The following is a 227,142-nucleotide window of genomic DNA, read 5'->3' as shown; positions in this document are numbered from 1 at the left end:
TGGACGCGAACCACGGCGTCATGGGGAGAGCGAATGTCCGAAGACTATGCGCATGGCCGGCGCGACGGGCTGCGGCTGGCGCTCGCCATCCTCGCGGCCGAAGAGGCGAAATGGGCGGCGTTGCTCGGCGAGAGCCGCTCGGGGCGGACCAACGCGGTGCGCCAGGTCCGGCACAAGGCGTTGCAGGTCGGGCAGCAGCGCATCCAGACGGTGCTCAACCGGTTGACGCCCAAGGACGCCGAGAAGACGATCAGCGACGAACTCGCGGCCGCACTCGACAGTATCGGCCTCTGACCCCGGTCAGGCGCCGACGCCGCGTTCGTGCGCCCAGACCACCGCGGCGCTGCGCCGGTTGACGCCGATCTTGGCGTAGAGCCGCGCGACATGGTTGCGCACCGTGTTGCGCGACAGGTCCAGCCGCTCGGCGATCGCTGCGTCGTCGAGGTCCTGGCAGATCAGCTCCAGCACCTCGCGTTCGCGTTTGCTCAGGTCGGTCGCAGGCGCATCCGCACCTCCCGTCGCCCCCGATCGCGGGTTCCGCAGCGTCGCGAGCTTGTCCATGATCGAGCGGCTGAGCCAGTTCGCGTCCTTCATCACCGCCTCGATCGCCTCGACGAGCTCCAGTTCGCCGCGCCGCCGTGCAGATATGTCCTGGTACAGCCACAACACGCAGGGCTTGCCGTCCATCCCGATCCGCTCCGCCGACGCCAGGCAATCCATCGCCTCGCCGTCCTTGCGTAACAGGCGGACGTCGTGGCCGCGGAAGCCGCCGCTGTCGCGGATCTCGTGTTCCAGCCCCTCGCGTTGCGCGGCATCGTTCCACAATTGCAGGTCGTCCGCGATCCGGCCGATCACCGCCGCCTCGTCATAGCCGGTCAGCGTCTTGAAGGCGGCGTTGACCTGAACGATGCGGTTGTCGTCGCCCTCGGTCACGACCATCGCGACCGGTGCCATCTCGAACACCGACGCCAGATGCCGCTCGCTCGCCTGCAATGCCCGTTCGGCACGGCGCCGCGGTTCCAGGTCGGCGAAGGTGAACAACAGGCAATCCTCGTTGGCGACCTCGATAGGCTGACCCGCCAGCACCACCAAGGTGGTGTCGCCCCCCGCGAGCGGCAGTTCCGCTTCGAGTTGCGGCACCACCTCGCCCTTCGCGACGCGGTCGCGGACGAACGCCTTGCGGTCGACCTCGACAAGGAAATCGAATTCGAACAGCGTGCGCCCGACGATGTCGTCGCGCGCGTAGCCCGAGAGATCGAGGAACCCCTGATTGACCAGTACGAAGCGCTGATCGGCGACGCGCAGGATCAGCGCCGGGGCGGGGTTGGCGTGGAACATCGCCTCGAACCGGTCCTCGGCATCGAACCGCTCGGAGACGTCGTTGATCACCAGCCCCAGGCAATCGGGCTCACCGCCATCCTCGTCCATGACGATGTCGCGGACCTGGTGGACCCAGCGGGGCTCGTCGGCGCCGGCCGGTGCGACCTCGACGATCAGGTCGGGAAAGCTTTCGCCCGCGAGCAGCCGCATCAACGGATATTCGCGCCGCGGCAGGCTGTGGTGGTTGCGATAGCGCAGCGAAAAGCGCGCCGCATACTCGTCCGCGGTCTCCCCCAGCTCCTTCAACGTCGCGACGCCGTGCATCTTCAGCGCCGCGGGGTTGGCGCTGAGGATAATCCCGGTCGGATCGATCAGGATTACGCCCTCCAGCAACCCGGTCATCAGCTGTTCCAGATGATGCAGCGTGGGCTGGTGCAGCGGCTTTGGCGAAGGCTTGGTCATCCTGCAACAGCGCGGCGCGGCGCGGTCGGTTCCGGCGCGATCTACCAATTACCCTGGTATCTCCGCACTAGGTTCCCCGCCTGCCTGCCGATCCTGGAACTGAACCGAATGCGGAATGCATCCGTTTGAGCCCCAGTAACACTTAGTTTCGGGAGCACATCATGAACCTCATCATCCTTCTCGTCGTCGGCGGTCTCATCGGCTGGGTCGCCAGCATGATCATGCGCACCGACGCACAGCAGGGGATCTTCCTGAACATCGTCGTCGGCATCGTCGGCGCATTGCTCGCTGGATTCATCATCACGCCCCTGATCGGCGGCGCATCGATCATGGACGGTGCGCTCAACATCCAGTCGATCCTGATTTCGCTGGTCGGCGCGGTGATCCTGCTCGCCATCGTCAACATGGTGCGCCGCGGTTCGGTTCGCTGAAATCCACGTTCGGTATTCGGGGGAACGGCGCGCCATCCGCGTCGTTCTTTCCGGGCCACTAGAGCCCCTCAACCATAAAAACTTAGGAGACGACAATGATCGTTCGAGCACTCACCACCTGCGGCGCGCTGCTGCTCTCATCCGGCGCCATGGCACAGGCCGCGACCCATGCCGGTTCGCACAACCCCGCCATCAAGAACAGCAATGCCGCCAAGGTCGCCGCACCCGCCGCCGGCGCCAACTCGTTCTCCGAGGATCAGGCACGCGGCCGGCTGACCAAGGCCGGCTACAGCACGGTTTCGAAACTGACCAAGGACGGCAACGGCGTCTGGCGCGGCACGGCGATGCGCGCCGGCAAGAAGGTCCAGGTCGGGCTGGACTACAAGGGCAACGTGACGACCCGCTGACACCAGACTTTAGGAGAGAGATGATGACCAAGACCATTACGCGCCTGTTCGACGATTATGCCGACGCCACCACCGCCCTCGGCGAGCTAGAGCGCCTCGGCGTGCCGCATGACGCGATCAGCATCGTCGCGAACAATGCCGATGGCGCGCACGGCGATGCCGCCGCGACGATCGGCGACGTCAACGATCACGGCGACGTCGGTCGCGGTGTCTCGACCGGTGCCGCGCTTGGCGGAGCCGGTGGTTTGCTGGCCGGCCTCGGGCTGCTGGCGATCCCGGGCCTGGGTCCGATCGTCGCCGCAGGCTGGCTCGCCGCGACCGCGGTCGGCGCCGGCATCGGTGCAGCGGGCGGCGCGGCGACGGGCACGATCGTCGGCGCGCTGAAGGAAGCAGGTCACACCGACGACGAGGCGCATGTCTATTCGGAGGGCGTCCGTCGCGGCGGCACGCTGCTCAGCGCACGCGTCGACGACAGCCTCGTCGGTGCGGCAGAAGACGTGCTCGATCGCAGCCGTTCGGTCGACGCGGCAACCCGCGGCGCCGACTATCGTCAGAGTGGCTGGAGCAGCTTCGACGAGGCAGCACCGGCGTACACGCGAGACGAAGTCGCGGCCGAACGCGATCGCCGCCGGCTGACCCCGACGACCTACTGATCGCATTGTCGATTGAAGAAACGGCCCGCCTCACGGCGGGCCGTTTTTTTTGCGTGGCCGAGATCGGAGAGCCGGCACGATATTAATCCGGACAGCTTTCCGCACCTGATGCGTTCGGCCCCCGAACACATGAGGAATGGTCGATGGAAGTTATTGCGTTGCAGTCGCCCGGCGGGCTGGATCGGCTTCGGGTCGAGGATCGCGCCGACCCGGGCCAACCCGGTCCCGGCGAAATCCGCGTCGCGCTGCACGGCAGTTCGCTCAACTACCATGATCTCGGCATCGTCCTGGGCAAGATGCCGAGCGCGGACGGGCGCGTGCCGCTTGCCGACGGCGCTGGCGTCGTCGAGGCGGTAGGGCAGGGCGTGACCGAGTTCGCAACCGGAGACTTGGTCGTATCGTGCTTCTTCCCCGAATGGCAGGACGGCACGCCGACGATCGGCGATTTCTCCGGAACGCCGGGCGACGGTATCGACGGATTCGCACAGGCTGCCGTGGTGCGTCCGGCGACCGCTTTCACGCACGCACCGAAGGGCTTCGACGCGGTCGAGGCGGCGGCGATCACGACGGCCGGGCTGACCGCGTGGCGCGCGCTGGTCGTCGACGGCAAGCTCAAGGCGGGCGACACCGTGCTGCTGCTCGGCACTGGCGGCGTATCCATCTGGGCGCTGCAGATCGCCAAGGCGATGGGTGCCACCGTGATCATCACGTCATCCTCCGGCGACAAGCTCGAGCGCGCACGCAGCATGGGCGCGGACTTCACCGTGAACTACCGCGAGCAGCAGGATTGGGGCCGCGCGGTGCGCGACTGGACCGGCGGGCGCGGCGTCGATCATATCGTCGAGGTCGGTGGCCCAGGAACGCTGGCCCAGTCGATCGAGGCGGTCCGCGTCGGCGGCCACATCTCGCTGATCGGCGTGCTGACCGGCGCCAGCGGTGAGGTGCCGACCGCGGCGCTGATGGGGCGACAGGCGCGGCTTCAGGGCCTGATCGTCGGCAGCCGTCGCGAACAGCAGGACTTCGTCCGCGCGCTCGACATGGGAACGATCAGGCCCGTGATCGACCGCCGCTTCGCGCTCGACCAGCTTGCCGACGCGTTCCGCTTCCAGATGAACGGCGAGCATTTCGGCAAGGTCGGCATCGAATGGTAACGACCGACGGCGTGGCCCTGCACCCGGCCATCGCCACGTCGCGCGTCGCGGTGATCACCGGTGGCGCCAGCGGCATCGGTCTCGCCGCCGCGCACCGGCTCGGCGCAGCCGGGATGCGTATCCTGATCGCCGACATCGACGAGGAGCAGTTGGCCGTCGCTGCGAGCGAATTGCGGAGCGCCGGCTATACCGTGTCCGCCTTGTGCACCGACGTCAGCGACGCCGGCGATATCGCGGCGCTGCGTGACGCCGCGGACAGGCTGGGCGATGTGTCCCTGCTGATGAACAACGCCGGGCGCGAAGGCGGCGGCGGGATCCTCGCGGGGGCCGAAATATGGGAACGGACGATCGCGACCAATCTGATGGGCGCGGTGTACGGCGTGCAGGCGTTCCTGCCGGCGATGCTCGCAGCGGATTGGCCGTGCGCGATCGTCAATACCGGATCGAAGCAGGGCATCACGCTGCCGCCGGGGGACACCGCCTATAACGTCAGCAAGGCGGCACTGAAGGCCCTGACCGAGAGCTTGGCGCACGACCTGCTGGCAACGGGCGGGCGCATTTCGGCGCATCTGCTGATACCGGGCTTCACGTTCACCGGCTTCACCCGCCGCCGTGGTATCGACGCGCAGCCGGCTGCGGCCTGGAGCGCGGACGAGTTGGTCGAGTTCATGCTTCCGGCTATGGCACGCGGCGACTTCTACATCCTGTGCCCCGACAACGACGTGACGCGTGAAACCGACGCGCGTCGGATCGCGTGGGCCGCAGGCGATATCATCGAAAACCGTCCGGCCCTATCGCGCTGGCACCCAGACTATTCCGCAGCCTTTGCCGCGCATATGGAAGGCGACGCCTGACGTGACGACCGATACAACCTACGAAACGATTGCAGACCCCGCGCCGCCAACCGTCCGACGCCCGTTCGTGCTCGCCGCGGTGATGGCGGCGTCGTTCATGATCGCGATCGAGGCGACGATCGTGTCGACCGCGATGCCGCAGATCGCCGGGCAGCTCGGCAACCTCCAGCTCTATTCCTGGGTGTTCTCGTCGTTCCTGCTCGCGCAGACCGCGACCACGGTGGTGTTCGGCAAGCTGGCCGATCTCTATGGCCGGCGCTCGGTGCTGCTGGTCGGCATCGCGATCTTCTTGGTCGGGTCCGTGCTGTGCGGTTTCGCCTGGTCGATGCCCGCGCTGATCGCGTTCCGCCTGATCCAGGGGCTGGGTGCCGGTGCGATCCAGCCGGTGTCGATGACGGTGATCGGCGACCTGTATCCGGCGCACGAGCGCGGCAAGGTGCAGGGCTGGTTGGCCAGCGTATGGGGCGTGTCGTCGGTGATCGGTCCGCTCGCGGGCGGGCTGATCATCCAGCATGTCAGCTGGGCGTGGATCTTCTGGATCAACGTGCCGATCGGGATCGCGGCCGCCGCCGGCTTCTTCTTCTTCCTGCGCGAGACGGTGTCGACTCAGGAGCGCAGCGTCGACGTCGCGGGCGCCGGGCTGTTCACCGTCGCGGTCGCCTCGCTGATGGTCGCGCTGACCGAGGCGGGGGCAGGGGCGACATCGGTGACGCTCGCGGCCGGGCTGGTGTGCGTGGTCGCCGCCGTGCTGTTCGTCCTGCAGGAACGCCGCGCGCGTGATCCGATGATCGCATTCGCGCTGTGGGCGCATCGCTCGCTCGCCGCGACCAACGCCGCGACGCTGTTCAGCGGCATGGCGGTGATCGGGCTCACCACCTTCCTGCCGATGTACGTCCAGGCGGTGATGGGCCGCTCGCCGCTGGTCGCGGGGTTCATGCTGACCGCGATGGTGCTGGGCTGGCCGATCGCCGCAACTCTCGGTGCGCGGAACTTCGGCCGCTTCGGGCTGCGGCCGATCTTGATCGCGGGGGCAACGCTGTTGCCGCTCGGCGCGATCGCGTTCGTCGTGCTGTCACCGACCATGTCGCCGCTGGTCGCGGGCCTTGGTTCGCTGGTGATGGGGTTCGGCATGGGCTTCTTCAGCACCGCCGCGATCGTGCTGATTCAGGACAGCGTCGGCTGGGCCGAACGCGGCGCCGCGACCGCCTCGAACATGTTCGCGCGCAACCTCGGCAGCACGCTCGGCGCAACGGTGCTCGGCGCGATCCTCAATGCCAGCCTTGCACGCGGTCATGCGGGGTCGCTCGACCAGATCCAGCAGTTGCTCGTCCGGCACGGGTCGACCGTCGATAGTCTAGCCAGTCGTGCTGCACTCGCGCACGGCCTGCATCTGACGTTCTGGGGCGTATTCCTGATCGCGGCAACCACCCTCGCACTGTCGGTATTCGTGCCGCGCGTCGTGTTCGGGCAAAAGTCCTGACGTCATCCAATCCGCACTACGCATCGTATCAATATTTTGTGAACGCCTTGCGGTTACCTGCAACCGTCGAGGAACGTTAGACAATGGCTTTATCACTGCCTGATCTTAAATCGTCTGCGGACCCCGCGACCGACGATTTCCTGCTCGGGCAGTATCACGCGCTGCGTCGTCAGATCCCGCTGATGTACGCGGTGATGTTCATCAACGTGCTGTTCCTCGGCATCGCGACATTCCGCGACGTTCCCTGGGGCATGAGCTTCGGCATCCCGATCCTCGTCTCGCTGGCGATCATCGTTCGCGCGGCACTGTGGATGCGTCGTCGGACGATCGTCGCCAGCCCCGCCCAGGTCAGGCGCTACCTGCGCGGCACCATCGTCTCCGCCGCAGTTCTCAGCATGATCTTCGGGATATGGGGATCGGTGCTCTTCACCGAAGCGGAACCGGTTCGCAGCGTGTCGATCGCGCTCTATGTTTTCGTCGGGGCGATCAGCTGCTGCTTCTGCCTTCAGGCACTGCCGATGGCAGGCTATATGGTCCTGCTGTTCGGAGTGTTGCCGGTCACAGTACGACTGTTCTTCGCGTCCGACTGGTCGCTGTTCAGCGTGGGCGCGAACTTCCTGATCGTCGCCATCCTGATCCTGCGGACGCTGTCGACCAACCATTCCGGTTTCAAACAGGTGCTGCAGTCGCGCGCCGACATGCTCGTCGAACAGGAGCGGTCGCGCGCGGCGGAACTGGCGGCACAGGACCTCGCCTATCGCGATCCTCTGACCGGGCTGTGGAACCGCCGGGCGCTCGGCGAACATCTGGATCGCATCCTCGATCGCCCGGGTTCACCGACCCATCTCTATCTGTTCACGCTCGACCTCGATCTGTTCAAGGGGGTCAACGACGCCTATGGGCACGGCGCCGGCGATCGCCTGCTCGACGCGGTTGCGCAGCGTCTGACACTTGTCGTCGATCCTGCCGGGCAGGCATTTCGCCTCGGTGGCGACGAGTTTGCCGTCACGCTCGAGCTTCGCGACCACGATCATCAGGGCGCGGTCGAGATGGCGGATCGACTGGTGCGCGAGATGGCACTGCCGTTCTCGCTCGCGCCCTTTTCGCACCACATCGGCGCCAGCATCGGCATCGCATGCTTCCCAAGCGATGCAGCCGATCGCGAAACGTTGATGCAGCATGCCGATATCGCGATGTACGCGGCCAAGTCGGAGGGGCGCTCGCGACACCGCTTCTTCGAACGTAGCATGGGCGAGGCACTGGCCGAACGCGCGGTGCTAGAGCGCCAGATGCGCGCCGATTTCGGCACCGGCGCCTTCTATCCCTGCTACCAGCCGATCGTGAACCTGGCCTCGGAACGCATCGTCGGGTTCGAGATGCTGGCCCGGTGGACACGGCCCGATGGTACCGAGATCGAGCCCGACAGGTTCATCCCAGTCGTCGAGGAATGCGGGCTGATCGACGCGTTGATGCTGACGCTGCTCGAACAGGTTTGTATCGACGCCCGCAACTGGCCGGCCGAGCTGACGATCGCAATCAACGTATCGCCGATCCAGTTTCGCGATCGCTGGCTGGCGGAAAAGATCCTGGCGTTGCTGACGCGGCAGGGGTTCCCGGCGCGGCGCATCGGCCTGGAGATCACCGAGAACGCCCTGATCGCCGACCCGGTCGCCGCGCAGCGGATCATCAAGTCGCTCAGGAACCAGGGCGTATCGCTAGCGCTCGACGATTTCGGGACCGGCTTTTCGTCGATCCAGCATCTTCGCATGCTGGCATTCGACAAGCTTAAGATCGATCGCTCGTTCGTCGTGAACGTCGACAGCGACAAGGCTGCGCACCGCATGGTCTCGGCGATCATCCGACTGGCGGAGAGTTTGCAACTGAGCGTCGTCGCCGAAGGGGTCGAGACCGCGTCGGTTCGCGACACGCTGCACCGCCTCGGCTGCCAGGAAGCGCAGGGCTATCTGCTCGGCACGCCGCTGAACGCCGCAGAAACCGACCTGATGCTGCGTGACCGGAAACGACCGGGCACCACGCAGGTTCAGGGGGTATAACCGCGGGTAACCGGCGGGTTGACTGGCGGACTCGTTCGACGGACGCTCGGCGCTTGTGCGATCTTCCGGAGCAACCATGACCGCAGCCTCTATCGACGCAGGGATCACCGACCCGCCGACGCACGGGGCGCGACCAGTGGCGGATCGGCGCGGCATGCTGCTGTACGGACTGCTCGGCTTTGCGGCGGGCTTGCCGTTCTACATGTTCTCGACGGTGCTCGCGCTACGGCTGCAGGCACACGGCGTCGCGCTGACGGTGCTGGGGTTCTTCGCCTGGGTGCAGTTGCTGCCGACCCTCAAGTTCGTCTGGGCGCCGCTGCTCGATCGCTACGACATCCCCGGTTTCGGACGGTTCTGGGGGCGGCGGCGCGGGTGGATCATGCTGGCGCAGCTCGGCATCTTCACCGCAATGATCGCGATGGCGATGACGTCCAGCGATGCGAGCCTGGCGGTGACGGCGTTGTTCGCGGTGCTGCTCGCGTTCTGGACGACGACGCTGGAGATTGCCGCCGACGCCTGGCGCATCGAGCTGTATCCGACGCAGGACCAGCAGGGTCCGATCGTCGCCGCCAATCTGTGGGGGTATCGCAGCGCGATGGTCGCGGCGGGCAGCGGTGCCTTGCTGATCGCCGACAGCGGCGGCTGGGCGTTCGCCTATCTGCTGATCGCGGCGGCGGCGTTCCTGCCGTTCCCGATTTTGGTGGCGATGCGATCGCACGAGCTTGGGAAGGGCGGCGGCCGTACCGTGGCGCTGGCGACGGGATTGGTCGCGAGCGTCGTCATTTTGGCCGCGGCATGCGCGGTTACCGCCGCTGTCGGATGGCTGGTGCTCGACATCGCTACGCGCGCCGGGATCGACGCGAACAGCAACGTTACCCCCTGGGTACTCGGCCTCTGCATGCTGCCGTTCGTCGTGATGGCGGTCGCGCTACCGCGGATCCGCCGGGCGCCGGCCGATGCGGGCATCCGGACGTCGACCGTGCTCGGGCCTTATGTCGATTTCTTCTGGCGCTACGGGTACGGCGCGATCCTGCTGATGGTGTTCGTGTCGCTGTACCGGATGGGCGACGTCCTCGCGCTCAACCTGTCCAAGCCGATGATCAAGGGCCTCGGCTACTCGCTCAGCCAAATCGGACGCGCCGACAGCCTGGTCGCGCTGGCGGCCAGCATGATCGGGGTCGGGCTCGGCGGATTCCTGGTGACGCGCTGGCCGATGGCGTGGACGCTGGCGATCGGCGCGGTGGTCGCGGCAATCGGCAACTTCGGGTTCGTCTGGCTCGCACACCAGCGCGTCGACGAGACCATCCTATACATCGCGACCGCCGGCGACCAGTTCGGTAACGGCTTCGCGGGCGCCGTGTTCGTGGTCTATCTGTCGATGCTGGTGAACCCGCGTTATCCGGGTGCGCAATATGCGTTCCTGACCGGGTTCGCGTTCCTGTTGCCGCGATTGCTCGCCGGCGCCGGCGGGGCGATGGTCGGCGCGATCGGCTATGACGGGTTCTTCCTGCTATCGGGCGTGCTGAGCCTGGCGGCGATCCTGTTCGTCCCCGCATTGTCGCGGATCGTCGCGCGGAAGGATGAGGCATGATCGACCGGATCGCCGACGCCGCCTTCGCGCCCGCTGCTGAGGCGGTCGCCGCGGGGCGGATACCCGGCGCGGTGCTGGGCATCGTCACCGCGGACGGCGCGCGCGCGGTCCGCGTCGTCGGGCAGGCGCAGACGGTGCCGGTCGCCGAGCCGCTGACGACCGCGCACTGGTTCGATCTGGCGTCGGTCAGCAAGGTGATCGCGACCACCAGCTTCGTGCTGCGGCTGGCGGACGAGGGGCGGATCGATCTCGACCGGCCGCTGACCGATGCGATCCCCGACCTGCGGCAATACGACGTCGCCAACGCGCCCGAGCGGCGGCTGACATTCCGCGACTGCCTGGTCCACCGCACCTTCCTGCCCGCGGTCGAGCCGGTCTATACCTATGGCGACGACCCGGCGCGGTTGCGCGCGTTCGTGCTGCAGCGCGAATGGAAGCATGGGCCCGCGGTCTATTCGGACATCAACTTCATCCTGCTCGGCATCGCAGTCGAGCGGCTGACAGGACAGCCGCTCGATGCCCTGCCGCTGGGCGAGGGGCTGAGCTGGGGCCCGCCGCCGGGTCCCGCGGTCGCCACCGAATTCTGTCACTGGCGCGGCCGCGTGCTGCAGGGCGAGGTCCATGACGAAAATGCTTCGGCGATGGGCGGACGCACTGGACATGCCGGCCTCTTCGGCACGGTCGAAGGCGTGCTGGGCTTCGCGCAAGGACTGCTCGACGGCAGCGGCGCATCGCCCGCCATGCTCGCCGCCATCCGCACCCCGGTGGAGGGACACCGCACCGCCGGATGGGAAATCCGCCACCCCGGCTGGTCGGGCGGCCAAGGATGCTCGCGAACGACGATCGGGCATACCGGCTTCACCGGCACCGGGCTGTGGATCGATTTCGACCGAGGCGTGGCGTGGACGCTCCTCACCAACCGGGTCCACCCGACCCGCCATTTCGACAGCGGCATCTTCACGCTGCGCCCCGCCACCGGCGACGCGCTGGCGGCGGCGCTCGGCTAGCGCAGTCGGACCGTGGCGCACGCCGATCAGCACTCCGCAAATGAGATTGGATGGCGGAAGAGGTGTCCGTCGAACTAGGTGTTCGACGGTGTTCATCTTAGTCCTCCTTGTGCAGTGCCAAGTCTTTGATTGTGCATAAGATCGGCACGTATTCGTGATTCGGTTGTTCATCCATGTCATGTTACAAGCCACGCCATCTGACAGGGCAAACGGTGGGGCAGAATCATGCCAAAGGCTTACGCGCTGAGCGCACTTGCGGTTAAGAATGCAACGAAAACCGGACGGCTTGCCGACGGCGGCGGCCTATATTTGCTGACTACGAATGGCGGTAAGCGCTGGGTTTTCATCTTTCGGTGGCATGGCAAACGGTGTGAGATGGGCTTGGGTTCGGCGTCAAAGATTCCACTGGCGAGCGCACGCAAACTGGCGTCCGCTGCCCGTGAACAGGTTGCCCTAGGTCGCAACCCCATCGACGTTCGAAATGAGACTGCAACTGCTGCGGCAATGCCTAAGCCGCAGAATGTTACATTCGGTGCATTCGCGGACGAGTACATTTCCAGCGTCGAGGCCGGGTGGCGAAATCCCGTACATCGCAAGCAGTGGAGGAGTAGCCTTCGCGATCATGCCGGCAATCTCAGCAGCCTTCCTATTGGCGATGTCGATACTGACGCGGTGCTCGCCGCCCTGCAGCCAATCTGGCTTGTGAAACCCGAAACCGCCGGCCGGGTGCGAGGCCGCATCGAAAAGATCCTCAGCGCGGCGAAGGTGAGGGGGCTTCGCCCTCGTGACAGCGCCAATCCCGCAGCATGGCGCGGGCATCTTGATATCCTGCTGCCTAAACGACCAACGCTCTCTCGTGGGCATCACCCCGCGGTCCCTTATAACGATCTACCTATTTTGTATCATAGGCTGCAGGAGCGTCCGGCGACGGCCGCGAGAGCGCTAAGCTTCTTGATCCTGTGCGCCTCCCGCTCCGGGGAGGTGATAGGGGCCAGTTGGGGCGAGGTGCAAGGCGACGCCTGGGTCATACCAGCCGAGCGAATGAAGGGTGGAAGGGTGCATACCGTCACGCTGTCACCCGTGGCCGTGGAAATCCTTGCAGGGCTTATTCGCGGCAAGGACGACGACTTTATTTTTCATGGCGGCGACCCAGCCAAACCCCTTTCGAACATGGCGCTGTCGATGCTCATGCGGCGCATGGGCTACGGAGAATTCACCGCGCACGGCTTCCGGAGTTCGTACAAGGACTGGGTTTCCGACATGACGGACTATCCGGACGAACTGAGCGAGGAGGCGCTGGCGCATATCGTCGGATCGAAGGTTCGACGAGCCTATCGCCGCGGCGAGGCACTCGAACGGCGGAGAGCGATGATGAATGACTGGGCGACGTTCGTCACGTCGAAGGCGACGTCAAACACAACTTTCGTTTGACTTTGATTGTGCAGGGGCCTTAAAAGGGGACTATCGGAAGAGGTTCGACCTCCGAAATTCGCGTCATGGTTCGTTTCTGTGTACGTCCGTTCATGCTCGCGACTCGGCGAGCGTATGAACGGGAGACGATCCTTGACCAATTTGCCTGCAACCCCATGGGCGGCTGTGCCAGCAACGGGGCCAATGCTGCGTCCGTCGGAGGCGGCTGCGTACCTCGGATTTCGATCGCGCACTAAGTTCTATGCGATGGTCAATCGGGGAGAGTTGCCTGCCCCCATTCGGCTATACAAAGAGGGAAAGCTCACAGGCATCCCCCGCCCGTGGCTAGACGCCATCATCGCTGCACGCGTCGCCGAAAGCGCCGCAGCATGACCCCGCAGGAACAGGTGCGAAACCTGCAAGCCAAGCACGCAACGGCAAAGACGCGACATGACGCGAACGCTCTAGTGCTCACCGATGATGACGCGGCGCGACTGGTCAACGCCGAAGCCGATGTGCTGGGACTTCCGCGTCTTCATGCACAGATGACGGACGCCGAACGTGCGGAGTTGATCGAAGCGCAAGCAGCTTGCGTGCGGATCATAGAGTTAGTTACCAAACAGCTACCCGGTGCCATCCAGCAGGCGGATAATGCCGTTGCAGCTCGGCGAAGCCTGCAAGGGCAGCACGTACGATCGCAAATCGTGCCGCCGTTGTTCGACGCTGCGAAGGAGGCCGGAGCTGTCTTTGGACGCGCGCTTGCCAGCCTTGCTGCCGCAGAGGACTTCGCACTGCGGCTGCAGAGCCGCCCCGGGACACCATACGGCCAGGGCAACGCCTCAGCACTGTGCGCCGCCATGAGCTCCGCAACGGCCGCTAACAGCTACTGCGAAGTCGGTCCCGGGCGCGGCGCCTGGGACTGGCTGGGCTACTCGGAGACGGCCGCTCGAATCGAGGAACAGATTCAGGAGGTCTCACAGTGACAAAACCAGTAAAAAGCGATCCGGTGGCGCTGCTGGCGCTCGGCAACAGAATGGGTCTGCAGGGCTTCGAAGCGCCGTCACTAAGTGCGGCCAATGAACCCAGGAAGCAGCCGATCGCTTCCGCCAAACATCCGGCAACAGCTACCCGCGACCAAATCAACGCCACTGTCGACGTCTCGGCCATCTTGACGCTAGCGAAGGCCGCAAGACTGCAGTGTGTTGCTGACGAAGCAGGTGCCTTGTGAGGCCGCGTCGCATGATCACCTGGCCATTGTGGCAGCAGCGACGGATCGCGGAACTTCAAGCGGCAGGCATGCCGCCGGAGGTCGCCCAGCGCATCGGAAAGGCCGAAACCGTCAACCGGCAACGCATTAGCCGCTGTATCGGCTGGCGAAGGGCTCGGGCGGCCGAGTTGGACTACCTGGTCGCCGGTGACCGAATCAAGTTCGTGATCATCGGTGGCCTGGCAGGGCTCACCGCTGCGCAGCGACAGCGCCTATTTGCCCTTCCGAACCTGTCGACAATGATCACGCCGTAAGGCTTCGTCAACGCATAAAAGCAGAAAGCCGGAGCGAGGATGAAATCGCTCCGGCTTCCCTGGATTCTGCGAATCCGTCCACACGGAATTACTTAGCAGATTCTGGGCCTGACACAAGGCTAAATTGAATCATGGCTACCGTTCCAAGTACCGCACATCAACCGATGCTCGACGCTATTGGACCTCTTTGCGCTGCAGGTGTAGCGCTTCACTGGCTTCATCCGAAATCCAAGCGTCCGATCGGGAAAGATTGGTCGGAAAAGTCCGTGACAAATGTCGAGCTCCTGAAAGCCACGTACGAAATCGGAAACAATGTTGGTGTTCGTCTTGGCGAACCATCTGACCTAGCCGATGGGTTTCTGTACGCAATTGACATTGATATTCGTCTCCCTGAGGTCGTCGAAGAGGCTTGGGCGGCATTCGCAAAGTTGTTCCCCAGCGTTGCGCGCAGCGATCTGCCGGAAGTTCAGTCGGGCAGCGGCGGCGAGTCGCGGCACCTCTATTTCATCACCGACACGCCGTTCCGCTCCAAGATGCTGGCGCACAGCGAAGGGAAGCACCGCAGCCCCGACGGCGTGTGGCATTACGATTACGAAATCGAGCTGTTCGGCACCGGCAAGCAGGTCGCGCTGCCGCCGTCAATCCATCCGGATACCGGAAAGCCCTACCAGTGGGTGCGCGAGTTCGATTTCGACGGTTTCGAGCAGCCGTTCATCCCCGCATCGCACATCGAATCGCTCGGCGCGATCAACACCGACACCTTCGAATTCGAACTTCGCGACCCGCTGGAGTTCCGACCAGGTCAGTTGGAAGCCGATCTCGACCTGATTCCAGTCTCAGATCTGCATTACGACGACTGGATTCGGCTCGGCCAGGCGCTGCACCACCAGTTCGGCGGGTCGCAGGAGGGCTTCGACCTGTGGCTGCAGCACACGCGCCGCTCGACCAAGTTCACCGGCGACGCGCAGATCCGCGAAATGCGGCGCATAAAATGGCGGTCGTTCGGCAAGTACCGCGGCAACCCCGTCACCATGGGGACCGTCCGCGCGTGGGCGAACACCGAGCGGCAGGCCAGCATCATGGCCGAGCTCGACGATCTGCCGGATGACGATCTGGATGCTGATGACGACGCGGAAAAGGTTGGGAATACCAGCCATTCGGACTCGGACTTCGACGACCTGATTCACGACGAACCGGCCACCCCGAAATCGGACGACGACGTGTTCAGTATCGGCCTTGGGACGCCGGCACTCGATGATTGGAAGACGTTACTCGCTTATACCGAGAAGGGCATAGTCGCGAACCTGCCTAATATTGAGCTGATCATGAAAAACGATCCGCGGTTGAAGGGCCTGTGTCAGCGCAATGAATTTACGCAGGAAACCGTTCAACGTATCGCGCCCGGACATAAGTCGAAGTCTCGCGCGAACGCCGCAAAGGACGCCAGGCAGCTAGTTGGCCCGATTTGGCAGGTGCGGGATACGCTCAACGGGGAGACTTGGTCGAACGATCGCGACTGCGCCGTGCGGTCGATCATCGAGACGCCCAAAACTCAAGGCGGCTACGGCATAAAGGTTTCTGATCGCGATCTTAAGGCCGCGACGGTGCTGGCTGCGCGTGAGAACGGCTTCCATCCAATCCGGGAATACTTGGAAGGGGTAGCGTGGGACGGCGTCGAACGGATTGACCGTCTTTTCGTCGATTATCTCGGGACTGAAGACAACGTCTATACACGGCAAGTGGCGCGTTTGATGATGGTCGCGGCCGTTGCCCGCGTCTTTGAACCCGGTTGCAAATGGGACCATGCTGTTATTCTAGAGGGTGCGCAGGGTGTCGGAAAGTCCACGTTTATCAGGATACTCGGACGTAATTGGTCGGTCGAGCTCGACGGTAACTTCCATGACGCAAAGTCCATGGTTGAAAAGTTACAAGGGGGGTGGATCGTGGAATTGCCCGAGCTGACGGGCTTTGCCAAATCCGAGGTGCAGGATATCAAGGCATTCATCAGTAGGCAGTTCGACAAGGTCCGCCTAGCATATGAGGCGCGTGCGCAGGCGTTTCCGCGTCAGTCGATCCTCATCGGCTCGACGAACTCAGGCGAGTACCTGCGCGACGCTACCGGTGGGCGTCGCTTCCTGCCGATTGAATGCCACGTCAAGGCCATCGACACCGCTCGGTTCCGCAAGGATGTCGACCAGTACTGGGCTGAAGCTATGTCGGTTTACCGCAGCATGCATGCCGAACTGGACAGCACAGAATCTGGGTTACATCTCTACCTTTCCGGTGAGGCCCTTGCCCATGCATCCGGTCTCCAGGAATCCCGCCGAGTGGAAACCGCTGAAGACGGACTTGTTGGCCGTATCATGTGTTGGCTAGATACCCCGGTCACCAGTGGCAGCATTGATGAGGACGCCGTCCCGCAATTTCGCAACGTCACTTGTGCACAAGAATTGTTTCGGGCGCTAAGGGTCGATGATAACACGATCTTACTCGCGTCCGTGCAGCGAACAATCGCCATGGTGCCGGGCTGGAAGAAGGGCGAAGGAGTGAACGCACGCCACATCTTCCCTTTGCCGATTGGTCGTCAGCGACACTATGAACGCGTGGGTTCGCCAGGTCGCCTGCAGCCGGTGTCTCCCGCTGCTGCTGCTGCCGACGCTGCAGCCTAGCGAACGGCCACGTTGGTGCCGCCGATGTGGACAGCGTGGACAGCGTAATTCATCCTGTCCACGCTAATTCCGCAAGAAAAACGGTTAGTTTGCATAGTTTTGGCCAATTGGGACAGCCGGGACAGGGAATCTGGCGCCAGACCCGCCGTTTGCGCGCTACGCACATACGCAGCAGCCCACCACGGTATCACCCCTCGGTTATTCACCTATCTCCACAACTCTAAATATACTGTCCATTCTGTCCACTTGTCCTAAGCATTGGTACTAAACGGTTTTTTCTGGACAGGCTGAATTTCACGCTGTCCCATCTGTCCCGAACGCCCGATGCGCGCGCCAGTGGTCGACTAATTTCCGCATATTGCTCCGGTGTTGGTCTGAAATAGGTTGGAAACAGAGACTCTACGCGTGCCGCCGACAGCTTGGAACGCTAGATAGTACCTTGAGCGACTTGGCAGGTGTCCACAGGCGTCCCAGCACGTCCCGACAGCACGCGGTCATTGGCCCGCGGCAGGTACGCACAGACATTATCCTGGCCCAGATCGGCGGATCGAGGCCGACGCACACAGCAGAGCGCCGTCTGATCCGATCTCGATCGACCTTGGTCAAAGTAAAAATCGATCATCGACATCGGCAAGGATCTGTCGGACTCTGCCGCGGCGAAACGGGGATGTCGCAAGGGGGCGTTAGTGGAATTTCTGATAATTGCGGCCGTGATCGGACTGCTACCTGCGTTCATTGCGAGCGGAAAAGGTCGGAGCTTTTTCGGCTGGTGGATTTACGGCGCACTCCTTTGGATCGTCGCATTCCCCCACTCCCTGATGATTAGGGCTGATCGGCGAGAGCTCGACCACCGCGCCGAGCAAGAAGGACTGAAAAAGTGTCCAGCCTGCGCCGAGATGATCCGCGAGGAGGCGCGCGTGTGTCGCTATTGCCAGCGCGATCAATCATTCGCTTAAGCGCTAACCTTGACCGAGATGGAGGTTTGATGTGACAGCAGTTATGCAGGGGGTAACTTACGTTGCTGCGATTCTTGCAGCGTTGGTCTTGTTCGTGACTGAGAGTGCTGCGAACGGCGCGCCGCAGGAGGCGGCCGGCGCCGCGCTTGCACTGGGGATCGCAATCATCCCGTATTGCATCTCGTCGACAATGCAGCGCGCCGACGTCATCGCCCGGCTACGCGATCGAGCGTAACTACCGGGCCAACCTCGGATGGGCTGCGGGAGCGCTTTATCGGAGCCGGGAAGCGGGCTGCCGAGATTGTCGTCCCTGGTCCTGTGAACGTCCGACTTTGGTGGTTAGCTGCCAGTCCGCCTTCAGATGACGATTGCGCCAAGCAGCCGTTCGTTCAGGTTATCGGGCAGGGGCTTCCCGCCGTCGCACCTGGCTAACTGAAAAACCATTCCGGTCTTACAAGATCGCCAGAAACGAAGATTGCTGGCCAACGATGCATCGCCGGATTGATCAATTAGCCAAAGGATCCAGATCCAGGAGTGCCCGCGGCGGCTCCGCGTGGAGGCCTTGAACGTACGTTTTTACGATTTTGCTGTTCTCTTCGTCAAATGTGACCCTTCCTATTAAACACGCATCTGCCACACGCGGATTTGCGCGACGAAGTGCGAGATAGTTTCGTCGGGTCCATTGAGCGGTTGCCTTTCCTAAAGGCAGCCATGGACGATCAATTTTCGACGTCGCATCGTAGCGGAAGCCGATTACATTGAGCGTGAATGCAAGAACCCTCGCTCCTTCGAAGTTAGGAAACTCCTCAAGGCGCTTGATCTCGTCAAATAAACGTCGCCGAAGCTTGAAGAGTACCAGAGCTCTTGCAGGACCTCGACCGCCGAAATTAAAGATAGGAGACCAAACAGTGTTATAGTAGATTGTCCACGCCAGATCCGGCGGCCCCTCAACTCCGGACGCATCGAGGATAATTTGGTATAGCAGATCCGTCAGATCGTCTAATATCGTCCCTTGGCCGTAATACTGCGGACCGGGCAATCTAGCTTGCAGCGCCTCCACCCCTTCTGCTTTGTCGATTGCACTTAAAGCATCCCGAACGAAACTGATGCCGGCACTTAGCTTCGCGAGCAGATCTGATTTATATACTGTTCCAACAGCACCGTTGAGTTGGTAGGTTTCGCTACTTACGCTCTTAATTTGATCAATCGCTCTCGATAAAAGATGAGAACGCATCTGTATACGGCTGGAAGCAGCGTAACTTTCGATCGTGATCAGAGTTATTCTAAGGTACGCCTCCCACTGCGATGATGAAAATTGCCGGTATGACTGCCAATCTAGGTCTAACGAGGATGTCATCCCGCCGCCTATTTTTTCGAGTAATTCGTAGTTTCCATAGACCGCTGACGAGAATGGCTGAATGTATCCAAAAATACTCGTCAGCGAGTTACGATCCTCATGATAGATTTGAGAATCGCTATTCAGAACGCCCTCTAAAGTCAGATTTTGTACAAACGTGGCAAGAGGTAGATCGTACCGCCCCTGGCGCGTGGCCTCGGCCATGATAACGATTGCTGTGTGCGGCGAAGACGCCATTAATACACGGCAGAACTTGCGGTTACCTAGCAACCAAAGGACGTCATGAGCGTACCTTTGTAAGGGCGCAACGGTTATCGGTACATTGCGTTCGCTAACGTTAAACGGAGGCGCCGCTAGACGAATGAGTGACTCGACTGAACCTGGAAGCTGTTCCGCAAGTACCGTAAGTTCAACAATCGATCCTCGAACCATTCCACGGTAAATTGCTCCGTGAAAGCGCTTGTAGTTGAACCTGTTAAAATCGGTTCTCGCCACGAAGGCAAACCAAAGCCAAATCAAAATGACCGATAAAAAGAGCGCTCCTAAGCCTGCCTGAATCCCGGCACGGCTCCAACCCCACGGCAGAGAATACCAGCCAGCTGCAAACCATAGGTCTGTAGCAAGCGAACCGCTTCCGATTATCACAGACGCAAGGAAGGCAATCCGCCGCAACGGCAAGGGAGCAATTTCAATTCTAAACCGGTACACGGCGTCAGAGGAACTGAAGGCCAGAGCCAAAAGGGCGAGAGCGGTCAGAAAGTCTGGAAAGCCAAAGATCGAAGGCCCGCCGTCTCGGGCTTTTGTAAGACACATTCCAATCAGTTCATAATCGCAGATCATACCCCCTTATGCCCCGTCAGAAATGCGAACGCCACCGAACGCGTGACGGAGGCCTCGGCGACGGAGCGGCCACTCGAACGTTCTTTTTAACGATATGGCTTTGCACGGGGGAACAGCACGAATGGCTGGATTGCCGTCCACCAAACCTTGCGCCGGCACGATGCAGAGAGGCTTCGCGGCGCCGTGATGTGCGGCCATGACGTCAGCATCGGTAGCACTCTTGGTCCGGTGGAGCTGATCCTTCGCGCCGACATTCCCCACCTGGATGATCTCGTTGCTACCATCCCTGTCGCTTGGTGCACGAATGGCTGAGGTTGGGAGGTCGGGATAGGAACCTGTCCGTCTCCTGTTGGGCGAAAGCGGACATCCAAGCGGGCGTCAGCTTTTACCAGAGCATATGATCGGTAATCACGCCAAACCTGACGAGAAAGCCTAACGCCGCTCCTATCAAAAGAAGGGCTGCGTACACGGTAATGGCTCGCGTTCGACTTCGACGGTCCGTTTGGTAGCTCATGTTCGGTTACCTCGTAGCTGAGTGTGCCCTATGGTGACCCACCTGCCCAATGTCCGCAATTGGGCGTTAGCGGACGTTCGGTCGATCGTTGCCTCGAATGTCGCATTGTGGTGGACAGCGGACGTTGCGCGTGGTCAGGGCGCCGCTACAACGCTGCTATGTTATGGAATGTGATCGACAGGCGCACTCGGCCTTATCGCTGGCGTGAGGTCAATGCGATCGTGGAGGCGATAGAGCACGACAACAGTTGTGCTGACGCTGACCAAGCACCCGAGAGTGATCCGCTGCTGACCGTCGATTATGATGCGCTTGAAGCTGTTTCGGTGCAGGAGGCAATAGCCTGGGCGAGTGGGCAGCGCTGCCCCGTCACACTTTATCTATATGACCTTGGCGGCGGTTTTACGAGCAGCGTGCATGTCGATGCCGTCGAAGACCGCTTCTTGGGCGCGGAAGACCCGACGGACTGAACGTCAGCTTTTGGGCGTTAGCGGACGTTCACCGCCCCTGTTGCTCACACTGTTCCGCAGCCAGGCGACGCCGATCAGTGCTCCGTAACTCCGTTGAACGCGACAGAGTTCAAACAGTCGGCGATCGCTTCCCAGGCCCGATATACCGGCATCTCATCCGCCTTCTCCATACCGTCCGCTACGATCCCGCAGGCGACGCCCTGACCGTGGTCGGACATCAGGGCGAACGCCGCTTCCCACGCTTCGGCATTCACAGCGCCATCCAATCGCTCTCGGCATCGTCAACCAATGCAAACGCATCTCCGTCGGCCTGCTGCCCCCGCAGATGCTTCCGCACCGCCTCCGGATCTCCGTTCTTCGGAAAAGTCCGATCGGCACGCGCCGCGTCCGCGATGCCGTCGACCCAATCCCCGCGGTCGCGCTGCGCCAGAAGCCATCGTCCGAACGCGATCTTCGGCTCATCTTGGTCGTCGTCGTGGTGGGTCATCGTCAGATCCTCGAATCGTTAACCCTGCATCGCACCTGCTCGATGTTCCTGCAATGTTCTTGCGAATCATCGGGTGTTGAGCGTACCTAGGCCCATGCCGCCACGCGGCGATGCGACATTGCCGGAGGACGAAAATGCAGCACGATCTGCAGCTGCGGGCGGCTGCCCGCGCCATCTACGAGAACGTCTATCCCAGCGAAGAGTGGGCCCCGGTCACTTTCGATCAGGCAGAGCGGTTCGGGACCGTGCACTACCGACAAGCCGTCGGCGCTGCGCAGGAAGCGCGGTCGGTGCTCGCCGCCCGACATGAGCAGCTCCTACTCGCCGCGATCTTCTAGGCGATGGGTACGCTCAAGCTGTTCCGATCGGCGGTTCAGGCAGCGCCACCCGAGTTGTCGCTTCACGACGTCCCGTTCGAACTGGTGCCATGCGAAGTGCCGTTCTTCCTCGTCCATACGCAGGCTGGGTTTCCGTCACCGGCGCAGGACGACATGCAGGAGCCGATCGATCTTGGCGCCTGGCTCGTCGAGCATCCGGCCGCCAGCTACATCATGCGCGTCGATGGCCGGTCCATGTCAGGCGCAGGGATCAACCACGGTGATCTGATCGTCGTGAACCGCGCCAAGAAGCCGAAGGCGGGGTCGATCGTCGTGGCGCTCGTACATGGCGACCGGACCCTGAAGCGCCTGCAGTGGTTCGACGGCCGTCATTGGCTCGTACCCGAGGCCGAAGGGTTCGCCGACATCCTGGTCGACGAGCATGTCGAGATATGGGGTGTCGTCGTCGGCGTCGCGCGCAAGATGGCATGAGCGCGCCGATCGCGCTGATCGACTGCAACAATTACTACGTCAGCTGCGAGCGCGCATTCGATTCCAGCCTCGTCGGGGTGCCGGTCATCGTCCTGTCGAACAACGACGGATGCGCGATCGCCCGATCGGCAGAGGCAAAGGCGCTGGGCATCAAGATGGGCGATCCGATCCATCACCTGCGCGACAAAGTCCGCGAGCACGGCATTCAGGTCCGATCGTCGAACTACGCCCTGTACGGCGATATGCAGCGCCGTGTGATCGCGGCCTGCGAGCCGTTCGCCCGTGACACCGAGATCTACTCCATCGACGAGACGTTCATCGATCTGGCGGGATTCGAGCGTCGGGACCTTGTCGCCCATGCGCACGCGATGCGAGCCCAGGTGCAACAGTGGACTACCATTCCCACCTGCGTCGGTATTGCGGATACTAAGACGCTGGCGAAGCTGGCGAACGCCGCCGCCAAGAAGGACCCGCGGTTCGAGGGGGTCGCCGATCTGCGTGACGAAGCCACGCGCCGAGATGTGATGCATGGTTTCGCGGTCGGCGACGTGTGGGGAGTGGGTGGCGCAACGGCGCGCAAGCTGACTGATCTTGGTATTCACACCGCCGGGGCGCTTCGAGACATGCCGATGAAGCAGGCGCGCGCGGTCGGAACCGTCGTGCTCGAGCGGTTGGTAGCCGAACTGCGCAGCGTCCCCTCCAACGCGGTCGAAGCAGTCGAGCCCCGCCGGAAGGGTATGGCAGTGACCCGCTCGTTCGGGACGCCTATATGCGACTTCGAGCGGATGATGGGCGCGCTGTCCCAATACGCGCTGCGGGCTGGCGAGAAGCTGCGGTCGCACGGTCTGGTCGCGGCGCGGCTGACGGCGTTCTTCCATACCAACAGGCACAAGCCCGACCGCCCTCAATACGGAGCGTCGAGGATGGTGACGCTCCACCCGATGACGAACGACAGCCTTGAGCTCGTCGCGGCGGCAAGGCGGGGTGCAGAGAAAGCGTGGCGCGATGGGTACGCCTATACGAAGGCCGGCATCATGCTCGACGATCTGCTGCCCGAGGAGGAGCGGCCGCGTACGCTGTTCGAAGGCGACACGGCCAAGCGGGACCGGCTGATGGACGCGCTCGACGCGATCAACGGCAGGTTCGGCACGTGGACGGCAGTGACGGCATCGCAGGGGTTCAAGCGCGAATGGAAGATGCGGTCGGAAATGCGGTCGCCGGCATGGACGACGGACATCGCTCAGGTGCCCAGGGTCCGCGCTGGATGACGGCGACACGTGACGGCGGCTTACGCCCAAACCCGGACGCTTGGAATAATGCTTCGAATGCCTGAAAGCGGCCATCCGTTCAGGACAATCACGTCAGCTCTTGAGTCTGCTGCTATTCGCCGTGCCTCTTAGCTTCCAACGTCCGCCGCCCCTACCGGCGCCATGAAGAAAGGCGAAGAGAGCGCTCGCCCGCCAAGCGTCAGTCTCGCGCGACGTTAGAAGCACTTTGCTGGTCGAGAAACTTGCGCATCGCTGCAATGGCAGTAACCGACAAGACCACATCATCTCCATCATCCCGTTTCTCGACTTGGCCATCTTCTACAAGGTGAGCGAGCCATCGTCGTCCGACCGCTACGGGCAGTCCAGCAGTATCAAGCAAATCGTTTTCCGCGACTACCTCATTGTTTACGAGTTTTACGAATAATATGAGCAGGATGTTCCACGCATATTCGTCGAACAATTCACTCGGAAAGTGCTGTTTCCTCAGCGCCCGCATGTTCAGTAAACTCTGTGCAAGAGCGCTGCGGTCTTGATCGCCATTCATAACAAAATTAACCCCTCACTTGATTAACCTGGATCTAATGATTTGACCCACACTTATGTCTGAAGAAATTGTTAGTAATTTGGCGTAGATACGCGACACAGAGCATATGTCAGCAGGTAGCGAGCATCAAAATTCTCCCCTTCGAGAAGCGGTATGCTGGGCCCTCAGCTTGGCCGACGGCGTTAATGATACGCTTATCGCGGCTAGGCTTCACGACATTATCGAATTACTCGATAAGCAGAAAACCTGACGCTTATGTTATACTATAATATTGATCTGCTTTAACGGCAGGGCGTGAAGACTAACAACTTTAGCAAAGCACTTAAATATCTGGTAGAGCGATACGTGCTTTGTTAATCTCCGCTCTGAGTGCGGCAATTCGCGTGAGCGACAGATTTATCGCAGTTTCAATTAAGGCGCAAACCGCGTGGCTATTGCTTTTTGCCGCCAGCGGTAAGGCGAAGCGTAAAAGGCGGAGGGCCGTTTCCATCTCCGAAACCTGTGATTCCAAAACCATTGTCATTCGTGCGAAATGTTTTGAATTTACTGATGTTCCGAAAATTTCGTAATAAAAGAAGAATAGTTGCCCAAATGATTTCTAAACAATCTATGTTAACGATCTTCACCATCAATAGTTAAGCTGAAATCGCTATCTAGCGGTTGACCAAGGCGCTGCGTCTTTTCGGCGGGATCGATTGCCTGAGCCGCCTTGATTCATGTTCCTAGACCTGCACGTCAATTAACATATCATAGATCAATAACGATGTTAGCGAGATAGCCGTTCGATAGTTACCTATCCGATTGCGCGCCTGTGTTACGGGCATTTATCGATGCCTCCTACTGGCCTCCATCGACTGTGAGACCAACGTGCTCTCGCCATAGCGGAGAGCCGTGTGCCGAACCCTTCGAACTCAGACCTGTTGCCGATGGCCAAGAAACTCGCCTCTTGGGCCGAGACAGATCTGTACTGGAGCGAGTTCGATGATACTGACAAGGCTGCGGTGCTTGACCTGCCCCACCGGACCAAGCGGATCGAGCGCCACGGCTATATCGTCCGGGAGGGAGAGGAAACCGTACATTCGTGCGTGATTCTTTCTGGCTACGCAATTCGCCATAAAATTGTTGACGGGGGGGCGCGGCAAATCCTTTCAGTACACATGAGGGGTGACATCGTGGACCTTCAAAACTCGTTTCTGGGCTTGGCTGACCACAACGTGCAAATGCTTACCGGTAGCGAAATCGCGTTCATCCCGCGGCAGGCCATCAGGAAGCTTGCTTTTGAGCGTCCGAACGTCGGGATGGCGATGTGGCATGACTCGCTGGTTGATGGATCCATCTTTCGCGAATGGATGGCCAACGTAGGGCGTCGAGACGCACAAACGCGCGTCGCCCACCTTCTGTGTGAGTTTTCGCTGAGGTTAAAGCTAGCCGGATTGGGTAGCCAGACGGACTATGAGTTACCTATGACGCAGGAGCAGCTCGCAGACTGCGTCGGGTTAACGCCGGTGCACGTCAATCGCACTTTGAAGATGCTCGAAATCAAGAACCTTATCGTCCGAACCCGGAACCGAGGTATCGTCATCGCCGATTGGCGAAAGCTCGCTGATGCTGGTGATTTCGACAGCAATTACCTGCATGTGCGGGGGAATCCTGCGTTGTCTTGAAATAATTGTAGAGCGTTTCCGGCATTATTCTTGGATAGAGTTTACCTACGCGGCCCGCTGCTACACTGTTTGAACGAACGTTCGCTTACGCCGTTCGCTTCCCGAAAGCGGCCGTTCCGCTATCCACCAAAGTCGGACATCACGGCGAACAGGCAACGCGATCGCAGGACCCGGCCGGCGGCACAGGCGTTCAACGTACCCCAGCCGAGAGTATCGCATGCCGCACGCCAGCAATATCGTTTACTGCGACGGGCCCGACAGCCCTCACGCCTTCGACATTGTGCCGCTGCAGCCGCGCAACGGCAGCTTGGATGCCAAGTGCCCGGTATGCCAGGGCCGAGGTCAATGGAATACGGAGATCGATCTAGTCAGCTTCCGATGCAAGCGCACGGGGTGTGATCGGTGCTTCGGCGCGGGTTGGGTGGAAACCGGGACAGACCCTGTAGGGCTGCCTGACATCGTCATGTCGCCCGAGGGTCACCCACAATGGACCATCCGCTATGAGGCGCCAGAACAAGCGGCCGAGATATATCCCGCGCAGCCGGGGCTGGCTCAGCCCTAACCTCCGTCGTGCCGTCAGCTCGCGCTCTGCCGCGTTGGGAACACCGGCCCCCGCACGGTCATCAATTCGGCCGGGTACGGTCGCTGCAGCGCGACGACGTCATCATAGCTGCCGGTCAGCCATCGCTCGTGATCTTCCGGCCGCAGGATCGTGATCATCGCCTTGGGGTGGATCGGCGCGACCAGCTCGTTCGGATCACAGGTGACCATCGCGAAGTAGCAGTGCTCGTCGATTTTTCGCCAGAAGCCGGCAATCGCAAAGATGTCCTGGTCGGTCACGTCGAACCACATCTCGCCTTTCAGAGGCTTCTTACCGTCACCTTGGTCGATTGGCTTCGGCGTCCACTCGCAGAACTCGGTTAACGGAATAAGACAGCGCCGCGCTGGGTTGGCAGCAAGCGCACGCCATTGAGGCAGGCCGAGGTTTCGGACGTTCGTCATCGGCCAGGGTGCAGCGCCGGCAGTAACGTCCCAATGCATGATGTCGAGCCCGCGAACGCCGTTCGCCTCGCGTACGACATATGCTCGCGCCTCTGGGAAGAGTTCGACGGGGTTAAACCGGTTATCCATCGGCTTCGGGTTTAACCACCCTCCGCCAAATGTAGCGAACAGCGTCTCGGGCTCAGCGCGATTGCGGGCGCGGTTGCACATTAAAGGTCCAAGCCGCGCAGCCGGACTTCGGCCACAAGCGCGTCGACAGCGGCATCGCCGGGCTTACCGCTCGTTCGCTCGTACGCTTCCAGCAGCTCCGCGTCCGTCAACGCCTTGATCTGCTCGTCGTAATGGTCGTTCCACTGGATCATGGCCAAGACTATGCCTTGATACATGATTCGGGCAAGCTGATGCAGATCAGTCCGTAACGGATGATCCCCATTGCCAGCACGCACCCGTTTCCAATCAGGCTCGGGATCGGGTCGGTACTGCGCACGGCGCAATCTTGCCGTTCGTTCCGCAGGTCGCAGCGGCTAAGAGCGCGGAGGTGGTACTTCCTGACGGTCCGGTCCATCCCGACGATCGATCACGCTGAGCGCGTCCGTCAGCATTGCGGCCAGTAAATGATCCCCTTGAACGTCGGCTAGGTATCGCGCCCACAGGACCGCGGCATGCAGCGTCGCAGGATCTTGTATGGGCGGGTTTTCCATACGGCGACCCACACCAAGTCGGGATTCCTATCCATAAATTATGTTCGGCCAACGCCCTTGCTCTACATTAAGGCAGCGTGAGCCTCGATCACCGGTCTAGGGAGGCTGTCATGACCGGGCCAGTTTCAAAACTTGTACCCTTTCGGCTTGGTCGGCCAACTCATCCAGTCGGTTTGCCGATAAGAGTAGGCGAGCCTTCGCGTTAGCAAGGGGCTCGTTTTCTGCGTCGTCGCGATTGTCGGCAGCTCGCTTGCGCAATTCGTCACTATGATTTGTCATGCGTTGACCTAACCCTTCCCGACATATTCCGCAAAGCTGTTCGCGCTGCTGACGGGAGCCGAGCGCGTCGGGATCGACTCCCCCGAGCGAATGAACGACACCCTCTTGCACGTAGAAATCTCTGATATACCATCTAGCGAGACGCATGGAGTCACTCAATGAAATCTGTGATTGCAGCCGCATTGATGATGAGCTCCGGTGCTGTAAAAGCTCAAACGTCAAACGACGTTGCGAAGCCATCCGGCAAGGCAGCGACTGAGAAAAAGACGTGCCGGTCGATGAACACGACAGGCTCGTTCATGGCCACACGGGTATGCAACACTGCTGCAGCTTGGCGGAAGTTCGACGGGATCACGGCAGACGGTGCCCAGCAAACCCGCGACGCGTATCGGATGACCAGCGCAGGCACGCTGAACACTAAGCGATAGCGGTACGACCGCGTTTGCCCAACGTCCAAGCCCTTTAAGAGCTACGCGACCTGCTACTTGAGTGGATCGCAGGCGCGGCCGGCGACGATGCGAACTGGCGCAAGGCCCTCCACGACGTCGACAAGCCGCCGATCGTGATGAATGCTAAGCTGAAATGGGCAGTGCATCCTATAGGATCAAAGCTACAGAGAGCGTGATTGCGAAGGCAGTAGACCTATTGCGCGAGCAGCATCCGGACGGCGCCTGCTTGAGCAGAGCGTCGGCGTGGCACGTCTTCAATCCGATTTGATATCAGTACGCGCTCGTTTGACGTCCATCGCAAAATATCCAGCTAGGATCGCCAAAGCCGCACCTGGAGCAAATACGCCCGACACGGCAGGAGAGCATATCGACTGGATGAGAAACATCGTACCGATTGCAGTTGGTACGGAGGCGATGAACGGCTTCAATCCGGCGACGAATATATCACCCGTGTCTTTTGAGAACTGAAACACCGACTGCGCCAAGTATCTCACGTATGCCAGTTTGCTCGACACCGGCTTGCCATCGCTTGCAAGGCGTATCAAATCGTCGAGCTCGCGCTTCAGAACCCGTATCCTGTCTGCGGATTCCTCATGAAGCGTCTCCGGCGGCTTGTTGTGGTGCCGCCTTTCAATTTCCTCTAGCAGAACTCCTAAACCTGCGCTCGCCGAAGGGCCGAAGGTCAGTATCGCACTTCTGCGTTCTACCTCAGTAGGCCCTGCGTTGCTTGGGGTGGCGGTTACCACCTGCGGCGGCTTTGAAGGCCCGCCCGAAGGGCCGGCGAGAACATCCCGAGTTAAACCGTAGGCACGGTCTAGCGCGGTCGAAATCAGCTGTTCCCCGGTCCCTGCATCGACATCAGATATCGCCAGACCAGCAGCTAAGGCGAATGTGTCGGGTGCTGTAAGGTCTCGCCCTGTTAAAATGGCTTCATCGAATCGGATGCTGGCTTGATCGACGGTGCCTTCCGTGTCTCCGTCAGCATTCTGCCAGACGATTGCGAACTCCCCAGGCCCCACTTGGCCGACCATTGTATGATCGTCAGCCAATTCGGTCAGCCGGACGGCGACCGTCGCGAGCATTGCGTTGACCTTCGAATACCCAAACCTCGCCTTCAGATCGCCGAGTGACGTAATTGCGATGATCCGCACTGCGGTACGTCCGCCCGATCTAGCGGCCGCGTCGACAGCCCGGTTCATTGTCTCAGTGACAAATAGTCGATTAGGCAAGCCTGTAACGTCGTCAAATCGAGCCTGCCTGTTGATACGATCTGCCGAAGCTCGCTGCTCAGTTACGTCAGACCCAACGCCCAAGAAGCCCGCAAACGCTCCCGTTTCATCATAGCGGAGTGCGGCGGACAACTGCCACCAGCGTTCGGCCCTATCAACCATGACGGCAAGCCGAAGGTCGGTAAAATTCTCCCTTTTCTTCAATTTGTCGGCCAGGGTTCGTAGGCCCGCCGAGAACTCACCGGTCTCCCAACCATCGCCGGCGAGGATCTTGAGGAGCGGCTCCCCATCTAGGGCTTGCGGTTCGGCGCCGCAGGCACTGGCGAACCGTGCGTTAGCGTGGACCACGCGGCGGGCAGTATCAATCTCCCACAGCCAGTCGGCGCGTTCGTTCTCAAAATCTCGAAGGAGTAGTTTCTGTATCTCTTCGGCTGTCGGTCGCTGCTCGACCGATTTCCGCCACCCAAAAATAGGCATCAAATTTCCCAGTATCCCGCCCGAACCCACCTGTCGCGAATGCGCTTCCTCCCGAAGCTAGCGACCCACGGTTCAGCTGACGATCCCCTTTAATTGAGCGCAGCGCGTAAGATCGCGGATTGCGAACCTTGACGCCGCAGCATAACATTCAGAGGGTATCGAACAAGTCCACGCAACATAGGGCGCGGATGCTGACTTCGAGGGAAGGCGTTTATACCATGCGCGCCAGTGGACCTTGGGCCTGCAACCTCGAGGTTGGGCGCTCTCGTATAACTGGTGGCGGGCATGACTTTTAGCGAGATCACAAGGCTCGGCTGCAGATCGCGTTAATCGTCGCCGCTCATACGTCGCACTTGTTCGGCTGCCAGATTAACCGAATGCAGCGATCTCGGCCGCGGTCGGCTCAATCGCAGGCGGATACTCCCCCGTCAGCAATTCGCGACGTTCGGCGGCCGACACGGGCATAAACAGCGACTTCGGCTCGACCGACCGCACGTCGCCCTTCAGCACGCTTCCGCGGACCATATCCTTTGCATTGTACACAATGCGCGCCGTCGCCTTTAGCGGCTTCAGACCGGCTTCCTGCGTACGCGCCGGTGCCGTAAAATCCGGCCCTTTGCGGAAAAACTGATCGTACTCGGCCATGCTGATAACCTCCTAACGTCTCCACGAATGAAGGCCGCCTGCGGTGGAGTGAAGCCGCAGGCGACCAACTGGTTCAGGCGAACTCGGTCTGCTGATCTGCGAACAGCGACAGTTCTGCCGTGGAGGGCTCTTTGGCAGCGGGATACTGACCGGCCAGAAGTTCGGCGCGCTCGACTGCCGAAGTCGGAACGAACAGCGATTCCGGCGGCGCCGTCCGCTGCGCGCCGTAGATGATCTGGTTGATCGCCTTCAGCGGCACGATGCCGGCTTCCTGGACGATGGGATCGGGCAGCGCACCGCTGGGCGACCAGTTGGTCTTGCCGTCCGGCAGACGCTTGCGATCGATTTCGAGGGTGTCGGCGCCGGTGGGACGGGGTTTCGCGTTGGCCATGATTGGTATCTCCGATTGTGGTTCCGCATCCCGCGAAGTACGGACCGATGCGGAGACATCGGTCCGTACACTCGCGGGACGACTCGTAATTACCACCTCACGGATAAATGCTGAAATTTCGGAGGTCTAACACAACCCTACTTGAGAAGCGCGTCGAACTCGTTGTCCAGTTCTTCTTCGAGATCCGGCGATTTATCCACCAACTGCCTCTGTTGCCATCGCTTGACGTCGTTGGACAACCAGAACCGTCGTTTATCGCTGAATTGGTAGCTGTGCGACTGAGGGAACAGGCCGAGCTTCATCTGCTGGTAGATGACCGATTTGGATACGCCCGTAACGTCGACCACGCGCGTCAGCGGCCAGAACTCGGTGTGGTTGACGGAGCGCTCTGCGATGATCACGCTGGCGCTGGCAGAGACCGATCTGCCAACCTCTGAAAAAAACCGATGTGGACGGCCTCCCAACGGCCGCGCTCGACTAGCTCTTGGACGACTTTTCCCAGCGCCGGTGTATTAGTGGCAGGCGCCTTAGCCATCCACATGATAAGGTCCTCGGCGGTACGTCGACCGGTTTCGCAGTCAGTTGCGTAGTCACCGGTTTCCGGCATGCGGGCAAAGTTCTTGATCTCATCTCGCATGATTTTCGCTCTCGAAACGTTGGCCATGTCATTGTCGCGCACGGCGTCATCGTTGCTGATCAAATTGGTTGCCATTAAACATTCCTCTAATGTTTGACTTCCAGCGTTCTACTTTTCGAATAGTAGCCGGACGATGGTAAGCGAAAAATCGCGTAGAGGACACGACTGGCTTAAAGCCCTTACCACCGCCCGACCATGATTCGTTTGCACGGAATCAAGCGATGAGTCCACTACTTGCAATCTTCCAATTAAACAGCGCTATAAAAGCGCTGCGTTAATCATATACGTCAATCAATGTGGGCAGATCAACAGATATTCGTCATTGAACGACAGAAGTGTAAGTCACGTTGAAGTTGGTACACACTAACGTAGTCCGTATTTTCTATTTTCCGACACAGAGTTGCAATGAGAAATGCAACTGCAAGTTGAATTACCCGCGAAGATTCGGCCTATTCGGCGCCTCATGATATAAGAGGACTTCGCTGCAGGAGTGCCTCATCATCATGACCAACCCGCTATCGCTCGAGCAACTCACGGCAATCGTGGAACGTCACCCGGAGCCGTTCGCCATAGTCAGAGCTCAACCAACCGTTACAATCGACAGCGTCGCGTTCGCGGTATCAAAGCTGGCCGTCGACGACGATGCGGCGCGCGACGTTGTCGCAACGAGTAGCGGCCGCCCCCTTGAGGAAATCCCTGGTGGCTTGATGACAATGATCCAAGCCGCAGCAATCGCGGCCCAAGCCTTCGCAGCACACCCCCATGAAAGCATTGCGCGCATTTTCATACGTGCGGTCGTCCCTGGCTTCGGCGATGAGACGGGAACCGTTCAGTGAGCGGCGCCCGCCAACAAGTCGACAGCGTCCTCGTCATTCGGGCACGCGACGAGGCCACCAAAGCCGTCACGGCGATCGGTGGCGCGCTCGAGCAACTGGTGGCCACCCAGCGGAAGGTCGCAAGTGGCAGCGAGACGGCTGCTGGCGGCATGCAGCAGGTGCTCGGCGTCCTCGCGCAACTGGACAAGGCCTATGCCCGGACCGCGGACGCTGGTGACGCCGGTGCCGCGGCGATCGAACGGCAGAACCGCGCGATCGCCGCCAGCAAGGCGCAGTTCCAGGCACTGGAAGCCCAGCAGCGCGGCGCCGCGCGCGCGGCCGACCAGTTGCGCGTGGCACTGGTCGACGCGCTGCTGACGAAGAGCGACGCCGCACCGTTGCGCGCGCAGATCGCCGAGGTCACCGGCGAGATGAAGCGCCTGGAGTCCGAAGCCAGTCAGTTGCAGCGCGTCATCGCGCAGCAGGAAGCCGGGTACACGCGCGCCGCGTCAGGCATGGCCGAACTTGAACGGCAAACCCGGCTGACGGGTGCCGTCAGCACGTTCGCGTCGAAAGAGGCCGACGATTACGCGCGGTCGCTGAACAACCAGACGTCGGCCGCGGCGCGCAATGCGTCGGTGCTGCAGTCCATCGCGCGCGTCACCGGCACCGACCGCGGGGCGGCAACCGACAACGGCGCGACGTTCAGCGCGCTGGAGAAGCAGGCAGCCGCCACGGAAGCCGCTGCCAACGCCGAGCGCGACCGCGCCGCCGCGGCGGAACTGACGAACAACGCCCTGCGCGCGCGCGGCCGGCTGGACGGCAACGGCGGTTCCGCCGGACGCGCTGCCGACACCGCGTTCGCCGAGCAGTTGCGCGACGAGGAGACCGCGGCGACGGAAGCCGCGAAGGCCGAGAAGGAACTGGTCGCTGCCACCGCGCAGCTACGCGCCGAACTGAACCCTCTGGGTGCGATCCAAGAGCGGCTGAACACGCAACTGGCCGAGGCCAACCGGCTGTATAAAGCCGGTAAGATCAGCGCGACCGAACTGGCCGGTGACGAGATTCTGCTGAAAAACAACGCCGAGAAGGCAGGCAAGGCACTGGCGAACGGCGGGGGTGCAGGCGGCAAACAGGGGCTGTTCGGCCTGAAGCCGTACGAACTGCAGAACCTCGGCTATCAGGTGAACGACGTTGCGACTCAGCTCGCGTCGGGCACGTCGCTGGCGCAGACGCTCGGTCAGCAGGGCGGCCAAATAATTCAGATATTCCCCCGCGTTGGTTCCGCCATCGTCGGTGCGTTCACCAACCCTGTCATTCTCGCGTTCGTCGCGACCGTCGGCGCGGTCGTCATCGCGCTCGACCACGCCGGAGACGAAGCCGAGCGCACGCGGAAGTTCGTCGGTCTGCTGGCCGCATCGGCTGACGGCAGCACGTACGGCGCCGCCGCGCTGAACGACGCTGCGAAGGCGCTCGACCACTACGGGCTGTCGGCTGCCGACGCAGTCACGATCGTCCGGCAGTTCGTGAAGGACGGCGTCGATCCGACCCGCATCGTCGAGTTCGGCAAGGCGTCCGAAGACCTGGCCGACGTCCTCGGCATCAAGGTGACCGACGCCGCGCAGCAGGTCGGCGAGGCGTTCACCGGCGGGTACGATAGCGTCAAGAAGCTGGATGACGCGACGAACTTCCTCACGTCAACGCAGCGCGACAACATCAAGTCCTTGTTCGATCAGGGTAAGGCTGCCGAAGCGCGGAATGAGGCGCTGCGGATCTTCAGCGAGCAGCAGGAAGACGCCGCCCAGAAGTCGCGCGGCCCGTGGGCCGACGCCACGCGAACGCTCGGCAACGCGTGGAACGACTTCCTCGACGTGCTGTCGGACACGGCGCCGATCAAGGAGATCGCGAAAGAACTGGAAGGCCTCGGTCGCATCGCGTCGCAGGTGATCCGCGCGATCGCCGGCGCGAAGAATGCGGGCGACATCACTGCGCAGATCGCGCGCGCCAACCAGGTGATCGCGAATCTGGAGAAGGGCAAGGCTGATCAGCCGCAGCTTGCAGCAGGCATCGACGCCGACATCGCCCGCATCCGCGCGCAGATCACCGGGTGGCAGGCTGACCTCGCAAAGCTGAACGGCGCAGAGCAGAAGATCAACGACACGGTCGCGGTGCGCGGCGAACTGACGAAGAAGCAGTCGGCCGACCTATTGAGCGCAGCCGAGTCCGCGAAGACCGAGAAGACCGCGGCCGAGGCGACCAACGAGGCCCGCCGCACCGCGACCGAATACGTCGAGAAGAACTTCAAGTTCGCCAGCGATGCCGCGAAACATGCGTACATCGGCCAGAAGGCGGAAGAAGCGCGAACGGCTGCCCTGAAGAAGGCTGCCGACGAGCGGAAGCGGGAGGCCGATCAGGCGAAACGCACGGCTGACGAGGCCAAGCGGGAAGCGGATCGTCTGGCGAAGCAGACCGTGTTCCGCGCGCCGGTCGATGGCCGCATCTCGAGCGGGTTCGGCGCGCGTGCGGCCCCGAAGGCTGGTGCGTCGACGTTCCACAAGGGCGTCGATTACGCCGTGCCCGTCGGCACCACGGTGCGTGCGCCGGCGGACGGCGTCGTGATTGAAACCGGGACCGACTCGAAGCTGGGCAAGTTCGTCTACATCGACCACGGCAAAGGAGTCATTTCGAAGTTCGGCCACCTGTCGGACAACAGCGTGGTCGACAAGGGGCAGGTGGTCACCGCCGGCCAGGCGATCGCGAAGTCGGGCAACACCGGCAACAGCACCGGCGCGCACCTGCACTACACGGTGACCGTCAACGGCAAGCCGGTCGATCCGACCAAGGGGCTGTTCCCCGCCGACGGTAAGTCGCGGTTCCAGGTCGATCAGGCGGACGCGATCGGCAACTACGACGACGCGCAGGAGAAGCTGGCCGACAAGCGCGACAAGTATCTGGCGAAAGTGGACCAGACCAGCGCGGCGACGGTGCAGGACACCGAGCAGTTGCGCGAACAGGTCAACCTGACCGGCGCCCTGCTGCTGGCGGCGCAGCGCAAAGCCGCGATCGAGGACGCGGTCCGCAAGGCGACCGACTCCGCGAAACAGGAAGGCGTCGATCCGGAGGACGCCGGGCTGAAACTGCGCCTGGAGGTGCTGAAGCAGGTCACGGGCGCATATTTCGACGCGGCGCACGCGAAGGATGCGTTCCAGGCGAACCAGAACGCCGTCGACAAGCCCGTGGCCGACATCACCGCACAGCGCGACGCAATGCGCGACCAGATCTTGTTCCTGCGCGACAACGGGCTCGACGCGGAGGCCTCGTCGTTGCTGCCGATGCTGGGTGAGGTGAACGGTCAGTTGCAGGCCGCGATCGACAAGGCGGCGGCTTTTTACGCGGCGCTCGAGCCTGGGAACAATCCGCTCGGGCTGACGGCGGCGCAACTGGCCACGATCAATACGCAACTGACGGTCGCGAAGGCGTCATCGGCCGAGTGGGGCACGATCCTCGACATCTCAGCGCAGCAGATTGCCGACGCCTTCGCCAGCAGCCTCGTTTCGTCGGTCGACGGATTCCTTCAGGCACTTGCTGACGGGAAAAACGCGTTCGGCGCGATGAAGGAGGCGTTTCTCGATTTCGCCGCGAACTTCCTTCGGCTCATTCAGCAGATGATCCTGCAGCAGATCGCGCTGAACATCGCGAAGACCATTCTAACCGCGGTTGGCGTCCCCACCGCCATTCCTATCGGAGCAAACCACACCGGCGGCATCGCCGGGCAGAACACATCCGGTACCAGGCTGATGAGCCCCGACGCGTTCGCCGCGGCTGCCCGGTTCCACACCGGCGGCATTGCGGGGCTGCGTCCCGACGAGGTGCCAATCATTGCGCAGAGGGGTGAGGAAGTCCTGACGCGGGATGACCCGCGGCACCGTGGGAACGGTGGCCTAGGCGGCGGCGTCGCGCCGGTGAACCTGAAGGTGGTGAACGCTATCGACGCCGGCGACTTCGTGTCGAAGGGCCTCGATACGGGCGTCGGGGAGAAGGCGCTACTGAACTTCATTCGGGCGAGGAGCGGGGCAGTGAAGCAGGCGCTCGGCTGATCTACCGTTAGCCGGTCGCGTGGTGGGGCAGGGAACAGGGCAGAAACGATCACCTGTCTAAAAATCGAGTAAAATCAATGGCTTATGGCGGAAGAGGTGGGATTCGAACCCACGGATGGCTTGCACCATCGCCGGTTTTCAAGACCGGTTCCTTAAACCACTCGGACACTCTTCCCTGCGGCGCGTTTAGGATGCGGAACTGCGGATCGCAACCTTGCAACCGTGGGACGCGTGCGACATGCGGTGGCGATGGACCTAGACGCGCTGCTCTATCATTATTTCGGGACGGTGGAGCTCGATACGCTCGACGCCGGTGCGATCGAGGCTGGCGCCGACCGGGTCGGGATCGCGTTCGGGACCGAGCGCGATGCGGGGCGGCGGTTTGCGCTCTGGGCGTTGCTGCATGCCCTCGGTCGGGCGCCGGATCCGACGGTTGCGTTCAAGGTACCGGGCGAGCGGCAGGCTGCGCAGGCCTACGCGCGGGTAGTGGCAGGCTCGGAGCTCCCTGAAGATTAGGCAGGGCGGGTACTACGCGCAACGCTAACGGCGCTTGCTGCGTTGAGCCGTCGGGCCATTCATGAGGGGCAAACCGCTGACCACATCTTCCTGCGACTCCGTCCTCGCCGCGGTCCGCCGTCTTGCAGCGGATTGGGACCGCGCCAACAGCGATGAAGGGTTTCCCACCGACCGCATCGCCGCACTGAACGAGGTCGGTGCGACCGCCGCGTTCGTCGAGATGGACGGTCGGACCGACGCTTTGCTGGACGTGTTGCGCGCGGTCGGCGGCGCGGACCTGAGCCTGGGGCGGGTGTATGAGGGGCACGTCAATGCTGTGCAGCTGGTCGCTACCTATGGCTATGGCGGACAGCGCGCGACGCTGGCGGAGGATATTGCGGCGGGGTGCGTATACGGGGTGTGGAATACCGAGCCGCCAGCGGGCCTTGGGCTGCGGGCCGCCGGAGAGGGGCGCTGGACGCTCGACGGCGCGAAGAGTTTTGCGACCGGTGCGGGATACCTCGACCGCATCCTGGTCACCGCGCGCGACGAAGCGGGCGGCAAGCAGCTCGTGCTCGTCGACATTGCCGGCGAAACCGCTCGCGCGGACAACAGCGGTTGGCAGGTTCGCGGGATGCGCGGCACCAACAGCGGACTGTTCGACTTTTCCGGCATGCCGATTGAAACCGGGGGGCTGATCGGCGCGCCGGGTGATTACGAGCGAGAACCGCGGTTCAGCGCCGGCGCCTGGCGATTCACCGCGGTGCAGCTGGGCGCGATCGAAGCCCTGGTCCGCCATCTCCGCACCCACCTCCTCCAGACCGGCAAGGGCGCGGACCCGATCCAGCGCCTAAGGTTCGGTGCGTGCGTTTCCGCGACGCGAAGCGCCGGGCTGTGGGTGCGACAGGCGGCACATGCTGCGGAGGCTTCGGTCGAGGGCGCTATACCTTTGGTACTGATGACGCGCGGAATCGTCGAGGATGCGGGGCTTGCTGTGATGGAGGCAGCGGCTCGATCAGTGGGGACCGCCTCGTTTTTCGCCGAGAGTCGGATCGACCGGATTACACGGGACCTAGGGCTTTATCTGCGCCAGCCGGTGCCGGACCAGGCGCGCGATCGGGCGGCGGCGGCGTGGCTGGAGGCGGATTGCTGGGGCGAGGATCGTTGGTGGTAGCGCCGGGGTACCGGGCGTGGAGCAAGCTGGTGCGACGGGCGCGGCCGCTGTCGAAGCAGGCGGCGGCGCGGGGCGGGGCCTGGCTCGTGCTGGCGCCGCATCCCGATGACGAGAGTCTGGGCTGTGGCGCGCTGATCGCTACGCTCGCCGCCGCGGGGGGCTCAGTTCATACGGTGTTCCTGACCGACGGTGCTGGCTCGCATCCCGATGCGCCGGGATGGAGCGGGCAGCGGATCGCGGGTGTCCGTGCGCAGGAGGCGGGAGCGGCGCTGCGTATCCTGGATGGTGCGCCGGACGCGGTGCACCTCGACTGGCCTGATGCATCGCCGGTGTCGGACGAAGATCCGGTGTTCGAACGCAGCGTGTCGCGGCTCGTTGCCCAGTGCAAGCGTCTTGGCGTCACTCGGATCGCGGTCACATGGGGTGGAGAGCCGCATTGCGACCATGAAGCCGCGGCGATGCTGGCGCGCGTGGTGGCGCGGAAATGTGGGATATCGCTCTATTATTACCTCGTATGGGGGTGGACGTTGCCCGACCTCGCCGAGCGGGTTCGGCGTCTGGCGGTGCGATCGGTAGCGACCGCGACAGGCCGCCCGCAGCAGCACCGCGCTATCCGCTGTCACCGCACGCAGCTGGGCGGACGGATCGCCGGAGCGCGCGAGAATTTCCGCTTGCCGCGCGCGATGCTGCGGCTCGCGGATCGTCCGATCACCCTGTTGCTGGAGGCTGGCCATGCGCCGTGAACGCTCGATCGACCCTGAGTATTTCGAGACGCTGTACCGGGATCAGGGCGATCCGTGGGATTTCGAGACGAGTCCGTACGAGGCTGCGAAATATCAGGAGACGCTGGCCGCACTGCCGGCCGCGCGGTTTGGACGCGTTCTCGAGGTCGGCTGCGCGAACGGCGTGCTGACCGCGCAGCTTGGGCCGCGGTGCGATGCCTTGCTGGCGGTCGACGTGTCCGAAACGGCGCTTGCCGCCGCGAACGCACGATGTGCGGACCAGCCGAACATACGCATCGAAAGGCGCCGGCTGCCCGCGGAAGCACCGGACGAACAGTTCGATCTCGTGCTGCTATCGGAGGTCGTCTATTACTGGGACAGCGCCGATATCGCGACGATGGGCGCGTATCTGGACGGCGCGGTGGGGTCAGGCGGCTATGTGATGCTGGTCCACTGGATCGGCGAGACCGATTACCCCAAGAGCGGGGACGAGGCCGTTGCCGAACTCCACGCCGCGCTCGGTGACCGCGTGACCGTCGAACGCAGCGATCGGCATGAGGCGTATCGGCTCGATCTGTGGCGCCTCGCCTAGCCGACGGATCGCGGCCTTCACCTCGGCAATCGCGGCGGGCAGCGTCAGGAAGGTGATCTGGTCGCTGCGTCGCGCATCGCCGGGGGATAGCGCGGCGGCCATCGTGTAGACTTCGTGGAGCGGCGCGTCGACTGGCTGGTTTATCCAGCGCGCGACCGTGTCTGCCATGCCGCCGGGCGCGCGGCCTTCTATGCGACACGAGGTAAAGACACGGACGTCGAGTGGGTGACGGATCCGACCGCCTGCGCCGCGGATCCGATCGAACAGCGCGCGGTCCTCGGCCACCGGCGGGGTGGGGGCGCCTCCGATCCGACGATAGAGCCCGAGCGTCAGGGCAATGCTCGCGCCACCTTCGTAGAAATGGCGAGGCCAGGGGTCTCGAGGCGTCGCTTCGGTCGTTGCCCGGACATAGTCCAGTGCGGTGTAATAGCGGCCGAGCTGGTTGAGCCGATAGCGACCGACCGAACCCAGGGCGGCACGATCTTCTCGGAGCGTGAACGCGCGTCCAGCCACCGCGTCATATCCCTGGTCGATATGCGCGATAGTGCGGGTGATCCAGTCGGGGGCGACATAGGTGTCGGCATCGGTCGACAGCAGCAGGTCCTCCGGCGACGCGAGCAGATCAGCGGCCGCATCCAGAGCGAGCCGCCGCGCCCAGCCGGCGTGGCGTGCACCCGGCAGCAGTGAGACCGCGCGCCATGCGAGCACGGCGTGGCGCGGACGCCAGTCGTTCAGGATCGCCACGCTGCCATCGTCACAATCGTTCGCCATGGCGACGATAGTGACGCGAGCATCGTGCCGGCCCGCCGCTACGTCGATCGCGTCGAGGCAGGCGCGGAGATGACCCGCCTCGTTCTTGACGGGAATCGCGACCGCGACCGCACGGCCGGGGCCGTACGATCGCGTCGTCATCCTGTCGCGTCCGATCAAGCGGCGTCTGGCGCCAGGAACGCTGCAGCGTCGAGATCGACGTTCAACTCGCGTTCCCAAAGCCGCAACTGGCCGCAGGTTTCGATGAACGCCTTCGCGTCACCGTCGCCAAGCGCAATCACGCCCTCGTCCATGTCCTCGTCCTCGATGCCGGCCTTTTCGAGGAACGGCTTCGCCTCTGCGGTGTACCCGATGAACTTGAGGTGCGCGAAAGCGTCGTTGACGAAGTCCTTCGCAGTCTTGTCCTTCGACAGCAGCTTGGCGCCATCTGCGGACGCCACGACTGCGACCGCGTCATAGAGGATAGAGGGACCGCCATCGACCTTCTGGTCGGCCGGCAGCATCGTGCCGTCGTCCAGTTTAGCCCCGCCGACCTTCGGCGCGACGATCTCGTGGACGGCACCAGCGGCCTTTACCGCCGCTACCAGCGCGTTGACCGTCTTTGCGGATGCGCCGTCGGTCACCAGGATGCCGAGCTTGCGGCCTTCGAAGCTGCCCTTGGCGTTCTTGACGATGCTGAGCGCGTCGGAGGCTGGCAGGTCCTGACGGGTTTCCACGGCTGCCTTCGCGGCGGGCGGCATCTTCGCCAGGCCGAGCCCGGTAGCGACCGTCTTGGCGAGATCCTCGTCGATATTGCGCAGATGGCCAACCATCGTCTCGCGGATATCGACGCGGATCACCTTCGACAGCTCGAACGTCAGCGCATCGCCGATGTGCTTCTTCTCGACATCCGCCTGGCTGATGAAGAACTGCCGCGCCTGGCTGTAGTGATCGGCGAACGTCGCCGAGCGTACCTTGGCCGTGCGACCGGTCTCCTGCGCCGCAAAATGCTGGTAGCCGCGGGTCGGGCTCTCGCGCGGGCCGCCCCAGCTGTTGGGCTCATAGTTCACGCGACCCTTGGGGTTGCGCATCGCCATGTGGCCGTCCTGCTGATAATTGTGCACCGGCACCTTCGGCGCGTTGACCGGGATGTGGGTGAAGTTCGGGCCGCCCAGGCGCTTCAACTGCGTATCGAGATACGAGAAGTTGCGGCCCTGCAGCAGCGGATCGTTGGTGAAGCCGATACCCGGCACGACGTTCTGCGTGCAGAACGCGACCTGTTCGGTTTCCGCGAAGAAATTGTCGACGAGACGGTCGAGCTTGAAGCTGCCGATGATGCGGACCGGGATCTGCTCTTCAGGTATCAACTTGGTCGAATCCAGGACGTCGAATTCGAAGCTGTCGGCGAAGTCGTCGTCGAACAGCTGGACGCCCAAATCCCATTCGGGGAAGTCGCCCTGGTCGATCGCGTTCCACAGGTCGCGGCGATGGAAGTCGGGGTCGGCACCGTTGATCTTGACCGCTTCGTTCCACAATACCGACTGCAGTCCGAGCTTCGGTTTGAAGTGGAACTTGACGTAGGTGCCCTTGCCCTCGGCATTGATCAGCCGGAAGGTGTGGACGCCGAAGCCCTCGACGAAGCGGAAGCCGCGCGGGATGGTGCGATCGGACATGATCCACATGACCATGTGCATCGATTCCGGGGTCAGGCTGATGAAGTCCCAGAAATTGTCGTGCGCGGTCTGTGCCTGCGGGAAGCCGCGGTCGGGCTCCTGCTTGGCGGCATGGATCAGGTCGGGGAACTTGATCGCGTCCTGGATGAAGAACACCGGGATGTTGTTGCCGACGATGTCCCAATTGCCTTCCGGCGTGTAGAACTTTGCCGAGAACCCACGGACGTCACGCGCGAGATCCGCCGAGCCCTTGTTGCCGGCGACCGTGGAGAAGCGGACGAACATCGGGGTGTCGACGCCGACGTCGCTCAGGACCTTCGCAACGGTAATGTCGCCGAGGCTTTCCTTGAGCGTGAACGTGCCGTGCGCACCATAGCCGCGGGCGTGGACAACGCGCTCGGGAATGCGCTCGTGATCAAAGTGGAAGATCTTTTCGCGGAAATGGAAATCGTCGAGCAGATGCGGGCCGCGGTCGCCGACCTTCAGCGTGTTCTGGTCATCGGCGACGGGAATGCCCTGCTGCGTGGTCAGGACGTCACCGCCGTCACGTGCGGTCTGGTGAAGCTCGCCGCCATTGCCGACCTGCGTGTCATAGGTCGGCTCGGGCGCGGTTGCGGCCGGATTCGGATTGCTGTCTGTCATGGGGATTCCTGTGCACGTTCCAGCGTACAAAGCGCGGCGGCGGCGCATAGTTTCAAACCTTGATCGAGATCATCGCGATACCGTGATCGCAATCGCGACGGAGCAACCGCGGGCAGGGCGCGTTGGACAGCGATACATCGACAATCCAGAGGCACATTCGCATGCATATCGATCTGACCGGCCAGGTGGCGATCGTCACCGGCGCCAGTTCCGGCCTTGGCCGCGCCGCCGCGATCGCCTTCGCGAAGGCCGGCGCCCGCGTTGCGGTCAACTTCAACAGCAGCGAAGACAAGGCGCGCGAGGTCGTCGCCGAGATCGAACGCGACGGCGGCCGCGCGTTCATATGCGAGGCGGATACGTCGGACGAGGCCGCAGTGCTGCACCTGTTCGATGAGACCGTCGATCGGTACGGCGCGGTCGATATCGTGTTCGCCAATGCCGGGCTGCAAAAGGACGCGGCGTTCGCCGACATGACGCTGGCCGACTGGCAGAAGGTCATCGACGTCAACCTGACCGGCCAGTTCCTGATCGCGCGCGAGGCGGTGCGACGGTTTCGGAAGCAGGGCGATCGCGGGGTGTCGCGCGCGATCGGCAAGATCCTGTTCAACAGTTCGGTGCACGAGACGATTCCGTGGGCCGGCCATGCCAACTACGCAGCATCGAAGGGCGGCAGCGGGATGCTGATGCGGACGCTGGCGCAGGAGGTCGCCGCCGAGCGTATCCGGGTGAACTCGGTTGCTCCGGGCGCGATCGCCACCGAGATCAACGCCGATGTCGATCCGGCCAAGATGCTCGAACTGATCCCCTATGGCCGGGTCGGCGACGCGGAGGATGTCGCGCGCGCCGCGCTGTTCCTGGTGTCCGACGCGGCGGACTATATCGTCGGCGCCACGCTGGTGGTCGACGGCGCGATGAGCCTGTATCCCGAATTCCGCGACAATGGATAAGGCGAAGGGGATCGGCGATCACGGCGCGATCGGCAATCTTGAGACGATCGCGCTGATCGATACCGCGGGGACGGTCGACTATCTCTGCTGGCCTTGCCTCGATAGTCCCAGCGTCTTTGCCAGCCTTCTCGATACCGACAAGGGTGGGCATTTCTCGATCGAGCCCGACCTGCCGGACGCGCGCACGGTGCAGCTCTATCTGCCCGATACCAACATTCTGCTGACGCGCTGGATGTCGGCATCGGCGAACCTGGAACTGACCGACCTGATGCCGGTCGACGTGGATGGCGGCAATGTGTCGTCGCGGCTGATCCGGCGGGTGACCTGCAGCCGCGGGGCGGCGACGGTCCGCGTGCGGTGTGCGCCGCGGTTCGACTATGGGCGGCAGGGGTTTGCGGCATCGGTCGACGGGCAGCGCGGCCAGTTCGATCATGATGCCGGACTGGGGCTGACGGTACACGGCGACGTGGCGTTGGTCGCGGACGATTGCGACCTGACCGCGGAGTTTCGGATCGAAGCCGGCGACAGCGTGATCTTCGTGCTCGGCAACGTCGCCGATCCGGTCTGCGACCGCGACCAGATCGACGCGATCATCGAGGCGGACATCGCCTTCTGGTCCGACTGGAGCCGCCAGTCCAACTACCGCGGGCGCTGGCGCGAGACCGTGCACCGGTCTGCGCTGGTGCTGAAGCTGCTGACGTCGCGCAAGCATGGATCGATCGCCGCGGCGGCGACCTTCGGGTTGCCGGAAGCGCCGGGCGGGGTTCGCAACTGGGATTACCGCGCGACGTGGATCCGCGATTCCTCGTTCACGGTCTATGCGCTGATCCGGCTCGGCTTCAAGGATGAGGCGGTCGCGTTCCTGCACTGGGCGATGAACCGCGCGCAGGGGTGTTCGGCCGGGCACCTGGGCGTGATGTACGCGCTCGATGGGGGGCCGGTGCAGGACGAGCAGGACCTCGACCATCTTGCCGGGTTCGAGGGCGCGGTGCCGATCCGGATCGGCAACGGCGCCAATGCGCAGACCCAGCACGACATCTATGGCGCGCTGCTCGACGCGACTTATCTCGGCAACAAATACGGCGAGGCAATCTCGCACGACGCGTGGAGGGGGATCATCCGGGTCGTCGATCATGTCTGCGAGACGTGGCGGGAGCCGGATTCGGGAATTTGGGAAGTCCGCGGCGCGCCGAGGGAGTACCTGCATTCGCGGCTGATGAACTGGGTGGCGATCGACCGCGCCGTGCGGCTGGCGCAGAAACGATCGTTGCCGGCGCCGCTGGTGCGCTGGTCGGAGACGCGCACCGCGATCCACGACGATATCTGGAACAGCTTCTGGAACGAGGACCTCGGCCGGTTCGTGCGCAGCAAGGGCGAGACGGTGGTCGACGGCGCGATGCTGATGATGCCGCTGGTCCGGTTCGTCAGCCCGACCGATCCGAAATGGCTGGCGACGCTGGAGGCGATCGGCCGGGACCTGTCCGACGACGGTCAGGTCTATCGCTATCGCACCGATGACAGCCTGCCGGGACGCGAGGGCAGCTTCGTCGCGTGTTCGTTCTGGTACGTCGAGTGCCTGGCGCGGGCAGGGCGGATCGACGAGGCGCGGTTGAACTTCGAGAAGCTGCTCGCGCAGGGCAACCACCTCGCGCTGTTCGCCGAGGAAATGGCGCAGGACGGCCGGCACCTGGGGAATTTCCCGCAGGGGTTCAGCCACCTCGCGCTGATCAGCGCCGCGTTCTATCTGGATCGCGCGCTGAGCAGCGAGGGGCCGGCGGTCTGGGCGTGAGCCCGCTCAGACCGTGAACAGGTCCTTGTACTGACGCGGTTGCGAGCGGAGATACTGGTCCGGTGCCTTCGCATGCCCGCCGAGATGCGCTGCCGCATGCCACGGCCAGCGCGGATCGTAGAGGATGGTGCGGGCCAGCGCGATCATGTCGGCGTCGCCGGTGCCGACGATCGCTTCTGCCTGCTCATAGTCGGTAATCAGCCCGACTGCGACCACCGGGATCCCGACCGCCTGCTTGACCGCCCGCGCCAGCGGGACCTGATAGCTGGGACCGACCGGGATCTGCTGGCCGGCGTCTAGCCCTCCGCTGGAGACGTGGATCGCATCGCAGCCGCGGGCTTCCAGCGCCTTTGCGAAGGCGACGGTCTGGTCGATGTCCCAGCCACCCTCGACCCAGTCGGTGCCGGACACGCGCATCGTCACAGGGCGCTCTGCCGGGAACGCGGCCCGGACTGCGTCGAACACCTCCAGCGGGAAGCGCATGCGGTTTTCGAGGCTGCCGCCATAGTCGTCGTCGCGCCGGTTCGACAGCGGCGATAGGAATTCGTGGAGCAGATAACCGTGGGCGGCATGCAGCTGCACCGCGTCGATGCCGAGCCGTGCCGCGCGCTTCGTCGCGACGACGAACGCATCGCGGACCCGGTCCAGCCCGGCACGGTCGAGTGCTGTCGGCGCGTTCTCGTGCGGCTGGAACGCGATCGTCGACGGGCCCTCGGTCTGCCAGCCATTAGGTTCGCCGGACGCGATCTGTGCGCCACCCCGCCACGGCAGTTCGCAGGACGCCTTTCGCCCGGCGTGCGACAGCTGGATCGCGATCGGCATGTCGGACCAGCGACGGACGCTTTCCAGCGTGCTTGCCAGCGCGGATTCGGTGGCGTCGTCGTACAGGCCGACATCGCCGTAGGTGATCCGCCCCTCGGGCAACACCGCCGCCGCCTCGATCGTCAGCAGCGCGGCGCCCGACAACGCAAGGTGGCCAAGATGGATCTGGTGCCAGTCGGTCATGCAGCCATCGACCGCCGAATACTGGCACATCGGCGCGATCACGATGCGGTTGGCGAGCGCAAGACCGCCAACGCGGGTGCCGGAGAAGAGCACGGGGCCGCTCATCGGCGGGGTCCCCGGATGTCGGAAAGGTGCATGCGATCGTCCTTGTCGGTGGAATCTACCAGGGCCGCGGTGGCTGCCGGCGATCCGGGGCTGAACATTCGTGGGGTCGGAACATAGGGATGGTCGTACGGGTTTCCACCACGCTCCCCGCGGTCACCGGATCGACGGGGCATTTCCGTATCTGGTCTGTACCCCGGGGGTTCCACTTGCATCTTCTGCCCGACACGCTCGAAGCCGGTTCCGCCTATCCGCTCGGCGCCACGTTCGATGGCCTTGGCGTCAATTTCTCGGTCTATTCCGCCAATGCCGAGAAGATCGAGCTATGCGTGTTCGACGAGGGCGGCCGGCGCGAGCTGAAACGCTATGCGCTGCCCGAATGGACCGACGAGGTCTGGCACGGCTATTTGCCCGACGCGCAGCCCGGGCTCAGCTATGGCTACCGCGCTTATGGCCGTTATGCGCCCGAGGAAGGCCACCGGTTCAACCCGCACAAGCTGCTGCTCGATCCCTATGCCAAGCAGATGATCGGCGAGCTGCGCTGGACCGATGCGATGTATGGGTATCAGGTCAAGTCGGCGCGGGAGGACCTTAGCTTCGACCGTCGCGACAACGCCTTGCTGATGCCGAAGGCCGTCGTCACCGATAGCCATTTCGACTGGTCGCGCGACATTCGTCCGAACACGCCGTGGTCGGAAACCGTGATCTACGAGGCACACCCCAAGGGCCTGACCAAGCTGTTCGAGGAGGTCCAGCCGTCCGAGCGCGGCACTTTCGCGGCGCTCGGCAACCCGCGCGTGATCGATCACCTGAAGCGGCTCGGCGTCACCGCGCTCGAGCTGTTGCCGATCCACAGCTACATCCAGGACCGGTTCCTGCAGGAGAAGGGACTGCGGAATTACTGGGGTTACAACACGCTCAACTTCTTCACGCCCGAGCGCAGTTATTTCGCCAGCGACAGCCACGACGAGCTGCGCCGATCGATCCGGAGGCTGCATGCCGCGGGGATCGAGGTGATCCTGGACGTCGTCTACAACCACACCTGCGAAGGATCCGAGCAGGGGCCGACGCTGTCGTGGCGCGGGCTGGACAATGCGAGCTATTACCGGCTCGTCCAGGACCAGCCGCGGTTCTCGATCAACGATACCGGCACCGGCAACACGCTGAACCTGACCAAGGCGCGGGTGATCCAGATGGTCGCCGACTCGCTGCGGTACTGGGCGACGAGCTTCGGGATCGACGGCTTCCGCTTCGATCTCGGGCTGACGCTGGGACGGACGGACACCGGGTTCGATCCCAGTGCCGGGTTCTTCCAGGTGTTGCGACAGGATCCGGTGCTCGGGCGGCTCAAGCTGATCACCGAGCCGTGGGACATCGGGCCCGGCGGTTATCAGCTCGGCAATTTCCCGCCGAGCTTTGCCGAATGGAACGACAAGTACCGTGACACGGTGCGCAAATTCTGGCGCGGCGACCATGCGCAGCGCGCCGACCTTGCCGCGCGCCTGACCGGATCGGCCGACCTGTTCGACCGACGCGCGCGGCGGCCCTGGGCCAGCGTCAACCTGCTCGGCGCGCATGACGGTTACACCCTAGCGGACACCGTCGCGTACGAAGAGCGTCACAACGAGGCGAACGGCGAGGACAATCGCGACGGCCACAGCAACAACTGCTCGCGCAATTGGGGTGTCGAGGGGCCGACCGAAGACGCCGAGATCAATGCGACGCGTGCCCGCGTGATGCGGTCGATGCTGACCACGCTGTTCGCCTCGCTGGGTACGCCGATGCTGGTCGCAGGCGATGAGTTCGGGCGCACGCAGGGCGGCAACAACAACGCCTATTGCCAGGACAACGAGATCAGCTGGCTCGACTGGAACCAGGCGAAGTCGCCCGAGGGGGAGGCGCTGATTGATTTCACGGCGCGGCTGACGGCGTTGCGGCGCGAATACCCGATGCTGCGTGCGGGCAATTTCCTGTACGGCGACGAGACTCCCGAACAGGGTCTGCGCGACATCGAATGGTGGGACGAGCGCGGCGAGCAGCTGAGCCCGGAGGACTGGCACAACCCCAATGGCCGGGCGCTGGCGATGCGCCGCGCGACCGAACTGCCGGGGGGAGAGATCCAGATCGTGTCACTGCTGCTCAACGCATCGGAAGGGCCGTTGACCTTCCATATGCCACCGCCGACTGAGGTCGTCCGCACCGTACTGATCGATAGCGCGAAACCCGACCAGGCCTCGACCGAGATTGCCGAGACCTATGAGGTGGCGCCGCAGGGTGCGGTGCTGCTCACCTGGACGATCGGCGGCGCATGACCTGGGGTGCGCGATACGCCGACGGACGCACCGAGTTCCGGCTTTGGGCACCGGACCGCGATACCGTGATGCTCGAACTCGACGGCGACGATGCGATCGCGATGACGCGGGACGGCGAGGGGTGGTTCTCGGCGGAAGCGGATGTCGCCCCGGGTACGCGTTACCGTTTCCGGCTCGACGCCGACCTGGCCGTTCCGGACCCGGCGTCGCGCGCGCAGTCGGGCGGCGTGCACGGGTGGAGCGTAGTGGTCGACCCCGAGGCCTATCGCTGGCGCAGCGACGGATGGCGTGGTCGTCCCTGGGAGGAACTGGTGATCCAGGAACTGCATGTCGGCACGCTGGGCGGCTTTGCGAGTGTTGCCGATGCGCTGCCGGGACTGGCTGATCTCGGCATTACGGCGATCGAGCTGATGCCGGTCAACGCGTTCGGCGGCACGCGCAACTGGGGGTATGACGGCGTGCTGCCCTACGCGCCGGCCGAGAGTTACGGCACGCCCAAGGACCTGAAGGCGATGGTCGACCGCGCGCACGACCTCGGTCTCGCGGTGCTGTTGGACGTGGTCTACAATCACTTCGGGCCGGACGGGAATTATCTCGGTGCTTACGCCAGCGACTTCTTCGATGGCGAGGTCGATACCCCCTGGGGCGGCGCGGTCGCGGTCGAGCGCGAGCCGGTGCGGCGGTTCTTCGTCGACAACGCGCTGATGTGGCTGCGCGACTATCGCTTCGACGGGCTGCGGTTCGATGCGGTGCATGCGATCGCCGACGATGCGTTTCTCGACGCGATGGCGGCGGAAATCCGGGCTGCGATCACCGATCGTCCGGTTCATCTGGTGCTCGAGAACGAGGGCAACGATGCCGACCGGCTGGCGCCCGCGCATTACGATGCGCAGTGGAACGATGATTTCCACAACGTCCTGCATGTGCTGCTGACGGGCGAGACGAGCGCCTATTACGCCGACTTCGCCGATCGCCCCGCCGAACGGCTGGCGCGGTGTCTGGGCGAAGGGTTCATCTATCAGGGCGAGGGGTCCCCCAATCACGACGGCAAACCGCGCGGCAAGCCAAGCGCGCATCTGCCGCCGACCGCGTTCGTCGCGTTCCTGCAGAACCACGACCAGATCGGCAATCGTGCGCTGGGCGAGCGGCTGACGGTGATCGCCGATCTGCAGAAGCTGCGCGCCGCGACCGCGTTGCTGTTGCTTGGTCCGCAGATCCCGTTGTTGTTCATGGGCGATGAGACGGGCAGCCGGTCGCCGTTCCTGTTCTTCACCGATTTCCACGACGACCTTGCCGACGCGGTCCGCGAAGGGCGCCGCAAGGAGTTTGCGAAGTTCGCGGCGTTCGCCGACCCGGAAGCGCGTGAGGCGATCCCCGATCCCAACGCGCTTGCTACGTTCGAACGCTCGCGGGCCGAGGCGGGACCTGACGGCGACGAATGGCGCGCGCTGTACCGCGAACTGCTGGCGATCCGGCATCGTGAGATCGTGCCCCGGTTGCGTGGCGCGGTGGCGATCGGCGCCGACGCGATCGGATCAGGCGCTGTGGTGGCGCGGTGGCGGATGGGTGATGGCGCAGTCCTGACGATTGCGCTGAACCTGGGCGACGAAAATGTGACGTTCCCCGAGACCGACATCCTGTTCGCGAACGGCGATGCCGGCGCTCCGGGCAGCGTGCGCGTGGGGCTGGACCAATGACGTTGCGCGAACAGGCGGTGGCGGCCGGGTTGCAGCCCGAATGGACCGATGCGGGCGGGCGCGATCACATCGTGCCGGAGGAGGCGTTGCGTTCGATCCTGGATGCGCTGGGGGATGGCGACGATGGCGCGGGCGCGTTCGCGTCCGCCGACGTCGGCACGTCGTTTACGCTGCCCGCCGACTGGCGGGGTCGTGCCGAACTGGTGCTCGAGGGGGGCGATACCCGGTCGGTCGCGGTCGAGGATATCGCGCGGGCCGGGATCGATATCGCCGGATACCACCGACTTCGGCAGGACAGCCGCGAACTCCGTCTCGTCGTTGCACCGGCGCGCTGCTTCACGGTGGATGATGCAGCGCCGGGGGGACGGCTGTGGGGACCGGCGGTGCAGATCCCGTCTCTACGTGGCGCTACACCGCGCGCGTTCGGAGATTTCGGGACGCTGGCGGAGGCGGCGCGAGCGTTCGGCGGGTGCGGTGCCGATGCGCTTGCGATCAGCCCGACCCACGCGCTGTTCCCTGCCGATGCCAGCCGGTTCAGTCCGTATGCGCCGTCGAGCCGCCAGTTCCTGAACGTCCTGTTGGCCGATCCCGCGCTGGCGGGGATCCATGCGGTGCCGGACGAGGCGGAACTGATCGACTGGCGCGGCGCGCTGCCGGCTCGGCTCATCGCGCTGCGCACGTTGTACGACAGTCAGTCCGAGGCGTTTGCGCAGCCGCTCGCCGCGTTTCGGCAGGCCGGTGGCAATGCGCTCGAAGGCCATGCCCGGTTCGATGCGTTGCACGCCCACTTCATTGCGGTGGACGGCGCGCGGGGGTGGCAGGACTGGCCGGCCACGTTCCACGATCCGGACGGGACGGCGGTTCGGGCGTTCGTCGAGGCGCATCCGGCGGACGTCGCGTTCTACGCGTTCCTGCAGTGGCTCGCACGGGAGGGACTGGATGCTGCACAACGCAGCGCCAGGGACGCGGGTATGCGGATCGGCCTGATCGCCGATCTCGCGGTCGGGCTCGATCGTGGCGGCAGCCATGGCTGGAGCCGGCGTGGCGATCTGCTCGCGGGGCTATCGATCGGGGCGCCACCCGATCCGCTCGGGCCTGACGGGCAGAACTGGGGGATTTCGGGGTTCGATCCGCGTGCGTTGCGGCGCTCCGGGTTCGATCCGTTCGTCGCGACGATCCGATCGGCGCTGGCGTCGGCCGGCGGAATCCGCATCGACCATGCGTTCGGGCTGCGTCGGCTGTGGGTCGTCCCCGATGGCGCGTCGGCGGCGGAGGGCGCGTATCTCGACATGCCGTTTGCCGACATGATGCGGATCGTCGCGCTGGAATCGCAGCGTGCCAAGGCGATCGTCATCGGCGAGGACCTCGGTACGTTGCCCGAGGGGTTCCGCGAGGCGATGACCGAGCGCGCAATGATGGGCATGCGCGTGCTGTGGTTCGAGCGCGACGCCGACGGTTTCGTACCCGGCGATGGCTGGGACCGCGATGCGGTGGCGATGACCGGCACCCATGATTTGCCGACGGTCGCAGGGTGGTGGCAGGGTCGCGACATCGACTGGACCTGGGCGCTTGGCCGCCGGTCCGAAGCCGTCGACGAAGCCGCCGATCGCACGGCGCGGGTCGAGGATCGGCACCAGCTGTGGGCGGCGTTCGACACCTGGGACGCCGAACCTGCGCCCGACGATACCGCGCCAGTGGTCGATCTGGCGGTGACGCGGATGGCGGAGACGCCGTGCGCGCTGGCGATCCTGCCGATCGAGGATCTGGTCGGACTTGTCGAACAGCCCAATCTGCCCGGCACGATCGACGAACACCCCAATTGGCGTCGCCGCATGCCCGACACCTCCGACGCGCTGCTCGCGCGGCCGGACGTCGCGGCGCGGATCGACGCGATCAACACAGGCAGGACCGCATGACGCCCCGCGCGACCTATCGATTCCAGTTCCATGCCGGTTTCACCTTCGCCGATGCCGAGGCGCTGGTGCCCTATCTCGACGCGCTCGGGATCAGCCATGTCTATGCCTCGCCGATCACGACCGCGCGCGAGGGGTCGACGCATGGTTATGACGTCGTCGACCCGACCCGGATCAACCCCGAACTGGGTGGCGAGGATGCGTTCCAGCGGCTGGTCGCGGCGTTGCGGGCGCGCGACATGGGGGTGATCGTCGATATCGTGCCCAACCACATGGGCGTCGCGGGGGGCGGCAATGCGTGGTGGAACGACGTGCTGGCAAAGGGCGAGGGGAGCGCGTTCGCACGATTCTTTGACATCGACTGGCGCGAGCGACTGGTGCTGCCGATCCTCGGCGAACCGCTGGCGGCGGCGATCGAAGGCGGGGCGCTGGCGGTCGCGAAGGTCGATGGACGTCGTGTCGTCGTCGCGTACGGCGAGCATCGGCTGCCGATCCGCGACGAGGACCAGGCGGTTGCCGCCGAAGTCGACCTGCCGACGCTGCTCGGCCGCCAGCATTACCGGCTGGCGTCGTGGCGGGTCGCGAACGACGAGCTGAACTGGCGGCGGTTCTTTACGATCAACGATCTGGCCGGGCTGCGCGTCGAGGATCCGGCGGTATTCGAGGCGACGCATGCGTTGATCCTGCGGTTGTACGGCGAGGGGCTGATCGACGGCGTCCGGGTGGACCACGTCGACGGGCTGACCGATCCGGCGGGCTATTGCCGGGTGCTGCGCGCGCGGATGGATGCGATCAGGCCGGGCGGGTATCTGGTAATCGAGAAGATTCTCGCGGCGGGCGAGCCCCTGGCGGCCGATTGGGGCGTCGATGGTACGAGTGGGTATGATTTCATGGAAGAGGTCGCCGGGCTGCTCCACGCGCCGGAGGGGGCCGAGCCGCTGGGTGCGCTGTGGGCGGAGATCAGCGGGCGGCCGGCGGACTTCGCGCCGGAGGAGTTGCGTGCGCGGCAGGAGATGCTGGCGTGGCAGTTCGACGCGCAGCTGCGCGGTTGCGTCGCGGCGTTCGTGGCGCTGGCGAGGTCGAGCCCTGAACTCGACGTTATCACACACGCCATGATCCACCGCGCGGTCGAGCGGCTGCTATGGGTGTTTCCGGTGTACCGGACCTATGGCACCGGCGATTTTGCACCCGCCACCGACGCGGCGATCCGCGCGGAAGCGCGCGGTCGTGTGCAGCGGTTCGTGCCGCCGGGCGAGGGGATGGTGGTCGATCATATCCTCGGCTGGCTTGCCGGTGAGGGGCCGAGTGATGCGGCTGAGGCGGTGCGGCGGTTCCAGCAACTGTCGGCGCCGATCGCGGCCAAGGCGGTCGAGGATACCGCGTTCTATCGGTACGGCCGGCTGCTCTCGCGCAACGATGTCGGGTTCGACCCTGCGCATTTTTCGTCGAGCATCGGTCGGTTTCATGCGGCGATGACCGCGCGTGCAGCCGATTGGCCGCATGCGATGCTCGCCACCGCGACGCACGATCACAAGCGCGGCGAGGATGTTCGTGCGAGGCTGGCGGTGCTCAGCGAACTGCCCGAGTTGTGGCGCGACAGGGTCGCACGTTGGCAGGCGCTGGCCGCGCCGTTCGCGCGGGCGGTCGATGCCGGCGACGCGTACATGCTGTTCCAGACACTGTTCGGGGCGTGGCCGGACGAGGCGCGGCTTAGCGATTATGCCGACCGTATCGTCGGGTGGCAGGAAAAGGCGCTTCGCGAGGCCAAGCTGCGCTCGTCCTGGGAAGCGCCCGACGAAGCCTACGAGACGCGTTGCCACGACCTTGCGCGGGCGTTGCTGCGATCGCCGGCGTTCGTCGCCGACATGACGGACTTCGTGACGTTCGTCGCGGCGCCGGCGCGGGCGAACACGCTGGTGCAGACGGCGCTGCGCTACACCGTGCCGGGGGTGCCGGACCTGTACCAGGGCACAGAGCTAGCCGATCTTAGCCTGGTCGACCCCGATAATCGGCGGCCGGTGGACTATGCGGAGCGTAAAGCGCGGCTGGCGGATGGCGGTGACACGAAGCTTGCGCTGGTCGCGCGACTGCTGAAGCTGCGTCGGACGGATCCGATGCTGTTTGCGGAAGGGGCTTACGAGCCGATCGGCGTCACCGGCGCGCGGGCGGCGCATGTCCTTGCATTCCGTCGCACCGCCGGTGACCGCAGCCTGACCTGCATCGTCGCACTGCACTGTGCGGCGGTACTTGCCGGGCGCGAGGATGGCAGCTTTCCTGCCGACTGGTGGGGCGATACCGCGCTGGCGTCGGGCGAGCGGGTCGGCGAACGCCTGCAGGGTGTTCCGATATGGGTCGGATCGGATTGATATCGTCGATCGGGGGCGTCGGAACATCCAGAACCGTTTTCCCGGAACGTCAGAGACTTAGTCGCGTTAACCTTTTACGGATCCGATATCCGTCGGTACCGAGCCCCTCCGACGGACGGATCCCCAAAGGATCAACGTGACACAGCAATCGACCTACCCCGCCGTTCAGGCCGCCGTGCTGGTGGTGGAGGACGAGCCGCTGTTGCGGATGCTGGCGGTCGATATCGTCGAGGATGCCGGGTTCGTCGCGATCGAGGCGGCCGACGCCGACGCGGCGGTCCGCATCCTCGAAACGCGGTCGGACGTCGGGCTGGTATTCACCGACGTCGACATGCCCGGGTCGATGAAGGGCGACAGGCTTGCGGCGTGCGTCCGGTTGCGGTGGCCGCCGATACGTCTGATCGTTACGTCGGGGCATTGTCTCGGCGCCGACCTGACGCTGCCGTCCGACTGTGTCTTCCTGCCCAAACCCTATGCCGCATCGAACCTGATCGGCATGATGGAGCGGATGCTGCACTAGGTCGCGGCCGGGCTTACTTCATGGCGTATCGCAGACCAGCCCATAGCGTCCGCGGCGTAGCGCGTTCCACGATCCCGGCGCCGGTGACCCCGGCCTCTACGCGCGCGTCGAACAGGTTTTCGCCGCGCAGTTCTACGACTACGCCGCCCGCGATCGGCAGTGCGGCATAGGCGTCCAGCGTCGTCGCCGGGGCCAGCACGCGGATATTCTGGTCGTCCTCGAACTGCCGGGCGATATGGCGCAGGGTCGTCGATAGTGTGGCGCCGCGGTAATGGGCGTCGATCGTCCCCGATAACTGGTCGCGCGGGGTCTGCGCCGGGCGCAGGCCATCTAGCGCGGCAGCGATCCCGGTGCCGTCGACGGTCGAGTTGGTGTGCGACCACGACGCCTGCAGCCCGATCGGCCCCGGACGCCACGATGCGTCGAGTTCGAAGCCGTGTGCGCGGATCGCGTCGAGGTTCTGGCGGATGCGATAGGTGGTGACGCCGGGCAGCACCTGCGGCGGCGTGGCGGTGGTGACGTTGGCGATCGCATCCTGCAGCCGGTTGTAGAAATAGGTCGCGGCGATGGCGACCGACCGGGCGGGGGTGAGCGTGATGCCGCCCTCGACGCCTTCCAGCCGCTCGGGCGCCAGCGCCGCGTTGCCGAAGGTCGCATCGCTGCCGACGCGGAACGGACGGTAGAGCTCGTTGAGCGTCGGCAGCCGCCAGCCGCGATACGCCGCGGTCCGCAGCGTGACGCCGTCGACGACCTGCCAAGCGATCCCGCCGCGGCCGGTCGCCTCGCTGCCGTCACGGTCCGGATAGGCGAAATTGGTCAAGGGCGCGCCGAGGCCGGTCAGCGTCCGTTCGGTCAGATAGCCGCCCTCGATCCGCCACCAGTCGACGCGGCCGCCGAGGCTGAAGGTCCAGTCGCCCGCGACCAGGCTGCCATCGGCGAACAGTCCGGTGGTGCGGGTGCTGCCCCCCGCCTGGCGCCGCCGGGTCGGCAGCGCGCTGACATAGGTGAACAATTCCTGCGTCTTGCCACTGACGTCGCGGATGTCGGCGCCCAGCCGCAGCGTGATGGACTCGCCGAGCGGCGGCAGGATTTCGAAGCGTGCGCCAAGACCGGTCGCGGGGGTGTTGTACTGGTCGAGCGACTGGGTGACGGTGGTGCGCGCGGCGTTGACGCTGTTGAAGCTGCTCGCGAAGCTGCGCGTCTGCAGATAGGCGAGCGCGGAATAGCCCCAGCGACCGCGTCCGACGAGCCGGATGCTGGCGTCCGCGCCGGTGCTGGTGTTGGTCGTGAAGTCGACGCCGCGGTCGCGGGTGTCGGTGAAGGCGCTGGCGTTGACCTGCACTTCGGTTTTCGCCCCGACCCCGATCACGGTCCGGACTGCGCCCGATGCCTGCTCGTACGGCGCCGGCCGATCGACCGGTCCGCGGTTTTCGGCAACCGTCGGGGTGAAGCCGTCGCCGCGGGCATAGGCCCCCGAAAGCGTGGCGAATCCGTCACCGCGGACCAGCGCCGCGGTGCCCTGCGCGTCGACCGCATCCCGGCTGCCATAGGCGACGCTGCCCGACAGCGGCGTCAGTTGATCGGGCGTCGCGCTGTCGAGTTCGACCGTGCCGGCGAGCGCGCCCGGACCTTGATAGCCGCTGCCGCCGCCGCGGGTGACGCGGATCCGGCCGAGCCGACCGCTGGCATAGGCGGGGAACGCGACCCAGCCGCCGAACGGATCGGCCTGTGGCACGCCGTCGAGTATCAGCAGCGCGCGGCTTGAGGCGTTGCCGCCGATCCCGCGCTGGCTGATGCCCTGGCTGGTCGGGTTGGCCGAGCGCGAATCCGACCGGCGGAACTGTTGTAGCCCGGCGACGTCCGACAGGATGCTTTCGAGCCGGCTGCTGGCGTTCGCTTGTATGCGGTCCCGGTCGATCGTGACGATGTCGTAGGCGCGGTCACCCGGTGCTGCGTCGAGACCGCGGCCGGTGACGACGATTTCAGGGGCGGCATCCGCCGTTGTTTGGCCGGCGGCGATGCCGGACCAGGGGAACAGGAGGGCGGGCAGGAGCAGATAACGCGACATCGCGCCCCCTTGGCGGGTTTGGCGCGCGAGCGACAGCCTTTGTCCGTGCCTTCAGGGACTTTTGGGGTCGGCGGGCATCACCAGCCGGAGCACGGTGGGGTCGGGTATGTCGTGGCTGGGCAGGTCGCGGTGCGGCGGCAACGTCGGCCAGGCCAGCGCGATGCCGGACCCTGCGGCATCTTCCGCGGTATTCAGCGTCATACCGGGCGGAACCGCGATCGAGGGCGCCAGCCGCTCGGCGAGCGAACTGCCGGGCGTCTCGCTGATCCGCTTCAGCGTGGCCGCGTCGAGCAGGAAGTCGATCGGCTTGCCGTCGCGGACGACCGAGACGCGGATGCGATCGTTGCCGACGGGTACCGCGCCGGACACGAACAGCCGGCTGTCGAGCGACCCGCCGCCACGGAAATCCCAGCGGAAGCCGCGCCAGTCGCTGACCTGCGCGATCCGCCAGCGTTTCGCCTCGCGCCGCGCGACGTAGATCTGCGTGTTCCCGGCGGCATCGAACTTGTGGAAGGTGATCATCGTCGCGCTTGCGGGGTCGAATCCGATGACGGTGTTGTTGTTGATCATGCCCGCCTCGACCGGCACCGGATCGACGATTTCGGCGGTCTTCAGTGTGATCGGCAGCTTTAGTGGCGTGCCGTCCGAGCGCTGCCAGTGCACCAGGTCGCGGCTCTGTGCATAGGACAGGTCGTGGTTGGTCTCGGCCATCGGCGTCTCGCGCCAGACCCAGGCGATGTGGAACAGCTTGTCGGGGCCGAGCACGGGTCCGACGAAATACGCGTTGCGCTGTCCCTCGCCATCGGTCAGCGGCGTCGCGAGCAGATGCCGCCACGTCTGTTTGGCGGTGTCGTAGATATTGTAGATCTCGTTGCCGTTGCCGCTGCCGCCGTCGCGATACTTGAAGACGAGCTGTCCGTCCGCCCCGCGCAGAAAAATCGGATAGGTCATGCTGCGTTCCAGCTTCGCGTCCGCCATCACCGGTTCGCGGACCAGCGTGCGGACGTCGCCGGCGATCCGGCTGCGGTAATAGACCAGTGGGTCGCGGTGCATGTTGGCGGCGACGTGGAGCTGCCCGGCGTCGTCGATCGCCATCGCGATGTAGTTGTGGCTGTCCCACCCGACCCAGCTGTCGAGCTTTTGATAGACCCAGTCGTTACTCTGCCGCGGGCGGGAGGCGACGGTCAGCTGGCGGTTGGCGTCGTAATAGGCGACGAAGATCCGCGCCGCGGTCACGCTCAGCGCGAACCGCGAACTCTGACCGGCCCAGACCCGGTCGATCGCGCTGATCTCCGGCGCGGAGGCCGGGGCGGGCGGGATCGGGGCCTGCGCAAGGACCGGGGCGGCGAGTGCCAGCGATACCGCGATCGCCGTCCTGATACGCGTGTTCATCATCACTGGTCCTAGAACGAGCCGCGGAAGCTGAGCGTGAAGGTGCGGCCGTCGAAGTCCGCCTGGCGCGGGATATCCTGCACGACCTGATACTGGATACGCTTGGCGTTGAGCAGGTTGAACGCGTCGAGCGACAGCGAATAGCGCTCCGAGAATTTGAGCGACAGCGAGGAATCGATCTGCCCGCGTGGTGCGACGAAGCTTGCCCCGCCGGTGAAGCTGTTGCCGCCGACCAGCGAATATTTGTCACGCCAGGTGTAGATCACGCGCAGACCGATCAACGGGCTTTCGTAGTATCCGATCAGGTTGATGTTGTTCTTCGAAACGCCGGGCAACACCGACTTGGTGCCGTCGGCGTTGGTGCCCGAAATCTTGGTGTAGGAATAGTTGACCTGTCCGCCGAGATTACGGAGCAGACCGGGGAGGAAGTCGAGGTTCTGCTGCGCGGTGACTTCCAGACCCGTGACGGTGATCGGGTTGGGTTGGTTGAAGCTGCCGCTCGCGGTGACGATCGCGGGCTGGCCGTTGACGAGCAGGTTGCTGTAGCAGGTGGTGCCGACCGTGGTCAGCTGGCCCAGCCCGAACGCGCTCGCATCCGCAGGGCACAGCCGCGACAGCCGCGTCTCGGGCGAGATCAGGTTGCGGATCACCTTGCGGTATCCCGCGATCGCGAACAGCCCGCCGGGGCGGTTATACCATTCGAGCGACAGGTCCTGCGACTTGGCGGAATAAGGTTTCAGGTCGGATCCGCCATATTGGATCGCATAGCCGGTCGAATTGGTGCTGACCGTGGTCGACGGCGTCAGGTTGCGCGGTTGCGGCCGGACGAAGGCTTCGTAATAGGCGCCGCGTAGCACGAGCTTTTCGCTCAACTCGGCGGTCAGATAGGCGGACGGCAGCCAGTTGCTGTATTTCTGGCGAAACTGCTGCGGCACGTAGACGATGCTGCCGCCTGGCCCGACCTGCTTCGACTGCGCGTTGATCAGCTGGTCGGTATGTTCGTAATGCACGCCCGCATAGCCGCTGAACGCGACGCTGCCGATGTGGAAGTCTAGATTGGCCTGGCCGTAACCGGCTGCGATCTTGTTGCGCGCGGAGAAATTATAAAGCGCATAGGCGGCGTTGGTCGGATCGTTGATCCAGCCCGTCGGGGTGACGACGTCGCCGGGCGCGGCGGTGACTGGCTGCAGTCGCGACAGGATATGGCCGTAATCTAGCACTGGCCAGCCCGACAGCGCGCCCGATACGTCGCCGCCGAAGAAGTCGTCCGCGTATGGGGTGCCGCCCAGGAAGCCAGCATCGATGTTCTGCGTCTGCACGCCCTTCGCGCTCGTTCGGTAGCCGCGCGACGTATAGGTCAGATGCTCGTAGCGGCCGCCGATCAGGATCGACTTGAGCAGCGGGATGCCGATGTCGCGCTCGATCTCGCCCTGCGCGGCCTTGAAGCGGTTGAGGCCATAGCCCGAGCTGCCGGCGACGATCAGCTGGTCCCCATTCGCGGCGATCTGGGTCGGCTGGTTGCCCGCGCTCCACGTATAGGGTCCGGCCGGGATCACGACCGCGGGAGTGCGGTTCAGCGAGAGCTGATAGTCGTCGATCGATGCGCCACCCGAATTGAACGCGCCGCTGGTGCCGTTGCCGCCTGCGCGCGGCAGGTTGCGCAGATCGATCTGGGTCTGGACCGAATTGTTCTCGCCGCGCGAATTGGTCAGCGTGCCCGACATGCGCCAGCCGTCGTTCTTCCATTCGGCGGTGGCGATGCCGTCCCACATTTTCTCGAGCAGCGGCTCGGCGCGGACGGAGTCGTTGATCTGGACGTTCGAATAGGTGAGACCGTTGACGTACGCGTTGCCGTCACCCTGGATCACCGGTGCACCGGTCGGGCTGATGACCGCGAGGTTCGACCGCATGTCGACCTCGAACAGGTCGGTGCGATTGTTCTTGAGGCTGCGCTTGGTGTAGAAGCCGGTTACGCCCACGCGCAACGTCTCGGTCGGGCTCCATTCCGCGCCGCCCGCGGCGGTGAACAGGTCACCTTCGTTGAACTTGACCGACTGGCGCTGGTCGGATGCGAACAACACGCCGGTGGTTCCCTTCGCGCCGGTGCCGGTTGCGGCGCAGACCTTGCCCGACGGGCAGGTGCCGGTGGCGCTGAACGGCGAATAATAATCGGCATATTGCCCGAAATTGGGCGTCGTCGTCGGCGACAGCGGCGAATAGGCGTTGAAGAAGATGGTGTCCCGGCGGAACCGCTCCTTCTTGTAGGCGACGACGCCGAACACCGCGAGGTTGGGGGTGATGTGCGCGTTGTAGCCCGCGGTGATCGCCGGGCTGCTGAGCTTGCCGAGGGTGTTGTATTCGTCCGCGATCTTGAAGAAGCCGCCGTCCTTGCGACCGAGCGCAGGGGCGATCTGGAGATCGATGATGCCGGACAGGCCGCCGGCCTGGTCGCTCGGCGCGATCGTCTTCTTGACCGCGATCGCGGTGAAGACGTCGGCGTTGAAGGCTCCGAGCGGGGTCGAGCCGTCGAGGATCGGGTCTGCGAACGCCTGGCCGTTGATGGTGTAGCGGGCATAGGTACCCGGCAGGCCCCGCAGATTGACGGTCGCGTCGCGCGATCCGGCTTCGCGGTTGATCTGCACGCCGGGGACGCGCTGCAGCGCTTCGCCGACGTTGAGGTCGGGGAAGCGGCCGAGACCGTCCGACGAGATGCTGTCCGAGATGCCCTGGTCGGTGCGCTTCATGCGCAACGCGTCGATATAGGATTTGCGGAACCCGGTGACGATGACGTCGTCGGTTCCCGGCTCGTCGGCGACCTGCGGCTCGGCGGGAGTAACCGGTGTCATGGCGCTATCGGCGGCGGGCGCGGTTTGTGCGAGCGCTGGCGACAGGCTCAGCACCGAAGCGCCGGTCATGAATACGGCCTGCAACTTTAGCTTCACGGAACATCCCCTCTAGATGAAGCACGTGCGGCCAACTTGCGTGGACGTCTCATGCTGTGACGGGACATATCACGATTTGGGAAGTGTACAATGTATCATACAAGCGCGCACGATTATTATTCTGCGGGGCTGCGGACTAGTCGATTAAGTCGCCCGAATATAACGAGTTGCCGAACTCTGTCGTGCGGCTGGACGGAAAACGTCTGCGGACGCACCCTGATTGGGAGGCCAAACCCCTGGTTTTCGCCACGCGGAATGTCGGAGACGCTGGTGCCGGCTACAGGAGTCGAACCCGTGACCCCCTGATTACAAATCAGGTGCTCTACCAACTGAGCTAAGCCGGCGTCGCCCGAGCCATAGGGTGAGGCGAAAAGTCCGTCAATCGAGCAGCGACGCGGCCGCCCATCGTCGCGAACCCGCCCCCGCGTCGCTCGTCCTATCGGACGAAGCGATCGCGGTGGCGGGGCAGGGGGGCGACGTTCTAGAACCGTGCCCGGACACCGGCGCGGTAGAAGCGACCCAGCGTGTCGTAGAGCGCAGGGTTGACGTCGAGGCCGGTGTTGGTCTGCGGGGCGGGCTCGGGGTCGTGGTCGAACACGTTGTCGACCTTGAAGAACAGGCTGACCTGCTTGGTCACGTTCACCGAACCGCCGAGGTCGAAGTAGAACGCGCCCTTCATCTTGTTATAGTCGATTGTCGGGTTGTTGGCGGTCGAGGCCGGGCACCCGGTGGTGCAGACGACATACTGGTTGCCGAACACTCCGTCCGAGAACCAGCGCTCCTGCAGGTTGATGCTGAAGACGTCGTTGTCGTAGCTTTGCGTCGCCAGCCATTTCCAGTTGGGGGTGGCGCCGTTGTTGGCACCGGCCTGGTCGACGACGCTCACGCCCGCGATGCCGGCGTCGACGAGGAATTCCTTCACATGCGTGCCGAGCGCGCGGAGCGTGAAGTTGCCGGGGATGCCGAGTGGCTGCTTCCACTGATAGCTCGCTTCGATGTCGAACCCGCTGGTCTTCCACGAGGCGAGGTTGAACGGCTGGACGTTGATGAAGTTGCCGCCCTGGACCGGGCTGTTGAGCACGAAGCCGCCGCAGAACGCCTGGTTGCCCTCGAAGCAGAACCGGACGATCTGGTCGGGCGACAGCGTCGAGACGACCCCGTCCAGCTTGATCTTGTAGTAGTCGAACGACAGCCCGAGGCCCGGCGCCCATGACGGGTGCGACAGGACGATCCCGAGTTCGGTATTGCGCGCGATTTCGGGTTTCAGGTTGGGGTTGCCGACGGTGTTCTGGAACGCCTGCACGCCGCCGCCCGGCGGGAACGGATTGGTGAAGTTCGGCAACGTGGTGACGGTCGGTGCGGCGAACAGTTCGGACAGGTTCGGCGCACGGACGTCGCGCGACGTGACGGCGCGCAGGCGGATGCCGTCCAGCGGCGTGTCCCAGGTACCGCCGACCTTCCACGCCCAGATCGTGCCCGATGTGCTGTAATGCGTCACGCGGCCCGCGCCGTTGAGGTTGGCGCGACCTATGCCCTTGCCGTCGAACAGCGGTACGTTGAGTTCGAGAAAGCCCTCGTACACGTCGTACTTGCCGCGGCCGTTCTTGTAGTTGCCTGCCGCCCAGTTGCTGCCCAGCGTGGAATTGAGAAGCGGATCGGCTGGATAGGCGGTGCTGTTGGGGCTGACGGTGGTGACACCGGCGCCATACGGATCGCCGTGGACGCGGTAGAATTCGCGGCGATACTCGCCGCCGAATGCGACCGCGAGCGGGCCGGCCCAAAGTTTGAGCGGTTCGCCGGAAAAGTTGAGGCTGGCGACGTCCTGCGTCAGCTTGGTGCGCTGAAGCGGGCCGTTCGCCGGTGTGACATAGGCCAGCGCGGCCGACGAGGGTTGCGCGCCGCCGAAGACGTTGATCGGCTGGCACCCGGTCGCGCGCGCGGCCGCATCGGCGCAGACGATCGCGCCGTTGAGTGTGATCGCGTTGGTCGCTGCGACATAGCGGGGTTGCAGCACGGTGCTGTCGACGTCGATCGCCGCCAGGGTGATGCCATGTTCGTAATAGGCATCGTAGGACCAGGGCGTGCTGCCGATGTCGAACTTGCCCTTCAGCCCGCCGACGAAGCGGTATTGGCGGCGGTCGGTCTGGACCAGCGGGTCGGGGAAGTTGCCGTTGCTGGTGCCGAAGTTGAACTGCGTGATGCCCGCGGTAGCGCACCGGTCGCGCACCAACTGCGGCAGATAGGGGTTGGCGCACTGTACGGTCAGGTTCGGGCGGTTGTAGCCAGGGCTCGGCTGGTTGCTGGTCTTCACCTGCGCGAGGTTGACCGTGACATAGGCTTCGTTGTTGTCGGCGAAATCGAAGCCGATCCGCCCGAAGCCGTTGAGGCGTTCGAGCGAGGATTTGAGCGATGCGCCCGATCCGGGTGCGCCCGACAGGTCGCCACCGACGCAGAAGCTGTTGGCGGGGAAGCAGTTGGTGACGCCGCCGGTGCCGGTCGGGCGGCCGTTCGAGCCATAGTTGAAATTGTACGGCGCGCCGTTCTGGTCGAACGCGATGCCCTGCAGCGGGCCGTTGTTGATCAGGCCGTAGCGTGCATACTGGTAGGGCTGGGCATAATCGCGGTAGTTGAACTGCGGCAGGCCGTTGTTGGTCTGGCCGGTGTTGACCAGCGTGGTGGCGCGGTACCAGTTGCGACCCTTGGCGAGATCGGTGCCGAAATCGCCTGGGCCGACGCCGTCTTCGTCGTCATATTCGCCGCTGACGATCAGGTGCAGGCGGTCGCCGAACAGTGCGGTGCCGAACGCAGCCTGGACCAGCGCCTGCTTGTCGTCGCCGTAATTGGTGATGCCGCCCTGGACGTTCGCCTTGAACCCGGTGAAGCGGGTGTCGGTGATGAAGTTGACCACGCCGCCGACCGCGTCCGAGCCGTAGGATGCCGATGCGCCGCCGGTGACGACGTCGACGCGCTTGACCAGCAGCTGCGGGAACATGCTGATGTCGGGCACGCCGGTGACGTTGGCGCCGACGACGCGCTGGCCGTCGAGCAGGGTCAGGGTGCGGATCGGGCCGAGGCCGCGGAGCGAGAACGAGCTCAGGCCCTGCGTTCCGCTGGAGGTGCTGAACGTGCCGGTCGAGGTTCCGGTCGAGCCCTGCAGCGAGGGCAATTGCGCGATCGCGGTGAAGATGTTGGGCTGTGCGTTCTTGAGGATCTGGTCCTCGCCGATCACGGTCGTCGGGGTCGGGGCGTTGTAGCCGCTCGACGTGATGCGCGTACCGGTGACGACGACGTCCGCCGCCGACGCCGTGCGGTCGGTTTCGGCGGTCGGCGACTGGATCAGCTGGTCGGGCGCCGCGGGGTCGGCCGACCGGGTGGCGGCGGGGACGTCGGGAGCGGGCGTGATCTGGGCCAACGCAGATGTACCGGCGAGCGCGGTCGCCAGGACGGCGAGGCTCGTCGCACTGCCGCGAATACCGTTGGCGAACCGTCGATTGCGCATACCCATCGTCACATCCCCTTCTTGCGCGCGGGGTGCCGTTTATGGGCTTGGCCGCGCGTTCCTGATGGGTGTTGTACCGGATGTTGGTGACGTTATCATCTACGACCAAGGTCGCAGTCGTCAGGGCCGTGCGACGTACACCGCGTGGTGCGTCAGGATGAAGAGCGAGCGTCCGTCCGGTCCGCCGAACAGCAGTTGCAGCGGGCGATCCGGCACATCGATGCGGCCGAGTTCGCGGCCGTCCGGGGCGTAGGCGAAGACCTGGCCGTTGGCGATGTAGACGTGGCCGTCGGGCCCCGTCGCGACGCTCTCGCCGCCGCGGGGGGCGAACGGGCGCAGGTCGGTCAGTGTGCCGCCGGTGCCCAACATGGCGCTGTAGGTGCGATCCTCCGAACCGTTGGCGACATGGACGCGATCGCCGACGCGACCGGTGATCAGGCCGTAGGTGTCGAGCGTATCCGAGAATCGCCAGCCGCGGTGATCGGCCGGTCCCTGCTGCCAGACGCGATAGGCGGGCAGGACCAGGCTGCCATCGGGGGAGACGTAGTTCAGCGGTTTGGGTGCCGCAGCGTCGCGCGCGAACATCTCGGCGAGGGTCGTGAAATGGTCGGTGGCGGGGTCGTATTGATCGCGGAATTCGCCGTTGTTCCAGACACTGCTCGGGAGAGCGATGCGGGCGCCATCCCGAGCCGCAGCGGGAGTCGCGGGGATGACCTGCACGGTCTGCGGCGCCGCGGGTTTGATCGCGTAGACGGTCCCGGCCGATCCTGCCGAGGACAGCACCATCAGCGTGCCCGATCGATCAATCGCGAGGTTGACCGGATCGAGCGGCGCATCGGTGACGATCGACAGGCCGTCCTTCTCCGACCAGCTATGGATGCGCTGGAACTGGCGATCGACGAAGTAGAGCTTGCCCGCCGCATCGACCACGCCGCCGCCCAGCGAATAGAATCCGTCCGCGACTTTCCGGACCGGCGCCAGCGTCGGGGCAGGCGGCGGGGCGGGAGCATCGGTGACGTCGAGCACCGCGAATTCACGTTCGCGCACGTCCAGCCCGTGGGTGACGTCGCGGACCGCGTTCTCATACGGGTATTTGCTGGCACGCAGATAAGTGCCGCAGCCAATGGCGTCGCAGGTGGAGAAGCCGCTCTCGGCGTTCACATGGACGTTGCGGAAGCGGATGCTAGTCGACCCGTACAGCGTCACGGCAGCGGGGGCGGGCTCGAGCGACCGGGTGACGCGGTAGGCGTGGAAATTGGCGAACAGGATGTCGCGCGAATTGCGCACTTCCAGCGCCACCGCGGTGCGGCTTTCGCCGGCCTCCTCCTCGGTCTGCGGCGCCAGGAACTGCCAGTTGCGCACGCCGTCGAGCACGATTTCCGCGCGGCGGTGATGCTCGGCGGAGATCTGGTAGACATAGCCGGGCGTGCTGGTGTTCGAGACGTGCATCCCGGACTGCGCGTAGGTGTTCGGCGTCCACAGCCCGTTGAAGGTGCCACCGCCCCCATCGGTGACGGTAAGGCTGGCATATTGCCCGTCCCAGCGCTTCGCCGGGTCGGCATCGGCGGTGTGGTCGGCATTGTAGGGATCGACGCGGCTGCCATCGGCGAGGAAGGTGCCGTGACCGCCCTGGAACTTGACGTCGTCGACCAGCGACATCGCGCCCGCGCGCCACAGCAAGGCGGTCGCGCGCGGGTTCCTGCCGCCGGTGGAAAGGCCCAGGCCCGACACGATCGCGGCGCCGCCCTTGGCACTTTCGATCAAGCCCTTCGCGCTGCCGATGCCGCTATAGGCCGGGCTGTCCTCGGCCAGGACGATTTGCGTCATGCTCGGGTGCAGGCCGATCAGGACGCTGTCGGGGCGCAGTGTCAGCGTGTCGGTGACGCGGTAGAAGCCGGCCGGGAAATATAGCACGCGGTGAGTGTCGATCGCGCGCTGGATGGCGGCGGTATCGTCGGTCGCATTGTCACCGCGGACGCCCAGGCTGCGGACGTTGGTCCAGGCCGATACCGGCGGCAGCGCACGGATCGCAGGGTCGCGGGGGCGGGCGGGGGTCGCGATCGGCGCGGCGTCCATGCGGGTCGCGATGCTGCCGGTGGTGCCAAGCGCGGGCAGTGTCAGGCCATGGGTGAATTCGCGGACGCGGTAGCGCGGCGCCGGGCCCGCGACCGTTTTGCCGCTGTCCCGGAAGCTCGCGAATACCGGCGTGCCGGACGCGACGGCGTTGTCGAACCCGATCTGCGTATAGGCGTTGCCTTCGTTGCTGATCACGACGCCGGCCTTCGCGACGTTTTCGAAGCGGACGTCCTTGCCCCACAACCAATCGCCATAGCCACGGTCGATCTCGATCCCGACGGGCACGTTGCGGAACACCGTGTTGACGAGCGTTAGCCCTGCCTCATGCTCGCGGATCGCGGCGTCGCGTTGCCCCTCGAAGGTCGAATCGAGCAGCGTATAGGGCCAGGCCGGCGACGGCTTCTCGGTAAGGATGCCGTAGCGACCGCCGAAGAAGCGCAGGTCCTGGCCGAGGTTGCCGACCTGGTAGATTCCGGCCAGCGCGGAGCCGAGGCGGAAATCGATATGGCTGAGATAGGCGTGCTGCGCGGCGTGGAACCGCACCGCGGTCGCCGACGGGTTGCCTTCGCCTATCTCGAAATCGACGTTCGCCATCGCCGAATAGAAGGTGCCGGAATTGGCGTCGGCGATTCCGGGGTCGAACGGGACGCTGGTCGGCGGCGGGACCGGCACGGGAACCGGACCGCGGTCGGGTCCCTCGGCGGCGGGGCGGTTGCCGGTGAAGAACACCATGTTGCCGACGCCGCGCTGAAATCCTGGCGTCGCCGCGGCCAGCACGAACACCGGTCGGGTGCGGCCGACCCCGAACAGCCGGACGCCCGGCCACATGAAGAGCGTGCGCGTGATCCGGTAGCGGCCGGCGGGCAGGAACACGATGCCCCCCCCTCCGGCGCCGCCGCCCTTTGCCGCCGCCGTGTCGATCGCGCGCTGGATCGCTGGGCCATCGTCGGTGACGCCGTCGCCGCGCGCGACGACGGTGACGGCGCGCGGATCGGCGGGTGCGGAGCCGAATACCGAACGGGAGGGTGCGGCGATCGCCGCCGTGGAGACGCTGGCCAGCAGGGCGGCTGCGATGCGCGTCGCGCGTGTGGCTGTCATGGCTGTCGATCCGTTCCCGAAAGTCGCGGCGGTTTACGCCGACGATAGGCATAGGCGGCGCCGCGCGTTATCGCGACCGCGACAAAGGTCGTAATGGTCAAGCGCGTGACGCGGCGCGATAGCGTTCCCCACAGACATGGCCGTGCGGCCGAAGCGAAAGTCGATCGGTGCAGGCAGAGCGAAAGACGGATGGTCGCCGCGCGATCGTCGTGATGGGGGTAAGCGGAAGCGGCAAGTCGACGCTGGCGTCCGCGTTGGCCAGCAGGCTCGGCTGTCCGCTGATCGAGGGCGACGATTATCACTCCGCCGCCAACGTCGCCAAGATGCACGCCGGGCACGCCCTCGACGACAGCGATCGCTGGCCGTGGCTCGACCGGCTGGGTGCGGCGATCGGCACGGCGTCGGCAGAGACCGGCATCGCGGTGGCGGCGTGTTCGGCGTTGAAGCGCAGCTATCGCGAGCGCCTCCAGGCGGCGTCGGACGTTCCGCTGGCGTTCGCGCTGCTCGATACCCGACCGGACGAACTGGCCCGACGCCTCGAAACCCGCACCGGCCATTACATGCCGGCGAGCCTGCTCGGCAGCCAGCTGGCGACGCTCGAGCGACCCGGTGTCGGCGAGCGCGCTTTGATACTGGATGCGGCACGCACGCCGGATGTGTTGTGCGCGCAGGTTCTGGCGTGGATCGAGGGGCCGGACACGCGCTGAAGCGGTCACGGCATCAGCCGCTTGCGCCCCTGCGACAGATGCCAGCGCATCGCGAGCGCGGCGCCATCGGCATCCTGCGTGCGGATCGCGTCGACGATCGCATCATGCTCGTCCATCATCGCCTTGATTACCTCGGGCGGGCGTGACCGCGAGATGTCGACGCCGGCGCGCAGGATGCGCATCACGTCCTCGCCCAGATGGTCGAATACCGGCAGGAACGCGGCGTTGGCAGTCGCCTCGGCGATCGCGCGGTGCAGCAGCCAGTCCTCGTCATGCGCGGGCGCGTTGGAGAGCAGGGCGGTGCGTAGCGCTTCCAGGGCCCGCTCGATTTCCTCGAGTTGGCGGTTCGACCTGCGTTGCGCAGCCAGCCGCGCGGCCTCGGCCTCCAGTACGAAGCGGACCTCGTAGGTGCCGAGCGTGGTCGCGAGCCCATCCATCGACATGTGCGTGCCGAGCCGTTCGGAGGGCCGGCGCGTGACGTAGGATCCGGCGCCGCGCCGCGCCTGGACGATGCCGTCGGAGGCGAGTCGCGCCAGCGCCTCGCGTACGATCGTCCGCGACATGCCGAACGTCGCCGCCAGCTGCGCCTCGGCGGGCAGACGGTCGCCGATCGCGAGGCCGTCGTCGATGATGATGCGGACGATCGCGGTATAGGCGCGGTCGGCGAGCCGTTCCTCGGTCATTGGTGCGGCCTTCGATCAAATGACATGACTGAGCGCCATGACCAGGGCGAGGCCGACCACCGAGATCGTGGTCTCCAGCAACGACCAGGTGCGGAACGTGTCCGCGGTGCTGGTGCCGACATAGCTTTTGACCAGCCAGAAGCCGGGATCGTTGACGTGGCTGAAGAACACCGAGCCAGCGCCGATCGCGAGCACGACCAGTTCGGGCGACACGCCGGAACTGGCAACGACTCCCGGCATGATCCCGACCGCGGTGATCGTCGCGACGGTCGCGGAGCCGGCGGCGAGGCGGATGCCGACCGCGACCAGCCATCCGAGCAGCAGCGGCGAGATCGCATACATCATCACGGTGCGCGCCAGCAGGTCGGACAGCCCGGCGGTGACGAGCACCTGCTTCAGCGCGCCGCCCGCCCCGATCGCCAGCAGGATGGCGCCCGCCGATGCCATCGTCTCGCGCCACACCGCATCCTGGATCGCGGCGTCGCGCAGCCGGCGGCCGAACAGCAGGGGCAACGCCAGCAGGTTGGTGAGCAGCAATGCGACGACCGGATTGCTTGCGGCGACAAGCCAGGCGGTCCCTTTCAGTGCGGGAGCCATCTGGCCCAGCTCGCCGGTCGCGATCATCAGGACGGGCAGCAGCACGATCAGCAGCGACAGGCCCAGCGGCGGTGCCGGGATATCGAGCCTGGCTTCGGCGGTCACCGACGGCGCCAGACGCACGCCGCGCGTGGTGAATCTGGCGAGCACCGGACCAGCGATGATCGCGGTGGGGATGGCGATGAGGATGCCGTAGAGCATCGTCCGACCGAGATCGGCGCCGAGCGCCTCGACCGCGAGCAAGGGGCCGGGGTGGGGTGGCACCAGCGCATGCACGACGCCCAGCCCTGCCAGTGCGGGCATGATCAGCGACAGCTTGGTCGCGTCGCCCTTGGCATCGTTCGCGCCGGCCATTTCCTCCGCCGCGGCGACGACGATCGGCAGCAGCAGGACCAGGCCGGTCTCGAAGAACAGCGGCAACCCGATCACGATCGCGATGCCAAGCGTCGCCCAGGGCGCGGCCCGCACACCCGTGAGCCGCAGGGCGCCGCGCGCCAGCGCCGCGGCCGCACCCGACAGATGCAGCATCGCGCCGAGCGAAAGGCCAAGCGCGACAACCAGCCCGGTACCGCCGACGATATCGCCGACGCCCTTTTGCACAGCCTTTGCGACGTCGGGAAGCGGCAGTCCGGCGAGCAGGCCGACGGTGAAGGCGCCACACAGCAGGCCGATAAACGGATGCAGCCGGCCACGAACGATCATCAGCACCGCGAGCGCGATGCCCGCCAGTGCGGCGATCACCAGACGCATGTCGGGGCTGATCATGCCCGCGACCATGTCGGTTGCAGCCCAGCGTAACGGACCGGTGTTCGCGGCATTCAGGCTCCCTCCAAAGCAGTCCGACGGCGTGTTCGCCTGTCATGGATCTGTATGACAGATTTTTTGTCGCTGCCAACAAATTTGGCTTGATCGGGTGTAAATAGGGGCGCCATACTCAAAACCTGTCCAACCGAATCCGCATGAACGGACCGGTGGAGCCAATGATTGGGAGGATGCTCATGGAAGCGAATCGGAATTCCGCGTGCGCGCCGTCACCGCAACCGGCGCCGCAGCTGACGCCGACGCAGATCAAGGTCTTGCGCGGGGTTCATTCGGGGCTGCTCAACAAGCAGATCGCCTATGACCTCGGCATCGCCGAGGCGACGGTGAAGGTCCACATGACCGCGCTGATGCGGAAATTGAACGTTCACAACCGGACGCAGGCGGCGATCGTCGCGCAGACGCTGTCGTTGCGCACGCTCTGATGCGGGGCACATGGCTGTTCTGCAGCGCGGCGTTGTTTTTGCCGGCGCCCGCGCTTGCGAAGTCGAGTTCGGTGTATCTCAGCGCGCCGAAGGATCCGCTCGCGGTCACCGTACGAGGCGTCGGCGACGGTCGCGCCGACGACAGCGCCGCGATCCAGCAGGCGATCGATGCCGCTGCGGCTGGCAGCCACGGTGGCATCGTCTTCCTGCCGTCGGGCCGATACCGGATCAGCCGGACGATCTTTGTACGGACCGCGGTGCGGATCTTCGGCGTCGGACCGACCCGGCCGGAAATCCTGCTAGGCGACAATGCCGCCGGGTTCGGGACGGGTGTCGCAGCGATGGTCAGCTTCACCGGCGAAGACCAGTACCGCGTCGGCAAGGCACCGGTGCCACCGCGCACCAGCGTCCCGTTCGATCCGAGCATCTTCGACGCGACGTCGAGCACCTTCTATTCCGCGCTGTCGAACGTCGATTTCCGGATCGGCGCGGGTAATGCCGGGGCGGTCGCCGTGCGATTCCGCGTCGCGCAGCACGGCTATATCCGCCACGCCGACTTCCATATCGGGTCGGGTCTCGCCGGGGTCTATCAGGCGGGCAACGAATTCGAGGACCTCAAATTCTTCGGGGGCCGCTATGGCATCCTGACCGAAAAGACCTCGCCGGCTTGGCAGTTCACGCTGATCGATTCCGATTTCGACGGGCAGCGCGATGCCGCGATCCGCGAACATGAGGTCGACCTGACGCTGATCAACGTCGCATTCCGCAATGCGCCGGTCGGCGTCGAGATCGACCGCGGCTATTCGGATTCGCTGTATGGCAAGGACGTCCGGTTCGAGAATATCGCGCAGGCTGGCGTGGTGGTGTCCGCCGAGAACAGCGTGTTCACGCAGGTCGGCTTCGACAATGCGGTGGCGTCGAACACGCCGATTTTCGCGCGGTTCCGAGACAGCGGGAAAGCCGTCGCCGGAGCAGGGGCCACGTACCGCGTCGCCGACTTCTTCTATGGACTGAAGCTGGCCGGGCTCGGCACGATCGGCGACTACGCGACGGACGTGTCGATCGCACCGATCGGACGGTTGCCGGCCCGCCGCGCGCCCGCGATCCGCGCGCTGCCGGCGGTCCGCGACTGGGCAGACGTCCACGACCTGGGGGTCAAGGGCGACGATACCACCGACGATACCGCAGCGCTGCAACGCGCGATCGACACGCACCGCGTGCTGTACCTGCCGATCGGGCGCTACCGCGTCACCGATACGCTGAAGCTGCGACCGGACAGCGTGCTGATCGCGCTGCACCCGAGCCTGACGCACCTCTATTTGCCCGACGAGACCCCGGCGTATATGGGCGTGGGCGGCGCCAAGGCGCTGCTGGAGAGCGCGAAGGGCGGAAACGCGATCGTCTCGGGACTCGGGCTCTGGACCGGGGGCGTCAACCCGCGCGCGACCGCGCTGCTGTGGAAGGCCGGCGAAGCGTCGATGGTCAACGACGTCAAGATCCAGGGCGGTGGCGGCACCGTGCTGACCAAGGGCAGCCCGATCGGTTTCGGCGATCCGCGCGCGCGCTTCGACGGGCAACACCCGAGTATCTGGATCACCGACGGCGGCGGCGGCACGTTCGCCGCTCTGTGGTCGCCGAACACGCTGGCGTCGGCCGGGTTCTATGTCTCGGACACCAAGACGCCTGGGCACGTGTATCAATTGTCCGCCGAGCATCATTACCGTGCGGAGATCGCCCTCGATCACGTCGAGAACTGGGAGTTCCTGGCGCCCCAGACCGAGCAGGAGGTGCGCGACGGCGTCAACGCGATTTCCACCGAGATGCGCAATTCGCGCAATATCCTGTTCGCGAACTACCACGCCTACCGCGTCACGCGTTCGATCAAGTCGATGGATGCGGCGGTGAAGCTCTATGCGTCCGGCGATATCCGTTTCCGCAACGTGCATGTGAATGCCGAGAGCGGGTTTGCGAGCTGCGACGCCAAGGGCTGCGGCACGTACACCCGGGCCAGCAAATATCCGTTCGAGACCAGCATCAAGGACATGACCCGCCAGCAACAGGTCCGCGAACTGGAATTCGCGAAGCTCGACGTTCCAGCTGCACCCGCCGTCGCGGCCACGGCATCCGCCGTGCCGGTGTCGGCAGGTGTCGAGAAGCTGGCGGACGGGTTCTATTCGATCGCCGGTGGTGCGGTCGATGCCAAGGGCAAGTTGTACTTCATCGATCGCTACTTTCAGCGGATCCATGGCTGGTCGAATGGCGAAGGCTTGTCGATCGTCGCGGATGCGCCGCTGGATGCGGTGAACCTGGCGGTCGATCGGTCGGGCGACCTGCTCGTGCTGTCGTCGGCAGGACGGGACGCGACCGTGTACAGCATCGACCCGGCAAAACCGGCCGAGGTCAGGGTCATCGCGCCGACCACGACCACGCCGCGCCGAGATGCGGCCACCGTGTTACCCGTCAACGTATGGGCGAATGGCGAGTTCGCCGACCGGATCGATCCCACGACGTACCAGTTCCCGACCATCGCCGACTTCTTCACGCAGAAGATGGGCGAGGCCAAGCCGCAGGAATATGTCTCACCCGACGGATCGCTGGCGTTGCCGGCGTTCCGCGTCTGGAACCAGGGGCCGGACGATCATCAGGGCTGGCGGTGGTCCGATACGCTCGATGCGTATGGCTTCGTCACCGCAAAGCCCGGCGAGCGCATCGTGCTGACCAACGGATCGGAGAACCGGACCTATAGCGGGCTGGTCGGCGATGCGGGGCAGGTGACCGACCTCAAGGTGGTCGCCGACCGCGGCGGAGAGAGTGTCGCGAGGGACGCGGCCGGCAACCTGTACGTCGCGAACGGCCAGGTCTTCGTCTATGGTCCCGACGGCAGGATGCTGCGCCGGATCGACGTGCCGGACCGCCCGTTGCAACTCGTCGTCGGGGGTGCGGATCGTCGGACGCTGTTCATTCTGACGCATCATGCGTTGTACGCGATCGGTATCTGACCCGATTCCTCGGATCGCGATGAAGATCGCTCGCCCACCGCCGTTCGACCGGCTACGGCAAGACCATGATGCAAGCAGCCGACGTGTTCACCAAGCTCGACATCGAGCTCAAGCCCGACCCTTCGCGGACCGTGATCCGGCCGTTCGACTTCGCGTATCCATCGGCGTTTGCCGATGGCCGGCCGCCTCGCCCGGAGATGGTCGCGGCGCGGCTGCATGCGCTCGACCCTGACGCCCGGACGCGGATGCTGTCGTTGTTGGCGAAACCGATGAACGAGCGCCACCGCGGCGCCGAGCAGGTCTTCCTGCGGCGGTATGAAGAAGTGAAGGACGAGATCGGCGACATTTCGCCGGACCGGGAGGAGCAGATCCTGATCGGCGCGTATTTCAGCCAGGAATACGCTTTCGAGTCCGCTGCGCTGTTCAACCCGAGCATCGTCCATCTGACGGACGGGGTCCCGAACGACGAGGGTCACGTGCAGTTCCTGCTGTCGCTGCGCGGCATCGGCGAGGGGCATATCTCGTCGGTGACATTCCGTACCGGAATCTGGGGACCCGGCGATACGCTGGTGGTGCATCCGCCGAGCGCCAACGGCGTGCCGCCGCGGATCGACCGGACCGAGAATGATTGGGTGCGGCTGGAGTGCGACGATAGCCAGCACGTCTCGGAGACCGTGATCTTCCCGGTGTTGCCGAGCCAGCGCCAGGGCGTTGAGGATTTGCGGCTGGTCAACTTCACCGACGATGACGGCGTCCGGAGCGTGATCGGCACCTACACCGCGTTCGATGGAAAAACGGTTCGCCAGGAGATGCTGCGCGGGGTCGACCTGCGCACGTTCGAGATGCGGCCGCTGAACGGGGCGATGACCGGCTATAAGGGCATGGCGCTGTTTCCGCGCCGGATCGACGGCAAGTTCGTCATGCTGGGGCGGCAGGACAGCGAGAACATCTGGCTGTTGAAATCGGACGACCTGTTCACTTGGGAAACGGGTGTGCCGATCATGGCGCCGAAATATCCGTGGGAGTTCGTCCAGCTCGGCAATTGCGGATCGCCGATCGAGCTGGACGAGGGCTGGCTGGTGTTCACCCACGGCGTCGGCCTGATCCGCGGATACTGCATCGGCGCGTGCCTGCTCGACAAGGACGATCCGTCCAAGGTGCTGGCGCGCACCGCGTCGCCGCTGCTGTTCCCGAGCGCCGAGCAGCGTGGCGGCTATGTTCCGAACGTGACCTATAGCTGTGGTGGGCTGCTGTCCGGGCGCCGGATCCTGCTGCCCTATGCGATCGGTGACGAATATACCGCGTTCGCGGTCGCCGATGTCGACGATCTGCTGAGCGTCATGGTCCCCGCCTGACCCGCCGGGGATACCGCTACATTAAGCCAAAATGAAATTCTGCTGACACGCGATTCTTAAAACCGTAACGGCGGCGCAGCAACCGCCGCTTATCGCGCCCTCCAAGGCAAAGGTGCCTGAAAAGGGATATCGCGATGTTGAATACGGGCTTGCGCTTGCGACTGTTAGCCGGCGCTGCACTGTCGGTCGTGGTTGCTCACCCGGCCTGGGCGGCGTGCGACGTACCGGCGGCCAAGGATCCTGCGGCTGCTACGGCGCCCGATCCTGCGGTTCCCGACGCCACCGATCCGAACCAGCTCGGCGAGGTCGTGGTCACCGCGACCAAGCGCGAGACCAACCTGCAGAAGACGCCGATCGCGATCAACGTGCTCAGTGCCGCGACGCTTGAGGATCGCCACGTCCAGAGCCTGTACGACCTTGCCGACGGCGCCGTGCCGTCGTTGCGGGTCGCAACGTTCGAGGCGCGCCAGACCGCGCTGACGATCGGCATCCGCGGCATCGTGCCGCTCGACGCCAACCAGCCCGCGCGCGAACAGGGCGTCGGCATCTATATCGACGGCGTGTACCTGGGTCGCCAGCACGGCCTGAACGCCGCGCTGTTCGACGTCGATCGCATCGAAGTGCTGAAGGGTCCGCAGGGCACGCTGTTCGGTCGCAACACCGAAGGCGGCGCGCTGAGCATCGTCACCAAGGGCCCGAGCGGCAAATGGGGCGGCAGCGCCACCGCGGGCATCGCCAATTACGGCGGTTATAACGGCGCGCTTCGGCTCGACCTGCCCGAAACTTACGGCGTTTCGCTCAAGCTCGACGGCGTCGTCCAGTATCAGGGCGCGACCACCAAGAACCCGCTGCAGGGTGAGAAGGGCTGGAACTACTTTGATCGCCGCGGCTTCAAGGCGACCGCACGAATCCACCCGATCGAGGGCATGACCGCCGACTTCAGCTACGACAACGGCTACGACGCCAACTCGCCGTTCTACAGCCAGCTGCTGAACTACAACCCTAACGCTTGCGCGCTCGGTACGCAGGCGGCCTCGCCGAACTGCAAGCTGCCGGGGACGGTCTACACGACGCTGAACGGCGCCGCGGTGCGTCCGCTGCCGTCGAACGTGGTCGTCAACGGCAACACCCGCATGAAGGTCGCCGATATCGGCGTGCCGCAGCAGCCGAGCATCGACAAAACGCACGGCTGGACCTCCAACATCCACTGGAACGTCTCGCCAGAGATCGAACTCCGCTCGATTACCGCGTGGCGCGGCGTGTCTTCGACTCAGTGGGACAACAGCGGCGGCGCGCACCGCGTGCCGATCGAGAATTGCGCCGCGGCGACGTGTAACTTCAGCCGCTACAGCCTCGCCGACCTGTACCAGCATCAGTTCAGCCAGGAATTCCAGGCGGTCGGCACGGTCGGACAGGTCGACTATGTCGGCGGTCTTTATTACTTCAATGAGCATGTCGGTGACGACGCCGCGACGCCGAACTCGAACCAGTACACCCCTGCGACGGGTGTCGTGACCATCCTCGATCCGTGCATCGGTTCGGGCGGGTTCGGTTCGCAGCAGGGCTGCCGCTCGATCGATCGCGCGTCCGAAGTCTGGTCGAAGAGCTATGCCGCATACGGCCAGCTTACCTGGAATCCCACTGACTGGGTCCATCTGACCGGCGGCGGGCGCTACACCCGTGACGAGAAGCAGGGCGTCCTGCATTTCTCGCGCAACCTGAACTATGACACCGCGACCGCGGCACAGCTTGCTGCTGCCGGCTACAAGCCGCTCGATGCGACGTGGAAGCGCTTCAACCCGATGGCGACCCTGGCGGTCGATGCCAGCGATACGATGCATTTCTATGCCAAATACGCGACCGGCTATCGTGCGGGCGGCGCCAGTTCGCGCACGGCGAACTACGTGCCGTTCAATCCCGAGGACGTGAAGTCGTACGAGATCGGCATGAAGTCCGATTTCTTCGACCATCATGCACGGCTCAACCTGGCCGGCTACATCATGGATCGCAAGAACAGCCAGGTCGACATCAGCACGATCCAGACGACCTCGACGGGCAACTTCAACAACCTCGTCACGATCAACGCACCCGGAATCACCAAGATCCGCGGGATCGAGGCTGACCTGACCGTGACGCCGACCACCGGGCTCACGCTCTCGGTTGGCTACGCCTATACGCACACCAAGATCCCGCCGGTTCTGATCACCAATTCGGTCACGACCGCCGGCGTCACGACGCAGACCCAGGCGTTCCAGAACTTCTACATCGTCTACACGCCGCGCAACGCCGCCAACGGTGCGATCGACTATACTGTGCCGGTCGGCGCGCTGGACCTGAAGTTCCACATCGACGGCAACTACGCCCAGGCGACGCAGGCGTTCGACCAGTTCGCGACCAAGGCGGATGCGTCGTTCCTGGTCAACGGCCGGGTCGCGCTCGCCAATATCCAGGTGGGCAACGGCAACAAGCTGACCGTCTCGGCCTGGGGACGCAACCTGTTCAACGAGCAGTATGTGTTCCGTCGCGATCCGTCGAACAGCCTGCCGGGTGCACCGACCACCAACGTCTCGGCCGGCAGCATCAGCAACGTGCTGGGCGATTACGGCAACTTCAACGCGCCGCGCACGTACGGGATGGAAGCTTCGGTCAAGTTCTAGGACGAACCCCGCGCGCAATATCGACCCGGGCAGGCAGGCCGCTTGCCCGGGTCGTTTGCGTTTCACGGCGCTGTCAAAAGGTGGTCCCGTCTACCCCGCGGGCAGATCCATCACGACGCGCAACCCTGGCGCCGCATCCTCCAGCGCCAGCGACCCGCGGTGTAGCCGGACGATCGCTTCGACCAGCGGCAGGCCGAGACCGTGGCCGCCATCGTGCCGGCTCGTGTCGACCTGTCCGAACCGACGTAACGCGAGCGCGCGATCGTCCACTGCAATTCCCGGGCCGTCGTCGGCGACAATCACGCGAGCAACGGTGCCATGGGGTTCGAGGCGGATGGCAATCCGCGTGCCGACCGGTGTGTGCCGCATCGCGTTCTCGATCAGGTTGATCAGTGCCTGGCCCAGCATGTGCCGGTCGCCGACGATGGTCAGCGGGGGGAGCGGACCGACGGCTAGCACGCGGCCGCTATCGGCGATGACCGGGACCAACATCGCGGCGATCTCGTCCGCGAGCCCAGCCAAGTCGACCGGCGCGAACGCGGCGCGGCGGTCGCTGCCTTCGACTTCGGCGATACGCAGGATCGCGGCGAACATCGCTAGCAGGTCGTCGCTGAGCGCGATCGCCTCTTCGATCTCGCGGACCTGTTCGGGTGTCTTGGCGCGACGCAGCGACAGGCCGAGCCGGCTGCGCAGCCGCGCGAGCGGGGTGCGGAGGTCGTGGGCGATATCGTTCGAGATGCTGCCGATGCCCGCCATCAGCGCGGCGATACGGTCGAGCATGCGGTTGAACGCCTGCGCCTGTTCGGCGAACGTGCCACCCGACGGATCGACCGGCACGCGGTGCTGCATGTCGCCGTCGATGATCGCATCGACGGTCCGTCGCATCTCGCCGATCCGCCGCCGGATCAACAGTCCGAACGCGACCAGTCCGGCGACCACGGCTGCGATGATCGAGCCGAAGCCGATCAGGTAGATCCGGTCCCGCTTGGCGTTGTAGTGATCGAACGGCTCGGTCTCGGCGATCGTGACCAGCGTCATGCCGCCGCCGATCCGGCGGACCAGCGCGCGACCCGCAGAGAGCCCGACGATGCGGTCGTCGTCACGCAGCGTCGAGAACCCCAGTGGCAATTGCCGACGGAGTGCGACGTTGCCACCGACCCGGCGTCCTTTTTCGTCGAGCAGTACGAAGCCGATATCGCCGGTATCGCGCTGGCGGGTGGCGAGATCGATCCGGTCTAGCAGCTCGCGGCGGCTATGCGCGGCATCGGCGACGCCGTCGTTGACCGCAGCGATGCGACGATCGACCAGTCGCTCGATCGTCGACAACGTCGCGTGGTGGATCGCGAAGCCGGTCCCCAGCGTCGCCAGCAGGAACGTCAGCAGGAACACCGCGGTCAGCGATCGCAGTGAGCGGGGGACCATGCGGGTCAGCTGCGCATCATGTAGCCGACGCCGCGCATCGTCACGATCGGATCGTCGCCGCCGGCCGCGGTCAGCTTCATCCGCAGATGGCGGACGTGGACGTCGACGATATTGGTGGTCGGTGCGAAGTCGTACCCCCAGACCCGTTCGACCAGCATCGCGCGCGACAGCACGGTGTCGGCGTTGGCGACGAATTCGGCGAGCAGCTTGAATTCCAGCTTGCCGAGATCGAGCGCGACGCCCGCGCGCCAGGCGCGGAACCGGGTCGGGCTGACGACGATATCGCCGGCCTGCAGCGTGTCGCCACCGCCTGCGGTCCAGCGCCGGCCGCGCACCATTGCGTGCAGCCGCGCGTTCAGTTCGCTCGCGGCGATCGGCTTGACGACATAATCGTCCGCACCGGCCTCGAGACCCTCGACCTTTTCCACCGACCGCCCGAGCGCACTCAGCATGATTACCGGCACCGTCATGTCGCTGCGGCGGAGACGCTCCAGCACCGCGATGCCATCGACCTTGGGCAGCATGCGGTCGAGCACGACGGCGTCGAACGAGTCGCTGTCGACCGCCGACAGCGCGGCACTGCCATCGGCGGCGACGGTCACGCTATGGTCGAAACCGCGCAATTCCTCCGCCATCGCCTCGGCAAATTGGGCGTCGTCCTCGACCAGCAGTATCTTCAGATCCATGACACGCGATAGTCCAATTGCAGCGACAGCTCAAACGCGGCGGACGCCGGCCGCGTGCCGCGAACATGTCACAATTCCGTCCTACGCGCGTCGGGTGCGGAGTACCGCTGCGCGATCCAACGACGCAGCAGGACCAGGGCATCCTACAGATCGACCGAAGGGGAATTTCGTGACCAAGATCGCCGCTTTGCGGACCAGCTTGCTGTTGACCGGCGCGTTTGGCGTGCTGGCATGTTCCGGCATCGCCCATGCGCAGGACGCCGGTGCCGCGCAGGCTGCAGCACCAGAGGACGGCGTCGGTGACATCGTCGTTACCGCCGAGCGCCGTTCCGAGAACCTCCAGAAGGTCCCGGTATCGGTCGGCGTGGTCGCCGGCGACCAGCTGCGCGACTTCACCTCGGGTGGCGACGACACCTTGCTGTCGCTGTCGGGACGCGTGCCTGGGCTCTATGTCGAGAGCACGACCGGCCGCATCTTCCCGCGCTTCTACATCCGCGGCCTCGGCAACATCGATTTCTACCTGGGCGCGTCGCAGCCGGTGTCGATCATCCAGGACGACGTCGTGCTCGAGCATGTCGTGCTGAAGTCGAACCCGGTATACGACGTCCAGCAGGTCGAAGTGCTGCGCGGCCCGCAGGGTTCGCTGTTCGGGCGCAACACGACCGCGGGCATCATCAAGTTCGACACCTACAAGCCGACCCAGACGTTCCAGGGCCGTGCGACGATGTCGGTCGGGACCAACTACACGACCAACCTCGACACCGGTTTCGGCGGCCCGCTGATCGACGGGTTGCTGGCGTTCCGCATCTCGACGCTGGTCCAGCACCGCGCGAACTTCATCGACAATCGCTTCACCGGGGTCAGCGCCGACAACACGTCGACGCCGCGCAAGAACGCGATGGGCGGCTTCGACGACCGCAACGTCCGCGGGCAGCTGCTGTTCACGCCGGGCGACAAGTTCTCTGTCGACCTGTCGGGGCATGCGCGCTGGTATGACGGCACCTCGACGCTGTTCCACCGCGGTGCGCTGGTGAAGGGCTCGAACAGCGTCGAGAACGAGCCGCGCGGTTCGGTCTCGCTCGACGAAGGCAACGACAACCCGCAGAGCTACAACACCTATGGCGGCTCGGCGCGGGCGTCCTATGATTTCGGGCCCGCGATCCTGACCTCGATCACCGCGTACGAGACCACTTCGGGCTTCAGCCGCGGCGATACCGATGGCGGCGCGGCGGCGAACTTCGCGGGTCGTCCGTCCTATGGCGAAAGCCAGGGCCAGATCCGCGACCTCGACCAGTGGACGCAGGAAGTCCGGCTCGCGAGCCCGGGCGGCGATCGCTTCAACTGGCAGATCGGCGGCATGTATTTCGACAGCCGCGACATCACCGACTTCTATCAGCGCGGCTATTTCCTGGTCCGTCCCGATCTCAACGGGGTCGGCCCGAACCCGAACAACTGGGTCCGGCTCCACAACGTCAACACCTCGTGGGCGGGCTTCGGCCAGGTCAGCTACAAGCTGGCCGACAGACTGACGCTGACGGCCGGTGGCCGCATCACCGAGGACAAGAAGCGCACGCAGCTGCTGAAGACGTCGGCGACCGCGCAGGGCGTCAACCAGTATCCCGCCAGCGGCCGTCGCGACGTGACGCTCAAGGACACCCAGCCGAGCTGGGACGTCAGCGCGCTCTACGAAGCCAGCCCCGACGTCAGCCTGTACAGCCGGGTCGCGCGCGGGTTCCGCGGGCCGACCATCCAGGGCCGGTCGGCGGTATTCAACTCCGACTTCACGACCGCAAAGTCGGAGACGATCCTGTCGTGGGAGGCGGGGGTCAAGACCAAGCTGTTCGACAACACGTTGACGCTGAACGGCACCGTCTTCGCCTACCGCGTCAGCGACATCCAGCTGAACGGCAACGATGCCAATGGCAACGGCGTGCTGTTCAACGCCGACAAGGCGGATGCCTACGGGTTCGAGGGCGAGGCCAACTGGCGGCCGACGCGCAACCTGACGCTGGGCCTGGGCCTCAGCCTGCTGCACAGCGAGATCAAGGACAAGCGCGTCTATGCGCAGGTCTGCGCGCTCAACGGCGTCGTGGTCTGCACGGTCGAGGATCCGACGATCACGCGGACGATCTTCGGATCGCCCGCGGTGCTGGCGCAGATCAACGGCAACCCGCTACCGAACGCGCCGGAGTATAACGTCGACGTGACCGCACGCTACGACCAGCCGGTCGGCAACGGCGCCAAGGTGTTCATCGCCGGCGACTTCAACATCCAGGGCTATACGCAGTTCGTGCTGTACAAGACCAAGGAGTTCACCGCGAACGGCAACTTCGAAGGCGGCTTGAAGGTTGGCTACGCAGCGCCGGACGATTCGTGGGAACTGGCGGCGTTCGCCCGCAACATCACCAACGAGAAGAACCTCAAGGGTGTGATCGAGAACTACATGGCGGCGGTGTTCAACGAACCGCGCGTCATCGGCGTGCAGCTGAGCGGCAAGTTCCGCTGATCGGGTGAGGTATGGTGCGCGTGGTCGCGAAGGCGATCACGCTCCATCCGCTGTTTGGAAAAGCTGGTGCCCCCGGCGAGATTTGAACACGCGGCCTACGGTTTAGGAAACCGTCGCTCTATCCGGCTGAGCTACGGGGGCACTGCCAGCGGCGTTTACGCCGGGCGCACGGGTCGATCAAGCGGCGGCGTTACCAGGTAACGGCCGCCGCTTGGCGACAGACAGACTTACGCCTTGACGTGCTGCGAGATGTACTTGTTCATCTCGAACATCGTGCACTTGTCGCGGCCGAAGACCTTCTTCAGCTTTTCGTCCGCCAGAATCTCGCGCTTGTTCTCGGGATTCTGGAGGTTGTGCTCCTTGATGTAGACCCACACCTTGCTGATCACCTCGCTGCGGGGCAGCTTGTCCTTGCCGACGATTTCGGCGAGTTCGGGCGAGGGCTGTACGGGGGCGTGGATGCCGCCGGTCTTGGGAGCTGTAGCCATAAGCATTCCTTCCTGTTCGCGCCGCATGCCTTTTTGCACGCGCGCGGTTGGTCACGCTTGTTTGAGCGCGGCCGCCTTGTGCGCCGCCTTGCCGCCCTTGTCACTCTCTACGATGAACTGGGGGTCATCCTTGGAGGCGCGGACGGTGTGACCCTTGATCGTGGTATCGCTGGTCTGCTTCTTCACGACCTTGCCGTGCGCGGTGCCGCCGTGGCTGTTCCAGGTGACCTCGTCGCCCTTCTTGGGGTCTGCGTCCTTCGCCTTCGTCATGCGTCATCTCCTTGGCCTGTAGCGATAATCCTTCTGCGGCCGTTATGGTTGCACGCCGCGGTGGTTGCGGTTCGTGCAGACACGCGGCATCAGGCGCGCAGCCAGGAGACGATCCCCCATGAAAACCCGCGCCGCCGTTGCTTTCGAAGCAAAAAAACCGCTCGAGATCGTCGAACTCGACCTGGAAGGCCCCAAGGCGGGCGAGGTTCTGGTCGAAATCATGGCGACCGGCATCTGCCATACCGACGCCTACACGCTCGACGGGCTTGATTCGGAAGGGTTGTTCCCGAGCGTGCTGGGCCATGAAGGCGCCGGCATCGTCCGCGAAGTGGGCGCGGGCGTGACCAGCGTCGCGGTCGGTGACCACGTCATCCCGCTCTACACGCCCGAATGCCGCCAGTGTAAGTCGTGCCTGAGCCAGAAGACCAACCTGTGTACCGCGATCCGCGCGACGCAGGGGAAGGGGCTGATGCCCGACGGCACGACGCGGTTCAGCTACAAGGGCCAGCCGATCTTCCATTACATGGGCTGTTCGACCTTCTCGAATTTTACCGTGCTGCCCGAGATCGCGGTGGCGAAAATCCGCACCGACGCGCCGTTCGACACGAGCTGCTATATCGGGTGCGGGGTGACCACCGGCGTCGGCGCGGTGGTGCATACGGCGAAGGTCCAGCCGGGTGATACCGTCGTGGTGTTCGGGCTCGGCGGGATCGGGCTCAACGTGATCCAGGGCGCAAGGCTGGCCGGCGCTAAGATGATCGTCGGCGTCGACATCAACCCGGACCGCGAGGAATGGGGGCGGCGCTTCGGCATGACGCACTTCGCCAACCCGAAGGATGTCGGCGATATCGTCGCCCACATCGTCGCGCTGACCGATGGCGGCGCGGACTATACGTTCGACGCGACCGGCAACACGACAGTGATGCGGCAGGCGCTGGAAGCGTGCCATCGCGGCTGGGGCACCTCGATCGTGATCGGCGTCGCCGAGGCCGGCAAGGAGATTTCCACGCGGCCGTTCCAGCTGGTCACCGGGCGCAACTGGCGCGGAACCGCGTTTGGGGGCGCACGCGGGCGGACCGATACGCCGAAGATCGTCGACTGGTACATGAACGGGATGATCGAGATCGACCCGATGATCACGCACCGGCTGACGCTCGACGAGATCAACAAGGGCTTCGACCTGATGCACGCCGGCGAGAGCATCCGCTCCGTCGTGATCTACTGAGGACCGCGCAATGTTCAGCCATATGGTGATCGGCGCCGACGACATCGCGGCATCGAAGGCGTTCTACGACGCCGCGCTAGGCGCGTTGGACGTGCCCGCGGGTGTCGTCGATGAGTGGGGGCGGGTGGTCTATTCGCACGCCGGCGGCCGCTTCCTGCTGACGCGCCCGATCGACGGCGCACCGGCGAGCCGCGGCAACGGTAGCACGCTGGGGTTTGCCGCTGCATCGACTGGGGCCGCCGACGCCTGGCATGCTGCCGGGCTCGCGAACGGTGGTACCGCGTGCGAAGACCCGCCCGGCATCCGCCACGGGACCGCAGGCCGCACGCTGTATCTGGCCTATCTGCGGGACCCGGCAGGCAACAAGCTGTGCGCCACGCACCGGGTGGCGTGATGGAGACGCTGTCCACCAGCAGGGCGTTCGACGGCATCCAGGGGGTGTACCGCCACGCCTCCGACGTCACCGGCACCGACATGACCTTTGCGGTGTACGTCCCGCCGCATGAGGACGGCGCGCGGTTGCCGGTGCTGTGGTATCTGTCGGGGCTGACCTGCACGCACGCCAACGTCATGGACAAGGGCGAGTATCGCCGCGCCTGCGCCGAAGCCGGGATCGTCTTCGTCGCGCCGGACACCAGCCCGCGTGGTGACGGCGTGCCGGACGATGACGCCTATGATTTCGGGCAGGGCGCGGGCTTCTACGTCGATGCGACCGAAGAGCCGTGGGCGGCGAACTTCCGGATGCGGTCCTATATCGAGGACGAACTGCCGGCCTTGATCGCCGCGGAGTTCCCGGTCGACATGGCGCGGCAGGGGATAACGGGGCATTCGATGGGCGGCCACGGCGCGCTGACGATCGGCCTGCGCAACCCGGACCGGTTCCGCAGCATCTCTGCGTTCGCGCCGATCGTCTCGCCGCTGCACTGTCCATGGGGCGACAAGGCGCTGACCGGGTATCTGGGGCCGGATCGGGCTGCGTGGCGCAACTATGACGCCTGCGCGCTGATCGAGGATGGCGCGCGGGTCGCCGAACTGCTGGTCGACCAGGGGCAGGCGGATGGGTTCCTGGTCGAGCAACTGAAGCCGGAACTGCTTGCGGCGGCCTGCGACGACGCCGGAATTGACCTGACGCTGCGGATGCAGGCGGGCTATGATCACAGCTATAGCTTCATTTCGACGTTCATAGCGGATCATGTTCACTGGCATGCGGCGCGCCTGAGTTGAGCTATGCTGACGAAAATCTCTGGAGCCTCGCATGTCCCATATTCCCGCGCCGGATAGCGGCGACCTGATCGACTCGGACGGCAAGATCGCCGTGCCGTCCGACGTCGCCGATGCGATCCGCACGCTGCTCCGCTGGTCGGGCGACGATCCCGATCGCGAGGGGCTGTTGGATACGCCGCGCCGGGTGGCGCGGGCGTGGAAGGAATATTGCGCGGGCTACAATGACGATCCGGCGCAGCATCTTAGCCGCGTGTTCGAGGAGGTCGGCGGCTATGACGAGATCGTGCTGCTGAAGGACATCCCGTTCCAGTCGCATTGCGAGCACCACATGGCGCCGATCATCGGCAAGGCGCATATCGCGTACCTGCCGCGCGATCACGTCGTCGGGATCTCCAAGCTTGCGCGGGTGCTGCACGGTTACGCGCGGCGGCTGCAGGTGCAGGAGCGGCTGACCGCGCAGGTCGCCGACTGCATCTGGGACAACCTGAAGCCGCTGGGCGTCGCGGTGGTGATCGAGGCGAGCCACGCCTGCATGACCGCGCGCGGCGTGCGGACGCCCGGCGTGATGATGGCGACCAGCCGGATGATGGGGGTGTTCCGCGACGACGAGCGGAGCCGCAAGGAAGTGCTGGCGTTGATGGGGGCCTGCGCTTGACGCGAACCGTGCTGGTCACCGGCGGGGGGCGGAGACTGGGCGCGGCGATCGTGCGGCGACTGGCGGCGGACGGGCACCGGGTTGTGATCCATCAGGGCCATGCCGACGATACTGCGGCGGCCGAGCTGGCGGACGAGATCGTGTCGGCGGGGGGCGCAGCGGCGACGATCGTGGGCGATCTCGCGGACCTGAGTGGTGTGGCGGATCTGTTCGCACAGGCGCGCGCGGCGATCGGCGGCCCGATCGACGGACTGGTCAATTCGGCGTCGCGGTTCGCGTTCGATCGGCCCGAGGCGTTCGATCCGGTGCTGTTCGAGGAACTGGCCGCGATCAACTGCGGCGCTCCCGCGGCGCTGGCCTGTGCGCTGGCGGGGCAGGATGATGTGTCGGACGGCAGCATCGTCAATATCCTCGACCAGAAGGTCGCGAACCTGAATCCGGACTTCTTCTCGTACACCTGCGCGAAGGTGGCGCTGGAGGGGGCGACCCGGATGATGGCGCAGGCGCTGGCGCCGCGGGTTCGGGTCAACGCGGTGTCGCCAGGATTGACCTTGCCTAGCGGCGACCAGACCGACGACGAGTTCGCCGCGGTCGCGAGCCGCAACCTGCTAGAGCGGCCGGTCGGCGCGGACGCGGTTGCCGATGCGGTGGCGTATCTGATCGGCGCTCGCGGGGTGACCGGGCAGAACCTGTTCGTCGATTGCGGGCAGCGGTTTCTGGCGAGCGACGGCGACGTGATGTTCGAGGCGCGGCATGGCTGAGTTCACGACGATCCTCGACAGCCTGTCGGTGATGATCCGGCTCGGGATCCATCCGCATGAGGTCGAGCCGCAGCGGGTGGTCGTCTCGATCGAGATGACCGTGGTGTACCCTGGGCCGCTGACCGAGGATGCGATCGAGCAGGTGCTGGATTACGACTTCGTCCGGAGCGGGGTGCTTGCGCTGACGGAGCGGAAATTCGCGCTGCAGGAGACGCTCTGCGAGGCGATTGCGGCGTTGTGCCTGGGGGATGCGCGGGTTCGGCGGGTCAAGGTGCGGACGATGAAGACGGATGTGTATCCGGATGCTGCGGTGGGGTGCGAGATCGTTCGCGGGCGGTGACCGTACTCCCTCTCCCCTTAGGGGAGAAGGTTGGGGTGAGGGGTCGCCAAGCAGTGCTCCGCCCGGAACTGCCCCTCACCCCGACCCTCTCCCCGTAGGGGAGAGGGAGCAGTAGTAAGGTCAAGCGCGGTTGGCGGCGCTTAGGACGGCGCGGACCGAGGCGGTGGCGATGTCGGTGTCGATGCCGACGCCGAACACCGTGCGACCATCGGCGGTGCGGCATTCGACATAGGCGGCGGCTTGCGCATCCGCGCCATGCCCGATCGCGTGTTCGTTATAGTCGATCACGTCCAGCGTCGGCCCGGTGCTCTCGCCGAGCGCCGCGACGACGCCCGAGATCAGCCCGTTGCCGCGCCCCGAGATAGAGCGTTCCTCGCCATCAACCGCGACGCGGCCGACGAAGATGCGCTGGCCGGACTGGCCGCTTTCCTCATAGTCGCGCAGCACGAAGCGGTCGCTCGACTGCGGCAGGTAGGTGCGTTCGAACAGCCCCCAGATGTCGCTGGCGTCGAGCTCGCGGCTGGTCTGGTCGGCCAGCGCCTGGGTGTGGCGGCTGAAATCGGCCTGGAGGCGCTTGGGCAGTTTCAGCCCCTTGTCCTGTTCGATCACCCAGGCGACGCCGCCCTTGCCGGACTGCGAATTGACGCGGATCACCGCTTCGTAGCTGCGACCGAGATCGGCGGGGTCGATCGGCAGATAGGGGACTTCCCAGAACGCGTCGTTGCGCGCGTCCTGTGCCGCGAAGCCCTTCTTGATCGCGTCCTGGTGGCTGCCCGAGAATGCGGTGAACACCAGGTCGCCGGCGTACGGATGGCGCGGGTGGACCGGCAGCTGGTTGCAATAGGTGACGGTGTTGATGATCGCGTCGATGTCGTCGAACTGCAGCTTAGGATCGACGCCGTGGGTGTACATGTTGAGCGCGACGGTCACGAGGTCGCAATTGCCGGTGCGCTCGCCGTTGCCGAGCAGGCAGCCCTCGACGCGGTCGGCGCCCGCCATCAGCCCGAGCTCGGCCGCGGCGACGCCGGTACCGCGGTCGTTGTGCGGGTGGAGGCTGATGACGACGCTGTCGCGGTTGCGGATGTGCCGCCCGAACCATTCGATCTGGTCGGCATAGACGTTGGGGCTCGCCGCCTCGACCGTGGCGGGCAGGTTGAGGATCAGCGGATGCTCAGGGCTGGGCATCAGGATGTCCATCACCGCCTCGCAGACCTCGATCGAGAAATCGAGTTCGGCGGTCGAGAAGGTCTCGGGGCTGTATTCGAAGAACCAGTCGGTGTCGGGCTGCTTGGCGGCCTCGTCGCGCAGCACCTTGGCGCCGTCGATCGCGATCTGCTTGACCTGCGCGCGGTCCATCCCGAACACGATTTTCCGCCAGGCCGGGGAGACCGCGTTGTAGAGGTGGACGATCGCAGCCTTCGCGCCCTTCAGGCTGGCGAAGCTGGTCTCGATCAGGTCGCGGCGCGACGCCGTCAGGACCTGGATCAGGACGTCGTCGGGGATCCGGCCGGTCTGGACCAACCCCGAGATGAAGTCGAATTCGGTCGCGCCGGCGGATGGGAAACCGACCTCGATCTCCTTGAGGCCGACCTTGACCAGCAGGTCGAAGAACCGCGTCTTCTTCTCGGCGTCCATCGGGTCGATCAGCGCCTGGTTGCCATCGCGCAGGTCGGTGGAGAGCCAGCGCGGCGGCTGGACGATGGTCTTCGACGGCCATTGGCGGTCGGGCAGGTCGACCGCAGGGAAGGGTCGGTACTTGGTCGATGGGTCGCGCAGCATGGCCGGTCTCTCGTGTTCGGGAGCGTGTGGGTCAGCCCTTAGGCGCTGGGCGCGCCACGGCGGACGCGCAAAACGGTGACGCGCCTAAGGGCGCGTAAGTCGTAGCGAGAGCAGCGGCTGCGTCATCTGAGGAGACCCCTATCGCGACGGCGCGGGGGTTGTCCAGTGGAGTTGCAGTTTGCTCGACACCCCCGCCGTCACCCCGGACTTGTTCCGGGGTCCACCACGCCGCGTACCAACCGGCCTGAGGGTTCGCGGAGCCGTGGATGCCGGAACAGGTCCGGCATGACGGAGGAAGGAGCGAGGTCGTGGCCTGTCGGAGGCTTACTGCTTCTCGAACGCGGCGTTGATGACGAGGACGGTCTCGTCCGATACCAGCGGGACGTACTTGGTCACGCCGAAGTCCGAACGCTTGATCGCGATGCGGCCGAGGAAGCCGACCGAGGGCTTCTTGCTCATCGGGTTGGTCGCGGTGCCGAAGAAGCGGGCGCGCAGCGTGACCGGCTTGGTGACGCCGTGCAGCGTCAGCGTGCCGGCGATCTCGGCGCCGTCGCCCATCGTCTTCACCGAGGTCGACTTGAACGTCGCGGTCGGGAACTTGGCGGTGTCGAGCCACTCGGCGCTGTTCAGCTCCTCGGTGAGCTTCGGCGCCGTGGTGATGACGCTGGCGGTGGGGATGGTGACCGTGACGCTCGCCGCATTCGGCTTGGCGGGGTCGACCGTCAGCGTGCCGGTGCCGCCGTGGAAGGTGCCGGTGAACGGCGAGATGCCCATGTGGCTGACGCTGAACGAGACCTGGGTGTGGTTGGGTTCGACCGCATAGGTGCCGGCGGGGACGTTGGCGGGGGTGCCGGCGCCCTTGAGCGCGTCGGGCATCGCCATCTGTGCGACGAGGGGGGCTGCGGTGAGCGTGGCGATCGCGAGCGAGGCGGCAAGAACGAGGCGCATGAATTAGTCTCCCTGTTGGTTGCCGCGATGCTGGCCGAGCCGGGGGCTGGCGTCAAACGCGGTTGTGGCAACGGAGCGTTTCCGGGCGGTGCGGAAGGTCGCAAAGGTCACGCCCGAGGGGGATGTTTTCTGGTGGGAGGCGCGGGGGCACTGCGCTGTTGCGGTGAAGATGAGTGGGTATGCGACGACGCTGGCCGAAGCGTGCGGTGTAGGACAGCGGGTTGTTTGCTTGGCGAGGGAGCGCGCGGGAGCGCGCTGCCTGATCACGGCCACCGCGCCACCCCGGCGGAGGCCGGGGCCCAGTTGGGAAAGCCGATGTGATGGAGGATCGTCCTTCGCCAGATGGGTCTCCCAACTGGGCCCCGCCTTCGCCGGGGTGGGTATTGGTTGGCAGGCGCGGGCGCTTCTTAGCTGTTCTCCCGCGAAGGCGGGAGCCCAGGGTCGCGGGCCATGGCGGTTGGAACCCTGGGCCCCCGCCTTCGCGGGGGAACGGCCCGAGGCTGAGGCGGTGACTTTCACCCGCCCGCCCGTCGGACGCGGCGAAGCCGTGCCCTGTGGGCGGGCTCCGTCGCGCCGGCCGGTCTAGCGCGAGGTTGCGCGTGCGCGCTTCCCGCGCTGCGCCTCAGTTCTTGGCTTTATCGACCAACGCGTTCTTCCCGATCCACGGCATCATCGCACGGAGCTCGGCACCGGTCTTCTCGATCGGATGCGCCAGCGCCTGCTTCCGCGCCGCCTTCAGTTCCGGCTGGCCGGCGCGGTTGTCGAGGATGAAGTTCTTGACGAAGCGTCCCGACTGAATGTCGGCGAGGACGCGCTTCATCTCGGCCTTGGTTTCATCGGTGATGATCCGTGGACCGGTCGTGATGTCGCCGTATTCAGCGGTGTTCGAGATCGAATAGCGCATGTTGGCGATGCCACCCTCATAGAGCAGGTCGACGATCAGCTTGGTCTCGTGGAGGCACTCGAAATAGGCCATTTCGGGCGCATAGCCGGCTTCGACCAGCGTCTCGAACCCGGCCTGGATCAGATGGGTGATGCCGCCGCAGAGCACGGCCTGCTCGCCGAACAGGTCGGTCTCGCATTCCTCGCGGAAGTTGGTCTCGATGATCCCCGAGCGACCGCCGCCGACGCCGCTGGCATAGGCCAGGCCGATGTCGTGCGCGTTGCCGCTCTTGTCCTGGTGGATCGCGATCAGGCAGGGGACGCCGCCGCCGCGGACATATTCGCTGCGCACGGTGTGGCCGGGGCCTTTCGGCGCGATCATGATGACGTCGAGATCGGCGCGCGGCTCGATCAGGCCGAAATGCACGTTGAGGCCGTGCGCGAACGCAATCGTCGCACCCTGCTTGAGGTGATCGTGGAGGTCGTCGGCATAGATCGCCGCCTGATGCTCGTCGGGCGCCAGGATCATGACGATGTCGGCCCAGGCCGCGGCTTCGCGGTTCGACTTGACCGCGAAGCCGGCGTCGATCGCCTTCTTGGCGGTGGCGGAGCCTTCGCGCAGCGCGATCGCGACGTCCTTGACGCCCGAATCGCGGAGGTTCTGGGCGTGGGCATGGCCCTGACTGCCATAGCCGATGATCGCGATCTTCTTGTCGGTGATCAGGTTCAGATCGGCGTCGCGATCGTAATAGACACGCATTGGGTAGTCCTTTCGTTCTCGAAATTGGCCGTCATGCTGAACTTGTTTCAGCATCCACCGCGCCACGAGCGGTGGCGGTCGGGGTAAGGTGGACCCTGAAACGAGTTCAGGGTGACGGAGGAAGATTGGGTTAGGCGGCCTCTTTGCCGCGGGCGATCGCGACGATGCCGGTTCTCGCGACCTCGATCAGGCCGACTTCCGCCATCAGCTCGACGAACTTGTCGATCTTGTCGCGGCCGCCGGTGACCTCGAAAACGAAGCTCGACGTCGTCGCGTCGACGACGCGGGCGCGGTAGACGTCGGCGAGGCGGAGCGCCTCGATCCGGTGGTCGCCGGTGCCGCGGACCTTCACCAGCGCGAGCTCACGTTCGACGTGCGCGCCGAGTGCGGTGAGGTCGGTGACGCTGTGGACCGGGATCAGCCGGTCGAGCTGTGCCAGGATCTGCTCCATCGTCGCGGCCGAGGCGGACGTGACGATGGTGATCCGGCTGACCGACTTGTCCGCGGTGATCTCGCTGACCGTCAGGCTCTCGATATTGTAGCCGCGCGCGGTGAACAGGCCGGCGATCCGGGCAAGGATGCCGGGTTCGTTGTCGACGACGACGGCGAGCGTGTGACGTTCGGTGGGGGCGGTGGTGATGTGCATGATTACTTTCCTCCCCTCCCGCTTGCGGGAGGGGGTAGGGGGTGGGCTCGCGGCCTGAGCGAGCGGAGCGTTTGGGGTGAGCGCGCGCCCACCCCCGGCCCCTCCCGCTTGCGGGAGGGGGGAAGACGAAGGGTCATCACACCAGTGCCTTCGCTTCGTCGTCCATCGTGCCCGAAACTTCGTTGGCTTGCAGGATCATGTCGGTATGCGCCGCGCCCGAGGGGATCATCGGGAAGCAGTTGGCGAGTTTCGACACGCGGCAGTCGACGATCACTGGGCCGTCGTGATCGAGCATCGCGGCGATCCCGGCGTCGAGGTCGTCGTTGGTCTCGATCCGGATTCCCTTCCAGCCATACGCCTCGCCGAGCTTCACGAAGTCCGGCAGGGAATCGCTGTAACTCTCTGAATAGCGGCTCTCATAGGTGAGTTCCTGCCACTGGCGGACCATCCCCATATATTCGTTGTTGAGGATGAATATCTTGACCGGCAGGCGGTATTGCGCGGCGGTGGCGAGCTCCTGAATGTTCATCTGGATCGACGCCTCGCCGGCGATATCGATCACCAGCGCATTCGGATTGCCGAGCTGCGCACCGATCGCGGCGGGCAGGCCGTAGCCCATCGTGCCGAGACCGCCGCTCGTCAGCCATTTGTTCGGCAATTCGAATCCGTAATAGAGCGCCGCCCACATCTGGTGCTGGCCGACCTCGGTGGTGATGATCGGGCTGCGCGCGTGCGTCGCCTCCCACAGCGCACGGATGGCGCGCTGCGGTGCGATCTCATCGGCGGTCTCGGGGAAGTCGAGGCACTTGATCGCGCGCCAGCCGGCGATGCGCTGCTGCCACTCGGTCGTGTCGGGCTTCGGGTGCTGGCGCGCCTTCCAGATCCGCACCATGTCCTCGAGCGCATGGCCGACATCGGCGATGATCGCGAGGTCGACGCGCACCGTCTTGTTCACCGACGAGCGGTCGATGTCGATGTGCACTTTCCGCGAATTCGGGCTGAACGCATCGAGCCGCCCGGTGACGCGGTCGTCGAACCGGCTGCCTAGTGCGACCACGAGGTCGGCCTGGTTCATCGCCATGTTGGCTTCATAAGTGCCGTGCATGCCGAGCATGCCGAGCCAATGCTCGCCACTCGCCGGATAGGCACCCAGGCCCATCAGCGTCGAGGTCACCGGCGCCCCGGTGATGCGGACCAGTTCGCGCAGCAGCTGCGACGCCGCCGGACCCGAGTTGATGATGCCGCCGCCGGTGTACAGGATCGGGCGTTCGGCGGCCGCGAGCATGTCGACCAGCTGTTCGATCTGGCTTTGGTCGGCCTTGACCTGCGGGCGATAGGTCTTGTGCTGGATCGGGCCGGGCTTGGTGTAGCGCGCGGTGGCGACCTGGACGTCCTTGGGGATGTCGACCACCACCGGGCCGGGGCGACCCGAAGTGGCGATATGGAATGCCTCGTGGATCACGTCGCCGAGCTTGGCAGGGTCCTTCACCAGGTAATTGTGCTTCGTGCAGTGGCGGGTGATGCCGACGGTGTCGGCCTCCTGGAAGGCGTCGGTGCCGATCAGCGCGGTCGGCACCTGGCCGGTGATCACCACCATCGGGATCGAATCCATCAGCGCGTCGGTGATCCCGGTGACCGCATTGGTCGCGCCGGGGCCGGACGTCACCAGCACCACGCCGGGCTTGCCGGTCGAGCGGGCATATCCCTCGGCGGCGTGCGTCGCGGCCTGTTCGTGGCGAACCAGGATGTGCTTGATCCGCGAGCCGTTCGCGTTGGCGCGGAACAGCGCGTCGTAGATCGGCAGGACGGCGCCGCCCGGATAGCCGAAGACGACCTCCACGCCGAGATCGCCCAGCGCCTCGACCAGGATATCGGCTCCGCTCTTCTCGGCCATGTCATCGCGTCCTTCGTTGTTGTCGGCTGTCCTTACAGCCCTGCGGTGGCTGCGGCTACCCGTATCTAAAATGCGCGTCAAGGCTCTTTATTGTAATATAGTTGCTAATTGCTGCAGGTGCGTCGTGTCGGTAAGGCGGTGCCAGGCCGGGGGTGGCTGGTTGCGGAACCAGGTGTACTGGCGCTTGGCGTAGCGGCGCGTCACCAGGCGGAGCGCGTCGGCGGTGGCGGCGCGGTCGGTGGTGCCCGCGAGGAGCGCGGCGATTTCTGGCACACCGATGGTGCGGCGGATCGGGGCATCGGTGGGCAGGTCGGGGCGGGCGAGCAATGCCGCGACCTCGTCGATCGCACCGTCGTCGAGCATCATGGTGGTGCGGGCGTCGATGCGATCGAACAGCCAGTCGCGGTCGGGCAGCAGGATCGCGGCGCGCAGATCGATGCGGTCGCCGATCCCGCCCGACGGTGCGGCCTGCCAATCGGACAGCGTCCGACCGGTCGCGCGGACCACCTCCAGCGCGCGGGCGACGCGGGTGGTGTCGTTGGCCGACAGCCGGGCGGCGGCTGCGGGGTCTTCGCGGGTCAGCGCCGCGTGGGCTTCGCCCACCGGCAGCGCGCGGACCGCGGCGCGGAGGTCGGCGGGAATCTCGGGGACTGGGGCGATGCCTTCGATCAGCGTGCGAAGGTAGAGGCCGGTGCCGCCGACCAGGATCGGGAGCTTGCCCTGACCGAGTACGGTATCGATCGCGGTGCGCGCTTCGCTGGCCCAGCGGGCGGCGGAATAGCCGGTGTCGGCCGCGTCGACATGGCCGAACAGAATGTGCGGGACATCGGCTTCCTCATCCTCCGAGGGGCGGGCGGTGACGATTCTGAGGTCGGCATAGACCTGCGCGGAGTCCGCGTTGATCACGACGCCGTCATGCGCCTGCGCGGTCGCGACGGCGAGCGCGGACTTGCCGCTCGCGGTCGGCCCTGCGATGAGCGCGACCTTTGGCCGGTCGGAGATATCCATGTTCATCGCCACGTTGATAGCATCGGCCAGCGCATCCGCCACGCTGACCGCAGGGGATATTTCCAGCGCGATGGACCGGCTGGCGGCAGCTGGCTGTGCCCCGGGCGGGCAGGGCTGGATCGACGAGGGCGCCGCCGCGGACCTGATGTTCGGGATGGCGCCGGACGCCGCTCGCGTTGCACTGGAAGGCGTGTTCGCGGGGACCGACGTCGTCGTGCAGCCGAGCCATGCGCGCGCCAAGTCGCTGCTGATCGCGGACATGGATTCGACGATGATCACGGTCGAATGCATCGACGAACTCGCCGACTATGCCGGGATCAAGCCGCACATCGCCGAGATCACCGAACGCGCGATGCGCGGCGAGCTCGATTTCGCGGCGGCGCTGGATGCACGGGTGGCGTTGCTCAAGGGGCTCGACGAGGGCGACATCACGCGCTGCTTGGCCGAGCGCGTGACGATCATGCCGGGCGCGAAGGCGCTGGTCCGCACGATGCGCGCGCGCGGCTGCCTTACGATCCTGGTGTCGGGCGGGTTCACGCGGTTCGCCGACCCGGTCACCGCCGAGATCGGATTCGACCGCGCGATCGCCAACGTGCTGGAGATCGCGGATGGGCGGCTGGCGGGGACCGTCGCGAAACCGATCGTAGGGTCGGACACCAAGCTCGCAACGCTGGAAGCCGCTGTCACGGAGCGCGGGATCGCGATCGAGGCGACGCTGGCGGTCGGCGATGGCGCCAACGACCTGGCGATGATCCGCGCGGCAGGGCTGGGGGTCGCCTATCACGCCAAGCCGGTGGTCGCGGCGGCAGCGGCGGCGCGGATCGATCACGGCGACCTGACCGCGCTGCTCTATGCGCAGGGGATCGCACGCTCGACGTGGGTTCGCGAATAACTAGTCATCCCGGGACTGGCCCGGGATGACGGAGGTCATGCGGCCTTGAGTGGCGTACCCGCGACCTGGCAGACGAAGCTGGCGAGTTCCTCGCGGAGCGGCAGGCCCTTGATCGGGCGGAGCGGACCGTCGTGGACGGGGGTGGTTTCGACGAGCGCACGGTTGGGGCCGGTGCCGAGGACGTGGAACAGGCGCTTGTCGCAATCGACCTCGGCGCGGGCATAGGCGATGCGGTTGTCGTGTTCCTGGCGGATGATCGCGATGTGCGTATCGGTCAGCGCCTTGCGCTCGCGCAGCAGGTAATAGCGCGACGACGTGTCGGACGGCGTCGGGATCAGGCGGCCCTGGACCGTGTAGGACTCGCGCGCAGGTCGGGCGACCTCGGTGTCCGCCAGGTTCCGCAGCGATACGGTGTCGTTGGTGGTCGCGGCGTTATCGGCGGTCGGCGCCGGCGAACAGGCGCACGCCAAGGTAGCGCCGGCAACGGCCAGCGCGAGGGTATTGAAACGCATTACATCTTTCTCCCGGTCGATGTTCGATCTCAACGACCGCGCCGGGAGATTGATCCATATCAGGGCGCGACGACGACGCAGGACTGTCCGGATGCTGCGCAGGCCTTGGCCGCTGCGGCTTTCGAGGCGAACCCGCCGGCCTGCAGGCGCGTGACCGTACCGGCCTTGACGTAATAGGGCTGGGCGCCGCCGAGCTTGCCGCGGACGCGGTTCCACAGGCCCTCGGCACTGCCCGGGGTACCGAACGCGCCGAGCTGGATGCGCCAGTTGCCCGAGGCGGTTGGTTTCGGCGCAGGCTTGGTCGGTACGGGCTTTGCGACCGCGACGGGCTTCGCGACGTGCGTTGGACGGACGGGCTCGGTCCGGGCGGGCGGGGTCCGCACTGGGGTCCGGGGCGGCGGCGTCTGAACTGCCGGAGCCTGGGCTGTCGGAGTCTGGGCTACCTGCGGACGCGAGGCTGAAGCGGGGCGGTCGTTGGGCACGGTCCGGCCGGGACGCGTGCCGGTCGGCGCCGGTGCCATGCTGGTCTGCGCGGCATATTGCCGGGCGAGCATTGTCCCCTTTTCGCGGTCCGCCGGCGAGATGTACTGATCCATCTGCGCCAGCGTCTGCGACGCGGACTGCAGCCCCGATTCCGAGGCGCGGGTCATCAGCGCATACGCACGCGGATAATCGCGCGCGACGCCGTCGCCGTTGAACAGCATCGTGCCAAGCACCAGCTGGGTCCGCGGTTCGCCGCGCGCGACCGATTTCTCGAGCCAAGGCCGCGCCTCGGCCTTCTTGCCCGACTGGAACAGCGCCAGCCCGTAATTGTCCTCGGCTTGCAGGTGCCCCTGGACCGCGGCCTTGCGGAACCAGCTTTCGGCCAATGCAGGGTCGAGCGGCACGCCGCGACCGAGCTTGTAGGCCTGGGCGAGGTTGAACTGCGCGTCGGCGTCGCCGGCGATCGCGAGGGGGCGCCATTCGGCCACCGCCTTGGGGAAATCGCCCTTGGACCAGGCGTCGACCCCAGCCTTGACGTCTGCACCTGCGGGCATCGCCGCCGCCATCAGGCCGCCCGCCACCGCGCTCAAAATCAGCTTCCGCATCGTCGTACCCCACACCCGTCCATCGGCACCCGTCATGCCGCTGTTCCGCCGCGAACGCAAAGGCGAAGGCAAACGCCCGGTTTACCATCGACATGCACCATAGAAGACCGGTCGGCGTTAACTGCATCTTAGCAGCGCGCATGGCATTGCCCCCGTCAATTGATGGAGTTCGGGGGACTATGCGCGTTCTAGCGTTGGCATCGCAAAAGGGGGGGTCGGGCAAGACCACCCTGTCGGGACATCTGGCCGTACAGGCGCAGATGGCCGGGCATGGACCCGTGGTGCTGATCGATATCGACCCGCAAGGATCGCTGTCCGATTGGTGGAACGAGCGCGAGGCGGAGTATCCCGCCTTTGCGCAGACCACGGTGGCGCGCCTGGCCGCCGATCTCGAACTGCTCCGCCAGCAGGGCTTCAAGCTGGCGATGATCGATACGCCGCCGGCGATCACGCTGGCGATCCAGAGCGTGATCGCGGTCGCCGAGCTGATCGTGGTGCCGACCCGGCCGAGCCCGCACGATTTGCGCGCGGTCGGCGCCACCGTCGATTTGTGCGAGCGCGCCGGCAAGCCGCTGATCTTCGTCGTCAACGCCGCGACGCCCAAGGCGCGGATCACCTCCGACGTGGTGGTTGCGCTGTCGCAGCACGGCACCGTCGCGCCGGTGACGATCCACCAGCGCACCGATTTCGCGGCGTCGATGATCGACGGCCGCACCGTGATGGAGGTCGACCCCAAGGGCAAGTCGGCCGCCGAGGTCGCGGCCTTGTGGGTCTATATCTGCGACCGGCTCGAGAAGAATTTTCGCCGTACGGTGTTCAGCGTGCCTGCCGCGCCGGCCGCCTACGGCCAGCGCAACGTCGCGAGCGGCTTCGGTCGCCGGGTGGTGGGATGATGGCGCAGCCAAAGGCCATCGCCTCGCTGTCGTCGTCGCTGCTGGCCCGCAAGGGTGGCGCGCGACCGGCGATGCGTCCGCAGGGGTTCGGGATGCTCGGTGCGCTGCCGTCGACCGCCGACGATCTCGGCTGGAACGACATGGGTGCGCCCGAGCCGGAAAACGCCGGGGTGCCACCGGTGCTGGTCGAGCGCGAGGTGCTGAAGGCCGAGATCGAGGGGTCTCCGGTTGCGATCCTCCCGACGGCTGTCGCTGCGGTATCGGTCGCCACCGCGACCCGGATCGGTCGCGAGAGCGCCAAGCTGACCAAGGGTTCCAAAGCCGCGTTCACGCTGCGGCTCGACGTCGATCGGCATCTGCAGCTGCGGATCGCGAGTGCGCTCACCAATCTATCGTCCCAGAAGCTTGTGACCCAGGCGCTGGATGCATTCCTGTTGTCCTTGCCCGAGGTGGATGCGCTGATCGCGCAGCTGCCCGTGGCAAAGACGGCGAAATAGGGGTTCTTCCGATGAAGACCAAATTCGTGATGGCAGGGTTGTCGGCCCTGATGCTCGGTGGCTCGATGGTCGGGTGCGCAGCCAATGACGGCGGCATCGCCACCGCCAGCGACCGCGCCGGCGCGCTGGCGAGCAAGAGCGCCGCGAGCGAGGCCGGGCGCGCGCAGTCGGCGCTGGGCCGGAAGAACGGCGCGGCGGCGATCGGTTATGCCGAGCATGCGGTCGCGCTGATGCCGGCTTCGGCGGAATATCGCCAGTTGCTGGCACAGAGCTATTTGCAGGGCGGGCGGTTCGCGTCGGCGACGCAGGCGTACCGCGACGTGCTGACGCTGTCGCAGGGCAACGGCAAGGCGGCGCTGAACCTGGCGCTGTCGCAGGTCGCGACCGGCGACTGGCAGGCGGCACGGGCGACGCTCGCAACCTATGAGACGGTGATCCCGGCGGCGGATCGCGGGCTTGCGCTGTCGCTGGCGGGGGATACCCCGAACGGCATCGCCGTGCTGACCGCGCTGGCGCGCTCGCCCGAGACCAGTGCGAAGGTCCGGCAGAATCTGGCGCTGAGCTTTGCGCTGGCGGGGAACTGGCAAGCGGCGCGCGTGGTCGCAGCGGCGGACATGGCGCCGGCGGATGTCGATGCGCGGCTCGAGCAATGGGCGGCGTTCGCACAGCCGGCCAAGGCGTCGGACCAGGTCGCGGGATTGCTCGGCGTGCGCGCGGTACAGGATGCCGGACAGCCGATGGCGCTCGCGCTGAACGCGGCGCCGGTTGCTCGCGATGCCGAGCCGACGGCGATGGCGGCGGTCGAAGCGCCGGCCGGTCCGCTCGTCGTGGCGGCACCGGTCGCGGTGGCGGACGTGCCGGCGGCAACGGGCGGGCTTGCGAAAGTTTCGTTCGGACCGCGGCAGGAGGTGGTGCAGGCCTTGCCGACGATGCTGCTGCGACCGGCTGGCGCAACCAAGGTAGCGTTGGCGCAGCGGGCGCCGATGCCGGTTGCTGCGGTGCGCAAGCCGATGGCGGGTGAATGGTACGTCCAGCTCGGTGCTTTCGAAAGCCCGGGCGTGGCGAAGGACGCCTGGGGCCGCGCCACGCGCCGCTTCGCGGGGTTCGCAGGACGCGCGCCGAACGGCGTCAATTTCCGGGCGAAGGGCGAGGAGTTCTATCGCCTGTCGGTCGGCGGTTTCAGCCGCGCGGACGCGAATTCGGTGTGCCGCCAGTATCGCGCCAAAGGCGGCGACTGCTTCGTGCGCGCCGCCGCCGGAGACCAGATGGCGCAGTGGGTGCGCAAGTCCGGGATGCAGCTCGCCTCACGGTAGGGCTAATCGGCGAGGTCGCTAGCTAGGCCACCTCGCGTCCGCCCTTCCATAGGCGCAACACCTTGCCCTGGACCGGCAGCCCGTCGAACGGCATATTGCCGGCCTTGGCCTTGAACGCCTCGCCGACGATCTGCCACGGCGCCTGCGGGTCGTAGAGCAGCAGGTCGGCGGGCTTGCCCACCTCCAGCGTTCCGGTATCGATCCCAAGGACTTGCGCCGGGTTACGCGCAAGCAGCGCGAACATGCGCGCGACGTCGATCGCCCCGTCGCGGACCAGCATCAGCGCGAGCGGGAGCAGCGTTTCGGCGCCCGCCATGCCGGCGTCGGAGTCGGCGAACGGCAGCCGCTTGGCTTCGGGACCATGCGGGTCGTGCGCCGAGCACAGGACGTCGATGGTGCCGTCGGCGATCGCGGCGATCGCGGCGCGGCGGTCATCCTCTCCACGCAGCGGCGGCGACAGATGCGCGAAGGTGCGGAAGTCGCTGACCGCGATATCCGAGAGATGGAGATAGGCCGGGCTGATGCCGCAGGTTACCGCGACGCCGCGGCGCTTGGCGGCGCGGATCAGGTCGAAGCCGGCGGCGGTCGTGACCTGGCGGACGTGCAGACGCGCACCGGTTTCTTCGGCCAGCATCAGGTCGCGGGCGATCGCCAGCGCTTCGGCGATCGCTGGCGCGGCGGGCAGACCGAGGCGGGTGGCGGTCTCGCCTGCGGTCGCGACTGCGCCGGCGGTGAGGCCACCATCCTCGGCATGCGCGACGACCGCGACGTCGAGATCGCGGGCATAGGCGAGGACGCGGTGCATCACGCCCGTATCGGCGATCCAGCGGCGTCCGGTGCCGACTGCGCGCGCGCCGGCGGACAGGCATATCGCCATTTCGGCAAGGTCCTGTCCGTCCAGCCCGCGGGTGGCCGCAGCGATCGGGTGTATCCAGAGGTCGGGCTTGCCGATCAATGCGGCGCGCTGGACGATGCCGGGATCGTCGAGCACCGGCGACTGATCTGGCATCACGCCGACGCGGACGATCCCGCCGGCGCGGAACGCCGCACGGTCGATCGCGAACACGCCGAGGTCGACGATGCCGGGTGCCAGCGTCTTGCCGTTGCAGTCGATGGTTTCGGCGTCCGAGGGGACATCGAACATTCCGGTCGCGGCGATGACGCCGTCGCGGACCAGCACGCCGCCACGCGATACGCCGCCGACCGGGCAGACCAGTTCGGCATTCAGCAACGCGCGGATCATGCCCAGCCCTCCACGCCGCGCGCTCGGCGGGTCAGCACGTCGAGGCACGCCATGCGGACCGCGACGCCCATTTCCACCTGTTCGGTGATCGCCGAGCGGGCGTGGTCGGCGACCGCGGAGTCGATCTCGACGCCGCGGTTCATCGGGCCGGGGTGCATCACCAGCGCATCTGGCGCCGCACGCGCGAGGCGGTCGAGCGTCAGGCCGTAGCGGAGCCGATATTCGCGCGTGGAGGGGACGTAGGCGCCGGCCATCCGCTCGTTCTGTAGCCGCAGCATCATCACCACGTCCGCACCCTCCAGCGCCTTGTCGAAATCGGTGAAGGGCGTGACGCCCATCCGCTCGATCGCCGGCGGCATCAGCGTCGAGGGGGCGCAGACCCGGACCTCCGCAGCGAGCGCGGTGAGCGCGAGGATGTTCGATCGCGCGACGCGACTGTGGAGCAAATCGCCGCATATCACAACGCGTTGCCCGGCGACGCTGCCACGACGCCGGCGGATCGTCAGCGCGTCGAGCAAAGCTTGCGTCGGATGTTCGTGGCGGCCGTCGCCAGCGTTGAGCACGGGACAATCGACCTTCCCCGCAATCAGCCGCACCGCGCCCGAACTCATGTGGCGGATGACGATGACGTCGGCGCGCATCGCGTTGAGCGTCATCGCGGTGTCGATCAGCGTCTCGCCCTTCTTCACGCTCGACTGCGCGGCGTGCATGTTGACGACGTCGGCGCCGAGCCGCTTGCCGGCGATCTCGAACGAGAGGAGGGTGCGCGTGCTGTTTTCGAAGAACGCGTTGATCTGGGTGAGGCCGGCGAGCCGCTTGTCGGGCGTCGCGTGAGTCCGATTCGCCTCGACCCAAGCCTCGGCTTCGTCGAGCAGGAAGGCGATCTCGTGCGGCTGGAGGCCGTCGATACCGGTGAGGTGCCGGTGCGGAAAAACCGCGCCGCCCTGGATCAGGGTGGCGGGTCGATGATCGGACATGCGCATTGAAGCGGCGAGGTAGCGGGCGTGGCCGCGACGGGCAAGCGATGCGCGTAGTTAACCGCTGGTTAGGCGAGGGGTGGCACTGTGGCGGCGGCAGGGGGATGATGTTGCAGGACGGTTCGTGTTGGTGGGAGCGTCGGTGGGTTTGCGCGGCGCTGGCGTTTGCGTGCGCAATCCCATTGCTTTGGCCGACGCTGCCGCCGCTCGCCGATCTGCCGGGGCATATGGGTCGGTGGCATATCGCCATGACGCTGCACGGTTCGGCCGATTTGCAGCGGTACTATGATTACCATTGGGCGGTGATCCCGAATTTGGGGATGGACCTGCTGGTACCGGCGCTGGCGTCGATCTTCGGGCTGGAACTGGCGACCAAGCTGGCGGTGATGGCGATCCCGGTGCTGACCGCGGCGGGGTTGCTGTGGTCGGCGCGCGAGGCGCATGGCCGGGTGCCGCCGACCGCGCTGTTTGCGCTGCCGCTGGTTTATGCCTGGCCGTTCCAGTTCGGGTTCGTCAATTTCGCCTTGGCGCAGGCGCTGGCGTTCTGCGCGTTCGCGTTGTGGTTGCGGCTCGGGCGGCAGGGGCGGTTCGGGTTGCGCGCGGCGCTGTTCGTTCCGATCGCCTGCGTGATCTGGGTAACGCACAGTTTCGGCTGGGGGATGCTGGGGCTGATGGCTGCGGGGGCGGAGCTTGCCCGGTTGCGGATGGCCGGCAGGGGCTGGGTATTCGCGCTGATCGGCGCGGGGGTGCAGTGCATTCCGCTGATCGTGCCGCTGGCCTTCATGGTCGGGGGTGGTCACGCGGGGCTGGGCGCGGACGACTGGTTCGACTGGTCGGCCAAGCTGTTGTGGCTGCTCGGGATGTTGCGGGATCGCTGGCAGTGGTTCGACCTGGCGTCGCTGCTCCCGCTGATCGCCATGGTCTGCGTTGGCGCGCGCAGCCCAAGGCTCGGGCTGTCGCCGCTGCTCGCCTGGCCCGCCTTGCTGTGCCTCGCGGCGTTCGTGCTGTTGCCGCGATTGCTGATGGGGGGCGCCTATGTCGATATGCGGATGATCCCGGCGGCGACGATGTTGGCCCTCATCGCCATTGCGCCGCCGTCCGCTGCGCGGTTGGGCCGGACGCTGGCGATGCTAGGGCTCGTCTTTCTGCTCGTTCGGCTGGCTGGGACGACGGCGAGCTTCGTGATCCGGTCCGCCGAGCAGCAGAGCGAACTTGCCGCGATCGAGGCGATTCCGCGGGGGGCGACGGTTCTGACGCTGGTCGCACGACCTTGCGGCGACCTTTGGGGCGAGCAACGGCTGGATGCGCTGCCCGGGATCGCCGTGGTGCGGCGCGATGCCTTCGTTAACAGCGGTTGGGCGCTCGCGGGGCAGCAACTGCTGACCGTGCGGTACCGCGCGGCGGGGCCGTACCAAGCGGATCCGTCGCAGCAGATGCAGGCGGCGGGGTGTTCGCTGGGCGGACCGGATTTCGTCCACGCGATCGCGACCTTTCCGCGACCGGCGTTTGGCTATGTCTGGACGATCGGGTTTCCGTCGGGGACGGCGAGAGCCACCGACCTGCGGCCGATATGGAGCAACGGACGGTCGGCGCTGTACCGCGTGGTGCGCTAGATCTGGACCGAAACCAGCGCGTCGATCGCAGCCTGAAGGATGACGGCGGCGGCGTGGTTGTCGATCCGTTCGGCACGTTTGGCGCGGCTGATGTCCTGTTCGATCAATACCCGTTCGGCGGCGACCGTTGACCAGCGTTCGTCCCACAACAGAATGGGATAGCCGAGGTCCTTGAGGTTCTGCGCGAAGGCTCGCGTCGATTGCGAGCGCGGGCTCTCGCTGCCGTCGAGGTTGATCGGCAGGCCGATGACCAGACCGACGACAACCTGCTTGGCGATCAGTTCGACCAGCGCGGCCTTGTCCTTCTGGAACTTGGTCCGGCGTACCAGCGTCGCGGGACTGGCGAAGCTCCAGCCGGCGTCGCACAGCGCGGTGCCGATCGTCTTGGTGCCGACATCGAGCCCGATCAGCCGGCCGCCATTGGGCAGCGCATCGCGAAACTCTGCTGCAGACAGCGTAATCACTTGAAAGCGGCCAGTCGGCGGTTCGCGTCGGCGCGGACGTTGGCCCAGAACAGGCTGTAGTCGTAGACGTGGAAATTGTTGCCGGGCAGCACGTACGGCCCGACGTCCGGGGCGTCCCCGATCGCGAGGAAGCCGCGATCGATGCAGCGCGCCGGCACGCGGCCGGCGACGATCTGCGCGGTGCCGAGATCCTTCGACGGATACAGCGTGCCGAGGTTGGCCGACGCCGGGGCCGGGGTGTCGGGACGACCGAGCAGCGGGTTGGTGCAGACCATCGGCGTATGATCGCGCGGCCGGCCGTCGAAACCTATGGTCTTGTCGTAGGTGTCGACGATCAGCGACGGGTCGGCGGGCTCGGCGAAGCTCTGCCACGACAAAATGCAGCGGATCTGCGCCGGCTCGCGGCATTCGTGCAGGCCCATCCGCGGCAGATCGGTGGTGCGCGACACCGGCCAGCCGACGACATAGGCCGCGACGATCCGCTTCGCGAGTGCGGGGTCGGTGGCGACGCGGTCGCGGAGCAAACGGGTCAGGTGGAGTGCGCCCTGGCTATGCCCCGCCAGAATGATCGGCCGGGTCGGGCCGACCTGTTTCAGGAAGGCGTCGAACGCGGCCGAAACGTCGCCATATGCCAATTGCAGAGCGCGCGCGCTGCTGTCGGCGCTGGTCAGGAACGCGCCGAACGTCGCCTGGCGGTAGCGAGGTGCCCAGATGTCGCCGGCGGCGTTGAACGCGCTCGCCTGGCCACGCAGGAACAGGTCCGCCCGCGCGTTGGTCTCCGGGTCGTCGATCGGCGCGTTCCAGTGGTCGCGGCTGACATAGGAGGTGGGGTGGATGAAGAAGATGGCAGCACCCGTGCCGCGGGCGCCGGCGGTATAGCCGGGCGGGGTCCACAATGCCGGGTTGCCGGGCTTGTCGGGGCGGGCCAGCCACATCGCCGGGCGTTCGTAAAGTGCCGCGGCGACGCGCGGCTTTTCGTGGAACGCCTCGCCCGGCACCATCGCGAACCGCATCAACTGCGTGCCGAACAGCCGATAGGCAAACGCCGCGGCGATCGCGAGGACGATCAGCGCGGAAACGAAATAGAGGAATTTGCGGGCCAAGCGGGACTTTCTGGCGGGGGGCGAGGCTCGCTCGTGGCGCATCCCCCGCTGGCTTGTCCACCAAAAGCGTTGCGCGGGTGGGAAGCGGGATGCTAGCCGCACGGCATGTCCGTAGATACCGCAACCGTAAAACGGATCGCGAGCCTAGCCCGCATCGCGATCACCGAGGAGGACGCCGCGACGATGGCGCCCGAACTCGACAACATCCTCCACTGGATCGAGATGCTCGGCGAGGTCGACACCACCGGCGTCGAACCGATGACCGCGGTGATCCCCAACACGCTGCGCCTGCGCGACGACGTCGTCACCGACGGCGGCATCCGCGACCAGGTTCTGGCCAACGCGCCGGCGGCCGAACATGGCTTCTTCGCCGTGCCCAAGGTGATCGAATAATGACCGAGCTTACCGATCTGGGCATCGCCGGCATCCGCGACGGCGTCCGCGATGGTGCGTTCAAGGCGCGCGAGGTCGCCGAGGCTTTCGTGGCGAACGTGAGCGCTGCCAAGGCGTTGAACGCCTTTCTTGTCGAGACGCCCGAGCATGCGCTGGCCGCTGCCGACGCAGCCGATGCGGCGCGCGCGGCGGGCGAGACGCTGAAGCCGCTGGCCGGCGTGCCGATCGGCATGAAGGATCTGTTCTGCACCGCGGGCGTCGCGACGACCGCGGCGAGCCACATCCTCGAAGGCTTTACACCGACCTATGAATCGACGGTCTCGCAGAATCTGTGGGATGCGGGCGCGGGGATGCTCGGCAAGCTGAACATGGACCAATTCGCGATGGGCTCGTCGAACGAGACCAGCGCATTCGGCAACGTGATCTCGCCGTGGCGGCGCAGCGATGGCGGCAATGCGGCGCTCGCGCCCGGCGGATCGTCGGGCGGCAGTTCGACCGCGGTCGCGGCACGGCTGTGCCCCGGCGCGACCGGCACCGATACCGGCGGGTCGATCCGCCAGCCCGCCGCCTTCACCGGTATTTCGGGGATCAAGCCGACCTATGGCCGCTGCTCGCGCTGGGGAACGATCGCGTTCGCCTCGTCGCTCGACCAGGCCGGGCCGATGGCGCGCGACGTCCGTGACTGTGCGATCATGCTCGGTGCGATGGCCGGGTTCGATGCCAAGGATGCGACCTCGCTGCAGCTCGACGTGCCCGCCTGGGAGGCAGGACTGTCGAGCGACCTCAAGGGTTTGCGTGTCGGTATTCCCAAGGAATATCGCGTCGACGGGATGCCCGAGGAGATCGAGGCACTCTGGCAGCAGGGTATCGCCTGGCTGCGCGACGCGGGCGCGGAGATCGTCGAGGTCTCGCTGCCGCACACCAAATACGCGCTGCCGGCGTACTACATCATCGCACCGGCCGAAGCGTCGTCGAACCTCGCTCGCTATGATGGCGTGCGCTACGGTATCCGCGACCTGCCGGCGGGCGCGGGGTTGCAGGACATGTATGCCGCGACCCGCGCCGACGGGTTCGGACCCGAGGTCAAGCGTCGCATCATGATCGGCACCTATGTGCTCTCGGCCGGGTTCTACGACGCCTATTACACGCAGGCGCAGAAGATCCGGACGCTGATCGCGCGCGATTTCGAACAGGCCTGGGCGAAGTGCGACGTCCTGCTGACCCCGACCGCACCGTCTGCGGCGTTCGCGCTCGGCGAGAAGTCGGCGGATCCGATCGCGATGTATCTCAACGACGTGTTTACCGTGCCGTCTTCGCTGGCGGGCTTGCCGGCGATGTCGGTGCCGGGCGGGCTCGATCACCAGGGGTTGCCGCTCGGGTTGCAGATCATCGGCAAGCCGCTCGACGAGCAAGGCGTGCTGAACGCAGGGCTCGCGATCGAACAGCGGGCAGGATTTACCGCGCGACCAAAGGCTTGGTGGTAACATGAGCGATTATCGTATCCAGGGCGACACCGGCGAGTGGGAGGTCGTGGTCGGCCTCGAAGTACACGCGCAGGTGACGTCGAACGCGAAGCTGTTCTCGGGTGCGGCGACCGCGTTCGGGGCGGAGCCCAACACGCAGGTGTCGCTCGTCGACGCGGCGATGCCGGGGATGCTGCCGGTGCCGAACCGCGAGTGCATCCGCCAGGCGGTCCGCACCGGCATGGCGATCGAGGCGCAGATCAACAAATGGTCGCGGTTCGACCGGAAGAACTATTTCTACGCCGATCTGCCGCAGGGCTATCAGATCAGTCAGCTCTATCATCCGCTGGTCGGCGAGGGCTCGATCGACATCAGCCTCGACGACAAGAACCCCGACGCTGCGGGCAAGCGGATCGGCGTGGAGCGGATCCATGTCGAGCAGGATGCGGGCAAGCTGATGCATGATCAGCATCCGACCCAGTCCTATGTCGATCTCAATCGATCGGGCGTCGCGCTGATGGAGATCGTGTCGAAGCCGGACCTGGCTTCGCCGGCGGAAGCAGGGGCTTACCTGCGGAAGTTGCGATCGATCCTGCGTTATGTCGGCAGCTGCGACGGCAACATGGAAGAAGGCTCGATGCGCGCCGACGTCAATGTCAGCGTGCGGAAAGCCGGCGACGAACTCGGCACGCGGACCGAGACGAAGAACGTCAATTCGGTGCGCTTCGTGATGGCGGTGGTCGAGCAGGAGGCCAAGCGGCAGGTCGAGGTGCTCGAAGCGGGCGGCAAGATTCAGCAGGAGACGCGGCTCTACGATCCCGACCGCAACGAGACGCGGTCGATGCGATCGAAGGAAGATGCGCATGATTACCGCTACTTCCCCGATCCCGATCTGTTGCCGTTGGAACTCGACGACGCGTTTCTGGAAGAGTGCCGTGCGTCGCTGCCCGAGCTGCCGGATGCCAAGCGGCGGCGCTACGAGGCGCTGGGGATCACGCCCTATGCGGCTGCTGTGCTGACCGCGGAGGTCGAGGCGGCGCGTTGGTTCGATGCGTTGCTCGATACCGGTGCGAAGCCGGTCGCTGCGGCGAACTGGGTCAATTCCGAACTGTTCGGCGCGCTCAACCGGCTTGGGCGGAGCATCGAGGATTCGCCGGTCAGTCCGGCGCAGGCGGCGGAACTGCTGGCGCTGGTCGCCGACGGCACGCTGTCGGGGAGCCTTGCCAAGCAGGTTTTCGAGGTGATGCTCGAGACCGGGGACGGCGCCGAGAAGGTGGTCGAAGATCGCGGGCTCAAGCAGACCAGCGACACCGGGGCGATCGAGACGGTGATTGCCGACGTGATGGCTGCGAATGCCGACAAGGTGGCGGATTACCGGGGCGGCAAGGACAAGCTGTTCGGGTTCTTCGTCGGGCAGACGATGAAGGCGATGGGCGGCAAGGCGAACCCCGCGGTGGTCAACGACCTGTTGAAGACCGCGCTGGGCTGAGGCTGCGGCGCGTCGCGGGCTCATCCCTCGACCGCGTCATCCCGGGCTCGTCCCGGGATCCAGGGTCGCGAGCGCTGTGGCCGGAACCCTGGATCCCGGGACGAGCCCGGGATGACGGAAATGAAAGATGACCCTTTGACCGACTATTCGACCGCGTTTTTCGAGAGCTTCGACGGCACGCGGATCGCCTGGCACGAGATCGGCGAGGGGCGGCCGGTGGTGCTGATCCACGGCTATCTGTCCGACGCGAAGACCAACTGGGTCAAATACGGTCATGCGGCCAAGATCGCGGCGCGCGGGTTTCGGGTGATCATGCCCGACCTGCGCGGGCACGGCGACAGCGCGAAGCCGCATGACGCCGCGGCCTATCCCAAGGATGCGCTGACCCGCGACGGGCACGCGCTGGTCGCGCATCTGGGGCTGACCGAGTATGATCTGGGCGGCTATTCGCTGGGCGCGCGGACGACGTCGCGGATGCTGGCGACCGGGGCGACGCCGCGGCGCGTGATCTTTTCGGGTATGGGGCTGGAGGGGCTGACCGACACCGACCGGCGCAGCGGGCATTTCCGCGGGATACTGACGAAGCTTGGCCAGCACGTTCGCGGCACGCCCGAATGGCTGGTCGAGGCGTTCCTGAAGACGACCGGCGGCGATCCGATCGCGTTGCTCGGTATCCTCGACACCTTTGCGGACACCCCGCTGGCGACCGTGAAGGCATTCCCGCAGCCGACGCTGGTGGTGTGCGGGGCGGAGGATTTCGACAATGGGTCGGCGCGCGACCTTGCCGATGCGCTGCCGGACGCGCGCTATGTCGAGACGCCGGGCGGCCATATGAGCGCGGTGGTGAAGCCCGAACTGGGGCAGGCGATCGCCGACTTCCTGGCGGCTTGACCGTCGCGCGCGACCGTCGCACTGCGAGCATCTCTGGAACTAGGGAAGCTGGTAGCGATGGTCATGATATCTTTGGTCGCGGGCGCGCTGGCGGCTGCAAGCGCAACGCCAATCACGGTCGAGATCGTCGCGTCCGGGCATATCGAGACCCCGGCGAGCGCATACCGCGTGTCGGGCAATGTGCTGGCCTGCGCCGCCAGCCAGGTCGAGGCTGACCGGTTGCTCGCGCAGAAGACCGGGGCGATCGATCGGTCGATGGCCGCGATCGGCGTCAGGAATGCGCAGGGGGCCGAGAAGCCGTCGCTGACGGGCATGGTCGCGGGCCTGATGGCGACGCGCACGGCGAGCGAGTGCAACAGCGACATGACCGCGCTGCTCAACCCTATGAAGTCCGGCGACACGTCGGCCGCCAAGAAGGCCGATGGCTCCACCGCTCGGCAGCTGAGCGCGAACGCCAGCCTGTCGTTCGATGCGCCCGACCGCGCGACCGCGGCGCGTGCGATCGCGGCGTTGAAGGCGGCGGACGCCAAGCCGTCGGACATCGTGACGCCGGTCCTGACCGACGATTCCGCGCCGCGGCGTGCCGCCAAGCAACAGGCGCTGGCAAAGGCGCGGACCGAGGCTGACGCCTATGCCACGCCACTGGCGCTCGGCCGCGTGACGCTGTCGGCGATCAGCGAGCGGCAGGACATCGGGTCGGCGGATTATATCGGCCAGATGCTGCGATCGTTCGGGCTGCCGGTGACGGCATCGACCGACACCGTGGCGACGGACGTCACGTTGACCGTGACGTTCCGGCTGGAGCGCTAGCCGACGCGTTGCCGCGAAGGCACGCCGGTCATTCCGGAATCGTGCCTTCGTCGGCGATGCCCGCTTCGAACGACGCCGAGGAGTCGGTGCCATCCGCCTGATGCGCGTGCTTGCCCTTAGTCGGCGCCGCATCGTTGGCAGCAGCGGCGTCCTTTGGCGTGCTTCCGCGTAGCGACAGCAGCGCGCCGACTGCGGCGGCGACACCGCCGGCGATCGCGGCCGCACCCCATTTGCCGCCGACCCTGTCGGTCGCACGCTCGAGCGTCGACTTCGCCGGCACTTTCCGCGCTGCTGCGGGCTTTACGCGGGGCGCGCCGCGCTTCGACGAGCGCGGTTTCGGGGCTTTCGCCGCAGACTTGCGAGTTTGGGCCGACTTGGCCTTCGGCGCCGCCGGTTTCGCAGCGTCGCCGTCCGAGTCTGCCGGAGACTTCGCCGCAACCGGCTTGGCCGCGGCGGGCTTGCGGGTGGCGCGACGCCGTGGCTTCGGCGCGTCGGGGGTCGGCGTTTCGGGCGTGTCGGCCATGGCATGCTTCTCCATCAAGTCCGGATGTCTAACGTATCATCGCCGCTTAGGCACCCCCGTCAACCGGCACCGTCGACCGGCACCGTCGACCACTTACCGGAACGGCGGCTCGTCGAACGCGCGCAGCTTGCGGCTGTGGAGCTTGGGGCCTTCCTTGCGGAGCTGCTCGCAGGTCTCGATGCCGATGCGGAGATGTTCGCTGATCGCGCGCTCGTAGAACCTGTTGGCCTGGCCCGGCAGCTTCAGTTCGCCGTGGAGCGGCTTGTCCGACACGCACAGCAGGGTGCCGTAGGGGACGCGGAAGCGGTAGCCCTGCGCCGCGATGGTCGCCGACTCCATGTCGATGCCGACCGCGCGCGACAGCGAGAAGCGCAGCGCCGACTTCGAATAGCGCAGTTCCCAGTTGCGATCGTCGGTGGTGACGATCGTGCCGGTGCGGAGGCGACGTTTGAGCTCCTCGCCCGACTGGCCGGAGACGATCTCGGCGGCCTTGGCCATCGCGAGCTGGACCTCGGCGATCGCGGGGATGGGAATTTCGGGCGGCAGGACGTCGTCGAGGACATGATCGTCGCGCAGATAGGCGTGAGCGAGGACATAGTCGCCGATCCGCTGGCTGGGGCGCAGGCCGCCGCAATGCCCGATCATCAGCCACGCCTCGGGGCGGAGCACCGCGAGGTGGTCGCAGATCGTCTTGGCGTTGGACGGGCCGACCCCGATGTTGACCAGCGTGATTCCGGTGCGGTTGTCCGCCATCAGGTGATAGGCCGGCATCTGGTGCCGGCGCCATGCGCTGTCGCTGACGATCTTGTCGATGTCGTCGCCCGACGTGATGGTGATGCCGCCCGCGCCCGACAGGCTGGTGAAGCGGCTCGGCGTTCCGTCAGCTCTTGGCCCGAGCTGCGCGCCTGCCCAGCGAACGAATTCATCGACATAGCGGTGATAGTTGGTGAACAGTACGAAGCGCTGGGCGTGTTCGGCGGGTGTGCCCATGTAATGCCGCAGCCGCGCCAGGCTGAAATCGGTGCGCAGGCCGTCGAACAGCGCGAGCGGGCGGGTTTCGTCCTGCGCGATCCACAGCCCGTCGGCGATCTCGTCGCCGATATGCGCGAGCTCGGTCGCGGGGAAGAAGCGCGCGAGTTCGGTCGCCGACACCTCGTCGAGGCTCAGCGCGTGGCCGGGGTCGATGACATAGGGGAACGGGATTTCCTGGCGGCCCTCGACCGCCTCGACGGTGACGTCGTAATCCTCGATCAGCAGCGTCAGCTGTTCGGTGATGTAATCGGCGAACAGCGCGGGCTTGGTGACGCTGATCCGGTAGTTGCCGGGCGTGACCAGCCGACCGAACGAGCGCAGCGGGGTGGGCCGGTCGATACCGCCGGCATAGGTCAGCCGGATTTCGGGATAGGCGAACGATCCGTCGGTGCGCATCGCGGGGTCGGGGATGGTGCCGTCGGCGATATAGGCGCCAAGGGCGGCCTGAAGACGATCGACGGAAGCGCGGTAGAGGCGGTCGAGGTCGGCGACGAGGTCGGAAGCGATTGTCATTGGACAGTGTTATGCGGGGGATGTTGCGGTGGCAAGACGGACGCTGTCGTCGCCGCGGACCTGGTCGACGTCCATCGCCTTCGAGCGCGTAAGACGTGTTTCCCGCGAAGGCGGGGACCCAGACTGGGCTCCCGCCTTCGCGGGAGAACAAGGAGGGGCACGATACAGCAAGACTGCGGGTCGGTGTTCGACAGGGATAGGCACCGGCCTCGTCCTGGGTTCACGGCCTCGCGAACCATTACCCTACCGTCATCCCGGGCTTGTCCCGGGATCCAGGGTTTTCGAGCGCTGCGCACTGTTACCCTGGATCCCGGGACGATCCCGGGATGACGAAGTACGCAGTGCTCAGATCTCGCTCAGCAGGTGTTCGGCGCTGGAGACCTTGAATTCGCCGGGGGCTTCGACGTTCAGCTGCTCGACGACGCCGTCGTTGACGATCATCGAGTAGCGCTGGCTGCGCGTGCCCATGCCGAACTTAGATCCGTCGAAGTCGAGCCCGGTCGCCTTGGCGAATTCGCCATTGCCGTCGGCCAGCATCGTGATGTCGCCGGCGTCCGCCGACTTCGCCCAGGCGCCGAGCACGAAGGCGTCGTTGACCGAGGTGCAGGCGATCTCGTCGACGCCCTTGGCCTTCAGTTCCGCGCTCTTCTCGACGAAGCCGGGCAGATGCTTGGCGGAGCACGTCGGCGTGAACGCGCCGGGGACCGCGAACAGCGCGATTTTCCGCCCCTTGAAGAACGCGTCGGTATCGACCTGGTCGGGGCCGTCCGCGGTTGCCTTGACGAGAATGGTGTTGGGAAGCCGGTCACCGACGCTGATCGTCATAGAAATTCTCCTGTTCGCCGCATGGTTGCCGGCGTCGGCACCGTAGGTCGTCCGAACCGCGGCGTATTTCAAGCGTGGCGGGTCGGCGCGCGGCGCACTATGTCTGCTGGGATGGAGAAAACCGCCTTCCTTTCCGGACAGTTCCTGCTGGCGATGCCCGGCATGAGCGACCCGCGCTTCGCCCGCGCGGTGATCGCGATGTGCAGCCACGACGCCAGCGGCGCGGTCGGCATCGGCCTGGGTGCGACGATCGAGGGGCTCGGCTTCCACGACCTGCTCGAACAGTTCGAGATCGCGCCTGGCGATGCCCCCAACGCGCCAGTGCATTTCGGCGGACCGGTCGAGCCGCGACGCGGGTTCGTGGTGCATTCGCGCGACTGGGCCGGGCAGGGGACGGTCGACGTCGCCGGGCGCTGGGCGTTGTCGAGCACCATCGACGTGCTCCGCGCGATCGCCGACGGGAAGGGCCCGAGCCGCTGGGTGGTGGCGCTCGGTTATGCCGGCTGGGACTCGGGGCAGCTGGAGGGCGAGCTTGCACGGCCGGGCTGGTTCAACGTGCCGGGCGACACCGACCTGGTGTTCGAGACCGACGCGACCGATCGCTGGAGCCGGGCCTTCGCGGCCGCCGGAGTCGATCCGCGGCTGCTTGTGGCGCAGACCGGGACAGCCTGAGCGCGGTCGCCCGACTGAGATATAAAGATATCTTTATATTTGATTTGGAAGCCCCGTTGGCCTAAGGACGCGGCATCCGGCACGGGCATGAGGCTCGCCGATAATAGAATTCCAGGAGACCCATCGTGGCCACCACCCTTGCACCTGCAAAGTCCGACACGGCGACCGACTACGTCGTCGCCGACATCAGCCTTGCCGAATTCGGTCGCGCGGAAATCAACATCGCCGAGACCGAAATGCCCGGCCTGATGTCGCTGCGTACCGAGTTCGGTCCGTCGCAGCCGCTGAAGGGCGCACGGATCACCGGTTCGCTGCACATGACGATCCAGACCGCGGTGCTGATCGAGACGCTGACCGCGCTGGGCGCCGACGTTCGCTGGGCGACCTGCAACATTTTCTCGACCCAGGACCATGCCGCCGCCGCGATCGCCGCGACCGGCGTGCCGGTGTTCGCGATCAAGGGCGAGAGCCTGGCCGATTACTGGAACTACGTCGGCGACATCTTCTCGTGGGATCGTGAGATCGTGGGCCAGACCTCGAACATCATCCTCGACGACGGTGGCGACGCGACGATGTTCGCGCTCTGGGGCGCCAAGCTCGAGGCCGGCCACACGATGCCCGAGCCCGAGAACGAGGAAGAAGTCGAGATGCAGCGTGCGCTCAAGGCGTATGTCGCAAAGAAGCCCGGCTACCTCACCGAGACCGTCAAGAACCTGAAGGGCGTCTCGGAAGAGACCACCACGGGCGTCCACCGCCTGTACGAGATCGCCAAGAAGGGCGAGCTGCCGTTCCCGGCGATCAACGTCAACGACTCGGTCACCAAGTCGAAGTTCGACAACCTGTACGGCTGCAAGGAGTCGCTGGTCGACGCGATCCGTCGCGCGACCGACGTCATGCTCGCCGGCAAGGTAGCCTGCGTCGCCGGTTTCGGTGACGTCGGCAAGGGCTCGGCCCAGTCGCTCCGCAACGGCGGCGCGCGCGTGATGGTCACCGAAGTCGATCCGATCTGCGCATTGCAGGCGGCGATGGAGGGCTTCGAGGTCGTGACGATGGAAGAGGCCGTCAGCCGCGCGGATATCTTCTGCACCGCGACCGGCAACGCCGACGTCATCACCGCCGATCACATGAAGGCGATGAAGCCGATGTCGATCGTCTGCAACATCGGCCACTTCGACTCGGAGATCCAGATCGCCGCGCTGTCGAACTACGACTGGACCGAAGTGAAGCCCGGCACCGACCTGGTGAAGTTCCCGGACGGCAAGCAGATCATCATCCTGGCGAAGGGTCGCCTGGTGAACCTCGGTTGCGCCACCGGCCACCCGTCGTTCGTGATGTCGGCCTCGTTCACCAACCAGACGCTCGCGCAGATCGAGCTCTGGACCAAGGGCGAGAACTACAAGAACGAAGTGTACGTCCTGCCGAAGCACCTCGACGAGAAGGTCGCGATGCTCCACCTCGAAAAGCTCGGCGTGAAGCTGTCGAAGCTCTCCGACAAGCAGGCCGGCTACATCGGCGTGCCGGTCGAAGGCCCGTTCAAGCCGGATCATTACCGCTACTGATCTTAAGGATTTCGTAGGGTTTTCGAAAGCCGCGTCCGCCACCAGGCGGGCGCGGCTTTTTCGTTGCGCAGGCGTGTTGCAGCGATGCAACGTCTCTGTAATGTTTGCTGCCCCTGATTGAAAAACAGGCAGGAAAGGTGTCCTACCGAGCCATCAAGATAATGGTTCAAAGGGTGTTTCACATGGTTGGCATTTCCGTCCGGAAGTCCGGGCTGTTCGTTACGGCATCGACGGTAGCGTTCATGCTGGCGGCGGGTACCGCGGCGGCGCAGACCGCGACTCCGGTCGACGCGCAGACCCAGGCGCCGGGTGTCGATCAGGCTGCTCCGCTGGGGTCGGATACCACGACCGGTGCGGCTGCGCAGACGGCGGCGGCGGACGCAAATCCAGGTGCCGAGATCGTCGTGACCGGATCGCGCATCGCTCGCCCGACGCTCAACTCGCCGATTCCGGTGACGACGTTGACGCAGGCGGACCTGACGCGCACCGGCGGTGTCGTGATCGGCGACGTGCTGAACGACCTGCCGTCGCTGCGTTCGACCTACAGCCAGGCGAACTCGACGCAGTTCATCGGGACCGCCGGTATCAACCTGCTCGATCTGCGTGGCCTTGGGCCATCGCGTACGCTGGTGCTCGTCAACGGTCGCCGCCACATCACCGGTTCGACCGGCGAGTTCCTGGTCGACACCAACACCATCCCGACCGATCTGATCGACCGCGTCGACATCGTCACCGGCGGCAGTTCGGCGGTCTATGGGTCGGACGCGATGGCCGGCGTCGTCAACTTCGTGATGAAGCGCAATTTCGAAGGCGTTTCGCTGAACGGGCAGAGCGGGATCGGCGACAACGGTACCCGCGGGACGTACCGCCTGTCCGGAACCTTCGGCAAGAACTTCGACGAAGGGCGCGGCAACATCGCGCTCGGCCTGGAGTATAATCAGGCCAATCTGCTCACCTACACCGATCGTGCGGAACTGACCGGCTCCTATGTCGGCCGCAACCAGTTCCAGCGGACCGTGCCGAACAGCGCAGGAACGCCGCAGCGCACCTTCCTCACCGGCGTTCACAGCTTCGGCTACGACAATGGCGGCAACTTCATTCCGTACGCCGACGGCAACCTGCTGAGCTGCAACAGCGTCGCTGCCGCCTGCCGCGCGAACGGCGCGCCGCGCGTCTTCGGGTTCGGTTCCGACGGTACGCTTTCGGAATATAACTACGGCACCGACTTCCGCCCCGCCGGCTCGAACAACAACCAGAACGGCAGCGGCGCAACGCTGAACGACACCGGCACGCTCGATCCGTCGCTGAAGCGTTACGTCGCCAACCTGATCGGTCACTACGACGTGTCCGACGCGTTCAAGCCGTTCTTCGAGGCGAAGTTCGTTCGCGTCGAGAGCTATGCGCAGAGCAGTGGCACGTTCAACCAGGGCGGTTCGCAGGGTGCCGACGCAGAGGGCGAAACCTATCTTGGCGGCGGCATCCCGATCGCCTTCGACAACGCCTATCTGAACCCGCAGGCCGCCGCGACGATCCGTTCGCTGCTGCCGGCCGGTTCCGACTATTTCCGCGTCAACCGCAACAACACCGACCTGGGCACGCGGGACGAGGCCGATCGTCGCGACACCTATCGTATTGTGGTGGGTGCCGAGGGCACGTTCAACGACGACTGGAAGTATGATTTCTCGGTGAACTACGGCGAGTTCCGTACCAAGTCGAAATACTACAACAACCAGTTCCAGTCGCGCTTCTACAACGCGGTCGATGCGGTGCGTAACGGCGCTGGCCAGATCGTCTGCCGGATCAACCAGGTCACGGTGACCGACGCGTCGTGCGCGCCGCTCAACATCCTGGGTGAAGGCCGCGCCAGCCAGGCCGCGCTGAACTACATCAACACGACCTCCAGCAGCCGCGGCAAGGCGACCGAATTCGACGTCACCGGCAACATCGTCGGCGACAGCTCGCAGCTGTTCGAACTGCCGGGCGGTCCGGTCCGGTTCGCGATCGGTGGCGAATATCGCCGTGAGACCGCGTTCAACGCGTATGACGACACGATCAAGGGCGGCGACACCTTCTTCAATGTCATCCCGGACTTCAATCCGCCAGCGTTTGCCGTGAAGGAAGCGTATGGCGAGCTGGAGCTGCCGCTGCTGAAGGATCTGGGCTTCGCGAAGGAGCTGACGATCAACGCGGCTGGCCGGGTCGCGGATTACAAGGGTTCGACCGGGACGGTCTATGCCTACAACTTCGGCGGCATCTACGCGCCGATCAACGACATCAAGTTCCGCGTGAACTATTCGCGGTCGGTCCGGGCACCTACGCTGGGCGATCTGTACGCATCGAACAGCCAGGATTTCCCGCAGCTCGACGATCCGTGCGACGTCAACTTCATCAACACGGGCCGCTCGACCCGTGCGGCGAACTGCGCGGCGGCAGGTGTTCCGGCGAATTTCGTCAACAGCACGGCGCGGGCCGGCTCGACCGAGATTTTGTCGGGCGGCAACCCCAATTTGCAGGCCGAAAAGTCGCGCAGCTGGACCTATGGTGCGATCGTGCAGCCCCGGTTCCTGCCTGGCCTGTCGCTCACGGTCGATTATTACGACATCAAGATCAGCAAGGTCATCCAGTCGGTGGATGCCCAGACGATCCTCGATGCGTGCTATGACGCGCCGACGCTCAACAACAGCTTCTGCAGCCTGATCAACCCGCGCCAGGCAAACGGCCTGTTCGCACGACCGGCCCTGCTGCAGAGCGTCGTCAACTTCGCCGCGCTTAAGGCGCAGGGCATCGACTTCGACGCGAGCTACAACTACCGTCTCGGTGCGGATACGAAGGCTGCGCTCCGCGTGGTCGGGACCTGGGTCCGCAACCGGACCGACTATCCGTATCTCGACGAGCCGAGCCGTCCCGACCGGGTCAAGGGTGAGGTCGGCGATCCGATCTGGAACGTCAACGCATCGGTCGACCTGACCCACAAGAACTTCACCCTCGGGTATCAGGTGCGGTACATCGGTCGTCAGTCGATCACCGACTGGGAAGCGCAGCACGACACCAATGGCGTGCCGGCGCTCAACCCGAACTACGCCGACATCGTCTACTATCCGAAGGTGATCTATCATGCGCTGCGTGCGTCGATCGACGTCGAGAAGCGCTTCACCTTCTACGGTGGCGTCGACAACCTGACCGACAAGCGGCCGCCGTACGGTCTGCTGGGCGTCGGTGGGACGGGCGTCGACGGCGATGCGATCTACGACAACATCGGTCGCTTCATGTACGTCGGCGCATCGGTGAAGCTGTAAGGCCTGACGCGTCCCCCAAGGGTTGCGTTGAAAAAAGGGCGGGTCCGGTTTTGCCGGGCTCGCCCTTTTCGTTGACGATGGCTTCCCCGCGGGGCCGGCTTGCGCCTAGATAGGGCGATGATGGCGCAGGCAGGGTTTCAATGATCGCGGGTGGTAGCGCCGCTGCCGTGATCGTCGGCGTCGTCGTGTTCGCGTTCGTCGTGGTCGGCGCGGTGATGCTGTACCTTGGCATGCGCGCCAAATCGCTGGCGACCGCCGCGCGCGACGCGAATGCGCATCTGGTCGCGCTGGTCGAAGCTTCGCCGGCGGTCGCGACGATGATTCGCGGCGACGGGCGGATCGACATGCCGCAGCGGATGGCGGACTGGCTGGGGCTGGCGACGCCGCCGCGGACGCTGCCCGAGCTGGTGGGTGAGGGGTCGGGGTTGTCGCCCGAGGATGCCGCGGCGGTGATCGCGGACGTGTCGGCGGCGCAGCGGGCGGGGCGGCCGTTCGTGCGGTCGGTGCGGCCGCAGAAATCGCTGCGTGCAATCACCTTTCGCGGGGCGCGGGCGCCGGGCGAGATGGGGGCCGCGGGGGCGGTGCTGCTCTGGGCGTTCGACGCGACCGACAGCGAGACCGAGATCGCGCGTCTCAGCGCCGAGACGCGGCGGCTGGGGGCGGCGTATGAGTCGCTGACCGCGCTGATCGAGGCGGCGCCGATGCCGATGTGGTACCGCGCCCCCGACCTGCGGCTGGCGATGGTCAATTCGGCCTATGTCGAGGCGGTCGAGGGGCGCAGCGCCGCCGACGTCGTCGCGCGCGGGCTCGAACTGGTAGAGGGATCTGGGCGCGGCGGGCCGCTCGCGGGTGCCGCCGCGGCGCGCGAGATCGGGCGGCCGCACCAGCAGGTGCTGCCCGCGACGATCGATGGCGAGCGGCGATCGCTGCAGATCTATGACGTGCCGCTGCCGGCTGGCGGCGTCGCCGGGTTCGCGATCGATATCGAGGAGCTGGAGCGCGCGCGATCGGGCGCCAAGCGGTTCGCCGAAGCCCAGCGCGCGATGCTCGACCGGTTGTCGGCGGGGGTCGCGCAGTTCGGCGGCGATCGCGGGCTGGTGTTCTGCAACCAGCCGTTCCGCCGGATGTTCGCGATGCGCGCCGAGTGGCTCGCCGACCGCCCGGAGTTCGAGCGCGTGCTGGAGCGGATGCGCGAGGCCGACCGGCTGCCCGAGGCGCGCGACTTTCCGGGCTGGAAGGCGGAGCGGCTCGGCTGGTTCATGCAGACCGGTTCCACCGAGGCCGGTGGCGCGATCGAGGAGAACTGGCATCTGCGCAGCGGGACGCACCTGCGCGTCGTCGCGCAGCCGTTGCCCGATGGCGGGTTGCTGCTGATCTTCGAGGATCGCACCGAGCAGGTCCAGCTGGCCAGCGCGCGCGATACGTTGCTGCGGGTACGGACCGCGACGTTCGACAATCTGTTCGAGGCGTTGGGGGTGTTCGCGGCGGATGGCCGGCTGCAATTGTGGAACAACCGCTTCCGCGCGTTGTGGGGCCTGGAGGAGGAGTTCCTGGCGTCGCACCCGCGGATCGACGCGTTCGCCGAGGCTGCGGCGGCCAAGTTGGCGACGCCGGGCCGCGCCGCGCTGTTCCCCGACCTGGTTCATTCGGCGACCGTCGAGCGGCAGCAGCGCGGCGGTCGCGTGGCGTTTGCGGACGGGCGGCATTTCGAGTTCGCGGGCGTCCCGCTGCCCGACGGCAACGCGCTGTTCACGATGCTCGACATCACCGCGAGCCGGCGTGCCGAACAGACTCTCCGCGAGCGTGCCGAGGTGCTGGAGGCGGCGGACCGCGTGAAGACGGCGTTCGTCGCCAACATGAGCTACGAATTGCGGACGCCGCTGACGTCGATCGGCGGGTTCGCCGAAATGCTGCATGGCGGTTACGCGGGCAAGCTGACCAAGAAGGCCGACAGCTATGTCGAGGCGATCCTCGAATCGGTCGAGCGGCTCGGGTTGCTGGTCGACGACGTGCTCGACCTGACCCGCGATGCGGTCGAGGGCAACACGCTGGCGCGCGACGACCTGGATCTGGCCGCGGTGGTGCGGGCCGCGGCGGAGAGCATCGTGCCGACCGCCAAGCGCCGGAAACTCGACTTCGCGATCGAGATCGCGCGCTCGACCGGGCGGGTGACAGGGGACGAGCGGCGGTTGCGCGAAGTGGTCGAGCATCTGTTGCGCCATGCCGCCGCGGCGACGCCCGATGGCGGCCGCGTATTGCTCCACGTCGACGGCAACGCCACCGCGGCGCGGATCGTGGTGTCGGACGACGGGCCGGGGATGGAGCCGGATGCCGTCGCGCATGCGTTCGACCGGTTCGCGGAGACCAAGCCGATGGGCGACCGTGCGCTCGGGCTGGGCCTGCCGTTGGCGAAGCAGTTCGTCGAGGCGCATGGCGGGACTATCGAACTGGTGTCGCAGCCGGGCGAGGGCACGCTGATCACCGTCGAGGTGCCGCGGCGATGAGGTGTCGCGACATCGCAACCGCGGGTGCAAAAAGGGCGCTCGGGTCATGAGACTAGCCGACCCGCAAGCGACAGAGGCGTTCGGCGCCAGCCTTGCGGCGCTCGTTCGCCCGGGTGACGTCATCACGCTGCAGGGCACGCTGGGCGCCGGCAAGACCAGCCTCGCTCGTGGGCTGCTCGCCGCGCTGGGGCTGGTCGGCGAGGCGCCGTCGCCGAGCTTCGCGATCGTCCAGCCCTATGCCCCGCCCGAAGTCAGCCTGCCGGTGCTGCACGTCGATCTCTACCGCATCGAGGACCGCGACGAGATCGAGGAACTCGGGCTCGACGACGCCGAACGGGACTCGCTGTTGCTGGTCGAATGGCCCGAGCGCGCCGGTCCGGACTATTGGCCGCATGCGCTGGCCCTGGTCCTGACGATCGAACCTGACGGCGGTCGCGGCTTGACAGCGCGGGTGCCGGCGGCTTGGGACAGGCGATGGCCGACATGACCCCGCCGCCCGGCGCCGCCGCTTTCCTCGACGCCAATGGATGGCCTGGTGCGCGCATCCTGCCGGTCGCCGGCGATGCGTCTTTTCGCCGCTATTTCCGCGCGGTATCCGGACAGCGCCAGGCGATCCTGATGGACGCGCCGCCCGCGCACGAGGATGCTCGGCCGTTCATCGCGGTGGCACAGTGGCTGGCCGAACGCGGTTTCGCGGCGCCCGCGATCCTGGCATCCGATCTCGACCAGGGGTTCGTGCTGCTCGAGGATTTCGGCGACGACCGGTTGCGCGAGGCGGCCGACGCCGCGCCCGGCGCCGAACAGGCGCTGTACGAACCCGCGATCGATCTGCTGGTGGCGTTGCGGCAGTACCCGGCGGGTCCGCTGGCGCCGTACGACCGCAGCGTTCTGCTTCGCGAGGCGGCGTTGTTCGTCGACTGGTATTGCCCCGCGGTCGGGATCGAGCCGGACATGAATGCGTGGGATGCGGCCTGGGACGCGGTGCTCGGCCACTGCATCCCCGCCGAGCCGGTGACGGTGCTGCGCGATTATCACGCTGAGAACCTGATGCTGGTCGGGCCGACGCGCACGCTGGGGTTGCTCGATTTCCAGGACGCGCTGGCCGGCCACCCCGCCTATGACCTCGTCTCGCTGCTGCAGGATGCGCGGCGCGATGTCGATCCGGCGATCGAACAGGCGATGCTCGCGCGCTATGCCGCGGCGACCAATATCGGCGAGACGTTCTTCCACGCCTATCATGTGCTGGGCGCGCAGCGGAACGCGAAGATCCTCGGCATCTTCACGCGGTTGTGGAAGCGCGACGGCAAGCCGCGTTATCCGACATTGTGCCCGCGGGTCTGGACCTATCTCGAGCGCGACCTGGCGCAGCCGGTGCTGGCACCGGTCGCAGAATGGTTCGAGGCCAACGTGCCGCGGGACCTGCGCGGCGATCCGCTGGCGTTGTCGGCGTGACCCGCCAGCGGGTGGTGCGCCCGGTGCCGCGCGGGCAGGTGCCGGAAACCGCGATGGTGATGGCGGCGGGGCTCGGCAAGCGGATGCGGCCGCTCACTGCGACGCGGCCCAAGCCGCTGGTCGAGGTCGCGGGCAAGCCGCTGATCGACCACGTCTTCGACCGGTTGCGCGGCGCCGGCATCAAGCGCGCGGTGGTCAACGTGCATTACCTCGCCGATACGTTGCAGGCGCATCTGACCGACCGGTTCGACGATATCGAGGTGGTGATGTCGGACGAGCGCGGGCGGCTGATGGAGACCGGCGGCGGGCTGGTCCAGGCGCGCGGACTGCTCGGCGATGCACCCGTGCTGGTGGTCAACAGCGACAATCTGTGGATCGACGGACCGGTCGATGCGATCCGGCTGCTCGCATCGCGCTGGGACGACGCCAAGATGGACGCGCTGCTGCTGATGGTACCGCTGGCGCGCGCGCACAATCATCGCGGCCTGGGCGATTTTTATCTCGGCGCGGACGGGCGGATCACCGGGCGGCGTAAGCCCGGGCGGGTCGCGCCGTTCGCCTATACCGGGATCCAGATGCTGCATCCGCGGCTGATCGTCGATTGGCCGGAGGGGCCGTTCTCGACCAATCTGTTCTGGGACCGCGCGATCGCCGCAGGGCGCGCGTACGGCCAGGTCCATCAGGGCCTCTGGTTCGACGTCGGCACGCCGGGCGCGATTCCGAAGACCGAGGCGATCCTCGCCGATGGCTGAGCGGTCAGGTGTGGGAGGGGCGCCCGCGCTCTTCACCATTCCGGCACACCGGGCGTTCGCCGATGCGATGGTCGCCGGACTGATCCGCCGGGCGGGATCCGATCCGCTGGCGCTGGCCCGGTCGCTGGTGCTGCTGCCCAACAACCGTGCGGTGCACGCCGTGACCGATGCGTTCGTGCGCGCGAGTGCCGGCGGGCTGGTGCTACCGCGGCTGGTCGCGGTGGGCGATCCCGAGATGGGCGAGAGCGTCGGCGCCGCGCTGGACCCGGCGCCCGAGTCCGGCGAGGAGCCGCCGCTGCCCGCGGTGCCGCCCTACCAGCGGCGGATGATCCTGGCGCGGCTGGTCGCGGAGGAGCGGAGCCGGGCGGGGCAGCCGATCGACGCGGCGGAGGCGGTGCGGCTGGCGGGCGAACTCGCGCGGACGCTCGATCAGCTGCTGGTCGAGGAGATCGCGCCGGCGCGGTTGCGCGACATCGACATGGGCCCCGAACTGACGGAGCATTGGCGGCGGGCGCTGTCGACGTTCGAGGTCGTGCTGGAACGCTGGCCCGCCGAGCTGGCGCGGATCGGGCGGATCGATGCGGCGACGCGGCGTGCGGCGTTGCTCGATCGGCTGGAACGCCGGTGGCGTCGCGCGGCGCCGACCGGGCTGGTGTGTGCTGCGGGCGTCACCGATTCGGCACCGGCGGTCGCGCGGCTGCTGCGCTGCGTTGCCGACATGCCGCGCGGGATGGTGGTGTTCGCCGGGCTCGACCTGGCGCTGCCGCCGGAGGAATGGGACGCGCTGGGGCCGCACGCGCCGAACGATGCCGGCCTGACGCGCCGGTCGATCGAGACGCATCCGCAGTTCCACCTCAAGCTGCTGCTCGACCGGATGAGCGTCGGGCGTGACGAGGTGTCGACCTGGCGCGAGGGTGGCGGGCATGATTCCGACACCGCCCGCGGCCGCGCGATCGCCAACGCGCTCGCGCCCGCCGATTTCACCGGCAAGTGGACGCAGATCGGTGCGGAGGATCGCCGGCTGAAGGGCGTGACAGTGGCCGAACTGGCGACCCCGGCCGAGGAGGCGCAGGCGGTCGCGCTGGCGCTGCGCGAGGCATTGGAGGAGCCCGGGCGGACCGCCGCGCTGGTGACGCCGGACCGTGCGCTGGCGCGGCGTGTGGCGGTGCATCTGGGCCGCTGGGGGATCGCGATCGACGATACCGCAGGGCGGCCGCTGTCGAGCTTGCCGCCGGGGACGTTGCTGCTGGCGCTGGCCGAGGCGGCCGCGCAGCGGTTTTCGCCGTTGCCGCTGCTGGCGTTGCTGAAGCATCCGCTGGTGCGCAGCGGGGACGAGCGACTGGCGTGGCTGGACGGCGCGCGGGCGTTGGACAAGGCGCTTCGGGGGCCGCGGCCGGCGGCTGGGCTGGGGGGGGTCAGCGATCATCTGGACAAGCGGTCTTCCGGTGAAGGCGGGGGGCCGGTTACGCAGGTCCCCCAGCTGGGCCCCGGCCTGCGCCGGGGAACGGCTGCGACCTGGTGGGAGGGTGCGTCCGACTATCTCCGGCCGATCGCGGATACGTTCGACCGCGGTTCGCAGCCTTTGGCGGACCTGCTCGCGTCTTTGCGAGAAACGGCCGCGTCGCTGTGCGGCGATGCGTTGTGGTCGGGGCCGGCCGGTCGCGCCGCTGCGGAATTCCTCGCCGATCTCGAACTCGAAGCGCCCGCGGGGCCGGCGCGCGTCGACCCTGCCGAATTGCCGCAACTGTTGCGGACGCTGCTCGACGAGGTCGCGGTGCGTCCGCCGCAGGGCGGTCACCCGCGCCTCGCGATCTACGGCCTGATCGAGGCGCGGTTGCAGACGGCCGACCTGATGGTGCTGGGCGGCCTCAACGAAGGCGTCTGGCCGGGTCGCCCCGCGCCCGACCCGTGGCTGGCGCCGAGGATCCGCGCCGAGCTCGGACTGCCTGGGCTCGACCGGCGGATCGGCACTGCGGCGCATGATTTCGCGCAGGCGCTGGGTGCGCCCCGCGCGATCGTGACGCGGGCGCGCCGCGATGCGAAGTCGCCTGCGCTCGCGTCGCGACTGTGGCTGCGGTTGCAGGCGCTGGCGGGGGACCGGCTGGAGCGGGCGAGCGCGCTGGAAGGCTGGACCCGCGCGCTCGATGCGCCCGGCGAGCATCTGCCCGCCGACCGCCCGGCGCCATCGCCGGTCGCGCTGCTGCGGCCAAAGGCAATCTCGGTGACCGAGGTCGATCGGCTGAAGGCGGATCCCTATGCGTTCTACGCGCGCCGCGTGCTGGGCCTGATGCCGCTCGATCCGGTCGATGCCGATCCGAGCGCGGCGTGGCGCGGTACCGCGGTGCACGACATCCTAGAACAATGGTGGAAACAGGATCGCTGCGACGTCGACGCGCTGCGGCCGCGGGCGAAGGCGATGCTCGACGACGAACGCACGCATCCGATGATGCGCGCGCTGTGGCAGCCGCGACTGCTGGAAGCGATCGACTGGATCGCCGGCGCGATCGTCGCGCAGCAAGGGGACGGCCGCACCGTCGCGAGCGCCGAGGGCAAGGGCCGGATCGAGATCGCCGGCGTCGTGCTGTCCGGCCGCTACGACCGGATCGACCGGCTAGCCGACGGGCGGCTGGCGGTGATCGACTACAAGACCGGCAAGCCGCCATCGCCGACCGCGGTGCGCGCCGGGTACAGCCTGCAGCTCGGCTTGCTCGGGCTGATCGCCGAGCGTGGCGGGTTCGAGGATGTCCGCGGCACCGCCGGCGCGTTCGAATATTGGTCGCTCGGCAAGAAGCGCGATGCGTTCGGCTATATCGAAAGCCCGGTCGACCCCGACGGCAAGCGCGAGAAGATCGCGACGGCGGAGTTCACGGGAATCGCCGCGCACAATTTCACCGAGGTCGCCGGCAAATGGCTGACCGGCAGCGAAGCGTTCACCGCCAAGCTCGTTCCCGAATACGCCCCCTATGCCGAGTACGACCAGTTGATGCGCCGCGACGAATGGTATGGCCGTGACCACTGATACGCTCGCCACGCTGCCGCGGCTGAAGGGCGCGCAGGCCAATGCGAGCGACCCGCGCGCGCATGTCTGGCTGTCGGCGTCGGCAGGCACCGGCAAGACCCAGGTGCTGGCGGCGCGCGTGTTCCGGCTGTTGTTGCGCGGTGTCGATCCGGGGGCGATCCTGTGCCTGACCTTCACCAAGGCTGGCGCGGCGGAGATGGCGCAGCGGATCAACGGGCGACTGGCGGCGTGGGTGCGGATGCCGGGGCCCGCGCTGGGTGCCGATCTCGACGCGCTCGGCGAGAAACCGACCCCGGAGCTGCAGGCGCGCGCGCGGACGCTGTTCGCCAAGGTGCTCGACGCGCCGGGCGGCGGGCTGCGCATCCAGACCATCCACGGTTTCTGCCAAGGGCTGCTCGCGGCATTTCCGGTCGAGGCGGGGCTGACGCCTGGCTTCCGTCCGCTCGAAGCGCGCGAGGAGGCGGGGCTGGCGCGCGAGGCGTTGGCGGGGCTGTTGTCGGACGCCGAGCGTGATGGACGCGAGCGACCGATCGAGATCGTCGGGCGCCTGAGCCTGCGGATGGGCGAGGGCGGCGCGGAAGGGTTCCTGCTCGCCTGCGCGCGCGCACTGCCCGCGCTGGAGGCGTTGCCTAGCGGCATCCAACCGTGGCTGCGGCGCAAGCTCGAACTGCCGGCCGGCGACATCGACGAGGCGGTCGCCGAATGGTGCGACGCGCTCGACATCGACGCGATCGCGCGGATCGGTGCGGCGAACCGGGGCTGGGGGACCGCCACGGGCCTGAAACAGGCGGCGACGGTCGAGGCATGGCTGGCGTCGGACGACCGCGCGGCCACGCTGCAGGATCTGGCGAAGGTCGTGCTCACCGGTACCGGCGATCTCCGGAAAGTGCAGAAGAAGGTGCTCGATCTCGAGCCCGAATACGAGACGCTCGCGCGCGATCTGGGCGAGGCGTGCGGCGACGTGCTGTCGATGATCGAGCGCGCCGCCTATGCCGACCTGCTCGCCGATGCGCTGGAGGTCGGGCGCGACTATGCGCGGGCGTATGCGTTGGCCAAGCGCCGCGCCGGCGCGGTTGATTTCGACGACCTGATCGCGACCACGGTGGCGCTGCTCGACCAGCCGGGGATCGGCGAATGGGTGCGCTACAAGCTCGACCAGGCGACCGAGCATCTGCTGATCGACGAGGCGCAGGATACCAACGGGCACCAGTGGCGGATCGTCCGCGCGCTGTCGGACGAGTTCTTCGTCGGGCGCGGCATCCATGCGCCGGCGACGCGGACGCTGTTCACGGTGGGCGACTACAAACAGGCGATCTTCGGGTTTCAGGGGACCGACCCGCTTAATTTCGAGGCGGCGGAACGCTATTTCAGCCAGCGCGCAGAGGAAGCCGGGGGCGACGACGACTGGCCCGAGGACGAACGCGGGTTGCCGCTCGCACGGCTGTCGCTGACCCACTCGTTCCGTTCGACCCGCACCGTGCTCGAATTCGTCGACGCCGCGATCGAAGCGATCGGCGAGCCCGGCCTGGGCATCGACGGTCCGGTCGAGCGCCACGCGAGCGAGGTCCCGGGCCCCGGCAGCGTCACGATCTGGCCCGCGATCTCGGCAGGCGGCAGCGAGGACGACGAAGAGAGCTGGGTCGACGACGCGGTTCGGAAGCTCGCGGTCGATATCGCGCGTGCGGTAAAGCGCTGGATCGATGGCGGGCTGATGCTGGAGAGCAAAGGCCGGCCGCTGCGCCCCGAGGACGTGATGATCCTGGTCAAGCGACGCGGCGATCTCGCCTCGCTGATCGTCGCGCGGCTCTATGCCGAGGGCGTGCCCGTCGCGGGCGTCGACCGGCTGCGGCTGAACGCGCCGCTGGCGGTGCAGGACCTGCTCGCCGCGATCCGCTTCGTATTGCAGCCGGACGACGACCTGAGCCTCGCGTCGCTGCTGGTGTCGCCGCTGATCGGTTGGACCCAAGACGAGCTGATGCATGCCGCGCCGCGCGAGGCGGGGCCGCTATGGCGTCATCTCGGGCGGACCCAGCCTGCGGAGCGGCTTGCGCCGCTGCTGGCGATGCTCGGGCGCGCCGATATCGCCACGCCCTATCAGTTTCTCGAGGAGCTGCTGTCGGGGCCGCTGGACGGGCGGCGGAAACTGATCCGGCGGCTGGGAACCGAGGCGCGCGATCCGATCGAGGAACTGCTCAACGCGGCGCTGACGTTCGAGGGCACGACGACGCCGTCGCTGCAGCGGTTCCTCGACTGGTTCGATCGCGGCGATGTCGAGATCGTCCGCGACCCGTCCGCGCCGCTCGATGCGGTCCGCGTGATGACGGCGCACGGCGCCAAGGGGTTGCAGGCGCCGCTGGTGATTCTGGCGGACGCGACCGCGGATCCGACCGCGGCACCGCGATCGATCCTGAAATGGTCGCCGGAGCCGGGTGACGCGCCGATCCCGGTGTTCCGGCCACGCAGTTCGGAGCGTGGCGGTCCGCTCGACGACGTGACGAGCACGGCGGAACGGCGCGAGCTGGAGGAGCATTGGCGGCTGTTCTACGTCGCCGCGACGCGGGCGGAAGAGCGCCTCGTGATCGCCGGCGCGCTAGGTCCGAAGGCGAAGGGCGTGCCGCCGGTGTCGAGCTGGTACGCCGCCGCGGACCGCGCCTTCACCGAGCTTGGGCTGCCAGCGGCCGAGGGGGAGCGCACCTTCGTCGGCACCACGGTACAGGCTTCCATCACAGCGAAACCGGACCGCGTTGCGCCCGGGAACGACGATGCCGCGCTGCCCGATTGGGCCCGCCTGCCAGCACCACAGGAAGCCCGCCCGCCACGGCCGCTGTCCCCCTCGGCGCTGGGCGAGGACGCAGTGTCCGATCCTCCCCCGACCCCGGCGATGCGTGTCGCCGCCGAACGTGGACGGCTGATCCATGCGTTGTTCGAGCGCCTGCCCGCGGTTGCGCCGGAGGCACGTGCGGCGGCGGCGGATCGCTGGCTCGCGCAGGCGGGCGGTGTCGAGGATGCGAGTTCACGCGCGGAAATCGCCGGTAGCGTGATCGCGGTTCTCGCCGACCCGCGCTTTGCCGAGTTGTTCGGGCCGGACACGCTCGCGGAGGCGCCGATTGCCGCGACGCTCGGCGACGGCATCGTCGTGTCGGGGACCGTCGACCGCCTGCTGATCGCGCCGACCCGGGTCCGCGTGGTCGACTTCAAGACCGGCCGCCGCGCGCCGCGCACCCTGGCGGAGCTGCCCGAGTATCACGTCCGCCAGATCGCCGCCTATGCCGCCGCGCTGGCGGTGATCTTTCCGGACCGGGTGATCGAGGCGGCGTTGCTCTACACCGCGGGCCCGACGATGCTCGACCTGCCGGCCGAGTTGCTAGCTTCGCACAAGCCGCACTATCGGCCTGCGGAGCAAAGCTAGCGATCCGGTGGTTGAGACGGAGCGACTGCGCGCCTAGATTGCGTACAACCAAGGAGACTTCGTAATGGCTACCAAGCAGATCACCGATGCCAGCTTCACCGCCGACGTGCTCAACGCCGAAGGCCCGGTGCTGGTCGATTTCTGGGCGGAATGGTGCGGGCCCTGCAAGATGATCGGGCCGAGCCTGGAAGAGATTTCCGAGGAGCTGGGCGAGAAGGTGACGATCGCCAAGCTGAACATCGACGAGAACCCCGATGCGCCGGGCAAGTACGGCGTCCGCGGCATCCCGACGATGATCCTGTTCAAGGGCGGCGCCCCTGCAGCGACCAAGGTCGGTGCCGAGCCCAAGGGCCGGCTGAAGGCCTGGCTCGAGGGTGAGCTGGCTTAACCCGTCACAAATACCGTCGTCATCCCAGCGAAGGCTGGGATCTCCCTGTTGAAGCCGATCCTCCAACCAACAGGGAGACCCCAGCCTTCGCTGGGGTGACGGGAGTGGGGCGGGGGCCGGTTCTTCAGCTCCGGTAATCGGCATTGATCGAGATATAGCCGTGCGTCAGGTCGCACGTCCAAACGGTCGCGCGGCCTTCGCCCAGGCCTAGGTCGACGCCAACCTCGATCTCGTGGCCCTTCAAGTGCGCCGCGACCGGCGCCTCGTCGTACCCGGTCACGGCCAGGCCGCCCTCGGCCACCTGCGTATCCCCGAACCGGATCGCAAGCAGGTCGCGCTCGGCGGGTTCGCCGGCTTTGCCGACCGCCATCACCACGCGGCCCCAGTTCGCATCCTCGCCCGCGATCGCGGTCTTCACCAGCGGCGAGTCGGCGATGCTCTTGGCGATGCGGTGTGCGCTGCGGTCGCTCTCGGCGCCGGTCACGCGGATTTCGATCAGTTTCTGCGCGCCCTCGCCGTCGCGGACCACCAGCATCGCCAGCTGGTGGCACATATCCGCAAGCGCGGCACGGAAGGCATCCGCGCCGACGCTGTCGTCGTCCGCCAGCGCCACGTTCCCGGCTTTGCCGGTCGCGAAGGCGAGCACGGTGTCGCTGGTCGAGGTGTCGCTGTCGACGGTGATGCACGAAAAGCTCGGCGCGTTGGCGGCCGATAGCGCTGCCTGCAGGAACGCGGGTTCGACCGCCGCGTCGGTGAAGACGAAGCCGAGCATCGTCGCCATGTCCGGCGCGATCATTCCCGATCCCTTGATGATCCCGACCAGCGTGACGGTCGTGTCGCCGATAACCGCGGTCGTCACCGCGCCCTTGGTGAAGGTGTCGGTGGTCATGATCGTCGCGGCGGCGTCCTCCCAGCCACAGGGCGGCGCGGCAAACGCGGCATCGAGCCCGGCCTCGGCCTTGTCGATCGGCAGCGGCACCCCGATCACGCCGGTCGACGCGACGAACACGTCCGATGGCTGGCATCCGAGATGCGCCGCAGCCCGCGCCGCGATCGCCTCGACCGCCGCGCGCCCGCGCGAGCCGGTGAAGGCGTTGGAGTTGCCGGCGTTCACCACCAGCGCGCGTGCGTTGCCGAGGGTGAGCGCCGCTCGGCACCATTCAACCTCGGGCGACGGGCATTTGCTCTGCGTCAGTACGCCGGCGACCGTCGTACCGGGGTCGAGCGTAACGAACGTCAGGTCGCAACGGTCCCAGGCCTTGTAGTGCGCGCGGGCGACGTGCGGCGTGACGCCGTCGATGGCGGGCGCGGGCGGGAAGGGGAGTGCGAGCGGTGAGGTGTCGGACATGGCGTGGCTCCGGGATTTGCCGCGCGTGTTAGCGTGCAATGCGGGCGGCGTCATGCGGGACGTGGTTCCCACGATCGCTAAGTCCGTCACCCCAGCGAAGGCTGGGGTCTCTCTCGGTTCCTGTCCCGCGCTTGCCGCTTGAGATCCCGCCTTCGCTGGGATGACGGAGAGGGGGGCATGCCGGACTGGGTACGGTCACGCCGCGCCTCCGTTCACCGCATACCGTTTTCGGTTGGACGATGTGCGACGCAATCCCTATGTCCGCGCGTAGCGAACGATATCGGACCCCGCTTGAACCTGCTGCTGCTCCTCTCTGCCCTGCTCTCCGCGCTGACCGGCGTGGTGCCGGGCGTGCGTCGGGCGGAGGCGCCGCAGGCGGTGGCGCAGGCGATCGTCACGGCGCAGGCCGGGCACGCGGCGATAGCGCAGCGGACCGAGCGGCCTAGCGCCGTCGTTCCGACGCTGGTCGCGGTGGCGGACGGCACGGTACGCACGCTCGCGCTTGTGCCGGTCGCGATCTGGACGGACCGCCGACGCGAATAGCGCGCGGCCGATCCACCCTCTTTCTATTCTCGCGCTGGCCCGACGCCGTGGCCGCGACCCCCTTGTATCAGGACCTACGCCCATGTTCGGTGGCCTCGCCAAATCCTTGTTCGGTTCGTCCAACGACCGTTACGTCAAGTCGCTCAACCCCATCCTCGCGCAGATCGCCGGGTTCGAACCCGCGCTGCAGGCGATGTCCGATGAGGAGCTGTCCGCGCAGACCGTGAAGTTCCGCGCACGCTTGGCAGAGGGCGCGACGCTCGACGATCTGTTGCCCGAAGCGTTCGCGACCGTCCGCGAGGCCGCCAAGCGCGTGCTCGGCCAGCGGCATTACGACGTCCAGATGATCGGCGGCATCGTCCTCCACCGCGGCGAGATCGCCGAGATGCGGACCGGCGAGGGCAAGACGCTGGTCGCGACGCTCGCGACCTATCTCAACGCGCTGCCCGGCGACGGCGTCCACGTCGTCACCGTCAACGACTATCTCGCGGCGCGCGACGCCGAGTGGATGGGCCAGGTCTATACGTTCCTGGGCATGACGATCGGGATCATCATCCCGAACCTGACCGACGACCAGCGCCGTGCCGCCTATGCTGCCGACATCACGTACGGCACCAACAACGAGTTCGGCTTCGATTACCTGCGCGACAACATGAAGTACGAGCGTGCGTCGATGACGCAGCGGCCGTTCGCCTATGCGGTGGTCGACGAGGTCGATTCGGTGCTGATCGACGAAGCGCGCACGCCGCTGATCATCTCGGGGCCGACCGACGACAAGTCCGACCTGTACATGCAGGTCGATGCGGTGGTGAAGCAGCTCGTCCCGGGCGACTACGACAAGGACGAGAAGCAGAAGACGATCATCCTGACCGAGGATGGCACCGAGAAGGTCGAGCGGATGCTCGAGGCGGCCGGGCTGCTCGAGGGTGCGAACCTGTATGATTTCGAGAACACCCAGGTGGTGCACCACCTCAACCAGGCGCTGCGCGCGATCGTGATGTTCAAGTCGGACATCGACTACATCGTGAAGGACGGCAAGGTCATCATCATCGACGAGTTCACCGGTCGCATGATGGACGGCCGGCGCTGGTCCGACGGCCTGCACCAGGCGGTCGAGGCCAAGGAGGGCGTCGCGATCGAGCCCGAGAACCAGACCATGGCGTCGATCACGTTCCAGAACTATTTCCGCATGTACCCGAAGATCGGCGGTATGACCGGCACCGCGGCGACCGAGGCGGCCGAATTCTACGACATCTACAAGATCAACGTCGTCACGATCCCGACCAACGTGCCGGTGCGCCGCGTCGACGAGGAGGACGAGTTCTACAAGGACACCAAGGACAAGTTCGCGGCGATCGCCAAGAAGATCAAGCATCACGCCGATCTGGGCCAGCCGGTGCTGGTCGGCACGGTCTCGATCGAGAAGTCCGAGTTGCTGAGCGAGTTCCTGGTCGGCGAGCAGGTCGAGCACAAGGTCCTGAACGCGCGCTTCCACGAGATGGAGGCGCACATCGTCGCGCAGGCCGGGCGTAAGAGCGCGGTGACGATCGCGACCAACATGGCCGGGCGCGGCACCGACATCAAACTGGGCGGCAACCTGGAATTCCGGATGCTCGCCGAATATCCCGACCTGGTGGAGGGCACGCCCGAATACGAGACGGTCGCCGCCGGCATCGCCACCGAGATCGAGGAAGAGAAGCAGGCGGTGCTCGCCGCGGGTGGGCTGTTCGTGCTTGCCACCGAGCGTCACGAGAGCCGCCGCATCGACAACCAGCTGCGCGGTCGTTCGGGGCGTCAGGGCGATCCCGGCCTGTCGCGCTTCTATCTCAGTCTCGACGACGACCTGCTGCGTATCTTCGGGCCGGACACGCTGTTCGCCAAGATGATGCGCAACAATATCGAGGACGGCGAGGCGATCGGCAGCAAGTGGCTGAGCAAGGCGATCGAGACCGCGCAGAAGAAGGTCGAGGCGCGCAACTACGACATCCGCAAACAGGTCGTCGAGTATGACGACGTGATGAACGAGCAGCGGAAAGTCATCTACGAGCAGCGCAGCGACATCATGGATGCGGACACCGTCGGCGACGTGGTGGTCGACATGCGCGCGGAGACGGTCAACGTCATCGTCGGCGAGGCATGCCCGCCGAACTCCTATCCCGAGCAGTGGAACATCGCCGGGATGAAGGAGCGGCTGGCCGAGGTGCTGAACCTGGAGCCGCCGATCGACGACTGGCTGAAGGAAGAGTCGATCGATCCCGAGGTCGTCGAGACCCGCGTGCTCGAAATGGCCGATGCGTCGGTGGCGGAGAAGGCGGCGTCGCTCGATCCGGAGACCTGGACCTCGGTCGAGAAGTCGATCCTGCTGCAGAATCTGGACCATCACTGGAAGGAGCATCTGGCAACGCTCGATGCGCTGCGCCAGGTCGTCCATCTCCGCGCCTATGCGCAGAAGACCCCGATCAACGAGTATAAGCAGGAGGCGTTCTCGCTGTTCCAGCGGATGCTCGAGGCGATCCGCGAGGAGGTGACCAAGACCATCGCGCACGCATCGTTCCAGATGGATGCGCCGGTCGGGCTGCCCGAACTACCCGACTTCATCACCACGCATTTCGACCCGTTCACCGGCATGGACGATTCGAACGACGTCGACGCGGGGACGCTCGGCCACATCACCTCGCAGATGCCGCCGCTGCAGATCCCGCAGCCGCAGGGCGATTTCGGGAGCGATCCGGCGGAGTGGGCCGGGGTCGTCAGCCGTAACGCGCCGTGCCCGTGCGGGTCGGGGCAGAAGTACAAATACTGCCACGGCGCGGTCTGAGGGCTTGGTGCTCTCCGGCAGGAGAGCATAAAAAAAGCCGGGCGCCCGATGGGGCGGCCCGGCCTTTTTCATTCGTCACCCTGAACTCGTTTCAGGGTCCATCGCCCCCCAGGCGCTGCGCCTGCGGGGCAGTGGATGCTGAAACGAGTTCAGCATGACGCGTGGAGGTTACCGCGTTTCCTTCGGGAGAATGATGCTCGGCCCGATGTTGTCGACCACGGCCTTGGCGTTGAACGCGCGGATGTTGTCGCGCGGGATCGGCCCCTTGCGCATCACGATCTCTGCGGTCGCCTCGTAGCGGTCGATCGTGCGGATATCGAAGTCGTTGCCCCACGGGCCGCCACCGAAGCCGCCGCCGCCGAAGTACGGATCCCAGCTGCGCCAGCCGAAGCCCGCGCCGCGGTACCGCCACGACGGACCCCAATAGCCGCCGAAGCCGCCATAACCGCCGAATCCGCCGCCAAATCCGCCACCGAGACCCGGCGTCGAATAGGTGCGCGACTGCAGGTTGGTGTCGCGGTCGGCCATCAGGAAATAGTCGAAGCCGTTCTGCAGCGTCAATTCGGCGGCGCGGAAGAACAGGTAGCGCTCGACGGTATCGCGCGAGGTCACGCTGTTGCCGGCGAAGCTGACGAGGAAGCGGTTCGGTTCGATCCGGCGATCGCTGTAGCCGGTGCGGGAAAAGCCCTGGCCCGTTGCCGGACGATAGGCGGTTTCGGTCGCGCAGCCCGCGACCAGCAGGGTGCTCGACGCCAACGCGGCCAGCGCAATCCTGCGACCCAAAGTGGTGAACATTGCAATGTCTCCATTCGCGGCGAATGCGGCGAACCGCCTGTTATTAGCCGTCAATGGTGGAACGGGCGATGAACAAGATCGCTCCCGTTCAGATAAAATCATTCGCCGATCAGATGCAGCGCCAGCGTGCGGCGGTGCGGGCGGCGGCGATGCTCGAACAGGTAAATGCCCTGCCACGTGCCGAGCGCCAGCGCGCCGTCGACCAGTGGGATGGTCAGCTGGACCTGGGTGAGCGCGGTGCGCAGATGCGCCGGCATGTCGTCCGGCCCCTCGTCGTCATGCGCATAGTCGGGCGATTCGGGCGCGATCCGCGCGAAATACGCTTCAAGATCGGAGCGCACCTCACGCGCGGCATTTTCCTGGATCAGCAGCGATGCCGAGGTGTGGCGACAGAATATCGTCAGCAGGCCGGTGTCGAACCCCTGGGCGTCGACCCAGTCGGTGATGGTGTCGGAAATCTCGACCAGCCCCTGCCGGCGGGTGTCGATCGTGAGGATGGTGGTGGCCTGGCGCATGGCGGTTCAACGACCGGGCCGTCCGCCGGGTCCGCTCACGCGGGCTCGGCGATGTCCTGGCCGAGGTTGATGCCGTCATACAGCTTCAGCAGCGCGTTGACTTCGGCGATCACGGTTTCGTGCTCGGCACGGACGCGCGCGGTGGCGTCGAAGGTCGGCACGCCGTTCTTGCCGTCATGCACGGTATAGCCCTGGTCGATCAGCCAGATCGCATCCACCGCACGCGCGCGCTGGCGCCGCAGATGATAGACCCATTGTTCGATGATCCCGGAGGGGACCAGCCTATCGATTTCGCCCATGACGCGTGCGTAGCCGAGGCGTAGAACGGACGCCAGCCCGCCGATGTTAGGCGGGATGCAGCGTGGAGCGACGAGATGACCGACTGGGACGAAAAGGCCGAAGCCCGCAAATTGCACGACACCCTGCAACTGGTCGGCCTGCGCGCGCACGCGACCGCAGTCGGGTTCATCCAGCTCTGTGCCGAATTGCTGAAGGCCGGCGTCATCGACGACCCCGCGGTATCGCGGATCAAGGATGCGATCGCGAAGGACATCATCGTCACGCGGACCACTTCGCGCGGGCAGGAGGAGTTCGAGGCGTCGCTACGTCGCCGGCTCGATACGCTGCTGCCGAGCGCGGCGACGGCGACCGATCATGACAGCGCGGTGGGGACCCCGGATTCGATGGACTCCGCGCTTCATCCGAGCGACCGCGAGGCAAGCTGACCGCAAATATAGCACCATATCGGCCGGAACAAACGAGGGATGAACAGAGTTAATTGAGCGACCAACTGCGTGCACGCTGGTCGTCTCGTTGTCGCTCAGGAACACCCGAAATGTACGTCCGCCTCGATAATTCGCCGCCTCGCCTGTCGGATATGTACGGCGAGGCGCGTCTTGATGCTCTGTACCGCCGTGCCGCCGCGGACCGCGCGCGTTTTCAGGCGCGGCTTGAGCTACAGGAGCGCCCCGGGCTCTTCGCCCGAATGGTCGAGCGATTGCGCGCCTAGTTCAGGCTAAACTCGGCAGCCGCTCGACCAGCGCGGCGATGGCGTCGCCGTGAAACACCGGCACCGACGCGCCGTCGACCAGGATCGCGCGTTCCGGCGTCAACGTGGCCTGATCGCGGTGTTCCGGGTCGAGCGTAGTCCACGCCACCACCGCCGCACGCAGGTTGGTCACTTCGGGAATATCCTCGCCGCCGCGGACTACGTCCTCCAGTGAGGCGCTCATCGTCCAGTCGATATCGGGCGTCTTGGTCGCATCGCCCCAGGTCGCTTCGGTCATGCTCGGTCCTCGCATCAGGCCCGTCGGGGCGGTGTCTCTATCAAGCGTCGGGCGGCCCGAGCGGTTCCCGTGTCCTCAGGCCGGTTCGGCGGTCCGGCGCAGGTCGCGGATTTCAGGCCAGGTGATCGGCCGGTCGCGACCGACGCACGATATGATCATGTCCTTCGCCTCGTCCGCGCCCATCGCCTCGGCGGCCTCGATCATCTCTTCCAGCGATCCGCTGGCGACCGGTTCGGCATCGGCCGGCGCGTCAGAATCGGCTTTCTTCCGCAACAGCTTGGCAGGCATATTCCACATCGTCTTGAACACAGGTCTTCGCTCCAGCCCCCCGGCTCGGACCTTGCGATGTAGGGTCTCCGGCGCCCGGTCCAGAGCGGCGCGCGGCGGAATGCGCCAAGGTCACCGCTAGGTCGGACGGGCCGATGCGCGGCTAGCTACTATCGCGCGGGCCATCACGAACTCGAACAGCGGCGACGCCAGATGGTGCGTCAGCCAGCGCTGGAGAGCGGGCAGGGGCAGCGCGTCGAACCACGCCCGGTCGACCTGCGCGAACTGACGGACGAAGGGGAGGAGCGCCATGTCGACCAGCGTCCGCCGCTCGAACGCGAGGTTGGCGTGGCGGGCGAGGCGCGTCTCCAGCGGCAACAGCAGCGCGAGCGCGGCATCCCGCGGAACGTCGCGGGCGGTTGGATCGGCATATTTATAGAGGTCCAGCTGTCGCTTGAACGGACCGTCGTTGGTCGCGATCGCCACCGGGTCGCCGCCGGCCAGCCAGTCCTCGGGATCGTTCTGCTCCAGCGTCCAGCGGACGATATCCAGGCTCTCGTCGATCACCTGCCCGTCGGCGAGCACCAGCACCGGCACGGTCGCCTTGGCCGAGGCCGCGATCAGCGCGACGGGCTTGTCGCGCAACGCGACCTCGACGATGTCGACCGCGATCCCGCTGATCGCCAGCGCCAACCGGGCGCGGATCGCGTAGGGGCAGCGGCGAAAGCTGTAGAGGACCGGCGTTGCCGCCACCTTTACGCCGCGCGCCGCGCCATCACCGCCAGATAGGTATCCAGCACCGCGTGGTTGATGATGTCCCAGCGATAGCCCGCGGCCTTGGCGTGTCCCGCTTGCCCCATCGTCTCGCGCAGGCCCGGTTCGGTGACGATCCGCCCGATCGCGTCGGCATAGCCGGCGATATCTGCCGGCGGCACCAGGAAGCCGGTGACGCCGTCGTCGATCAGCCCGATCGCGCCGGATGCCCGCGCCGCGACGACGGGCACGCCCGCTGCCATCGCCTCCAGCGTGACGTTGCCGAACGTCTCGGTGACCGACGGGTTGAAGAACACGTCCATCGACGCGACCGCGCGGCCCAGGTCGTCGCCCGACTGGAACCCGGCGAACACCGCGCCCGGCACCTGTTCGGTGAACCAGTCGCGCGCCGGGCCCTTGCCGATCACCAGCACCTTGTGCGGAATACCGCGCTCGCGCAGCTTGCCGACGACCGCGGCAAAGACGTCGAGGCCCTTTTCCTTGACCAGCCGGCCAAGGAACCCGACCGCGACCTCATGATCGGCGATGCCGTACGCGCGCCGCCAGTCGAGATCGCGGCGCGTTGGCTTGAAGCGGTCGTGATCGACCCCGCGCGACCAGATCGCGGTCGGCGTCGTCACGCCCCATTCGCGGACGATGTCGGCCATGCCCTTGCCGGGCACCAGCACCGTATCGGCGCGATCGTAGAACCGTGTCAGGATCTTCACCATGATGGGCTCGAAGAACGCCATCCGGTAGTAGCGGAAATAGGTCTCGAACCGCGTGTGCAGCGACGCCACCGACGCCAGCCCGCGATCGCGCGCATAGCTGAGCGCACGGTGGCCGAGGAAATCGGGTGCGGAGACGTGGATCATGTTCGGGGCGAACGCATCGAGATCGCGGCGCACGCTGGCCGGCAACCCGCGCGCCATCTTGTACTCGCCGCGTCCCGCCGGCAGCGGCAGCGACGGTACCGGGACCAGATCGCCGGTGGGCGCGAACGCCGGGCGCTTCGATGTCGGCGAATACACGCGCACGGAAACGCCCTGCGACAGCAGGTGGCCGACGAGCAGGTTCAACGCCTGGTTCGCACCGTCGCGCTCATAGTTGTAGTTGCCGCTGAACAGGGCCACGCGGAGGTCGGTCGGCTGCATCGTGCGCGGATAACCGCGACCGCGGCGATGCGCCACTAAATCCCGCGTGACGTCTGTAGCGTCGATACGTCGATCGACCGCGGCCGACGTTTTTCCGGCTGTCCTACCGGCGACGTTCGATCTATGTTCCGAAAATGGAAGCTGATACATTTTCGATGAAACACGCGCCGCGTCTCAACATTGGCAACATTCGCGGAGCTGCGCGTCGTGACTGAGCTCGCAATCGTCGCCGTCCTGTCGCTCGCGCTTGGGGTGCTGGTCGGCTGGCTGCTCGCGTCGCGAAAGGCGCACATCCTCGCCAGCGACCTTGCCGTTGCCAAGACCCGCGCGGCCGATGCCGACCTGGTGCGCACCGCACGCGACGCGGTCGAACGCGAGCGCAACGACGCGCTCCAGTCGCTCGCCACGCTCCGTGCACAGCATGCCGAGCGGGCGGGGGAGGCGGAGCGGCTGCGCACCGACCTGACCACGATCCGCGCCGACCGCGACGCCGCACGCACCGAGCTCGCCACCGAACATGCCCGCAGCGAGGCGTTCGAGGCGCGGCTGCTCGAACTCCGCGACGCCAAGGACGTGATGGCCGCGCAGTTCGGCGACGTCGCCAACAAGCTGCTGAGCGATGCGCAAAAGACCTTCCTCGACCGCGCCGACGCCCGCTTCCGCCAGTCGGAGGAGACCGCGGGCCAGAACCTAAAGTCGATGCTCCAGCCGGTCAGTGATCGTCTGCAACGTTATGAGGAGGGCGTCGCCAAGGTCGAGGCCGAACGTCGCGATGCGTTCGGCGACCTCAAGGGCCAGATCGAACAGATGCGGCTCGGCCAAGAACGTGTGTCGGGTGAGGCGGCAAAGCTGGTCAACGCGTTGCGCAATGCTCCGAAGGCGCGGGGCCGCTGGGGTGAGCAACAACTCCGCAATGTGCTGGAGACATGCGGATTGGCCGAACATACCGACTTTAATATGGAAGTAAGTGTATCAGATGGCGAAGGCGGCCGTTCGCGCCCGGATGCCGTCGTTCGGGTGCCCGGTGGCAAATCCCTGATCATCGATGCGAAGGTTTCCCTCAACGCCTACCAAGACGCGTTCGGAGCGGTTGACGAACGGGAACGGCTGATTGGGCTTACGGCGCATGCTGCGTCGATGCGCGCGCACGTAAACGGCTTAAGCGCAAAGAGCTATTGGGCGCAGTTTAACGATAGTCCAGAATACGTGGTGATGTTTGTCCCCGGGGAGCATTTCCTGTCGGCTGCCCTCGAACACGACCCGACGCTGTGGGACTTCGCGTTCGAGAAACGCGTGCTGCTGGCAACCCCTACCAACCTGATCGCGATCGCGCGGACGGTGGCGGCGGTGTGGCGGCAGGAAAAGCTGGCCGAAGAAGCCAAGAAGATCGGCGAACTCGGCAAGGAACTCTACGACCGCCTCGCCAAGGCGGCCGGCGACCTGCGGAAAGTCGGCGGCGGGCTGACGTCGGCGGTAAACAACTACAACAGCTTCGTCAGCAGCTTCGAAAGTCGCGCGCTGGTCACCGCACGCAAATTCCGCGACCTGAACATCGAGACCGGCCCGCGCGAAATCGAAGATGTTCCGCCGGTCGAGGCCTTGGCAAGATACGGCGATAGTGCGAGGTTGCTCGGCGGGGACGACGGGGAGCGCAAGACTTCCTAGCGTCCGTCAATCGGGGGAGCGACAATGCGATACGGCAGGTTCTATACAGGTTTGATGGCGGTCGCTTTTCTGTCCGTTACAATGCCCGCCGTCGCTGCGGACAAGGCGAGGCGCGAGGACCCGTTGGTCAAGCCGCTGAACGCGGCGATGGTTTTGATGACGCAGGGCCATGCTGCCGAGGCGTCTGCGGCGGTCGATCCGATCCTCGCCGCCTACGAAGCGCAGTTCGCCAGCGAGCAGCGCCAGATGTATTGCGGCATGTCGCCGCCACAGACCCTGCTGTACATGATCATGGCGGCCAAGGAGAAGCGTAGCGCGATCGCGGTTTCCCCGGGGTGGTGCGACGCGCTGTTCCTCAAGGGGTTCAGCCTGATCGATCAGAAGCAGGTCGAAGCGGGCCTGCCGTTCCTGGCGCGGGCGGCGGCGATGGCGCCGGCCCACGCGCATTATCTGAACGAACTCGGCTACGCATACCAGACCTTGCGACGTTCGCCGGAGTCCCTGACGGCGTACGGAAGTGCCGCAGACTACGCCAACATTCTGGACAACCCGGCCAAGACGATCGAACAGACCCGTGCGTGGCGCGGGATGGGCTATATCCTTGTCGAGCAGGGGAAGTGGGACGAGGCCGCAGAGATGTACCGCAAGTGCCTGAAATCGGATCCGAACGATGCCAAGGCCAAGGGTGAGTTGCGCTACATCGCACAGGCCCGCCCCAAGGCGACGTGATCAGCCCGACCTGATCAGAGCTGTCGCGCCAGCACCTCATACGCCATCACCGCGGTGGCGACTGCGGCGTTCAGGCTATCGGCCTTGCCCAGCATTGGGATCTTGACCAGCGTATCGCACGCTTCCGCCATCTCTGGCAGCATCCCCTGCGCCTCGTTGCCGGTCAGCAGAAACGTCGGCGGGCTGTAGGTCGCGGCGCGGTAATCGGTGTCGGTGTCCAGACTCAGGCCGACCAGTTGCCCGGGGCCGGTGCGCAGCCAGTCGATGAACGGCGTCCACTCGCTCTTGACGACAGGGATCGTGAACAGCGCGCCCATGCTGGCGCGCACCGCCTCGACCGAGAACGGATCGACGCTCTCGCCGATCAGGATCAGCCCGCCCGCGCCGACCGCATCGCCGGTGCGCAGGATGGTACCCAGATTGCCCGGATCGCGCAGCCGTTCGGCGACCAGCCAGATGCCCGCGCTGCTGCGGTCGAGGTCGTCCAGCGTGACGGCGAACTCGTCGAATACGCCGACCACCGCCTGCGGATTATCCTTCCCCGACAGCTTCGACAGGATGTCGGGCGTGGTCTGGATCGACTCGCCGCCCGCTTCCTCGACGTCCATCGACAGCGCGTGGACCAGCGGGTGGTTCGCGCTCGCCGCGGCATAGAACAGCGTGCGCGGTAGGCGGCCGGTCTCGCGCGCCTCGGTCAGGATGCGCAGTCCCTCGGCGAGGAACTGGCCGGCGGCGCGGCGGTGCCGCTTGTCGCGTAGATCGCGGACGTGTTTGACGAGCGGGTTCGAAAAGGCGGTGATTTCGCGGGGCATAGTGTCCTCCCCTCCCGCTTGCGGGAGGGGCCGGGGGTGGGCTCCCGGCCTAATCAAATGATCCGATTATGGTGAGCGCGAGCCCACCCCCACCCCCTCCCGTAAACGGGAGGGGAGCACAGTCAATCCTCGCCGAACTTCGCTTCGACCAGATCCGCCAGCGTCGCGACCGCGGCCTCTGCGCCGTCGCCGGTCGCCGAGATCACGATCGAATCGCCCATCGCCGCGCCGAGCATCATCAGGCCCATGATCGAGGTTCCGGTGACGGAGCCAGCTCCGTCCTTCTCGACCTGGACCTCGCACGGCTGCGACGACGCGAGCGTGACGAACTTGGCGCTGGCCCGTGCGTGCAGCCCGCGGCGGTTGGTGATCAGCACCGTCCGCGTCACCGTCATGCCGCGGCCTCGCCCAGCACTTCGGATGCCACCGAGATATATTTACGACCGGCCTCGCGTGCCGCGGCGACCGCGGCGACCACCGTCATCGACTTCCGCGCGGAGCCCAGCCGGATCAGCATTGGCAGGTTCATCCCCGCGATCACCTCGACCCGGCCACGTTCCATTAGCGAGATCGCGAGGTTCGAGGGCGTGCCGCCGAACAGGTCGGTCAGCACGATCACGCCGCGCCCCGAATCGACCTCGGCGATCGCCGCGGCGATATCGGCGCGGCGTTCCTCCATGTCGTCGTCGGGACCGATCGCGATCGTCGCGACGCGCTCCTGCGGACCCACCACATGCACCATCGCCCTGACGAACTCTTCCGCGAGTCGCCCGTGCGTCACCAATACCAGACCGATCATATCCGTCGCTTCATACTCATGTGCCGACCGTTGGTCCCTCTAGCGAGTCCTGCGGCGCGGCCCCCAGGTCGCGATGGCTGACCGTGGGCGAAAATCCCGCGGCGCGCAACCGTGCGCCGACCCGCTCGGCGACGTGAACCGACCGGTGTCTCCCGCCGGTACACCCGAACGCGACGGTAACGTAGCTTTTCCCCTCCGCCCTGTAGCGCGGGAGCAACAGCATCAGCAGCTCCTCGATCCGCCCGACCGCCGCCTCATAGGCGGGGTCCGCGGCGATATAGGCCGAGACGTCGGCGTCCAGCCCGGTCCCCGGTCGCAGCTGCGGGTCCCAGTGCGGATTGCGCAGGAAGCGCATGTCGAAGACCAGGTCGGCGTTGCGCGGCACCCCGCGCGAGAACCCGAACGAACGCACCGACAGGATCGGCGCGCCGAGGTCGTCGCCGGCGAAGCTGGTGCGGATCACCTGCGCGAGTTCGTTCGCGGTCATCGCTGTGGTGTCGATCAGCCGGTTCGCCCAGTCGCGCAACGGCTTGAGCAGCGCACGCTCGCGGTCGATCCCGCCGCTCGCCGGACGATCGAGCGCCAGCGGATGCCGCCGTCGCGTCTCCGAATAGCGGCGTTCCAGCTCAGGGCCCGCGCAATCCAGGAACAGCGTCGCGATATCGGGACCGTTCGGGTCGCGCATGTCGCGCAGCCGCCGGACGATGCGCTCGGGGTCGAAATCGCGGGTGCGCGCGCCGATCCCGATCGCCAGCGGCTGCGAATTGTCCGGCGATCCTTCGGGCAACGGCGCGTCGAGCAAGCGGTCGAGCAGCAGCAGCGGCAGGTTGTCGACCACCTCCCAGCCGAGATCCTCGAGCGTCTTCAGCACCGTCGACTTGCCCGCGCCGGACATGCCGGTGACGAGCAGGATATGCTTGCGCTCGCGGCTCACGCGATCACCTCGACACAACGTAGCACCATCTCGATCTTGATCGGTGTCGACGCGTGGAGGGCATCGACGTGCAGTTCGCGGACCTCGATGCCTGCGACCCGGCGGATCCGGCGGTCGGGCATCCGCTCGACCTGGCGATCGAGCCGCACCATCAATCCGACGGGGACGTCGTCGACATGCGGCATCGTGACGATGCCGATCCCCCGCACTTCGATGCGCCCGGCGATCTCGGTGGGAGCGCGGGCGACCAGGATCTTGCCGGATCGCACCACCAAAGTCTGGTCGTCGCTGATCAGCGCCGCGCCGCGATCAATCAGCCGCAGCGCGAGGTCGGACTTGCCGGCGCCCGACGGGCCTTCGATCAGGACGGCGCGACCGCCGATGGCGACTGCGGTGGCATGCAGCCGGTCAGAGGACAGGACGGCCAGAACGAGCTCCTTCAGCGCGGGTCGGCAAGCGGCAGGCGCACCACGAAGCGCGCGCCCCCCAGCCGGTCTTCCCGCGATTCGACGATGATCGTGCCCTGATGCGCTTCGACGATGGTCCGCGCAATGGCGAGCCCGAGCCCGGAATGCTGGCCGAACGCCTCGCTTTCCGGGCGGATCGACTGGAACCGGCGAAAGATCGCCTCGCGCTCGTCCTCGGGCACGCCCGGGCCCTCGTCCTCGATCCGGACGACCAGCGCGCGGCCCTCGGCGCCCGCCGCGATCGCGATCAGCCCGGCATCGGGCGAAAAGGATACCGCGTTGTCGATCAAATTCTCGAACACGCGTTCCAGCCGCGCGCCTTCGCCGTTGACGATCAGCCGCTGGTCGGGATCGCGGTCGCAATCGATCCGGATGCCGCGTTCGATCCCCCGCGCGGCGCGTTGGGCGAGCAGGCCTTCGATCATGCGGGGGACGTCGACCGGCTCGAACTGCGCACGGCTGAGCTGTGCGTCGAGCCGCGATGCCTCGGATATGTCCGAGATCAGCCGGTCGAGCCGCAGCACGTCGTCGCGGACGATGCCGAGCAACTGCGCCTGCAATGCCGGATCCTTGACCCGGCTCAGTCCCTCGACCGCGGAGCGCAGCGAGGCGAGCGGGTTCTTCATCTCGTGCGTGACGTCGGCGGCGAACGCCTCGGTCGCGTCGATTCGCGCGCGCAGCGCCAGGCTCATGTCCGACAGCGCCCGCGCCAACATGCCGAGTTCATCGCGGCGCGAGGGCAGCCGCGGCACCACGACTTCGCGTGCGCGTCCCAGCCGCACGCGAACGGCGGCGCGCGCCAGCCGTCGCAGCGGCCGGACGATGGTGCGCGCCAGGAACAGCGAGAGCAGGATCGACACGATCGACACCACCAGCAGCACCATGCTCAGCCGGAACCGCTCGATCCGCACCGTCCGCGTGATGTCGCGGGTGTTCATCGTCGTCATCACCACGCCGCCGCCGGACAGTCGCGCCGCGGCGGTGATGACAGGCGTGCGATCGGGCGCGCGCCATACCGTGGTCGCTACGATCGGCTGCGCGCGCACCGCGGCGACGTCGGGCCAGCGCGCGGAATCGCTGCGCTCGCGGTACAGCGGCGGCCGCGGCGCCATCACGATGACGTCGATCGCCGCATCCAGGAACCGGGCCGCGGTCTGGTCCCAAGGGTCCTTGTCGGGATCCTGCAGCACGAAGTTGCGCACCCCCAGCAGTCGGGTGTCTGCGGCTACCACCCCCGCCGGATCGAACAGCCGGATGCGCGCACCGGTATCCGCCGCCAGCCGCCGCAGCAGCGGATCGCGCTTGCCCGGCTCGACCGCGGCGATCGCCTCGGCGATCAGCCGGACCTCGCGGCGTGACTGCGCGACGCGGCTGTCGACGATCCGGCTGCGATAGGAATCGAGATAGAAGAACCCGCCCGCCAGCAGCAGCAGCGCGAAGATGTTGACCGCCAGGATCCGCCGCGTCAGCGATATCTGCCCCGACCAGCGCAGCGCCAGGTCGCGGGTACCGCCTTCGCGCCCGGTATCGTCGGAGCCGTCGTCGGCGTCGAGAAGGTCAGTCGTCAGAGAATCGGTACCCGGCGCCGTACAGCGTCTCGATCGCGTCGAACTCGGGATCGACCTGGCGGAACTTGCGCCTCAGCCGCTTGATGTGGCTGTCGATGGTGCGATCGTCAACATAGATGTCGTCCTGGTACGCCGCGTCCATCAGCTGGTTGCGCGTCTTGACGATGCCGGGACGCTGCGCGAGCGTCTCGAGGATCAGGAATTCGGTGACGGTCAGCGTGACGGTCTCGTCCGCCCAAGTGGTGCGGTGGCGCGCCGGGTCCATGCTCAACCGACCGCGATCGATCGGCCCTGCCGCTTCCGCCGCGGTCGCCATCTCGGGCGACTGGACCAGTTCCGACCGCCGCAGGATCGCGCGGATGCGGGCGATCAACAGCCGCTGCGAGAACGGTTTCGCGATATAATCGTCTGCGCCCATCGCCAAGCCAAGCGCCTCGTCGAGCTCGTCGTCCTTGCTGGTCAGGAAGATCACCGGGATCCGGCTCTTCTCGCGCAGCCGACGCAGCAGCTCCAGCCCGTCCATCCGCGGCATCTTGATGTCGAAGATCGCCAGATCGGGTGGATTGTCGACCAGTGCCTTCAACGCGGTCTCGCCATCCGAATAGAGCCGCGTGACGAACCCTTCGGTCTGCAGCGCGATCGACACCGAAGTCAGTATGTTGCGGTCGTCGTCGACGAGCGCGATCGTTGCCGTCATATCGGGGGCGGGCCTCGTCGGATGGCATTACCGATTAGGGCAAACCGCGTCGCCGCTCAACCTGCGCGGTTCGTCACCCCGCGTCGCCGCGCACACCGACCGTCATCGCACAGTCTTGCGTACGTCGCCGTCACGTCATCGCATCGCCCTAAAGCCGTCGTCGAACCGACAGGGAAGGGGGCGGGGATGGCCTCGATCGCACAGGATATTCCGGGCAACCACGCGGTCCGCGCCGCTGTGCACCGCCACGGCCATCTCTCGCGACAGGGCTTGCTCGAACGCGCGTTCACCTTCGCGTTCCGCGGGCTCGTCTATCCGCAGATCTGGGAAGACCCCGATGCCGACATGGCGGCGCTGGCGATCACGCCGGATTGCCACGTCGCCGCGATTGCGTCGGGTGGGTGCAATATCCTGTCCTATCTGACCGCCGATCCCCGCGCGATCACCGCGGTCGACCTGAACCCCGCACATATCGCGTTGAACACGCTGAAACGGGTCGCCGCGACCCGGCTCGGCCAAGCGGACTTCCACCGCCTGTTCGCCGCGGCGGACAGCAGGTCCAACGTCGCGGTCTATCGCCGTGACCTGCGCGCGCATCTCGATCCGCAGACACGCCGCTATTGGGATCGTCGCATCGGCGCGTTCGCGCGGGGCTTCTATCGCGGCGGCCTGCTCGGGCGCTTCATCGGCACCGCGCACCTGCTCGCTCGGCTTCATGGCGTCGATCCGCGCATCATGCTCACCGCGACCTCGCGCGCCGAGCAGCGCCGGATTTTCGACACGTCGATCGCGCCGCTGTTCGACGCCCCGGTCATCCGCTGGCTCGCGCGCCAGCCCGCTGCACTGTTCGGACTGGGTATCCCGCCTGCGCAATATGGCGAGCTGAGCGGCGATCGCCAGATGATCGACGTCCTGCGCAGCCGCTGCGAGCGGCTCGCCTGCGATTTCGATATCGAGGACAATTACTTCGCCTGGCAGGCGTTCGGCCGCGGCTATGGCAAGCACGCCGCTGCGCCGCTGCCGCCCTATCTCCAGCCGGCCCACCATGCATCGGTGACGGCGCGCGCGGCACGCGTCGATATCCAGCACGTCAATTTCACCGACTATCTCGCCAGCCGGCCGGACTCCTCGCTCGATCGCTACGTGCTGCTCGACGCGCAGGACTGGATGACGGACGCGCAGCTGACCGCCCTGTGGAGCGAGATCACGCGCACCGCGAAGCCTGGCGCGCGCATCCTGTACCGCACCGCCGGCGAGCCCGATATCGTCCCCGGTCGCGTCCCCGCCGCGATCCTGTCGCGCTGGCGCTATCAGGCGGAGGAATTGCAGCAGCTTGGCGCGCGCGATCGCTCCGCGGTGTACGGCGCGACGCATCTCTATCTGCTCGGAGAGGCCGCCTGACCCGCGATCATGCGCGCGCGATGGACCGGATGTATGCGACGCAGCGCCATATCTACGACGCCACCCGCAAATATTACCTGCTCGGTCGCGACCAGTTGATCGCCGGTCTCGATCCACCGGCAGGCGGTACCGTTCTGGAGGTCGGCTGCGGCACCGCGCGCAACCTGATCGCAGCGGCGCGGCGCTGGCCGGACGCACGCTTCTACGGGCTCGATATTTCCGAGGCGATGCTGGCGACCGCGCGGGCTCATGTCGCAGGCACCGGTCTGTCGGACCGTATCACGCTCGCCCGAGCCGATGCGACCGCAGTCGAGCCGCGGGCTGCGTTCGGCCTCGAAGGCTTCGACCGCGTCTTCCTGAGCTACACGCTGTCGATGATCCCGGATTGGGAAGGTGCGATCCGCCAGGGCGTCGCGCTGCTCTCGCCGGATGGCCGGTTGTCGATCGTCGATTTCGGCCAGCAGGAGCGCCTGCCGCGGTGGTGGCGCGCCACTATCCTCGGCTGGCTGTCGCGCTGGCACGTCACCCCACGCGCCCGCTTGCACGCCGCGGTCACGGCAGCCGCGCAAGGCTCGCCCAGCGAGTTCGCCGCGCTGTACCGCGGCTATGCCTGGCGCGCGACGATCGTGCGACCAGCGGAATAGGTCAGGGGACGGCCACCTCGACGATACCGTCGCAGACCGCGACGATCCGCATCGCCGCACCCACCGGCGCGTCCGGGCCTCTGGCGGGCCAGCCGCCATCGCCGACCAGAACCCGACCGTGCCCCGCGACGATCGCAGTCTCCACCGTCACTACTTCGCCAACTAACCTAGCCGCGCGGTCGTTGAGCAACGGATCGCCCGCGACCGGGTAATCGAGATACCAGCGCTTCCCGATCAGCACCGTCACCACGCTCCATGCGGCGAACGAGGCGAGCTGCGCTGTCACCGGCAGGTCCGGCAGCGCGAACACCGCGATCCCGGTTGCCGCCGCGGCGATCGCGAGAAACACCAGGAACACGCCGGGCACCGCGAGTTCGGCGATTCCCAGCACCAGCGCCGCGATCAGCCACGCCACCGGTGCGTCGATCACGTCTTGGGCAGCTCAAACGGCCCGCGCTTCGGTTCAGGTTTCGCCTGGGGCGGCGATACGCGGTCGGCCAGCGCATCCTTGGCAAGGTCACCGATGCCACCCAGCGTGCCCATCAGCTGGGTCGCCTCGACCGGGAACAGGATCGTCTTGGCGTTGGGGCTGGTCGCGAACTTGCCGATCGCCTCGACATATTTCTGCGCGATGAAATAATTGATCGCCTGCGCGCCGCCTTCCTCGATCGCGTGCGACACCGCGCGGGTCGCCGAAGCCTCGGCCTCGGCAGCCCGCTCGCGCGCTTCGGCATCGCGGAACGCCGATTCCTTCCGCCCCTCCGACTCGAGGATGCGCGCCTGCTTCTGCCCCTCGGCACGCAGGATCTCCGACGCCCGGCTACCTTCCGCATCGAGGATGTTGGCGCGCTTCTCGCGTTCCGCTTTCATTTGGCGGCCCATCGCGTTGACGATGTCGGCGGGCGGGCGGATGTCCTTGATCTCGACGCGGGTGATCTTCACGCCCCACGGCGTCGTCGCGTGATCGACAACGTTGAGGAGCCGCGCGTTGATCTCGTCGCGCTTCGACAGCGTCTCGTCGAGGTCCATCGACCCCATCACCGTGCGCAAATTGGTCGTCGTGAGCTGCAGCAGCGCCATGTACAGGTCCGACACCTCGTACGCCGCCTTTGCCGAGTCGAGCACCTGGAAGAATACGACCCCGTCGGTCGAGATCATCGCATTGTCCTTGGTGATGATCTCCTGGCCGGGGATGTCGATGACCTGCTCCATCATGTTCACTTTCCGCCCCACGCGGTAGAAAAAGGCGGGGTAGAAATTGAACCCGGGGCGCGCGACCGCGGTGAAGCGGCCGAAATGTTCGATCGTGTATTGATAGCCCTGGCGGACGATCTTGATGCTGGTGAAGAGGTAGAAGAGAACCAGTGCGAGCACGAGTGCGGCGGCGATCAGGCCCATCGATACAATCCCCCAAATTGGTCCCAACGATATAGCACGCCGCGACCCGCAGGGCCTAGCCGTCCGTGTCCGCTTTGGTTACATGGCGCGCCACCTCCCCACGCAGGAACCGGCAGCCTTATGGATATCCGCCTCGGCCTTACATTCGACGACGTCCTGCTCGTGCCGGCGGAATCCGACATCGTCCCGAGCCAGACGAACACGGCGACGCACGTCACCCGCGGCATCGCGCTCGACATCCCGATCCTGTCGTCGGCGATGGACACCGTGACCGAAGCCGACATGGCGATCGTCATGGCGCAGCTCGGTGGGATCGGCGTGCTCCACCGCAACATGGAGATCAACGAACAGGTCGCCGCGGTGCGCGCGGTCAAGCGGTTCGAGAGCGGCATGGTCGTCAACCCGATCACGATCGCACCGTCGGCAACGCTGGCCGAAGCGCAGGCGCTGATGGTCCGCCACAAGATCAGCGGTATCCCGGTGGTCGAGGCCGACGGCAAGCTGGTCGGCATCCTTACCAACCGCGACGTCCGCTTCGCCGAGAACCCCAAGCAGCCGGTGTCCGAGCTGATGACGCACGAGAACCTCGCCACCGTCTCGACCGGCGTCGGTAAGGAAGAAGCGCGGCGGCTGCTGCACCAGCGGCGGATCGAGAAGCTGCTGGTGGTCGACGAACGCTATCGCTGCGTCGGTCTGATCACCGTGAAGGACATCGAGAAGGCGGTCACCTATCCCAACGCGACCAAGGACGATGCCGGCCGGCTGCGCGTCGCCGCCGCCACCACGGTCGGCGACAAGGGCTTTGCGCGGACCGAGGCGCTGGTCGATGCCGAGCTCGACTTGGTCGTGATCGACACCGCCCACGGCCACAACCGCGACGTTGCGCGCGCGGTCGAGCGGGTCAAGAAGCTGAGCAATTCGGTGCAGGTGATCGCAGGCAACGTCGCCACGGCCGAGGCGACGCGTGCGCTGATCGACGCCGGCGCCGACGGGATCAAGGTCGGAATCGGCCCGGGTTCGATCTGCACCACGCGCGTCGTCGCCGGCGTCGGCGTGCCCCAGCTGACCGCGGTGATGGACTGCGCCGAAGTCGGTCTGAAGCACGGCGTGCCGGTGATTGCCGATGGCGGCCTGCGTACCTCGGGCGATCTCGCCAAGGCGCTCGCGGCGGGCGCATCGGCGTGCATGATCGGCTCGCTGCTCGCGGGTACCGAGGAAGCCCCCGGCGAAACCTTCCTGTTCCAGGGCCGCGCGTACAAATCCTATCGCGGGATGGGATCGGTCGGCGCGATGGGCCGCGGCTCGGCGGACCGCTATTTTCAGGGCGACATCAAGGACCAGATGAAGCTGGTGCCCGAGGGGATCGAAGGCCAGGTCGCGTTCAAGGGTCCGGCCCGCGACGTCATCCACCAGCTGGTCGGCGGGATCCGCGCGGCGATGGGCTATACCGGCTCGGCGACGATCCGCGATCTTCAGGCGCGCGCGCAGTTCGTTCAGATCACGGGTGCGGGGCTTAAGGAAAGCCATGTTCATGACGTGACGATCACGCGGGAAGCGCCGAACTACCCGACGCGGTAGGCGCGTCCCCGCGTAGCTGCGTTCTCCTGCGAACGCAGGAGCCCAGGGTCGAAGAGCGCTGCGTTCGGTTACCCTGGGCTCCCGCTTTCGCGGGAGAACAAGGAGCTAGGTGGCAGGCGAGAAAATTCCCCTCCCGCCCGCGGGAGGGGCTAGGGGAGGGCATGACGACTTACGCTCCCCGACACGCCCTGCTCCAACCCCTCCCGCAAACGGGAGGCGAGAAGTGACTCCCCCCGCACGCACCCAGGCCGCGATCGAGTTGCTCGACCAGATCCTCGCCGCCGCGCGCGAAGGCGGCGCCGCGGCCGACACGTTGATCGCGCGCTATTTCGCCACCCGCCGCTATGCCGGGTCGAAGGATCGCCGCGCCGTCCGCGACCTCGTCTACGCCGCGATCCGCGCTGCCGGCGATCGCCCCGAGACTGGCCGCGCCGCGATGCTGCTGGTCGCCGACTCCGACCCCGCGGTCGCCGAGACCTTCGACGGCTCGACCCACGCCCCCGTCGCGATCGCCAAGGACGAGCCGCGCGCAAAGCCGGGTGTCGCCCCGCAATGGCTGTCCAAGGCCCTCCGCGCCTCCGGGCTCGACGGTGCCGCGCTGACCGCGCTCGCCGGCCGCGCGACGCTCGACCTGCGCGTCAACACGATGATGACCACGCGTGATGCAGTCCTGGCCGCGTTGCCCGACGCGGAGGCGACTCCGCATGCGCCCGACGGCATCCGACTGCCAACCGGCACCAACGTCGAGATGCTGCCGCTCTTCAACGAGGGCGCGATCGAGGTGCAGGACGAGGGCAGCCAGATCGTCGGGCTCGCGATGCAGGCGAAACCCGGCGAGCGCATCGTCGACCTGTGCGCCGGCGCCGGCGGCAAGACGCTCGCACTCGCCGCGACGATGCAGAACAAGGGCATCGTTCTCGCCTGCGACACCGACCGCATGCGGCTGTCGCGGCTTACCCCGCGCGCGACCCGCGCCGGTGCGACGATCGTCGAGACGATGCTGCTCAACCCGACCCGCGAGCGCGAGGCGCTGGCGGACTGGCAGGGTCGCGTCGACGGCGTGCTGGTCGACGCACCGTGTTCGGGCACCGGCACTTGGCGGCGCAATCCGGAGGCGCGCTGGCGTCTTACCCCCGATCGCGTGTCGCGGCTGCAGTCGACCCAGCAGCACGTCCTCGGCGTCGCGGCGACGCTGGTGCGGCCGGGCGGCGCTTTGGTCTATATCGTCTGCTCGCTGCTCGATGCCGAGAGTAACGACCAGGTCAGCTGGTTCCTCGGCGCGCATCCCGGCTGGTCGATCGAGCTGCTGGACCTCCCCGCGGGTGCGAAACACGGCCACGGCATCCGTCTCGAACCCGGCCGCGACGGCACCGACGGATTTTTTGTCGCGCGGCTGATTGCCCCGTGATAGCGCGGGGCGTGCCCCGTCTGGAGACCATCATGCGCTTTTCGTCCGTCGGTATCGCTGCCGCTTTGACTCTGGTGTGCGTATCGACCTCGCTCAGCGGCCAGCGGCCCGATACCCAGATCGACGCCCGCTCGCTACAGTTGCTGGCGCAGGGGCGGACGCTGGTCGCGGCCGGCAATCTCGATGGCGCCACCGATGTCCTCGAGACCGCCGCGGCGGTCGACCCGCGCAACCGCGCCGCGTTCGTGCTGCTGGCGCAGGTCGCGAATAGCCGCGGGCTGCCCGGCAAGGCGATCCGGCTGTACCGCGAGGCATTGTTACTCGAACCCAACGACCTCGGCGCGCTCCGCGGCCAAGGCGAGGCGCTGGTCGCCAAGGGCGCGGTGATAAAGGCACGCGACAATCTCGCCAAGATCAAGACGCTGTGCAAGACGAGTTGCACGGATGCGACCGAGCTCGCCGCGGTGATCGCCAAGGGTCCGCCGATCACGACTGCGCAGGTCGCGACCAAGGCCACCACGACGAACGACTAACGTCGTCTTCAGTCCTCCCCCTGGCGGGGGAGGATTTACCTGGTGCCTACCACCCGCGCCAAATTGACGAAATCCTCGACCGACAGCGTCTCCGCCCGTCGTGTCGCATCCACCCCGATTGCTTCGAGCCCGTCGAGCGCGCCCGGCACGCCCTTCACGCTCTGCCGCAGCATCTTACGCCGCTGCCCGAACGCTGCTCCGGTCAGCCGCTCCAGCACCGCGAAGTCGACGCCGTCAGGCGCGGGCAGGGGGGTGATGTGGACTACCGCGGACATCACCTTCGGCGGCGGGGTGAATGCCGAGCGGTGCACCGGCATCGCGATCCGCGCTGCGCTGCGCCACTGCGCCAGAACCGCCAGCCGTCCGTAATGGTCGTCGTTGGTCTTGGCGACGATCCGCTCGGCCACTTCCTTCTGGAACATCAGCGTGCACGATTGCCACCACGGCTCCCACGCACCCGACAGCCAACCGACCAGCAGCGCGGTACCGACATTATAGGGGAGGTTCGACACGATGTGCGGCCGGCCCTCGAACAGCGACGGCGCGTCGACCGCGAGCGCATCGCCCTCGATTACGGTGAGTTGACCCGGATAGGCTTCGCTCAGCTCCGCAAGTGCCGGGATGCAGCGCCGGTCGCGCTCGATCGCCGTCACGCGCGCCCCGGCGGCGAGCAACGCTCGCGTGAGGCCTCCCGGACCAGGCCCGACCTCCAGCACTTCCGCACCGTTCAGGTCACCCGGCACCGCGGCGATGCGCTTCAGCAGCTGGCCGTCGAACAGGAAATTCTGCCCCAGCGCCTTGCTCGCGTTCAATCCGTAGCGCGCGATAACCTCGCGCAGCGGGGGCAGGTCCGTCACGACTTGATCGCGCGCCGATCGGCCGCCGCGCCCGCCATCGCGATCGCCGCGATCATGGCGCCGGGTTCCGCGATGCCCTTGCCGGCGATCCCGAATGCAGTGCCGTGGTCGGGCGAAGTACGGACGATCGGCAGCCCCAGCGTGATGTTGACGCCCTCGTCGAAATGCAGCGTCTTGAGCGGCACCAGCGCCTGGTCGTGATAACAGCACAGGCACGCATCATAGGTCGCGCGGGCGCGGGCGTGGAACAGCGTGTCGGCAGCAAACGGCCCGGCCGCATCGATGCCCTCGGCCTGCAGGATCGCGATCGCGGGTTCGAGGATGTCGATCTCCTCGCGGCCGATCGCGCCCTGTTCGCCGGCGTGCGGGTTCAGTCCTGCAAACACGATCCGCGGGTTCTCGATCCCGAAATTCTTGGTCAGGCCCCGCGCGGTGGCGCGGCCCTTGGCGACCACCAGCTCGATCGACAGCAGCGACGAGACCTGCGCCAGCGGCACGTGGGTGGTGATCGGCACCACCCGCAACGACGGCCCGGCGAGCATCATCACCGCGTTCTCGCCGGCGATGCCGTATCGCTCCGCGACGAATTCGGTCTGCCCGGGATGACTGAAGCCGATCGCATAGAGCTGCGCCTTCGACACGGGCCCGGTGACCAGCGCGCGGGCGGCGCCGTTGCGGACCAGCCCGACCGCGAGCTCCAGCGAATGCAGCGCGCACCGGGCACCCTCGACGTCGGGGACGCCGGGAACGATCTCGCCGGCATCCTCGACCGTCATCACCGGCAGGGCATCGGCAAACGCCGCTTCGGTCTCGGCTAGGTCGCCGATCCGCGCGATTGGTCCCGACCAGACGCGAGCAACCGCACGAGCATCGCCGACCGCGACGAACGGCGGCAGCGCATGCTCGACGCGCGCGCGCCACGCCTTGGCGATGATCTCCGGACCGATCCCGGCGGGATCGCCCATCGAAACCGCGATCGGCGCCGCGACGTCGGGCCGACGATCAGCGATATTCGACAACCGCATCGCGGCGCAGATCGCGCAGCTTCTGCTGGGCGCGCAGGTTGACGCGCTGCTGCTCGAGCTGGCCTTGGATCTGGTCCGAACTCGGCAACGATCCGGCTGCGGCATCGTCGCGTCCACACAGCACCAGCGCGCGGACGCCCTGTTCGGCCGACCCGAACGGCGGGCTCGATTCGCCGACCTGCAGCTTCAGCATGATCTCCTGCAGCTGCGGCGGCAGGTCGCGGACGCGTACCGTGTCGTTGTCGACCACGTCGGCGCCGATCCCGGCTGCGACCTTCTCGACCGTACCGCACCCGCGCAACGCCTTGGTCGCCTCGCCGAACGCCTGCGCGCGGGCGGTCGCCTGTGCAGCGCTGGTATTGGGCGGGAAGCGCAGCGTGAGCTGCTTGAGGCTGAGCCGCGCGTCACGCGGGTCGGCGGTCAGCACCTGGCGCTTGTCGGTCAGATAGATGATCGAATAGCCGCCCGAAACCTCGATCGGCCCGGCAACCTGGCCGACCTGCATCGACGTCACCGCCTGAGCGAGTTCGGCGGGAAGGGTCGATGCCCGCACCCAGCCGAGATCGCCGCCGACGCCCTTGGTCGACGCATCCGAATATTGCCGCGCGAACCCTTCGAACGGCTGCGTGCCCTTCTGGATCTCGCCCAGCAGCTGTCGTGCGTTGGCGAACACCTGCTGGCTGTTGGCGGGGTCGCTGCGCAGGAATATCTCGTGCAGGTTGAACTCGTCGGTGCCCTTCGCCGCCTGCAGGCGATCGAGGATGCCCTTGACCTCTTCGTCGCCGACGTTGACGAACGGCTCGACGCGCTTGCGCAGATAACGCTGCCAAGCGAGCTCGCCCTCGATCTGCCGCTTCAGCGACCGCTCCGACGATCCCTCCTCGCGCAGATAGGCGCGCATCGCGGTGGGCGTGCGGTTGAACTTCTTCGATACCGCGTCGAAGCTCTGATTGATCTCGGCCGGGGTGATCACGACCTCGGCGGTCTTGGCCTCCTGGATCTGTAGCGTCTCGTCGATCAGCTGTCGTAGGACCTGCAGCTTGACGCGGTCGCGATCCTCCGGGGTCAGCTTGGCGTTGTTGGCGACCGCCACCAGCGCGACGCGCTGGTCGACGTCGGTGCCGGTGATGACGCTGTCGTTGACGATCGCGGTGGGCTTGCGGACGTTGGGGTCGAGCTTGCCGAAGATCTGCAGGTTCGCAGGGATATCGAGCCCGGTATTGTCGGGCAGGCTCTTGTCGGGAACCGTCTGCGCGATCGCGGTGGTGGCCAGCGCCGCCAGTACGATGGCACCCATCCAGCGACCGGCCCGGGTCTGAACCCGCGTCTTCAATCGAACGTCATGCTTCAAGATGTCGAAATCCCATCATCGCGTATTCGGCGCGGCTTGCCCCAGAGTAGCTGAACGCGGGCTTAGCGTCCGAGATTGGTCAAGGCCAGCGACAACAGGAAGCTGTTGCCCTTCCGCGCGTCGCCGGTGTCGTTGTAATAGCGCCGCCAGGTCGCGCCGAGACGGATGCAATCGTCCTCGTATTGCACGCCCAGCCGGTGCCGGATCGGATCGAACCCGTCCGACTGCGACAACGGGTCCTCGCCCTTGTTGGTCATGTCGACGACCGCCGATCCGAACGCAGACCAGAACCGTGCGAACTGCACCCGGCCGCCGACGCGCAGCTCTTCGCGGTCCGCCAGATCCTCGATCGCGGGAAAGATATCGCGGTTGAGCCGCAGATAGCCGACCAGCACATAGGTCGAGCGCGACCCGACGGTCGCGTCGACCTCGTTGCGGCGGACCTTGAGATTGTCCTTGTCGAGCCGGTAGCGGTGGGTCAGCGAGACGGAGTCGCGGAACCGCAATTCGGTGCGCCCGACGATGTCCGACCAGCGATCGCTGAGCCCGGTGCCGTTGGCGAAGATCGACGGCCGCGCGTCCAGGCGATAGCTCTGGCCGACGGTCGCATCCAGCGACACGCCCGGCAGGTCGACCGCCCATTCGGCGCCATAGGTCGCGCGCGACGAATCCTCGAACCGGTCGTAGCCGGGGAAGCGATTGAGCGCGAACAGGTTGCTGGTATCCAGGTCGACCGAACGCGAATCCTCGTTCGGCAGCGACTGGTTGGCGAGCTTTGGCGAGGCGACGATCTGGACGCGCGGCGTGAATCGCTGCGTCCCGCCCAGGAAACTGCCGATGAACGGCCATTTGACGTCGACCGCCAGCGCGCCGATCGCCCGCCCGTGGAAGCCTTCCAATCCGCGATAGCTCTCCACCGCGGTCGCCAGCGTATCGTTGGTATTGTACGCATCGGCACGCGCGAACGCGGTGAAGGTGACCTCCTGTCCCCATCTGGTCAGCTTGCGCAGGTCCCATTGCGCCGACGCGAATGCACGCTGGGTGTCCTGTCCCTCGGTCCGGGTCAGCGCCAGCGTGTTGAGCTGCAGCTGCAGCGTGCCGCCCAGCAGCGGGTCGGTGTAGCGCTTGCGATAATCGAGTTCGGGCAGCGCGATCGGCTGCATGCCCTGGCTGTCGTTGACCCGCAGCGTCTGCACGTACCAGCCGGTCAGCGCGAAATAGCTGCTGTCGTCGATCCGCTCCAGGCTGGCGGTGCTGCGCAACCGGTCGTCGCGCGAGATATCGTAGCGGCGCAGGAACGTGCGGTCGGTGGTCAGCCGCAGCGATCCGCTGGCGGTCCAGTTCGACGACAGCTGATACCGCGCGATACCGTCGACGTAGCCGCGGAAGGCACGTTCGGTCTCGGTCGTATTGGCGGTCGACAGGTCGTCGCTGCGGCGGCTTTCGGTGGCATAGGCGCTGACCCGGAACGCACCCCGGGTGCTGAGCGCCGAATAGTCGGCCTGCAGCATCGGCAGCACGCTGGTGAAGACGTGCGGCGTGATCGTCAGCCCCTTGTTGGGGGCGAGCTTGAAATAATAGGGCAGCGCGAATTCCAGCCCGTTCGCGCGGCTGTAGTTGAAGTTCGGCGACAGCAGCCCGTTGTCGCTGCCCCCGCCGACCGGGTTCGAGAAACTCGGCAGCGGCACGCCCGGTAGCCCGAACAGATGCAGCTTCGCGCCCGAATAAAAGATTCGCTGGCGATCGGGCCGATAGGTCACGCGGACCGCGGTAATCTTCCACGTCGGGTCCTTGGGACAGCCGGCGGCATTGGTCACGGCGCACGGCGTATAGGCGGCGGTGCGCAGCTCGACGGTGCCGTTCAGGTCGCGCGTACCCTGTTTCGCCGCCAGCCGTCCGCCCTGTTCGAGCACCACGAGCATGTTGTCGATCACGCCGTCCTTCAGCGAATCGGTGAGGTTGATCTCGTCGCCGTACGCGATGTCGCCCTGCGGATTGGTGACCGCGATGTTGCCGGTCGCGACGACCTTGCCGGTCTTGCGGTTCCACACCACCTTGTCGGCACGCAGGCGGTCGCCCTGGCGGAACATCCTCACTTCGCCGGTCGCGGTGACGACATCGGCGTTGGTGTCGTATTCCAGCCCGCTCGCGCTGAACTGGACCTGGTCCTCGGCGATCCCGGGCGCCGCATTCGGGACCGGCGCGTCCTGGGCTGGCGGCGCGACCGCGCGGGATTGCAGGTCCTGCGCAGCGGCTGGAACCGCCGCCAGCAATGCGAGCGAGAGGGCACAGCCCGCCATCAGGTCGATACGCAACACGGTCCGGAGCAACCCCTTTGGCGGCCTTGCACGGCCACCACGTGGCCGCGTTACAAGCGCTGCCTATCGCATCACCGGCGCCGTGCTGCAATCGTCCCGCTTTGCACGCTCGCCGCATCGGCCTAGAGCGACCCATTAACTCCCAGTACGAAGGCCGTTTCATGCAGATCGATTTCGTTTCCACCGCCGCTTCCGACTCCGCGATCGTTGCGATTCCGGTCGAGAAGGACGGCCTGGCGCGGACGGCATGGGGTGGGATCGACGGCGCGACGCTGTCTGCGAAGGCCGCGGCGGCCGCCCGCTTCACCGGCGAGGCGGGGTCGATCGTCGAGCTGTTCGTCGCGCAGGGCGACACGGTCCACCAGGTCCTGCTGGTCGGGGTCGGCGCCGGCGACGAGCCGGGCTGGGAAAAGGCCGGCGGCGCGCTGGTCGCCAAGCTGCTGACCTCGGGCGCGACCGCGGTGACGCTCGACCTCGCGACGATCCCGGCCAAGCCGACGCCGACCGCGCTCGCGCGGTTCGCCGGCGCTGCCGCACAGCGCGCGTGGCGCTACGACATCTACCGGACCAAGCTCGCCGAGACCGCGAAGCCGACGCTGGAGAGCGTGACGATCGCGGGCGCCCCCGACGGCACCGATGCTGCCTGGGCCTGGCAGGACGCGGTCACGCGTGGCATGGACCTGACCCGCTGGCTGGTCGCGACGCCGCCGAACATCCTCTACCCAGAAAGCTTCGTCGCCAAGGTGACCGAGGATGTCGCGGGGCTCGGCCTCGAGATCGTCGTCGTCGACGAGGCGCAGATGGCCGAATACGGCATGGGCGCGCTGCTCGGCGTCAGCCAGGGCTCGCGCCGCGAAGCCCGCATCCTCGCGCTCAAGTGGAACGGGGCAGGGGCCGACGCACCGCTGGTCGCACTTGTCGGCAAGGGCGTGACCTTCGACACCGGCGGCATCTCGATCAAGGGCGCGGCCGGGATGGAGGACATGAAGTGGGACATGGGCGGCGCCGGTGCCGTCGCCGGCGCGATGAAGGCACTCGCCGCGCGGAAAGCCAAGGTCAACGTCATCGGCGTGATGGGTCTGGTCGAGAACATGCCCGACGGCAATGCGCAGCGCCCCGGCGACGTCGTAACGTCGATGTCGGGCCAGACCATCGAGGTGATCAACACCGACGCCGAGGGTCGGCTGGTGCTGTGCGACTGCATCACCTGGGTCCAGCAGACCTACAAGCCGGCGACGATCGTCGATCTCGCCACGCTGACCGGTGCGATGATCGTCGCGCTCGGGCATGAGCATGGCGGCATCTTCGCCAACGACGACGCGCTCGCCGACGAGTTGCTCGCCGCGGGCCGCGCCACCGGCGACCTGCTGTGGCGCTTCCCGCTGTCGCCGGCGTACGACAAGATCATCGACAGCCCGATCGCGGACGTCAAGAACGTCGGCCCCCGCGGCGGCGGCTCGATCACCGCGGCGCAGTTCATCCAGCGCTTCGTCGGCGCCGGCGTGAAATGGGCGCATCTCGACATCGCGGGGATGGTGTGGGCGGAAAAGGCCGGCACCAACTACGACAAGGGCGCGACCGGCTACGGCGTGCGTTTGCTCGACCGGTTCGTCGCGGATAATTTCGAGGGCTAATTCCCCTCCCGCTCGCGGAGGGATTCATCTTAAGGTCCCCCTCCCGCTTTCGGGAGGGGCTAGGGGAGGGGCTGTAAAGCTACAGGTTGGATGAGGCAGGCCCTCCCCCAACCCCTCCCGCAAGCGGGAGGGGAGTAAAAATGCAGGTCGACTTCTACCACCTCACCGCCACCCCGCTCGACCGCGCGCTTCCCAGGATCGCGGAAAAGATCGTCGCCGGCGGTGGCCGCCTGCTCATCGTCGCCGACCCCGAGGACCAGCGCACCGCGCTCGACCGCCTGCTCTGGTCCTACACACCCGACAGCTTCCTTCCCCACGCGCAGGCCGGCGGCGAGGCCGATGCCGACCAGCCGATCCTCATCGCCGCCGACATCCAGCCCGCCAACGGCGCGCGCCACATTGCGATCGTCGACGGCCGCTGGCGCGACGAGGCGCTCACGTTCGACCGCGCCTTCCACTTCTTCGACGACGACGCGATCCGCGAAGCCCGCCTCGCCTGGAAAGCACTCGCCGACCGCGACGACGTCGAACGCCGCTACTGGAAACAGGACGATGCCGGCCGCTGGGAAAAAGCCGCCTAGTTGCATTCGGGCCGGTGCGGCTCTAGGGCGGCGCCACTTTTCCAGAGCATTACAGGAGCCCGTGACCAGCATGGCCGCGAACCGTACTTTTTCGATCATCAAGCCCGACGCCACGCGTCGCAACCTGACCGGCGCCGTCACCAAGATGCTCGAGGAGGCTGGCCTCCGCGTCGTCGCATCGAAGCGCATCCAGATGACCCGCGAGCAGGCCGAAGGCTTCTACGCGGTCCACAAGGAGCGTCCGTTCTTCGGTGAGCTGGTCAGCTTCATGATTTCGGGCCCGGTCGTCGTCCAGGTTCTCGAGGGCGATAACGCGATGCAGCGCAACCGCGACATCATGGGCGCCACAAACCCGGCGAACGCCGAGCCCGGCACGATCCGCAAGGAGCTCGCCGAGTCGATCGAAGCCAACAGCGTGCACGGTTCGGATTCGGACGAGAACGCCGAGATCGAGATCGCCTATTTCTTCAAGCCTGAAGAAATCGTCGGCTGATGCGCTGGCGGATGCGCCGAGCAGGCTCGGACGATGCGTCCGCGCTGTCGCTGGTCGCATCCGCCACCTTCCTCGAAACCTATGCGACCGTGCTCGAAGGCGCCGACCTCGTCGCGCATTGCCTGAAGAATACCACCACCGACGTGTTCGCCCGCTGGACGACCGATCCGGCAACGATCGTCACGATCGCGGAGCACGAGCCAGGCCACGCGCCGATCGGCTACACCGTGCTGACCGCACCCGACTTTCCCTTCGAGACCCGGCCAAGCGATATCGAGCTGCGGCGGATTTACATCCTATCGCAAATGCACGGCACCGGATTGGGCGCGGCGCTGATGGCGCGTGCCCGCGAAGACGCCGCGGCATTCCAGCGCGAGCGCATCCTTCTTGGCGTCTACGAACACAATTACCGCGCGCATGCCTTCTACGAACGCCAGGGGTTCACCCGGATCGGCGCGCGCCAGTTCATGGTCGGCACCACGACGCACAACGACCCAGTCTACGCTCGAGACGTCTAGTCGCTGAACCTCACCCCGGCGGAGGCCGGGGCCCAATTGGGGTACAGAAGTGATGAAGCGCAGCGTGTTGTCACCGCGACCTTCCCAGTTGGGCCCCGGCCTCCGCCGGGGTGGAGTGCGTTCGCGCAGCTGCCGTTCTCCCGCGAAAGCGAGAGCCCAGGGTTACCGGCGGTACCGGTCGCGACTCCTGGCCCCCCGCGTCCGCGGGGGAACAGAGTATCGCGTCAAGCTTTACGGCTTCGCCCGCGCCCAGATCGCATCCAGCTGTGCTTGGTTCCCCCGGACCTGCCGCACCTTCATCCCGGTCAGCTTCAGCTCCCGCCCGCGCAGCATCCGCCCGTTGGTCTGCCACAACAGGTCATAGATCCCGCTCGTCGTCCGCGTCGTCTCGCCGTCGAGATACTGCAGCGTCAACAGCACCGGCAACCGCCCGGTCCGGTCGTCCGCGCCGCCATCGGTCAGCTTCAGCAACGCGGGCTCGAACGGCGACACCTCGATGACCGGATCGGCCGGCGGATGCTGCGCGGCAACGCCCAGTGCCTTCGGGAAACTGATCACCGCATCCTGGATCTCGTGCCGCGCATCCTTCAGCAGCAGCGACTTGCCACCATCCTTGACCTCGGCGGACAAGTCGACGCGGCTTTCGGCGCGCTGCTCGGACGCCCGCGTCATCGCCTTGTCGGCCTCATCGGCGCGGCGATCGGACCAGTTGATCCACAACGTCGCCGCGGCGATCAGCGCGCCCGTGACGCCGAGCACCTCGGCAAGCGACACCCAGCGCCGCCGGGTCGCGGCGGCTTCCTTGCGCTCGGCGGGGGTCTCGCTCATCGTCCGCCGGCTTCCAGCAGGCGGCGTGGCGCCGCCAGTTCCCAGCTCCTCGCGATCCGGTCCTCGACCAGTGCCCAGTCGACATCACCGGCAAGGTCCATCGCGACCCAGCCCGACGCGCCGAGATAGGCGGGACTCGAATACACCGCCGGGTTCGCCTCGATCAACATCGCCTGTTCGTCCGCATCGCCGGTTTTCACGCACACCACGGTCAGCCCGTCGCCGTGATGGTCGTCGCGGAACTGTGCGAACTGCGTGCCGTCGACGAAGAACGTCGGCTGACCGTGCGAGACCTTCTCCTCCGCCTCGGGCAGCAGCAGGGCGACTTCGCGGACGCGGTCTAGCAGGGATTGGGTCATCGGCTTACGAACTCCGCCAGGACTTTGGGATACAGGGAATGCTCGGCTGCGAGCACGCGTTCCGCAAGCGAATCGGCGTCATCGCCTTTCAGGATCGGCACCTCCGTCTGGCCGAGCACTTCGCCAGCATCGAGTTCTTCGGTCACGACATGCACCGAACATCCACCGACGGCGTCGCCAGCCGCGATCGCACGCGCGTGCGTATCGAGGCCCTTGTACTTGGGCAGCAGAGAGGGGTGGATGTTGACGATCCGGTCGCGCCACTGGTCGACGAACCAGTCGGTCAGCAACCGCATATAGCCGGCGAGCGCGATCGTCTCGACGCCGGCCTCGCGCAGCGCGGCATCCATCGCGGCTTCGTAGATCGGCTTGGCGATACCCTTGGGCGACAGCGCGAAGGTCGGGATCCCCTCCGACAGCGCCCAGCCAAGGCCCGCCGCTGTCGGCTTGTCGGACGCCACCACGACGATCTCATAGGGACAGTCCGGTGCGCGCGATGCCGCGACCAGCGCCATCATGTTCGATCCGCGCCCCGAAATCAGTACGCCGACCCTGGTCTTATTCATGCGTCGCGGACCAGTCCGCACGTGCGCTCCACGTCTCCATCGATCCGCGGACCGTGCAGCCATGCGTGCCTTCGTCGATATGCCCGATCGTGAACACGGTCTCGCCCGCAGCTTCGAGTTCGGCGGTGATCGCCGCCGCCTCGTCCGCCGCGACGATCGCGACCATGCCGATCCCGCAATTGAAGGTCCGCGCCATTTCCTCGGGCTCGATCTGCCCCTGCGCCTGCAGGAACGCCATCAGCCGCGGCTGCGCCCAGGCGTCCGCATCGACCACCGCATGCACGCCGCCCGGGAGCACCCGCGGGATATTCTCGAGCAGGCCGCCACCGGTGATATGCGCCAGCCCCTTGATCCGGCGTTCGCGGAGCAGCGGCAACAGGCTGGCCACATATATCCGCGTCGGCGCCATCAGGTGATCGATCAGCAACCGGTCCTGGTCGAACAGCGCCGGCCGGTCGAGTTTCCACCCGCGATCCGCGGCCAGTCGCCGGACCAGCGAGAACCCGTTCGAATGCACGCCGGAAGATGCCAGCCCGAGCATCACGTCGCCCGCCGCGATCTCACGACCCGTCAGCACGTTCTCGCGCTCGACCGCACCGACGCAGAAACCCGCCAGGTCGTAGTCGCCATCGGCGTACATCCCCGGCATCTCCGCGGTCTCGCCGCCGATCAGCGCGCAGCCGGCCTGCTTGCACCCCTCGGCGATCGAGGCGACGACGCGCTCGGCGATCGCTGCGTCGAGCTTGCCGCTCGCGTAATAGTCGAGGAAGAACAGCGGCTCGGCGCCCTGCACGATCAGGTCGTTGACGCACATCGCGACCAGGTCGATGCCGACGCCCTCGTGCCGGTCCCATTCGATCGCCAGCTTCAGCTTGGTGCCGACGCCGTCGTTCGCGGCGACCAGCAGCGGGTCGACGAACCCCGCGGCCTTGAGGTCGAACATCCCGCCGAATCCGCCCAGATCGGCGTCCGCGCCGGGTCGCCGGGTCGCGCGGGCGAGGGGGGCGATCGCGCGGATGAGGGCATTGCCCGCGGCGATCGAAACGCCGGCTTGGGCGTAGGTGTAGGGTTTCTCGCTGTCGGTCATGCGGCCTGCTAGCCACATCCCGCTTGGATTTCCACGCCTGCTTCGCCAAAAGGCCCGCGTGATCCGTATTCGCCCGCTTCCCGCCGCGCTCGCCGGCGCGCTTTTGCTACTCGGTGGCGGCGCCGTCGTCGCGCAGATCGAAGGCGGCGGCAGCGGCGTCGCGCCGGTCGACAGCGGCAGCGCCTACGAGGTCGCCGGCATTGCCGTCGATGTCGCAGGCAAGACCGCCGACGCGGCGCGGCTCGGCGGCTGGCGGCTGGCGCAGCGCAAGGCCTGGGTCCAGCTGTCGAAGCGGCTTGGCGGCGGTGGTGGCCTGGTCTCCGACGGCACGCTCGATTCGATGGTCTCGGGGATCGTCGTCGAGAACGAACAGATCGGCCCCGACCGCTACATCGCCAAGCTCGGCGTGCTGTTCAATCGCGCCCGCGCCAGCAGCATCCTCGGCATCTCGGCCTATGCCGACCGCTCGCCGCCGATGCTGGTGATCCCAATCGAATGGTCGGGCGGGGTAGGGCGCGGGTTCGAACAGCCGACCGCGTGGCAACAGGCCTGGGCACGCTATCGCACCGGCAATTCGGCGATCGACTATGTCCGCCCCGCAGGCAGTGGCCCGGACGCGCTGTTGCTCAACGTCGGCCAGGTACAGCGTCCCGGCCGCGGCTGGTGGCGCACGATCCTCGACCAGTATGGCGCCAACGACGTGCTGATCCCGGTCGTGAAGCTGTATCGCCAATGGCCCGGCGGCCCGATCATCGGCGTGTTCGAGGCGCGGCACGGTCCCGACAACGACATGATCGGCAGCTTCACGTTGCGCGTCGGTAACGCCGACGGCCTGCCGCAGCTGCTCGACACCGGCGTCAAGCGGATCGACGACCTGTACCAGCAGGCGCTGCGCTCGGGCGACCTCCGCGTCGACGCGAGCCTGTCGCCACCACCACCACCGGAACCCGTGGTCGGCGATGACACGCCGGATGACGGCATCGTCGAGGACGACGGCAGCACGGCGACCGCCAGCGGCGCCGGGATTTCGATCATCGTGCAGTTCGACACCCCACAGGCGACTACGGTCTCGTCGACCGAATCGGCATTGCGCGGCATCCCCGGGGTCCGCTCCGCAGCGACTACCAGCCTAGCGCTCGGCGGCGTCTCGCTAATGCGCGTCACCTATGACGGCGATCCGGAGGCGTTGAAGTCCGCCCTCGAAGCCCGTGGCTACCAGGTGTTCGGATCGGGCCAGACGCTGCGCATCCGCCGCGTATCGCAGCTGCTGCCGGCCGACCTGCCCGTCGACAGCGCCACCACCGGCGGATGAGAATGCCCAGATGAGACCCGGCGCATGAGCCAGATCGCGCTTCCGCTGGGCTGGCCCGCGGACCCCCGCGACGACGCCTTCCTGGTTACCCCTTCGAACACGCGCGCGGCGCACACGCTCGAACATTGGGCGACCTGGCCGGTGATGACCGCGATCCTCACCGGACCACGCAAGTCCGGCCGCAGCCTGCTCGCGCGGATCTTCGCGGCAAAAAGCGGCGGCACGATCATCGACGATGCCGAGCGGGTGCCCGAGGTGCAGCTGTTCCACGCCTGGAACCTGGCGCAGGAAACCCGCCGCCCGCTGTTGATCGTCGCCGACGCCGCGCCGCCCGAATGGAAGGTGAAGTTGCCCGACCTGCGCTCGCGTCTGGCGGCCAGCCCGATCGCCGCGATCGGCGCGCCCGACGACGAGCTGATGCGGGTGCTGCTCGATCATCTGTTCCACCGTCGCAGCCTGGATGCGCGGCCCGATCTGGTCGACTGGCTGGTCGCACGGATCGAACGCAGCCACGTAGCCGTTGAACGCACGATCGACGCGCTCGACCAGCAAGTGATGGAAACCCGCAAGCGTTTGTCGATCCCGCTGGCCCGGACCACGCTGGCGCACGCCGGACTTATCGCGAAACCGCAACAAACCCCCGTTACCCGCGAGGACGTATGAACCGCCCAGCCCATATCGTCCGCATCGCCGAAGACGACGACGCCCCGACCTCCGCGCCCAACGACCGCTATTTCAACCGCGAGCTGTCCTGGCTCGGGTTCAATCGCCGCGTGCTCGAGGAGGCATGCAACCCCGCGCACCCGCTGCTCGAACGGCTGCGCTTCCTGTCGATCTCGGGGTCCAACCTCGACGAATTCTTCATGGTCCGCGTCGCCGGGTTGAAGGGCCAGCAAACGCAGGACGTCGACCGCCGCTCCGCCGATGGCCTGACCGCCGGACAGCAGTTGAGCGCGATCATCGTCGAGGCCGACGCGCTGATGGCCAGCCAGCAGGCGGTGTGGGGCGACCTGCGGCTATTGCTCGACGAGGCGGGGCTGTTCGTGCTGCGCCGCGACGCGATCGACGACGATGCCGATACCTGGCTCGAAACCCATTTCCGCGAACAGATCTTCCCGATCCTGACCCCGCAGGCGCTGGACCCCGCGCACCCGTTCCCGTTCATCATGAACGGCGGGCTTTCGGTGATCTTCGACCTGGTTCGCAAATCGGACGACGAGCCGATCCGCGAGCTGATCATGATCCCGTCGACCGCGACGCGCTTCGTGCGGTTGCCGGGCGAGCCGGCGCGCTACATCGCGATCGAGACTATCCTCAAGCGGTTCGCGCCGGTCATCTTCCCCGGTTACGACGTCCTCGCCGCCGCCAGCTTCCGCGTCCTGCGCGACAGCGACATGGAGATCGAGGAAGAGGCCGAGGATCTCGTCCGCTACTTCGCCAACGCGATCAAGCGCCGCCGCCGCGGTCGGGTGATCCGCCTCGAACTCGAAACCGGCATCCCCGATGCGCTGGCCGCGGTGCTCAAGGACGAACTCGGCGGCGCCGATGCGATCATCACCGAGAGCGGCAATTTGCTCGGGATCGTCGATCTCGACGGCTTGTTCGACGAGGATCGCCCCGACCTCAAATTCCCGCCCTTCACCCCGCGCTTCCCCGAACGTATCCGCGAATTCGGCGGCGACTGCTTTGCGGCGATCAAGTCGAAGGACATCGTCGTCCACCACCCGTACGAGACGTTCGACGTGGTGCTCGCCTTCCTCAAGCAGGCGGCGAACGACCCCGACGTCGTCGCGATCAAGCAGACGCTCTACCGCGCCGGCAAGCAGCCGGCGGTCATCAACGCACTGATCGCCGCCGCCGAAGCCGGCAAGTCGGTCACCGCGGTGGTCGAGCTCAAGGCACGCTTCGACGAGGAGCAGAACATGGTCTGGGCCTCCGCGCTGGAACGCGCCGGCGTTCAGGTGGTCTACGGCTTCATCGACTGGAAGACCCATGCGAAAGTCTCGCTGGTGGTCCGCCGGGAAGGCAGCGCGTTCCGTACCTATTGCCACTTCGGTACCGGCAATTATCACCCTGTCACCGCAAAAATATATACCGATCTCAGCTTCTTCACGGCGGATGCTGCCGTCGGGCGTGATGCCGCGCAGATGTTCAACTACATCACCGGCTATGTCGAACCGGTGGCGATGGCGAAAATGAGCCTAAGCCCGCGCGACCTGCGCCCCAACCTCGTCAACCTGATCGACGCCGAGATCGCCTGTGCCCGCGAAGGCAAACCGGCCGGGGTCTGGGCCAAGATGAACTCGCTGGTCGACCCTGCGATCATCGAGAAGCTGTACGAGGCGAGCGGCGCGGGGGTCGAGGTCGAACTGATCATCCGCGGCATCTGCTGCCTGCGCCCCGGTGTCGCCGGGCTGTCGGACAACATCCGCGTAAAATCGGTGATCGGCCGGTTCCTGGAGCACAGCCGGATCTGGGCGTTCGGCAACGGCAAGGCGCTGCCCAATGACGGGGCGAAGCTGTTCATCTCGTCGGCGGACTGGATGCCGCGCAACTTCGATCGGCGCGTCGAATACATGCTCCCGATCCTCAACCCGACCGTCCACGACCAGATCCTCGACCAGGTCATGGTCGCCAACCTGATCGACAACGAACAGAGCTGGGAGTGCGGACCCGACGGCGACTACACCCGCGTCGACCCCGGCGACCGGCCGTTCAACCTGCATCGGTATTTCATGACCAACCCGTCGCTCTCCGGCCGCGGCGCATCGCTCGCCACCAGCGCCAGCGTGCCCACACTGTCGCTGCGCCGTAAACGGTGAGCGTGCAGATGAACGTTGCCGCGCGTCTGTTCGGCAAGCCCAAGGTCGAGACCGACGATCATCCGCGTACCGGGATCATCGACATCGGCTCGAATTCGATCCGCCTCGTCGTCTATCAGGGGCCGCCACGGCTGCCGGCGATCCGCTTCAATGAAAAGGTCATGGCCGGGCTCGGTCGCGGTCTGGTCGCGACCGGCTCGATCGAGAAATCCGCGCTGAAGACCGCCCGCGTCGCGCTCGCGCGGTTCGCGGCGGTCGCGCGCGAGATGGAAGTGACGTCACTCCGCACCGTCGCCACCGCCGCGGTCCGCGATGCGGCGAACGGCCAGGACCTGATCGACGCCGCCACCGCGCTGGGGCTGACGGTCGAGACGCTGTCGGGCGAGCAGGAAGCCAGCGCCGCCGGCTACGGCGTGCTCTCGGCGATCCCGCAGGCTGATGGCATCGTCGGCGATCTGGGCGGCGGCAGCCTCGAACTCGTCCGCATCCGAGCCGGCCGCATCGAGGACCGCGTCTCGTTCCCGCTCGGCGTGCTGCGCATCGGCCCGATTCGCGCCAAGCGGGGGAAGGTCCTCGAACGCCATGTCGCGAAGCTGATCCGCGAGGCCGGCTGGGCGGGCAAGGGGCAGGGCTTGCCGCTCTACCTCGTCGGCGGGTCGTGGCGCGCGTTGTCGCGGCTCGACATGCACCTGTCCGATTACCCGCTGCCGATCATCCACCAATATATGCTGTCGCCGGCCAAGATCGTCCGCCTCAGCCGCACCATCCCGCAGCTGTCGAAACAGCGCATGCGCGGCGTGCCCGGGCTGTCGTCGGGGCGGACCGGGACGCTCGCCGACGCCGCGGCGCTGCTCGGCGTATTGATCCGCCAGCTTGGTAGTCGGACCACGATCGTCTCGTCCTACGGCCTGCGCGAAGGGCTGCTGTACGAGGAACTCGATGCCCCGACGCGGAAGCTCGATCCGCTGATCGTCGCCGCGCGCGAGGAGGGGCGACTGCTCGGCCGTTTCCCCGAACATGGCGACCTGCTCGAAGGCTGGATCGCGCCCTTGTTCGCCGGCGAGAGCGCTGCAGCCGGGCGGATCCGCCACGCCGCCTGCCTGCTCGCCGATGTCGGCTGGCGCGCCAACCCCGAATTCCGGGCCGAACGCGGTGTCGAGATCGCGCTGCACGGCAACTGGGTCGCGATCGACGCCACCGGCCGTGCGTTGCTGGCGCAGGCCCTGTACACCAGCCTGGGGGGCGGGATGGCCGCGGCGGATCCGGTCGGGCGGCTGATAGGGCCCGCCGACGTTCGTCAGGCCACCGTCTGGGGTCTTGCGATGCGGCTAGGTCAGCGAATGAGCGGCGGCCTCGCCGGTCCGCTGCAACGCTCGCGGCTGGCGGACGACGGCGTGACGTTGGCGATGCATCTCGGTCGGGACGACAAGGGGTTGTACGGCGAGGCCGTCGAACGCCGGCATGCCGCGCTCGCGACCGCGCTGGGGCGGAAATCCGCGCTGGTCCTGACTTGAACCCCGTCATCCTGACGAAAGTCAGGATCCAGGATTACGGGCGGCGCGCTTGGTGCTCTGGGTCCTGACTTTCGTCAGGATGACGAGGAGGCAACGTGGTTACCCGCAACTGACCTGAGTAATTCTGCCCTTGTCGTCGGTATGCACGTTCAGTCGTTCCTGGCGAAAATCCTGCGTCACCATCGTGTTCGGTGCGATCCAGCGCAGCGTGCTCGCCCCCGATCGCTTCAACAGCACGTCGCCGCGCGCATCGCTGGCCCGCTTGCCGACCAGATCGCCCAGCGCCTCGGCCTTGCAGATGCGCGGCTCTTGCGTCCCGCGAAACTCGACCGGCGTGCATCCCGCGACCACGACCGTCGCCAACAGCAGCGCCTTCACGCCACCGCCTCCGTCCGCGTCATCTTGAGCTTGCCGTCGATCACCGCGAACGCGAGGCGCCCCTCGACCAGGTCCAGCGCATCGCGCCCGAACTGGTCGAACCGCCAGCCCTCAAGCATCGGCAATCCGGTCCGCACCCCCGCAGCCAGTGCCTCGAGCTCCTCGGTCCTCGCGAGGAGCTTGGCGGCTACGTCGATGTCGCGTGACCGGATCTTCAACAACAGCTTGAGCAGGTCCGCGACCAGCGAACCCTCCTTGCCGAGACCCGGCTTGCGGTCGTCGCGCGGCGGCAATTCGTCCGCACCCATCGGCTCGGATGCTTCCAGCGCCGCGATCAGTCGCGCGCCGATGTCGTTGCCGGCCCAGCTCGCCGATAGCCCGCGGACCCGCGCCAGATCGGACTGCTTCTTTGGCGGATGGCCGGCCATGTCGCCCAGCGTCTCGTCCTTGACGATCCGCCCGCGCGGCAGGTCCTTGCCCTGCGCCTCCAGCTCGCGCCACCGCGCCAGCGCCTTCAGCCGGCCCAGCACGTCGGGTTTCCGCCCGGAGATCCGCACCCGCTTCCACGCGAGATCGGGGTCGTTGGCGTAGTTGGCGGGGTCGGCCAGCCGCTCCATCTCCTGGTTCAGCCACGCACCGCGTCCGGTGGTGCGCAACCGGTCGAGCATCTTGGGGAAGATGCTCGACAGATGCGTGACGTCGCCGATCGCATATTCGATCTGCCGCGCGTCGAGCGGCCGGCGCGCCCAGTCGGTGAACCGCGCGCCCTTGTCGACCGCGATCCCCAGCCAGCTGTCGACCAGGTTGGAATAGCCGATCTGCTCGCCTTGCCCCAGCGCCATCGCCGCGACTTGGGTGTCGAACAGCGGGTAGGGGGTCTTGCCGGTCAGATTGTAGATGATCTCGATGTCCTGCCCGCCGGCATGCACGACCTTCAGCACGTCCTCGTTCTCGGTCAGCAGGTCGAGCAGCGGCTTGAGGTCGATCCCCGGCGCCATCGGATCGATCGCCGCGGCTTCCTTGTCGTCGGCGATCTGGATCAGGCAGAGCTCGGGGTAATAGGTGCTCTCGCGCATGAACTCGGTGTCGACGCAGACATAGTCGGCTTGCGACAGACGGGTGCAGAGATTGGCGAGCGAGGCGCTGTCGGAAATCAGGTCATGGATATGCATCCCTTGTCCATAGCGAGGGCAGGCCGGGTTGACAAAGGCGGGGTGGCAGGGAAAGCGCACCCCCAACAATTCTCCGTCATCCCGGCGAAAGCCGCGACCCAGAGCCACGCGTGGCGCGGCCCGAACCCTGGGTCCCGGCGTGCGCCGGGATGACGAAATCAAGGTTCAGATGATGCACGCCTATCGCACCCACACCTGCGCTGCCCTCCGCCCCGAGAACGTCGGCGAGGAAGTCCGCGTCTCGGGCTGGGTCCACAAGAAGCGCGATCACGGCGATCTCGTCTTCATCGATCTGCGCGACCATTACGGCATTACCCAGATCGTCACCGACGTGTCGGGCCCGGTGTTCGACGTGATCGAGAAGCTGAAGAACGAGAGCGTCGTGACGATCACCGGCAAGGTGACCGCGCGCTCGGCGGAAGCGGTGAACCCTAACCTCGCGACCGGTGCGATCGAGATCCGCGCGACCAGCGCCACCGTCCAGTCGGTCGCGCAGGAGCTGCCGATGCCGGTCGCCGGCGACGCCGAGTATCCCGAAGACATCCGCCTGCGCTATCGCTTCCTCGACCTGCGTCGCGAGCGGCTGCACGCCAACATCATGCTGCGCAGCCAGGTCATCACCTCGCTCCGCAACCGCATGAACGGGCAGGGCTTTACCGAATTCCAGACCCCGATCCTGACCGCGTCGTCGCCCGAAGGCGCACGCGACTATCTGGTCCCCAGCCGCGTTCATCCCGGCAAGTTCTACGCGCTGCCGCAGGCACCGCAGATGTTCAAGCAGCTGCTGATGGTCGCCGGCTTCGACCGCTATTTCCAGATCGCACCCTGCTTCCGCGACGAGGACGCCCGCGCCGATCGTTCGCCCGGTGAGTTCTACCAGCTCGATTTCGAGATGAGCTTCGTCACGCAGGACGACGTGTTCGCGGCCATCGAGCCGGTGCTGCACGGCGTGTTCGAGGAATTCGCCGATTGGCAGGGAAAAGGCCGTCAGGTCTCGGCATTGCCGTTCAAGCGCATCCCCTACCGCGAATCGATGCTGAAATACGGCAGCGACAAGCCCGATCTGCGTAACCCGATCCTGATCCACGACGTCGGTCATCACTTCGTCGACTCGGGCTTCGGCCTGTTCGCCGGCATCGTCGCCGGCGGCGACGTCGTCCGCGCGATCCCGGCGCCGAACACCGCCGAGAAGAGCCGCAAATTCTTCACCGACATGAACGACTGGGCGCGCGCCGAGGGGCATGCCGGGCTCGGTTACATCACGCAGAAGAACGGTGAACTCGGCGGCCCGATCGCCAAGAACCATGGCGAGGAAGCGACGCGGAAGCTGATCGCCGAGATGGGCCTGGGCCCGAACGACGGCATCTTCTTCGCCGCCGGCAAGGAACTCGCCGCCGCCAAGCTCGCGGGTGCAGCCCGTGCGCGCATCGGCGCCGACCTCGGCCTGATCGACGAGAACCGCTTCGAGTTCTGCTGGATCGTCGACTTCCCGATGTTCGAGTACGACGAGGACGCCAAGAAGGTCGACTTCAGCCACAACCCGTTCAGCATGCCGCAGGGCGAGATGGAGGCGCTCCATACGATGGATCCGCTCGACATCCTCGCGTTCCAGTACGACATCGTCTGCAACGGCGTCGAACTCAGCTCGGGCGCGATCCGCAACCACCAGCCCGAGATCATGTACAAGGCGTTCGAGATCGCCGGGTACAGCCAGGCGGACGTCGACGAGAACTTCGCGGGCATGATCAACGCGTTCAAGCTCGGCGCACCGCCGCATGGTGGTTCGGCACCGGGCATCGACCGCATGGTGATGCTGCTCGCGGGCGAGCCCAACATCCGCGAGGTGGTGCTGTTCCCGATGAACCAGAAGGCCGAGGACCTGATGATGGGCGCGCCGAATTACGCGAGCGCGAAGCAGCTGAAGGAGCTGAACATCAAGGTTACGGTCGACGGCCCGAAGGATGTGGCCAAGGCGGTCGCGCCGAACGCGGGGTAAAGTTCGGGTCTGCTCGACGCCCCCCAAATGCCGTCACCCCAGCGCAGGCTGGGGTCTCCCTGTTGTCGAGTGCTGCGGCCCGAGCGGGAGATCCCAGCCTTCGCTGGGATGACGGCGTCGGGGCTCGGGGCTCAAGGCTCCCATGACATGACCAAGGCCGTCGAGCCCAACGTAGCGTCGCCTTCGGGTCCGCTCGACGCCTCCCAAACACACCGTCACCCCAGCGCAGGCTGGGGTCTCCCTGTTGTCGAGTGCTGCGACCCGAACGGGAGATCCCAGCCTTCGCTGGGATGACGGTAAGGGTACGGATGCGGTACGGGTACGGGTACGGGTGCAAGTACGGGTCACGGCCGCTTGCCGCCCGCCGTTCACCACGCCATCACTCCCCCGACGTAAGGGGACTTCATGCTCGATGACCAGCTGACACCCGCGGCGGCGCCCAAACTCGTCCGCAGCCTCGGCGTCGTCGGCGTGCTGCTGCTCACGCTGTCGGTCGCGACGCCCGCCTCGTCGGTGTTCGTGATCGTCCCGACGATGTTGCAGGTCGCGGGGACCGGCGCGGTCTGGGCGATGATCCTCGCCGCACTGGTGTGCGTGCCCACTGCGTTCATCTATGCGGAATTGTCGTCGGCCTATCCGGTCGCGGGCGGCGAATACGTCATGGTCGCGGACACGCTGGGGCCGATGGCGGGGTTCGCGATGCTCGGCGTCAACGTCTTCAACAATCTGCTGTTTCCGCCAATCCTCGGGCTCGGAATCGCCGACGTGCTGGAAACGCTGGTGCCGGGGCTTCCGGCGATCCCGGTCGCGCTGGCGATCATCGCGGCGTCGACGCTCGTCGCGGTCCTGCAGATTCGTATCAACGCCTGGGTCACCGGCCTCTTCCTGCTGGTCGAGCTGGTCGCGATCGGCGTCATCGTCTGGCTTGGTCTTGCGGATAGTGTGCGGCCGATCGAAGACGCGCTGCTCCATCCGGTAATGCCGCAGGCGGGTGCGCTGGTCCCGACGTCGCTCGCCGCGATCGGCGTCGCCACCTCGATCGCGATCTTCGCGCTCAACGGCTATGGCGCCGCGGTCTATTTCGGCGAGGAGATGCACGAGCCCGAACGGCTGATCGCGCGGACGATTCTCGCGGCGCTGGTGCTGACCTTGCTGTTCGAGGGTTTGCCGCTGGTCGCCGGACTGATGGGCGCGGCCGATCTTCCGGCCTTCCTCGCCGCGCGCAGCCCGTTCATGGACCTTGCCGTCGAACAGGGCGGGGCGGGGCTGTCGACCTGGATGTCGATCGGCGTCGTGGTCGCGATCGTCAACGCGATCATCGCCTGTATCCTCGCCTGTTCGCGCTTCTTCTACGGCACCGCGCGCGATGGCAGTTGGGGCCGGCCGGTCGATCGCTGGATGGCGCAGGTGCACCTGCGCTTCGGCTCACCGGATCGCGACTTTGGTCTGCGGCGGCATCGGGATGGCGTGCTGCTTCGTTCCGATCGCGCTGCTGGTCGTGCTCAGCGGCACCGGGCTGGTCGCGATCTATGCCGGCATCGCACTCGCCGCGATCGTCGGGCGCCGCAGCGGCCGGACGGCGCACGCCCGCTACCGCATGCCGCTCTATCCGCTCGCCCCCGCACTGACGCTGGTCGCATTGGCCTATGTGACATGGACAAGCTGGCTCGATCCGGACGAGGGTCGTCCCGGCCTGATCATGACCGCCGCGCAGATCGCGCTGTCGGTTGCCTATTATCACTGGGTGCTGCGTCGTCGCGGCCCCTGGAACGTTCACGTCCCTAGCAACCGGAGCACGATGCATGACGATCGACCTGTCGGACTATGAAGACGGCAAGAAATACCACGGCCACTACAAGCGCGACCTCGCCAAGCTGCAGAAGCGGTTGGAGCGTATCCAGGTCGCGCACATAGTCCGCCACAAGCGCGCGATCGTCATGCTCGAGGGCTGGGATGCGGCGGGCAAGGGCGGTATCATCCAGCGGATGACCGCAGCCTGGGACCCGCGGTTCTTCGAGGTCTATCCGATCGCGGCTCCTTCGGCGGAGGAGAAGGCGCATGACTTCCTCTGGCGGTTCGAGCAGCGGCTGCCGCCTGCGCGCAGCATCGCCGTGTTCGACCGTAGCTGGTATGGCCGCGTGCTGGTCGAACGGGTCGAGGGTTTCGCGACCGAGGCGGAATGGCGCCGTGGCTATGACGAGATCAACGCCTTCGAAACCGCGCAGGTCGATAGCGGCGCCACGCTGGTCAAGCTGTTCGTCCACACCACGCAGAAGGAACAGGACAAGCGGCTGAAAGCCCGGCTCGACGATCCGTGGAAGCGCTGGAAGACCGGCCTCGACGATTATCACAACCGCGCGCGCCGCGCCGATTACCTGGTCGCGATGGACGAGATGTTCGCGCGGACCGACACGCTGGCGGCACCCTGGATCGCGATCGCCGGAGACGACAAGAAGGCGGCGCGGATTGCCGCATTGACCGCGATTGCCGACCAGCTGGAAGCGGCGGTGCCGATGGATCCACCGTCGCTCGACCCCGAACTCGAAAAAATAGCCCGCCGCGCGCTCGCGGCTTAGGTCTCTGACAATCCAGCTTTTTCACGATCCAATACATCCATTTTGACGTGCGATTTGAGTTGATAACCCGAGTTGGCACGGTAGGTATCGGGGGTGCGGCGGTCCTGTAGGGGCCGCCGCGCTTGACCGAAACCAGAGACCGAAGACCGGGTAGCGAGGGCGAATTCGAACGGCCTGCATGCTGGCATGAGTGGAACGACGATGCCCCGACTGGGAATAGTGGCGATCGACGATGCAGGGACGATCGTCCGGGCGGATCATGATTTTGCGGCCACCATGCGCGTCGGCGCGACGCAGCTCACCGGGCGAAACCTGCTCGACTTCACCGCCCCGGCGGACCGCGAGCGGTGCATCTTCCTGCTCGACAAGTTGTTGCACGACGGCGAGCCGGTCGCGACGACCAAGCGGCTGATCCGCGCCGACGGGTCGCACGAATGGGTCTGTTACCGGATGTCGTGCGGCCTGGCCGAACACGACGCGATCCGGATCGAGATCGACGTGGAAACCGCCGCCGCGCCAAGCGACTGGGTCGACCCCGCGATGCTGCTGCATGTCGCGAAACTGATGATCCATGGCCGGCGCGCCCGTAGCGAAACCTTCTCCGCGGCGCTTTTCGTCGATCCCGCATGGGACATCCTGCTGGCCGCGTATGTCCGCGAAGCCGAAGGCGGGATGCTGACGACGGCGGAACTGGAAGGCGAGATCGGCATCAGCGCGGCTAACGCGGCACGCTGGATGCGCGCGCTGAATGCCGAGGGATTGCTCGAATTCGAGCATGGCGACGGGGTTCGGGCGACCACGGTGTTCCGCCTGTCGTGCGACGCGCATCAGAAATTCGAACGTTTCCTGTCGGACCGCTATCACGACGCGACCCGCTGCATGCGAGACGATCGATCCGAAGACTGAACGCAGCGATGTTGTCTAGTCGGGCCTGCATCGCTATCTCGCGCCCATGAACGAGATGACCCCGCTCGCCCCGATCCAGCCGCGCGTCCGCAAGCCCGACTGGATCCGCGTCAAGGCGCCGACCAGTGTCGGCTTTGCCAAGACCCGCGAATTGATGCGTTCGAAGAGCCTCACGACGGTGTGCGAAGAGGCGGCGTGCCCGAACATCGGCGAATGCTGGTCGAAGAAGCATGCGACCGTCATGATCCTCGGCGACACCTGCACGCGCGCCTGTGCGTTCTGCAACGTCAAGACCGGCATGCCGCGCGCGGTCGACGCGATGGAGCCGCAGAACGTCGCGGATGCGGCAGCGCAGATGGGGCTCAACCACATCGTCATCACCTCGGTCGACCGCGACGACCTGCCCGATGGCGGCGCGTCACAGTTCGTCAAGGTGATCCAGGCGATCCGCCGGTCGAACCCGACCACGACGATCGAGATCCTCACGCCGGACTTCCGCAACAAGGCGCAGGCCGCGATCGAGTCGATCGTCGAGGCCCGCCCCGACGTCTATAACCACAACCTAGAGACGGTGCCGCGGCTGTACCCGACGATCCGACCCGGTGCGCGCTACTACGCCTCGCTGCGGCTGCTGGAGAGCGTCAAGAAGCATGACCCGTCGATCTTCACCAAGTCGGGCGTGATGCTCGGGCTCGGTGAGGAGCGGCTCGAAATCCACCAGGTGATGGATGACATGCGCTGCGCCGACATCGATTTCCTGACGATGGGCCAGTATCTGCAGCCGACCCCGCGGCATGCCAAGGTCGCGGAGTTCGTGAACCCCAAGGCGTTCGACGCGTATGCCTCGATCGCGCGCGCGAAGGGGTTCCTGCTGGTCGCGTCGTCGCCGCTCACCCGGTCGAGCTACCATGCCGGCGACGATTTCGAGCGGCTGCGGTCGGCACGCGAGGTCAAGCTCGGGAGTCGCTGATGCCGAAGCATGCGGAAACGCGGCATCTGCCGTACACCCCGGAACAGATGTTCGACATGGTCGCCGACGTCGCGCGCTACCCCGAGTTCCTGCCCTGGGTCAGCGCGATGCGGGTGCGGTCGGACAGCTCGACCGAGACGCTCGCCGACATGATCGTCGGCTTCAAGGGCCTGCGCGAAACCTTCACGTCGCGGGTCGCGAAGACCCGGCCGGATGCCATCACCGTCGAGTATATCGAGGGACCGCTGAAGTTCCTGCGCAACGAATGGCGCTTCCGTCCCGAACCGAATGGGTGCGCGGTGGATTTCAGCGTCGACTTCGCGTTCAAGAACCGGATGTTCGAGATGATCGCCGGCCAGGTGTTCGGCGCTGCGCTGCGGAAAATGATCGGCGCGTTCGAAACCCGCGCCGCGCAGCTCTACGCGGCGGGCGGCACCGGCAGCAGCAGTTCGAGCGCCCATAGCGCCGCCTGAAGCCGGATACCGCCGCGACCGATGTCGCCGAACTCCTTGCGATCGGCGTGCACGTCGGCCGGGTCGCCGTCCTTTTCCGCGCGACCGAACACGACCGTCCCGACGGGTTTCTTCGCAGAGCCGCCGCCGGGCCCGGCGATTCCGGTAATCGCGACGGCGACATCGGCTCCGGATTTCTGCAGCGCCGACGTCGCCATCGCCCAGGCCACCGCGATCGACACCGCACCGAATGTTTCGAGGACGTCGTTGCTGATCTTCAGCACGCCGAGCTTCGCGTCGTTCGAGTAGGTCACGAACCCGGCCTCGAACACCGCCGACGAGCCCGCAATCTCGGTCAGCGCGGCAGCGACCAAGCCGCCGGTGCAGCTCTCGGCCACCGCGACACGCCGGCCGATCGCGCGGTTCTGTTCGATCACCTTGCGGGCAGCCTCGACCAGGATTTCGGGAAGGATGGTATCCATGGTCAGCGGCTCCGGGCGGTGCACAGCGGCAGGTCGGGGACCGCGACGACGCCGCGCCGCGCCTTGTCCGCCTTGAGATAGCGCAGGGTTTCGACGACGATCCCGGCGGTGTTGCGCGCCGGCAGCGGCTCGAGCAGCGCGACCAGGCGGTCGATCGTCCCGCAATCGCGTGGCGCGATCCGGCCGACGATCTGCGGCACCAGCAACGACGTCAGCAACGGCCGTGCGAACTCCGAATCGAGCAGCGCGTCGACCGCGGGGTCGCTGAGCTTGACGATCGCGGCGCGCGCGGCAGGCCAGGCGCGTTCCGCCTCGACCTGATAGCGCGACAGCAACGGGCTGGACGCCCGCCGGACCAGGCTCGTCGCCGGCAATTGCGCGGCGCAGACCGTCCCGGTCTCGCGGATGATGTCGGGGAGGGCGACCAGCGTCAGCGCCTCCGCTTCAGGGCCCGTGATACACGGTTGCTGCGCCACCGCCGGGCTGGCCAGCAAGGCGATCGTGGCGAAGGCGGCAGCAATCTTCATCGCGGGGCTCCCGGCACACGCACGGTCGCGACCGCCTGCGCGGCGATGCCTTCGCCGCGACCGGTGAAGCCCAATCGCTCGGTGGTCGTCGCCTTCACGCTGACGCGGTCGGCGGTCAGCGCCAGCAGGTCGGCGATCCGCGCGGTCATCGCCGCACGGTGCGGGCCGATCTTGGGGGCCTCGCACATGATCGTCAGGTCGACGAAATCGATCCGTCCGCCCTTGTCGGCAATCAACTTGGCGGCATGTTGCAGGAACTGCGCCGAATCGGCGCCCTTCCACTGCGGATCGGACGGCGGGAAGTGCGTGCCGATATCGCCCGCCGCGATCGTGCCGAGCAACGCGTCGGTCAGCGCGTGCAGCGCGACATCGGCGTCGCTGTGGCCCGACAGCCCCTTGTCGTGCGGGACCAGGACGCCGCCCAGCCACAATTCCTCGCCGACCTCCAGCCGGTGAACGTCGAATCCCATCGCGGTCCGGGTCTCATAGGTCGCGCGCGCATCGGCGGCGGCGAAATCCTCGGGGTGAGTCACTTTTTCGAGCATCGGGTCGCCCTGCACCAACGCGACGCCGCCGCCAACCCGCCGCACCATCTGCGCGTCGTCGGTCGCATCCTCGGTCTGGTCCCAGGCCGCGTGTGCCGCAAGTAGCGCGGCCATTCGAAAACCCTGTGGTGTCTGGACCCGGTAGAGATCCGCGCGCGAAACGGTTTCGCCGAGCAACTCCCCGCCGCGTGCCAGCGTGTCTGCGACCGGCAGCACTGGAATTGCGCCGTCATGCGCCTCCAGTGCGCCGAGCACGGCGTCGATGACGTGGGCGGGCAGGAAGGGGCGGGCGGCGTCGTGCACCAGCACGCGTTCCGCTCCGGCGATCGCGGCAAGTCCGAGCGCTACCGACTCGCGGCGGGTAGCGCCGCCTGCCACCACGGTCACATCGCCCAGCACCGCGCGAACCCGGTCATGCTGGCCCTGCGCCGCTACGACCACGACGGCGTCGATCGCGGCATGGTTCGCAAGTGCCCGATAGGAATGCGCGATCATCGGCAGTCCGGCGACGCGCGCGAACTGCTTTGGAACGGCTCCACCCGCACGGACGCCGGAACCGGCAGCGACGATCAGGGCAATTGTACGCGCAACGTCAGTCATGCCGCTTGCCTAGCGTCTTGCCTGCCTTGCCACCAGAGCCGGCATCCGTTAAGGGATGCCCGTTTTTCAGGCACATCCATGCGACCCTTGTCCCCCATCCAGATCGGTCCCGTCAGGATCGAAAGCCCCGTCGTGCTCGCGCCGATGACCGGCGTCACCGACATGCCGTTCCGCACGCTGGTGCGACGCTATGGATCGGGGCTCAACGTCACCGAAATGGTCGCGAGCCAGGCGGCGATCCGCGAGACCCGCCAGTCGCTGCAGAAGTCTGCCTGGGATCGGCTGGAGGAGCCCGTATCAATGCAGCTGGTCGGCTGCACGCCCTATGAGATGGGCGAGGCGGCAAAGCTCAGCCAGGACCGCGGCGCCGCGATCGTCGACATCAACATGGGCTGCCCGGTCCGGAAGATCGTCAATGGCGACGCCGGTTCTGCGCTGATGCGCGACGTGAAGCTCGCGACTGCGATCATCGAGGCAACCGTCAAGGCGGTCGATGTACCGGTCACGCTGAAGATGCGGATGGGCTGGGACCACGACAGCCTCAACGCGCCCGAACTGTCGCGGATCGCCGAGGATCTGGGGGTCAAGCTGATCACCGTCCACGGGCGCACCCGCAACCAGATGTACAAGGGCAATGCCGACTGGGGCTTCGTGCGCAAGGTCAAGGACGCGGTCGGCATCCCGGTGATCGTCAACGGCGACATCTGTTCGATTGAAGATGCCGAACAGGCAATGGAGCAGTCGGGCGCCGACGGCCTGATGATCGGTCGCGGTGCTTATGGGCGGCCGTGGCTGCTCGGCCAGGTCATGACCTGGTTCGCGACCGGCCGGCGTGTCGAGGACCCTTCGCTCGACGAGCAATATCTGGCGATCGCAGGGCATTACGAGGCGATGCTCGAACATTACGGCATCGAGACCGGCGTCAACATGGCCCGCAAGCATATCGGATGGTACACCCGCGGGCTGCACGGCTCGGCCGAGTTCCGCAACAAGGTGAACCAGATTCCCGACCCGAACCAGGTCAAGGCGATGCTCGCCGAGTTCTACGCTCCCTGGCGCCAGCTTGCCGCAGCCTGACCCGACGCAGCGCAGGCGGCCCGGGTTCGCCGAGCTGTTCGCGTCGCTGCCGGTGGCCGTGGTCGTGGTCGACCCCGAGGATCGCATCGCGCATGCCAACGCGCTGGCCGAGCAACTGCTCAACCTGTCGGAGCGCCTGATGGTCGGGCAGCCGATCGGGTCGATGCTGCCGCCACTCGACTATGCGCGAACCCATGACGGGCAGGGGCTTGCGGTTTACGATACCGAGATCGCGACGTCGCGCGGCGGCAAGATCCGCGTCGATTTCGCCGAGACGCCGATCGCCGATCATGACGGCTGGCGCGTCATCACGCTGCATTCCGCGTCCAACTCGCGGCGCCTGGGTCATTCGGTCGATCGGGCAGCCGGTGCACGCGCTGCGGTAGGGGCCGCGGCGATGCTGGCGCACGAGATCAAGAACCCGCTGTCGGGCATCCGTGGCGCCGCGCAGCTGCTGGGGGCGGGAGAACTCACCACGCTGATCGTCACCGAGGTAGATCGCATCGCTGCACTGATCGACCGCATGCAGGACTTCAGCGACACTCGGCCCTTGCCGCTGGCGAGCGAGAACATCTATCCGCTGCTCGGTCATGCCCGGCGCCTTGCGCTGGCCGGGTTCGCGCGCGGAATCACGATCGAGGAACGGTTCGATCCGTCGTTGCCGCCGGCGATGATCAACCGCGACGCGCTGCTGCAGATCATCATAAACCTTCTGAAGAACGCCCACGAAGCCGTTCGCGACGTGCCCGATCCCCGGATCGTGCTGACCACCGCGTATCGCCACGGCATCACCATCAGCACCGCGCCGGGCCGACCGCGCCACATGCTGCCGATCGAGATCTGCGTGTTCGACAATGGTGGTGGCGCCCCGGCGGACATCGCCGACCATCTGTTCGATCCGTTCGTCTCGGGTCGGCGCGAGGGGCAGGGGCTTGGCCTCGCGCTGGTCGACAAGCTGATGCGCGACATGGGTGGGATCGCCCAATATGGCCGGGAAGGCACCCCCGAAATGACCGTCCTGCGCCTGTTGTTGCCAAGGGCCGCGGCGTGAGCACCGTCCTGGTCGTCGACGACGACGCCGCAATCCGTACCGTCGTGGCGCAGGCGCTGCGGCGTGGCGGTCACGAGGTAACCGTCGCCGATACGCTCGCCGCGCTCGAACGCGCGCTGGCCGTCGCCGTGCCCGACGTGCTGATCACCGACGTGATTCTGCCCGACGGCGACGGCATCGACCATATCCGCGGCGTCGCGACGCGGTTTCCGACGCTGCCGATCATCGTCCTGTCGGCGCAGAATACGCTGACCACCGCGGTTCGCGCGGCGGAAGTCGGCGCGTACGAATATCTCCCCAAGCCGTTCGACCTCGACGTGTTGTCGCGCGCGGTGACCGGCGCGCTGGCGCGGGGCGGCGTGATCTCGGACCAGGGCCCGGGCGAGGACAGCGCACTCCCGCTGATCGGCCGGTCCGCGGCGATGCAGGACGTCTACCGCGTCATCGCCCGCGTTGTGTCGAACGACCTGACCGTGCTGATCTCGGGCGAATCGGGCACCGGCAAGGAGCTCGTCGCGCGGGCGATCCACGACCTCGGGCCGCGGGGACCGGCGCCGTTCGTCGCGATCAACATGGCCGCGATCCCTCGCGAACTGATCGAGGCGGAGCTGTTCGGCCATGAGCGCGGCGCGTTCACCGGCGCAGCGACGCGCAACGCCGGACGCTTCGAACAGGCGGCCGGTGGCACCCTATTCCTCGACGAGATCGGCGACATGCCGATGGAGGCGCAGACCCGGCTGCTGCGCGTGCTCCAGTCCGGCGAGTTCACCAGCGTCGGTGGGGCGCGGACGATCCGCGTCGACGTCCGCATCGTCGCGGCCACCAACCGCGATCTCGCCGCTCAGGTCGCCACCGGGCAGTTCCGCGAAGACCTGTTCTATCGCCTCAACGTCGTCCCGATCATGCTGCCGGCGCTGCGCGAACGTCGTCAGGACATCGCGTTGCTCGCACGCCACTTCCTCGACCATGCGGCATTGCAGGGGCTTCCGCGCCGCCAGCTCGCCAACGACGCGATCGCCGCGCTCGGCAGCCATGACTGGCCGGGCAACGTCCGCGAACTCGAAAACCTGATGCGCCGCCTGGCCGTGCTGTCGCGCGATGACGTCATCAACGCCGACACCATCCGCGCGACCCTCGGCGCGCCAGTCGCTGCCGCGGAGGACGCCGATATCGGCATCGCTGCTGCGGTTCATGCGCTGATCGAACGTATCGCCCGCGAGAGTCCCGCTGCGCTCGACGACGGCACGCTCTATGACCGGGTGATTGGCGAAGTCGAACGGCCGCTGATCGAGGCGATGCTCGCGCGGCATGGTCACAATCAGCTGCGCACCGCCCGTGCGATGGGGATCAACCGCAATACCCTGCGCAAGCGGCTGGATACGCTCGGCATCGAGGCACGCGGCGAACTCGGACGTCCGACCGAGCCCGAGCCACGCTGAATCTTGCATTATGTGGTTTCGCGGCAACGGTTGACGTTGTATTGTAGCAACGATGATCGCCGCCGCGACGCAATCGATGGACGATGAAGGCCCGGCGCATCGCTTCGCGGTGACCCCGGCTGTCGAGCTGCTCGTCGTCGGGATGGCCATCGCCGTCGCGATCGCCAGCTACTTCGTGATCGTCGGCGCCAACGACCCCCAGCGATTGATCGCACCACCGCTGATCGCCTTCCTGCTGGTCGCCAATCTGGTCCCCGACATTGCCCTGATGATGTTGCTCGGGCGACGGGTAGCGCGTCGCCGCGCTGCGCGCTCACCGGTTGGCGGTGGTGGCCGGCTGCATGTCAGGCTCGTCGCGCTGTTCTCGGTCGTCGCGGCGGTCCCCATGCTGCTGGTGACGATCTTCGCATCGCTGCTGTTCCAGTACGGCGTCCAGTTCTGGTATTCGGATCAGGCGCGCGGGATGCTCGAGAACGCCACTGGCCTGGCGCGGACATCGTACGATCAGATGCTCAGCCGCTGGGAACAGGCGGCGGTGACGATGGCGGACGATACCGCCAAATTCCTCCGCGAACGTCCGGTCGATTCGCCCGAATTCCCCGGCTTCTTCTTTCAACAGGTATATTTCCGTAGTCTGTCCGACGGCATCCTGTTCGCGATTTCGCCCAAGAACGAGTTCCAGACGGTCGCGACGATCAACCCGGATCTCGTAGAGATCGGGCATGAGGTATCGGGTCGGGACGTCGCAGCCTTGCGCGGTGGCCGCCCGAGCATCGTCTCGGTCCGCGAGAACCGCATCCAGACCATCACGAAACTGCCCGGGGCGGACAATCTGTTCCTCTACACCGCCACCGTGGTCGACATGCGGACGGTGCTCCGGCAACGCCAGCGCGGCGAGGCGGTCCAGGCAAGCTATCGCGACCTGTTGACGCGGGCGAGATCGCTGCAGCTGCGGTTCAACGCCGCCCTGCTGCTGATCTCGCTGTTGATCGTCGGCGTGGCGGTATGGATCGCGCTGACCGTCGCCGACCGCCTCGTCCGGCCGGTCGGCGAACTGGTCGATGCGGCACGTCGGGTGGCCGGAGGCGACCTGACCGCGCGCGTGCCAGATCCAAGGAGCCGCGACGAAGTCGGGACGCTGGCGAACGCCTTCAACCAGATGACCACGAGGCTGCAGGCGCAGAACACCGAACTCGTCACCGCCAACAGCCAGCTCGACAGCCGGCGTGCGTTGATCGAGGCAGTCATGGCGGGGGTTTCGGCGGGTGTGGTCGCGACCGGCAAGGACCGGACGATCAGCATCGCCAACGAATCGGCGACGGCGTTGCTGGGCGCCGGCGCGGGCGGGCTGGTCGGGCGCAAACTCGCCGATGTCGCGCCCGAACTCGACGACATGGTCGAGGGCACCGACCGCGAGGCGATCGTCGAGGTCGGGCAGGGGGCCGATGTCCGCACGCTCGCAGTGCGCATCGCGCGGCCTGCGACCGGCCCGATCCTGACCTTCGACGACATCACGCAGCAGTTGCTTGACCAGCGCCGTGCCGCCTGGTCCGACGTCGCACGCCGGATCGCGCACGAGATCAAGAACCCGCTGACCCCGATCCAGCTCGCGGCCGAACGCCTGCAACGCCGCTATGGCAGCAAGATCGAGATCGCCGAGGACGGCACCTTCGCCCGTCTGACGGACACCATCATCCGGCAGGTCGGCGACCTGCGCCGCATGGTCGACGAATTCTCGTCGTTCGCGCGCATGCCGAAACCGGTCTTCAAGGAGGAATCGCTGGTCGACGCGGCGCGTCAGGCGATGTTCCTGCACGAGGTCGCGCATCCCGGTATCCGTTTCCAGCTGATCCACGACGATCCCGGACCGACGCTGGTGTGCGACCGCCGCCAGATCGGGCAAGCGCTGACCAATATCGTCAAGAACGCCGTCGAAGCGATCGAAACCCGCGGCGCCGGCGACCACGCGGTCGTGATGACGCTGACCGAGGACCCGGGTCGCAGCATCGGAATCGAGGTCGCCGACACCGGTATCGGCCTGCCGGCGGAGCGCGACCGTATCGTCGAACCGTATGTCACGACGCGGGCACGGGGCACCGGACTTGGCCTTGCCATCGTCAAGAAGATCATCGAGGAGCATGCCGGAACGATCGGTTTCGCCGATCGACCAGGCGGTGGCACGCTCGTCACGATGCTCTTCGATACGCGTGCGCTGGCGGCGCTCGAACTGGATGGCGACGCAGGCGGCCAGAACGGCCACCAGCGGAATTCTTCCCCGGAGCCAGGCCGTGAGGGCCAGCTCGACACGATGACTCGCAATCGGACATGATGTGATGGCGCTCGATATTCTCGTCGTGGACGACGAACGCGACATTCGCGAACTGGTCGCCGGTGTCCTGGAGGACGAAGGCTATCAGACGCGCAACGCTGGCGACAGCGACGCCGCGCTGGAGGCGATCGCAGACCGGCGTCCGTCGCTGGTGCTGCTCGACGTCTGGCTGCACGGCTCGCGGCTCGATGGCCTGGAGCTGCTCGACGAGATCAAGCGGCGCGATCCGTCGATCCCGGTGCTGGTGATTTCCGGCCACGGCAATCTCGACACCGCGGTCGCCGCGATCCGCCGCGGCGCGTCCGACTTCATCGAAAAGCCGTTCGAGGCCGAACGCCTGTTGCTGATGGTCGCACGGGCGACCGAAACCGAGCGCCTTCGCCGCGAGGTCGCGACCCTGCGCGCGACGGTCGGCCGCGAGACCGACCTGACCGGCAGCTCGGGCGCGATCAACGGCGTCCGCGCAACCCTGAAGCGGGTCGCAGCGACCGGCAGCCGGGTGCTGATCATGGGCTCGGCCGGCGTCGGCAAGGAGGTCGCGGCACGGCTGCTCCACGGCTGGAGCCAGCGCACCGACGCGCCGTTCATCATCGTCAGCGCAGCCCGCATGACCCCCGAGCGGGTCGACGAGGAGCTGTTCGGCGTCGAGGAGGGCGGGGACCTCGTCCGCCCCGGCCTGTTCGAACAGGCACATGGCGGCACGCTGTTCCTCGATGAGATCGCCGACATGCCGATCGCGACCCAGGCCCGCATTCTGCGCGCGCTCACCGACCAGAGCTTTACCCGGGTCGGTGGCACCCGCGTCGTCAAGGTTGACGTTCGCGTCGTCTCCGCAACCGCGCGCGACCTGGTGTTCGAGATCGCCGAGGGCCGGTTCCGCGAGGACCTGTACTACCGACTCAACGTCGTCCCCGTGACGATCCCGCCGCTCGCCGATCGCCGCGAAGACATCCCCGCGCTGGTCCAGCATTTCATCGCGCACTACGCCGCCGAACGCCGCGTCCCGACCCCGGAAATCGCGGCGGATGCGATGGTTGCGCTGCAATCTTACGACTGGCCGGGAAATGTCCGCCAGCTTCGCAACGTCGTCGAACGGACCATCATCCTGGCACCCGGCGACCGCATCGGCCGGATCGATCTCGACCTGTTGCCCGCCGAAGTGATGGGCGATCAGGGCGACCTGGGCGGCGGCGGCGCTACCGCGATCATGGGATCGCCGCTGCGCGAGGCGCGCGAAACGTTCGAGCGCGAATATCTGCGCGTCCAGATCCGGCGCTTCTCGGGCAACATCTCGCGGACGGCGAGCTTCATCGGGATGGAGCGCTCGGCATTGCACCGCAAGCTGAAGCTGCTCGGCATTACCGAGACGCGGGACGAATAGGGCTCCGATTCATCCGGTTACTCTGGACGTAGGCGCCTCGCGATCTTAGATTGGCGATCGTGGCCGGCAAACGGTCCATCTCCGACGCCGGGAAACGGCGCCTCGCGGGCAAAGTCCCGCCAAAAACAAGGGTTATCCCATTGGCCGAAAAGCAAGGCTCGCTTCAGGATCTCTTCCTGAACGCACTCCGGCGGTCCAAGACGCCGGTCACGATGTTCCTCGTCAAGGGCGTCAAGCTCCAGGGCATCGTCACCTGGTTCGACAATTTCTCGGTCCTGCTGCGCCGTGATGGCCAGTCGCAGCTGATCTACAAGCATGCGATCTCGACGATCATGCCCGCCGGCCCGATGGACATCTCCGCGCTTATCGAAGCGGTCGGAGAAAACCAGAAGAAGCAGCCGTTGTTGCAGGAGATTTTCCTCAACGCCGTGCGCAAGTCCGAAGACAGCGTGACGATGTTCCTGATCAACGGCGTCATGCTGCAAGGTCAGATCGCCGGCTTCGACCTGTTCTGCATGCTGCTGCAGCGAGAGGGCATGGCGCAGCTGGTCTACAAGCACGCGGTGTCGACGATCCAGCCGGCGCGGCCGCTGAACCTGGCAGGCGAGGCCGATGACGAGTCGGAAGAGGATTGAGTAGCGGCTTCGATCGCGACCGCGACGAGTTCGCGCGTGGTACCAAGGCGATCGTCGTGCTGCCCGACCAGGGCGACGCGACCCGCGATGCCGATGCGCGCCTGGCGGAGACCGCCGGGCTCGCCGCGGCGATCGGTGTCGAAGTCGTCGAGCGCATCGCATACCGTGTCCGCGCGCCGAAACCGGCGACGCTGATCGGCAGCGGGCAGGTCGAGATGCTCGCCGCGCAGGTGCGGATGGAAGAGGCCGGGCTGGTCGTGTTCGACGCCAGCCTGAGCCCGATCCAGCAGCGCAATCTCGAAAAGGCGCTCGGCACCAAGGTGATCGACCGCACCGGGCTGATCCTCGAGATCTTCGGCGAGCGCGCTGCGACCGCCGAAGGCCGATTGCAGGTCGAACTCGCGCATCTCGATTACCAGGCCGGGCGCCTCGTGCGCAGCTGGACCCACCTCGAACGCCAGCGCGGCGGCTTCGGCTTCCTCGGTGGTCCGGGCGAGACGCAGATCGAGGCGGATCGCCGGCTGATCCGCGACCGCATGGCGAAACTGAAGCGCGAGCTCGAACAGGTCAGTCGCACTCGCGGGCTGCACCGCGAGCGGCGCCAGCGTGCGCCCTGGCCGGTGATCGCACTGGTCGGCTACACCAATGCTGGAAAATCCACGCTGTTCAATCGCTTGACCGGCGCCGACGTCATGGCCGAAGACCTGTTGTTCGCGACGCTTGACCCGACGCTGCGGCAGGTTCAACTGCCGGGCCTCGACAAGGCGATCCTGTCCGACACCGTGGGCTTCGTCTCCGACCTCCCGACCCAGCTGGTCGCGGCGTTCAAGGCGACGCTCGAGGAAGTCGTCTCAGCGGACCTGTTGATCCACGTTCGCGACATCGCGCATCCCGATACCGAGGCGCAACGTGCCGATGTCGAGGCGGTGCTGGCCGAGATCGGCGTCGACGAATCGACGCCGCGGTTCGAGGTCTGGAACAAGCTCGACATGCTCGATCCTGCCGACCACGACGAGGTCGCCGGAGAGGCGGCCCACCGCGAAGACGTCGTCGCTATCTCCGCACTCAGCGGGGAAGGGGTGGCCGGCCTGATCGACCAGGTCGCGGGCAAATTGACCGGCACGCACCGCCGCTATTGGCTGAAGCTGGATGCGACCGACGGCGCGGGCGTGGCTTGGCTGCACGCGCACGGGGATGTCATCGATACGCATGTCGACGGACTTGAGACGACGTATGAAGTACGGCTGTCGGAGGCGGATTATGATCGCTTCACCCGCCGCGATGTTTGACAACCTGCCATAACGCTTCCTTCGCGGCGAGATCGAGGTCGGCGAAGCCATCGCCGGCTTCGGTCTCCATGGCGCGGAAACGGGTTTCGAACTTGGCGTTGCCCTGACGTAACGCCGCCTCGGGATCGATGCCGAGGTGTCGAGCCCAGTTCGTGACGGCGAACAGCAGGTCGCCGATTTCCTCGGCAACGGTGTCGGGACCGGCGTCGACGACTTCGGCGATCTCCTCATGGACCTTGGCGAGCGAGCCGCTGGCGTCGGGCCAGTCGAACCCGACCCGCGCGGCACGCTTCTGAAGCTTTTCCGCTCGCAGCAATGCCGGCAACCCGATTGCGACACCGGCAATGGCGCTGGTATCGACCTTCTCAGCCCGCTCGGAGGCCTTGATGGCTTCCCAGCCTGGGGAGGCGTCGGCGTCACCGAAGATATGCGGATGGCGGCGTTCCATCTTGTCGCTCACCGCAGCAACGACATCGGCAAGCGTGAATGCGCCGGCTTCTTCGGCGATCCGGCTGTGAAACACGACCTGCAGCAACAGGTCGCCGAGCTCGTCCTTGAGGTCGCCCGGATCGTCACGCGCGATCGCATCGGCAACCTCGTACGCTTCCTCGATCGTATAGGGCGCGATCGAAGCCCAGGTCTGAGCCCGATCGCATTCGCAGCCTGTGACGGGGTCGCGCAACCGCGCCATGATTGCGACCAGACGTTCGATCACGACCGGCCAAACTCCAGACTGATAATATACATTATGTAAAACCTATACCGTTCTTGGTGTGAGAATGAGCGTCCGGCGTTCGACGCTCCACGACTCTAACCTAGACAGGAAGTTCATTCCGATCACGTCGGTATCGCCGAACGCCGCCGACGTGACGATCCCGAGATCGGTCGCCGTCACGCTGCCGATCACGACACGCCGCGCGGTTGCGGTCCGCGCCGTCACCGCGCCGTTCGCAGTATTGACGACCGTCGCGAACGGGCTTTCCTCGGGATCCAGTCCAGCAGCCGTCGCTGTCCCGACCGACAGCGCCGTGGTGGTCGCGCCACTGTCGATCAGCATGCGTCGCCGCACGCCGTTGATCTCGACGTCGGCCCAGAAATGCCCGTCGCCTGCCATCCGGATCCGCGTATCGGTGCCGCTGACCTGCTGGTCGCTGAGCATCGCGGTAATGTTGCCAACCCGGTGCCACTGACTGGCCACGACAAGCGCCAGGCCGAAGATCCCGATCCACGCCAGCACCATCTTGACGGTCTGCCCAAGCGGCGGTCGGCGCGCGACAAGCGCAGCGAGCGGCAGGATCAGCAGGATGCCGTAGAGCAGCAGGTCGGCGCCGCGTTCGTTCACCGGCCTAGCACGAGGCCGTCGTAGCCAGGCTCGACACCAGCGGGTAGTTCGCCGACCAAGGTGGCATAGTCCATCGTGTTGTCCATATGGATCAACGCGGTACGAGCGGGTCTCAGTATTCCGACCCAATCCAGTACCGCCGCGAGTTCGGGATGCGACGGATGCGGCCAGCGTCGCAACGCATCGACGACCCAGATATCGAGGTCCTGATACAGCGTCATCATTTCATCGGTCATGACGTTGAAATCGGTCGCATATCCGATCGCGACGCCGTCCGCCTCGAACCGCAATCCGGTCGCGCTGATGCTGCCATGCGGTTGATCGGTGACCCGGATGTCGATCCCGCCGATGGTCAGCCGATCCGGCAGCGGTTCCGCGACGATGGTCGAGGGATAGCCATGGCGACCATGAAACGCATAGGTGAACCGCGCGTCCAACGCCGCCAGCGTTGCGGGTCGCGCAAACCCCTTCACGGGTTCGCCCATCGCGTGGAAAACCTGCCGGAGATCGTCGATCCCGTGGCAGTGATCGGCATGGTCATGCGTCCAGATGACCGCATCCAGCGTGTCGATATCCGCCGCCAGCAACTGCTCGCGCATGTCGGGGCTGGTATCGATCAGGATCCGCGTGCCCTCATGCTCGACGATCGCGGAGGCTCGCGTACGCCGGTTGCGCGGTTCGGATGGGTCGCATTCGCCCCAGTCGTTGCCGATCCGCGGCACCCCGGACGACGTCCCCGACCCGAGGATCCGGATTTTCACGCGCGGGTCTTGGCAAACAAGGTGTGGAAATTCTCCGCCGTGCGCCGCGACAACTCCTCGACGGACTCGCCGCGCAACTCGGCCAGGAACCGCGCGGTATCGGCGACGAACGCGGGCTCGCCACGCTTGCCGCGATTGGGGACCGGCGCCAGGAATGGCGCATCGGTCTCGATCAGCAGCCGGTCGATCGGCAGGCGCCGCGCGGTCTCCTGGAGGTCCTTGGCGTTCTTGAAGGTGACGATCCCGGATATCGAGATATAAAGCCCCATTGCCAACGCCTTGTCCGCGAAAGCTCCGCTCGCGGTGAAGCAGTGGATGACGCCGGGATAGGCGCCCTTCCCCATCTCCTCGGCCATGATCGCCGCGGTATCGTCCTCGGCGTCGCGGGTATGGACGACGATCGGCAACCCGGTCTCGCGCGAGGCGGCGATGTGCGCGCGGAAGCTGGCCTGCTGGCGAACGCGGTCCGACGTGTCGCGGTAGTAATCGAGCCCGCTTTCGCCGAGCCCGACGACGCGCGGATGCTTGGCCCGCTCGATCAGCGTGGCGGCATCGATCGCCGGGTGCTCGTCCGCTTCGTTCGGGTGGATGCCGATCGTCGCCCAGACGTCGGGCTCGCGCTCGGCGGTTGCGACCACGTCGTTCCACTCGCGCTCGCGGGTGGAGATGTTGAGCATTGCCGTCACGCCGCGTGCGCGGGCGCGCTCGAGCACCGCCTGCTGGTCGTCGACCAGACCCTCGTAATTGAGGTGGCAATGGCTATCGGCGAGCATCAGGCAACCGCCGGCATGTCTAGGCGCGGAAACACCGGCGAAGGCGGTGCGATCCGGAAGCCCGCGGTCGCGATCCGGTCATACCAGCCATCGTCGTCGATCGCGGCATGGTCGCGTTCGTCCGCACCGACCTGGTCGAGCACCTTGCCTGCTGCGCCCGGCACCACCGGCAGGATCGCGATCGCGAGCATGCGGATCGCCCTGACCAGGGTCCGCAACACGGCGTGCATCCGCTCGGGATCGGTCTTGCGCAACGCCCAGGGCGCCTGCGCATCGATATACTGGTTGCACGCGAACACGCCGCGCATCCACGCCTCGATCCCCTGCGACAGCGCCAGATCGTTGAACCCGGATTTCAGTGCGGCGCAGGCGACGACGACCTCCTCGATCAGCATGCCATCCGCCGCGTCGACCGTACCCACACCGGGAAGAACGCCGTCCAAATTCTTCGCAATGAACGACAATGTCCGCTGCGCGAGATTGCCGAAGCTGTTCGCGAGCTCCGCATTGACGCGGGTGACGATCGCCTCGGCCGAATAGCTGCCGTCCTGTCCGAAGCTGACGTCGCGCAGCAGGAAATAGCGCAGCGCATCGACACCGAATGCATCGGCCAGTTCGCCGGGATCGACGACGTTGCCGACCGACTTCGACATCTTCTCGCCGCGGTGGAGCAGGAAACCGTGTCCGAAGACCTGTTTCGGCAACGCGATCTTCGCCGACATCAGGAAGGCCGGCCAAAAGACCGCGTGGAACCGGACGATGTCCTTGCCGATCAGGTGCAGGTCGGCCGGCCAGTAGCGCCGATCGGCGACGTCGTCGGGATAGCCGATCCCCGACAAATAGTTGGTCAGCGCATCGACCCAGACGTACATGACATGCCCTGGGCTGCCCGGCACCGGTACGCCCCAGTCGAAGCTGGTCCGCGACACCGACAGGTCGGACAACCCGCCTTCGACGAACTTCACCACCTCGTTGCGGCGCCCCTCGGGCCGGATGAAGTCCGGGTTCGCGGCGAAATGATCGAGCAGCGGCTGCTGATATTTCGAGAGGCGAAAGAACCAGCTCTCCTCGGCGGTCCATTCGACCGGCGTCCCCTGCGGCGAGCGGCGATCGTCGCCCTCCCCGGTCAGTTCCTTCTCGTCATAGAACGCCTCGTCGCGGACCGAGTACCAGCCCTCGTAGCGGCTGAGGTACAGATCGTCATTGTCCGCCATCGCCTGCCACAACGCCTGGCTGGCACGGTGATGCTCGGACTCGGTGGTGCGGATGAAGCGATCATAGGATATCTCAAGACGGTCGCACATCGCCTTGAACATGGACGACATTTCATCGGCGAGCTCGCGCACGCCCTTGCCCAGGTCACGCGCGGTCTGGACCATCTTGAGGCCATGCTCGTCGGTGCCGGTCTGGAACCGCACGTCGCGGCCCGCCTGACGCTGGAACCGGGCGATGGCGTCGGCGGCGATCGCCTCGTACGCGTGCCCGATATGCGGGCGACCATTGGGGTAGCTGATCGCGGTCGTGATATAAAAGGGTTCGGCCATGCCCGGCTCCTAGAGCATCGGCCGAAGCAGGTGAAGCCCGTCAGGCCTTGAGCGAGGCGACAAGACCAGCCATTTCGAACACCGTCGCCTGCGCATCGAGCGACAGGCCGATCGCCGCGCCAGCAAGGTCCCGCGCTGCCGCGTGCGCATCGAGCGCAGCACGCAAACGCGGTCCTGACCGCGATCGCGCCGCACTGGCGATATAGGCCGGCGCGCGATCCAGGAACGCCTCGTAACGCGGCTGCGCAGCCTTCGCGCCTAGCGACTTCGCAAGCCGCAACCGACCGACATTGTCGCGGTCGCCATCCTCGGCGATGCGGACGATGGCGTCGTCGATGCCTGCGATATCCAGCCCGGCGTAGCGCAGCGCCCGCCCCGGCGCGCCGTCGCTGACGCGGACCAGTGCCTGGACTTCGCCATCGTCCGCGTCGGGTTGTGCGGTGCGGATCGCCATCGCGACCTCGTCGTCGGACAGCGCCTCGAACCGCAGCAACCGGCAGCGCGACCGGATCGTCGGCAACAGACGTCCCGGCGCGTGGCTGACGAGCAGGAAGATCGTCCCTGCCGGCGGTTCCTCGAGGTTCTTGAGCAGCGCATTCGCACCGCCGCGCTCGAGATCGTCGATCGCGTCGATCACGACGACGCGCCGGCTGCTCATCGACGGCGTGGTCGCGAACAGCGGTTGCAGCGTGCGGACCTGCGCGATCGTGATGCTCCGCGCGATGTCCTGGTCGGGCTTCTCCGCATCCTTGGGCAGCCGCGCGAGTACGCGAAAATCGGGGTGCGATCCCGCCTCGACCAATGCCCGTGTCGGATTGCCCATCGGCACGTCGAGCCCGACCGGCAACCCCGTCGCGCCCGCGCCTTCGGCCAGCATCCGGATCGCCGCCGCCCGCGCGAAACTCGCCTTGCCGACGCCTTGCGGGCCGGTCAGCAGCCAGGCGTGATGCAACGATCGCCCGGCCATCGCCGACAGGAACGTAGCCTGCGCCGCCGCATTACCGACCACCGATGACGTCATGCCATCAGCCGAAGAAGCCGGTGAGCCCTGCCCATGCGCGGCCGAAGAACCCGGCGGTGCCGACGTCCTTGTCGGCGACCAGCGGCATCGTCTGCGTGACGCCGTCGGGGGTGCTGACGACCAGGTCGGCGATGTGCTGGCCGGCCTTGATCGGGGCCTTGATCGGGCCGTCATAGACGACCTTGGCGGTCAAATTGGGCGAGGTCCCGGCGGGCAGCGTCGCGGTCAGTGCCTTGGGTGCGATCAGGCCGACGGTCGAGGAATCGCCCATCTGGACGGCCGCGGTCTCGACTTTGCGCCCCTTCGCGACGATCGGCTTGGACGACCAGGCGCGGAAGCCCCACTCCATGAACCGCACCGACTCCTCGCTGCGCTCGCCTGAACTCTTCAGCCCCGCGACGACCATGACGAGGCGACGACCGCCCTGCTCGGCCGACCCCGTAAAGCCGTAGCCCGCCTCTTCGGTATGCCCCGTCTTCAGGCCGTCGGCACCCGCCACGCGACCCAGGATCGGATCGCGATTGGCCTGCGTGATGGCGTTGCCGCCCATCGTCTTGCCCCAGGTAAAATCACGCTTGGAGTAGAACTGCTTGTACAGCGCCGGATGGTTGGTGATCGTCGCAGCAGCGAGATTGGCGAGATCGTGCGCGGTCACATAGGTGACGCCGTTGTCGGGCCAGCCGTTCGAGGTGCCGAAATGGCTATTCTTCAGGCCGATCTCCGCCGCGGTGCGGTTCATCCGCTCGGTAAACGCCTGTTCGGATCCAGAAATGCCCTCCGCGAGCACGACGCAGGCGTCGTTCCCCGACAGCGTGACGATCCCGTAGAGCAGGTTGGCAACGCTGACGCTCTCACCCGACGACAGGAACATCGTCGAACCTGCTGCCGGGCCATGCCATTTCGCCCAGGTCTCTGGACGCACGGTCATCATCTGGTCGAGCTTCAGTTCGCCTTTGCGGACCATGTCGAACGCGACGTAGACGGTCATCATCTTGGCCAGCGATGCCGGCGGCATCCGGCGATCGGCGTCGCGCGCGAACAGCACCGCACCCGACGACAGGTCCTCCATATACGCGATCGGCGCGGCGGTCTGGAACTGCGGCGCGGCGGCGACCGACGGGTTCGCGAGCATCAGGGCGACGAGCGGAGCGGCGATCAGCGTCTTCATGGCAATTCCGTAGCTGGGAGTAACATTTCAATCCTCGGGCAGGACCTGAGCATCGCCATAGCCGCGCTCCGCGACCGCGTCACGCGCGCGTTGCAGGCGGGCGGCGTCGTCGAACGGTCCCAGGCGAACGCGCCACAATCCGCCGCCGGCGACGACGCGACCGTTCAGGCGTTCGGCAAGCGCTCGCGCGCGTGCCTCGTTGGAGAAGGTGGCGACCTGGAGGATATAGCTGCGACCCGGAACCAGATGTGAAACTGGCGTCCGCACCGGCGCCATAACGCTGGCAGCGCGCGCATAGCCGGGATCGCGCGCCGCGACCGATCGGCCGGCGTGTAGCGTCGTCGCGTCCTGCGCCGACGGTATGATCGCGCGCACGCGGACATTCGCCAGCGGCCGCCGGTCGGTGCCGAGCAACCGCGCCGCGCCGCGCGAAAGATCGATGATCCGGTCCCGCCGACCCGGCCCGCGATCGGTGATCCGCACCAGGATCGACCGGCCAGTGTCGAGCGACGTGACCTCGACGAACGATCCCAGCGGCAGCGTACGGTGTGCTGCCGTGATGGCGTTGGCATCGAACAACTCGCCCGAGGCAGTTCGATTTCCGGACATTTCCTCGCCGTACCAGCTCGCTAGACCGGTATCCTGATATCGTCCGTAGGATCCGCTGAGCGGCAGAGTCGCCCCGACGCTCTCGCGTGTGCCGCCGCATGCTGCCAGCGCGAAGGCCAGCGCGAGGACGCTAGCGTTCGACCGCATCCGCCAGCAAACCGACCGAAAGGGCGTAATAGTTCGAGCAATTGTAATCGAGGATCACGCGGTAGTTGCTGGTGAGCAGATACGCCGTTGCGCCGGGGCCATCGGGTTCGAGCAATGTCGCCATGACCGAATCACCGGGCCAGTTCCGCCCCTGAGGAACGATACCAAGCCCGCGCCACTCGGCCATCGTCCGCCAGCCGCTGTGCCGTTCGAACACCCGCGGGCAGCGCGGCGAGACCAGTCGGTTGCGGACCTGCGATCGGTCGAACTGCGCGGGCACGCTGACCGCGAAGCCCCAGGGCTGGCCAGCGCGCCAGCCGGCATCGACGAAGTAATTGCCGATCGACGCCAGCGTATCCGCCGGGCTGTTCCAGATGTCCGCACGACCGTCGCCGTCGCCATCGCGCGCCAGACGCAGATAGATCGACGGCAGGAACTGCGGATTGCCCATCGCGCCCGCCCAGCTGCCCTTCAGCTGCTCGCGCGAGATGCCACGGTCGAGGATCTTCAGCCCGGCGATGAACTCGCCCGCGAACAGGCTGCGCCGCCGGCCTTCATAGGCGAGCGTCGCCAATGACCGCAGCAGGTCGAAATTGCCGGTGTAGCTGCCGTAATTGGTCTCATGGCCCCAGATCGCGACCATCACCGATTCGGGTACGCCGGTCTCGCGTTCGATCCGCTCGAGCCGGAAGCGCTGCGCCTGATAGGCGCTCCGCCCGCGCCCGATCCGCGCCGCATCGACATGCTGCGCCTTGTACGGCGCAAACGCCGGCACCGCGCTGCTGGTCGTCGCGGCGCCCGGCTGGGCACGGTCGAGGGCGATGACGCGGTCGTTGAGCGTCAGCGTCGGGAACACCGCATCGGCGGTGCGTTGCGTAACGCCTTCGGCAAGCGCCTGCTGCCTGAGCGTCACCAGATAGGCCTGAAAGCCCGCGTCGTCCTGCGCAACGGCCGGACCCCCGCCAGAGAACGTCACGGACAGCACGATCGCGCTACGGCGCAGCCAAACGGCCGCTTTGGTTTTCCCCCACATGGCATCGATGTGCCACACCCTCCCCCCATTCGGAACCCCGCGTCGTCGCATCCCGGCCACGCGCCAGCGCAGGCCTTCATTCGGTTATGGCGGTCAACGCGCTTGCACATCTCGCCGACCCGGCCTAACCGCACGGCGTCGGGGAGTGGCGCAGGCTGGTAGCGCACCTGGTTTGGGACCAGGGGGTCGCAGGTTCGAATCCTGTCTCCCCGACCATCGTTTAATGTGGCGAGACATCTAGGCTGCTCGGCCGGGTGCAGTTCTCGCCCCGGACGATCGCTGCACCATTAATCAGAGCTGCACGCGCTGGGAGCTTGATACGCTTCTCTGCGGTCACGTGGCTGTCATTCCATCGATTTCGAAAAGCCGTCCCGATATCCGGCAAACGCCGCGCGTACGGCGTGTAAGGCCGTCCGCTTGCGTGCCGAGAACCGAAGTTATTTCAGGATTGGCTGGGGCGGCAGGGTTCGAACCTGCGAATGGCGGCATCAAAAGCCGCTGCCTTACCACTTGGCGACGCCCCACCGGGAGGCGGCCTTATAGCGGGGCAGGTCCGCGTGGAAAGCCCCGATCGGACATGCCGCCCCGCTATTCGCCCGCAGGCTCAGTCGAGGCGGTGCAGCCAGCCATGCGTATCGGGCGCCGTGCCACGCTGGATCGCCACGAGCGCGGCATGCATCCGCATCGTCAGTTCGCCCGGGCCACCATTGCCGATGACGAACTCGCCCTCGGGCGATGCGACCTTGCCGATTGGCGTTACCACCGCCGCGGTGCCGCACGCGAACGCCTCGACCAACCGGCCGCTGGTCGCATCCGCGCGCCACTGGTCGATCGAATAGAGTTCCTCGCGCGCGTCGATCCCCTGCGCGCGCGCCATCGTCAGGATCGAATCACGCGTGATCCCGGGCAGGATCGTGCCGCCCAGCGGCGGAGTCACGATGCTGCCGTCGTCGAACACGAAGAACACGTTCATGCCCCCCAGCTCCTCGACATATTTGCGCTCGACCGCGTCGAGGAAGACCACCTGGTCATAGCCGCGGCGGATCGCCTCGGCCTGCGCGACGAGACTGGTGGCGTAATTGCCGCCGCATTTCGCCTCGCCGGTACCGCCAGGGGCAGCGCGGGTGTAATCCTGCGACACCCACAGCGAGACGGTCGACGCGCCGTTCTTCCAATAGGTGCCGACCGACGACGCCAGCACCATGTACAGATATTCCGCCGACGGCTTCACGCCCAGGAACACCTCGGACGCGAACATGAACGGGCGCAGGTAAAGCGCGCCGCCGTCGCTGTCGGGGATCCAGTCGGAATCGACGCGGACCAGCCGCTCGATCGATTCGAGGAACAACGCCTCCGGGATCTCGGGCATCGCCATCCGCTTAGCCGATCGGTTGAACCGACGCGCATTCGCCTCGGGGCGGAACAGCGCGGTGCCGCCATCCGCCAGCCGATACGCCTTCATCCCCTCGAAGATCTCCTGCGCGTAATGCAGCACCGACGACGCCGGATCGATCGACAGCGGCGCGCGCGCGGTGATTTGCGCATCATGCCACCCCTTGGCGTCGCTGTAGCGGACCAGCGCCATGTGATCGGTGAAGACCCGCCCGAAGCCGGGATCGATCAGCCGCTTGGCGCGCTCGTTGGCGGCAACCGGTGTCACGTTCGGCTCGTGGCGGAACGCGGCTGAGATGGCGGATGTGATCGCGGACATCATTTTCTCTCTCGTGACGGGTTGCCGACGCCTACGGGCGATGGCTAAACCGGTCAACATGGCTGCCCAAGCATCACCCGCTTCCCCCCTGTTCCTGCGCGAAGCCGAGCTGCGACGAGGCATGGAGCTACTCTATTTCGGTCACAGCCATCTGACCCGCTCGGTCGATCAGGGACTGGCCGACGAAGGCTTGGGCCGCGCCCACCACCGTGCGCTCTATTTCATCGCGCGCAAACCCGACATGACGGTCAGCGAACTGCTGTCGCTGCTGGCGATCACCAAGCAGTCGCTGGGCCGGGTGCTGAACGAGCTGATCGACCGGAAACTGGTCGAGATCAGGCCTGGGGAACGCGATCGTCGCCAGCGGCTGCTGCGCCTGACGTCGGATGGTAGCAAGATGGAGAGCGAATTGTTCGAGGCGGTACGCGAGCGCATGTCCGCGGCCTATGCCAGCGCCGGCCAGGCCGCGGTATCGGGGTTCTGGGCGGTCCTGGAAGGGCTGGTCCCCGAAAACGAGCGGACCCAGGTCGTTAACCTGCGCGGTTAGCTCCCCCGTTTTGGAGGTCGCAAATTGCCTAGCGTCGCGCTGCCGCCGCCATCTCGGCGTTACGCGCCGCCGCCGCCGCCAGCGTATCGGTCAGCAATCGCACTAGCGCGTCATTACGGTCGAGAACATTCAGCCCTTCGCGTGTCGATCCGCTTGGGCTGGCGACGCGGTCCGCCAGAACCGCGGGTGACACGTCCGCATCCGCCGCCATGATCGCCGATCCCTCCAACGTCGCAATCGCCAGCCGCGCCGCCTGGTCCGCCGGCAATCCCAACGCGGCGCCGGCCTGCGCCAGCGCATCGGCGAAGCGGAACACGAACCCCGGCCCGCAACCAGCCAGCGCGGTCACTGCGTCGTACTGCTTCTCGTCGCCGATCCATTCGTAAAGACCGAGCGGCGCAGCCAAGGCTTCGACTTGCGCAATCGCCGCGGCATCGGCGCCAACCGTGTATAACGTCGTCACCCCCTTGCCGATCGCGACCGGCAGGTTCGGCATCGCCCGCACGATCGCCTCCGCCGCGAACCGCTCCGCCAGGGTCGCGTGATCGACCCCCGCGAGGATCGACAGCAACAGCTTCGGCCTGCCCTGCAGCGGCGCGATCATCGCCTGCGCTGCGTCGATCTGTTGCGGCTTCAGCGCCAGCATCAAGGTATCGGGCGCAGGCTCGTCCGGCACCGCGCTCAGCGACCGGACACCGTCGGGTGCCCCCGCTCCGCTCCGCGTGATCACCGTCACCCGCTGCGGGTCCAGCCCGGCGGCGATCCAGCGGCGGAGCATCGCTCCGCCCATGTTGCCACACCCGATCAGCCAGATCGGGCCACCCGATCCGATCACGCCTCGCCCTGCGTCTCGATCAGTGCGGCCGCCAGCGCGTCCTTGGGGCTCTTGCCGCCCCACAGCACGAACTGGAACACGGGGTAGAAGCGCTCGCACTCCTCGATCGCCGATTCGACCAGCAGTTCCGCGCTGGCGAGCGACATCGTGCCGTCATCGCCGCCGTCGACCATCGCGGCGTGGCGGAACAACAGGATGCCGCTCGACGACCAGAGCTCGAAATGACCGATCCACAGCTGTTCGTTGACCAGCCCGATCGTCTCGTACACCGACGCGCGGCGTTCGTCGGTCACCTTGATGTCGGGGAACGCCAGGAACTGCAGCACGCTGTCGTCGTCGCGCCACAGCGCGCGCAGTTCGTACGTCGTCCAGCTGCCCTTTACGGTCGCGACGATTTCGTCGTCGTGGCGCTCGTGCTCCCAGCCATGCGCGGCATAATAGGTTTCGAGCATGTCGATCGGTGCAGCGTCGTCGGGGTCATGGTCGGCTTGATCGAGCATCATCACGTCCGGGCGGTCCTTGTCACGCGCCGAAGGGTGCCGCCACGAACCCGCGGCGACAACCCCTTGCGGCTGACCGTCTGTAATACCTGTGGAAAAGTCAGGCGTCCGTCCTCGTCCGCGCCTCGATGGCGTCGAGTCGCGCCCTCAGCACATCGGCTTCGTCGCGTGCGGCGGCGGCCATCGCCTTGACTGCCTCGAATTCATCGCGGCTGACGAAGTCCAGTCCGCCGATCCATTCGCGCGCGCGAGTCCGCGCACCGCTTTCGGCTTCGCGGCCGACGCCGGCGATAGTACCGGCGGCACCGTTCACGAACTTCACCAAATCATCGAAAACGCGGTTTTCGGACTGCATGCGCTGTACCCCAAATCTAGTCTGTCACAGCATTTGGGACGTACGCGCCGCGGGCACAAGGGTTTCTGCATCCGGGTTGAGCCGCCCGATACCGAAGGTGAGCACCCCGGCAAAGCTGATCCACACCATATACGGGACCATAAGCCACGCCGCTATCGTACGGATTCGGCCGAACATTATCGTCGTGGCGATCGACAACGCCAGCATCACGACGATCACCAGCAAGGCAGCGCCGATGCGGTGCGCACCGAAGAAAAGCGGCGTCCATGCCAGGTTGAACGCGAACTGCACCGCAAACACCGCGATCGCCGTGCCACGGCCGCGCGCGCCCCGTGCGTGCAGGATCATCGCCAGCGCCAGACCGAGCATGATATAGAGCGACGTCCACGCGACCGGAAACACCCAGGGCGGCGGCGTCAACGCGGGCTTCGCCAGCGCGACATACCAGGGATTGGCGCTGCCGACGCGTACCGAAGCCCCCGAAAGGAAGCCCAGCAGCACGATCAGCGGAACGGTCACGATCGCCCAGCGCAGGAACGACATCCGCAGCTGGTTCTTCGAAGCGATGCCGCCCACGCAATTCCTTCCGCCGTTCTTCCGCGTCGTCCTGCCGTGCGCGGGCCGATCCGTAAACCTCGGATCGGATGCAATCGTTCCGCTAGTGGTTCATTCCAGCACAGTCGGCGCGCGGTGGGCGGCAATCAGATACTCGACATTGCCTTCCGGCCCCGTGATCGGGCTTTCCACGATCCCTGCAACCTGCCAGCCCTCGCCGGTCAGCCATGCCGCAACCTCGTCGCAGACTCGCGCGCGGACCGCGACGTCGCGCACCACGCCGCCCTTGCCGACCTCTTGGCGGCCCGCCTCGAACTGCGGTTTCACCAGCGCCATTAGCCGCGCGTCCGGTTTGGCGAAGGTCATCGGCCGCGCTAGCACTTTCGCCAGACCGATGAAGCTCGCATCGCAGACGATCAGGTCGACCGGCTCGGTGATCTGTGCCTCGGTCAGGATCCGCGCGCTGGTCTGTTCGTGAACAACGACGCGGGGGTCCTGCCGCAGCTTCCACGCCAGCTGGTTGGTGCCGCTGTCGACCGCGAACACCCGCGCCGCACCGCGGCTGAGCATCACGTCGGTGAAGCCGCCGGTCGACGACCCCACGTCGATCGCGACCGCGCCGCCGATGTCCCAGCCGAAATGATCGAGCCCGTGCGCCAGCTTGATCCCGCCGCGCGACACCCAGGGATGATCGCGCCCGCGGACATCGAGCACGACGTCGTCGGCAAGCGTCTGCCCCGACTTCTCGACCTTGGTGGTACCGGCAAAGACCAGTCCCGCCATGATCAGCGCCTGCGCGCGCGTCCGCGATTCGACGAGCCCCCGATCGACGAGCATCTGGTCCACGCGCTGCTTTGCCATGCCCCCCTATCGCCGCCGCATCCGACCGCCGCAAGCTGCCTTCGTTCGGCCGCAATTGCATTGTCCCCCGATACGGTAGGATTATCTTCAAATCAGAAGACGAGCCTTGGAGAAGGAGAATCGCTGTGGGTAGTTTCGCTCCGTACGATGCCGACCATCCGACGATCCTCACCGTGCCGGGCCTCGGTGGCTCCGGGCCTTCGCACTGGCAAACGTTGTGGGAGGACGCACGGCCCGACACCGTCCGCGTCGAGCTCGGGATGTGGAACACGCCGCACCGCAACGCCTGGGTAACGCGCCTCGACGAAGCGATCCGCCGCGCCGATGCCCCCGTCATTCTCGCCGCGCACAGTCTCGGCTGCCTCGCGGTCGCGTGGTGGGCCGAACTCAGCCCGCAACCCTATGGCTGGCCGGTCGCCGGTGCGCTGCTGGTCGCGCCGCCCGACGTCGACCGCCCGGACGCACAGGCCGAACTCCGCGGCTTTGCCCCAAGCCCGAGGACGCCGCTCCCCTTCCCGTCGATCGTCGTCGCCAGCAGCGACGATCCGTGGGTCACCCCCGACCGTGCACACAGCCTGGCGGCGAACTGGGGCAGCCATTTCATCGACGCCGGACCGCAGGGCCACCTCAACGCGGCTAGCGGGATCGGCTGGTGGCGCGAAGGCCAGGAACTGCTCAACCGGGTGATCGCGTCGGCCGGATCTAAGGGCCATCCGCTCAGCCCTGGTGATGCGCGGTCGATCTTGGCGATCAACGGGACCGATGCGGCGCACGACCATTATCTCGGGGGCTGAGGAAGCGCGTCACCACCGCGCCGTCGTTAGACACCACGCCGGCATTCAATAGATGACGTCATCCTGACGAAAGTCAGGACCCAGAGTTACTCAGCGCACCGCCTGGTTACCCTGGGTCCTGACTTTCGTCAGGATGACGGATCGGCTGGATAACGGACCGAGCGGCTGACGGATTGGGTGAATACCGGATCGCACGGATGACGGATCGGGCGGATAACGGATCGTACGGTTGACGGACCAGGTGCGTGACGGACCGAGCGCACGACGGCCCGGCCCAACGACGCTCAGTTCGCCCCGCAGCACTTCTTATGCTTCTTCCGCGACCCGCACGCGCAAGGATCATTGCGACCAACCTTCGCAACAAGCTCCGGAGCGCCCACCACCGGCACCCCCTGTCGCTCGCGCCACGCAAACAACGTCGCCACCCGCGGCGGGATCTGCGTCGCCGCCGCATCGTACAGCGCGTTGATCTCGTCGCTGGTCAGGTCGCTGCTGTCGTCCGCGATCCCGATCAGCGTCCGGAGATCAACGAGCGCTTCCTCATCCACCGCCGCCCAAGCTTCGGGCCGCAGGTCGATCGCGGTGGCAAACCCCTCGATCCACGCCTCCCACAGCACGTCGCCATTACGCTCGTCGACCTCGAAGAACGGCCGGAATTTGCCCCGACCCAGGTCGCGCGCGATCTCCGCGTGCCGCGCGACCAGCATCGTCTCGAAATCCTGCACGTCGAGCGGATCCTCGAACGGCGGCCCTGCCTCGATCCCGCCCCATTTCACCGGCAGCCATTCGGCGGGCGGCACGATCTCCGGACACAGGATCAGCCCGGTCAGATACCCGTCGAGGTCGCTCAACAGCATGCAGTCGTCGGGCAGCGCGAACAGCGCGTCTTCGAGGCGACGAAGGCGGGAGGGAAGTTTGCTCATGGCAACGGGCGGTAGAGCACCCGCCGATCACCGCCAAGCCTCAGTGCGGGGCGGCGTCTGCGATCCGCTGCAAGGCCTCGCCCTCGATCTTCTCGAGCTCGGCCAGCGTCTGCGCGATCGCGGTCTGCTGCTGCGCAAGGTCGTCGATCCGCTGGCGGCACCGCTCGGCAAGCGCGCGCATCTGCTCCACATGCTGCGGATCGCTGTCGTAGAGCCCCAGGAACTCCTCGATATCGCGCAGCGAGAACCCCAGCCGCTTGCCGCGCAGGATCAACTGCATCCGCCCGACATCGCGCCGCGTATAGATCCGCGTGGTGCCGATCCGGCAGGGCTCGATCAGCCCCTTGTCCTCATAGAAGCGCAACGTCCGCGCGCTGACTCCCAGCGCACGTGCGACGTCCTGTATCCCCGTCAGGTCGTCCTGCCGATCGTTCAAACCCGCTCTCCCCCTCCCGACGCTTTTGCTGCTTCCTCGGCGACAAGTTCCTTTTTGGATAGCTTGCCGATCAGCGTCTTGGGCAGAGTGTCGCGGATTTCGACCTCGCGGGGAAGCTCGATCTTGCTGATCTTGTCGCGCAGGAAATCGCGCAGCTCGGTCGGGGTGGCGGTCGACCCCGCGGTCAAGGTCACGAATGCTTTCGGCGCTTGCCCGCGATACGCATCGGGCACGCCGATCACGATCGCCTCGGCAACGTCGGGATGCTCGTACAGCGCATCTTCGATCACGCGGGGATAGACGTTGTAGCCGCCCGCCAGGATCAGGTCCTTGATGCGGTCGACGATGAACAGATAGCCGTCCTCGTCCAGATGCCCGACATCGCCGGTGCGCAGCGCACCATCGACGAACAGGTCGGCGGTCGCTTCGGGCTTGTGCCAATATCCGCGCGTAACCTGCGGACCACGCGCGCAAATCTCGCCGTTCTCGCCAATCGGCAGCCGCTTGGTCGGGTCCTCCCGATCGCGGATCTCGATCGTCGTGCCGGGAAAGGGTACGCCCGCGGACCCCGCCTTGCCGGAGCCATCGAACGGGCTGCAGGTGATGATCGGCGAGGCTTCGGACAGGCCATAGCCCTCGACCACCAGCGCGCCGGTCGCCGCTTCGAACGCCTGGCGGACTTCGGCGGGCAGCGGCGCGCCGCCCGATATGCAGGCGCGGATCGAGGACAGGTCGACCGTCTGCGTCGCCGCCGCGGTGGCGATCGCCGCATAGATCGTCGGCACCGCTGGGAAATAAGTCGGCCGCGTTCGCACGATCGTCTTCAGCACCTGCTGCAGGTCGAAGCGGGGCAGCAGGATCATCTCCGCGCCGGTGCGGATCGAATAGGTCAGCACGGTGGTCAGCGCGAAGACGTGGAACAGCGGCAGCGCACCCATCACGCGGTCCTGCTCCGGCCGTTCGCCGCCGACGAACACCACCATCGAATTGGCGTTGGAGACGAGATTGGCGTGGCTCAGCATCGCCGCCTTGGGCTCGCCGGTCGTACCGCCGGTATATTGCAGCACCGCGACCTCGTCCGGCGTGACCGCCACCGGCGTCGGCGCGCCCTTGGCCGACAGCAACGCATCGAACGTCAGATGCCGAGCGTCCTTGGGGGCGTGCCCGATCTCTGCACGCTTCAACAGCCGATAGGCGATGCTCTTCAGCGGTGGCAGCGCACCCGCGATCGGGCAGGTGATGACGTGCCGCACGCCCATCTCGCCCGCGACCTTCAGCACGCGCGCGTGGATCTCGGCGATGTCGCAGGTCGCGATAACCTCAGCACCCGAATCCTTGATCAGGTGGCACAGCTCGCGCTCGACATAGAGCGGGTTGACGTTGACCACGATCCCGCCGGCCTTCAGCGTCGCGAAGAACAGGATCGGATAATAGGGCGTGTTCGGCAGGCACAGCGCCACGCGCGTCCCCTTTTTCACGCCCAGGTCCTGCAGTCCCCGTGCCGCATGCGACACCGCATCGCCGAGTTCGGCATAGGTCATCCGCCGCCCGAGAAAGTCGAGCACGGTCCGCGTGCCGAACCGCGCCACGGATTCGTCCAGCATATCGCCGAGCAACCGCGGTGCCTGGGTCATCGGCACGCCCTGCGCGCTACCCGTGATGTTCTGCATGGCGTTCGACTCTCCCAATCCGGCGTTCCATACCGACTCATATTGTGAGTGGCGACACCTTGACGTATAGGTCAGGTATCGCACCTTTAGGGCAGCGCGCAAGCGCCTGACCAGCCGGACGTTATGTTCGGGCGATCGATTAGGAGAGGATTCCCATGACCAACGTCGTCATCGCAGGCTATGCCCGCTCGCCGTTCCACCTCGCAGGCAAGGGCGAACTCGCCCGCGTGCGTCCCGACGATCTCGCCGCGCAAACGATTCGCGGTCTGCTCGACAAGACCGGCGTCGATCCCGCCGAGATCGAGGACATCATCCTCGGCTGCGCGTTTCCGGAAGGTGAGCAGGGCCTAAATGTCGCGCGGATGATCGGGCTTCTCGCCGACCTGCCGCTGTCGGTCGGCGGCATGACTGTGAACCGCTTCTGCGGGTCGTCGATGAGCGCGATCCACATCGCGGTCGGGCAGATCAACATCGGCGCCGGCGATGCGTTCATCTGTGCGGGCCTCGAATCGATGAGCCGCGTGCCGATGGGCGGCTACAACCCCCTGCCCAACCCCGAGCTCTTCAAGATGAATGCCGGGGCGTACATGGGCATGGGCGAGACCGCCGAGAACGTCGCGCGCGACTATCAGATCACCCGCGCCGAACAGGATGCCTTCGCGGTCAAGAGCCAGGACAAGGCCGCCGCCGCGCGCGCCGATGGTCGTCTGTCCGACGAGATCGTGACGATCCAGACCAAGGCCGGCCCGGTCAGCCAGGACGGCGCGATCCGCGCAGGCACCACGGTCGAAGCACTCGCCGGCCTCAAGCCCGCCTTCTCGGCTGACGGTTCGGTGACCGCCGGCACCTCGTCGCCGCTCACCGATGGCGCCTCCGCGGTGCTCGTCACCTCGGAAGAGTTCGCGACCAAGCACGGCCTGACGATCCTCGCGCGCATCAAGTCGGTCGCGGTATCGGGCAACGAGCCGTCGACGATGGGCCTCGGCCCGATCTATGCGTCGCGCAAGGCACTCGAGCGCGCCGGGATCACCGTCGCCGACCTCGACGTCGTCGAGATCAACGAGGCGTTCGCGAGCCAGGCGATCGCCTGCATCCGCGACCTCGGCCTCAAGGACGAGACGATCAACCTCGACGGCGGCGCGATCGCGATCGGGCATCCGCTCGGCGCGACCGGTGCGCGGATCGTCGGCAAGGCGGCCGCGCTGCTGGCCCGCGAAGGCGGCCGCTATGCGCTCGCGACCCAGTGCATCGGCGGCGGTCAGGGCATCGCGACGGTGCTGGAGCGCGCATGATGGACACCGCTGTGAAACCAAAGGGCGTTACGCCCGTCTCGATCAAAAAAGTCTGCGTCATCGGCGCGGGCGTGATGGGCGCCGGCATCGCGGCGCAGGTCGCCAATGCCGGCATTCCCGTGCTGCTGCTCGATATCGTGCCGCGGGACCTGCCCGAGGGCGGGGATCGCGACGCGGTGGCCAAGGGCGCGGTGGCGAAGATGCTCAAGACCGACCCCGCCCCCTTCATGTCGAAGCGTGCGGCCAAGCTGGTCGAGACCGGCAACATCGACGACCATCTCGACCGGGTCGCCGAATGCGACTGGATCGTCGAGGCGATCGTCGAGCGGCTCGACATCAAGCAGTCGCTCTACGCCAAGCTCGAAACCCTCAAGCGCCCCGGCACCGCGGTGTCGTCGAATACCTCGACGATTCCGCTCGGGCATCTGGTCGAGGGTCGCTCGGACCAGTTCAAGGCCGACTTCCTGATCACGCACTTCTTCAACCCGCCGCGCTACATGCGGCTGGTCGAGATCGTTCGCGGTAAGCACACCGATGCGACCGTTGCCGGCAAGGTCGAGGATTTCGTCGACCGCTTCATGGGCAAGCGCATCGTCCGCGCGAAGGACACGCCCGGCTTCATCGCCAACCGTATCGGCACCTATTGGCTGGCGGTCGCGATCAACGCGGCGATGGACCAGGGCCTGACCGTCGAGGAAGCCGACCAGATCGGCGGCCGTCCGATGGGCGTGCCGAAGACCGGGATCTTTGGGCTCGTCGATCTCGTCGGCGTCGACCTGATGCCACTGCTGACCAAGAGCCTGTCGTCGACGCTGCCTGCGGGCGATCCCTATTTCGACACCGTGCGCGACATGGCACTGGTCGACAAGATGATCGCGGAGGGCTTCACCGGCCGCAAGGGCAAGGGCGGCTTCTACCGCTTCGACAAGGCGACGCGGACGAAACTGTCGCTCGATCTCGCGACCGGCGAATACCGCCCCGAGGCCAAGCCCGCCGACCTGCCCGGCAAGACCGGCAAGGATATCGCCGCGCTGATCGCCGAACCCGGCAAGATCGGCACCTACGCATGGACGATCCTCGGCAGCGTGCTGTCCTATTCCGCAATGCTGGTCGGCGAGGCGACCGACGACATCATCGGCATCGATGACGCGATGAAGCTCGGCTACAACTGGAAATACGGCCCCTTCGAGCTGATCGACCGCATGGGCCCCGGCAAGCTCGCTGAACGCCTGGCCGCCGAAGGTCGCGACGTGCCGGCGATCCTGAAGACCGCGGGCGACCGCCCTTTCTACCGCGTCGAGGACGGCAAGCGCCAGTATCTGACCACCGCCGGCGACTATGCCGACGTCCCGCGCAGCGAGGGCGTCGAACTGCTCGAGGACGTTAAGCTCCGCGCGCAACCCATCCTGACCAACGCGTCCGCTTCGCTTTGGGATGTCGGCGACGGTGTGGCAGCACTCGAATTCCACACAAAGATGAACGCGCTCGACGATCAGGTCATCGCGCTCATCCAGGAAGCGATCCCGGTCGTCCAGGATCGCTTCAAGGCGCTGGTCGTCTACAACGAAGCCAGCAACTTTTCCGCCGGCGCCAATCTCGGCGCAGCTATGTTCGCGGTCGGAGCCGGGCTGTGGGACATGGTCGAGGCCAGCGTCGCCAACGGCCAGGCCGCGTACAAGGCGCTCAAATACGCACCCTTCCCCGTCGTCAGCGCGCCGGCGGGCCTTGCGCTCGGCGGTGGCTGCGAGATCCTGCTGCACTCGGACGCGGTCCAGGCGCATGCCGAAACCTATGCCGGCCTCGTCGAATGCGGCGTCGGTCTCGTCCCGGGCTGGGGCGGCAATGGCGAGATGCTCGATCGCTGGACCAAGTCGGGTATGGTGCCGAAGGGCCCGATGCCGGTGCTGTCGAAGGTGTTCCAGATGATCTCGACCGCGCAGGTTGCCAAGTCGGCTGCCGAAGCGCGCGAGATGATGATCCTGCGGAAGGACGACGGCATCACGATGAACCGCGATCGCCTGCTGGCGGACGCCAAGGCCAAGGCACTGTCGCTGGTCGATGGCTATGTCGCACCCGACAAGCCGACGTTCCGGATGGCGGGCGCCAGCGGCCGTACCGGCCTCACGATGGCGGTCGCCGACTTCCACAAGAAGGGCGTGGCGACCGATTACGACGTCGTCGTCGCCGATCGACTGGCGACCGTGCTGACCGGCGGCGAGGCCGATCTGGTCGACACCGTGACCGAGGACGAGATTCTCGTGCTCGAACGCGCCGCGTTCATGGATAGCGTCAGGGACCAACGCACCCAGGCGCGAATCGTCCACATGCTGCAGACCGGCAAGCCGCTACGGAACTGACGATCGACCCGGCCCCGGCGGGCGTATCCTGAACGCCAGCGTTCCTTCGTCACCCCGGACATTGTCCGGGGTGACGGGGGCTTGGGCCAGGCGCGCGCACATGACCGTTTTTTAATCCCGCAAATGGGTAAGATCGCTTGACTTGCCCACGCACGAAACTAGGCGGTAACCAATTGCCGTATACGGCAAGAGGCTAGCGTTAAGTTGCTGCCCCATCCCGGTGACCGTACGCATACGGCGCCGCCACGATTAGCGTGACCCCCGTTCCGACGGGCATTGGAGAGGAAGATTTATGTCCCTGTTGATCGCCGCTGCGCTCCTGGCTGGCGCACCCGCCACGGCAGACACCGTGATCGGTCGTTGGAGGACCGAAACCCACAACGCCATCGTCGAGATCGCCCGCTGCGGCCCGTCGATCTGCGGCAAGATCCTCACCTCCGACATGCTCCGCGCCAATCCGACGATGAAGGACGCGAAGAACAGCAACGTCGCGCTCCGCAACCGCCCGATCCAGGGCATGCAGATGCTCTCCGGCTTCAAGCCCGACAGCGACGGCGTGTGGAGCAGCGGCCAGGTCTACAATGCCGAGGACGGCAAGACCTATAGCGGCAAGATCACCCCCCTTGGCGCCAACCAGCTGAAGCTGCGCGGCTGCGTGTTCTTCCCGCTCTGCAAGACCCAGACCTGGACGCGCGCGCGCTGATCGCAGCCGTCTGTCCCGTATTCAGTATCTCAGCTTAGGACTTTCCCATGTCGTTTCGTACCAAGGCCTCCCTCCTCGCCGTCTCAGCGCTCGTCTCTGCGTTCGGCTTCGAAAGCGCCGCCTCCGCCAACGCCTATTATCTCCAATCGCAGTCGGCGCGCGGCACCGGACGTGCCTTTTCGGGCGAAGGCGCCGACACCGGGGCCGCGTCGTTGTGGTGGAACCCTGCCGCGATCGCCGGCATCCGCGACGGCAGCGCCGCGATCGCAGCGACCGTGATCCGCCCCAAGGGCAATGTGATCGACAACGGCACCGTGATCGGTCGCCCGACCTTTAACCCAAATATCGCGCCAACCTATCGCCCGGTCGGCGGCAACAGCGTTTCGCGCGATCCGATCAACAACGGCATCGTGCCGTCGGGTTCGATCGCGTATCCGCTGACCGACCGCATCGCGATCGGCGTCGCGGTGACGTCGCCGTTCAGCTTCACAACCAACTACGAAGCCAACAGCTGGGCCCGCTACAGCGCAGACAAGACCCGGCTGCGCACGATCGATATCCAGCCGTCGATCGGCATCGCGGTCACCGACTGGCTGCGCGTCGGCGGTGCACTCAACGTCGAATATACCGATGCAGACCTGACCAACGCGCTTCCCAACGTGCTGGCGACGCTTCCCGATGGCCAGCAGTCGCTCAGCGGCGACGGCTGGGATCTCGGCTGGACCGCAGGCGTGCAGTTCCACAACGACTTCGCCACCGTCGGCGTCAGCTACAAGTCGAGCATCGAGCACAACCTGAAGGGCAACCTCGTCGTCAGCGGTCTCGTCGGTCCGCTCGCCGCATCGAACCGCACCGTGGACGGCGCCACCGCGCGCTTCAGCACGCCGGGCCAGGTCATCGTCGCCGGCCGCGTCCGCGCGACCAACCAGCTGACGCTCAACGCTCAGGTCGTCGCGTATAACTGGTCGAAGTTCGACGCGATCCGCCTCGGCGCGCCGCTCAACGTCGCGCTGCCCGAGAACTACCGCGACAGCTGGAGCCTTGCCGGCGGCTTCGATTACGACATCACGCCGAAGGCCACGCTCCGCGCCGGCATCCAGCGGGCCAAGACGCCGACCCAGGACGGCCTGCGCGATGCGCGCGTGCCCGACTCCAACCGCTGGACCTATGCGGCCGGCGCCAGCTACCAGCTGACCCCGCACATCGCGCTCGATGCCGGCGCGAACTATATCGACTTCGCGAACACGACGATCGACCGCGTGACCGCGGCGTATGTCGGCACCGCCGCCGTGACGCCGATCATCACCAACGGCTACCTCAAGAACGCGCACGCCATCGAAGCCTCGCTCGGCGGCCGCCTCAGCTTCTAAGGTCCTGCCAGACCTCGCCGTCATCCCGGGCTCGTCCCGGGATGACGGACCGTTACTTGACCGGCGCCAGCCGGATGTTGGCCCGGCCCTGCACCTGCACCGGCAGGAACAGCCCGCTGCCGGTGACCTTGATCTGGCCGTTGACGACGCTGTCGACATCGGCGGACAACACGAAATCGCCTTCGCGATGCCCGGCGATCGCGCGCTGCGCCGCCACCAGCACCTTCTGATAGTCGTGCGCGAAATCATGCGTCAGCGCCGCGCGTATCCGAGCCTGCACGGTCTCGTCGTCGAACAGCGTGAACAGGATGTTGACCGCCTGGCTGTCGCTCTCGCCGGCGATTTGCATGTCGCGGACGCGGACGACCTGCGACCCGGGGTCGTTATATGGTACCGCCGACAGCCAGATCTCGCCGCGCGTGGGCTTCAACAGGCCGTTGCGCGGCTTGACCGTCGCCTGCACGCCGACGGCCAGGCGCCCTCCGTCGGTCGCATAGATCGTGACCTTGCCGAACTTCGCATCGACCGGCCCGATCCCGGTCAGCGTGATGCCCTTCGCCGCCAGTTTCACCAGCGCACGCGACACGACCGGCTCAAGCTGGCGAAAATCGGCCAGCACCGGAATGAAGAAGCGCAGTCCCTTGGGTCCGATTGCCCTGGCCGCGGGCGGCAGCGGCAGCGGCGTCGGCACCGGATCGGCCGGCCGGTTCCCGACGAAGGTCTGGGTCAGCGCCTCGGCCGCGAGTTCCAGCTCGATCCGGCCGCCACCGATGCGGTAGCCTCCGACGCCGAGCCGCCGAGGTATGATCCGCATCCACGCCGGCGGCCGGTCGCGGTTCAGCTGGATCGACGTGAACCCCTTGCGCCACGCCGCCTCCAGCTGTTGCCGCGTCCTGAGCTTTGCCAGTTCCTTGGGCAAATCGCGTTCGAGGCCGGCGATCACGCCCTTCAGCTTTTCATCGGCCTTGTCGGCGAAGCGGATGCGCTGGCCGAGGAAATCGATCCCCGGCTCCTCGGTCCAGTCATAGTGGATGTCGACCTTCGCGACCGGGGTCCAGTTCGCGTCGACCGACAGCCGCGCGGTGGCCCGGACGATCGCAGCCCCGGTCGCGGTCTCCTGCCCGATGATCCCGCCGACGTCGCGCGCGCTGATCGTCGCGTGGATCGGCAGCGTGATCGTCAGCACATTGCCATGCCCGCCGAGCTGCATCGGCCCGCGCACGACCTCGCCGACGATCCGGCAACCAAGCTGCGGCGTCACCTTCAGCGTCCGCCCAAGCAGTTTGACCTGCTTCGCCGGCACGCACCGCGGCTCTTGCTTGTCGATCTGCCACAGCCGCCTCGGCGTCTTCGCGTTCAGCTCCGCCGCCAGCGTCGACAGAGGCGCGGACACCGGCACGACGATCGTCGAGCTCAGCTTGGGCAGTTCGGCGGGCGTATCGACCCGCGGCGGGGCGGGGTTTCCGGTCGGGCGGTGGCAACCGCTCGCAGCGAAAGCGAGGATGAGGAGAATGACGGGCCGGTTCGCCACGATCATATCTCGCGCGTGAAATAGCGCGCGAAAACCGTATCGCGGTATGCTGCGAACGGCGGACATTCGACGAACCCCGCGCGCGCATACATCGCATGCGCCGGTTCGAACGCGGCATGGCTTCCGGTTTCGAGACTCAGCCGGGTGATACCCCGCGCCCGTGCCTCTGCGATCAGGTGGTCGAGCATCGCCGCCCCTACCCCTCGCCGTACATGGTCGGGCGCCGTCCGCATCGACTTCAGCTCGGCATGGTCCTCGCCGAGCATCTTCAGAGCGCCGAGCCCCAGCAACGCGTCGTCCTGCCACACCGCCCACACCGTGACCGCGGGATCGCGCAGCCCGCTGATGTCGAGCGCAAACACGCTCCCCGGCGGGGAATTGGCATGCGCCGCCCGCAAGTGAAGGTCGAGCAACGCGATAACCTGCGGGTCCGCCAGGTCGGCCGGCACGATCCGCCAACCGGCGCGATCAACCGCCGCGCTCAAGGCAGCGTCTCGCCGACCTCGACGCCCCACAGCGCCCCGGTGTCGACGAACCCCGCCTGGCCCTTCACGTCCAACCGGCACCAGCCATTGCCGCACTGGCTCACCCTGCCGACCACGCCCGGCGCCGCACGCCACAGGACGCGCCCCGAACCGTTTGGCTGATCCCGCAGCTCGACGGGTACGGCGCCGCGGACGATCGCGGTGCGGGTATCGCGCAGCAGATTGGCCTGCATCCACCCTTCGGTGCCGTCGGGATCGGCGACCTTGCGCCACTCCTTGAACACCGCGACCACGCGGATCGGCAGGTCGGGCCGCTGGTACAGCCAGCTCGCGGGATAGGTGCGCGCGGGGCCGGTCCGCATCCGCGCGCGGCCGGCGCCGATCGACGCGTAATAAGGCGGCTTGCGCTTGGTTTCGGCAGCATCCGACGGTGCGCTGGCCAGCGCCACAACACCGAGCGCACCAAGCGCGTAAGCCGAAAAGCGCATCATCATGTCCTGTTGCCCGAACCCGCTCTAGCGTGATGGATTGTTGACGCAATCCTCCCGTTTCGCCAAGCCTCGTTCATGTCCGACACCAGCCGCCGCCCACACCCGAAGGTCGTCGTCACGCGCGAACTCGCCGATACGGTGATGGAGCGGATGGAGGCGCTGTTCGACACCGTCAACGCGCGCGGCGATGCCGCGATGACGCGCGAACAGCTCGCCGCGGCGATGGCGGATTGCGACGTGCTCGTGCCCACCGTCACCGACGATATCGACGCCGCGCTGATCGCCGGCGCCGGTCCTCGCCTGAAGCTGATCGCCAACTACGGCGCCGGCGTGAACCACATCGACCTGAAGGCGGCGCGCGCCCGCGGGATCATCGTCACCAACACGCCCGGGGTGCTGACCGAGGACACCGCGGACATGACGATGGCGCTGATCCTGTCGGTCCCGCGGCGCCTGGCGGAGGGCGAGAAGCTGGTCCGGTCGGGCGAGTGGAAGGGCTGGAGCCCCGGTGGCATGCTCGGCCACCGCATCGGCGGCAAGGCGCTCGGCATCGTCGGCATGGGGCGGATCGGCCAGGCGGTTGCGCTGCGGGCACGCGCGTTCGGCCTGACGATCCATTACCACAACCGCCACCGCCTCCCGGCCGTCCGCGAGGCAGAGCTTGCCGCCACCTGGCACGCTTCGCTCGACGAGATGCTGGCGGCGATCGACATCCTGACGATCCACACCCCGCTCAACGCCGACAGCCGCGACATGCTCGACGCCCGCCGGATCGCGTTGCTGCGGCCGCATGTCTATTTGATCAACGCGTCGCGCGGCGGGGTCGTCGACGAGGATGCGTTGGTCGCCGCGTTGGAAGCGGGCGCGCTTGCCGGCGCCGGCCTCGACGTCTGGCGGCACGAACCGCGCATCGACCCGCGCCTGCTCGCGCTCCACAACGTCGTGATGCTGCCGCACATGGGATCGGCGACGTTCGAGGGCCGCATCGCCACCGGCGACAAGGTCATCCAGAACATCCGAACCTGGGCCGACGGCCATCGCCCGCCCGACCAGGTCCTGGAAGGCTGGGCCTGAGACCCGCCCGCCCGCTGCTAGCGGCCGCGAATCCAGCTCGTCCGCGTTACCGGTCCGGTCATCACCTTCGACCCGAACGCCTTGGCAATCACGGCGGCTTCGTCTGCGGTCGTCAGCACAACGCGGGTGCCACCCGACGTGAGCGTCTCGATCGCGCTGATCACGACCTTGTGCTTGTTGCAGACCGCGACGACCTGCGCCTCTTCGGCACGAATATTGATCGCGCGCGAGACCTGGACGGGCGGTGCCGTCCCTGCGGGGGCCTTGAGTGTCATGGGTAACGGCGTGCGCAAATACGCGTAGAGGGCCTGGTCATGGCGGCATCCCGATCGGAGCGGGAGCGCGAAGCCTCTCTCAGTCACTGGCCAGCTCATATCGAAGCGCCGCGATGGCCGGACCATGCGCGCAATATCGAAAAATTACAACCGTTTCGGTCCCGGCGAACGCGATGCCTGAAGCGACAGACCCCATCGTCTGCACGTCATCACCGTCGCCTCCGCCGGGACCGTCGCCCTCAGTCCCCGGTCAGGATTCGGTCGACCAGCTGCCCGACGGTGGGCACGAAGCCGTTCGAATAGAACGGGTCCTTCTTGAAGTTATACGCCGCATGACCCGCGAACATCAGGTTCTGGTCGATGTCGCCGCCATGCGCGATATCCTGCAGCGTCTTCTGGATGCAGAAGCTGCGCGGATCGGCCAGCCGCCCGGTCGAGTTGGTCTCGGTATCCGCCCAGCTCGAGAACGAGCATTGCGACAGGCAGCCCATGCAGTCGGCCTGGTCCTTGCGGATCATGCCCTTCTCGGTCGGGCTGACGAACACCAGCGTGTTGTCGGGCGTCTTGAGCGCATCCGTATGCCCCTCGCCGAACCACGCGCGCGCGCGCAGCAGGTCGTTGCGCGTGACCCAGAAATTCTTGCCTTTCACGCCGACGTCGAGCTGGAAGACATGGTCGCCGGCCTCCTGCGTCGAGAACGCGATCTGCCGCTCGGACCGCGCCTCCAGAGAGCGCAGGAACGGATTGCGCACCGCGGACGAATAGAAGCCGGTCGGCGAGAATTTGTGGAGCAGCACGTCGCCGGGCTCGATCTGCGTCAGCGCGTCCTTCCACTGCGTCGGGATCGGGCTCTCGCGCGTGAGCAGCGGCCGGGTGCCGAACTGAAACGCGATGCTGCCGAGTTCGGGGTTGTCGATCCAGTCGTTCCAGTCGCGCAGGTACCAGACGCCGCCCGCCATGATGATCGGCACGTCGTCGGAGATCCCCCCTTCGCGCATCACGTCGCGAAGCTCTTTCACGCGGGGATACGGATCCTGCGGCTTCAGCGGATCCTCGGCGTTCGACAGGCCGTTATGCCCGCCCGCAAGCCACGGATCCTCGTACACCACTGCGGCGAGCCACTGCGACGCCTTCGAATAGGCGCGCTTCCACAGTGCGCGGAATGCCCGACCCGACGAGATGATCGGCAGGTAATGGACGTCGTAGGACGCTGCGATCTCGGACAGCTTGTACGGCATTCCGGCACCACAGGTAACGCCCGCGACCATGCCGCGGGTCCGCTCCAGCACGCCGTGGAGGATGCGCTGCGCACCGCCCATTTCCCACAGTACGTTGATGTTGATCGCGCCCTTGCCGTCGGCGATCTCGTACGCCCGCTTGACCTGCTGGACGGCGCCCTCGATCGCGTATTCGACGAGCTCCTCGTGGCGGTCGCGACGGGTCAGCGCGCTGTAGACCTGCGGGATGATCTTGCCTTCGGGATCGTAGCTGTCGGCGTTGACCGCGGACACCGTACCGATACCCCCGGCCGCCGCCCAGGCGCCGGCCGACGCATGGTTGGTCGCTGCAACACCCTTGCCGCCTTCAACCAAAGGCCAGACTTCCCGGCCATTATAGACGATAGGCTTCAGGCCCTTGAACACAACGTCACCTCTCCCGGAAAATACGGCCTCCTATAACGCAAGGACGCAGGGCGCGAGCAAATTACATCCTAGGTCAACGACCCCGGCCGCCCGATCGCCCCTTCGTACAGCGTACGGTAGCGGCCGATCATCAGTGCCTCGTCGAATTCGGCCCGCGCTTTCGCCTGGTTCGCCGCGCCGACACTGGCCCTCAGCGCCGGATCGGCGACCAGCGCCTGCAACGCATCGCGCAACCGAACCTCGCTCGGCGCCTCGGTGATGAACGGCAGATTCTCGGGCGCGACCATCTTCGCGACGTCGCCGACCGGATAGCTCGCGATCGGCAGTCCTGCTGCCATCGCCTCGATCACCGCGATCGGGAACTGCTCGCTGCGCGACGATACTGCCAGAATGTCGAAATGGCCGATATAGCGGTACGGCCGATCGAGGAACCCGGGCAGCACCACCACGTCGGCCATGCCCATTGCCGCCGCCGCCTGCAGGATATTCGCCCGCTCCGGCCCCTCGCCGACGATCACCAGCTTGATCCGTCCCGACACGCCGCCGACCGCGCGGACGAGGGCAGTCAAATCCTTGACCTCGCGGAGCCCGGCCAGCGCGCCGATCACGACCTGCTTCGCACTCGGCACGAACCCCGGGATCGCCTTCGGTTCGGGCTTCTGCGCGTAATAGGCGGTGCCGATGCCGTTGACGATCCGGTGGACGCGTTCACGCGGCTGCTTCCAGATCCTGAGCGCGATGTCCTCGAGCACCTCCGACGGTACCGCCAGTGCATGCGCCGCACCCAGCGCGAGCCGCCGATACATGTTGCGCTCGATCTTCAGCCCGCCCGCCTCGTCGGCGTTGAACCCGTCCTCGTGATGGACCAGCGGCGGCGCGCCCTTCGCGAACACGCGCCGCGCCATCACCCCGTCGATCGCGCCCCAGTTATACGTCAGCACCAGGTCGAACCGCCGCATGTACTGCGCGATCGCCTCGTAGCGCTTGACCGACGGCTTGCCGGTCAGCGGTGGCGGCGTCTGCGCGATCTCATAGGCGATACCCTTGGCGATCGCATCCCGCGCGCCCAGCGCATCCGGCACCCCCGATACGATGGTATGCCGCGCACGGTCGCCGAATGCATTCATCAGGCGAACCGCCCGCGCCTCCTTGCCGCCAAGGCTGAACGCGGAGTGCAGGTGCAGGATCTTGATCGGTGCGGCCATGATCCGCGCGATGCCGATTTATCCGCCACGTTTCAAGAGCGGGACCGGGTCGGGGTGACATAGAGCAAGTTGCTAACCATTTTCGTCGACTATGCCCGCAAGTTCGCAAAGAGAACGATGGGGGATCAGAGGATGGAGGGCACGAGAACCGCGGCGTCGGATGGCGCCGTGCTGGCGACGATAGGCCGCAAGCGTATCGGCATCGCGCTGTCCGACGCCGACGGCGCCCTGCGCACCGGCACGATCCGCAACTACGATACCGAGGCGACCACCGGCGTGACCGCCGCGCTGCTCGCGTTCCAGCAGGATTTGCAACTCACGCGATTACCGACGCGGTCGGCGATCGCCGTCGCCGGGCTGGTGCGCGGCGACGCAATCTCGATCACCAACACGCGATGGTTCCTGTCGCGATCCGGGTTGCAGGCTATGCTGGGAGAACCGCCGCTGATCCTCAACGACTTCGCCGCGGAAGCATGGGCGATCGGCAGCGCGCCGGTGCGTGCGGATGAGGCATTCGGCAGCGGGGCGACGCCTGCGATCCAGGCCCCGGGGTGCTATGCCGTTATCGGCATCACCTCCGGGCTGGGGGTCGCGGTGGTGAACCGCGTCGCGTCGGGCGCGATGACGGTCCTGCCGACGGAGGCGGGGCACGGCGCGTTCGCGGCCGCCACGCCCGAACTCGCCGCGATCGCCGCGGACCTGTTTCCCGGCCGCCATCCGGCCGCGGAGGAGCTGGTCTCGGCACGCGGGCTGGTCGCGATCCACAATCGTCTCGCGCAGCAACGCGGCGGCGCCGCCCCTATCACGCGACCCGAGGACGTCACGCGGTCGGCCGCAAACAACCCGGTAGCGCGCGCCGCGTGCGAATTGCTGGCCAAGGCGTTCTGGGCGCAGGCCAGCAGCCTGGTGATGACGTTCGGCGCATGGGACGGGCTGGTGGTGACCGGCGCACTGGCAAACGCGATCCGCCCGTTCCTGCGCCGCCCCGACGCGCAGGCGCTGTTCGTCGCATCGGCGAAGCACCAACGCACCCTGCAAGCCGTGCCGCGCGTCTTCGCCACGGTCGACAATGCCGAACTGATCGGCCTGGCGCAGGCGCTGCGAAACGAGCGGAGCTAGGCCGAGAACACTGCCTTATCGATATGCGTGATCCGGCACGCCAGATCGGCTTCCCCGCTCGCGACCACATAGAAATCGCCCGCATCGGCGATCCCCGTCGTGAACACGACGTTATCGATGTACATCTGGTCCTTCAGCGGCTCGGTCAGTGCAGGGTCGGCTTCCAGCAACGCCGCATGGTCCGTGACCACCGTGACGCTGGGATCGTCCTTGTCGAGGATCGACCAATAGGTCCGATAGATCCCGACCACGCCCGACGGCTCGACGCCGTGCCACAGCGTCAGCCAGCCGCGGTCGGTCAGGATCGGCGGTGCGCCCCCGCCCATCCGCGCGGTCGACACCGTGGCGGAATGCGGACGGATGCCGGGCTCGTCGTGGGGCTTCCAGTAAAGCGCGTCGGGCGAGCGCGACAGGTTGATCGACGGTCCGCTGCGCCATTCGCTGCCCGGCGGATAGGCGAAATACAGGTCGCCGAGCGGCCGGGTCTGCGCCCAGTACTGCCCGCCGATCAGCCCCTCGAAGATCAGCATGTCCTTGTTCTGATGATCCAGGACGATACCCTTCAGCGTCCAGTCGAGCCCGTCGTCGGAGGTGTACAGCGTCGTCGAATGCCGCTCCGGGCTGACCGAACACGTCGTCATCAGATAGCGGTCGCCGACCTTCGATATCCGCGCATCCTCGACGCCGTAGCATTGGTACGACGTGCGCGGCGCGATCGCGCGGTCGTAATGCACCGCGACGACGCTACGCCCCTCTGCGTCCAGCTCGACCGGCAGCAGCCACGACAGCGACGTCAGCGCCATCACCTTCCACCCGCCGCCGGGGATCAGGAATTTGCGCGGGTCCTTGGTATCGACCATCTCCAGCGGCCAGCCATCGAGATGGTAGGCGCCGTCGTCCCATCGGATCGCATGGACCTGCCCGTCGAAGATCGGCTTCCGCAACGCCTCCGCCACCCGGACCATGAGCAGCAGGTTGCCGTTCGCCAGCCGCGTCATCCCCGGGTTGAACGCGCCGAGCACATAGGTCTCGGCGTCGATCTTGCCCGCCAGCGGCGAGCGCGAGAGGTCGATATCGGCGGGCGTGAAGATCAGATGGTCGAGCATCGAACGCTATCCTCGAAACTTGTTACCACCCCGGCGAAGGCCAGGGTGGTTATGTGCGCGGCTACTCATCCAGCGCGCGCGGCACGATGGTCAGCTGCTGCACCACCGTCCGCGTCGGCTGCGTCAGCAGATAATGCACCCCGACCGCGATATCCTCGCCCCGCAGCATCTCGTCCGCGGCGATCATCGCGCGCTGCTTCTCGTCGGAAACGTCGGGATACTGCATGTTCGATCCGACCTTGCCGGGTTCGATCAGCGAGACCTTGATCCCCTTCGGCCCGAGTTCACGCCGGAGTGCCTCGGAGAAACCGGCGATCCCAGCCTTGATCCCGGCATAGACCGTCGAGCTGGGCCCGAGCACATGCGCGCTCATCGATCCCATCAGCACCAGGTCGCTGACCGGCTTCATCCGCGCGGCCGCGGCGTGTGCGCTGAGCAGATAGGCGGTGAAATCGAGCGCGATCGCATAGCGGAGGTCCGGCTCGCTCATCTGGGTAAGCCCGCCGGCCGCGACCGCCGCGTTGATCACCGCGACGTCGATCCCGCCGAGATAGGCTTCCGCCGCGTCGAAGAACGCGAGCACGTTGTCGGGGTTGGACAGGTCGACGACGATCCCGTCGCCCTCGCCGACCGCGCGGATCCGCGCGAGCGCGTCGGCCAGATGCCCTGCGTCATGCCCACAGATGAAGACCTTCACCCCCTCGGACGCCAGCAATACGGCGATCGCGCGGCCGATCCCCGTGGTCCCGCCGCTGATGATGGCGCGACGGCCCTTCAGGGCGCGCATCCGGGTATGCGCGTCAGCGATGTCGGTCATGAGAAACTCCCGTTATATAATGATTCCAGCGCGTCAGGCCGCGACCGGTTCCGCCGCCATCGCCAGCAACCGGTCGATCGGCGCCTGCAGCACCTCTTCGCTCAGCGTCGGCGCATGCCCTACCCCCGGTACCGTCACAAGCTCGGCGCGGTCGAGCGCCGCGACCATCCGGTCCGCCACCGCCGCCGACAACAAGTCGGACCGACCACCCCGCACGATCAGCGTCGGCACCGCGCGAAGGGTCGCGAGCGCCGACCACATATCGGGCCCCGCCTCACCGCCCACCACGCGGAACGGCTCGGCGATCTTCTGGTCGTAGTCGAGCACGATCCGCCCCGAACTGTTCAGCCGGTACAGCCGCTTGGCCATCGCCAGCCAGTCCTCGATCTCGAAGTCCGGATAGACGTCGGCATGCGTTTCCGACACCGATCGCGCTGCGTGCATCCAGGTCGGGAACACCCCGCCGCGCCCGATATGGCTGCGGATCCGCGCCAGCCCGACCGGCTCGATCTCGGGCCCGATATCGTTGAGCAGCACGCCCGCGACCCGTCCGGCCTCGAGCCCCGCCAGCAGCATCGCGACGATCCCGCCGAGCGAAGTCCCGATCGCGACGAACCGCCCGATCCCCAGTTCGCCGAGCATCGCCTCGACATCCTGGACATAGGTCAGCGGGACATAGGACATCGGATCCTTCGCATAGGCACTCTCGCCGCGCCCGCGAAAGTCGATCGCGATCACCCGCCACCGTCCCGCAAGCCGCGCCGCCAGCGCATCGAAGTCGCGCGCATTGCGGGTCAGGCCCGGCATGCAGAGGATCGGCGGGCGGCTGTCGTCGCCCCCTGAAACCATGGGATAATCGCGCGCGTGCAGCCTCAGCCCGTCCTTGGACCACCAATATCGGTTTTCATATGCGGCCATGGTTGCGTCCTTCGGGTGGCGGTCTCCATATCACCGCATGCCTACAGACCCGCAAGCCTATCACCCCGAAGCCCGCCTGCTGACGCTCGGAGACCGTTTCTACGACCCGGTCGCCGCCGCCGACTTCCCCGAGACCCGGCTGCGCTTCCGCAACGACCGCGCCGCGGCGCAGGTCGGGCTCGCCAGCCTCGACGACGGCGAATGGATCGCAGCGTTCGGCCGTTTCGACCCGCTGCCCGGCACGCTCCCCCAGCCG

The 227,142-nt window shown here is 66.3% G+C and carries 207 protein-coding genes, 5 tRNA genes and 1 pseudogene (1 of these 213 cut by a window edge); 110 read left to right on the top strand and 103 right to left on the bottom strand.

Annotation, left to right across the window (positions count from 1 at the left end; genetic code table 11):
- Positions 1–33 precede the first annotated feature (33 nt).
- A complete protein-coding gene (locus SJY20_RS10700) occupies positions 34–294 on the top strand; it encodes a hypothetical protein (protein WP_380786867.1) in 261 nt (86 codons plus the stop codon).
- Positions 295–300: 6 nt separating this feature from the next.
- Here the strand turns inward: SJY20_RS10700 and SJY20_RS10695 are convergent, their stop codons facing one another.
- A complete protein-coding gene (locus tag SJY20_RS10695) occupies positions 301–1,782 on the bottom strand; it encodes a PAS domain S-box protein (protein WP_380786865.1) in 1,482 nt (493 codons plus the stop codon).
- Between the two features lie 161 nt (positions 1,783–1,943).
- On the opposite strand from SJY20_RS10695, the gene SJY20_RS10690 reads away from it, so the two are divergent.
- The 16 genes from SJY20_RS10690 (at position 1,944) to SJY20_RS10615 (ending at position 18,201) form a co-directional block, all read left to right on the top strand.
- Positions 1,944–2,213, top strand: a complete 270-nt coding sequence (locus SJY20_RS10690; RefSeq protein ID WP_380786863.1) for a GlsB/YeaQ/YmgE family stress response membrane protein — start codon at positions 1,944–1,946, stop codon at positions 2,211–2,213.
- Between the two features lie 95 nt (positions 2,214–2,308).
- A complete protein-coding gene (locus SJY20_RS10685; protein WP_380786861.1) occupies positions 2,309–2,620 on the top strand; it encodes a hypothetical protein in 312 nt (103 codons plus the stop codon).
- A gap of 23 nt (positions 2,621–2,643) precedes the next feature.
- Entirely contained in the window at positions 2,644–3,273 is a 630-nt protein-coding gene (locus tag SJY20_RS10680) for a hypothetical protein (RefSeq protein ID WP_380786860.1), read from the top strand.
- Positions 3,274–3,416: 143 nt separating this feature from the next.
- Positions 3,417–4,424 (top strand): NAD(P)-dependent alcohol dehydrogenase, encoded by a 1,008-nt coding sequence (locus SJY20_RS10675; protein ID WP_380786858.1) that lies wholly within the window; start codon positions 3,417–3,419, stop codon positions 4,422–4,424.
- Positions 4,418–5,278 (top strand): SDR family NAD(P)-dependent oxidoreductase, encoded by an 861-nt coding sequence (locus SJY20_RS10670; protein WP_380786857.1) that lies wholly within the window; start codon positions 4,418–4,420, stop codon positions 5,276–5,278. The genes SJY20_RS10675 and SJY20_RS10670 overlap by 7 nt, the downstream gene beginning before the upstream one ends.
- 1 nt (position 5,279) lies before the next feature.
- A complete protein-coding gene (locus SJY20_RS10665; RefSeq protein ID WP_380786855.1) occupies positions 5,280–6,758 on the top strand; it encodes an MDR family MFS transporter in 1,479 nt (492 codons plus the stop codon).
- A gap of 83 nt (positions 6,759–6,841) precedes the next feature.
- Positions 6,842–8,812, top strand: a complete 1,971-nt coding sequence (locus SJY20_RS10660; RefSeq protein ID WP_380786854.1) for a putative bifunctional diguanylate cyclase/phosphodiesterase — start codon at positions 6,842–6,844, stop codon at positions 8,810–8,812.
- Positions 8,813–8,888: 76 nt separating this feature from the next.
- Positions 8,889–10,403, top strand: a complete 1,515-nt coding sequence (locus tag SJY20_RS10655) for a permease (protein ID WP_380786853.1) — start codon at positions 8,889–8,891, stop codon at positions 10,401–10,403.
- On the top strand, positions 10,400–11,410 hold the full coding sequence (locus tag SJY20_RS10650) for a serine hydrolase domain-containing protein (RefSeq protein ID WP_380786852.1): 1,011 nt from the start codon (positions 10,400–10,402) through the stop codon (positions 11,408–11,410). Before SJY20_RS10655 ends, SJY20_RS10650 begins: the two co-directional genes overlap by 4 nt.
- A 225-nt stretch (positions 11,411–11,635) precedes the next feature.
- Positions 11,636–12,841 carry a tyrosine-type recombinase/integrase gene (locus tag SJY20_RS10645; protein WP_380786850.1) on the top strand — a complete coding sequence of 402 codons (1,206 nt, stop codon included), beginning with the start codon at positions 11,636–11,638 and terminating at the stop codon, positions 12,839–12,841.
- 368 nt (positions 12,842–13,209) lie between these two features.
- On the top strand, positions 13,210–13,803 hold the full coding sequence (locus SJY20_RS10640; RefSeq protein ID WP_380786848.1) for a hypothetical protein: 594 nt from the start codon (positions 13,210–13,212) through the stop codon (positions 13,801–13,803).
- Positions 13,800–14,048, top strand: coding sequence for a hypothetical protein (locus SJY20_RS10635; protein ID WP_380786847.1), 249 nt, complete (start codon positions 13,800–13,802; stop codon positions 14,046–14,048). The genes SJY20_RS10640 and SJY20_RS10635 overlap by 4 nt, the downstream gene beginning before the upstream one ends.
- Positions 14,049–14,059: 11 nt before the next feature.
- A complete protein-coding gene (locus SJY20_RS10630) occupies positions 14,060–14,341 on the top strand; it encodes a hypothetical protein (RefSeq protein WP_380786845.1) in 282 nt (93 codons plus the stop codon).
- 164 nt (positions 14,342–14,505) lie between these two features.
- The gene (locus SJY20_RS10625) at positions 14,506–17,010 is read left to right on the top strand and encodes a VapE domain-containing protein (protein ID WP_380786844.1); all 2,505 of its coding nucleotides are present in this window, start codon (positions 14,506–14,508) and stop codon (positions 17,008–17,010) included.
- A gap of 686 nt (positions 17,011–17,696) precedes the next feature.
- Positions 17,697–17,966 carry a hypothetical protein gene (locus SJY20_RS10620; protein ID WP_380786843.1) on the top strand — a complete coding sequence of 90 codons (270 nt, stop codon included), beginning with the start codon at positions 17,697–17,699 and terminating at the stop codon, positions 17,964–17,966.
- A gap of 94 nt (positions 17,967–18,060) precedes the next feature.
- On the top strand, positions 18,061–18,201 hold the full coding sequence (locus tag SJY20_RS10615) for a hypothetical protein (protein WP_380786841.1): 141 nt from the start codon (positions 18,061–18,063) through the stop codon (positions 18,199–18,201).
- 270 nt (positions 18,202–18,471) lie between these two features.
- Here the strand turns inward: SJY20_RS10615 and SJY20_RS10610 are convergent, their stop codons facing one another.
- The gene (locus SJY20_RS10610) at positions 18,472–20,163 is read right to left on the bottom strand and encodes a hypothetical protein (protein ID WP_380786840.1); all 1,692 of its coding nucleotides are present in this window, start codon (positions 20,161–20,163) and stop codon (positions 18,472–18,474) included.
- Between the two features lie 672 nt (positions 20,164–20,835).
- Here SJY20_RS10610 and SJY20_RS10605 point away from each other — a divergent pair.
- Positions 20,836–21,144: a hypothetical protein gene (locus SJY20_RS10605; RefSeq protein WP_380786838.1), complete on the top strand. Its 309-nt coding sequence runs from the start codon at positions 20,836–20,838 to the stop codon at positions 21,142–21,144.
- Between the two features lie 74 nt (positions 21,145–21,218).
- Here the strand turns inward: SJY20_RS10605 and SJY20_RS10600 are convergent, their stop codons facing one another.
- Positions 21,219–21,398, bottom strand: a complete 180-nt coding sequence (locus SJY20_RS10600) for a hypothetical protein (protein ID WP_380786837.1) — start codon at positions 21,396–21,398, stop codon at positions 21,219–21,221.
- Positions 21,395–21,631: a hypothetical protein gene (locus SJY20_RS10595; RefSeq protein ID WP_380786836.1), complete on the bottom strand. Its 237-nt coding sequence runs from the start codon at positions 21,629–21,631 to the stop codon at positions 21,395–21,397. Before SJY20_RS10595 ends, SJY20_RS10600 begins: the two co-directional genes overlap by 4 nt.
- Before the next feature lie 134 nt (positions 21,632–21,765).
- On the opposite strand from SJY20_RS10595, the gene SJY20_RS10590 reads away from it, so the two are divergent.
- Genes SJY20_RS10590 through SJY20_RS10580 form a run of 3 tightly spaced genes read left to right on the top strand, consistent with a single transcriptional unit; the run spans position 21,766 to position 23,708 of the window.
- Positions 21,766–21,969: a hypothetical protein gene (locus SJY20_RS10590; protein ID WP_380786834.1), complete on the top strand. Its 204-nt coding sequence runs from the start codon at positions 21,766–21,768 to the stop codon at positions 21,967–21,969.
- 3 nt (positions 21,970–21,972) lie between these two features.
- Positions 21,973–22,440 (top strand): LexA family protein, encoded by a 468-nt coding sequence (locus SJY20_RS10585; RefSeq protein WP_380786832.1) that lies wholly within the window; start codon positions 21,973–21,975, stop codon positions 22,438–22,440.
- Positions 22,401–23,708 carry a Y-family DNA polymerase gene (locus SJY20_RS10580; RefSeq protein WP_380788656.1) on the top strand — a complete coding sequence of 436 codons (1,308 nt, stop codon included), beginning with the start codon at positions 22,401–22,403 and terminating at the stop codon, positions 23,706–23,708. Before SJY20_RS10585 ends, SJY20_RS10580 begins: the two co-directional genes overlap by 40 nt.
- 199 nt (positions 23,709–23,907) lie before the next feature.
- On the opposite strand, the gene SJY20_RS10575 is transcribed toward SJY20_RS10580, so the two are convergent.
- Both SJY20_RS10575 and SJY20_RS10570 read right to left on the bottom strand, forming a co-directional pair.
- Positions 23,908–24,168: a hypothetical protein gene (locus SJY20_RS10575; RefSeq protein WP_380786830.1), complete on the bottom strand. Its 261-nt coding sequence runs from the start codon at positions 24,166–24,168 to the stop codon at positions 23,908–23,910.
- Between the two features lie 406 nt (positions 24,169–24,574).
- The gene (locus SJY20_RS10570) at positions 24,575–24,742 is read right to left on the bottom strand and encodes a hypothetical protein (protein ID WP_380786829.1); all 168 of its coding nucleotides are present in this window, start codon (positions 24,740–24,742) and stop codon (positions 24,575–24,577) included.
- Between the two features lie 436 nt (positions 24,743–25,178).
- Between SJY20_RS10570 and SJY20_RS10565 the strand changes: the two genes are divergently transcribed.
- Positions 25,179–25,916: a Crp/Fnr family transcriptional regulator gene (locus SJY20_RS10565; protein WP_380786827.1), complete on the top strand. Its 738-nt coding sequence runs from the start codon at positions 25,179–25,181 to the stop codon at positions 25,914–25,916.
- A gap of 576 nt (positions 25,917–26,492) precedes the next feature.
- Here SJY20_RS10565 and SJY20_RS10560 read toward each other — a convergent pair.
- The gene (locus tag SJY20_RS10560) at positions 26,493–27,128 is read right to left on the bottom strand and encodes an SOS response-associated peptidase family protein (RefSeq protein WP_380786825.1); all 636 of its coding nucleotides are present in this window, start codon (positions 27,126–27,128) and stop codon (positions 26,493–26,495) included.
- The gene (locus SJY20_RS10555; RefSeq protein WP_380786823.1) at positions 27,128–27,280 is read right to left on the bottom strand and encodes a hypothetical protein; all 153 of its coding nucleotides are present in this window, start codon (positions 27,278–27,280) and stop codon (positions 27,128–27,130) included. Before SJY20_RS10555 ends, SJY20_RS10560 begins: the two co-directional genes overlap by 1 nt.
- Before the next feature lie 776 nt (positions 27,281–28,056).
- Here SJY20_RS10555 and SJY20_RS10550 point away from each other — a divergent pair.
- Positions 28,057–28,326: a hypothetical protein gene (locus tag SJY20_RS10550; RefSeq protein WP_380786822.1), complete on the top strand. Its 270-nt coding sequence runs from the start codon at positions 28,057–28,059 to the stop codon at positions 28,324–28,326.
- Positions 28,327–28,601: 275 nt separating this feature from the next.
- On the opposite strand, the gene SJY20_RS10545 is transcribed toward SJY20_RS10550, so the two are convergent.
- The 5 genes from SJY20_RS10545 to SJY20_RS10525 all read right to left on the bottom strand — a co-directional run bounded on the left by SJY20_RS10545 (position 28,602) and on the right by SJY20_RS10525 (position 31,801).
- A complete protein-coding gene (locus SJY20_RS10545) occupies positions 28,602–30,053 on the bottom strand; it encodes a GGDEF domain-containing protein (protein WP_380786820.1) in 1,452 nt (483 codons plus the stop codon).
- 369 nt (positions 30,054–30,422) lie between these two features.
- Complete coding sequence (locus SJY20_RS10540; protein ID WP_380786819.1) at positions 30,423–30,698, bottom strand: hypothetical protein; 276 nt, start codon at positions 30,696–30,698, stop codon at positions 30,423–30,425.
- A gap of 73 nt (positions 30,699–30,771) precedes the next feature.
- Complete coding sequence (locus tag SJY20_RS10535) at positions 30,772–31,089, bottom strand: hypothetical protein (RefSeq protein ID WP_380786817.1); 318 nt, start codon at positions 31,087–31,089, stop codon at positions 30,772–30,774.
- Between the two features lie 137 nt (positions 31,090–31,226).
- A complete protein-coding gene (locus tag SJY20_RS10530; protein WP_380786815.1) occupies positions 31,227–31,490 on the bottom strand; it encodes a helix-turn-helix transcriptional regulator in 264 nt (87 codons plus the stop codon).
- Positions 31,487–31,801: a hypothetical protein gene (locus tag SJY20_RS10525; RefSeq protein ID WP_380786813.1), complete on the bottom strand. Its 315-nt coding sequence runs from the start codon at positions 31,799–31,801 to the stop codon at positions 31,487–31,489. Before SJY20_RS10525 ends, SJY20_RS10530 begins: the two co-directional genes overlap by 4 nt.
- Before the next feature lie 428 nt (positions 31,802–32,229).
- Between SJY20_RS10525 and SJY20_RS10520 the strand changes: the two genes are divergently transcribed.
- A complete protein-coding gene (locus tag SJY20_RS10520) occupies positions 32,230–32,562 on the top strand; it encodes a hypothetical protein (protein ID WP_380786811.1) in 333 nt (110 codons plus the stop codon).
- On the top strand, positions 32,559–36,638 hold the full coding sequence (locus SJY20_RS10515; RefSeq protein WP_380786810.1) for a peptidoglycan DD-metalloendopeptidase family protein: 4,080 nt from the start codon (positions 32,559–32,561) through the stop codon (positions 36,636–36,638). The genes SJY20_RS10520 and SJY20_RS10515 overlap by 4 nt, the downstream gene beginning before the upstream one ends.
- A gap of 85 nt (positions 36,639–36,723) precedes the next feature.
- Here SJY20_RS10515 and SJY20_RS10510 read toward each other — a convergent pair.
- Positions 36,724–36,813, bottom strand: a tRNA-Ser gene (locus SJY20_RS10510).
- Between the two features lie 74 nt (positions 36,814–36,887).
- Between SJY20_RS10510 and SJY20_RS10505 the strand changes: the two genes are divergently transcribed.
- From SJY20_RS10505 to SJY20_RS10490, 4 genes are all read left to right on the top strand, one after another.
- Positions 36,888–37,154: a hypothetical protein gene (locus tag SJY20_RS10505; RefSeq protein WP_380786809.1), complete on the top strand. Its 267-nt coding sequence runs from the start codon at positions 36,888–36,890 to the stop codon at positions 37,152–37,154.
- 61 nt (positions 37,155–37,215) lie between these two features.
- Entirely contained in the window at positions 37,216–38,307 is a 1,092-nt protein-coding gene (locus tag SJY20_RS10500; RefSeq protein WP_380786807.1) for an acyl-CoA dehydrogenase, read from the top strand.
- Entirely contained in the window at positions 38,301–39,050 is a 750-nt protein-coding gene (locus tag SJY20_RS10495) for a PIG-L deacetylase family protein (protein ID WP_380786806.1), read from the top strand. Before SJY20_RS10500 ends, SJY20_RS10495 begins: the two co-directional genes overlap by 7 nt.
- Entirely contained in the window at positions 39,040–39,621 is a 582-nt protein-coding gene (locus tag SJY20_RS10490) for an SAM-dependent methyltransferase (RefSeq protein WP_380786805.1), read from the top strand. Before SJY20_RS10495 ends, SJY20_RS10490 begins: the two co-directional genes overlap by 11 nt.
- A 504-nt stretch (positions 39,622–40,125) precedes the next feature.
- Here SJY20_RS10490 and SJY20_RS10485 read toward each other — a convergent pair.
- Together SJY20_RS10485 and SJY20_RS10480 are read right to left on the bottom strand one after the other, a co-directional pair.
- A pseudogene (locus SJY20_RS10485) lies at positions 40,126–40,533 on the bottom strand (glycosyltransferase); the annotation flags it as partial.
- Between the two features lie 14 nt (positions 40,534–40,547).
- Positions 40,548–42,686 carry a catalase gene (locus SJY20_RS10480; protein ID WP_380786803.1) on the bottom strand — a complete coding sequence of 713 codons (2,139 nt, stop codon included), beginning with the start codon at positions 42,684–42,686 and terminating at the stop codon, positions 40,548–40,550.
- A 161-nt stretch (positions 42,687–42,847) separates the two neighbouring features.
- Between SJY20_RS10480 and SJY20_RS10475 the strand changes: the two genes are divergently transcribed.
- Together SJY20_RS10475 and SJY20_RS10470 are read left to right on the top strand one after the other, a co-directional pair.
- Complete coding sequence (locus tag SJY20_RS10475; protein WP_380786802.1) at positions 42,848–43,633, top strand: SDR family oxidoreductase; 786 nt, start codon at positions 42,848–42,850, stop codon at positions 43,631–43,633.
- A complete protein-coding gene (locus tag SJY20_RS10470; protein WP_380786800.1) occupies positions 43,626–45,422 on the top strand; it encodes a glycoside hydrolase family 15 protein in 1,797 nt (598 codons plus the stop codon). The genes SJY20_RS10475 and SJY20_RS10470 overlap by 8 nt, the downstream gene beginning before the upstream one ends.
- Positions 45,423–45,428: 6 nt before the next feature.
- Here the strand turns inward: SJY20_RS10470 and SJY20_RS10465 are convergent, their stop codons facing one another.
- On the bottom strand, positions 45,429–46,532 hold the full coding sequence (locus SJY20_RS10465; protein ID WP_380786798.1) for an NADH:flavin oxidoreductase/NADH oxidase: 1,104 nt from the start codon (positions 46,530–46,532) through the stop codon (positions 45,429–45,431).
- A 206-nt stretch (positions 46,533–46,738) separates the two neighbouring features.
- Here SJY20_RS10465 and glgX point away from each other — a divergent pair, with 206 nt between their 5' ends.
- The 5 genes from glgX to SJY20_RS10440 all read left to right on the top strand — a co-directional run bounded on the left by glgX (position 46,739) and on the right by SJY20_RS10440 (position 55,337).
- The gene (gene glgX, locus SJY20_RS10460; protein WP_380786796.1) at positions 46,739–48,841 is read left to right on the top strand and encodes a glycogen debranching protein GlgX; all 2,103 of its coding nucleotides are present in this window, start codon (positions 46,739–46,741) and stop codon (positions 48,839–48,841) included.
- Complete coding sequence (treZ, locus tag SJY20_RS10455; protein WP_380786795.1) at positions 48,838–50,538, top strand: malto-oligosyltrehalose trehalohydrolase; 1,701 nt, start codon at positions 48,838–48,840, stop codon at positions 50,536–50,538. The genes glgX and treZ overlap by 4 nt, the downstream gene beginning before the upstream one ends.
- Positions 50,535–52,454 (top strand): 4-alpha-glucanotransferase, encoded by a 1,920-nt coding sequence (gene malQ, locus SJY20_RS10450; RefSeq protein WP_380786794.1) that lies wholly within the window; start codon positions 50,535–50,537, stop codon positions 52,452–52,454. The genes treZ and malQ overlap by 4 nt, the downstream gene beginning before the upstream one ends.
- Positions 52,451–54,817 carry a malto-oligosyltrehalose synthase gene (treY, locus tag SJY20_RS10445; protein ID WP_380786793.1) on the top strand — a complete coding sequence of 789 codons (2,367 nt, stop codon included), beginning with the start codon at positions 52,451–52,453 and terminating at the stop codon, positions 54,815–54,817. Before malQ ends, treY begins: the two co-directional genes overlap by 4 nt.
- Before the next feature lie 136 nt (positions 54,818–54,953).
- The gene (locus SJY20_RS10440) at positions 54,954–55,337 is read left to right on the top strand and encodes a response regulator (protein ID WP_380786792.1); all 384 of its coding nucleotides are present in this window, start codon (positions 54,954–54,956) and stop codon (positions 55,335–55,337) included.
- A 13-nt stretch (positions 55,338–55,350) separates the two neighbouring features.
- On the opposite strand, the gene SJY20_RS10435 is transcribed toward SJY20_RS10440, so the two are convergent.
- The 6 genes from SJY20_RS10435 to SJY20_RS10410 form a co-directional block, all read right to left on the bottom strand.
- Positions 55,351–57,405 (bottom strand): TonB-dependent receptor, encoded by a 2,055-nt coding sequence (locus tag SJY20_RS10435; RefSeq protein WP_380786791.1) that lies wholly within the window; start codon positions 57,403–57,405, stop codon positions 55,351–55,353.
- A gap of 51 nt (positions 57,406–57,456) precedes the next feature.
- Positions 57,457–58,797, bottom strand: coding sequence for a BNR repeat-containing protein (locus tag SJY20_RS10430; protein WP_380786789.1), 1,341 nt, complete (start codon positions 58,795–58,797; stop codon positions 57,457–57,459).
- Between the two features lie 11 nt (positions 58,798–58,808).
- Positions 58,809–61,712, bottom strand: coding sequence for a TonB-dependent receptor (locus SJY20_RS10425; protein ID WP_380786787.1), 2,904 nt, complete (start codon positions 61,710–61,712; stop codon positions 58,809–58,811).
- 295 nt (positions 61,713–62,007) lie between these two features.
- Positions 62,008–62,083 (bottom strand) — tRNA-Thr (locus tag SJY20_RS10420).
- A gap of 137 nt (positions 62,084–62,220) precedes the next feature.
- Complete coding sequence (locus tag SJY20_RS10415) at positions 62,221–65,238, bottom strand: TonB-dependent receptor plug domain-containing protein (protein WP_380788654.1); 3,018 nt, start codon at positions 65,236–65,238, stop codon at positions 62,221–62,223.
- Between the two features lie 120 nt (positions 65,239–65,358).
- Positions 65,359–68,412 carry a glycosyl hydrolase family 28-related protein gene (locus SJY20_RS10410; protein ID WP_380786786.1) on the bottom strand — a complete coding sequence of 1,018 codons (3,054 nt, stop codon included), beginning with the start codon at positions 68,410–68,412 and terminating at the stop codon, positions 65,359–65,361.
- Positions 68,413–68,624: 212 nt separating this feature from the next.
- On the opposite strand from SJY20_RS10410, the gene SJY20_RS10405 reads away from it, so the two are divergent.
- Complete coding sequence (locus SJY20_RS10405) at positions 68,625–69,119, top strand: gluconokinase (RefSeq protein WP_380788652.1); 495 nt, start codon at positions 68,625–68,627, stop codon at positions 69,117–69,119.
- 5 nt (positions 69,120–69,124) lie between these two features.
- Here the strand turns inward: SJY20_RS10405 and SJY20_RS10400 are convergent, their stop codons facing one another.
- Positions 69,125–69,802, bottom strand: coding sequence for a FadR/GntR family transcriptional regulator (locus tag SJY20_RS10400; RefSeq protein WP_380786785.1), 678 nt, complete (start codon positions 69,800–69,802; stop codon positions 69,125–69,127).
- 15 nt (positions 69,803–69,817) lie between these two features.
- Complete coding sequence (locus SJY20_RS10395; RefSeq protein WP_380786783.1) at positions 69,818–71,164, bottom strand: gluconate:H+ symporter; 1,347 nt, start codon at positions 71,162–71,164, stop codon at positions 69,818–69,820.
- Between the two features lie 233 nt (positions 71,165–71,397).
- Here SJY20_RS10395 and SJY20_RS10390 point away from each other — a divergent pair, with 233 nt between their 5' ends.
- The 4 genes from SJY20_RS10390 (at position 71,398) to SJY20_RS10375 (ending at position 78,654) form a co-directional block, all read left to right on the top strand.
- A complete protein-coding gene (locus SJY20_RS10390) occupies positions 71,398–71,643 on the top strand; it encodes a helix-turn-helix transcriptional regulator (protein WP_380786782.1) in 246 nt (81 codons plus the stop codon).
- Positions 71,643–74,642, top strand: coding sequence for a glycosyl hydrolase family 28-related protein (locus tag SJY20_RS10385; protein ID WP_380786780.1), 3,000 nt, complete (start codon positions 71,643–71,645; stop codon positions 74,640–74,642). Before SJY20_RS10390 ends, SJY20_RS10385 begins: the two co-directional genes overlap by 1 nt.
- Before the next feature lie 68 nt (positions 74,643–74,710).
- Complete coding sequence (locus SJY20_RS10380; protein ID WP_380788650.1) at positions 74,711–75,997, top strand: glycoside hydrolase family 130 protein; 1,287 nt, start codon at positions 74,711–74,713, stop codon at positions 75,995–75,997.
- A gap of 134 nt (positions 75,998–76,131) precedes the next feature.
- Positions 76,132–78,654: a TonB-dependent receptor gene (locus SJY20_RS10375; protein WP_380786778.1), complete on the top strand. Its 2,523-nt coding sequence runs from the start codon at positions 76,132–76,134 to the stop codon at positions 78,652–78,654.
- A gap of 90 nt (positions 78,655–78,744) precedes the next feature.
- Here SJY20_RS10375 and SJY20_RS10370 read toward each other — a convergent pair whose 3' ends face one another.
- Together SJY20_RS10370 and SJY20_RS10365 are read right to left on the bottom strand one after the other, a co-directional pair.
- Positions 78,745–80,076, bottom strand: a complete 1,332-nt coding sequence (locus tag SJY20_RS10370) for a sensor histidine kinase (protein WP_380786777.1) — start codon at positions 80,074–80,076, stop codon at positions 78,745–78,747.
- A 5-nt stretch (positions 80,077–80,081) separates the two neighbouring features.
- The gene (locus SJY20_RS10365; protein ID WP_380786775.1) at positions 80,082–80,762 is read right to left on the bottom strand and encodes a response regulator transcription factor; all 681 of its coding nucleotides are present in this window, start codon (positions 80,760–80,762) and stop codon (positions 80,082–80,084) included.
- 169 nt (positions 80,763–80,931) lie between these two features.
- Between SJY20_RS10365 and SJY20_RS10360 the strand changes: the two genes are divergently transcribed.
- Complete coding sequence (locus SJY20_RS10360) at positions 80,932–83,268, top strand: TonB-dependent receptor (RefSeq protein ID WP_380786774.1); 2,337 nt, start codon at positions 80,932–80,934, stop codon at positions 83,266–83,268.
- A 64-nt stretch (positions 83,269–83,332) separates the two neighbouring features.
- Here SJY20_RS10360 and SJY20_RS10355 read toward each other — a convergent pair.
- The 3 genes from SJY20_RS10355 to SJY20_RS10345 form a co-directional block, all read right to left on the bottom strand.
- Positions 83,333–83,409 (bottom strand) — tRNA-Arg (locus tag SJY20_RS10355).
- Between the two features lie 86 nt (positions 83,410–83,495).
- On the bottom strand, positions 83,496–83,756 hold the full coding sequence (locus SJY20_RS10350) for an SWIB/MDM2 domain-containing protein (protein ID WP_332782868.1): 261 nt from the start codon (positions 83,754–83,756) through the stop codon (positions 83,496–83,498).
- Between the two features lie 51 nt (positions 83,757–83,807).
- Positions 83,808–84,026, bottom strand: coding sequence for a DUF2945 domain-containing protein (locus tag SJY20_RS10345; protein WP_380786772.1), 219 nt, complete (start codon positions 84,024–84,026; stop codon positions 83,808–83,810).
- A 118-nt stretch (positions 84,027–84,144) separates the two neighbouring features.
- Between SJY20_RS10345 and SJY20_RS10340 the strand changes: the two genes are divergently transcribed.
- The 6 genes from SJY20_RS10340 to SJY20_RS10315 are packed head-to-tail and all read left to right on the top strand — an operon-like array spanning position 84,145 to position 88,231.
- A complete protein-coding gene (locus SJY20_RS10340; RefSeq protein WP_380786770.1) occupies positions 84,145–85,251 on the top strand; it encodes an S-(hydroxymethyl)glutathione dehydrogenase/class III alcohol dehydrogenase in 1,107 nt (368 codons plus the stop codon).
- Positions 85,252–85,261: 10 nt separating this feature from the next.
- Positions 85,262–85,645: a VOC family protein gene (locus SJY20_RS10335; protein WP_380786769.1), complete on the top strand. Its 384-nt coding sequence runs from the start codon at positions 85,262–85,264 to the stop codon at positions 85,643–85,645.
- Complete coding sequence (gene fghA, locus SJY20_RS10330; RefSeq protein WP_380788648.1) at positions 85,645–86,475, top strand: S-formylglutathione hydrolase; 831 nt, start codon at positions 85,645–85,647, stop codon at positions 86,473–86,475. The genes SJY20_RS10335 and fghA overlap by 1 nt, the downstream gene beginning before the upstream one ends.
- 31 nt (positions 86,476–86,506) lie before the next feature.
- On the top strand, positions 86,507–87,130 hold the full coding sequence (gene folE, locus SJY20_RS10325; protein ID WP_380786768.1) for a GTP cyclohydrolase I FolE: 624 nt from the start codon (positions 86,507–86,509) through the stop codon (positions 87,128–87,130).
- Positions 87,121–87,891: an SDR family oxidoreductase gene (locus SJY20_RS10320; protein ID WP_380788646.1), complete on the top strand. Its 771-nt coding sequence runs from the start codon at positions 87,121–87,123 to the stop codon at positions 87,889–87,891. The genes folE and SJY20_RS10320 overlap by 10 nt, the downstream gene beginning before the upstream one ends.
- The gene (locus SJY20_RS10315) at positions 87,884–88,231 is read left to right on the top strand and encodes a dihydroneopterin aldolase (protein WP_380786767.1); all 348 of its coding nucleotides are present in this window, start codon (positions 87,884–87,886) and stop codon (positions 88,229–88,231) included. Before SJY20_RS10320 ends, SJY20_RS10315 begins: the two co-directional genes overlap by 8 nt.
- A gap of 120 nt (positions 88,232–88,351) precedes the next feature.
- Here SJY20_RS10315 and leuA read toward each other — a convergent pair whose 3' ends face one another.
- From leuA to miaA, 6 genes are all read right to left on the bottom strand, one after another.
- Positions 88,352–90,010 carry a 2-isopropylmalate synthase gene (leuA, locus tag SJY20_RS10310; protein ID WP_380786765.1) on the bottom strand — a complete coding sequence of 553 codons (1,659 nt, stop codon included), beginning with the start codon at positions 90,008–90,010 and terminating at the stop codon, positions 88,352–88,354.
- 324 nt (positions 90,011–90,334) lie between these two features.
- Entirely contained in the window at positions 90,335–90,958 is a 624-nt protein-coding gene (locus SJY20_RS10305; protein ID WP_380786763.1) for a YceI family protein, read from the bottom strand.
- Positions 90,959–91,580: 622 nt separating this feature from the next.
- On the bottom strand, positions 91,581–92,600 hold the full coding sequence (ilvC, locus tag SJY20_RS10300; protein WP_380786761.1) for a ketol-acid reductoisomerase: 1,020 nt from the start codon (positions 92,598–92,600) through the stop codon (positions 91,581–91,583).
- 130 nt (positions 92,601–92,730) lie between these two features.
- Positions 92,731–93,246 carry an acetolactate synthase small subunit gene (ilvN, locus tag SJY20_RS10295; protein ID WP_380786759.1) on the bottom strand — a complete coding sequence of 172 codons (516 nt, stop codon included), beginning with the start codon at positions 93,244–93,246 and terminating at the stop codon, positions 92,731–92,733.
- Between the two features lie 136 nt (positions 93,247–93,382).
- Complete coding sequence (locus SJY20_RS10290) at positions 93,383–95,140, bottom strand: acetolactate synthase 3 large subunit (protein ID WP_380786757.1); 1,758 nt, start codon at positions 95,138–95,140, stop codon at positions 93,383–93,385.
- An 87-nt stretch (positions 95,141–95,227) separates the two neighbouring features.
- A complete protein-coding gene (miaA, locus tag SJY20_RS10285) occupies positions 95,228–96,148 on the bottom strand; it encodes a tRNA (adenosine(37)-N6)-dimethylallyltransferase MiaA (protein WP_380786755.1) in 921 nt (306 codons plus the stop codon).
- Between miaA and serB the strand changes: the two genes are divergently transcribed.
- Positions 96,147–97,040, top strand: a complete 894-nt coding sequence (gene serB, locus SJY20_RS10280) for a phosphoserine phosphatase SerB (protein WP_380786753.1) — start codon at positions 96,147–96,149, stop codon at positions 97,038–97,040. The two genes, miaA and serB, sit on opposite strands and share 2 nt — an antisense overlap.
- A 35-nt stretch (positions 97,041–97,075) precedes the next feature.
- Here the strand turns inward: serB and SJY20_RS10275 are convergent, their stop codons facing one another.
- Together SJY20_RS10275 and SJY20_RS10270 are read right to left on the bottom strand one after the other, a co-directional pair.
- Complete coding sequence (locus SJY20_RS10275; protein WP_380786752.1) at positions 97,076–97,552, bottom strand: hypothetical protein; 477 nt, start codon at positions 97,550–97,552, stop codon at positions 97,076–97,078.
- Between the two features lie 59 nt (positions 97,553–97,611).
- The gene (locus SJY20_RS10270; protein ID WP_380786750.1) at positions 97,612–98,676 is read right to left on the bottom strand and encodes an SPOR domain-containing protein; all 1,065 of its coding nucleotides are present in this window, start codon (positions 98,674–98,676) and stop codon (positions 97,612–97,614) included.
- A gap of 143 nt (positions 98,677–98,819) precedes the next feature.
- Here SJY20_RS10270 and SJY20_RS10265 point away from each other — a divergent pair, with 143 nt between their 5' ends.
- Genes SJY20_RS10265 through SJY20_RS10255 form a run of 3 tightly spaced genes read left to right on the top strand, consistent with a single transcriptional unit; the run spans position 98,820 to position 101,343 of the window.
- Entirely contained in the window at positions 98,820–99,533 is a 714-nt protein-coding gene (locus SJY20_RS10265) for an AAA family ATPase (RefSeq protein WP_380786748.1), read from the top strand.
- Positions 99,533–100,030, top strand: coding sequence for a hypothetical protein (locus SJY20_RS10260; protein ID WP_380786745.1), 498 nt, complete (start codon positions 99,533–99,535; stop codon positions 100,028–100,030). Before SJY20_RS10265 ends, SJY20_RS10260 begins: the two co-directional genes overlap by 1 nt.
- Positions 100,031–100,041: 11 nt before the next feature.
- Positions 100,042–101,343: an SPOR domain-containing protein gene (locus SJY20_RS10255; protein ID WP_380786744.1), complete on the top strand. Its 1,302-nt coding sequence runs from the start codon at positions 100,042–100,044 to the stop codon at positions 101,341–101,343.
- 22 nt (positions 101,344–101,365) lie between these two features.
- Here SJY20_RS10255 and SJY20_RS10250 read toward each other — a convergent pair whose 3' ends face one another.
- Positions 101,366–102,586: a dihydroorotase family protein gene (locus SJY20_RS10250; protein ID WP_380786742.1), complete on the bottom strand. Its 1,221-nt coding sequence runs from the start codon at positions 102,584–102,586 to the stop codon at positions 101,366–101,368.
- On the bottom strand, positions 102,583–103,569 hold the full coding sequence (locus SJY20_RS10245) for an aspartate carbamoyltransferase catalytic subunit (RefSeq protein WP_380786741.1): 987 nt from the start codon (positions 103,567–103,569) through the stop codon (positions 102,583–102,585). Before SJY20_RS10245 ends, SJY20_RS10250 begins: the two co-directional genes overlap by 4 nt.
- A gap of 176 nt (positions 103,570–103,745) precedes the next feature.
- On the opposite strand from SJY20_RS10245, the gene SJY20_RS10240 reads away from it, so the two are divergent.
- Positions 103,746–105,176 carry a hypothetical protein gene (locus SJY20_RS10240; protein ID WP_380786739.1) on the top strand — a complete coding sequence of 477 codons (1,431 nt, stop codon included), beginning with the start codon at positions 103,746–103,748 and terminating at the stop codon, positions 105,174–105,176.
- On the opposite strand, the gene ruvX is transcribed toward SJY20_RS10240, so the two are convergent.
- Positions 105,173–105,640: a Holliday junction resolvase RuvX gene (gene ruvX, locus SJY20_RS10235; RefSeq protein ID WP_380786737.1), complete on the bottom strand. Its 468-nt coding sequence runs from the start codon at positions 105,638–105,640 to the stop codon at positions 105,173–105,175. The two genes, SJY20_RS10240 and ruvX, sit on opposite strands and share 4 nt — an antisense overlap.
- On the bottom strand, positions 105,637–106,743 hold the full coding sequence (locus tag SJY20_RS10230; RefSeq protein ID WP_380786735.1) for a DUF3089 domain-containing protein: 1,107 nt from the start codon (positions 106,741–106,743) through the stop codon (positions 105,637–105,639). Before SJY20_RS10230 ends, ruvX begins: the two co-directional genes overlap by 4 nt.
- 105 nt (positions 106,744–106,848) lie before the next feature.
- Between SJY20_RS10230 and gatC the strand changes: the two genes are divergently transcribed.
- The 5 genes from gatC to SJY20_RS10205 all read left to right on the top strand — a co-directional run bounded on the left by gatC (position 106,849) and on the right by SJY20_RS10205 (position 111,789).
- Entirely contained in the window at positions 106,849–107,136 is a 288-nt protein-coding gene (gene gatC, locus SJY20_RS10225; RefSeq protein ID WP_380786734.1) for an Asp-tRNA(Asn)/Glu-tRNA(Gln) amidotransferase subunit GatC, read from the top strand.
- The gene (gene gatA / locus SJY20_RS10220) at positions 107,136–108,620 is read left to right on the top strand and encodes an Asp-tRNA(Asn)/Glu-tRNA(Gln) amidotransferase subunit GatA (protein WP_380786732.1); all 1,485 of its coding nucleotides are present in this window, start codon (positions 107,136–107,138) and stop codon (positions 108,618–108,620) included. The genes gatC and gatA overlap by 1 nt, the downstream gene beginning before the upstream one ends.
- A gap of 1 nt (position 108,621) precedes the next feature.
- Entirely contained in the window at positions 108,622–110,088 is a 1,467-nt protein-coding gene (gene gatB, locus SJY20_RS10215; protein WP_380786731.1) for an Asp-tRNA(Asn)/Glu-tRNA(Gln) amidotransferase subunit GatB, read from the top strand.
- Positions 110,089–110,208: 120 nt separating this feature from the next.
- Positions 110,209–110,979, top strand: coding sequence for an alpha/beta fold hydrolase (locus SJY20_RS10210; protein WP_380786729.1), 771 nt, complete (start codon positions 110,209–110,211; stop codon positions 110,977–110,979).
- A 63-nt stretch (positions 110,980–111,042) separates the two neighbouring features.
- On the top strand, positions 111,043–111,789 hold the full coding sequence (locus SJY20_RS10205; RefSeq protein WP_380786728.1) for a hypothetical protein: 747 nt from the start codon (positions 111,043–111,045) through the stop codon (positions 111,787–111,789).
- Positions 111,790–111,817: 28 nt separating this feature from the next.
- Here the strand turns inward: SJY20_RS10205 and SJY20_RS10200 are convergent, their stop codons facing one another.
- The 3 genes from SJY20_RS10200 to SJY20_RS10190 form a co-directional block, all read right to left on the bottom strand.
- On the bottom strand, positions 111,818–112,312 hold the full coding sequence (locus SJY20_RS10200) for a hypothetical protein (protein WP_380786727.1): 495 nt from the start codon (positions 112,310–112,312) through the stop codon (positions 111,818–111,820).
- Positions 112,313–112,405: 93 nt separating this feature from the next.
- On the bottom strand, positions 112,406–113,857 hold the full coding sequence (locus SJY20_RS10195) for an AMP nucleosidase (RefSeq protein WP_380786725.1): 1,452 nt from the start codon (positions 113,855–113,857) through the stop codon (positions 112,406–112,408).
- A gap of 345 nt (positions 113,858–114,202) precedes the next feature.
- A complete protein-coding gene (locus SJY20_RS10190) occupies positions 114,203–114,682 on the bottom strand; it encodes a peroxiredoxin (protein WP_380786723.1) in 480 nt (159 codons plus the stop codon).
- A gap of 111 nt (positions 114,683–114,793) precedes the next feature.
- Between SJY20_RS10190 and SJY20_RS10185 the strand changes: the two genes are divergently transcribed.
- The 10 genes from SJY20_RS10185 to trxA all read left to right on the top strand — a co-directional run bounded on the left by SJY20_RS10185 (position 114,794) and on the right by trxA (position 131,733).
- Positions 114,794–115,354, top strand: a complete 561-nt coding sequence (locus tag SJY20_RS10185; RefSeq protein ID WP_380786721.1) for a YqgE/AlgH family protein — start codon at positions 114,794–114,796, stop codon at positions 115,352–115,354.
- A gap of 125 nt (positions 115,355–115,479) precedes the next feature.
- Entirely contained in the window at positions 115,480–116,913 is a 1,434-nt protein-coding gene (gene ahcY / locus SJY20_RS10180) for an adenosylhomocysteinase (RefSeq protein WP_380786720.1), read from the top strand.
- A gap of 182 nt (positions 116,914–117,095) precedes the next feature.
- Positions 117,096–120,209, top strand: coding sequence for a TonB-dependent receptor domain-containing protein (locus SJY20_RS10175; protein WP_380786718.1), 3,114 nt, complete (start codon positions 117,096–117,098; stop codon positions 120,207–120,209).
- A 140-nt stretch (positions 120,210–120,349) separates the two neighbouring features.
- Positions 120,350–122,713, top strand: a complete 2,364-nt coding sequence (locus SJY20_RS10170; RefSeq protein ID WP_380786715.1) for a PAS-domain containing protein — start codon at positions 120,350–120,352, stop codon at positions 122,711–122,713.
- A gap of 46 nt (positions 122,714–122,759) precedes the next feature.
- Positions 122,760–123,200: a tRNA (adenosine(37)-N6)-threonylcarbamoyltransferase complex ATPase subunit type 1 TsaE gene (gene tsaE, locus SJY20_RS10165; protein WP_380786714.1), complete on the top strand. Its 441-nt coding sequence runs from the start codon at positions 122,760–122,762 to the stop codon at positions 123,198–123,200.
- Entirely contained in the window at positions 123,197–124,165 is a 969-nt protein-coding gene (locus SJY20_RS10160; protein ID WP_380788644.1) for an aminoglycoside phosphotransferase family protein, read from the top strand. Before tsaE ends, SJY20_RS10160 begins: the two co-directional genes overlap by 4 nt.
- Positions 124,162–124,917: a nucleotidyltransferase family protein gene (locus SJY20_RS10155; RefSeq protein ID WP_380786713.1), complete on the top strand. Its 756-nt coding sequence runs from the start codon at positions 124,162–124,164 to the stop codon at positions 124,915–124,917. The genes SJY20_RS10160 and SJY20_RS10155 overlap by 4 nt, the downstream gene beginning before the upstream one ends.
- Positions 124,910–127,936, top strand: a complete 3,027-nt coding sequence (addB, locus tag SJY20_RS10150) for a double-strand break repair protein AddB (protein WP_380786711.1) — start codon at positions 124,910–124,912, stop codon at positions 127,934–127,936. The genes SJY20_RS10155 and addB overlap by 8 nt, the downstream gene beginning before the upstream one ends.
- Positions 127,920–131,345, top strand: coding sequence for a double-strand break repair helicase AddA (gene addA / locus SJY20_RS10145; RefSeq protein WP_380786709.1), 3,426 nt, complete (start codon positions 127,920–127,922; stop codon positions 131,343–131,345). The genes addB and addA overlap by 17 nt, the downstream gene beginning before the upstream one ends.
- A 64-nt stretch (positions 131,346–131,409) precedes the next feature.
- Positions 131,410–131,733: a thioredoxin TrxA gene (gene trxA / locus SJY20_RS10140; protein ID WP_380786708.1), complete on the top strand. Its 324-nt coding sequence runs from the start codon at positions 131,410–131,412 to the stop codon at positions 131,731–131,733.
- A gap of 124 nt (positions 131,734–131,857) precedes the next feature.
- Here trxA and argJ read toward each other — a convergent pair whose 3' ends face one another.
- The gene (gene argJ / locus SJY20_RS10135; protein WP_380786706.1) at positions 131,858–133,081 is read right to left on the bottom strand and encodes a bifunctional glutamate N-acetyltransferase/amino-acid acetyltransferase ArgJ; all 1,224 of its coding nucleotides are present in this window, start codon (positions 133,079–133,081) and stop codon (positions 131,858–131,860) included.
- A 291-nt stretch (positions 133,082–133,372) separates the two neighbouring features.
- Between argJ and SJY20_RS10130 the strand changes: the two genes are divergently transcribed.
- Together SJY20_RS10130 and secA are read left to right on the top strand one after the other, a co-directional pair.
- The gene (locus SJY20_RS10130) at positions 133,373–133,624 is read left to right on the top strand and encodes a hypothetical protein (RefSeq protein ID WP_380786704.1); all 252 of its coding nucleotides are present in this window, start codon (positions 133,373–133,375) and stop codon (positions 133,622–133,624) included.
- Between the two features lie 82 nt (positions 133,625–133,706).
- Positions 133,707–136,442 carry a preprotein translocase subunit SecA gene (gene secA, locus SJY20_RS10125; RefSeq protein ID WP_380786703.1) on the top strand — a complete coding sequence of 912 codons (2,736 nt, stop codon included), beginning with the start codon at positions 133,707–133,709 and terminating at the stop codon, positions 136,440–136,442.
- 168 nt (positions 136,443–136,610) lie between these two features.
- Here secA and SJY20_RS10120 read toward each other — a convergent pair whose 3' ends face one another.
- From SJY20_RS10120 to SJY20_RS10110, 3 genes are all read right to left on the bottom strand, one after another.
- The gene (locus SJY20_RS10120) at positions 136,611–137,237 is read right to left on the bottom strand and encodes a hypothetical protein (protein WP_380786702.1); all 627 of its coding nucleotides are present in this window, start codon (positions 137,235–137,237) and stop codon (positions 136,611–136,613) included.
- Positions 137,238–137,335: 98 nt separating this feature from the next.
- Positions 137,336–137,752: a secondary thiamine-phosphate synthase enzyme YjbQ gene (locus tag SJY20_RS10115; protein WP_380786701.1), complete on the bottom strand. Its 417-nt coding sequence runs from the start codon at positions 137,750–137,752 to the stop codon at positions 137,336–137,338.
- Between the two features lie 35 nt (positions 137,753–137,787).
- The gene (locus SJY20_RS10110) at positions 137,788–138,051 is read right to left on the bottom strand and encodes a hypothetical protein (protein ID WP_380786699.1); all 264 of its coding nucleotides are present in this window, start codon (positions 138,049–138,051) and stop codon (positions 137,788–137,790) included.
- 75 nt (positions 138,052–138,126) lie between these two features.
- On the opposite strand from SJY20_RS10110, the gene SJY20_RS10105 reads away from it, so the two are divergent.
- Together SJY20_RS10105 and SJY20_RS10100 are read left to right on the top strand one after the other, a co-directional pair.
- On the top strand, positions 138,127–138,477 hold the full coding sequence (locus SJY20_RS10105; RefSeq protein ID WP_380786698.1) for a hypothetical protein: 351 nt from the start codon (positions 138,127–138,129) through the stop codon (positions 138,475–138,477).
- A gap of 110 nt (positions 138,478–138,587) precedes the next feature.
- Positions 138,588–138,761, top strand: coding sequence for a hypothetical protein (locus SJY20_RS10100; protein ID WP_380786696.1), 174 nt, complete (start codon positions 138,588–138,590; stop codon positions 138,759–138,761).
- A 1-nt stretch (position 138,762) separates the two neighbouring features.
- On the opposite strand, the gene SJY20_RS10095 is transcribed toward SJY20_RS10100, so the two are convergent.
- The 4 genes from SJY20_RS10095 to SJY20_RS10080 form a co-directional block, all read right to left on the bottom strand.
- Positions 138,763–139,038, bottom strand: coding sequence for a hypothetical protein (locus SJY20_RS10095; RefSeq protein ID WP_380786694.1), 276 nt, complete (start codon positions 139,036–139,038; stop codon positions 138,763–138,765).
- Positions 139,039–139,113: 75 nt separating this feature from the next.
- Positions 139,114–139,347 (bottom strand): hypothetical protein, encoded by a 234-nt coding sequence (locus tag SJY20_RS10090; RefSeq protein WP_380786692.1) that lies wholly within the window; start codon positions 139,345–139,347, stop codon positions 139,114–139,116.
- A 96-nt stretch (positions 139,348–139,443) separates the two neighbouring features.
- On the bottom strand, positions 139,444–140,058 hold the full coding sequence (locus SJY20_RS10085) for a glutathione S-transferase N-terminal domain-containing protein (protein WP_380786691.1): 615 nt from the start codon (positions 140,056–140,058) through the stop codon (positions 139,444–139,446).
- A 2-nt stretch (positions 140,059–140,060) separates the two neighbouring features.
- The gene (locus tag SJY20_RS10080; RefSeq protein ID WP_380788642.1) at positions 140,061–141,212 is read right to left on the bottom strand and encodes a glycosyltransferase family 4 protein; all 1,152 of its coding nucleotides are present in this window, start codon (positions 141,210–141,212) and stop codon (positions 140,061–140,063) included.
- Between the two features lie 207 nt (positions 141,213–141,419).
- On the opposite strand from SJY20_RS10080, the gene rmuC reads away from it, so the two are divergent.
- On the top strand, positions 141,420–142,877 hold the full coding sequence (gene rmuC / locus SJY20_RS10075; RefSeq protein ID WP_380786689.1) for a DNA recombination protein RmuC: 1,458 nt from the start codon (positions 141,420–141,422) through the stop codon (positions 142,875–142,877).
- Positions 142,878–142,958: 81 nt separating this feature from the next.
- Complete coding sequence (locus SJY20_RS10070) at positions 142,959–143,606, top strand: tetratricopeptide repeat protein (protein ID WP_380786687.1); 648 nt, start codon at positions 142,959–142,961, stop codon at positions 143,604–143,606.
- 14 nt (positions 143,607–143,620) lie between these two features.
- Here SJY20_RS10070 and SJY20_RS10065 read toward each other — a convergent pair whose 3' ends face one another.
- From SJY20_RS10065 to SJY20_RS10035, 7 genes are all read right to left on the bottom strand, one after another.
- Positions 143,621–144,418 (bottom strand): TrmH family RNA methyltransferase, encoded by a 798-nt coding sequence (locus tag SJY20_RS10065; protein WP_380786685.1) that lies wholly within the window; start codon positions 144,416–144,418, stop codon positions 143,621–143,623.
- 122 nt (positions 144,419–144,540) lie between these two features.
- Positions 144,541–144,813, bottom strand: coding sequence for an HPr family phosphocarrier protein (locus SJY20_RS10060; protein WP_380786684.1), 273 nt, complete (start codon positions 144,811–144,813; stop codon positions 144,541–144,543).
- Positions 144,810–145,217, bottom strand: coding sequence for a PTS sugar transporter subunit IIA (locus SJY20_RS10055; RefSeq protein WP_380786682.1), 408 nt, complete (start codon positions 145,215–145,217; stop codon positions 144,810–144,812). Before SJY20_RS10055 ends, SJY20_RS10060 begins: the two co-directional genes overlap by 4 nt.
- A 16-nt stretch (positions 145,218–145,233) precedes the next feature.
- Positions 145,234–146,151: an RNase adapter RapZ gene (gene rapZ / locus SJY20_RS10050; RefSeq protein ID WP_380786680.1), complete on the bottom strand. Its 918-nt coding sequence runs from the start codon at positions 146,149–146,151 to the stop codon at positions 145,234–145,236.
- Positions 146,148–146,555 (bottom strand): HPr kinase/phosphorylase, encoded by a 408-nt coding sequence (locus SJY20_RS10045; protein WP_380788640.1) that lies wholly within the window; start codon positions 146,553–146,555, stop codon positions 146,148–146,150. The genes rapZ and SJY20_RS10045 overlap by 4 nt, the downstream gene beginning before the upstream one ends.
- Before the next feature lie 35 nt (positions 146,556–146,590).
- On the bottom strand, positions 146,591–148,117 hold the full coding sequence (locus SJY20_RS10040; RefSeq protein WP_380788638.1) for a stimulus-sensing domain-containing protein: 1,527 nt from the start codon (positions 148,115–148,117) through the stop codon (positions 146,591–146,593).
- 58 nt (positions 148,118–148,175) lie between these two features.
- Positions 148,176–148,883 (bottom strand): response regulator, encoded by a 708-nt coding sequence (locus SJY20_RS10035; RefSeq protein ID WP_380786679.1) that lies wholly within the window; start codon positions 148,881–148,883, stop codon positions 148,176–148,178.
- A 186-nt stretch (positions 148,884–149,069) separates the two neighbouring features.
- On the opposite strand from SJY20_RS10035, the gene SJY20_RS10030 reads away from it, so the two are divergent.
- Complete coding sequence (locus SJY20_RS10030; RefSeq protein ID WP_380786678.1) at positions 149,070–150,284, top strand: DUF3419 family protein; 1,215 nt, start codon at positions 149,070–149,072, stop codon at positions 150,282–150,284.
- 20 nt (positions 150,285–150,304) lie between these two features.
- The gene (locus SJY20_RS10025; RefSeq protein ID WP_380786676.1) at positions 150,305–150,928 is read left to right on the top strand and encodes a class I SAM-dependent methyltransferase; all 624 of its coding nucleotides are present in this window, start codon (positions 150,305–150,307) and stop codon (positions 150,926–150,928) included.
- Between the two features lies 1 nt (position 150,929).
- Here SJY20_RS10025 and SJY20_RS10020 read toward each other — a convergent pair whose 3' ends face one another.
- Together SJY20_RS10020 and SJY20_RS10015 are read right to left on the bottom strand one after the other, a co-directional pair.
- Entirely contained in the window at positions 150,930–151,358 is a 429-nt protein-coding gene (locus SJY20_RS10020; protein WP_380786674.1) for an NfeD family protein, read from the bottom strand.
- Positions 151,355–152,326 carry an SPFH domain-containing protein gene (locus tag SJY20_RS10015; RefSeq protein WP_380786672.1) on the bottom strand — a complete coding sequence of 324 codons (972 nt, stop codon included), beginning with the start codon at positions 152,324–152,326 and terminating at the stop codon, positions 151,355–151,357. The genes SJY20_RS10020 and SJY20_RS10015 overlap by 4 nt, the downstream gene beginning before the upstream one ends.
- A 120-nt stretch (positions 152,327–152,446) precedes the next feature.
- On the opposite strand from SJY20_RS10015, the gene guaB reads away from it, so the two are divergent.
- The 3 genes from guaB (at position 152,447) to SJY20_RS10000 (ending at position 155,845) form a co-directional block, all read left to right on the top strand.
- Positions 152,447–153,904, top strand: coding sequence for an IMP dehydrogenase (gene guaB, locus SJY20_RS10010; protein WP_380786671.1), 1,458 nt, complete (start codon positions 152,447–152,449; stop codon positions 153,902–153,904).
- 223 nt (positions 153,905–154,127) lie between these two features.
- Positions 154,128–155,312, top strand: a complete 1,185-nt coding sequence (locus SJY20_RS10005; protein ID WP_380786669.1) for an RsmB/NOP family class I SAM-dependent RNA methyltransferase — start codon at positions 154,128–154,130, stop codon at positions 155,310–155,312.
- Positions 155,313–155,344: 32 nt separating this feature from the next.
- Positions 155,345–155,845 (top strand): tetratricopeptide repeat protein, encoded by a 501-nt coding sequence (locus SJY20_RS10000; RefSeq protein ID WP_380786667.1) that lies wholly within the window; start codon positions 155,345–155,347, stop codon positions 155,843–155,845.
- A 35-nt stretch (positions 155,846–155,880) separates the two neighbouring features.
- On the opposite strand, the gene rsmA is transcribed toward SJY20_RS10000, so the two are convergent.
- The 4 genes from rsmA to SJY20_RS09980 form a co-directional block, all read right to left on the bottom strand.
- Positions 155,881–156,702: a 16S rRNA (adenine(1518)-N(6)/adenine(1519)-N(6))-dimethyltransferase RsmA gene (rsmA, locus tag SJY20_RS09995; protein WP_380786665.1), complete on the bottom strand. Its 822-nt coding sequence runs from the start codon at positions 156,700–156,702 to the stop codon at positions 155,881–155,883.
- Complete coding sequence (gene pdxA, locus SJY20_RS09990; RefSeq protein WP_380786663.1) at positions 156,699–157,727, bottom strand: 4-hydroxythreonine-4-phosphate dehydrogenase PdxA; 1,029 nt, start codon at positions 157,725–157,727, stop codon at positions 156,699–156,701. Before pdxA ends, rsmA begins: the two co-directional genes overlap by 4 nt.
- On the bottom strand, positions 157,705–159,024 hold the full coding sequence (locus SJY20_RS09985; protein ID WP_380786662.1) for a peptidylprolyl isomerase: 1,320 nt from the start codon (positions 159,022–159,024) through the stop codon (positions 157,705–157,707). The genes pdxA and SJY20_RS09985 overlap by 23 nt, the downstream gene beginning before the upstream one ends.
- A 116-nt stretch (positions 159,025–159,140) precedes the next feature.
- Positions 159,141–161,378, bottom strand: a complete 2,238-nt coding sequence (locus tag SJY20_RS09980) for an LPS-assembly protein LptD (protein ID WP_380788636.1) — start codon at positions 161,376–161,378, stop codon at positions 159,141–159,143.
- Between the two features lie 179 nt (positions 161,379–161,557).
- Here SJY20_RS09980 and SJY20_RS09975 point away from each other — a divergent pair, with 179 nt between their 5' ends.
- The 4 genes from SJY20_RS09975 (at position 161,558) to SJY20_RS09960 (ending at position 164,622) form a co-directional block, all read left to right on the top strand.
- Complete coding sequence (locus tag SJY20_RS09975) at positions 161,558–163,030, top strand: leucyl aminopeptidase (protein ID WP_380786660.1); 1,473 nt, start codon at positions 161,558–161,560, stop codon at positions 163,028–163,030.
- Between the two features lie 140 nt (positions 163,031–163,170).
- Positions 163,171–163,611: a DNA polymerase III subunit chi gene (locus SJY20_RS09970; RefSeq protein ID WP_380786658.1), complete on the top strand. Its 441-nt coding sequence runs from the start codon at positions 163,171–163,173 to the stop codon at positions 163,609–163,611.
- A gap of 70 nt (positions 163,612–163,681) precedes the next feature.
- Positions 163,682–164,104 (top strand): nucleoside-diphosphate kinase, encoded by a 423-nt coding sequence (gene ndk, locus SJY20_RS09965; RefSeq protein ID WP_031439003.1) that lies wholly within the window; start codon positions 163,682–163,684, stop codon positions 164,102–164,104.
- Entirely contained in the window at positions 164,104–164,622 is a 519-nt protein-coding gene (locus SJY20_RS09960) for a GNAT family N-acetyltransferase (protein WP_380786657.1), read from the top strand. Before ndk ends, SJY20_RS09960 begins: the two co-directional genes overlap by 1 nt.
- 231 nt (positions 164,623–164,853) lie before the next feature.
- Here the strand turns inward: SJY20_RS09960 and SJY20_RS09955 are convergent, their stop codons facing one another.
- From SJY20_RS09955 to purM, 4 genes are read right to left on the bottom strand one after another with little or no spacing between them, the layout of a single operon-like run.
- Complete coding sequence (locus tag SJY20_RS09955; protein WP_380786655.1) at positions 164,854–165,450, bottom strand: hypothetical protein; 597 nt, start codon at positions 165,448–165,450, stop codon at positions 164,854–164,856.
- Positions 165,447–165,809 carry an MmcQ/YjbR family DNA-binding protein gene (locus SJY20_RS09950; RefSeq protein WP_380786653.1) on the bottom strand — a complete coding sequence of 121 codons (363 nt, stop codon included), beginning with the start codon at positions 165,807–165,809 and terminating at the stop codon, positions 165,447–165,449. The genes SJY20_RS09955 and SJY20_RS09950 overlap by 4 nt, the downstream gene beginning before the upstream one ends.
- A complete protein-coding gene (gene purN, locus SJY20_RS09945; protein ID WP_380786652.1) occupies positions 165,806–166,375 on the bottom strand; it encodes a phosphoribosylglycinamide formyltransferase in 570 nt (189 codons plus the stop codon). The genes SJY20_RS09950 and purN overlap by 4 nt, the downstream gene beginning before the upstream one ends.
- Positions 166,368–167,462, bottom strand: coding sequence for a phosphoribosylformylglycinamidine cyclo-ligase (purM, locus tag SJY20_RS09940; protein ID WP_380786650.1), 1,095 nt, complete (start codon positions 167,460–167,462; stop codon positions 166,368–166,370). Before purM ends, purN begins: the two co-directional genes overlap by 8 nt.
- Positions 167,463–167,523: 61 nt before the next feature.
- Between purM and SJY20_RS09935 the strand changes: the two genes are divergently transcribed.
- From SJY20_RS09935 to SJY20_RS09920, 4 genes are read left to right on the top strand one after another with little or no spacing between them, the layout of a single operon-like run.
- The gene (locus SJY20_RS09935) at positions 167,524–168,774 is read left to right on the top strand and encodes a heavy-metal-associated domain-containing protein (RefSeq protein ID WP_380788634.1); all 1,251 of its coding nucleotides are present in this window, start codon (positions 167,524–167,526) and stop codon (positions 168,772–168,774) included.
- Between the two features lie 24 nt (positions 168,775–168,798).
- Complete coding sequence (locus SJY20_RS09930) at positions 168,799–169,437, top strand: chromosomal replication initiator DnaA (protein ID WP_380786649.1); 639 nt, start codon at positions 168,799–168,801, stop codon at positions 169,435–169,437.
- Positions 169,434–171,596, top strand: a complete 2,163-nt coding sequence (locus SJY20_RS09925) for an RNA degradosome polyphosphate kinase (protein ID WP_380786648.1) — start codon at positions 169,434–169,436, stop codon at positions 171,594–171,596. Before SJY20_RS09930 ends, SJY20_RS09925 begins: the two co-directional genes overlap by 4 nt.
- 8 nt (positions 171,597–171,604) lie before the next feature.
- Entirely contained in the window at positions 171,605–173,110 is a 1,506-nt protein-coding gene (locus SJY20_RS09920; protein WP_380788632.1) for a Ppx/GppA family phosphatase, read from the top strand.
- Between the two features lie 99 nt (positions 173,111–173,209).
- Here the strand turns inward: SJY20_RS09920 and SJY20_RS09915 are convergent, their stop codons facing one another.
- Both SJY20_RS09915 and rnd read right to left on the bottom strand, forming a co-directional pair.
- A complete protein-coding gene (locus SJY20_RS09915; protein WP_380786647.1) occupies positions 173,210–173,488 on the bottom strand; it encodes an I78 family peptidase inhibitor in 279 nt (92 codons plus the stop codon).
- Positions 173,485–174,660 carry a ribonuclease D gene (gene rnd / locus SJY20_RS09910; RefSeq protein WP_380786646.1) on the bottom strand — a complete coding sequence of 392 codons (1,176 nt, stop codon included), beginning with the start codon at positions 174,658–174,660 and terminating at the stop codon, positions 173,485–173,487. The genes SJY20_RS09915 and rnd overlap by 4 nt, the downstream gene beginning before the upstream one ends.
- 172 nt (positions 174,661–174,832) lie before the next feature.
- Here rnd and aspS point away from each other — a divergent pair, with 172 nt between their 5' ends.
- The 6 genes from aspS (at position 174,833) to SJY20_RS09880 (ending at position 181,581) form a co-directional block, all read left to right on the top strand.
- On the top strand, positions 174,833–176,656 hold the full coding sequence (gene aspS, locus SJY20_RS09905; protein WP_380786644.1) for an aspartate--tRNA ligase: 1,824 nt from the start codon (positions 174,833–174,835) through the stop codon (positions 176,654–176,656).
- 405 nt (positions 176,657–177,061) lie between these two features.
- Positions 177,062–178,441 (top strand): APC family permease, encoded by a 1,380-nt coding sequence (locus SJY20_RS09900; protein ID WP_380786642.1) that lies wholly within the window; start codon positions 177,062–177,064, stop codon positions 178,439–178,441.
- 17 nt (positions 178,442–178,458) lie between these two features.
- On the top strand, positions 178,459–179,232 hold the full coding sequence (locus SJY20_RS09895; protein ID WP_380786641.1) for a polyphosphate kinase 2 family protein: 774 nt from the start codon (positions 178,459–178,461) through the stop codon (positions 179,230–179,232).
- 186 nt (positions 179,233–179,418) lie between these two features.
- Entirely contained in the window at positions 179,419–180,138 is a 720-nt protein-coding gene (locus tag SJY20_RS09890; protein WP_380786639.1) for a PAS domain S-box protein, read from the top strand.
- 46 nt (positions 180,139–180,184) lie between these two features.
- Positions 180,185–181,108 carry a lipoyl synthase gene (lipA, locus tag SJY20_RS09885; RefSeq protein WP_380786638.1) on the top strand — a complete coding sequence of 308 codons (924 nt, stop codon included), beginning with the start codon at positions 180,185–180,187 and terminating at the stop codon, positions 181,106–181,108.
- Positions 181,108–181,581: a type II toxin-antitoxin system RatA family toxin gene (locus SJY20_RS09880; RefSeq protein WP_380786636.1), complete on the top strand. Its 474-nt coding sequence runs from the start codon at positions 181,108–181,110 to the stop codon at positions 181,579–181,581. The genes lipA and SJY20_RS09880 overlap by 1 nt, the downstream gene beginning before the upstream one ends.
- On the opposite strand, the gene SJY20_RS09875 is transcribed toward SJY20_RS09880, so the two are convergent.
- Genes SJY20_RS09875 through SJY20_RS09865 form a run of 3 tightly spaced genes read right to left on the bottom strand, consistent with a single transcriptional unit; the run spans position 181,527 to position 183,714 of the window.
- Complete coding sequence (locus SJY20_RS09875) at positions 181,527–182,042, bottom strand: CinA family protein (RefSeq protein WP_380786635.1); 516 nt, start codon at positions 182,040–182,042, stop codon at positions 181,527–181,529. The two genes, SJY20_RS09880 and SJY20_RS09875, sit on opposite strands and share 55 nt — an antisense overlap.
- A gap of 2 nt (positions 182,043–182,044) precedes the next feature.
- Positions 182,045–182,569 (bottom strand): hypothetical protein, encoded by a 525-nt coding sequence (locus SJY20_RS09870; RefSeq protein WP_380786634.1) that lies wholly within the window; start codon positions 182,567–182,569, stop codon positions 182,045–182,047.
- Positions 182,566–183,714, bottom strand: coding sequence for a bifunctional 2-C-methyl-D-erythritol 4-phosphate cytidylyltransferase/2-C-methyl-D-erythritol 2,4-cyclodiphosphate synthase (locus SJY20_RS09865; protein WP_380786633.1), 1,149 nt, complete (start codon positions 183,712–183,714; stop codon positions 182,566–182,568). Before SJY20_RS09865 ends, SJY20_RS09870 begins: the two co-directional genes overlap by 4 nt.
- Positions 183,715–183,792: 78 nt before the next feature.
- Between SJY20_RS09865 and dusB the strand changes: the two genes are divergently transcribed.
- The 7 genes from dusB to hflX are packed head-to-tail and all read left to right on the top strand — an operon-like array spanning position 183,793 to position 192,915.
- On the top strand, positions 183,793–184,791 hold the full coding sequence (dusB, locus tag SJY20_RS09860) for a tRNA dihydrouridine synthase DusB (RefSeq protein ID WP_380786631.1): 999 nt from the start codon (positions 183,793–183,795) through the stop codon (positions 184,789–184,791).
- Positions 184,778–185,842, top strand: coding sequence for a nitrogen regulation protein NR(II) (locus tag SJY20_RS09855; protein ID WP_380786629.1), 1,065 nt, complete (start codon positions 184,778–184,780; stop codon positions 185,840–185,842). The genes dusB and SJY20_RS09855 overlap by 14 nt, the downstream gene beginning before the upstream one ends.
- Positions 185,839–187,281 (top strand): nitrogen regulation protein NR(I), encoded by a 1,443-nt coding sequence (gene ntrC, locus SJY20_RS09850; protein WP_380786627.1) that lies wholly within the window; start codon positions 185,839–185,841, stop codon positions 187,279–187,281. The genes SJY20_RS09855 and ntrC overlap by 4 nt, the downstream gene beginning before the upstream one ends.
- Before the next feature lie 52 nt (positions 187,282–187,333).
- Positions 187,334–189,610, top strand: a complete 2,277-nt coding sequence (locus tag SJY20_RS09845; protein ID WP_380786626.1) for an ATP-binding protein — start codon at positions 187,334–187,336, stop codon at positions 189,608–189,610.
- Positions 189,611–189,614: 4 nt separating this feature from the next.
- On the top strand, positions 189,615–190,991 hold the full coding sequence (locus SJY20_RS09840) for a sigma-54-dependent transcriptional regulator (RefSeq protein WP_380786625.1): 1,377 nt from the start codon (positions 189,615–189,617) through the stop codon (positions 190,989–190,991).
- Positions 190,992–191,041: 50 nt separating this feature from the next.
- Positions 191,042–191,626 (top strand): RNA chaperone Hfq, encoded by a 585-nt coding sequence (gene hfq, locus SJY20_RS09835; protein ID WP_380786624.1) that lies wholly within the window; start codon positions 191,042–191,044, stop codon positions 191,624–191,626.
- A complete protein-coding gene (gene hflX, locus SJY20_RS09830; RefSeq protein ID WP_380786623.1) occupies positions 191,623–192,915 on the top strand; it encodes a GTPase HflX in 1,293 nt (430 codons plus the stop codon). Before hfq ends, hflX begins: the two co-directional genes overlap by 4 nt.
- Here hflX and mazG read toward each other — a convergent pair.
- From mazG to SJY20_RS09785, 9 genes are all read right to left on the bottom strand, one after another.
- Complete coding sequence (gene mazG, locus SJY20_RS09825; protein ID WP_380788630.1) at positions 192,896–193,606, bottom strand: nucleoside triphosphate pyrophosphohydrolase; 711 nt, start codon at positions 193,604–193,606, stop codon at positions 192,896–192,898. The two genes, hflX and mazG, sit on opposite strands and share 20 nt — an antisense overlap.
- A 66-nt stretch (positions 193,607–193,672) precedes the next feature.
- Positions 193,673–194,257, bottom strand: coding sequence for a TIGR02281 family clan AA aspartic protease (locus SJY20_RS09820; RefSeq protein ID WP_380786622.1), 585 nt, complete (start codon positions 194,255–194,257; stop codon positions 193,673–193,675).
- The gene (locus SJY20_RS09815; protein ID WP_380786621.1) at positions 194,254–195,018 is read right to left on the bottom strand and encodes an MBL fold metallo-hydrolase; all 765 of its coding nucleotides are present in this window, start codon (positions 195,016–195,018) and stop codon (positions 194,254–194,256) included. The genes SJY20_RS09820 and SJY20_RS09815 overlap by 4 nt, the downstream gene beginning before the upstream one ends.
- Positions 195,015–195,791, bottom strand: coding sequence for a TatD family hydrolase (locus SJY20_RS09810; protein WP_380786620.1), 777 nt, complete (start codon positions 195,789–195,791; stop codon positions 195,015–195,017). Before SJY20_RS09810 ends, SJY20_RS09815 begins: the two co-directional genes overlap by 4 nt.
- Positions 195,791–197,335, bottom strand: coding sequence for a methionine--tRNA ligase (gene metG / locus SJY20_RS09805; RefSeq protein ID WP_380786619.1), 1,545 nt, complete (start codon positions 197,333–197,335; stop codon positions 195,791–195,793). Before metG ends, SJY20_RS09810 begins: the two co-directional genes overlap by 1 nt.
- A gap of 40 nt (positions 197,336–197,375) precedes the next feature.
- Complete coding sequence (locus tag SJY20_RS09800) at positions 197,376–198,356, bottom strand: AAA family ATPase (RefSeq protein ID WP_380786618.1); 981 nt, start codon at positions 198,354–198,356, stop codon at positions 197,376–197,378.
- A gap of 4 nt (positions 198,357–198,360) precedes the next feature.
- Positions 198,361–199,524, bottom strand: coding sequence for a D-alanyl-D-alanine carboxypeptidase family protein (locus tag SJY20_RS09795; protein ID WP_380786617.1), 1,164 nt, complete (start codon positions 199,522–199,524; stop codon positions 198,361–198,363).
- A 27-nt stretch (positions 199,525–199,551) separates the two neighbouring features.
- A complete protein-coding gene (locus SJY20_RS09790) occupies positions 199,552–200,280 on the bottom strand; it encodes a septal ring lytic transglycosylase RlpA family protein (protein WP_380786615.1) in 729 nt (242 codons plus the stop codon).
- Positions 200,264–201,313 (bottom strand): lytic transglycosylase domain-containing protein, encoded by a 1,050-nt coding sequence (locus SJY20_RS09785; RefSeq protein ID WP_380786613.1) that lies wholly within the window; start codon positions 201,311–201,313, stop codon positions 200,264–200,266. Before SJY20_RS09785 ends, SJY20_RS09790 begins: the two co-directional genes overlap by 17 nt.
- A 139-nt stretch (positions 201,314–201,452) precedes the next feature.
- Here SJY20_RS09785 and SJY20_RS09780 point away from each other — a divergent pair.
- A tRNA-Pro gene (locus SJY20_RS09780) sits at positions 201,453–201,529 on the top strand.
- 233 nt (positions 201,530–201,762) lie between these two features.
- Here the strand turns inward: SJY20_RS09780 and SJY20_RS09775 are convergent.
- Positions 201,763–201,837, bottom strand: a tRNA-Gln gene (locus SJY20_RS09775).
- A gap of 80 nt (positions 201,838–201,917) precedes the next feature.
- Positions 201,918–203,024, bottom strand: coding sequence for a branched-chain amino acid aminotransferase (locus tag SJY20_RS09770; RefSeq protein ID WP_380786611.1), 1,107 nt, complete (start codon positions 203,022–203,024; stop codon positions 201,918–201,920).
- A 58-nt stretch (positions 203,025–203,082) separates the two neighbouring features.
- Here SJY20_RS09770 and SJY20_RS09765 point away from each other — a divergent pair, with 58 nt between their 5' ends.
- Positions 203,083–203,571 carry a MarR family transcriptional regulator gene (locus SJY20_RS09765; RefSeq protein WP_380786610.1) on the top strand — a complete coding sequence of 163 codons (489 nt, stop codon included), beginning with the start codon at positions 203,083–203,085 and terminating at the stop codon, positions 203,569–203,571.
- A gap of 28 nt (positions 203,572–203,599) precedes the next feature.
- On the opposite strand, the gene SJY20_RS09760 is transcribed toward SJY20_RS09765, so the two are convergent.
- The 5 genes from SJY20_RS09760 to SJY20_RS09740 form a co-directional block, all read right to left on the bottom strand.
- On the bottom strand, positions 203,600–204,406 hold the full coding sequence (locus SJY20_RS09760) for a pyrroline-5-carboxylate reductase family protein (protein WP_380786608.1): 807 nt from the start codon (positions 204,404–204,406) through the stop codon (positions 203,600–203,602).
- Complete coding sequence (locus SJY20_RS09755) at positions 204,403–204,909, bottom strand: YbjN domain-containing protein (protein ID WP_380788628.1); 507 nt, start codon at positions 204,907–204,909, stop codon at positions 204,403–204,405. The genes SJY20_RS09760 and SJY20_RS09755 overlap by 4 nt, the downstream gene beginning before the upstream one ends.
- A gap of 97 nt (positions 204,910–205,006) precedes the next feature.
- The gene (locus SJY20_RS09750; RefSeq protein ID WP_380786607.1) at positions 205,007–205,261 is read right to left on the bottom strand and encodes an accessory factor UbiK family protein; all 255 of its coding nucleotides are present in this window, start codon (positions 205,259–205,261) and stop codon (positions 205,007–205,009) included.
- Positions 205,262–205,285: 24 nt separating this feature from the next.
- Entirely contained in the window at positions 205,286–205,804 is a 519-nt protein-coding gene (locus tag SJY20_RS09745; protein ID WP_380788626.1) for a TspO/MBR family protein, read from the bottom strand.
- A gap of 123 nt (positions 205,805–205,927) precedes the next feature.
- Positions 205,928–206,677 (bottom strand): TlyA family RNA methyltransferase, encoded by a 750-nt coding sequence (locus tag SJY20_RS09740; protein WP_380786606.1) that lies wholly within the window; start codon positions 206,675–206,677, stop codon positions 205,928–205,930.
- 125 nt (positions 206,678–206,802) lie between these two features.
- On the opposite strand from SJY20_RS09740, the gene SJY20_RS09735 reads away from it, so the two are divergent.
- Positions 206,803–207,471, top strand: coding sequence for an RBBP9/YdeN family alpha/beta hydrolase (locus SJY20_RS09735; protein ID WP_380786604.1), 669 nt, complete (start codon positions 206,803–206,805; stop codon positions 207,469–207,471).
- Positions 207,472–207,755: 284 nt separating this feature from the next.
- Here the strand turns inward: SJY20_RS09735 and SJY20_RS09730 are convergent, their stop codons facing one another.
- From SJY20_RS09730 to SJY20_RS09720, 3 genes are read right to left on the bottom strand one after another with little or no spacing between them, the layout of a single operon-like run.
- Positions 207,756–208,394 carry a UPF0149 family protein gene (locus SJY20_RS09730; protein ID WP_380786603.1) on the bottom strand — a complete coding sequence of 213 codons (639 nt, stop codon included), beginning with the start codon at positions 208,392–208,394 and terminating at the stop codon, positions 207,756–207,758.
- 40 nt (positions 208,395–208,434) lie between these two features.
- Positions 208,435–208,830, bottom strand: coding sequence for a MerR family DNA-binding transcriptional regulator (locus SJY20_RS09725; protein ID WP_380786602.1), 396 nt, complete (start codon positions 208,828–208,830; stop codon positions 208,435–208,437).
- Positions 208,827–210,500 (bottom strand): long-chain fatty acid--CoA ligase, encoded by a 1,674-nt coding sequence (locus tag SJY20_RS09720; RefSeq protein WP_380786601.1) that lies wholly within the window; start codon positions 210,498–210,500, stop codon positions 208,827–208,829. Before SJY20_RS09720 ends, SJY20_RS09725 begins: the two co-directional genes overlap by 4 nt.
- Before the next feature lie 155 nt (positions 210,501–210,655).
- On the opposite strand from SJY20_RS09720, the gene SJY20_RS09715 reads away from it, so the two are divergent.
- The 4 genes from SJY20_RS09715 to SJY20_RS09700 all read left to right on the top strand — a co-directional run bounded on the left by SJY20_RS09715 (position 210,656) and on the right by SJY20_RS09700 (position 216,222).
- Positions 210,656–211,792, top strand: coding sequence for a thiolase family protein (locus SJY20_RS09715; protein WP_380786600.1), 1,137 nt, complete (start codon positions 210,656–210,658; stop codon positions 211,790–211,792).
- Positions 211,789–214,149, top strand: coding sequence for a 3-hydroxyacyl-CoA dehydrogenase NAD-binding domain-containing protein (locus SJY20_RS09710; RefSeq protein ID WP_380786598.1), 2,361 nt, complete (start codon positions 211,789–211,791; stop codon positions 214,147–214,149). Before SJY20_RS09715 ends, SJY20_RS09710 begins: the two co-directional genes overlap by 4 nt.
- Before the next feature lie 292 nt (positions 214,150–214,441).
- Positions 214,442–214,852, top strand: a complete 411-nt coding sequence (locus SJY20_RS09705) for a DUF2147 domain-containing protein (RefSeq protein WP_380786597.1) — start codon at positions 214,442–214,444, stop codon at positions 214,850–214,852.
- Between the two features lie 47 nt (positions 214,853–214,899).
- Positions 214,900–216,222, top strand: a complete 1,323-nt coding sequence (locus SJY20_RS09700) for an OmpP1/FadL family transporter (protein ID WP_380786595.1) — start codon at positions 214,900–214,902, stop codon at positions 216,220–216,222.
- A gap of 52 nt (positions 216,223–216,274) precedes the next feature.
- Here the strand turns inward: SJY20_RS09700 and SJY20_RS09695 are convergent, their stop codons facing one another.
- Genes SJY20_RS09695 through SJY20_RS09685 form a run of 3 tightly spaced genes read right to left on the bottom strand, consistent with a single transcriptional unit; the run spans position 216,275 to position 218,726 of the window.
- Entirely contained in the window at positions 216,275–217,753 is a 1,479-nt protein-coding gene (locus SJY20_RS09695; RefSeq protein WP_380786592.1) for a DUF4403 family protein, read from the bottom strand.
- A 2-nt stretch (positions 217,754–217,755) separates the two neighbouring features.
- Positions 217,756–218,238 (bottom strand): GNAT family N-acetyltransferase, encoded by a 483-nt coding sequence (locus tag SJY20_RS09690; protein ID WP_380786591.1) that lies wholly within the window; start codon positions 218,236–218,238, stop codon positions 217,756–217,758.
- Entirely contained in the window at positions 218,235–218,726 is a 492-nt protein-coding gene (locus SJY20_RS09685; RefSeq protein ID WP_380786588.1) for an SH3 domain-containing protein, read from the bottom strand. Before SJY20_RS09685 ends, SJY20_RS09690 begins: the two co-directional genes overlap by 4 nt.
- Before the next feature lie 78 nt (positions 218,727–218,804).
- On the opposite strand from SJY20_RS09685, the gene SJY20_RS09680 reads away from it, so the two are divergent.
- On the top strand, positions 218,805–219,803 hold the full coding sequence (locus SJY20_RS09680; protein WP_380786586.1) for a 2-hydroxyacid dehydrogenase: 999 nt from the start codon (positions 218,805–218,807) through the stop codon (positions 219,801–219,803).
- A 17-nt stretch (positions 219,804–219,820) separates the two neighbouring features.
- Here the strand turns inward: SJY20_RS09680 and SJY20_RS09675 are convergent, their stop codons facing one another.
- From SJY20_RS09675 to SJY20_RS09665, 3 genes are all read right to left on the bottom strand, one after another.
- Positions 219,821–220,078 (bottom strand): hypothetical protein, encoded by a 258-nt coding sequence (locus SJY20_RS09675; protein ID WP_380786585.1) that lies wholly within the window; start codon positions 220,076–220,078, stop codon positions 219,821–219,823.
- 239 nt (positions 220,079–220,317) lie between these two features.
- Positions 220,318–221,721, bottom strand: coding sequence for an NAD(P)H-dependent flavin oxidoreductase (locus SJY20_RS09670; RefSeq protein ID WP_380786584.1), 1,404 nt, complete (start codon positions 221,719–221,721; stop codon positions 220,318–220,320).
- Positions 221,722–221,789: 68 nt separating this feature from the next.
- Positions 221,790–222,926, bottom strand: a complete 1,137-nt coding sequence (locus tag SJY20_RS09665) for a glycosyltransferase (protein ID WP_380786583.1) — start codon at positions 222,924–222,926, stop codon at positions 221,790–221,792.
- A gap of 132 nt (positions 222,927–223,058) precedes the next feature.
- Here SJY20_RS09665 and SJY20_RS09660 point away from each other — a divergent pair, with 132 nt between their 5' ends.
- Entirely contained in the window at positions 223,059–224,045 is a 987-nt protein-coding gene (locus SJY20_RS09660; RefSeq protein ID WP_380786581.1) for a glucokinase, read from the top strand.
- Here SJY20_RS09660 and SJY20_RS09655 read toward each other — a convergent pair.
- The 3 genes from SJY20_RS09655 to SJY20_RS09645 form a co-directional block, all read right to left on the bottom strand.
- A complete protein-coding gene (locus SJY20_RS09655) occupies positions 224,042–225,151 on the bottom strand; it encodes a glycosidase (RefSeq protein ID WP_380786580.1) in 1,110 nt (369 codons plus the stop codon). The genes SJY20_RS09660 and SJY20_RS09655 overlap by 4 nt on opposite strands.
- A gap of 61 nt (positions 225,152–225,212) precedes the next feature.
- Entirely contained in the window at positions 225,213–225,968 is a 756-nt protein-coding gene (locus tag SJY20_RS09650) for an SDR family oxidoreductase (RefSeq protein WP_380786578.1), read from the bottom strand.
- Positions 225,969–226,001: 33 nt separating this feature from the next.
- Entirely contained in the window at positions 226,002–226,886 is an 885-nt protein-coding gene (locus SJY20_RS09645) for an alpha/beta fold hydrolase (protein ID WP_380786576.1), read from the bottom strand.
- A gap of 37 nt (positions 226,887–226,923) precedes the next feature.
- Between SJY20_RS09645 and SJY20_RS09640 the strand changes: the two genes are divergently transcribed.
- Positions 226,924–227,142, top strand: partial view of a protein adenylyltransferase SelO family protein gene (locus SJY20_RS09640; protein WP_380786575.1) — the beginning only. 1,140 nt of this gene lie beyond the right edge of the window; only the first 219 of its 1,359 coding nucleotides appear in the window; the start codon lies at positions 226,924–226,926; the stop codon falls past the right edge of the window.

This window comes from Sphingomonas sp. R86521, from assembly GCF_042466235.1.
Lineage (GTDB): Bacteria > Pseudomonadota > Alphaproteobacteria > Sphingomonadales > Sphingomonadaceae > Sphingomonas.
This window is presented reverse-complemented; position numbering and strand designations above follow the sequence as displayed.

Excerpts from the sequence above, each read along its gene's own strand:
- SJY20_RS10700 (WP_380786867.1), top strand. The coding sequence starts at position 34 with ATGTCCGAAGACTATGCGCATGGCCGGCGCGACGGGCTGCGGCTGGCG.
- SJY20_RS10695 (WP_380786865.1), bottom strand. The coding sequence starts at position 1,782 with ATGACCAAGCCTTCGCCAAAGCCGCTGCACCAGCCCACGCTGCATCAT.
- SJY20_RS10690 (WP_380786863.1), top strand. The coding sequence starts at position 1,944 with ATGAACCTCATCATCCTTCTCGTCGTCGGCGGTCTCATCGGCTGGGTC.
- SJY20_RS10685 (WP_380786861.1), top strand. The coding sequence starts at position 2,309 with ATGATCGTTCGAGCACTCACCACCTGCGGCGCGCTGCTGCTCTCATCC.
- SJY20_RS10680 (WP_380786860.1), top strand. The coding sequence starts at position 2,644 with ATGACCAAGACCATTACGCGCCTGTTCGACGATTATGCCGACGCCACC.
- SJY20_RS10675 (WP_380786858.1), top strand. The coding sequence starts at position 3,417 with ATGGAAGTTATTGCGTTGCAGTCGCCCGGCGGGCTGGATCGGCTTCGG.
- SJY20_RS10670 (WP_380786857.1), top strand. The coding sequence starts at position 4,418 with ATGGTAACGACCGACGGCGTGGCCCTGCACCCGGCCATCGCCACGTCG.
- SJY20_RS10660 (WP_380786854.1), top strand. The coding sequence starts at position 6,842 with ATGGCTTTATCACTGCCTGATCTTAAATCGTCTGCGGACCCCGCGACC.
- SJY20_RS10655 (WP_380786853.1), top strand. The coding sequence starts at position 8,889 with ATGACCGCAGCCTCTATCGACGCAGGGATCACCGACCCGCCGACGCAC.
- SJY20_RS10650 (WP_380786852.1), top strand. The coding sequence starts at position 10,400 with ATGATCGACCGGATCGCCGACGCCGCCTTCGCGCCCGCTGCTGAGGCG.
- SJY20_RS10645 (WP_380786850.1), top strand. The coding sequence starts at position 11,636 with ATGCCAAAGGCTTACGCGCTGAGCGCACTTGCGGTTAAGAATGCAACG.
- SJY20_RS10640 (WP_380786848.1), top strand. The coding sequence starts at position 13,210 with ATGACCCCGCAGGAACAGGTGCGAAACCTGCAAGCCAAGCACGCAACG.
- SJY20_RS10630 (WP_380786845.1), top strand. The coding sequence starts at position 14,060 with ATGATCACCTGGCCATTGTGGCAGCAGCGACGGATCGCGGAACTTCAA.
- SJY20_RS10625 (WP_380786844.1), top strand. The coding sequence starts at position 14,506 with ATGCTCGACGCTATTGGACCTCTTTGCGCTGCAGGTGTAGCGCTTCAC.
- SJY20_RS10610 (WP_380786840.1), bottom strand. The coding sequence starts at position 20,163 with ATGATCTGCGATTATGAACTGATTGGAATGTGTCTTACAAAAGCCCGA.
- SJY20_RS10605 (WP_380786838.1), top strand. The coding sequence starts at position 20,836 with ATGTTATGGAATGTGATCGACAGGCGCACTCGGCCTTATCGCTGGCGT.
- SJY20_RS10595 (WP_380786836.1), bottom strand. The coding sequence starts at position 21,631 with ATGACCCACCACGACGACGACCAAGATGAGCCGAAGATCGCGTTCGGA.
- SJY20_RS10590 (WP_380786834.1), top strand. The coding sequence starts at position 21,766 with ATGCAGCACGATCTGCAGCTGCGGGCGGCTGCCCGCGCCATCTACGAG.
- SJY20_RS10585 (WP_380786832.1), top strand. The coding sequence starts at position 21,973 with ATGGGTACGCTCAAGCTGTTCCGATCGGCGGTTCAGGCAGCGCCACCC.
- SJY20_RS10580 (WP_380788656.1), top strand. The coding sequence starts at position 22,401 with ATGGGGTGTCGTCGTCGGCGTCGCGCGCAAGATGGCATGAGCGCGCCG.
- SJY20_RS10570 (WP_380786829.1), bottom strand. The coding sequence starts at position 24,742 with ATGGAAACGGCCCTCCGCCTTTTACGCTTCGCCTTACCGCTGGCGGCA.
- SJY20_RS10565 (WP_380786827.1), top strand. The coding sequence starts at position 25,179 with ATGGCCAAGAAACTCGCCTCTTGGGCCGAGACAGATCTGTACTGGAGC.
- SJY20_RS10560 (WP_380786825.1), bottom strand. The coding sequence starts at position 27,128 with ATGTGCAACCGCGCCCGCAATCGCGCTGAGCCCGAGACGCTGTTCGCT.
- SJY20_RS10555 (WP_380786823.1), bottom strand. The coding sequence starts at position 27,280 with ATGATCCAGTGGAACGACCATTACGACGAGCAGATCAAGGCGTTGACG.
- SJY20_RS10550 (WP_380786822.1), top strand. The coding sequence starts at position 28,057 with ATGAAATCTGTGATTGCAGCCGCATTGATGATGAGCTCCGGTGCTGTA.
- SJY20_RS10545 (WP_380786820.1), bottom strand. The coding sequence starts at position 30,053 with ATGCCTATTTTTGGGTGGCGGAAATCGGTCGAGCAGCGACCGACAGCC.
- SJY20_RS10540 (WP_380786819.1), bottom strand. The coding sequence starts at position 30,698 with ATGGCCGAGTACGATCAGTTTTTCCGCAAAGGGCCGGATTTTACGGCA.
- SJY20_RS10535 (WP_380786817.1), bottom strand. The coding sequence starts at position 31,089 with ATGGCCAACGCGAAACCCCGTCCCACCGGCGCCGACACCCTCGAAATC.
- SJY20_RS10525 (WP_380786813.1), bottom strand. The coding sequence starts at position 31,801 with ATGGCAACCAATTTGATCAGCAACGATGACGCCGTGCGCGACAATGAC.
- SJY20_RS10520 (WP_380786811.1), top strand. The coding sequence starts at position 32,230 with ATGACCAACCCGCTATCGCTCGAGCAACTCACGGCAATCGTGGAACGT.
- SJY20_RS10505 (WP_380786809.1), top strand. The coding sequence starts at position 36,888 with ATGGACCTAGACGCGCTGCTCTATCATTATTTCGGGACGGTGGAGCTC.
- SJY20_RS10500 (WP_380786807.1), top strand. The coding sequence starts at position 37,216 with ATGAGGGGCAAACCGCTGACCACATCTTCCTGCGACTCCGTCCTCGCC.
- SJY20_RS10490 (WP_380786805.1), top strand. The coding sequence starts at position 39,040 with ATGCGCCGTGAACGCTCGATCGACCCTGAGTATTTCGAGACGCTGTAC.
- SJY20_RS10480 (WP_380786803.1), bottom strand. The coding sequence starts at position 42,686 with ATGACAGACAGCAATCCGAATCCGGCCGCAACCGCGCCCGAGCCGACC.
- SJY20_RS10475 (WP_380786802.1), top strand. The coding sequence starts at position 42,848 with ATGCATATCGATCTGACCGGCCAGGTGGCGATCGTCACCGGCGCCAGT.
- SJY20_RS10470 (WP_380786800.1), top strand. The coding sequence starts at position 43,626 with ATGGATAAGGCGAAGGGGATCGGCGATCACGGCGCGATCGGCAATCTT.
- SJY20_RS10465 (WP_380786798.1), bottom strand. The coding sequence starts at position 46,532 with ATGAGCGGCCCCGTGCTCTTCTCCGGCACCCGCGTTGGCGGTCTTGCG.
- treZ (WP_380786795.1), top strand. The coding sequence starts at position 48,838 with ATGACCTGGGGTGCGCGATACGCCGACGGACGCACCGAGTTCCGGCTT.
- malQ (WP_380786794.1), top strand. The coding sequence starts at position 50,535 with ATGACGTTGCGCGAACAGGCGGTGGCGGCCGGGTTGCAGCCCGAATGG.
- treY (WP_380786793.1), top strand. The coding sequence starts at position 52,451 with ATGACGCCCCGCGCGACCTATCGATTCCAGTTCCATGCCGGTTTCACC.
- SJY20_RS10435 (WP_380786791.1), bottom strand. The coding sequence starts at position 57,405 with ATGTCGCGTTATCTGCTCCTGCCCGCCCTCCTGTTCCCCTGGTCCGGC.
- SJY20_RS10430 (WP_380786789.1), bottom strand. The coding sequence starts at position 58,797 with ATGAACACGCGTATCAGGACGGCGATCGCGGTATCGCTGGCACTCGCC.
- SJY20_RS10425 (WP_380786787.1), bottom strand. The coding sequence starts at position 61,712 with ATGACCGGCGCTTCGGTGCTGAGCCTGTCGCCAGCGCTCGCACAAACC.
- SJY20_RS10415 (WP_380788654.1), bottom strand. The coding sequence starts at position 65,238 with ATGCGCAATCGACGGTTCGCCAACGGTATTCGCGGCAGTGCGACGAGC.
- SJY20_RS10410 (WP_380786786.1), bottom strand. The coding sequence starts at position 68,412 with ATGACAGCCACACGCGCGACGCGCATCGCAGCCGCCCTGCTGGCCAGC.
- SJY20_RS10405 (WP_380788652.1), top strand. The coding sequence starts at position 68,625 with ATGGGGGTAAGCGGAAGCGGCAAGTCGACGCTGGCGTCCGCGTTGGCC.
- SJY20_RS10400 (WP_380786785.1), bottom strand. The coding sequence starts at position 69,802 with ATGACCGAGGAACGGCTCGCCGACCGCGCCTATACCGCGATCGTCCGC.
- SJY20_RS10395 (WP_380786783.1), bottom strand. The coding sequence starts at position 71,164 with ATGATCAGCCCCGACATGCGTCTGGTGATCGCCGCACTGGCGGGCATC.
- SJY20_RS10390 (WP_380786782.1), top strand. The coding sequence starts at position 71,398 with ATGGAAGCGAATCGGAATTCCGCGTGCGCGCCGTCACCGCAACCGGCG.
- SJY20_RS10385 (WP_380786780.1), top strand. The coding sequence starts at position 71,643 with ATGCGGGGCACATGGCTGTTCTGCAGCGCGGCGTTGTTTTTGCCGGCG.
- SJY20_RS10380 (WP_380788650.1), top strand. The coding sequence starts at position 74,711 with ATGCAAGCAGCCGACGTGTTCACCAAGCTCGACATCGAGCTCAAGCCC.
- SJY20_RS10375 (WP_380786778.1), top strand. The coding sequence starts at position 76,132 with ATGTTGAATACGGGCTTGCGCTTGCGACTGTTAGCCGGCGCTGCACTG.
- SJY20_RS10370 (WP_380786777.1), bottom strand. The coding sequence starts at position 80,076 with ATGGTCCCCCGCTCACTGCGATCGCTGACCGCGGTGTTCCTGCTGACG.
- SJY20_RS10365 (WP_380786775.1), bottom strand. The coding sequence starts at position 80,762 with ATGGATCTGAAGATACTGCTGGTCGAGGACGACGCCCAATTTGCCGAG.
- SJY20_RS10350 (WP_332782868.1), bottom strand. The coding sequence starts at position 83,756 with ATGGCTACAGCTCCCAAGACCGGCGGCATCCACGCCCCCGTACAGCCC.
- SJY20_RS10345 (WP_380786772.1), bottom strand. The coding sequence starts at position 84,026 with ATGACGAAGGCGAAGGACGCAGACCCCAAGAAGGGCGACGAGGTCACC.
- SJY20_RS10340 (WP_380786770.1), top strand. The coding sequence starts at position 84,145 with ATGAAAACCCGCGCCGCCGTTGCTTTCGAAGCAAAAAAACCGCTCGAG.
- SJY20_RS10335 (WP_380786769.1), top strand. The coding sequence starts at position 85,262 with ATGTTCAGCCATATGGTGATCGGCGCCGACGACATCGCGGCATCGAAG.
- fghA (WP_380788648.1), top strand. The coding sequence starts at position 85,645 with ATGGAGACGCTGTCCACCAGCAGGGCGTTCGACGGCATCCAGGGGGTG.
- folE (WP_380786768.1), top strand. The coding sequence starts at position 86,507 with ATGTCCCATATTCCCGCGCCGGATAGCGGCGACCTGATCGACTCGGAC.
- SJY20_RS10315 (WP_380786767.1), top strand. The coding sequence starts at position 87,884 with ATGGCTGAGTTCACGACGATCCTCGACAGCCTGTCGGTGATGATCCGG.
- leuA (WP_380786765.1), bottom strand. The coding sequence starts at position 90,010 with ATGCTGCGCGACCCATCGACCAAGTACCGACCCTTCCCTGCGGTCGAC.
- SJY20_RS10305 (WP_380786763.1), bottom strand. The coding sequence starts at position 90,958 with ATGCGCCTCGTTCTTGCCGCCTCGCTCGCGATCGCCACGCTCACCGCA.
- ilvC (WP_380786761.1), bottom strand. The coding sequence starts at position 92,600 with ATGCGTGTCTATTACGATCGCGACGCCGATCTGAACCTGATCACCGAC.
- ilvN (WP_380786759.1), bottom strand. The coding sequence starts at position 93,246 with ATGCACATCACCACCGCCCCCACCGAACGTCACACGCTCGCCGTCGTC.
- SJY20_RS10290 (WP_380786757.1), bottom strand. The coding sequence starts at position 95,140 with ATGGCCGAGAAGAGCGGAGCCGATATCCTGGTCGAGGCGCTGGGCGAT.
- serB (WP_380786753.1), top strand. The coding sequence starts at position 96,147 with ATGTTCATCGCCACGTTGATAGCATCGGCCAGCGCATCCGCCACGCTG.
- miaA (WP_380786755.1), bottom strand. The coding sequence starts at position 96,148 with ATGGATATCTCCGACCGGCCAAAGGTCGCGCTCATCGCAGGGCCGACC.
- SJY20_RS10275 (WP_380786752.1), bottom strand. The coding sequence starts at position 97,552 with ATGCGTTTCAATACCCTCGCGCTGGCCGTTGCCGGCGCTACCTTGGCG.
- SJY20_RS10270 (WP_380786750.1), bottom strand. The coding sequence starts at position 98,676 with ATGACGGGTGCCGATGGACGGGTGTGGGGTACGACGATGCGGAAGCTG.
- SJY20_RS10265 (WP_380786748.1), top strand. The coding sequence starts at position 98,820 with ATGCGCGTTCTAGCGTTGGCATCGCAAAAGGGGGGGTCGGGCAAGACC.
- SJY20_RS10260 (WP_380786745.1), top strand. The coding sequence starts at position 99,533 with ATGGCGCAGCCAAAGGCCATCGCCTCGCTGTCGTCGTCGCTGCTGGCC.
- SJY20_RS10255 (WP_380786744.1), top strand. The coding sequence starts at position 100,042 with ATGAAGACCAAATTCGTGATGGCAGGGTTGTCGGCCCTGATGCTCGGT.
- SJY20_RS10250 (WP_380786742.1), bottom strand. The coding sequence starts at position 102,586 with ATGATCCGCGCGTTGCTGAATGCCGAACTGGTCTGCCCGGTCGGCGGC.
- SJY20_RS10245 (WP_380786741.1), bottom strand. The coding sequence starts at position 103,569 with ATGCGCATGTCCGATCATCGACCCGCCACCCTGATCCAGGGCGGCGCG.
- gatC (WP_380786734.1), top strand. The coding sequence starts at position 106,849 with ATGTCCGTAGATACCGCAACCGTAAAACGGATCGCGAGCCTAGCCCGC.
- gatA (WP_380786732.1), top strand. The coding sequence starts at position 107,136 with ATGACCGAGCTTACCGATCTGGGCATCGCCGGCATCCGCGACGGCGTC.
- gatB (WP_380786731.1), top strand. The coding sequence starts at position 108,622 with ATGAGCGATTATCGTATCCAGGGCGACACCGGCGAGTGGGAGGTCGTG.
- SJY20_RS10210 (WP_380786729.1), top strand. The coding sequence starts at position 110,209 with ATGAAAGATGACCCTTTGACCGACTATTCGACCGCGTTTTTCGAGAGC.
- SJY20_RS10205 (WP_380786728.1), top strand. The coding sequence starts at position 111,043 with ATGATATCTTTGGTCGCGGGCGCGCTGGCGGCTGCAAGCGCAACGCCA.
- SJY20_RS10200 (WP_380786727.1), bottom strand. The coding sequence starts at position 112,312 with ATGGCCGACACGCCCGAAACGCCGACCCCCGACGCGCCGAAGCCACGG.
- SJY20_RS10195 (WP_380786725.1), bottom strand. The coding sequence starts at position 113,857 with ATGACAATCGCTTCCGACCTCGTCGCCGACCTCGACCGCCTCTACCGC.
- SJY20_RS10190 (WP_380786723.1), bottom strand. The coding sequence starts at position 114,682 with ATGACGATCAGCGTCGGTGACCGGCTTCCCAACACCATTCTCGTCAAG.
- SJY20_RS10185 (WP_380786721.1), top strand. The coding sequence starts at position 114,794 with ATGGAGAAAACCGCCTTCCTTTCCGGACAGTTCCTGCTGGCGATGCCC.
- SJY20_RS10175 (WP_380786718.1), top strand. The coding sequence starts at position 117,096 with ATGGTTGGCATTTCCGTCCGGAAGTCCGGGCTGTTCGTTACGGCATCG.
- SJY20_RS10170 (WP_380786715.1), top strand. The coding sequence starts at position 120,350 with ATGATCGCGGGTGGTAGCGCCGCTGCCGTGATCGTCGGCGTCGTCGTG.
- tsaE (WP_380786714.1), top strand. The coding sequence starts at position 122,760 with ATGAGACTAGCCGACCCGCAAGCGACAGAGGCGTTCGGCGCCAGCCTT.
- SJY20_RS10160 (WP_380788644.1), top strand. The coding sequence starts at position 123,197 with ATGACCCCGCCGCCCGGCGCCGCCGCTTTCCTCGACGCCAATGGATGG.
- addB (WP_380786711.1), top strand. The coding sequence starts at position 124,910 with ATGGCTGAGCGGTCAGGTGTGGGAGGGGCGCCCGCGCTCTTCACCATT.
- addA (WP_380786709.1), top strand. The coding sequence starts at position 127,920 with ATGGCCGTGACCACTGATACGCTCGCCACGCTGCCGCGGCTGAAGGGC.
- trxA (WP_380786708.1), top strand. The coding sequence starts at position 131,410 with ATGGCTACCAAGCAGATCACCGATGCCAGCTTCACCGCCGACGTGCTC.
- argJ (WP_380786706.1), bottom strand. The coding sequence starts at position 133,081 with ATGTCCGACACCTCACCGCTCGCACTCCCCTTCCCGCCCGCGCCCGCC.
- secA (WP_380786703.1), top strand. The coding sequence starts at position 133,707 with ATGTTCGGTGGCCTCGCCAAATCCTTGTTCGGTTCGTCCAACGACCGT.
- SJY20_RS10120 (WP_380786702.1), bottom strand. The coding sequence starts at position 137,237 with ATGTTCACCACTTTGGGTCGCAGGATTGCGCTGGCCGCGTTGGCGTCG.
- SJY20_RS10115 (WP_380786701.1), bottom strand. The coding sequence starts at position 137,752 with ATGCGCCAGGCCACCACCATCCTCACGATCGACACCCGCCGGCAGGGG.
- SJY20_RS10110 (WP_380786699.1), bottom strand. The coding sequence starts at position 138,051 with ATGGGCGAAATCGATAGGCTGGTCCCCTCCGGGATCATCGAACAATGG.
- SJY20_RS10105 (WP_380786698.1), top strand. The coding sequence starts at position 138,127 with ATGACCGACTGGGACGAAAAGGCCGAAGCCCGCAAATTGCACGACACC.
- SJY20_RS10100 (WP_380786696.1), top strand. The coding sequence starts at position 138,588 with ATGTACGTCCGCCTCGATAATTCGCCGCCTCGCCTGTCGGATATGTAC.
- SJY20_RS10095 (WP_380786694.1), bottom strand. The coding sequence starts at position 139,038 with ATGACCGAAGCGACCTGGGGCGATGCGACCAAGACGCCCGATATCGAC.
- SJY20_RS10080 (WP_380788642.1), bottom strand. The coding sequence starts at position 141,212 with ATGCAGCCGACCGACCTCCGCGTGGCCCTGTTCAGCGGCAACTACAAC.
- SJY20_RS10070 (WP_380786687.1), top strand. The coding sequence starts at position 142,959 with ATGCCCGCCGTCGCTGCGGACAAGGCGAGGCGCGAGGACCCGTTGGTC.
- SJY20_RS10065 (WP_380786685.1), bottom strand. The coding sequence starts at position 144,418 with ATGCCCCGCGAAATCACCGCCTTTTCGAACCCGCTCGTCAAACACGTC.
- SJY20_RS10060 (WP_380786684.1), bottom strand. The coding sequence starts at position 144,813 with ATGACGGTGACGCGGACGGTGCTGATCACCAACCGCCGCGGGCTGCAC.
- SJY20_RS10055 (WP_380786682.1), bottom strand. The coding sequence starts at position 145,217 with ATGATCGGTCTGGTATTGGTGACGCACGGGCGACTCGCGGAAGAGTTC.
- SJY20_RS10035 (WP_380786679.1), bottom strand. The coding sequence starts at position 148,883 with ATGACGGCAACGATCGCGCTCGTCGACGACGACCGCAACATACTGACT.
- SJY20_RS10030 (WP_380786678.1), top strand. The coding sequence starts at position 149,070 with ATGGCCTCGATCGCACAGGATATTCCGGGCAACCACGCGGTCCGCGCC.
- SJY20_RS10025 (WP_380786676.1), top strand. The coding sequence starts at position 150,305 with ATGGACCGGATGTATGCGACGCAGCGCCATATCTACGACGCCACCCGC.
- SJY20_RS10015 (WP_380786672.1), bottom strand. The coding sequence starts at position 152,326 with ATGGGCCTGATCGCCGCCGCACTCGTGCTCGCACTGGTTCTCTTCTAC.
- guaB (WP_380786671.1), top strand. The coding sequence starts at position 152,447 with ATGGATATCCGCCTCGGCCTTACATTCGACGACGTCCTGCTCGTGCCG.
- SJY20_RS10000 (WP_380786667.1), top strand. The coding sequence starts at position 155,345 with ATGCGCTTTTCGTCCGTCGGTATCGCTGCCGCTTTGACTCTGGTGTGC.
- pdxA (WP_380786663.1), bottom strand. The coding sequence starts at position 157,727 with ATGCGGTTGTCGAATATCGCTGATCGTCGGCCCGACGTCGCGGCGCCG.
- SJY20_RS09985 (WP_380786662.1), bottom strand. The coding sequence starts at position 159,024 with ATGGGTGCCATCGTACTGGCGGCGCTGGCCACCACCGCGATCGCGCAG.
- SJY20_RS09980 (WP_380788636.1), bottom strand. The coding sequence starts at position 161,378 with ATGGCGGGCTGTGCCCTCTCGCTCGCATTGCTGGCGGCGGTTCCAGCC.
- SJY20_RS09975 (WP_380786660.1), top strand. The coding sequence starts at position 161,558 with ATGCAGATCGATTTCGTTTCCACCGCCGCTTCCGACTCCGCGATCGTT.
- SJY20_RS09970 (WP_380786658.1), top strand. The coding sequence starts at position 163,171 with ATGCAGGTCGACTTCTACCACCTCACCGCCACCCCGCTCGACCGCGCG.
- ndk (WP_031439003.1), top strand. The coding sequence starts at position 163,682 with ATGGCCGCGAACCGTACTTTTTCGATCATCAAGCCCGACGCCACGCGT.
- SJY20_RS09960 (WP_380786657.1), top strand. The coding sequence starts at position 164,104 with ATGCGCTGGCGGATGCGCCGAGCAGGCTCGGACGATGCGTCCGCGCTG.
- SJY20_RS09955 (WP_380786655.1), bottom strand. The coding sequence starts at position 165,450 with ATGAGCGAGACCCCCGCCGAGCGCAAGGAAGCCGCCGCGACCCGGCGG.
- SJY20_RS09950 (WP_380786653.1), bottom strand. The coding sequence starts at position 165,809 with ATGACCCAATCCCTGCTAGACCGCGTCCGCGAAGTCGCCCTGCTGCTG.
- purN (WP_380786652.1), bottom strand. The coding sequence starts at position 166,375 with ATGAATAAGACCAGGGTCGGCGTACTGATTTCGGGGCGCGGATCGAAC.
- purM (WP_380786650.1), bottom strand. The coding sequence starts at position 167,462 with ATGACCGACAGCGAGAAACCCTACACCTACGCCCAAGCCGGCGTTTCG.
- SJY20_RS09930 (WP_380786649.1), top strand. The coding sequence starts at position 168,799 with ATGAGCCAGATCGCGCTTCCGCTGGGCTGGCCCGCGGACCCCCGCGAC.
- SJY20_RS09925 (WP_380786648.1), top strand. The coding sequence starts at position 169,434 with ATGAACCGCCCAGCCCATATCGTCCGCATCGCCGAAGACGACGACGCC.
- SJY20_RS09920 (WP_380788632.1), top strand. The coding sequence starts at position 171,605 with ATGAACGTTGCCGCGCGTCTGTTCGGCAAGCCCAAGGTCGAGACCGAC.
- rnd (WP_380786646.1), bottom strand. The coding sequence starts at position 174,660 with ATGCATATCCATGACCTGATTTCCGACAGCGCCTCGCTCGCCAATCTC.
- aspS (WP_380786644.1), top strand. The coding sequence starts at position 174,833 with ATGCACGCCTATCGCACCCACACCTGCGCTGCCCTCCGCCCCGAGAAC.
- SJY20_RS09900 (WP_380786642.1), top strand. The coding sequence starts at position 177,062 with ATGCTCGATGACCAGCTGACACCCGCGGCGGCGCCCAAACTCGTCCGC.
- SJY20_RS09895 (WP_380786641.1), top strand. The coding sequence starts at position 178,459 with ATGACGATCGACCTGTCGGACTATGAAGACGGCAAGAAATACCACGGC.
- SJY20_RS09890 (WP_380786639.1), top strand. The coding sequence starts at position 179,419 with ATGAGTGGAACGACGATGCCCCGACTGGGAATAGTGGCGATCGACGAT.
- lipA (WP_380786638.1), top strand. The coding sequence starts at position 180,185 with ATGAACGAGATGACCCCGCTCGCCCCGATCCAGCCGCGCGTCCGCAAG.
- SJY20_RS09880 (WP_380786636.1), top strand. The coding sequence starts at position 181,108 with ATGCCGAAGCATGCGGAAACGCGGCATCTGCCGTACACCCCGGAACAG.
- SJY20_RS09875 (WP_380786635.1), bottom strand. The coding sequence starts at position 182,042 with ATGGATACCATCCTTCCCGAAATCCTGGTCGAGGCTGCCCGCAAGGTG.
- SJY20_RS09870 (WP_380786634.1), bottom strand. The coding sequence starts at position 182,569 with ATGAAGATTGCTGCCGCCTTCGCCACGATCGCCTTGCTGGCCAGCCCG.
- SJY20_RS09865 (WP_380786633.1), bottom strand. The coding sequence starts at position 183,714 with ATGACTGACGTTGCGCGTACAATTGCCCTGATCGTCGCTGCCGGTTCC.
- dusB (WP_380786631.1), top strand. The coding sequence starts at position 183,793 with ATGCGACCCTTGTCCCCCATCCAGATCGGTCCCGTCAGGATCGAAAGC.
- SJY20_RS09845 (WP_380786626.1), top strand. The coding sequence starts at position 187,334 with ATGATCGCCGCCGCGACGCAATCGATGGACGATGAAGGCCCGGCGCAT.
- SJY20_RS09840 (WP_380786625.1), top strand. The coding sequence starts at position 189,615 with ATGGCGCTCGATATTCTCGTCGTGGACGACGAACGCGACATTCGCGAA.
- mazG (WP_380788630.1), bottom strand. The coding sequence starts at position 193,606 with ATGGCGCGGTTGCGCGACCCCGTCACAGGCTGCGAATGCGATCGGGCT.
- SJY20_RS09810 (WP_380786620.1), bottom strand. The coding sequence starts at position 195,791 with ATGCTCGCCGATAGCCATTGCCACCTCAATTACGAGGGTCTGGTCGAC.
- metG (WP_380786619.1), bottom strand. The coding sequence starts at position 197,335 with ATGGCCGAACCCTTTTATATCACGACCGCGATCAGCTACCCCAATGGT.
- SJY20_RS09800 (WP_380786618.1), bottom strand. The coding sequence starts at position 198,356 with ATGACGTCATCGGTGGTCGGTAATGCGGCGGCGCAGGCTACGTTCCTG.
- SJY20_RS09795 (WP_380786617.1), bottom strand. The coding sequence starts at position 199,524 with ATGAAGACGCTGATCGCCGCTCCGCTCGTCGCCCTGATGCTCGCGAAC.
- SJY20_RS09790 (WP_380786615.1), bottom strand. The coding sequence starts at position 200,280 with ATGCGGTCGAACGCTAGCGTCCTCGCGCTGGCCTTCGCGCTGGCAGCA.
- SJY20_RS09785 (WP_380786613.1), bottom strand. The coding sequence starts at position 201,313 with ATGTGGGGGAAAACCAAAGCGGCCGTTTGGCTGCGCCGTAGCGCGATC.
- SJY20_RS09770 (WP_380786611.1), bottom strand. The coding sequence starts at position 203,024 with ATGTCCGCGATCACATCCGCCATCTCAGCCGCGTTCCGCCACGAGCCG.
- SJY20_RS09765 (WP_380786610.1), top strand. The coding sequence starts at position 203,083 with ATGGCTGCCCAAGCATCACCCGCTTCCCCCCTGTTCCTGCGCGAAGCC.
- SJY20_RS09755 (WP_380788628.1), bottom strand. The coding sequence starts at position 204,909 with ATGATGCTCGATCAAGCCGACCATGACCCCGACGACGCTGCACCGATC.
- SJY20_RS09750 (WP_380786607.1), bottom strand. The coding sequence starts at position 205,261 with ATGCAGTCCGAAAACCGCGTTTTCGATGATTTGGTGAAGTTCGTGAAC.
- SJY20_RS09745 (WP_380788626.1), bottom strand. The coding sequence starts at position 205,804 with ATGTCGTTCCTGCGCTGGGCGATCGTGACCGTTCCGCTGATCGTGCTG.
- SJY20_RS09740 (WP_380786606.1), bottom strand. The coding sequence starts at position 206,677 with ATGGCAAAGCAGCGCGTGGACCAGATGCTCGTCGATCGGGGGCTCGTC.
- SJY20_RS09730 (WP_380786603.1), bottom strand. The coding sequence starts at position 208,394 with ATGAGCAAACTTCCCTCCCGCCTTCGTCGCCTCGAAGACGCGCTGTTC.
- SJY20_RS09720 (WP_380786601.1), bottom strand. The coding sequence starts at position 210,500 with ATGCAGAACATCACGGGTAGCGCGCAGGGCGTGCCGATGACCCAGGCA.
- SJY20_RS09715 (WP_380786600.1), top strand. The coding sequence starts at position 210,656 with ATGACCAACGTCGTCATCGCAGGCTATGCCCGCTCGCCGTTCCACCTC.
- SJY20_RS09710 (WP_380786598.1), top strand. The coding sequence starts at position 211,789 with ATGATGGACACCGCTGTGAAACCAAAGGGCGTTACGCCCGTCTCGATC.
- SJY20_RS09705 (WP_380786597.1), top strand. The coding sequence starts at position 214,442 with ATGTCCCTGTTGATCGCCGCTGCGCTCCTGGCTGGCGCACCCGCCACG.
- SJY20_RS09700 (WP_380786595.1), top strand. The coding sequence starts at position 214,900 with ATGTCGTTTCGTACCAAGGCCTCCCTCCTCGCCGTCTCAGCGCTCGTC.
- SJY20_RS09685 (WP_380786588.1), bottom strand. The coding sequence starts at position 218,726 with ATGCGCTTTTCGGCTTACGCGCTTGGTGCGCTCGGTGTTGTGGCGCTG.
- SJY20_RS09680 (WP_380786586.1), top strand. The coding sequence starts at position 218,805 with ATGTCCGACACCAGCCGCCGCCCACACCCGAAGGTCGTCGTCACGCGC.
- SJY20_RS09675 (WP_380786585.1), bottom strand. The coding sequence starts at position 220,078 with ATGACACTCAAGGCCCCCGCAGGGACGGCACCGCCCGTCCAGGTCTCG.
- SJY20_RS09665 (WP_380786583.1), bottom strand. The coding sequence starts at position 222,926 with ATGGCCGCACCGATCAAGATCCTGCACCTGCACTCCGCGTTCAGCCTT.
- SJY20_RS09660 (WP_380786581.1), top strand. The coding sequence starts at position 223,059 with ATGGAGGGCACGAGAACCGCGGCGTCGGATGGCGCCGTGCTGGCGACG.
- SJY20_RS09655 (WP_380786580.1), bottom strand. The coding sequence starts at position 225,151 with ATGCTCGACCATCTGATCTTCACGCCCGCCGATATCGACCTCTCGCGC.
- SJY20_RS09650 (WP_380786578.1), bottom strand. The coding sequence starts at position 225,968 with ATGACCGACATCGCTGACGCGCATACCCGGATGCGCGCCCTGAAGGGC.
- SJY20_RS09645 (WP_380786576.1), bottom strand. The coding sequence starts at position 226,886 with ATGGCCGCATATGAAAACCGATATTGGTGGTCCAAGGACGGGCTGAGG.